Below are 226,044 nucleotides of genomic sequence, written 5' to 3'. Positions count from 1 at the left end.
GTTCAACGCCGTTCATTTTGCAAGTGCCGATCAGACTGGCAAACCGAGCCCAATTGCGGCCCCCTTCATCGTGCCCCGCAAAGAGCGCATTGCGGCGGTTCATGGCCGGGCGGCGGATCGCGTTTTCCACCAGGTTGGAGTCAATATCGACATGGCCGTCGTCCAGGAACAGCCGGAAGCCGTCTTGTCGTTTTAGCATATAGGCCAGGGCTTTTCCGAGGTCAGATTTGCGTGAGACGCGCGCGGCCTGGGCTGCCAGCCAGGTGAAGAACTCGTCCACCAGCGGGAGGGACAGGTCCTGTCGAACGGCCCGGCGATGTTCGGAGTCTGAGCCCCGGATACTGTCTTCGATCTTGTAGAGCGCGGAGATGCGCACCAGCGCCTCGTCGACAATGGGCGATCCGCTCTTCGGCGTCGCCTTGATCAGCTTTCTGCGCCCGTGCGCCCAGCAGAAAGCCAGCTTCAAGGGATCGCCACCCATCCGGTCCGACGTGGCGAGGTGAGAGTAACCACCGTAGGCATCGACCTGGATCGTACCGTTGAACCCGGCGAGAATTTCAGCGGCATATTCTCCTTTACGCCCGGGCCGATAATGGAACACCACACCTGACGGAGCAGAACCATTCCAGCCGCGGTCGTCGCGCAGCACGGCCCAGAGATAGCCGGTCTTTGTCTTGCCTCGCCCAGGATCCAGCACCGGGGCCGTCGTTTCGTCGACATAGAGGCGCGTGCTTTCCCACAGCAGCCGTTTGGCCATATGGTCGACCACCGGTGCGATTTCGCTGCCCGTGCGCCCCATCCAATCGGCCAGGACCGTGCGGTCTATCGGCACCCCGTGTCGCGCCATGACCTCAGCCTGCCGGTTGAGCGGCATATGTTCGGAATGCTTGGAGACGGCAATCTCCGCCAGAAGGGCTTCGGTCGGCCAGCTCCCTTCCAAAAGATGTGCCGGCGCTTTGGCCTGGAGGACGCCCGTTCGACCCTTGGGGCATGCGTATTTCGGGCGGATCGTGACGATCACCTCGTAGCGCGCCGGGATCCGGTCGAGCCGTTCCGTCCGATCCTCGCCGATCCGGACCATGTTGCCGCAACCGCAGGGACAAGCGATGCTCTCGGGCTCGATCACGCGCTCGACCCGCGGCAGGTGTTCGGGCAGTGCACGGGCCTTCCGCTCCTTGCGAGAAACGGCCTTGTCCGGATCGCCAACCTCTCCAGGATTGATTGCGCTGGCTTCGATCTTCTTCTCGACGGCGGCGATCCGCGCCTGTGTTTCGGCAATCGCCGTTTCAAGGTCTTCCAGCGCCAGTTCCATCTGCGTCGGATCTAGCTTTTCCGATTTCGGCCCGAACTTCGTGCGCCGATAGTCGTGAACCTGCCCCTCAAGCTTCTCGATCAGTTCCTTCAACTCGGAGATGAACGCGTCCTTTTCGGCCACCACAGCCTGCTCATGCTGACGTGCAGCACGCTCGACCGACAGCTCGAACTGCATCGCCGCAAACGCCTTCACCACCTCTGGCGGAAGGTCCGGAAACAGGCTGAGATCAAGGGGCGATGACATGCGCCCTTATAGCAAGGCAGCACGGAAAAGCCAAATAAAACAATGCAAAGGCGGCCGGATATTCACCCTGCCGCCGACGGCGCGGTCACTCGTTGCGCCATCACCCGCCGCCAGTCGAGGCCTTCGAACAATGCCTCATATTGCCCCCTGGAAAGACGCATCGTCCCATCCTGAACCTTGGGCCAGGCAAAGCTTCCATATTCAAGAATTTTGTAAGTTAGCACCATTCCGGTGCCATCCCACACCAGGATCTTCAGGCGGTCCCCGCGTTTTGAGCGAAAGATCACCGTCACCCCGGAATGCGGGTCCAGCTTCAACTCGGTCTGCACCATCAGAGCCAGAGCCTGATGCCCACAGCGGAAGTCAACCGGACGCGTTGCGATCAGGATCGGCAGTCGTTGGCCCGCGACGATCATGACGCTCCTCGCACAGCGCGAACCAGAGCGGCGACCCGTTCAACGGGCACATCGTTCGGAACCCGCATCACAACGTCTGAGCCAATCTCCAACGTCAAAACCTGCACCCTCGGCCCGTCGGAGGCCAGCTTCGGCAGCGGCAAACGATTGACAGGCTCAGGCGGCTCCGCAGCGATTGCCAGAGGCACGAATGCCGGCTCGATACCATCGTGCTCCGACGGCGTCGTTGCCACCGCAAACGGCAGCACCAGAATGCCGTCGCGCACTTGACGTCGCCAATCGGAAAGCTGGTTTGCTATAACGCCGTGACGGCGCGCGACATCAACGACACGAACACCAGGCTCAAAGCTTTCCGCCACGATCCGCGCCTTCACATCATCCGGCCAACGCCGGTTTCCGCGGCGCGGCTCGACAACTTCGTAGCGACCGACAAATCCATCATCTGCCATGCAAATCTCCAGATAAAACTGGAAACCTTCTCGCATACGCAGCAAGCCTCAAAATACACCCAATCCAATGGGGCGGAGACGGCGCTTACGGCTTATCTCTGTCATCGTCATCTCCTGTTCAAAGGTTGGCTAAAACAGCCCAATCCTTCAAATCAGAAGCGCATCATGCAAATCCCGCACTCCAAGTGCCGCGCCAGCGGCTTCGTTCAATCCCCATGCCGATTCCGCCTAAATTCATCCCGCTCTAGTCGGCATAGTTCGCCGGTCGGCATAAAGCTGCAAAATGAATGGTGTCGAGCCCTACGCCTACCTGCGCGATCTCTTCATCAGCCTCGCCAACGGCCACCTCGCCAAAGACATCGACGCCCTCATGCCCTGGGCCTATGCGCAACGGATCAGCGCCTCACAATGAGCTCGTTCGGGACTCTCAGACGTGCTCACAGGACCTTCCGCAAGCGATCGACATCACCGTTGCAACCGGAAAATCGATGGGGCCGAGACGCCGATACGGCTGAGCGTTGCCTATATGGGCAATCCATAGGTCTTTCGACAGCTTCGAAACAGGGCGGCTGCCATTCGGCATAGCCGAAACGTCCAACATTCTTTCGCTTTCGTCCATTGCCAGGATTTCACGTATCCTCATAGCGTGAAGGATGTGTGGGTTCCGGCCAACTCGGATCGCCTCATTCACACCTTCAATTGGCACAGGAACACCGCCGCCGCAAATGCCGCAATGATATGAATTCTACGGGAGGATCACATGATATTCGAACTGCGGACCTATGATCTGTTGCCCGGAAAGGCTCTCAAATATCTCGGTCTCTTTCGCACCGGTGGCGTCCATCTCATTACCCGTCACCTTCCGCTCGCTGGCTACTGGATGACCGAGAGCGGCGGTCTCAACCGCATCCATCACCTCTGGGCCTATGAATCCTTGCAGGAGAGAACCCTCTGCCGTCTTGCAGTGGCAAAGGATCGCGAATGGAATGATCAATTCGTTCCCAACGCTTTCACACTGGTCGTGAGCCAACGCAACGCGTTTCTGTCCCTCGAAACGAGTTCGAAGCTGCTCGACGGGGTTGTTGCCAGGCGCAAGGAGGCGCATCAGCAGCAGATCGAAAGCGAGCCGATGTTCGGGGAGGACTGGTATGCCATCGCCATTAGCGCTCAAACCTTGCCGCCAGAAACCCCCGGCCTGGTTGCAGGTTTCCGGACAGTGTCGGGATACCGGCCGCAGAGCCACTTCACCCTGATCAAGGCAAGTCAACCGGACTTGCTCATGGGCTACGATGGAGCACCCATCGAACATGAACTCATCCGCCCGCTGGCACTGTCTCCCTTACGGTAGTGCTGACCCCGCCGGGATTGAGCCCGCTCTCGGTACGGCTCTGCCGGCGGTAAAACCCCGCTGGCATCCCGGCTCGCTGCGAAAAGAAGCGGCTGAAATAAGCAAGGTCGTCGAACCCGAGTGCGTGTGAAATCTCGGTAACCGACATTTCTGTATAGAGGAGGTATCGCTTCGCTTCGATCATTACCCGTTCATAGAGCAGGTTCGAGGCGGTTTTCGCTCCGCGAGCCTTGCAAGCAAGATTCAACCGCGGAACAGTGACATGTAGACGTTCGGAGTAGAAGCCCAAGTTCTTTTCTTCGCGGAAATACTGTTCAAGCAGGTCTCGAAATCTCACAAACAGGTCGTAATTCCGATCCCTGCGATGAGCATCGAGGACGGCACCACTGCGAGCCCGCAGCAAAGAGACAAGAATTCGCAAACATTGCGCCATGATTGCAAGTCTGCGGCCGGGCGCAGACCAGATGAATTCGTAGTGAAGCCAGTGAAAAGCATCCTTTAAGCCATCGATGCGTACATCCGCGCCGCCGACCGGATATACAGCAGCAATCCGGGTTGTCTCGATCAGCGCAGGATCTCCTCGTGCAACGCTTGCAATGTAGGCTGAGGCAGCCGTAATCACCTCTCCATCGGTCCCAGGCAGGAAATTGATCTCATGGACGATCGATGCAGGCACGACAATGAGGCTAAGTGGCGCGATCTGCCATGTCTTTTCCTCCATCCGGATCCATCCGCCACCTTCGAGGACCAGCAGAATCTGGGTGTGGTCGGGATGAGCGTGAGGACGAATTATCCAATTATTCGGGCCGCTTCGTTCATGGATCGCCTCCGTGTGAAGGAAATCGAGATCAACGTCCGAATGCGGATCTCCATAGAGATAATAGCGTGGAATCGTGATCTTTCCTAACATTTGTAAAGCTCCCGCGACCGCAATGCAGTTTCAATTGCTGCATAGCAGCAATTGAATTGTACAACATAAATAACGCTTCTTCCATTGTTTGGCTATGGAGGTGGCCTTAGCAATTACCCACGGGCATCCAACAACATCGCCTGCTTCAGAGTTGGAGCACGTCGTGGATGGAGAGAGGATTCTCACAGGGGAGAGCCAAGCAGGCAAAGCAGCGAGTGGAGGAGACATGCCAAAATATCTGTTGCAAGATGCGACCTGTGACGTCCTGGTCATCGGCTCGGGTGCCGGCGGGCTTTCAACCGCGATCACCGCGAAGAAGCTCGGCCTCGATGTGATCGTGATCGAGAAGGAAGAGTTTTTCGGCGGAACAACCGCCTTTTCCGGCGGTGTCCTCTGGGTTCCTGGCAATCCTCATTCACGAAAGTATGGCATCCAGGACAGCCGGGAAAGCGCCCGCGAATATCTAAAGAACGAAACCGGCAATTTTTTCGACGAAGCTGCGATCGATGCTTTTCTCGATCATGGTCCCGAAATGCTGGAGTTCTTTGAACGGGAAACCGACGTCAAGTTCCTGCCGACACTCTATCCCGATTATCATCCCGATGTGCGGGGCGGTATCGACGTCGGTCGTTCGGTCGTCGCTGCACCCTATGATGCGACCGCGTTGGGTCAGAATCTGAAGCGTCTGCGCCCGCCACTCAAAACCATCACCTTCATCGGCATGATGTTCAATTCGTCGAGCGCCGATATCAAGCATTTCTTCAATGCCACTCGGTCGCTGACCTCCGCGCTCTATGTGGTTCGCCGCCTGGCCGGGCACCTGAGGGAACTCGCCGTTCATCATCGTGGCGTCAATATCACCGCCGGCAATGCGCTTGCCGCGCGGCTGGCCAAGTCCGCTTTCGATCTTCGCATTCCGATTTACACGCAAACGCCAGCTCAACAATTGATTATCGATGGTGATATAGTGAAGGGAGCGCAGGTACAAGGACACAAAGGGCCGGTTCGCATCACCGCGCGGCGTGGCGTCGTGCTTGCTGCCGGAGGCTTCCCGCATGATCTTGCGCGAATTGCGAAAGCCTATCCGCATGTCAGGCGAGGCGGAAAGCACCTTTCGCCGACGCCCGATGGCAATACCGGCGATGGGATTTCGATGGCCGAGCAGGCCGGCGGGGTCTGCGAGACTCGCTTTCCGAACGCAGCCGCCTGGATGCCAGTCTCGGCCGTCCCGATGGGCAACGGCAAGATCGGCGTCTTCCCGCATCTTCTCGACCGCTACAAACCGGGCATCATAGCAGTCCTCAGTTCCGGCCTCCGATTTACCAACGAATCCAATTCCTATCACGACGTCGGGGCGGCGATCATCGAGGCATCAGCGAACGAGCCGGATGCCGCGGTATGGTTGATCTGCGACCACGCAGCCATTCGCAAATACGGTCTCGGGCATGTCAAGCCCGCGCCGGTGCCGCTCGGCGGGCATTTGCGCAACGGCTATCTTTGTCGCGGCAAGACTCTTCGGGAGCTCGCTCAGACCATCAGCGTCGATCCCACTGTCCTGCAGAAGACCGTTTCTGACTATAACGTCGCCGCCCGGAAGGGACTCGATCCAGCATTTGGCCGTGGCACGAGCTCGTTCAACCGCTATCTCGGAGACCCGGACCACAAGCCCAATCCGAATGTCGCTCCGATCGAAAAGGGACCTTTCTATGCGGTGCGCATCATGATGGGGGATCTCGGCACCTTCGATGGGCTGAAGACGGGCCTTTATGGAGATGTTCTGGATGCGAACGGGCAGCCGATCAAAGGGCTCTACGCAACGGGGAACGATCGCGCAAGCGTCATGGGCGGCAACTATCCGGGCGCCGGCATCACCCTCGGTCCGATCATGACCTTCGGCTATCTCACGGCGCGGCACTTGGCCGGCGTGAGCTGAGGCGCCGTAAACGGCGGAATTTCCAGCACATCATTTGGGAGGATATGAAAGTGCAGATAACAAGACGAGCTTTACTGGGTGGGACCACGGCGGCGACCGTAACGGGCATGATGCCGCTGCGGCGCCCCCGCGCGCAAGCGGATGATACGATCCGCATCGGCGTCATCACCGATATGTCCGGCATCTATCAGGACGTTTCCGGTCCGGTCTCGGTTGCCTGCGTCAACCAGGCGGTCGCCGAATTCACCGCTGCTAATCCGGGCTTCAAGGTCGAGGTACTCGTTGCCGATCACCAGAACAAACCGGATATCGGCCTGACCATCATCCGCGAATGGTTCGATCGCAACGGGGTCGACGTGCTGAGCAACGTCGGCAATAGCGCCATTGCGCTCGGCGCGCGCGATCAGCTCGAAGCAAAGGATAAGGCCGCAATCATCACCACGGCCGGCAGCTCCGACATCACCGGCAAATATTGCAGCGCGCATGTCGTCCACTGGAGCTGGGATTCCTGGTGCCTGGCGCATTCGACGGCGACGGCGACCGTCCGTACCGGCGGAAACAAATGGTTCTTCATAACCGCGGACTATGCTTTCGGGCACGCCGCTGAAAATGATGCGACCAACTTCATCAAGGCGGCGGGCGGCGAAATCGTCGGATCGGTACGCTATCCCTACGGCAGCACCAGCGATTTCTCTTCATTCCTGCTTCAGGCGCAGGGAAGCGGAGCCAATGTCATCGGCTTCGCTAATTCCGGCAACGATCTCATCAATTGCCTCAAGCAGGCCCAGGAATTCGGTATCGCCGACAGCGGCATCCGCATGGCGGCCTTGGTAGGGTATATCACGGATGTGCTCGGCATGGGGCTGCCCGTAGCGCAGGGACTGAGCATGACGGAGACCTTCTATTGGGATCTCAACGATCGAACCAGGGCCTTCATGAACCGGGCCAAGCCGCAACTTCCGGAAGGAGTGTTCCCGAACATGAGTCAAGCAGGCGACTATGCCGGCATCCTGCATTATTTGAAGGCGGTCAAGGAACTCGGCGTCGCCCAAGCGAAGAAATCGGGCAAGGCCGTTATCGACATGATGAAAAACATGCCGACCGATGATGATGCGTTCGGGCAGGGCTCCATCCGCGCAGACGGACGGAAGATCCATCCTGCCTATCTCTTCACGGTGAAGTCGCCCGACGAGAGCACGAGCCGCGGCGATGTCTTCAAGCTGCAAGCGACGATCGCGGCGGATGAAGCCTTTCGCCCGCTCAGCGAGGGGAACTGCCCCCTGATCTGATCTACAGCGATCCCCGGCGTCGCTATTCGGCGCCGGGGATCGCCGGTTGCCGTGCGTCCACCATTTCTTCCAGCTCATTGCGAAAGGTCAATTTTGTGTCGGGATATGAATATCAGTGGCTGCAGCTTCAGGACCGTGTCTGCATAGTGACTGGCGCCGCAGGCGGAATCGGGCAGGCCATCGCGAAGGAATTCGCCACGGCCGGTGCGAAACTCGTGGTTCTGGACCGGCAGGACGGTGCCTGCGGGGAAACGGTGGCCATGATCGAACGGGCGGGTGGGTCGGCCCTGGCGCTCGCTTGCGACGTCAGCAGCGCCGAGTCCACCGAGACGGCAGCCGCCGCCGCCCATGACAGGTTCGGTACATGCGACATCCTCGTCAACAACGCGGCAATCCTGCGGCCCGGCCATCTGGATGTGTTGCCAATCTCCGATTGGGAGCAGATGCTGCACGTCAACTTGACGGGCTACCTGCTCTGCTCGCAGATATTCGGCCGCCCGATGCTGGCTAAGGGCGAGGGCGCTATCGTGCATGTGTCATCCATCGCCGCATCCCATCCGCAGGCGTTCAGCGGCGCCTATAGTCCCGGCAAGGCGGCAGTTTCGATGTTATCACGGCAGCTCGCCTTTGAATGGGGACCGAAGGGTGTGCGCTCGAATGCGATCAGCCCCGGCTTGATCCATACTCCTCTATCGGATGTCTTCTATCGGCAGCCCGAAACCAGGCGGGCGCGCGAAGACATTGTTCCGCTGAGGCGCATCGGAACACCGGATGATATTGCCAATGCTGCTGTTTTTCTTGCAAGCCCCCGTGCAGGCTATGTCAATGGGCAGGAGATTGTCGTCGACGGCGGGTTTGCCCAGACGCTGATGAGCAGTATCCCGCGCCCGGGATATGGCGGCTGAAGATGCTTTGGAGGAGCAGATGACGCTTGAGAAAACGATTCTAATCACGGGCGCGGCCGACGGGATCGGCTGGGCCATGGCGCGCCTTTATGCGGCGCGCGGTTTCCGGGTAGCCCTTGCCGATATCGATGGCCAGAAGGTGCACGATCGGCTTGGCGAACTTGACCCCGGTCATCTGGCGCTCGCCGCCGATGTCACCCGCGAAGAGGACGTGCAGACAATGGCGCAGTCGGTGCGCGAGAGTTTCGGAAACTGCGGCGTTGTCATCAACAATGCCGGCATCGCCGATAGCCATCTGCCGACGATCGAGCAGGATGCCGCCCAATTCCAAAAGGTGCTGGATACGCATCTGCGCGGCACGTTCCTCGTCTCCAAGGAGATGGGGCGCATGATGCTGGACAATGGCGGTGGCACCATCGTCAATATTTCCTCGATCGCCGGCCTTGGCGGCCTGCCGAGACGAAACGCCTATGGTGCCGCCAAGGCCGGCATCATCGCCATGACCCGTTCTATGGCCTGCGAATGGGCCCCGCAGGGCATTCGTGTCAATTCCATCGCACCTGGCTTTGTCGAAACGGCGCTCGTCCGCAAGCTGACGAACGCCGGCCGGATCGATATAGCCCAGATCCGGCGACGCATTCCGATGGGGCAACTCGGCGAACCCGACGACATCGCGGAGGCCGCCTATTTCCTGTCGTCTCCGGCCGCAAAGTATATCACTGGCGCCGTTCTGAGTGTCGATGGCGGCTGGAACGCCTTTTCCGATTTCGGCGATGCCCATCCCCTAGAAACAGGGGGCAAGTTATGAGCACGCTTCTTACCGGAAACTGCGACCGGGAAGCAATATTGACTGCGCGCGGCCTGACTAAAGTCTTCAGGGGTTTCACCGCCGTCAACAATGTCGACCTGACCGTCCGCAGCGGATCGATCCACGCGTTGATCGGACCGAACGGAGCCGGCAAGACCACCTGCTTTAACCTCCTGACGCGTTTCCTGGTGCCTACACGGGGAATGATTCATTTCCGCGGGACCGACATTTCGCGCTCCTCGCCTGCCGACATCGCCCGCATGGGGCTCGTCCGCTCCTTTCAGATATCGTCGACGTTTCCCCATCTAAGCGTGCTGGAGAACGTCCGGATCGCGCTACAGCGTCCGAATGGACTAGCGACCCAGTTCTGGCGCCCGCAATCCAGCCTCGACCGGCTTAATGAACGGGCGATGGAGCTCCTTTCCTCGGTTGGCCTTGAATCTTTCCGCGACCAAGCGGCCAGTGTGCTTTCCTATGGCCGCAAGCGAGCGCTGGAGCTGGCAACAACATTGGCGCTGGATCCCGAATTGCTCTTACTCGACGAACCTATGGCCGGCATGGCGCGTGAAGACATTCACCAGATCGCGCATCTGATCCGAAAGGTAGCTGAGGGGCGCACAATCGTAATGGTGGAGCACAATCTATCAGTTGTCGCCGATCTCTGCGACCGGGTGACCGTTCTGCAGCGCGGCGAAGTCCTGGCGGAGGGCCGCTATGAGGAGATCAGCCAAGATCCGAGAGTAAGGGAAGCCTATATGGGGAGCGCCGTATGACGGCAATAACACGGATAAACGCGGTGAAGGACCAGACCGCCATCCTGTCTGCCCGCAACCTGAAGGCCTGGTATGGCGAGAGCCAGGCGCTGCACGGGATCGATCTTGATATTCACAGCGGCGAAACGGTGGCGCTCCTTGGCCGCAACGGCGCAGGCAAGACCACGACGCTCAAATCGATCACGGGTCTGATGGACCGCCGCAGCGGCGAAATCAAGATAGGTGGAAAGGACATAAGCCGGCTGCCGCTGCATCATATCGCGCGGCATGGCCTGGGCTTCGTCCCGGAAGAACGCGGCATTTTTTCCGGTCTGACCGTTCAGGAAAACCTGTTGCTGCCTCCCATCGTCGCAGAAGGCGGTCATACCGTCGAAGAGATCTACGCGCTCTTTCCGAACCTCAAGGAACGGCGCCACAGCCAAGGCACCAGCCTCTCCGGCGGCGAACAGCAGATGCTGGCAATCGCCCGCATCCTGCGCACCGGCATCAGGATCCTGCTGCTCGACGAGCCGACGGAAGGATTGGCGCCGGTGATCGTTGATCGCATCGGCGACGTTATCATCGCACTTCGAAAACGCGGCATCACAATCATTCTCGTCGAGCAGAACTTCCGTTTCGCCCAGCGCGTGGCGGAACGCTACTACGTGATCGAGCACGGACAGGTCCTCGATCAGTTTTCGGCGGCGGAATTGCCTGGGCGGCAAGACTGGTTAAGCGACGTTCTGGGTGTCTGAGCTATGCTGGAAACCGGTCTAGTCCCTACCTTTCACAAACGCTTCCGCCCACCAGAACACTATAGGAATTAAGGTGAACGATGACAATTCTTGGTATTCCCTCGGCGGCGCTGTTCAGCCAGTTGCTGATCGGACTGATCAACGGGTCTTTCTATGCGCTGCTGAGTCTGGGGCTCGCCGTCATTTTTGGGCTGCTGCGCGTCATCAATTTCACCCACGGCGCACAATATATGCTCGGCGCCTTTGCCGCATTGCTGCTACTCAAATTCGCCGGCATCGGCTTCTGGCCGTCTTTGCTGATCGCGCCGCTGCTGGTCGCCCTTTTCAGCGCTGTGCTAGAACGGCTGCTGATCGCCCGGGTCTATTCCCTCGATCATCTTTACGGAATGCTGCTGACCTTCGGTCTGACCCTCATCATCGAAGGCTTGTTTCGACATTTCTACGGTTCCAGCGGCCAGCCCTACGCGGCACCGAAGGAACTGTCCGGCGCCGTCAATCTCGGTTTCATGATGCTGCCGAAATATCGGGGTTTCGTGATCATCGCCTCGCTGGCAGTCTGCCTTCTTACCTGGTTGCTGGTGGAGCGGACGAAATTCGGCGCCTATCTGCGCGCGGCGACGGAGAATCCGAAGCTGGTGCAGGCCTTTGGCGTGAATGTGCCGCTCCTGCTCACCCTGACCTATGCGCTCGGCTCCGGTCTTGCCGGGCTTGCGGGCGTTCTGGCGGCGCCGATGTACCAGGTGAGCCCGCTGATGGGACAGAACCTCATCATCGTCGTCTTTGCAGTCGTCGTGATTGGTGGAATGGGGTCGCTGATCGGTGCCATCGCCACCGGCTATACGCTCGGCCTCATCGAGGGGCTGACCAAGGTCTTCTATCCCGAGGCGTCCAACACTGTGATTTTTGCTGTCATGATCATCGTTCTTCTCGTCAGGCCCGCCGGCCTGTTCGGTCGAGCTTAGATTGAAAATTCCGGAGGAATTAATGGCCACAATCCATAAGCTAGCAACCACCCCGATTCCGCGAATGGCTTCGTCCATAAATTGGGCCTGGCTCTTGGTCGCAGTCGGGCTGGCCGTCCTCATAGCCGCTCCGGCCCTCGTCTATCCCATATTCCTGATGAAGTTGCTCTGTTTCGGGCTTTTCGCCGCCGCTTTTAATCTGCTGATCGGCTATGTCGGCCTTCTGTCCTTCGGACATGCCGCTTTCTTCGGCGGCGCGGCTTATATCGCCGCCTACAGCGCCAAGGTATGGGGCTTCACCCCGGAACTGGCGATCATCGCCAGCACGGCTTTTGCTGCCGTCCTCGGCTGCTTGATCGGCGCCATCGCAATCCGGCGACAGGGCATCTATTTTGCGATGATCACCCTGTCCTGCGGGCAACTGGTCTATTTCGTCTTTGTCCAGTCGCCCTTCACGGGCGGAGAAGACGGCATCCAGTCGGTTCCCCGGGGAGCCTTGTTCGGCCTCATTGATCTCAATCCGGCGATTAATATGTACTACTTCGTCCTTGCGGTCTTCGTCGCCGGCATGTTCGCGATCTGGCGCATCGTCCATTCGCCCTTCGGTGCCATTCTAAAATCCATACGGGAAAACGAGACACGGGCTATTTCCCTCGGCTATCGCACCGAGCGCTATAAACTCGGCGCCTTCGTGCTGTCAGCATCGATCGCCGGCCTCGCTGGCGGCACCAAGGCGATCGTCTTCCAGCTTGCAACGCTGACAGACGTCACATGGCAGGCGTCTGGCGAAGTGATCTTGATGACGCTGCTCGGAGGGCTTGGAACTATGATCGGGCCTATTGTCGGGGCTGGGATCGTGTTGTCGCTGGAGAACTTTCTTGCCGCATCCGTCATCCCCATCACGGTGATCACCGGAAGCATATTCGTTCTCTGTGTCATCCTGTTCCGCAAGGGCATTGCCGGTGAAATCACCGGATTTTTTGAGCGAAAACAATCGGTCGAGTTACGCAGTAACTCGTAAATACGTTCCCTCTCATTTACACGATACGCTACTTTGGAGAAGTGCCTGTTGACGGCATGATCCAGCGCGTCTTCCTTGATCGCGCCAGAATGCGAGCCATCTTCCGCAGACCGATACCGCACCCCAATCCGATCACGCCGGCGAGGAGAACGGCGGTCGGGCGTATTGCTGGCGCAGGTTGAGGATTTCCGACAACGGCACATTAGAGCGGGATGTTTTTAGGTTCGATCATATCCGGCTTCGATGAAGTAGTTTGATATGATCATGAACTGTTCCGTGCTGGCCGGCATATCCGCAAATCCGCTTTGTCAGCCTGGTCGAGAACGGCACGCAGGTGTTGTTCGCCAGCCAGATGGCCGGTTGCGCGACCAGCGAGGTCACGCTCGCCAAGGCCGTCCTGGCGTGCCTTGAGCCGGACATGTTGTGCCTGGCCGACCGGTCCTTCTTCGGCTTTGAGCTGTGGAGCCTGGCGCGCGACAGCGGCGCCAACTTGTTGTGGCGGGTGCGCAAAAATATGCGCCTGAGCCCTGACAAGCGCCTGCCGGACGGTTCCTGTCTGAGCCGCATCTATCGGTGCGAACGCGATTGGCGCCATAAGACCAACGGCGTTCAAGTCCGCGTCATCGACTATCGCCTCGACGGCGTTACCGGGGCGGAGCCGATCTACCGGCTGGTGACCAGCCTTCTCGATCATGAGGAGGCGCCGGCCAAGGAGTTGGCCGCACTCTATCACGAACGCTGGGCAATCGAGACCAGCTTCGATGAACTCAAGACCCATCTGCGCGGCGCCAGGATCGTGCTGCGCAGCCGCACGCCCGATCTGGTACGCCAAGAGTTTTACGGCCTCATCATGGCCCACTTCGCCATTCGCGGCTTGATGCATGAAGCCGCCCTGTCAGCCGATGAGGACCCCGATCGGCTTTCCTTCATCCACACCGTTCGCGTCATCCGCCGCAAACTCACCGTGTTTGCCGCCATTCCCCCCTCGACAACGCCGCGCCTTTCATGACGCCGTGCTCGCCGAAATCCTGCAAGAGCGTGTGCCGCTCCGATCGCATCGCCGCAATAAGCGCGGCGTCAAACGCAAGATGAGCAACTTTCCCCTGCGACGACGAACCGATCCACCACTGCCGCCAATCGATATCAAACAAGCCATCAAAATCATTAACTAAACGGTATTGGGGCTAGCCGCATTTCTCGACGACCGTTCACAGCGTCGACAGGATCGACGCGGTGGCGGACCGGGGCTACTTCAAGATCGAGGATATGGAGGCTTGCGAGAATGCAGGCGTCACCGCCTATGTTCCCAAGCCGATCCGCGGTCCCGCCGTGGCCGAAGGGTTCTTTTCCAAGGAGCAGTTCCGCTACGACCCGGACAAGGACATCTACCTTTGCCCCGCAGACCAGGTGCTCTCACCACGTCATTTTGGCAAGTCCCGTGACAATGTGAAGATCGACTACGTCAACCGTGACGCCTGCAAGGCGTGCAGCCTGCGCGAACGCTGCACCAGAAGCTTCCGTCGTGTGTCGCGCCTGGAGAACGAGGCGGTGCTCGACCGCATGGCGGTGCGTCTTGTTGCCCGGCCCGACATTCTGGACCGGCGGCGCGAAAGCGTGGAGCGTATCGCCACGCCGAGAACCGCCTTGTTTTGTTAGACTGAAGCCGTTGTTTTTGTGAGGTGAGCGCTATCGCCACGTTGCTAACAACGAGGATAACGACGTGTCTATTCATCAGCTTGAGCTTCGGACTGGGACAGTCCGGCGGCGGAAGTTTACGCATGCTGCCAAAGAGGCGATTGTTTCAGAGACTCTGAGCGTCGAAACGACAGTGATGGATGTTGCGCGACGTCACGACCTTGATCGGTCATTGGTTTATCGGTGGCGTCGCGAATTTGGCGTTAAAGAGAGAGTGGAAGAACCACGCGCCTTCGTTCCGGTGAAGGTACAACAGGCGCCGGACGCGGCGATCGGAATACCGGCTGCTGCGTCTTCTGCGATCGAAATCCATGTTGGGCGGGGTCGGTTGGTGCGGGTCAATCGTGACTTTGATGCCTCGACCTTGTCGCGCGTGCTTGATGTGCTGGAGGGACGATGATCCCGATCAGTTCAAGCGTGCGGGTTTGGATTGCCAGCGGTCACTGCGATATGCGCAAGGGCATGCAGGGGCTAGCTCTCATCGTCCAAGAGGGGCTTGGCCGCAATCCGTTCCAGGGCGACGTTTTTGTGTTCCGCGGGAGAAATGCCCAACGACCGACATTCTGCATACGGTTTTCGTTTCGCGACGATCGCATATCCGTGGCATCCGCTGTTTGGAAGCGAGGTGCGGGTTTCGCCGTATCGGCGCGGCAAGAGCCTGATGTCCATCTATACGGACAAGCGGCCCGATCTATCCCATGAACTGCCGAATTGGATGTTCGACGAGAGCTACTGCAGCGGTATGACGCTTGGGCCACCCGAGATCAGCATCGCCGGTCTCGACGAGTTGGCAGCGACACTCGCGTCGTTCGGCGCGACTCGCTCAAGAGGCGCAAAATCCCGTCCTTCGAGGAAGAAGGAGAAGGATGATGCGAAGCAGGCGACATCAAAATCGCGACCAACTCGTTCTGCAGTTGGAGCGCCAAAATCTTCAGGTTCCAGCGGTCAAGAACGTCAAAGGGTTGGTGGAAGCGCTGGCGGATCTTCTGCTGGAAGCTCTGGAAGCGAACAGAATGACGAAGACGGGAGGCGTTGATGAACACGAAGATCACGCCTGACCATCTTCGCCGCGCCGCTGTGGTCTATGTCCGGCAATCCACAATGACTCAGGTTACCGGCAATCTCGAAAGTCAGCGCCGGCAGTATGATCTCGCTGGAGCTGCCGCAACGACTGGCTTTGCATCGGTGACTGTCTGCGGATTTCGGATTAACGGGACATCGATTCCGATCTCGGTCGCTCCGGCTCAGGTAGCATGGAACGGCCCGGATTCGAACGGCTTGTGGCACAGGTCTGCTCCGGCGATGTGGGAGCGGTCTATTGCATCGAGGCATCGCGTCTGGCGCGCAATGGCAGGGACTGGCATCATCTGATCGACCTTTGCGCACTCGCCGGTACATTGGTCATCGATCCGGATGGCGCCTATGATCCCCGGCTCGTCAACGATCGCCTGCTGCTCGGATTGAAAGGCACGATGTCGGAGTATGAGCTTAGTTTGATGCGCCAGCGCGGCATCGCCGCGCGTGATTCCAAGGCAGGACGTGGGGAATTGCGGTTCATGCTGCCGCCGGGCTTGTGCTGGAGCGAGGTGGGTAAGATCGAGATTGATCCGGACGAACATGTGGCCGAAACGATCAGGCTCGTTTTTGCCAAATTCCGGGAACTGGGAAGTGGACGACAGGTTTTTTTGTGGCTGCGGTCGGCCGATATCAAGATGCCGGTCGTCCTGCGCAATGTCGACGTCTGCAAACTTGTTTGGAAAGCGCCGGCCTATCACAGCGTCATGCAGATCCTCCACAATCCACTCTACGCGGGGGCCTATGCCTTCGGAAGACGCGCGCAGCGAACGCGGATCATCGATGGCCGCGCTCGCAAGGCAACAGGGGTGCGCAAGCCAGGGATGAGTGGAGCGTGCTGCTGCGCGACAATCATCAAGGCTATATCAGTTGGCGAGAGTATGAGGAGAACCATAAGCTTCTGGCCGAGAACGCGCACATGAAGAAGAATTGCGATCGCAAGTCGGCGCGTGGCGGCCGTGCCCTTTTGACGGGACTGATGCGATGCGGTCGCTGTGGCCGAATGATGCGCGTCTTCTACGGCAGCGCAAAAGGCAACGCTCATCGCTATCAATGCCGCGGCGACGATGCTCACGTGGGTGTCGGCCTTTGTATCGGCATTGGCGGCGTCAGGGTCGATCGCGCCGTTGCGATGCAGATTTTAGAAGCGGTGTCGGACCGTGCTGTCGAAGCGGCAATCTTCGCCTCGGATCAAGTCGAGCGGTCCCAAAGAGATGTCATTGCGGCAATCGAGCGGGACCTCGAAAGCGCACGCTACGAAGCGCTGTTGGCCAGTCGCAGGTATGAGCTTGTGGACCCGGCCAAGCGGCATGTTGCACGCGAACTGGAGGCCCGATGGAATGATGCCCTGGAGCGAGTAGGCGCGCTTGAACGCAAGATCAAGGATCTATCCGCGCTGTCAGCAGCGCGCCCCATCATCGATCGTGGCCGACTCCTGCAGCTTGCCCAGGATTTGCCGACCGTATGGAATACGCCCTCCACGGAGACGCGAACGAAGCAGCGGCTCATCCACATCCTGGTTCAGGAGATTATTTGCGATCTCGATGATGCGACCAACGAGGCGGTGCTCTTGATCCATTGGATCGGCGGTCGGCACACAGAGGTGCGTGTGGCGCGCGTCAAGACCGGAAGATATCCTGCCGAGCTCGCACCATCGGCTGTCGAGGCACTGCGCAAACTGGGCGGACATTGGCCAGATCGGGAACTCGCGGTCTCACTCAATAGGATGCTTTGCAAGACAGGTAATGGCGAGAGCTGGACGACCGTGCGTGTTCGTGACATGCGCGAGCGCCTGGGAATTCCCGAATATGATGCCACCAAAGTGGACGTACCGATGATCAGTTTGATGAAAGCGGCGGAGAAACTCGGTATTTGCGTCGGATCGGCCAAAAGCCTGGTGCAGAGAGGAATTTTACCTGCAACGCAAATCCTTCCCGGCTCACCGTGGATGGTTCCCGTCGAAGCATTATCCTCGGAAGCCGTCCGGATAGGGGTGCAGGGTGTCATCGATCGACGCCCGAAGTTTTATGAAGATTATCAATATGATAAAGTCGTCCGGTTGCCCGGAATCTGATGGAGGGATGCATTATGAAGCGCACTGTAGACGCTTGGCGCGGAACACGAACACATCGCCACAATAGGGATCGGCCGCAAGCGCTGACGCCACCAAAGCCACCAAGCCATTCATGCCGCGCCGGAAGTCGACAGGCTGCGTCGCCACCATGATCTTCACGCCATTTGGCGAAACTCCGATCACCGGCGTCCTCGCAACGCTGCCACGATCGCCTGCGCCAACTCGGGCGCCACCGAGCCAATCACGGTCATGCGTGCTCCGGCAATCTCGATCTCAATTCGGCCGGAAGCAACGGAAGCGATATCCGACGACGCGCTCTGGGGAGGCGCTCGATCGCCAACCACCGTCACCGGCACGAACATCGCCTGCTGCGCGAAGGTCTTTAGTGCGGGCCGCCCGAGCGTGTGTTCGTGTCGCGGATCTGGCGGGGCGAACAGACTGGCGTCCAGACGCAGGCGTGTAATGAGGGTGGCCCTATCGGGCAGCGCCGCCGCCAATGTATGGACAGCAAAACTGCTGTCACCGACAAAGATGATATCGCATCCTGGCAGCCAGCGGCAGAGCTGCAACACGCCCTGTCTTGCCCAATCCGTCAGCAGCTTATGATTTCGTCCTCTGTTTTTATCGTAGCGCTCCGAGGGGCATAAAAGCGTCAAGACTGGTAGGGCCTTGATGCATTTGGCCCATGGGATCGGGGCAAGAACCATGAAGCTCAACCAGCGCAAACCGCTGGCTTTGACGAAGTGACCGTGACTGGAGCGCACCGGATCGCGATAAATGCCACGGGCGGCAATCTTTGGTCCCCATCGGCGCTCGATGGTGTCGTCCATGCCGATCACAATGGGACCATCGGGTACGAGGCTGGCGACAACGATCGACAGCAGACGGGCCGCCAGAGTACGCGGGTTCCAACGCGCCCGATTAAGGAGCTGATGGTAGAGGGAAAAATTGCCAGCCTCGGCGCGGCCGGTGATCCGCAAACAGGCCGTCACTGTCCGTTTGCCTGGAGACAGGATCGCACCCATCACTAGGACCAGCAGATGGTCCCAACTGGGCGCCGTGAACCAGGGACGAAACGACGACAGCCACTGGCGAAGGATGTGCGGAACAGGATCACCCGACCCGACGCAGTTCTCATTATGATCGGTCATCCAACGGTTCGAATCCGGTCACACGAAACAAGCAAGGCAAGGAGACTGCGGCGAACTGATTCACCCAGTTCAGATCATACAAAATGCGTGCGCTGATACTCGCTATAGGGGGCTGCACGCAGCATATCGGCGCCGCCAACCAACTCAAAATCCCAAAGAATTTTGTACAAAGTCGAGCTTAGGGCGAGCCACCTCACTCCCGAAGAAGGACATACGGCCTTACAGAACAGAGAGCCTGAACTGCGATGCTGATACCAAAGCTTGACAACCGCGACGAGAGAAACACGTGCCATGGGAGCTGCCACTTTCGTCCGGCTTGTCGAACTGATCGATTCAGGAAACTTGACGTAGGACGCATTGCCGCGCATGTTTTCAAGGAAATCGAACCGACTGGTTTGGAAAAAAAGAAGAACAGAGATGACCGAGGAAAAAACCGAGGATCGCTGTTTACTCACCCAGAAGCAGGGCCGCCTTGCCGCCGGTGCGGACCCGGTCAAGCGAGTGCAGATCATCGAAGGTGCAAAGCGTGTCTTCATGAGGCTGGGCTTCGATGCGGCGAGTGTGAACGAGGTTTGCCGCGAAGCCGGCGTCTCGAAAGCTACAATCTACGTCTATTTCGAAAACAAGGAGGATCTGTTCAGCGCTATTGTAGAGGATGAGCGCCAGCGCTTTATGCTCATACTGAACTCTGTTCTAACGGATAGCGTGGAAGTCGAGGCCGGACTCTACCGTTTCGGCGTCGACTTGACAAGCCACGTTACCTCCTCGCATAGCCTCGGCGCAATACGGATGCTCATCGGCGTAGCCACGCGGATGCCGCATCTTTGCAGTCAATTCTTCCATTCTCGGGGCAGAGCCCGGGCTATGCTTGAGGACTTCGTCAAGCGGCACATTGAGCGGGGTAACTTGATCGCAGAGGATCCCGCCCTCGCTGCTAATCAATTTATCGAGCTTGCCAGTGGTAGCCTCTTCAATTTCCGCCTCTTCGGCAATCTGGAGGACGAACCTCCGTGGGAGGAGGTAGATTTCGCCGTAAAGAGCGCAATCCGCATATTCATGGCCGCCTATGCCAACTCGGACACCTCCAGGAGCGCGGTTTCCACTGCCTAGGGCCCTAAAGGCTCAGTCTTTAGTCCGTCCTGAGGATTCCGAAAACTATTTTGTTTTCAGGGATTCCCAAGATGACTGAAGTATAGGCAGCTGCGGGAAATCAGGTTCTGGGGCTCGATTTTCTGGGCAGAGCGTCCGAAAATTCTTTGGATCGATGACGGCATGGGTTGGTTTGGGCCGGAACTCTGTAGGTGACGAGATTTCCCGGATTTCAATGCTCAAAGCCCTGAGAAGGCATGATTGGGCATCTGTTCGCCCCTGTATGGTTCAAAAAAAGTGCGTAGGGCGACCTGTCATACCCTGGGGGCGGCAATCAGACCCGGAACGCCGACAAGGGTGATGGCTCTTTTGATATTGTAGGCCAGCGCCGTCAGGCTGAACTCCCCTCGAACGTTTTCCAGGCGCCGCATGAGGAACGCGCCCTGATACATCCATTGTTTGATCGCGCCGAACGGATGCTCCACGGTACGCATACGGCGTAGACCACAGGAATTCGCATGACGTGCGTGCTATTGTTGTCTGATGGATATCGACGAAGAGTAAGCGCCGTCTCCGCCCCATTGGATTGGGTGTATTTTGAGGCTTGCTGCGTATGCGAGAAGGTTTCCAGTTTTATCTGGAGATTTGCATGGCAGATGATGGATTTGTCGGTCGCTACGAAGTTGTCGAGCCGCGCCGCGGAAACCGGCGTTGGCCGGATGATGTGAAGGCGCGGATCGTGGCGGAAAGCTTTGAGCCTGGTGTTCGTGTCGTTGATGTCGCGCGCCGTCACGGCGTTATAGCAAACCAGCTTTCCGATTGGCGACGTCAAGTGCGCGACGGCATTCTGGTGCTGCCGTTTGCGGTGGCAACGACGCCGTCGGAGCACGATGGTATCGAGCCGGCATTCGTGCCTCTGGCAATCGCTGCGGAGCCGCCTGAGCCTGTCAATCGTTTGCCGCTGCCGAAGCTGGCCTCCGACGGGCCGAGGGTGCAGGTTTTGACGTTGGAGATTGGCTCAGACGTTGTGATGCGGGTTCCGAACGATGTGCCCGTTGAACGGGTCGCCGCTCTGGTTCGCGCTGTGCGAGGAGCGTCATGATCGTCGCGGGCCAACGACTGCCGATCCTGATCGCAACGCGTCCGGTTGACTTCCGCTGTGGGCATCAGGCTCTGGCTCTGATGGTGCAGACCGAGTTGAAGCTGGACCCGCATTCCGGGGTGACGGTGATCTTTCGCTCAAAACGCGGGGACCGCCTGAAGATCCTGGTGTGGGATGGCACCGGAATGGTGCTAACTTACAAAATTCTTGAATATGGAAGCTTTGCCTGGCCCAAGGTTCAGGATGGGACGATGCGTCTTTCCAGGGGGCAATATGAGGCATTGTTCGAAGGCCTCGACTGGCGGCGGGTGACCGCGCCTGCGGCAAGATGAATCATGCCGCTGTAATGGTTGGGAAAACGGCTGTTTTTGTGCTCTAATCCTTCCCATGGATTTGCCCCCTCACGACCTGCCGGACGACGTTGACGCGCTGAAAGCGATGGTTCTCGCGCTGGCGCGCGAGCAGGCTGCGAAAGAAGTCCGGCTGAAGGCCGCTGAAGCTGAGATCGCGCGGCTGGAGGCGGTGGAGAAGAGTGCCAACGAGCGGATTGCCAACCTCACATCGATCCTGAAGGTTCTGCAGCGCACCCAACATGGCACCCGTTCCGAGCGATTGCGGCTTGGCGTCAACGACGAACAGGTGTCCTTTGCCTTCGAGGAAGTCGAGACCGGCCTTTCGGCAATCCAGAGCGAGCTTGATCATGCGGCCAAAGACAAGCCGAAACGAGCACCACGTCCGCGCAAGGGTTTTGCCGCTCATCTCGAACGCATCGAGGAAGTGATCGAGCCGGAGATCCCGGCCGGCTGCGAGGGGCTGGAAAAGGTCCTGATCGGTGAGGATCGCTCGGAACGACTGGATGTCGTGCCGCCGAAGTTCCGGGTCATCGTGACGCGTCGCCCCAAATATGCCTTCCGGGGCAACGATGGCGTGCTCCAGGCTTTGGCACCGGCACACATCATCGAAAGTGGCCTGCCGACGGAGCGGCTGCTCGCCTATATCGCCGTCTCCAAATACGCCGACGGCCTTCCGCTCTACCGGCAGGAGGCAATCTATCTACGCGACGGTGTCGAGATCAGCCGATCACTGATGGCCCAATGGATGGGGCATCTGGGCTTCGAACTGCAGATATGCGCCGACTACATCCTTGAGCGCGTCAAGGAGGGCGAAAGGGTCTTCGCCGACGAAACGACCTTGCCCACTCTTGCGCCCGGTTCGGGGAAAACGACGAAGGCCTGGCTTTGGGCTTATGCTCGCGATGATAGACCCTATGGCGGAACCAGCCCGCCGATGGTGGCCTATCGGTTTGAGGACAGCAGGGGCGCTGATTGCGTGGCGCGTCATCTCGCCGGATTTGGCGGCATCCTGCAGGTAGACGGCTACTCGGCCTATACCAATCTCGCCAAGACGCGTGCCAAGGCCGGCAGCAATGAAACGATCCGGCTCGCAGGGTGCTGGGCGCATCTACGCCGCAAGTTTTACGACCTCCACATCAGTGGTGTCTCAAAGGCTGCAACGGACACGATCATCGCGATGATCGAGCTGTGGCGCATTGAGGATGAGGTCCGCGGTCGGGATGCCGACAGCCGTTCCATGCTGCGTCAGGAAAAATCTGTAACCATCGTCTCCGGCCTCTTTGATCTTTGGGAAAAGGAACTGGGCAAGGTCTCTGGCAAGTCCAAGACCGCCGAAGCGATCCGCTACGCGCTCACCCGGCGCGAAGCACTGGAGCGCTTCCTGACGGACGGCCGGATCGAAATTGACTCCAATATCGTCGAGCGCGCGATCAGGCCCCAAACAATTACGAGAAAGAACAGTCTATTCGCCGGCAGCGAGGGTGGTGGACGCACTTGGGCGACGGTCGCCACCCTCTTGCAGACAGCCAAGATGAACAACGTCGATCCGCTTGACTGGCTCTCCCAGACCTTGAACCGCATCGCTCAAGGCTGGCCCGTATCTGAAATCGAGGCGCTCATGCCCTGGAACTTCAAGTCCCACGCCATCGGCTGACCGCTTACGATCGAAACCGATCGTGGCTTCGTCATCCCGTTCTTCGCCTCGGCAAAGGGTGATCGTATGACGGCTCATGCTATCTCCAATCTGAAGCGACCAGTTCGGTTCTCAACTCTATCAAACCCACCATGTCCGCCAAGGCGCAGGCGATATGGTGGAGTTCTTCCGCCTTGTCGGCGCTGTCGTGCCCGCGATGAAGGGCGGCGATGGTTGCCACCCGATCGCGGCCGGTGTGAGCGTCTGCCAACATTGGCATTGCAACCTCCTTTCCTCTCGACTGCCCCGATCAAAATACGAAAGCGCCCTGTCCGCTTGACTCGGTGTAGGTTGCACTACCGCCTGCCGCATAAGCCAACACTGCCAGCCATCCGACGCGCGGTCATCAAGGCACTATCACCACGGACAATCCTCCCCGCTACAATGAAAACGTGTTCTTCACGGTCGACTATTGCGACGAGCTGATGGGCGAACCTCTGTTTACCCAGAGCCCCAAAAGTGCTTTGACAAACACTATTCCATCCGGAACAAGCCGAATCGTACCTCGTCCAAGCGCCCACTCTAACATCAGGCCGCTGACACTGGCATTGAATGCCGATGCAACTTTGTTAGGTGTCCATGGATCGGGTAACCCTGACTCCTGTTCAATGAGCTCGAAGATACGAACTAGAAGGGCGTATTTCTCTTCCCGAAACGTACGGCCATCGGCTTCATTCTTTGCGGCCATGGTAAGATCGAGCCGGGCCATCGCACAAAATAGCCCTTGATATCGAGGTTCCGCTTGGATTCGCCGAAACATGTCCGAAATGAGGGTGCAGAGGGTGTCCATCGACGCGACTCTGGTATTTTCAGAGAGATCATCAACGAGTTTCCGGTAGGGCTCTAGCGCCTTCCTCCGCATACTACGTAGCAAGCCCTGTTTGTTCTTGAAGTGCCAGTGTACGGCCCCGCGTGTAACGTTAGCAGAGGCAGCGATTTCTTCGAGAGAGACATCGTCGTATCCTTGCTCCAAAAATAGGTTTTCCGCGGCCAGTAGGATTTGCTCGGCAGTTTGGGCGGCCTGTTCTTTGGTTCGCCTCACATGTATCTCCCTCTCTATTAAGCTACCAGACCTCCGTACAAGCGCCTACGCTGTTCAATCCCGTAGGTATACCTTGACCTGAAGGCAATCTGACCTTCCGGCACGACGGCTTATCAGCGGGTGCAGCATGTCAAGGCTGTCGGTCACCTTGTCGGCAATGCAAAGTTTGTCGCCGGACGTAGTGTTGGAACGTAACGTATAGACCCTTATTGGCACAACTGGCGCCATCACTCTGACCGGAGAAGACCGATGAGCGCTCATTTGCAGCTGAATCAAAACCGCCCTTATGAAAACCTTCTGTTTCGCTAGAGAATGGATGCTGATGATTAGCCTCGTCATGTAAACGGTCTTCCGTTTAGTTGCAACAGAATTGACAAGTGTTGTGAGGACTGCGGGTTCCCAACTACTGGAGGGGCATCGCCCCGCGATTACCGCATGTGGATGCCCCCCAGACGGCGTGAGCGTCCGGCGAACGCATTTTTTATCTGAGATCGACGTGTGAGGTTGAGTTACTGGCTTAACGCTTTAGCCCGTCTTATGCATGACCGTCCTACTGATGGGCCAGGGGAATCGGGTGAACGGCTCATCGAGCAATGAGGCTTGCGAGGAAGTCGTCGTCCCAGGCGGCGATTTTTCGCCTTGAGCGGAGTGAATCTCTGGTGGTCGGCAATCGCAGCAGATTGGTTGCGATATGTTTGATGGTGGTGAAGTTGGCCGGGGCGTTTTCGGTTCGGACGCGGCATTCGTCGTCGCGGAAGACCATGTCCAGCACCCAGTGCAGGCTGTTCTCGATTGCCCAATGACTGCGAACGATCGGTCCGAGCTTGTCGGCGGGCAGCTTCAACGAGCTGATGTATAAGCGGGTCTCCCGCTCGGTCTTGCTGCCGATTTCGCGTATGCTGTCGATGATGACGACGGATTTCAGGGCGGGCCATTTGTGGCGTTGCTGAAGCCAGGCGACATCATGCAGGACGGTGGTGGTCCTGGTTTCGATCCGACCATGATCGCCATCCACGGTCTCATGTCGACTGATCGCGGTATCGGCGTATTGCTTGGCTTTCTGCTCGGTCACGAACAGGCTGACATCGTCGCGCAGCGCGCTTTGATTGCCCTTGAGGGCGGGTTTCACAAAGTACGGGACACGGATTTCAGTAAGTCGCGGACACCGATTTCGGAAAGTCCGGGACAGCGATTTCACTAAGTCGCGGACAGCATCGCGACAGATTTAGCAAGGTGATGAAAAATGCGCCGCCCCATGACGAGGGGACGCGGGCGTGAATTGCATTGGCCAACGCCATAGGACGAACATGCCCGATGATCTCCCGCAAATTGGAGATTTCGATGGGATACGCGAGCTTCATGATATACCCTCCGATATCGTGGTGATGGGGGGAGAGCGCCGCCTGTGCTGACGGCGCTCCTAAGGTCCGGGTCAGGATTTCAGGGCGGCCATGCGTTCGCCGAGCAGCCATAGCGCCTTGTTCAGCCTGATGTCCTGATCGATCCCGTTGACGGCGCGGGATTTTACGCGGCGGGTACGGCCAAGATCATCGCGGCCGACACCGCGAATGCCGCCCTTGATGGCGTTTTCCTGCACCACATTCCAAACGGTCCAGAGATCGTCGGCGCGATCGTCATGACGGCGGGGAACAAGCAACTGTTCGGGCTTGATCGGCGTCTTGGTCTCGCCCTCCGGATCGGCGAAACGGAGAACGTGGGCTGCTTCGGCAAGAATGCTCTGTTCGTCCCTGTTCAACCGTTGGGTCGACCAGCCGCAGCATCATTGCAACGATCAGCGTCGGCATGTCGAAGGACCGCAAGGGTGTTGCTTTGGCCAAACGTGCCGGCGCGATATGAGACGCAACAGCACCAAGGCTTCGGTCGATGCAATCCAACCGACAGACCAGTCAACGACACCGCAATGACCGCCAACAATCTCCTTCCAGGCCTGTCCACGCGTTCCGGCAGGGCTCGATCCTGCCAAACGCCATCCACCGCTTCGGCGAAATCCCCATAGTGCCAAACAACCCGCGCCTTCGCTCAATCCGGCTTCAATGAGGTCCGATCAGTGAATGCCGCATGCCCAGCGCCCGGACCTCACAGAACCCTCCAGATTCCCTTTTGTGAGCAAATCAGATTCACCATTCAGGCCGGTGCAGGAGGCCGGCCAGGATGGCGAGACCCTTTTCGGATGACCTTAGGGACCGTGTTGTTGGTGCAGTGACGCGCGATGGGCTGTCCTGTCGGGCGGCGGCGAAGCGCTTCGGCATCGGCATCAGCACGGCGATCGATTGGGTACGGCGCTTCCGTGAGACGGGCAGCGCCGCCGCCGGCCAGATGGGCGGGCACAAGCCGCGAGCGATCGCCGGTGAGCATCGGGCCTGGCTAATCGAGCGCTGCCGCGCGCAGGCATTCACCTTGCGCGGGCTGGTCGCGGAATTGGCGGAGCGGGGCCTGAAGGTCGACTACCGCTCCGTCTGGATCTGCGTGCATGAGGAAGGGCTGAGTTATAAAAAAAGACGTTGGTCGCCAGCGAGCGCGACCGGCCCGATGTCGCCGCCCGACGCAGCCGCTGGCTGAAGCATCGCCATCGCATCGATCCGGCCCGCCTCGTCTTCATCGACGAGACCTGGACGAAGACGAACATGGCGCCGCTGCGAGGCTGGGCGCCGCGCGGCGAACGGCTGTTCGGCCAGGCTCCCTTCGGCCACTGGAACACCATGACGTTCATTGCCGCCCTGCGCGTTGATCGCGTCAGCGCGCCCTGGGTCATCGACCGGCCGATCAACGCGACGAGCTTCCTCGTCTATGTCGAAAAGGTGCTGGTGCCGGAGCTCACGCCCGGCGACATCGTCGTGATGGACAATCTCGGCTCGCACAAGGCCGCGGCGATCCGCACCGCCATCCGCAAGGCCGGCGCGCGGCTGTTCTTCCTGCCGCAATACTCCCCCGATCTCAATCCGATCGAAAAGCTCTTCGCCAAGATCAAACACCGGCTACGCGAGGCGCAGGCCAGAAGCCGCAACGCCATCCATGACGCGCTCGCAACAATCCTCCAAACCGTTTCTCCAAAAGAATGCCAGAACTATTTCAACGAGGCCGGATATGAACGGATCTAAAATCATCCCGCTCTATCCGGTGAGCTCACATCCGGCCCTCAGGCAGCACTACCGAGTAGCTGAAACTGAAAAATCAATGGGGCGTAGACGGCGCATACGATAAGCCCGCTGCGCCGGCGCATGATCGATGACATGACGATCCGCAATCTTTCGCCAGCGACGCAACGATCGTATTTGCATGCGGTGGCGAAGTTCTCGCGCTATTTCGGGTGTTCGCCAGACCGTCTTGGACTGGAAGACGTGCGCGCGTTTCAGGTGCATCTGGTCTCCTCGGGCCTATCGTGGCCGGCCTTGAACCAGACAGTTTGTGCCCTGCGGTTCTTCTTTGGCGTCACGCTCGGTCATGCCGAGATACCGGAACGCATTGCCTATGCCCGGACACCCGCCAAGCTGCCGACGATCCTAAACGGCGACGAGATCGTGCGGTTTCTGGAAGCGGTTCCGAGCCTGAGAACCCGCACCGCACTGACGACAGCTTATGCGGCGGGGCTGCGCGCCTCGGAAGCTGTCCATCTCAAGGTCCGCGACATTGATGGCGAGCGCGGCATCATCCGTGTCGAGCATGGCAAGGGCGGAAAGGATCGCAACGTCATGCTGTCAGCGCAGTTGCTCGCGATCCTGCGGGTCTATTGGCGGCTGGCGAGACCCGAGGTCTGGCTGTTTCCGGGCCGGGACGAGACCAAGCCCATCGATGTCCAGGTTCTGTATTCTGCCTGCCGTTCGGCGTGCGCCGCGGCCGGCATCGACAAACGGGTGACGGTGCATACGCTGCGGCACAGCTTTGCCACCCATCTTCTGGAGAGCGGAACCGACATCCGCATCATCCAGGTTCTGCTCGGCCACAACAATCTGTCGACCACGGCGCGCTACACGAAGGTTTCCAACACCCTGATCCGCAGCACGACCAGCCCGCTCGACCGGCTGACGCTGGAGGTGGTGCCGCCAGGCTGAGCAAGTTTCGCCATGGCGGCGGGGCTGGAGGTGGCGGACATTTTTCGCCGCCACGGGGAAGGATATCGTCAAACCCACGACGTTCATCTCGGGCGTGTCGAACGCAGGGTGATGAGCGCGGTTGAGAGGTGCCGGACCGCTCGGTTGGGCGGGCATGTCCAGCAATGCCAGGACTGCGCTACGCTCCGCATCGCCTATAATTCCTGCCGCAACCGGCATTGCCCGAAGTGCCAGGGACAGGCGAGCCGTGACTGGCTTGCAGCCAGACAGGCCGATCTTCTGCCGGTCGGCTATTTCCATGTCGTCTTCACGTTGCCGCAGCAGGTCGCCGCAATCGCCTTCCAGAATAAGAATGCCGTTTACACGATCCTGTTTCGCGCCGTCGCCGAGACGCTACGCAAGCTTGCTGCCGATCCCAGACATCTGGGTGCCGAGATTGGCTTCATCGCGGTGCTGCATTCCTGGGGGCAGAACCTCCACTATCATCCGCATATCCACTGCATCGTGCCGGGCGGCGGTTTGTCATTCGACCAGTCCCGCTGGGTTGCTTGCCGGGCAAGCTTCTTCATGCCCGTACGGGTTCTGTCACGCCTGTTCCGGCGGCTGTTTCTCGACGAGCTCAAACAGACTTACGACAGAGGCCAGCTTCAGTTCTTCGGCGATATTGCCGGCCTGGCCAGTCCGGCCGCATTCAATCGCACTGTCAAAGAAGCGCGGCGTGTCGACTGGATCGTCTATGCCAAGCCGCCCTTTGCCGGACCCGAACAGGTGCTGGCCTATCTCGGCCGCTACACCCATCGCATTGCCATCTCCAACTCCCGCCTCGTCAGCATCGATGGCGATCGCGTCACATTCCGATGGAAGGGTTATCGAACGGGCGGCAAACAGAAGCTGATGACGCTCGATGCGCACGAGTTCATCCGTCGTTTCCTGCTTCACACGGTTCCGGACGGCTTTCACCGCATTCGTCATTATGGTCTGCTTGCCAACGGCCATCGGCAACTGAAGCGTAAGCGCTCATTTCGGCGCGCGTGGTCGTCAATGGAGGTGAAGGGACTGCGGATCAGGCAGCCTGTGTTTTGAAGTTGAATGGCATGAGGTCGTCGATGTCGGCCTCGTCCGGCCGCTGCGGCAGTTCGGTGAGGACGTGCTTGAGCCAGGCGAACGGCTCGACACCGCAGGCGCGACATGTCAGCATGAGACTATAGATGACGGCGCTGGCCTTGGCCCCGTCTACGGTGTCTGAGAAGAGCCAACTCTTTCTGCCAGTTGCAAAAACTCTGATGTCGCGTTCCAGTAAATTGTTGTCTATCGGCATTCGGCCATCGTCGGTGTAGCGCGTCAGATATTCCCATTGGTTGAGCGTATAGGAGACGGCATCGCCAAGTTTGGTGTCGGGTACGACCTTCGGCGCGATGTCGTCGAGCCATGCTTTGAGAGCGGCCAGGACCGGGATGCTGTGTTTCTGGCGAAAGCGGCGCATGTGGTCAGGCTGCGTTTCGCCATCATCCGGCTTTTCGTCCCGTGCCTGCCGTTCAATCCGGTAAAGCTGGTCGAAGAACTTGAGGGCCTGCGCCGGTGGCCCTCCTGGCTTTTCCCTGGCCTTAAGAGCATTGACAAAGCGCCGCCGGGCATGGGCCATGCATCCGATCTGCGTGGCCTTCTTCAATGTCCGCCAAGCCTGATAGCCGTCGGTCATGAGGATACCGTGATAGTCGCCAAGGAAGGTCTGCGGATGCACTTGCCCGCGACCGGGCTGATAGTCGAACAACACAATTGGCTCATCACTGTCCTGGCCGCTTCGATAGGCCCACATGTAGGACTCGTCGGTCGCTTTCCTGTCCTTTTCCTTCAAGACTTGCACCGTGGTCTCGTCACCATGGATGAGAGGCTGGGACCGCAGCCGCAGTTTCAGCGCGTCATAGATGCGAACGAGATGGTTCTCGCTGGACCCGATGACCCAATGGCCGAGAGCGCCACGGCTGACGGGAACGCCCGCACGCTCGAAGGCCTGCGCCAGACGGTAGAGCGGTGTGCCATCGACATATTTATGGACGAGCGCGAAGGCCAGCGTCGAGGCCGTGGCGATGCTGCCGGGCAAGGGCTGCTTCGGCATCGGCGCGATCACAACTGGCGTCTTGATCCCGGTGCGGTCGCAGTGGCGACACGCATACTTGGCCCGCGCATTCTGCAAAATCGTGGCCTTGATCTCGATATGAAGCTGCTCGGTCACCAACTCGCCCATGCGATGCATCTGATGGCTACAGCACGGGCAGGCTTTCTGATCGTCGACAAGATCATAGTCGACGCGCTGGCGCGGCAGGTTCGCAGGCAGTGGCTTGCGGCCCGATTTCCTGCGTTCCGGCTGTTCGGCCTGCGGCAATCCCGTGTCTGGAAGATCGACGCTATCCGCCTCGTCATCGAGATCGCGGTCCTCGTCGTTTCCATCAACGGTGCTCTGCTCAGCTTCGTTGAAGATGCGATCCACATGCTTTTCGCTACGCGGTGCAAACCGATGCAAGCGGGCGAGCGCCAGTTCTTCCTCAAGCTTGACGACGCGCTCGGCGAGCTGACGGTTGGCCGCCTGAAGCGCGGCGATTTGCGCCATCAATTCCGCAACGTCAGGAATGCCGGTTGGATTCATCGCATTTTTGAATCTGAACCGCTTCCCTGCGTCAACTGGCCCGCATACCGAATTCACCCGACATATTCATATTGCCGAACCGGGTGGCGGATCATGGCATCGAGATCGATGCCATCGAGAAGCCAGTGCAATTGCTCGGCGTCGAGCGCCAGCACCTTTTCCTCCCGACGGGGCCAGCGGAACCTGTCTTCCGACAGAGCTTTCAATACGAGTACAAAGCCCGAGCGGTCGAAGAACAAAAGCTTCATCCGAGTGCGGCGGCGATTGCAGAAGGCGAACACCGCACGCTCGAACGGATTGTGGCCCATATTCTGCTCGACCAAAATCGCCAGGCCGTTGATCCCGGCACGAAAGTCGATAGGGTCCCGGTGAAGATAGACACGCAGATTGTCGGCCAGCCGGAACATCACAATGCTCCCAACGCTGGGATCATCGCTGACAGAGCCTGCATATCAGCACCTTCAAGCTCAAGCCGCACGCCGTTCGGAAGCAATGCCGTCAAGCGTATACGGGCCAATTTCTGCTGAGAGGGCAAAGAGGGCGGCTCCGGCGGGCATATAACAGCCGTCGCCTCAACCACCTCAACGAAGGCTGACGCTGCAACGCTCGCCACCACCGCAGACGCTTTTTCGGAACCCTGCCGCCGCTGACGAAGCCTGATCCAGTTCTGCAACTGATTGGCGTTGATCCCGTGCGCCAATGCAAGCCCTGCTATCGACGCACCCGGTTCAAGCGCAGCATCGATCAAGCGATCATTATCAACCGGATCATACCGCCGCTTCCCGTTGCTCAGAATCCTGACCACCCTAAGCCGCCCCGAAATTCCAACCTCACTCGATGCCATCGTGTCCACTGTGTCCATAGTCCCGCTATGGACACAGACTCGATCACCACGGCATCAATGAAAAGGTGCGGTCTTTTGCGCGCTTACACTGAAGCTGGACTTGTGCCGCAGCCTGCTCAACGTCCCGACGCCGGAGCAGCCGGTCGAAGAGCCGGATGCAAAGCCACCACCGCTGGCGCACCGCTGCCCTTGTTGTGGTGGAACCATGACGATCATCGGCGCGTGGACCCCGCTCCAGCCGGTATGCCGGCCAGCACGGAACGACAGTTCATGATCATATCAGCCGCAGCATCATTGCAACGATCAGCGTCGGCATGTCGAAGGACCGCAAGGGTGTTGCTTTGGCCAAACGTGCCGGCGCGATATGAGACGCAACAGCACCAAGGCTTCGGTCGATGCAATCCAACCGACAGACCAGTCAACGACACCGCAATGACCGCCAACAATCTCCTTCCAGGCCTGTCCACGCGTTCCGGCAGGGCTCGATCCTGCCAAACGCCATCCACCGCTTCGGCGAAATCCCCATAGTGCCAAACAACCCGCGCCTTCGCTCAATCCGGCTTCAATGAGGTCCGATCAGTGAATGCCGCATGCCCAGCGCCCGGACCTCACAGAACCCTCCAGATTCCCTTTTGTGAGCAAATCAGATTCACCATTCAGGCCGGTGCAGGAGGCCGGCCAGGATGGCGAGACCCTTTTCGGATGACCTTAGGCAGCGTCGATAAATTACGGCTCTGATTTTGGTACTCGCGGGCGGATTGAGTAGTTCCATTCGCCGTGGAAGTTGTTGCGCAGGATGTTCAATGCAGCCATTTCCTGGTCGGAGACTTTGATGCCGGCGGGATAGAGGTTCTCATCAAGTTGGCAGCGGACGGTCAGGCCGGTTGTCGAAGCCTTTCACCCGCACTTCTTTGAAGTAACCAATCTCGGCAAGCTGCGCCAAGCCGTCGGCGTCATTAAGATCGGTCTTGTTGGGCGCCATATCGAGCGCTTTAGCCGCATGGCGTGCATCAATACAGATCGCTGGCAGTCCTTCCGCCTGCAGCGCGTGCCAGAACCAGATCGACAATGGACCAGTCTCAAAGACAACCCGCTGCACCTGCCGTGCGCGCTTACGGATGACCTCGGCAATCAACTTAGGATCCGAATCCACCTTGCCGCGCCAAATCCGCTGACCTTCTCGCCGAATTGAGATCGCCGTCTCTTTCATCGACACATCAAGTCCAATATATTCCATCTCGACTGTTCCTCTAGGCTGCTGGGCCCGATCCAAAACCGTGAGCCCGTTTCTTCACCCTATCGGGGAACAGTGTAAGCACGTAGACCACCCCACGTATCTTTCGTACTGCTGATCGGCGATTTTCTGCATGAGTCATGCGGAGAATTCTATGAGCGACAGTGTGAATCACCCTCGAACCTTTGAGATTTTGACCGCGGAGCCCGTGCGAAGACGACGCAAGCCGCGTAGATCGCGCGGCTGGAGGCGGTGGAGAAGAGTGCCAACGAGCGGATTGCCAACCTCACATCGATCCTGAAGGTTCTGCAGCGCACCCAACATGGCACCCGTTCCGAGCGATTGCGGCTTGGCGTCAACGACGAACAGGTGTCCTTTGCCTTCGAGGAAGTCGAGACCGGCCTTTCGGCAATCCAGAGCGAGCTTGATCATGCGGCCAAAGACAAGCCGAAACGAGCACCACGTCCGCGCAAGGGTTTTGCCGCTCATCTCGAACGCATCGAGGAAGTGATCGAGCCGGAGATCCCGGCCGGCTGCGAGGGGCTGGAAAAGGTCCTGATCGGTGAGGATCGCTCGGAACGACTGGATGTCGTGCCGCCGAAGTTCCGGGTCATCGTGACGCGTCGCCCCAAATATGCCTTCCGGGGCAACGATGGCGTGCTCCAGGCTTTGGCACCGGCACACATCATCGAAAGTGGCCTGCCGACGGAGCGGCTGCTCGCCTATATCGCCGTCTCCAAATACGCCGACGGCCTTCCGCTCTACCGGCAGGAGGCAATCTATCTACGCGACGGTGTCGAGATCAGCCGATCACTGATGGCCCAATGGATGGGGCATCTGGGCTTCGAACTGCAGATATGCGCCGACTACATCCTTGAGCGCGTCAAGGAGGGCGAAAGGGTCTTCGCCGACGAAACGACCTTGCCCACTCTTGCGCCCGGTTCGGGGAAAACGACGAAGGCCTGGCTTTGGGCTTATGCTCGCGATGATAGACCCTATGGCGGAACCAGCCCGCCGATGGTGGCCTATCGGTTTGAGGACAGCAGGGGCGCTGATTGCGTGGCGCGTCATCTCGCCGGATTTGGCGGCATCCTGCAGGTAGACGGCTACTCGGCCTATACCAATCTCGCCAAGACGCGTGCCAAGGCCGGCAGCAATGAAACGATCCGGCTCGCAGGGTGCTGGGCGCATCTACGCCGCAAGTTTTACGACCTCCACATCAGTGGTGTCTCAAAGGCTGCAACGGACACGATCATCGCGATGATCGAGCTGTGGCGCATTGAGGATGAGGTCCGCGGTCGGGATGCCGACAGCCGTTCCATGCTGCGTCAGGAAAAATCTGTAACCATCGTCTCCGGCCTCTTTGATCTTTGGGAAAAGGAACTGGGCAAGGTCTCTGGCAAGTCCAAGACCGCCGAAGCGATCCGCTACGCGCTCACCCGGCGCGAAGCACTGGAGCGCTTCCTGACGGACGGCCGGATCGAAATTGACTCCAATATCGTCGAGCGCGCGATCAGGCCCCAAACAATTACGAGAAAGAACAGTCTATTCGCCGGCAGCGAGGGTGGTGGACGCACTTGGGCGACGGTCGCCACCCTCTTGCAGACAGCCAAGATGAACAACGTCGATCCGCTTGACTGGCTCTCCCAGACCTTGAACCGCATCGCTCAAGGCTGGCCCGTATCTGAAATCGAGGCGCTCATGCCCTGGAACTTCAAGTCCCACGCCATCGGCTGACCGCTTACGGAACAGTCACCTCAAGCTTGATAACAGCGCTACACCGGCGACGCGCTCCCGCGATTATCCCATGTCCACAGTCTCCGTTGTGGACACAGACTCCTTCATTCGATTTTCAATGAACAGGTGCCGCGAATTGTGCGCTTACCGAAGAAGGACATACGGTCTTACCTTAGAAGCGGCTTCGTTCAATCCTTCAACAGCCCCACCATCTACTCTTTGCCGGTCTCCCGACGCACTGTCAGCTCGCCCCCAACAGGAACCGGCCCCTTGAAATGAGACAATCGTCGTGCTAAGTATCACATAGTAAGCTCACTAATGATAAGCTCACAATGAATCACGACCCGATCACATCAGAGTTCCTGGAATCGCTCACCAAGGCGAGCCGCAAGATCCGCACGGCCTTCAATCAGAGAGTCGCGGCACATGGGCTAACTTATCCGCGGGCCCGTACACTGTTCCGCCTCGCAAAGCAGAACATGACCCAGAGCGAACTCGCCTGCGATCTCGAGCTTGAACAGGCGACCATCGTCCGCATCCTTGATCGCATGGAGGAAACCGGCCTCGTTGAACGCCGCCCTGATGGAAAGGACCGTCGCATCAATCTCATCGTTCTCACGCCCCTTGGTGAGGAGCAGGCCGCACTCGTGAGATCTGTTGGGGAGGACCTGCGCATGCAGATCTTCGCCAATGTCGACCCAAAGGAACTGCAGAACGGTATTGCGCTCCTGGAACGGATAGCGGCCAACGTTGCGGAGATGAGCGATATCCATGTCCCCGCGTGAGGCCGCAATAAGAGAGGAAGACGCGACAGTCATACGGCCAGCCTTCGATAGACATGCGAAGCTGACCGAAGCCGCGCATCAGCAGGAAACGCCGTCGGCGCAAGAATCAGCGGCTCCGGCACCGGCTGCGCCCGCCGCTTTCGTGCCCAAATCACCGGCGATGATGATCGCCTATGTCTTGGCCGGCACAATGGTTGCACTCACCCAGGGGCTCGGCATGAGCTTCATCTCCATCAATCTGCAGCAGATCGCCGGGCCAATGGGGCTAACGCAAGTCGAAGCCACCTGGCTGATGGCGGCGTATTTATTTCCGAACGCCAGCCTGACGCTCCTTCTGTTCAAGGTGCGTGCCCAGTATGGGCTAAGGAAATTCGCGGAAGTGGCGATAGTTGCCTATGTGCTCGTCTGTCTCGCGCATTTCTGGGTGGATAGCTATGAGAGCGCCTTGGTGCTGCGCTTCTTCGCGGGCGTTGCCGCTGCACCCATGACCTCGCTTGGCTTCCTTTATATTCTGGAGAGCATGCCGCCGGCGAAAAAAATGAATATCGGGCTCTGCATCGCGCTGACAGCCCTCGCTATTCCGACACCCGTCACCGGCCTCATTTCACCGTCGCTGATGGACATTGGGGACTATCATGCTCTTTATCTCATTGAGATAGGTCTCGCGATGATCTCGCTCGGTCTCGTCTATCTTTTGCCGCTCGGTTCCCCACCGAGAGCCAAAGTGATCAGCAGTCTCGACATCGTCAGCTATATCTTCCTCGCAATTGCACTCGGCTGCTTCGCCGTGGCTCTCACTGTCGGCAGGCTCTACTGGTGGACCGAAGCCGTCTGGCTCGCCTGGATTTTCATCGGAGGGATCGCAGCGGCGGCTGTCCACGCAATGATCGAGCTCAACCGGAAGAATCATCTGATCGATATTCGCTGGCTTACCTCGCGCGAAATCTTGCATTTAGCCGGTGCTTTGATGGTGTCTCGCCTGGTTCTATCGGAACAGACGAGCGGTGCTGTCAACTTCTTACGCAATGCCGGAATGCTGAACGAGCAATTGGCCGGTCTCTACTGGGTCATTCTTGCGGGCGCGATCGTCTCCGGCGTGGTCTGTGCCGTAGTCATGAAGCCCGGCCGCGAGTCCACGATCCATGCTATCTCTCTGCTCCTCGTTGCCATCGGCAGCTACATGGATAGCCAGTCAACTGTTCTGACCCGGCCGGAACAGATGTATTTTAGTCAGTTCATGGTGAGCTTCGCGGGCGGCCTCTTCCTGCCCCCGGCGCTGACAATGGGCCTTGGCGCGGCCCTGAAGCGTGGCCCCAGCTATATGCTCTCCTTCATCGTCGTCTTTCTCGCCACGCAGAAGATCGGTGGTTATCTGGGCAGCGCCCTCTATGGCACTTTCGTCCAGTGGCGCGAACAATTTCATTCCTTTCGGCTGGTCTCGCGGCTCACATCTACCGATCCTCTTGTCGCGGCTCGTCTGAAACAGCTTGGCGGGGCTTATGGGAAGGTGCTGACCGACCCGAACCAGCAGACTGCCCAAGCCACCTCGCTCTTCGCCAAACAGGTACAACAGCAAGCTTACGCCCTTGCCTATAACGACTCCTTTCTGTTTACGTCCTGGCTTTCGCTTGCTGCCTTGGCAATCCTTCTTCTGCACGTAGGGTGGCGCAACCGCCAACGCCTTTTCCCGAATATATATCCGATGCAAACCGCTTGACGCTTGAGCAGAATCAGAAAGACAAAGGGAATTATAGAAAGACACCATGTCCAATCTCTTCCGCTCCATCGCCACTTATGTGGCCATTCTCGTCGGTTTCGCCGGAGTGTTCGTCGTACTTTATGCCTGGAACCTGCCGCCCTTCCACGGCGCGGTAGAAGTGACCAACGACGCCTATGTTCGCGGCCAAGTGACAATCCTCAGCCCACAGCTTACAGGCTATCTCGTCGAGGTGCCGGTGCAGGACTACCAGCAAATCAAGAAGGGCGATCTGATCGCCAAGATTGATGACCGCATCTACGCACAAAAGCTGGAACAGGCGAAGGCAGCGCTCGCCGTCGCGGAGGCTTCCCTTGCCAATTCCGAGCAGAGCCGCAAATCTGCGGAAGCCAAAATCCAGTCCGCCAAGGCGGCAGTGGAGAGTGCCAATGCCGCTCTCGAGGTGGCCAGGACGACCTACGAGCGCACCGAGGGCCTTTTTAAAAAGAATATCGCCAGCAAGAGCGAGGCGGAGAAAAACCGCGCCGCCTTCAACCAAGCTCAGGCTGCCGTCCATCAGGCTGAAGCCGCGGAACTGGTCGCGGAGCAGGATTTAGACATGATCGTGGTTAGCCGCCGCTCGCTGGAAGCCAACGTGCAAAGTGCCGAGGCCGCGGTGAAGCTCGCCGAGATTGACCTAGCTAATACCCGCATAACAGCGCCGCGGGACGGTACGCTGGGCGAGGTGACGGGCCGCATCGGCCAGTATGTCGCGCTCGGCACGCAGATCGGTTCGATCGTGCCCAACCATGTCTGGGTGGTCGCCAATTTCAAGGAGACCCAACTCGCCGGCATGCAGCCTGGACAGGAGGTGACTTTCACCGTTGATGCCCTTGGCGAAAAGACGTTTAACGGCCGGATCGAGCGTTTCGCGCCAGCCACTGGGTCAGAATTCTCCGTCATTAAGGCCGACAACGCCACGGGTAACTTCACAAAGGTCGCACAGCGGATTCCGGTTCGCATCGCCATAGAGCCAAAGCAGCCTCTCACCGCCAAACTCGTGCCTGGCATGTCAGTGGTCGCCAGCGTGGATCTCGCGCAAGGTGGGGCGGCTCTCGCCCGGACGGCGCAAGCGGATTGATCCGATCAAAAACCGAACTCGAATTCCGGTGCCCGTTTGCATCCGTAGCGAGGCCTCTTTCAGCCAAACGGCTATTTGAACTGGCTCGGTTTGTCTGAACAGCTTCGGGCTATTCACTAGACTGGCGCTACTTTGGCCACAGTTTTTACGTTGAGATCTTCAGGAGGCGTGTGATGCGGAAACCTGTGCGGGGATCGTGGCAGAGACGACAGGAGCAAGGCGGCGAGAAGGCACCAAAAGTCTCTGAACCATCTGAGCAGGAGCGAGAAATTGTATCCGACGGCAGCCAGCACGGCGTTGATCGCATCGCCCTGCTGTCCGGCGAGATAATTGCGATCCATTCGGTGTTCGTTCTTGAGATGCCCGATGACGGGCTCGACGGCTGACCGTCGTCGCATCTGTCGTTTGATGGCCGGCGTCACGCGGCGCTTCTGGCCACTGGTGAACACCCTGAGCTTGTGACTCTCGGGCGCATTGTGGCCGCGATATCCGGCATCGGTCAGGATGCGGGAGAGCTGGTTGCCAATGGTCTCTTCCATGTCGGGGATGATGGTCTCGAGGGTGTGCCCATCGTAAGGGTTACCGGGCAGCGCCATGGCATGCAGGGCGAACTGACCGCCTTTGGCGCGGTTCAGCGTCGTGGCCACCGAGACCTTGACGCCAAATTCATAAGGGCGATGGGCCTTTCCATTGCCGATGCATTCCACCTCGTCGGCATGAAGGCTGTAGATCTTGCGGCCGCGCTGACGCTGTTTCTGCTCCAGGACGGTTCTTGCCTGATAGAGCGGCCAGATGAAGATCGCCTTGAGTTGCTCGTCGCCGGCGATCTGACGCTCGATGTCGCGGATGGTTCGCCCCAGATAGGTCTTCAGCTTGCGCAGCGCCTTGCCAGCCCGCTTGAACTGTTTTGCGTGGGCGTACCGCTGGTGCTGGATCAGCGCGAACTTGCCCAGCCGCACATAGCTTTGGCGTAGCTCGAGCCCACCTTCCGAGCCAGCCGCACGAGCCGCTCCCGTGCCCGGTGAATGAGCTTGGCATCGGTCGGAAACATCACGTTCTTGGGCTGGACGGTCGTGTCGACGATCACCTGCCGCGTGTCCGACGGCTTCATTGCGCCGGTCTTGACCGCCACCGACAGGCTTTCCTGCAGCAAAGCCTTTATCCGCTCCTCACCCATGCGTTGGCGCCAGCGTGTCAGCGACGAACGGTCGAAGGGCAATGTGTGCTGGAAGAACGTCTCGCCGCAGAAATACTGGAAATACGGGCTGTCGAGGTAGCGAGCACAGACAGCCTCATCCGACAGGCTGAACGTATGCTTGAGGATCGCCAGACCCGCCATCAGCCGGGTCGGCAAGGGCGGCATGCCAAGCACATCCGGATAAACCTCACCAAACCGTTCTTCCAGAAACGACCAGTCGATGGTCTGCGCCAACTGCACCAGTTCGTGCTTCAGATCGATGATCTGGTCGAGGCGGGATCGGAACAGATCACCTTCTCCCGTCTCGCGTCGTTCAACAGGCTTGGACATCTACCAGATCCGATCCATCGCGATATCGGAAGTCAATCACGCTTCGATGATTGAGAAAACCGAAATCTGAAATAGCAAGAAAACAGAGCGAAATCATGCCATATCTTGCGCTGTCGATTATTTGGCAACGTCCAATATACGCGAAATATCAATTGCTTCCGGATACTTCACGGCCGACGCAATAGAGGCTTGGGGTACTAACAGCCGGGCCGATATCACCCTGAAACCAAGGCATACTGGGGTGAAACCGCATCTAAAAAGGACAATTGAAAGCCCCGTCTATCGGTAAAAGCGGCATAAGAACCTTCGAGCGACGTCGGCAGTATCAGCCCGCAGCAGTGAACTGCGGGCTAAATTGTGGTGCCCCAGGATCAAAAGTTGCGCTGCAGGCGGACAAATCCAGTCCAAGCGTCCGGCTCATCCTGGTAGTTCACAGTGCCCTTGAATGCCAGGCCACTCGCGATTGCATAATCCAAGGTCACGCCAGCCTTCCAGTCCTCGCCGCCATTCGCGTCGAATTCGTCCCAGACATAGTTGAAACCAGGCGTGATGGCAAGCTTTTCAGAAGCCTTGATGGCGTAGGAAGCAGCGACGTGCCATTCGCCCGAAAGGCTTGAAGCTGCCCTGCCGCCGTAATAGGCCGAAACGTCTGAAGCATAGATTACGAAAGCCTGAAGCGTGCCCGGGCCAATCGGAGCGCTGGCAAGAAGGCGAATAGCACCTTCTTCGACCTCCACATCGTAGCTGCCAAGAAGATCGACGGAAACCCCGCCGAATTTGGCAATTGCAAGGGCTTCGATACCGACGCCTTGTCCATCGGCACCATTGATGCCGTTGTGGATCGTACGACTCAGTTCATCAACCTGGAGGCCGACGGAGAAAGCATCGCCAGTGTAGGTGTAAGCAACAGAGGTAAATCGCGTATCGGCACCACCAGCGTTAACATCAGTCTCGCCGTTGATACCCTTATCCCACCAGTTCAGATAAGTACCGACCTTGAAGCCGCCGAGCTCAATGTAGACGTCATCAAAGTAGAAATCGTCCGGCGTTTCCCCCGAGTTATCGCGAGAAGATTCACCATGAATGGCGATAAAGCTGGTTAGCGTGCCAAGTTCGGTATCGTTCTTTGCGACGACTTCCAGGCGGCCACGAGTCCAAGCGTCCCAGTCGCCCTCGTTGTAGCGGTTGGTGCTATCGCCGATATCAACCTGAAAGCGAATGTAGCCGCCGATCTTGAGGCAAGTTTCAGTACCCGGAATGTAGAAATATCCAGTACCGAAGGCATCGCAAACACGCACATATTCGATTGGTTCCGGTTCCGCAGCAACGATGGCGTCAGCCGCATGAGCGCCAGTAACTGCCCCAAGAGCAGCAGCGGAGCCGATCAGAAGGCTCTTGATGTTCATTTTTGAACTCCTGTTAGTAAGGGTAATTCTGATATTGAGAGACCTCCTCGGTGCTGCGAGAATGTGATCTCGATAATTTGATTACATACCGACGGAACGTTTGTAAATTGCCCCAGAGCGAACCGATGGCTCGGATCAACTTGTTCCAGAAGCAGTGTGGGATAATGGCAACAACCCGACGCAGTGGCAGCCCCCCGGGGGGCGTGATGATTTGCCATCGCATGATGGCTTGTGGGGAGTGCGGGTAGAGGAAGCGAAGGAGTGTTTTCGAGAATGAACACGGGTTGCGACCCCTCGTCGTTTACCCACGTTTAAGCTAATTCACTGGCGTCGCTGGACCCATTGGCCATGTTATATGGCTGCGCATCGAGACACCAAGATCAGGCGTTTGAGCAAATTGACGGCGAAGCGCAGAGGCAGAGCTTTTCGTGGAACGAAAAGCCGGGGCGTACGCCGACTGGAGATCGCGGTACGCCCCGGCACATGCCCGTTAGCAGGAGATCAAACTTATCCCCCACCTCTCAACGGCGGTGGATCATCGTGAGAGAGGGACAACAACAAACTAAGTCATAACCCAGCTTGCCAACAATAGTGTATATACAGACGATATGTTTGTAAATAGGAAAATCACGCCCGATTTGGCTGTCACTTGCGTGCGAGCTTGGGCGGCTCGATCGGTGGGATAGGGACCTGCGGCCATGACACCGTCGCTATGAGCTTGACTTTGTACATTATGCGGCGAAGCAAAGGGCCTGTGCCATTCGTATAAGACGTCCGGGAGGTATTTTGTGCATTTCCGGGTTTGACGGTGAGTGTCGATAAAGATCGTCGCTCCACAAAACGAGACGCACAGCACCGATCGCATCAGTGAATGTCAGATCGGTTTTTTTATACCATGCCGCCGCGTGAGGGGGCGTGCTTCGGCTCAGGCTGTCACCGGCCCAGACTGTCACGAGACTGTACAATGCCAAGAGTGAAGGTGTCGTGCGGATGATGGCGTTTCCATTCCACTGGCGCTGGGTCTCCACACCAAGATGGGCGCGTGTTTCGGCGAACGTCACTTCGATCTGCCAGCGTCGCACGAAGTAGGCGATGATCTCGCTCGAGGTCGGTATTGGTGCTCATGAACGCCTGGGGTTCGCGGCGGCCCGTCGGGTCTCGAACTAGGACCCAGCGAATTGGCCTTGGCGGGGTTCCCCGCCGATACCACAAGCCAGTGCCTGTCGTGATATCGAGGTGTTTATCGGTTTGTCTGCCATACCAGCTTGAGGCGACGATGCGTTGCCACACGGTCTCGGGGTTGTTGAGTACCGCCTTCAACTTGGGTAGAGGCATGCCTTTTAGAGCCTGACCGAAAAAGATAGGATATTCGGCTTGCGCCCCACCTCGGACGGTGATGCGGGAAGGTGCTGCGCTTCGAGCTGATGATAGAACGTGGTCTGTCGCGACAGCCACAAGCATCAGGAAAGGAAGCGCAGCATGAAGCACTTTATCGGCCTCGATGTCTCGGTGAAAGAGACCGCCGTTTGCATTGTCGACGAAACGGGCAAAATCTGCCGGGAGGTGAAGGTTCACAGCCACCCCGACGATTTGCTCGCGGTCGTGAAGGATCCGAGCTGGAACATCGAACGGGTCGGGCTCGAGGCTGGGCCCTTGTCGCAGTGGCTTTTCGAGGGGCTTGCAAGCGCAGGATTGCCGGTCATCTGCATCGAGACGCGCCATGTGAAGGCGTTCCTGAAGGCCCAGCCGAACAAGACTGATCGTAACGACGCGCGTGGAATCGCGCAGATGATGCGGGTCAACCTGTATCGTCCGGTGCATGTGAAAACGCTGACGAGCCAGAAGCGGCGGGCGCTCTTGACGGCCCGCAAGCTCCTGCAAGGCAAGGCGATAGCCATCGAGAATGACATCCGCGGCCTTCTGCGCAACTTCGGCCTCAAGGTTGGTGTTGTGGGAACGGTGAAGTTCGACGAGCGCATTCGAGAGCTCGTCGAAGGCATGCCCGACCTGGAAGACCTCATCGGGCCACTGCTTTCTGCCCGGAACAAGCTGCGCGCCGAATTTGCTCGTCTGCACAAGAAGGTGCTGGCGTCCGCCGAGGAGGATGCGACCTGCAAGCGCTTGATGACGATCCCCGGTGTCGGTGCCGTCACGGCGCTGGCCTATACCGCAACCATCGACATTCCGCAGCGTTTCAGAAGCTCCAAGGCAGTGGGTCCCATCCTCGGGCTGACGCCGAAGCTCAACGAGTCCGGTGAAAGCAAGCGTGTGGGCCGCATCTCCCTGTGTGGGGACGGCATGATGAGAACGCTGCTCTATGAGGCCGCACAGACGCTGCTGACGCGCGTGACGAAATGGTCATGGTTGAGAGCCTGGGCAATGAACGTCGCGAAGCGGCGCGGGATGCGCAAAGCCATTGTCGCACTTGCGCGTCGCCTTGCAGTCATCATGCATCGCATGTGGCTGGATGGCGCTGGGTTCCGCTGGACGCGGGAAGCTACGGCCCCGACCATCTGATCCGGACGGCCAGGAAGGAGAGAGACAGAAAGTTCCGCCCCGGCGGACAAGCGTCCTTCGCAGGACGATGGATGAGGTAAGTTCGTACTCAACTCCGTGCCGACCGCACTCGATGACTCGATGTCGGTCAGGACGCTAAAAAAGATAGGACTGCCTCATTCTCCTGATCCTATGCTGGGAGGGCAAAGCGCCGATCCCGTAGAGAAGCAAGGACCTGCGAAAGACGTCGATGCCGGGCACATGGAAAGGCTCGAAGCGCTTGACCTGAACACGCCGAATAGAGAAGAGTTGAGTGAAATCAGCCAGTTGTGATTCCTTCGGATTTGCTTAGGATTCGATGGAGACCGCAATGGGCTGGACTGATTTCACCCGCCGCCAATATGGCCGACGGACGGTGCGTTATGCAAGTGATCTGACGGACAGGGAATGGCTGCTGATCGCTCCCTTTATGCCGACGCCACGCAGGCTCGGTCGACCGCGCAAGACGGAATTGCGTGAAGTTTTGAACGCACTGCTTTACATCGCATCGACCGGATGCCAATGGCGGATGCTGCCGAAGGATTTTCCACCCTATTCAACCGTGCAGGGTTACTTCTACGAGTGGCGGGCGACTGGCTTGTGGCTGCGGATCAACCATCATCTCGTTATGGAGACGCGCGAGCTGGAGGGAAAGGAAGCCTCGCCAACGGCGGGCGTGATCGACAGTCAGAGCGTCAAAACGACCGAAAGTGGCGGGATTGCGGGCTATGACGCGGGCAAGAAGACCAAAGGTCGCAAGCGTCATATTGTCGTCGACACGCTCGGCTTGATGGTGGGGCTCGTCGTTCACGGCGCAGACATTCAAGACCGCGACGGTGCGGCTGCAGTCCTTAAAACCATCCTCAGACGCTGGCCGTGGCTCAGGCACATCTTTGCTGACGGCGGTTATGCCGGTCCGAAACTGCGGGCAGCATTGCAGAAGGTCGCGAAGTTCACGCTCCAGATCGTCAAGCGAACAGACAAGGCAAAGGGCTTCGAAGTGCTGCCGCGTCGCTGGGTCGTGGAGCGCACATTCGCCTGGCTTGGTAGATGCAGGCGACTGACCAAAGACTGGGAGAAATCAATCGCCTCCGCTGAAACCTGGATGCTCATCGCCCACATCCGCATTCTCACCCGGAGGCTCGCAAGGTATTATGTCTATTGAGCTCTTTTCGAGTCAGGCTCTTAGTGCGGGCCGCCCGAGCGTGTGTTCGTGTCGCGGATCTGGCGGGGCGAACAGACTGGCGTCCAGACGCAGGCGTGTAATGAGGGTGGCCCTATCGGGCAGCGCCGCCGCCAATGTATGGACAGCAAAACTGCTGTCACCGACAAAGATGATATCGCATCCTGGCAGCCAGCGGCAGAGCTGCAACACGCCCTGTCTTGCCCAATCCGTCAGCAGCTTATGATTTCGTCCTCTGTTTTTATCGTAGCGCTCCGAGGGGCATAAAAGCGTCAAGACTGGTAGGGCCTTGATGCATTTGGCCCATGGGATCGGGGCAAGAACCATGAAGCTCAACCAGCGCAAACCGCTGGCTTTGACGAAGTGACCGTGACTGGAGCGCACCGGATCGCGATAAATGCCACGGGCGGCAATCTTTGGTCCCCATCGGCGCTCGATGGTGTCGTCCATGCCGATCACAATGGGACCATCGGGTACGAGGCTGGCGACAACGATCGACAGCAGACGGGCCGCCAGAGTACGCGGGTTCCAACGCGCCCGATTAAGGAGCTGATGGTAGAGGGAAAAATTGCCAGCCTCGGCGCGGCCGGTGATCCGCAAACAGGCCGTCACTGTCCGTTTGCCTGGAGACAGGATCGCACCCATCACTAGGACCAGCAGATGGTCCCAACTGGGCGCCGTGAACCAGGGACGAAACGACGACAGCCACTGGCGAAGGATGTGCGGAACAGGATCACCCGACCCGACGCGGTTCTCATTATGATCGGTCATCCACCGGTTCGAATCCGGTCACGCGAAACAGGCAAGTCAGAGAGACTGCGGCGAATTGATTCTCATGTCCGTTTTCAAGAGCTTGGGCATGGGTTTTTCGCGTCGCTTTTTCAGCGTCGACGAGGGACAAATATGCTGCCTATTGCAGGACGCGGCGGCATTGAGACGACGGTTGATCAGACTCTGATGCGCGGGTTGAATACCGCAGGACCGTGGTTCGTCTCGGGCCTTCCTCTGTCTCACGTGGCGCGTGTTGCCGTTTCAGGCTCGCAGAATCACAACGAGGGTTGCCCTGACCGGCCGCCACGCCCAGCAATAAGCAGCGTGATGTAATTAAACTCTCCTTTGTACTTGGCGCCCCCTTCGTCAGGCTGCCTTTGTGGGGGGAATGGGAACTGTTGTCGCAATCGCCCAGACGAAAGCAGCGAGTTCGCGCGCGATGGCGACGGTGACGATGTTGGTGGGGCGCCCGCTGGCCTGCATGCGTCGGTATCGCTGACATAGCCGTACCTGCGCCTTCCAGGCGATCGCCCTGATCGCTTCAGGCAGCCCCTCCGTTCGCTTCAAGATTTCCTGGCCGACACGGGCCGGCAATCTGTAGGTCCATGCACCTTCGACCAGCATGCGTCTTGCCCGGGTGTTGCCCGCCTTGGTGATCGAGCCGCGCGACACGCTGGCGCCTGTGGAATGTTCCCTGGGGACCAATCCCAGCCAGGCCATGAACTGGCGTGGGTTGCTGAAGCGTCTGAAGTCGCCGATCTCCGATACCAGTGTCACCGCCGAGATCTGTGCGACACCGCGCAGGGCCTGGATCGCTTCGACGACAGGGTTCAGCGACCAATCCGGCAAGAGCGCCAGCATCTGCCAGGTCAGCCGTTCCCGCCGTTCCTCGATCTGTTCGATGGCACGAATGTATTCTTCCATAGCGATCTGCTGCGCACGGTGATCAAAGCGCTGTGTCGCCAGCCAGTTTCGATGAGCTCTTGTCCAATGAGAGCGGCCTTCGAAGACCCGGCCGTGCCGGAGCAAAAGCGACAAGAGATGCTGGCGTGCCCGTCGTAAATCCGAGACGGCCGCTTCCCGTGCCCGGCAAAGATCGCGCATGGCCTCATGCGTCTCGTCGGGAACCCAGATGGACGATAGTTCACCTGCTCGCAACAACGCGGCAAGCGCGACAGCATCACGCCGATCTGTCTTGATCTGAAGTCCCGGCCGGGTCGGAACCAGCGATGGCGCAACGACAAGGCAGTCATAACCCAGTGCTGAAAGCTGACGATACAATCCATAGCCCGTCGGGCCGGCCTCATAGCAAAAGCACAGGCGTCCGTGACGTCCGGCAAGCTTGTCGACAAATTTGCGCACTGCATCGGCACGGTTGGCGATTTCGCCGTAATAACGAACCTCGCCTTTGCGGCCTGCTTCCGCCAGACCGATCGCGATTTTTTCCTTACTCACATCCAAACCAACGTAAAGTGCGATATCATCGACCACGGCTCGTCTCCTATGTTTGAGGCTCTGGCTCTGCAGCTAACCCTCGTTCTGAACATAATGCGAGACGAGCCACCCTGCCGGCCAAGGACATGGGGTCTCACCCGCTCAAATTGCCCCAAAATGAGAGTACCGCGCGCGCCACGCTACCAGTACGCGAAAGATCACCGCCGCCGCTACAAACCTGAAATTCCAAAGGGATTTTGTACAAAGTCAAGCTGAGCGAGCGCGTGAAATCAGGCCTGGCCGCAGCAAAGGCACGCGGTAAGAAACTCGGCCGACAATCTGGACAACGTCCTAAATCCGATCGGCTCGCACCGAAGGTCATTGCGTTGAGCGCCGAAGGTCGCAGCTACCGATGGATCGCTCGCGATCTCGGCATCAGCAAGAATATCGTCGCGGAGATCGTCAAGCGCCGCAAGTCTTCTGAGGCTCCACAGGTGGAGACCGCATTATGACCAAGCCAGTAAGACTGCCTCGGCCCGATCCGTATCGCAAGGCGCGCTTCAGGGAAATTGCCCGGGAAATCGTTGCGAAAGACCGCTACAATCGAAAATACGGTCTGTCCGTCGATACGGCGGGCGCAATCGCCAATGCGCTTGAGAGGGCCTACCGGGAAGGCATCAACGGCGGCGAAAACAGGCCCGCTCCCATAATGGAATATCCAGACAACGGGCCAATGGATTGGGCGTTGATACCGCCACGTCCAAGAAACGCGTTCTGGAGCATCTGCCTGTTCACGCTTTCGCGCGGCGACAGGCCCGCCCGAGGCGGACGCCTTGTCCCTGCCATCACCGAACGCGGAACATCGGGATGGATGCTTGTCGTGCCCGGGCACACCTATGAAAAGCAATTCGGTGACAAGACGGTCGCACCGCTCGTACGTCTTGGCCTGCTTGAGGCTGATGACGATGATCCTGCACACCGGGTCGTCTCGAAACGTGGCGAGGAAACCTGGAGCCAATTCGTCCAGAGAGGCGGTCAGTTCCCGGAAGACCTGACCAATCTCTAGCCCTATTCAGAAAGCCATGCCATGTCACAAGAGAACCATCGGATCGCCGCCGCCATCGATCTGCGAATGCAACAACTGGAAAAGCAGGGCATTCAAGGGGCGGCGGTCGTCCATCATATGCTTGGTTATATGCAGGGTCTTCAGCAGATTTACGATACTGCCTCCGACAAGGTGCTGACGGACCTGTGTCAGCGCTATCCGGGCTTCTATCGCTATGCGGATATGATGGAGCGCATGTCCGAGAAGAATCAGCAAATGGTCGAGGCGGGAACGCACCCCTACCGCGATCTGCCTGAACTTCCCGAGAAGCTGAAGCGGAGCCTGGCTGCATTGATGGCCAGTGCGGCCGACCTTGAACGTGCCTTCCAGTCTGCCGTGGATTGCGGTGACTTCGCCCGTCACGTCGACCAACTCGACAGCCTGAAACGGCAATGGGGCGCGGATTTGCAGCGCCTGGTCGAGTTGTTTCGCTCTTCAGACGTTGCTCCCCAAAGCCAACTCATCGTGCAAAGCGCCCTCAAAGCCATGGCTGAGCGAATTAATCGGCTCGGGTGAGCAATTGGTGAGCAATCTGGTCCCTGAAGCCGCCGCTAACTGGCGGGCGATCTCACCGATCGGCACCTTGCGCTCCTTGAGATGATACAGGCGCCGGGATCAGAATGCGTAAGCTGCGAATAGCAGTATCCATCCGGCGTAGCTTTCGATTACCCACATCCACTGCAGACGAGGTTGCATCCGATGAATCGTCTGTGATTCTGTCTGTGACGCCGAATCACGGAGGCGTCGCAGATGAGCGAGAATATGGAAGGTGGCGAAGCGGGCTGGCTTGGCGATGAGATCATTTCATCAGGTCTGCCAGACAAACGCCTGGCGCGCCGGATGCACCGACTTCTTGACCAGATGACGTCAGCACCTGGTCACCCCATCCCGGCGGCGTGTGGCGACTGGGCTGCGACGAAAGCGGCCTACCGGTTCTTCGACAATCCACGGGTTACAGAGCACGGCGTGCTGGCTGGCCATCATCCGCACGACACCGTCACTCTTGGCACTCTACAGTCTCGTGACAGTGTGGGCTGGTGACGTTCTAAGCCAAACCACCTCCGCCCCACGCGGCCGCATGGTACAAGAAAACCGATCTCACATTTACGGATGCGATCGGTGCTGTGCGCCTCGTTTTCTGGAGCGATGATCTTTATCGACACTCCCCGTCAAACCCGCAAATGCATAAAATACCTCCCGGACGGCTTATCCGCATGGCGCAGGCGCTCTGCTTCGCCGCGTAATGTACAAAGTCAAGCTTAGCAGTCGCGAACGAGACCACTTGGTTGCAAGATAGAGACTGCCGGAGCGTCGCTTGCGTCAATCTTAAGCGTACACAAGGGTGGAGCTCTTCCGAAGACGTGCTACAATCAAGCGACTAAATCAGCCACGCTGGAAGGCGACTGCGCCGTAACGACCATGAAGCCGTCGAAGAATGCTGTCAGCTCCGAATAAGCATCAAGCGGAAGCACGTGAGCGACATATTGGTCGGGCCTGACGACCACCATGCAGCCCTGCTTCCTGTTGATACTGCGCATCTCAAAAATGTTCTCGCTGCCGCCTGAAGCGGGGCAGAACATCTTTTCGTAGTCACGCAGGCCCAGCCGGCCCTTGGCGGGCAAGAGCAGCTTGGGCATCGTCTCGATTGCGAGCTCGCGATGCGGCTGCTGGAAAACGACGCGGAGATCGATGAAAGAGTCGATATCGGCGTCTTCTGGCGCGAACTTCACCAACGGTGATTTCTTGGACGTCAGGAAATCGCAGAGCCCAGCAAGAAGGGACCCGGGCGCAGCATTGTCGCCTTCGTCGGCGAAGGCATAAACTCGCCAGCGACCGTCGGCTCGGGCAATGTGGCCGAGCTGCATCGGCTTAGCATCGGCCAAGCGAATAACAGGAGCCGAATGGAAGCGCATCCCAATCGGGAACCCTTCAGCGAGATGTTGATGCTTCGGCTCGCCTATCAGCGTAGATGGCTCGTATCGCGTTGCGGTGCCGGCGGTATAGCGTCCAAAGCGCACGAAATACTCTTGTACTTCCGCGGGATCAACGCCTTCCGGATACTCGATAGTTTTCAGCGGTGAACTCAGCATCTTTGCCCATTCGCGATCGAAACTGATTAGTTCTTTGGCAACTGATTGGCGTTCAGCCGAATAGCTGTGCAGTAATTGTGCCGGGACGCGACCTTCTAGTACTGCTGCCAGCTTCCAGCCGAGATTGAATGCGTCCTGCATAGAGACATTCATACCTTGCCCCGCCTTTGGGCTATGGGTATGGCAAGCGTCACCGACAATGAAGACGCGTGGCAAGCGCGTCGCCATCTCCTCATCGGGCACGTCGTCGAACTTGTCGCACAGCCGCTGGCCGATCTCGTAGACCGACCACCAAGCGACCTCTTTCACTTCAAAACTGTAGGGCTTCAGGATGCGTTGGGCCGCTCCTATCAAATGTTCCACCCCGATACTTCTGCTGGCGACACGCTCATTCGGCGCAAGCTTATCCAGCTCCACATAGACGCGGATCAAATAGCCGCCCTCGCGGGGAATGAGCAGGATGCTGCCTTCGCTCGCGGACTGAATGAGCGCCTTGAGGCGCACGTCCGGGAAGTCTGTGACGGCTAAAACGTCCATCACGCCCCAGGCTTGGTTGGCGGAATCGCCACGCAATTCGCGGCCCAGCGATCTACGCACGGCGCTGCGCGCGCCGTCGCAGCCGACCACGTAACGTGCCCTCACGATCTCCCGTTCGCCGTCCCCTCGATCGATCGTCACCGTCACCGGGTGTGTACCCGCCTGCTGCGCCGCATCGATAGAAACTTCGACCATCTGGCGGGAGTAATGCGGCTCAAGACGGCGAGGCGAACGACGCATGACGTCGAGATAGAAATCGTGCACGCGCGCCTGGTTGAGGATGACATGCGGCATTTCGGAAAGACCATCCTCGACGTCGAGTACTCGGCCGTGGCGAATGATCTTCTCGTGATCTGAATCGTCTGGTTTCCAAAACGAGGTTTCGTTGACCCAGTAGGCTTCTTTCAAGACTTTCTCGGCGAATCCGAATGCCTTAAACATCTCAAGCGTGCGGCAGGCGATGCCGTCGGCTTGGCCGAGTTCCAGCGGCCCTGGCTTCTGATCGATGATTGCGACATTGATGCTCGGAAATGCGGACAGCTGTGCCGCAAGAGTTAGACCGGCAGGACCACAACCGACGATCAGTACATCAACTTCCGACGGTAAGGCATCGCCAGAGATTGCGGTATCGACAATGGGATCAGACACGCCGGGATCGCCTGTTCTGAATCCATTTAGATGAAATTGCATGCCTTTTTCCTCCCTTAACTATTCGTGCCGAAGACGTTCTCCCTTTCGGAACCTGACGCGCCGGCTGATAATGGGAAGTAATCTGAATGTACGTATACGGTCAATAATGCGGGTGAAGAATAGTGTTAAACATCAACACGCGCATCGGACTGATGATGGGGCTGTTTGATGTGCCGGAGCTCATCAGGCCGCAGCTGCGCGACATCCAAGCACGATTGTCGCCGCTTCGGCGCGGGAGTAGCGCGTCGTGTACAGTCAGAGTCGATGAGAAGCTGTTTCAGTTATTTACCAAGTCAACTGTGTTGACAGGTCTGATTTGTTGCGCATACATATCAATACGGAGTGAGGAGATGGACTGTTTTTACCGTGCGCTGGGTTGAGGCAGTTGTTCCAACAGGAGAAATCTGAATGAATATTTTCTTGAAGCGATTAACCGTCGAGCGACCTAATGGGCGCCGAGGTGACATCATTATGCAGGTGGACGATGCGTGTCATCAGCTTCAGAAAGATCTCCCGTTCGGAGCGGCTTAACACCCCAACGATCCTGTTCTGGACACGGTCTACTGCCTCTTTGCAGTCGGCCAACAGTCTGGAGCCCTGATCCGTCAAGAAAACCAGACGTTGCCGACGGTCGGTTTGGCTGGGTCGGCGTTCGATCAGGCCGCGCTTTTCGAGTCGATCAAGGACGTTGCCAATTGTCGATCGGTCGAAGGCTATCATGTTCGAAATTCGCGTCGCATCTGTACCGGGGACGGCATCAATCGAGACGAGTGCGGCATACTGGACCGGCGTTAAGGCAAATTCCTCGCATTCATCCAGGAATATTGCCCATGATATTTGGTGGGCTCTGCGGATGAGGTGCGCGGGGCGGGCATAAAGATCTTCGAGGGACATTGCGGTTTCTTCAGCTCACTTTGCGGTTGGACCGTATTTATGCTGAATTTCAGCAAACCTCCAGTATCTAGGTTGAAATTGCGAAGCTTTGGGAGGGCTCCTTCGGGAGCAATGGAAGCATGAACCGTATGAAGGATAAAGTCGTCATTGTCAGCGGAGGAGCGCGTGGCGTCGGTGCGGCGGATGTGAGGCGGCTGAGCGAAGAGGGCGCGGCAGTCGCTATCGCCGACGTTCTCGAAGAGGAGGGCACAGCGTTAGCTCATGAACTTCAGGCCCAGCATGCGGATGTCCGGTACTTTTCCCTGGATGTCACGAACGAAGATGCCTGGCGCCAACTTGTTGCCGATGTGCTGGACTGGAAGGGGAGGATCACGACCCTTGTCAACAATGCCGGTATCGTCAACCGTACGGGCATCACCGGAACCAGCCTTGAGAATTGGCAGCGCGTGATGAGCGTCAACCTGAATGGCGCCTTTCTCGGAATGAAGACGGTCTGCCCAGCCATACGCGATGCCGGTGGCGGTGCGGTCGTTAATATGGCTTCGGTTGCTGCACACGTCGGGCATAACGATCCGGCCTATGCGGCTTCCAAAGCGGGCCTTCTCGGGCTGACGCGGACTGCGGCAGCGGAATATGTCGAATGGAATATCCGCGTTAACGCAATCTGCCCAGGCATTATCGTCACCGGCCTGAATGCTGGCGGCAGTCATCTTGAGCCTTGGCGGAGTGCTACCCCGCTCGGTCGGTTCGGGACAATGGAGGAGGCGGCAAATCTCGTGCTTTTTCTTGCAAGCGACGAGGCCGGCTACATCACAGGTGAGGATATCGCCATGGACGGCGGCTTTCTCGCTGCAGGTTCCGCACGGCGAATTTCGCTTGAGGCCGGTATTGATCTTACGGCGGGCGTTCAGACATGACATTGATTGCAGCAACAGACAGTCGTTCAACGTCTCAGGCGGATGCCGACATCATCGTCGTCGGCGGAGGCGGCTCCGGTCTGACGACCGCTATATTTGCGAAGAAGGCAGACGCCAGCGTCATTCTGCTGGAAAAGCATACGGAAGTACGCGGAAGCACTGGACTTTCAATAGGCTCAGTTACCGCCACCGGTACCAGGCTGCAGAAGAAGGCCGGCATCGTAGATGATCCGCAGGCGCATTTCGAGGACATGCCGAAGTTCGCCCCTGAACTGGCCAAGGATGACAACGAAGCCCTCCGGCGCATCTTGGTCGAGAACGTGAGCGAAAGCGTCGCATGGCTCGAGAGCCTTGGAGTGACTTTCTACGGCCCAATGCCGGAGCCGCCGCATCGCCAGCCGCGCATGCACAACATCCTGCCGAACTCCCGCGCCTATATCTATTTTCTAGAACGCGAAGCGCGACGCGTCGGCGTGACGATCCGAGTTAATTCGGAGGTCAAGGATCTGCTGGTCGAAGACGGGCGGGTGGTCGGCGTGCAATTGCGCAGTGGCATCTTGCGCGCAAGGAAGGCGGTCGTTCTAGCTTCAGGCGACTATTCGTCGAGCCCTGAATGGAAGGAGCGTTTCAATCCTCCGGTGCGCGACATCGATGGCGTCAACACGACGAACACCGGCGACGGACAGCGGATGGGCGAAGCACTGGGGGCGAAGATCAAATATGGCCACGTCGTCTATGGGCCAAATCTGCGCTTCATGCCGCCGCCGAAGCCGAACTTACTCCAGAAGTTGCCGCCCTGGCCATGGTTCACACGGCTGATGCGCTGGTCGCTGAACACGATGCCCTCGTGGATCCTGCGTCCCTTCATCCTGTCCTTCGTGACCACCTATCTGTCGCCGGAGCCCACGATGTTCCGGGAGGGGGCGATCCTGGTCAATCGGGACGGCGAGCGTTTTGCCGACGAACTTGCCAAGCCGAACTTCGCATTCGGTCAGCAGCCGCAAAAACAGGCCTTCATCGTTTTCGATGACGAGGTAGCGAAGAAGTTCAATGCCTGGCCCTATTTCATCTCGACTGCGCCGGGCGTCGCCTATGCCTATCTGTCGGACTACAAGCGGACGCGCCCCGATCTTTATTCCAGCGCGCCGACGCTCGGTGAACTGGCCCGAAAGATCGGCGTGCCAAGCGGTACGCTGGAAGCCGAAGTGGCAAAGCATGCTGCGGAAGCCGGCATCGAAGGTCGCCCGCGGGTCTCGAAAGGCCCCTTCCACGCCCTCGGCCCCGTCAAGAGCTGGATCATCCTCACCGATGGCGGCCTCACGGTGAACACCAACCACCAGGTCATCCGGGGCGACGGCACCGTCGTGCCCGGCCTGTATGCTGTCGGCTCGGCCGGGCAGGGTGGCCTTCTGCTGGAGGGGCATGGCCATCATCTGGCGTGGGCCTTCACTTCGGGACGGCTTGCGGCGCGCCACGCTGCCTCCGCCTGAGCTCATCGAACCATTTTGAACGTAGTCGCAGAGGTTGAAGATGTCCGATCCTAAACAGCCACCGTCCTATCCGGCCATTCGGCTTCTTGCCGAAAAGGGTGATCTCCTGGCCATCGTCATCGCGCTGGCGCCGCTCTGCTTCGGCATTTGGGCTATCGCGGCTGGCTATGGCTGGCTCTGGATGGTTGTCGCGCTCTTGGCCGCGGCCGTGCTCTGGCTGATCCTGCGGAGCTACGTAGAGGTGCTCCGCGTCCTGTCCGACACGCTGATGCCGCGCTGAGGTCCATCATGAAGGAAACAGCTCGCTCCCAAGATGTTCTAATCGTCGGCGGCGGCCTCGCCGGGATGAGCTCCGCCATCCGTGCAGCCGAACTCGGTCTGAGCGTGCGCGTCATCGAGCAGGGGACTGGCGAGCATTACCTCTGCAACAGCCGCTACACGGGCGGACTCTTTCACATCGGTATGGAGGACATGCGTTCCGAACCGGCCGAACTCATTGCCCGGCTCAAGCGAGTGACAGGTGGCGAGACGCGGGTTTCATTGGCTACAATGTTAGCCCGCAATGCCGCTCGGGCGATCGCGTGGCTGCGCACACAGGGCGTCGGCCTCATCCGTGTCGGCCCGGATGGGCTGAGGCAGAACTCACTGGCGCCGCCCGGTGTCCGCAATACCGGCCTGAACTGGCACTGGCGCGCGGGCGACGTGATGCTCCGCACCCTCAACAAGCGGCTGGCGGAACTCGGCGGTCGTTTCGATCAAGGCGTGATTGCTCGCAAGATCGTCGCCAAGAATGGCCGAGTCAGCGGCCTTTTGGTTTCCCGCAACGGACGAGAAGAACGCCTCGACGCGCCGGTCGTGATCCTGTGCGACGGCGGTTTTCAGGCAAAACGTGAGCTGATCGGACGGTATATCTCTCCCGCGCCGGACCGCCTCCTGATGCGCAACGCCGAAACCGGACGCGGCAATGGGCTCGAGATGGCCGAAGCCGTGGGCGCAAAGCTTATCGGCATGGAGAGCTTCTACGGACATATCCAGTACCGTGAGGCGATGACGGACGGACGCTTCTGGCCTTATCCCGTCATGGACTCGCTCTGCGTTTCCGGCCTGCTCGTCGACCGCGCCGGAAATCGCTTCTGCGACGAGAGCATCGGCGGCGTTCACGCCGCGAACTGCATGGCGCGGCTCGATGATCCGCTTGGGTGCCACGTGATCTTCGACGAAGCCATCTGGCAGGGGCCCGGCCGCGACTGGCTGTTGCCTGCGAACCCTTATCTGGAGCGGGCAGGAGGACGACTCATCTCCGAGAACAGCCTCGATCAGCTGGCATTCCGCATCGGCCTCGATCCCAAAGCCCTTGCACGATCGGTGGCGGCCTGGAATGCGGCGATCGACGGGCAGGGAGCATTCGAACCGGACAGGAGCAATGCGGCATATAAGGCGCACCCGATACGGACTAGCCCGTTCCACGCGGTGCCGCTCTGTGCCGGGGTAACCTACACGATGGGAGGCATCCTGACCGATGCGGCGGCTCAGGTGCTGGACGCCGAAGAGCGTCCGATCCCAGGCCTGCTCGCAGCCGGCGCATGCACCGGTGGGCTCGAAGGCTTCAGCCGTGACGGCTACTCGGGCGGGCTGTCCAAGTCCGCAACATTCGGAATGATCGCCGGCGAGACCGCTGCCACGCTGGCGCGCGCCGCTCTGCGGGAGGCAGTATGACCCTGAACGAATCGTCCAAAAATCTGACGTCAGCCGAGCCTGTACGGACGGTCGATCTGCTCGTGATAGGCGCTGGCCCAGCCGGCATGGCCGCCGCCATCTTCGCGAAGCTGAGAGGACTGGATGTCGTCATTATCGAAAAGTCTGAAATGATCGGTGGAACGGCCTCTACGTCCGCCGGCACACTATGGATACCGGAAAATAGCCAAGGTAAACAGATCGGCGACAAGGACAGCATCACGCAGGCAGCCGCCTACCTAGACAGCCTGATTGCCGCGCATACGCACCGCACTGACCGGCAGCGCGACGTCTATTTCAGCACCGGCGTCGAGGCGATCGATGTGCTTCAGTCCATGACTGAGGTGAAATTTCTTCCGTGCGGCGAGCACCCTGATTACCACGCCAAGGCCGGCGCGGCCGTGCGTGGCCGTGCGATCGTTCCGGCTCCGTTCGACGCTCGGATGCTCGGCCGGGATTTCGAACGTGTGCGACCGCCGATCGACGAGTTCATGATCTTCGGTGGCATGATGGTCGGCAAGATGGATATCCCCCGGCTGCTGGGCCGCTTCCAGTCGCTGGGCAACTTCATTTATTCCGCCAGACTGTTTTTACGTTACCTGACGGATCGGTTGCGCTTTTCACGCGGCACGCGGCTTGTGATGGGCAATGCTCTGGTGGCGCGGATGTATCATTCGCTGCTGAAGCTCGGCGTGCGTCCCGAATTCGGAACGTGCCTCGGCGAACTTCTCGTCGAAAATGGTCGGGTGACTGGAGCGACCGTCGCGGGACCGTCGGGGACCGCCAGGATTTCCGCACGCAAGGGCGTCATCCTCGCGACCGGCGGCTTTGCGCATAATGCGGGCTATCGTGAACGGCTGATGCCGCAGCCGACGCCGAAATTCTCGCTGGCGAGCACCGCCAATCAGGGCGAGGGCATAGCGGCGGCGGAGGCGCTCGGAGCGCGGATCAGCGAAACCGAAAACGGCAGCGGCGGCTTCTGGACCCCTGTGTCCGTGACCCGCCGCAAGGATGGGACGCAGGGCCTCTTCCCGCATTTGTCTCTGGACCGGGCCAAGCCCGGCCTGATTGCCGTCAACCGCGCGGGGCGGCGCTTCTGCAACGAGGCGGATTCCTATCACGATTTCGTAGAAGCCATGTACCGTTCGAACGATCCCGACAGCGCGATTCCGACCTGGCTGATCTGCGACGGGACCTTCATCCGCAAGTACGGTCTCGGGCACATCTATCCCGGCACGACTGACCTCGCCCCCTTCCTCACCAGCGGCTACCTCGTCCACGGGGAGACCCCGGAGGCGCTGGCAAAGAAACTGGGGATTGACGCCGCCGGATTGGAGGCAACGCTTTCCCGCTACAACGAGCAGGCGGCGCGCGGCGTGGACGAGGATTTCCACAAAGGCCACTCCGCGCTCAACCGCTTCAACGGCGATCCCCAGGTCAAGCCCAATCCCTGCCTGGCACCGGTCGGCACCAAGAATGTCTATGCCATGGCGGTCTGGCCGGCGGAAATCGCCTGCAGCGCCGGCATATCGACCGATGAAGACGCGCGTGTCGTCGATGGCGACGAGAACCCCATCCCGGGGCTTTACGCCTGCGGAAACGACATGGCGTCCGTGATGGGGGATTCCTATCCCGGGCCCGGAACGACGCTTGGACCCGCTGTGGTTTTTGCTTATCGCGCCGTCAATGCGGCCGCGAGGGAGCGGTACGACTAGCAGACCGCGGCATTGAGACATGCCGCGGTACGAGGAATGATGGTCCTGGCCGCCGATGTCGGCAAGGGCGCAATGTCGGAGGAGCGACAGATGCATAACAACAAGAACACCGTGCGGTGCGCGGTGGCTTGTCGAAAGGGAGGGCGGTAATCATGCTGATCCAGATTTTGAACGGTCTGGTCTATGCAGGCCTTCTCTACATCGTTTCCGTCGGTTTGGTCCTGATCTTCGGGCTGCGACGCGTGGTCAACTTCGCCCATGGCGGCTTCTACATGGTCGGCGCCTATGCCGGCTATACCGCCGCCATGGTCTTCGGCTTCTGGGGAGGATTGATCGTCGCAGTTCTCGTTCTTGGTTTGATTGGCATCCTTCTCGATTATGTCGTCTTCAGGCCGTTGCAGAACGCCGACCACATGGTGACCGTCCTCGTGACCTTCGGCATCCTGCTCGTTTTCGAGGATGTGGTCCAAATGATCTGGGGCGCCGATACGCTGTCTGTCCTGGCGCCCTATCCCTTCGACGGCACAGTGCAGCTTGGCGACATATTGTTTCCGGTCTATCGTCTCCTGGTAATTGCCGTTGCGATCGCCGTTGCGCTGGGCCTGACCCTATGGCTCCGCTTCAGCCGCGCCGGTCTGTACGTTCGCGCTTCCAGCGTCGACGCGCTAACCACCGGCATGCAGGGCGTTGACACGGAGAAGCTCAGCCTTTCCGTCGTCGGCCTTGGTACAGCCCTTGCCGGCCTGTCCGGCGTCATAGCCTCACCGCTTCTTGCACTGTCGCCGTCGATGGGGAGCTCGATTCTCATCGAAAGCTTCATCGTCGTGGTCACGGGGGGTCTCGGATCGTTCGCCGGCGCCTTTATCGCCGCACTGTTGATCGGGCAGGTGCACAATCTCGGCATCGTCTACGTGCCGAACGTCGCGTCGATGCTTCCGCTTCTGCTGATGGTTGTGGTGCTGATCCTGAAGCCGACAGGGTTTGCGAGGTCCTACTCATGAGCAATTTATCCATGGCGGCTGCCGCTCCCAAAGTTAGAACCTCTACTACGCCACCCGTACTCGTCGTCGTCGGCATCGCCGTTGCGCTCGTCGGCTTCGTCCTGCCGTGGCTCGGACTGCCGCGAAATATATTGTCGCTTCTGACGTCGGCTTCGATGACCGCCATCCTGGCAACGGGTGTCGGTTTCTTGGTCCGGCAGGCAGGCTTCAGCAGCTTCGGCCACGCCGCTTTCTACGGCGGCGCGGCTTATCTGCTGGTGCTGATGAGCGTCTATACAGGCCTTTCAGGCGAAGCGGTTGTGCTGCTTGCGCCGGTGATCGCCACGCTGGCGGCCTTTGCCCTGTCCTTCATCCTCCTGCGGACACAGGGGGTCGCCTTCTCGATGCTGAGCCTCGCAATCGCCCAGGCTCTGTTCGAACTGATGATGCGCTGGCGCGACCTCGCCAACGGCGAAGACGGCTTGCGCATGCGTCTTCCGCGCGAGATCTTCGGCTTGAAGCTCAGCTTCTTCCAGAAGGCCGACACCATGTTCCTGGTGAGCTGGTCCGCCCTGATCATCATCATCGTCGGGCTGGTGCTGCTCAGCCGTTCGCATTTCGGAACCTTGACGCTTGCTATCAAGAACAACGAGGAGCGCGCGCGCTTCATCGGTTTCCGGACGCTGATGCCGCGTGCTGCGATCATCGCGCTTTCGGGCCTCATTGCCTCCATCGGCGGCACCCTGTTTGCGCTCTACAACGGTTATATTACACCCGGCCTCCTACACTGGAGTCTGTCTGGTGAGGCGCTGATCATCGCCATCATCGGCGGCACGCGGTCGGTCTGGGGACCCGCCCTCGGAGCCTTCCTGTTCGTGATCCTGCGTGACTTCGCGGGCAACTACACGACCCACTGGCAATCCATCGTCGGTTTGGTGCTAATCGCTGTCGTCATTCTACTGCCTTCCGGCGCAAGTGGCGCCGTCTCCTCGCTCGTCAACCGTATTCGTGGAGGACGCGATGTCTGACACCTACATGCTAGAGGCCACCGGCCTGACTCGGCGCTATGGCGGTTTCGCCGCACTCAATAACGTCAGCTTTAAGCTGAGACAGGGTGAAATTCGCGGCCTGATCGGCTCGAACGGCGCCGGAAAATCGACTTGCATGGACGTGCTCACCGGAAGGGGCCGCAATCAGCAGGGCACTGTCTGCCTGAACGGCCAGGACATTTCGCGACTGTCGGAGCGCGAACGCCGTGCGGTTGGACTCTCGCGATCCTTCCAGAAGACCAACATCTTCCCCGAGCTGGGAATCCGTCAGCAGGTCCAACTCGCGGCACGAAAAGCGGAATTCGACAATACGGAAGAAGTTCTAGCCGAACTATCGCTAACGGCGATTGCCGACAGAACCGCATCGGACGTCTCCTATGGAGACCAGCGCCGCGTGGACCTGGCACTCGCCTTGGTCGGCAAGCCGAAACTACTGTTGCTTGATGAACCCGCAGCAGGCCTGACAATCGAGGAGTCGCTCGCCATGGCGCGGCACCTGCGCAATCTGGCCGAGCGTTGGAAGCTCACCATCCTCCTCGTAGAACACGACATGGAAGTGATTTTCGCGATCTGCGATCGGCTGACGGTCCTGCATCTGGGCGAAGTGTTGACGGAAGGCCTGCCTGACGAGGTGCGCGCCAATCCTGAAGTCATTCGTGCGTATTTGGGGAGCACTTTCGCATGAGCCTGCTCGAACTGCAAAACGTTCACGCGGCCTATGGGTCGGCACGAGTCCTGCACGGCGTTTCGCTGAAGGTGGAAAAAGGCGAACGAGTCGCCTTGATCGGTCGAAACGGCGTTGGCAAGACGACCGTGGTCAACACCTGCATCGGCGCTGCGCGGCTGACGTCGGGCAAGGTTTCGTTCATGACGCGCGTCCAAAAGCCCATTCGTGCCTTCCGGGCCGCCCGCAGCGGTATTTCGATCGTACCGCAAGGCCGCCGCATCGTGCCCGGCCTGACAGTTCGCGAAAACCTGCTTCTCGGCTCAGCGCCCGATCGCAAGGGGCCTTGGAACCTGGAAGCCGTTTTCGCCATGTACCCGATCCTGCGCGAGCGCGCTGACGGGCTGGGAACTGCCATGAGCGGTGGACAGCAGCAGATGTTGGCCATCGGTCGGGCGCTTATGGCCAATCCCGACCTTCTGATCCTCGACGAGCCTAGCGAAGGTCTGGCGCCCGTGGTTGTTGACGAACTCGGTGCGTCTCTCGTCCGTCTGGCGGAACAAGGCACCGCGATCCTATTGATCGAGCAGAATTTTGGCCTGATTCGCTCCGTCGGTGATCGATACTACGTCATGGCCAAGGGATCCGTTGTCGAGGACGGGCGGCTCTCGGCGTTGACGGCTGAGGAGCTGAAGAGACACGTTTCTGTGTAACCCGGCCGGAGCCGGAAAGTGGAGGAGAGAATTATGAGAACTACCAAACTATATGCCGGAGTGGCCGCTGCAGCGTTCCTGATTGCCGCCGGGGCTTCATCCGCAGCCGACGCTACGATCAAAATCGGCGTCGCGACGGCCTTGACGGGCGCCTACGGCGATCTTGGGCAACAGGTCAAGAGGGCGGTAGATTTTGCGGTCGAAGAAGTGAATGCGAAGGGAGGCATCGACGGAAGGAAGGTCGAGACGCAGTATCAGGACACCCAAGCGAAGGCCGATATCGCTCGGCAACAGGCCGAGAAGCTGGTCAATGACGGTTTTACTATTTTGACGGGCTCCATCGCTTCGGGCGAGGCGCTCGGCATTGCGCCGATGTTGGAGCGCTGGGATGCCGTCATGATGGGCACCGTTCCGAAGGCGGATGCTCTGACCGGCGCCGAGTGCAGTCCGCGTTTCTTCCGGGCCAATATCCCCGACTATGCCGATGCCGCGACGGTCGGTACTTGGCTCAAGGAGCAGAGCGAGAAGAAATGGGCCATCATGGGCTCGGATACCGCCTGGGGCAGAAATTCCGGCGCAAGCTTCACCAAGACCGCGAGCGGTCTTACCCGCGATATCGTCGCAGAAGGCTATGCGGGTCTCGGAACGAATGACTTCGCTCCCTACATCCAGAAGATCCTCGATTCGGGAGCGGAAGGCGTTTGGGTCGCGCTGGCCGGTCGCGATGCGATCAACTTCGCGCAACAGGCAAAGCAGTTCGGCCTAATCGACAAACTCAAGGTCGCGGGCGTCAGCTTCGTCACCGACAATACAGTGAAGACGCTGGGTGACGTCTCTAAGGGCATCTACGGCATCATTAACTACTCGTCGACTCTGGACACTCCTGCAAACAAGGCCTTTGTTGACGCTTGGGCCAAGAAATATCCAGGTACTTTGCCGGCGAACTTCGAAGGCGAGACCTATCTCGGAATGCAGGTCCTGTTCGCGGGCATCGACAAGGCCGACAGCACTTCCCCGGAAGACATAGCGGAAGCACTCGAAGGCATCGAAACCGACACCATCATCGGCAAGATTTCGGTGCGGCAGGCCGACCACCAGTTCGTCCGCGGTAACTTCTTCGGGCGCATCGAGGATCAGGATGGCACGCTGCGTCCGGTGGTGGCGACGTCGGTTGCCGCCGACGTCGCAATGCCTGCCGCAGACGACGCCTGCAAGCTCTAACGAGCCAAGGTCGCCCGCGTTCATCGGGCGGCCGCTTTCACAAAGGTAGATCATGATAAAGTTCGACTTCAAGAACCGCACCGCCGTCGTCACGGGTGGTGCCCGTGGCATTGGCCGGGGAGTCGCGGACCGCCTTCTCGCCTCCGGCGCCCGCGTTGTGATATGGGATCTGCTGAGCCCGGAGCCGTCGCAGGGGCTATTCGCGTCTGCTCCAGGCGATTTCGCGTACGTAAAGGTCGATGTGACGTCCGAATCTGCGGTGGCCGCTGCAGCCGAGCAGGCTCTCGAGGTGACCAGTTCCGTAGACATCCTGATCAACGCGGCAGGCGTGACTGGGCCGACCAAACCGATGGAGGAGTTTACCCTTCAGGAGTGGAAGCGCATCATCGATATTAACCTGGACAGTATCTTCCTTAGCAGCCGTGCGGTTATTCCCGCAATGAAGGCTAGGAACTATGGGCGAATTGTTTCGATCGCATCCGTCGCCGGCAAGCAAGGAAACCCGTATATGGCCGCTTATTCGGCATCGAAAGGTGCCGTGCTGTCCCTCACGAAAGCGCTTGCGCTGGAGTTGGCGGGTACCGGCGTTCTTGTTAATTGCATCACGCCGGGATTGGTGCAAACGGATCTTCTGAAGGAGATGAGCGAGGAGGCCATTGCCCTTTCCGCCTCTAAAATTCCCCTCAATCGGCTGGGGAAAATTGAGGAAGTGGCGGCGCAGATCCTCTGGATCGCGTCCGAGGAGTGCAGCTTCGTGACTGGCGCTGCATTCGACGCGTCGGGAGGGCGGTCCAGCTACTAGTGTGACGTCCCAGAGATTATGACTCGTTGAGCAAAGGTATTGGATAAGACTTTGCCATCTTTTTGCGGGCTTGGTCTGTCGAGAACATCCATCGGATTTGAGCGCCACTTTCGGTTCGACGCCGCTCCCAGGCGTCAACCTCGGATTTGAGCAAGTCGCGGTTGTCGATACGGCGGTCAAGACACTGTCGGCGCATGACGCCGATCTCGATCTCGGCCATATTGAGCCAGCTCGCGTGGCGGGGCGTGTAGTGGAATTCCAGACGTCGCAAGATCCGACGCGCCTCGGCGGCCGGGAAGGTCTGATAGACAGCGGAGGCCGTGTGGGTTGATAGGTTATCCATCACGACACGGACCCGGTTGGCGCCGGGATAATCGAGGTCGACCAGGTCGCGCATGCAGACGACGAAGTCCTCGTTGGCGCGCCGATCAGTGACCTTGACCTTGCGCCATGACCTATTGGCGTCGACCATAACGAAGAGGTTGGCCGTGCCATTGCGCTTGTATTCGGAGTCGTAGCGGTATCGCTTCCCCGGTTTCTGCACGATAGGCACGCGCACCTCGCCGATGAGCTGGATCGGACTTTCATCGAAGCAGACGACTGGCCGCTTAGGATCACTCGGCTCGGCGTAAAGATCGAGGAGATCCTCCATCCGGGCGATATATTCGCCATCGATTTTGGCGATGCACCACATCTTCTTCTGCCAGGGCTTCAGGTCGTTGTCGTCCAGTCTGCGGCGGATAGTTTCGCGTGAGACACTCTGATGTTCGACCACTTCCAGCAGCGCGTTGGCCAAAAGCTTCAAGGTCCACCGGGCGCAGCCCTTGGGTGGATCCGAGCAAGCCAGGGCGACCAGTTGCACCTCGTCCTTGCCGCTCAGCTTTCGAGCCGCCCCGGGCCGCGGCTCTTCACTGAGGGCGGCCTCCAGGCTGATCTCCACAAAGCGCTTCCTGGTGCGATAGATGGTGGAGCCGCTGGTCTGCACCGAGGCTTCGATGGCCTCATCGCTGACGCCGGCGTCAGCCGCCAGCAGTATCTGCATTCGCTTGAGCCGTCGGACTGGTTGCTTGCCACCACTCACCAAAGCGCCAAGCTCGTCGCGTTCGATCTGGCTAAGATCGACTCGATATCGTACGTTCATCACAATATCCCTCATCGTCGAGGGACCTTGGATGAATCCGAAATGAATCAATTGCTTGACCAAAAGAAGCCGGGCGGACCAACCCCCTTCACCGCAAAGCAGGGCCAGTATCTTGCCTTCATATGGGCCTATTCACAGATCAATGGCCGTGCCCCAGCCGAGGCAGACTTCCAGCGATACTTCAAAGTCACCCCACCCTCGGTCCACCAGATGCTAAAGACACTTGAGAAAATCGGATTGATCCAAAAGCAACCAGGTGTCGCGCGCAGCATCCAACTGCTCGTCCCCCCGCAAGACCTGCCAATTCTGGGCATAGAACAACCCGTCATAATCTCTGAGACGTCACACTAGAGCAGATCCTGTTCAATCCGGGTCATATCCAGCAGCCCTGAAGTAGTTTGCGCATTCTGTCGGCGTGAAGCGGGGCATCAATGCGCCGACCGCGTCCCACAAAGCATCGATCTTTCTCTCTGCCCGAGCCCGCAACATGGCCTTCAACTTTGAGAAGGCGTTTTCAATTGCTTTGCCATAGTGACTCTCCATGTGAGGTTCTTGTTGAGGCCTGAGACAGGCTGACAAGCCAGATCTGTTGTGTTCCGACTTTCGTGAGACGCCCTTTTAATTTTCCGCGTCTAACCCCAATGCCGTTTATTTAATGGCTGATTAAGGATTCATTAACCATGATCTCGCCTCCTGCCGCGTGCTATGGCGCAGGAGGCGAATCACATGGCACGCACCGTTGCAATTCTTCCCGAAGGCAGCCGGGTCAGCGATTACATTAGCCTCGGCGTGATCGCCAAGACCTTTCCTGTGGCGAGGATCCGGGCCATCCTGACGGCGGCCGGCAAGGGCAGCATCCGCGAGCGCGACCTGCCGGCTCATGTGGTGGTCTATTACGTCATCGCCCTGGCGCTTTACATGACGTCGTCCTACCGCGAGGTGCTGCGCTGCCTTCTGGAAGGGCTGCAATGGCTGCGCGATCCGTCGGTCGCGGTCAAGGTCGCCGGCAAGTCCGCCATTTCGCAGGCCCGTGCCCGGCTGGGCTTTGAAGTCATGCGGCAGTTGCATGATGAGATCGTCGCGCCGATTGCCACAGCCGCCACGCGCGGCGCCTGGTACAAGGGGCGGCGTTTGGTGAGCCTCGACGGCAGCACGCTCGACGTCGCCGACGAAGCGGCCAACGTTGCCGCGTTTGGCTATCCCGGCGCCAGTCGCGGCGCGAGCGCTTATCCGCAAATCCGCTTTGTCAGCCTGGTCGAGAACGGCACGCAGGTGTTGTTCGCCAACCAGATGGCCGGTTGCGCGACCAGCGAGGTCACGCTCGCCAAGGCCGTCCTGGCGTGCCTTGAGCCGGACATGTTGTGCCTGGCCGACCGGTCCTTCTTCGGCTTTGAGCTGTGGAGCCTGGCGCGCGACAGCGGCGCCAACTTGTTGTGGCGGGTGCGCAAAAATATGCGCCTGAGCCCTGACAAGCGCCTGCCGGACGGTTCCTGTCTGAGCCGCATCTATCGGTGCGAACGCGATTGGCGCCATAAGACCAACGGCGTTCAAGTCCGCGTCATCGACTATCGCCTCGACGGCGTTACCGGGGCGGAGCCGATCTACCGGCTGGTGACCAGCCTTCTCGATCATGAGGAGGCGCCGGCCAAGGAGTTGGCCGCACTCTATCACGAACGCTGGGCAATCGAGACCAGCTTCGATGAACTCAAGACCCATCTGCGCGGCGCCAGGATCGTGCTGCGCAGCCGCACGCCCGATCTGGTACGCCAAGAGTTTTACGGCCTCATCATGGCCCACTTCGCCATTCGCGGCTTGATGCATGAAGCCGCCCTGTCAGCCGATGAGGACCCCGATCGGCTTTCCTTCATCCACACCGTTCGCGTCATCCGCCGCAAACTCACCGTGTTTGCCGCCATTCCCCCCTCGACAACGCCGCGCCTTTCATGACGCCGTGCTCGCCGAAATCCTGCAAGAGCGTGTGCCGCTCCGATCGCATCGCCGCAATAAGCGCGGCGTCAAACGCAAGATGAGCAACTTTCCCCTGCGACGACGAACCGATCCACCACTGCCGCCAATCGATATCAAACAAGCCATCAAAATCATTAACTGTATGCCTGCGGCGAAGGCCGTCTGTCTTGACTTGGTGATTAGCTCTAAGTCCATGGCTTATGTCATGCACTACAGTGATTTCCCCCATTGAGCTTTTGTCTGTCGACGATTTTGGTCGCCGACGGGATTGGTCGGATGAAGAAAAGGTTCGGATCGTCGAGGAGAGCCTGCAAGGGTTTCGGCAGGGCTCGGTGACGGCGCGGCGTTATGGATTGTCGCGGTCACTGTTGACCCGTTGGCGTCGGGAATACCGAAGCGGGCTTCTGAACGTTTCCGCGTCAACGGGCTTCGTGCCGCTTGCGATTTCGCCACCGCCGGCGGCATCTTTCGCGATGGCCTCACCGCCGCTGCCTGAAGACGACAGGACGATCGAGATCGGCCTGCCGAACGGCCGACGGCTGACGATCCCGGCCTCGCTGGATCCGACCATCCTTGCCCGGCTGTTGCCGGTCCTGGATGCGTCATGATCGCCTTTCCGGCTGGGGTGAAGGTATGGATCGCGGGTGGTGTGACGGACATGCGCTGCGGCATGAACAGCCTGGCGCTGAAGGTGCAACAGGGTCTTGGCCGCGATCCTCATGGCGGCGAAGTCTTCTGCTTCCGGGGTCGCAAGGGTGATCTGATCAAGGTTCTGTGGCACGACGGGATCGGCATGTCGCTTTACCTGAAGCGGCTTGAAGCCGGAAAGTTCATCTGGCCGGTCAGTCAAAATGGCTCCGCCGTGCCAGTGTCGGCGGCGCAACTCGGCTATCTTCTGGAAGGGATCGACTGGCGCAATCCACGCTGGACGCAGCGACCTGCAACGGCAGGATAGTCGCATCGTTCCACTGTTTTTGTTGGGCTTTCTGTGGTTCCATGGTAGCTTTCGGCCATGGATGATGCTGCGTCGGAGATAGCCAGATTGCGCGCCGCGCTTGCGGCATCGGAAGCGCGTGCCACGTCTGCTGAGGCCGATCTCGCGCAGGTGCGCGCCGTCGTGACGACGTCGGAGGCGGTGATCCGGCACCTCAAGCTCGAGATCGCAAAGCTGCGCCGCGAGCAGTACGGCCAGAGCTCGGAACGGCGCGCCCGGCTGATCGACCAGATGGAACTGCAGCTTGAGGAACTCGAGGCCGATGCCACCGAAGACGAGATCGCGGCGGAACGCGTGGCGGAGAGGATCACAAGTGTCTCCGCCTTCGAACGCCGTCGGCCCGCCCGCAAGCCGTTTCCCGAGCACCTGCCGCGCCAACGGCTGATCATTGAAGCTCCTTCGACCTGCACCTGCTGTGGCTCGGCCCGGATCGTGAAGATGGGCGAAGACGTCACCGAGACGCTGGAGGTGATTCCGCGCCAGTGGAAGGTGATCCAGACGGTGCGCGAGAAGTTCACCTGCCGGGACTGCGAGAAGATCAGCCAGCCACCGGCTCCCTTCCATCCGACCCCGCGTGGGTGGGCAGGACCGAACCTGCTGGCGACGATCCTGTTTGAGAAGTTCGGCCAGCATCAGCCATTGAACCGACAGGCCGAGCGCTACGCCAGGGAAGGCGTCGCTCTCAGCCTGTCCACGCTGGCCGACCAGGTTGGTGCCTGCGCGACGGCACTGCAGCCGATCCATGATCTGATCCGTGCTCATGTGCTGGCCGCCGAGCGGCTGCATGGCGACGATACGACCGTGCCGCTCCTGGCCAGGGGCGCAACGAAGCAGGCAAGGTTATGGACCTACGTTCGCGATGATCGTCCCTTCGCGGGCGGCGCGCCTCCTGCAGCACTCTTCCACTTCTCTCCGGATCGGGAAAAGACCCATCCCAACACGCATCTTGCCGGATGGCACGGCATACTGCAGGCGGATGCCTATGGCGGCTACAACGATCTCTATCGTGCGGATCGCCGCCCCGAACCGGTCAAGAGCGCGCTCTGCTGGAGCCATGCGCGGCGCAAGTTCTTCGAACTGGCCGATATCGCCGGCAACGTGCGCAAGGGCAAACCTGCCCACGAGATATCGCCTGTCGCGCTCGAGGCTGTAGCCCGCATCGACGCGCTCTTCGATATCGAGCGGGGCATAAACGGGAAGTCCGTCGAGGAGAGACTGGTAGCGAGGCGGCAGCATGCGCGTCCGCTCGCCGAGGAACTGCACGACTGGCTTATGGCCCAGCGTTCCCAGATGTCGAAGCACAATCCAGTCGCCAAAGCGATCAACTACATGTTCGAGAAGGACGGACGCTGGGAAGCCTTCACGCGGTTCCTCGACGATGGCAGGCTTTGCATCACGAACAATGCGGCCGAGCGCGCCCTGCGCGGGATAGCTCTCGGAAGAAAGGCGTGGCTATTCGCCGGCTCCCAGCGCGGCGGCGAGCGTGCTGCCTTCATGTATTCCCTGATCGTCACGGCTAAGATGAACGATATCGATCCGCAGGCCTGGTTGGCGGATATCCTCGCCCGCATGCCCAACATTCCCGTATCACGACTGCCGGAACTGCTGCCTTGGAACTGGTCCGCCGCTGGCAGCGGCCGACAGATGGCCGCCTGATGGGCCGCCCGACGCATGTCTACACGATCGGCTACGTCGCTGTGCTGATCGGCGAAAACCTCGAACTCATCCAGGAAATCGCCAGCAACTCCGACAATATCGACTATGGCGAGATGATCCATGCCCATGACGGCAGCGAAGAGGGCATCACGACATTCACCGACCGGGGCGTCGAGAGCCTGAAAGAGTTCCTCGCCGACATCCGCACCTGGGAGGGAGGCGTTCGCCAGTTCCTTGCCGACGAGCAATGCGACCAGGAAAAGATCGAGCGCATCATGGCAGACCAGCCAAAATCATAAGCGGTGCGGTCTAAGCCGGATGGATACTTTTGGAGAAACGGTTTGGAGGATTGTTGCGAGCGCGTCATGGATGGCGTTGCGGCTTCTGGCCTGCGCCTCGCGTAGCCGGTGTTTGATCTTGGCGAAGAGCTTTTCGATCGGATTGAGATCGGGGGAGTATTGCGGCAGGAAGAACAGCCGCGCGCCGGCCTTGCGGATGGCGGTGCGGATCGCCGCGGCCTTGTGCGAGCCGAGATTGTCCATCACGACGATGTCGCCGGGCGTGAGCTCCGGCACCAGCACCTTTTCGACATAGACGAGGAAGCTCGTCGCGTTGATCGGCCGGTCGATGACCCAGGGCGCGCTGACGCGATCAACGCGCAGGGCGGCAATGAACGTCATGGTGTTCCAGTGGCCGAAGGGAGCCTGGCCGAACAGCCGTTCGCCGCGCGGCGCCCAGCCTCGCAGCGGCGCCATGTTCGTCTTCGTCCAGGGGTGAGTAGGCCGGAGGGATTTCACCAGCCGGCCTCTCGCAGAACGGTGCGTGAACCTCTCGATTCACACCGCTCCCATCAGGTAAACGTGTTCGTTCCGAACACCTTCCAATGTACGAACAGTCCCGGATTTTCCCGCGCCAGTTTTCGCAAGAAGAGACTGGCTCGTGTCTTATGGGACTGAAAGCGTTTGAACTTTCGCCTGATCCAGGCTCTGAGCTTCATGTTAACGTAATCAGCCAGAGTGGACAGGGCCGAACGGCTGAACCGGCCATAATAGGCAATCCATCCCCGAAGGAGTGGATTGAGTTGTTTGGCAATTTCGGTCAGCGTCCCCGGCGTCTGCCGCGGGATGTTCAAACTTTTGATCTTTGCCCGCATCGATTTAAGCGCCGTCGGACTAACCGCAGGCGTGTAGCCACAGAAGAACTCGTCCCGCTGTGTATTCGCCACCCGTCGAGGCCGGAACTGATATCCGAGAAAGTCGAATGCGACATTCGGATACGTTCCTCGGCGCCGTTGATCCTTGCAGTAAACGATCTTGGTCTTTGTCGGATGCATCTGCAATCCGCACGCTGCCAAGCGAGAACTCAACTCCACCTTGAGGGCTTCGGCTTGCTGCTCGCTCTGGCAGTGAACAAGACCATCGTCGGCATATCGACACCATGGTAGGTCGGGATGCATTCGCGTCATCCACAAATCAAATGCATAGTGCATGAAGAGATTTGCGAGGCAGGGGCTGACGACACCGCCTTGCGGGGTGCCGCACGTTCGCGCCAAAACCTCACCATTCTTCTCCATCGGCGCTGCGAGCCATCTTCCGATGTAGAGCAGAGCCCACTTGCATGTGACGTGCTTCCTGACCGCCTTCAGCAAGAGATCGTGTGGAAGATTGTCGAACAGTCCTTTGATGTCGAATTCCAAAACCCAATCATACTTCCAACATCGCTGGCGCGTCACGCCGACGGCATCCAAGGCCGACTTCCCCGGCCTGTACCCGTATGAGTCTGGAAGAAAGAGGGAGTCCAAATCCGGCTCAATCATCTGTTTGACCACCATCTGCGCGATCCGATCGCTGACCGTGGGCACACCCAAAACCCTCTCGCCTCCAGCCTTCTTTGGAATGGAGACGGCACGCACCGGTGGCGGAAAGTAGGCTCCGGACGACATCCGATTCCAGATCTTGTAGAGATTCCTTGCAAGGTCTTTCTCGAACATTTCCAAAGTCTCGCCGTCCACCCCGGCTGCGCCATGGTTGGCTTTGACCGCTTTATAAGCTTCGTACACCTGCCGTTTCTCAATTCGAAACGGCTTGTCTGCCGTACTTTCCGAAGTCATCCTGTTTCCAGTTGTTTCAAACAATACGACCACCTGATCCGACCCCTTTGCTCCGACCCCATTACAGGGTCCTCGACGCTCTTACGGGTCGGTCCGCCCCAGTCTCCCGCATCGGTACTCTCGCCTTGCGGTTTGCGCCGCTTGAGCTTCTCCCTTGGCATCAGGAGCCTGGTTCCTGCAGTTCCGCGTGAACGCCTATGTCCAAATCACGCCCCCTCTACGCCGGTCGCCGCCCGCCCGGTCATCAGGCTTCTGGCGGACTTGTCCCAGGATGACGAAACGGTCCTGGTTTCGACAACACTTACGTTCATAACGACGCGTCTTCGGAGGGTTCACTTTCGTTCGTCTTTTGAACATGCACCTGCTCGGATCTCGTCCGAACGTTTCATCCGACGCTCACCACCACGGCTCTTTACCGCAGCAGCTCGGACTGGTTTGAGACCTGCTCCTGAAAGCCGATCCCGGAGGGCCGTCCCCCATCATTCACGCAGCTTTACGCTACGGTCTCAGTTCATGTCGAACTCCTTCCGCTGCTCTGCAGCACACTCTCGTCGATGAAGACGAGGCGGGCCGGATCGATGCGATGGCGATGCTTCAGCCAGCGGCTGCGTCGGGCGGCGACATCGGGCCGGTCGCGCTCGCTGGCGACCAACGTCTTTTTTTATAACTCAGCCCTTCCTCATGCACGCAGATCCAGACGGAGCGGTAGTCGACCTTCAGGCCCCGCTCCGCCAATTCCGCGACCAGCCCGCGCAAGGTGAATGCCTGCGCGCGGCAGCGCTCGATTAGCCAGGCCCGATGCTCACCGGCGATCGCTCGCGGCTTGTGCCCGCCCATCTGGCCGGCGGCGGCGCTGCCCGTCTCACGGAAGCGCCGTACCCAATCGATCGCCGTGCTGATGCCGATGCCGAAGCGCTTCGCCGCCGCCCGACAGGACAGCCCATCGCGCGTCACTGCACCAACAACACGGTCCCTAAGGTCATCCGAAAAGGGTCTCGCCATCCTGGCCGGCCTCCTGCACCGGCCTGAATGGTGAATCTGATTTGCTCACAAAAGGGAATCCCCATGCCGATTCCGCCTAAATTCATCCCGCTCTAGTGGGAAGAGGTTTCCTTACCTACGCAGTCTTAGAGCCGGCAACACTGACCGGTTCAGGCTATTGAGTGTCTGAAGAACCGTTTGTGGGCATCGATGATCCACGAAAACACTCGATCGTCTTTCTAACCGCTTCAGAACCTTTCTGGACGAGATCAAACCTCTGACCATGGAGCAACCATTCCCAACACATGCCGTTGACCAGCCATTTGAAGGTCCAGGCAGCACATTGCGGTGTCCATCCCGGAGACAACGAGCCGGTGCTGGCGGCGCGATCCAGCACCTCGATGAGCGTCTCCATCTGCTTTGCATAGTTTTCGGCCATGGCATTGGCTACGGGCTCCAACTCGCCCGTAAAATTCGTGCGGGCAAGGATCGTCAACATTCTTTGCCTGGGAACATCGGTGGACACGAGCCGCAACCAGTCTTCGGTGGCTGACTGCAGGGCAGACAGCGGGTCGCGGTCCCTTGCATCCGCCTGCAGCAGTTCAAACATTGTGATGTCCGACAGCCTGACGGAGTCATAAAGCTCGAGAAACAAGTCCGTCTTGCTCTTGAAGTGCCAGTAGATCGCGCCGCGCGTGAGGTTGGCTGCCGACGCGATCTCGTCCAGCGTTGTTGCAGTTACCCCTTTTTCAAAAAACATTTGCTCGGCAGCTGCCATTAACGATGCGCGGGTCTCGGCTGCTTCCGCCTTGGTTCTGCGCATGTCTCCTCCTCAACTCGATCACTCCGCTGCCTGGGCGGGTTGCTGTGACGCTGGTACATCATTTTCCCGCCTTCTATCAAAAAGCTTCATGATAAACACGAAAAATACAGGGACGAAGAAGATCGCAAGCAGGGTAGCGGAGATCATGCCGCCAAGGACACCTGTGCCTATCGCGTTCTGGCTTGCCGCGCTGGCTCCGGTTGCGATCGCCATCGGGACGACGCCAAGCGTGAAGGCAAGCGACGTCATCAGGATCGGGCGGAAGCGAAGATGCGCCGCTTCCACGGTCGCTTCGTAAGTCGATTTGCCTTCGGCCCTGAGATCTTTGGCGAATTCGATGATGAGAATGGCGTTTTTCGCAGACAGACCGATGATGGTGATCAGGCCGACGAGGAAATAGACGTCGTTCGGCATATCTCTCAGCATGACGGCCGCGACAGAGCCGATGACGCCGAGCGGCACGACCAGCATAACCGAGATCGGGATCGACCAGCTTTCGTAGAGCGCTGCAAGCAGCAGGAACACGAACAGGATGCTGAGACCAATCAGGGCAGGGGCCTGGGCGCCGGACTGAATTTCCTGTAGGGACTGACCAGTCCATTCGTAACCGAACCCGGTGGGCAGATGGCCTGCCAGCCGTTCCATTTCCGCGATGGCGTCGCCCGTGGAATACCCGGGACCGGCTTGCCCGGCGACGCGGACGGCCGGATAGCCGTTATAACCGACAACCTGTGACGGCCCGCGCACCCACTCGACACTCGCAAACGATGAGATCGGCACCATTCCGCCGCTGGCGTTGCGCACGTTGAGCTTCAAGAGGTCCTCTGCCTGCATGCGCGCGTTACCGTCCGCCTGGACCGTCACGCGCTGCATCCTGCCGGCATTTGGAAAGTCGTTCACGTAGGACGAGCCGAGATTAGCGGTAATCGTGGCATTGATATCGCTGAACGTGACGCCGAACGTATTGGCTTTCTCCCGGTCAATCAGCAGATTCAATTGAGCAGAATCCGGCATGCCCTCAACACGCAGGCCTGCAAGTACGGGACTCTTTCGGGCCTCCGCCATCAATTGGGCCGCAGCCGCACCGAGAGCCGTCTGTCCAGCGCCGGATCGATCCTGCAGGCGAAAGGTGAAGCCACTGGAGTTTCCAAGCCCCTGGATCGGTGGAGGGGACAACGCAAATGCGATCGCGTCGCGCAGGCCGAAAAGCTTCTGGTTGACCCTTGCGGATAGGGCGACCGCAGAATCCTCGGGCCCACGTTCGTCCCAGTCCTTAAGTGTGATGAAGGCCAGGCCTGCATTCTGTCCGGTTCCCGAGAAGGAATAACCGGAAATGGCAATGATCCGGTCGACCGCTTTTTCCGACAACGCGACCTGCTCGAGCTGCTCAATAACCTCGAGCGTGCGGTCGGTGCTTGCCTCTGCAGGCGCCTGGACGTCTACGATCAGGAAGCCTTGGTCTTCATTCGGAAGGAAGGAGCCGGGAAGCTGCAGATAAGCCCAGCCGAGACCGACGACCAGAGCGAGATAGACTACCATGAAACGGCCAGCCCGCTTGATGATCCTGCTGACGAGCGAGGAATAGCCGTGCGAGGCTTTGTCGAAGCCACGGTTGAACAGCCCGAAGAAACCTTTCTTCTCATGGTGACCATGCGGGATCGGTTTCAGAAAAGTGGCGCAAAGAGCTGGCGTCAGCGACAGGGCGAGGAACCCGGAGAACAGGATCGACACCACCATCGTCAGGCTGAACTGCTGATAGATGATACCAACGGCGCCGGGGAAAAAGGCCATGGGTACGAAGACGGCGGTCAACACTAGCGTGATACCGATGATCGCACCGGTGATCTGGTTCATCGCCCTACGGGTCGCTTCTTTTGGAGGCAACTTCTCCGCCATCATGATGCGCTCGACATTTTCGACGACCACGATCGCGTCGTCCACGAGAATGCCGATCGCCAGCACCATGGCGAACATCGTCAGCACGTTGATCGAGAAGCCAGCGACGAGCATGACGCCGACTGTTCCCAGCAGCGCCACGGGAACGACTACCGTCGGGATGATGGTGTAGCGGATGTTCTGGAGGAACAGGAACATCACCGCGAAAACCAGGATCATCGCCTCAACGAGTGTGTGAATAACCTTTTCGATGGATATCTCGACAAAAGGACTGGTGTCGTAGGGAATTTCGTATTCAAGGCCCACGGGGAAATAATGTTTCAGGTCCTCCATGACCGCGTGGACGCCCTCTGATGTGGCCAGCGCATTACCCGTCGGCGACAACTGAATGCCGATCGCCGCACTCGGCTTCCCGTTGAGCCGACTTGAGAAGTTGTAGGTCTCGGCCCCGACCTCGAGGCGAGCCACGTCGCGCAGGCGGACCGAGGAGCCATCGGGATTGGCGCGTAGGACAATCGCCCCGAATTCCTCCGGCGTGCGCAACTGGCCCTGGACATTAATGGTCGCGGAAATTTGCTGGCCGATTGGATTGGGCGTCGCGCCGATGCGTCCTGCCGCGACCTGCGCATTTTGCGCCCCAATGGCGCTGATGACATCGGCTGAGGTCAGTCTGAGCCCGACCATCTTGTCCGGGTCGAGCCACACGCGCATCGAGCGTTGGGACGCGAAAAGTTGCGCGCTGCCCACACCGGGCACGCGACGGATTTCACCGAGTACGTTGCGGCTGAGATAGTCGCCCAGGCCGATTGCATCTGTATTGCCGTCGGTCGAAGTAAGCGCCACCATCATCAAAAACGCAGTGCCAGCTTGTTCCACGCGCATGCCTTGCGCGGTAACAGCCTGAGGCAGACGAGGCTCGACGCGGGCGATACGGTTTTGCACCTCGACCTGAGCCTCGCCGATATTCGTGCCGGGCGCGAACGTCACATTGATCGCGATACGACCTGACGATTCCGACGTCGACTCGAAGTAGATAAGGCCCGGCACGCCGTTCAGTTCTTCTTCGATCGGTCGCGTCACGCTCTGATACACATCTTCCGGCGAGGCTCCGGGATAGTTCGTCGAAATAGCGATCTGCGGAGGAGCGACATTGGGATACTGCGCGATCGGCAGGCTGGGCAATGCCAAGAGCCCGCCGATGACGATGAAGAGGGCCACGACCCAGGCAAAAATCGGCCGGCCGATAAAGAATTGTGCCATAACAAGCGATCCTTACTGGTTGGCAGCCTTGGCTTCGGGGGAGGGTTTGTTGTCCGGCTCTGCCATGTCGGATTGCTCGCGCGGTATGGCTGGTGCCGCTGCGTTCGCAACCTGAGGCGGAACCCAAGGTTCAGGCGCCACCTTCGCGCCGGGTGCTGTTTTTTGGAACCCTTCAGCCAGCACGCGATCACCAGTTTTGAGCCCCTGGGTAATGACCCAGCGATCGTTGACCGAACGGCCGACGTTCACACGCCTCTGTTCGACCGTATTCTCGGCATTGACGATGAGCACGCTCGCCTGACCGCCCGCATCGCGCTGGACAGCCTGCTGTGGCACGGCGATTGCCGCGCTCGCGATTCCCTGCTGGATCTGAACCCGAACATACATGCCAGGCAGCAGGTCTCCGTTCGGGTTGGGGAACTCTCCCCGCAATGTCACCTGACCGGTGGTTTCGTCAACCGCGGCTTCGGAGAAGAGCAGCCGACCCGGCACGTCGTAAGGTGTGCCGTCGTCGAGGATAAGCTTGACTTCAGCCTCGTTCGGTCCGGTCATCAGTTGGCCGTCTTGTAGGGCTTTGCGAAGCCGGATCAGATCGGCGGCGGGCTGTGTGAAGTCCGCATAGATCGGGTCGAGCTGCTGGATTGTCGCGAGGTTCTCCGAGCTGTTGGTACTGACCAGTGCCCCTTCCGTAATCAAGGCACGACCGATACGGCCGCTGATCGGCGCGGTTACCTGCGAGTACTGCAGACTGAGACGCGCACTAGCCAAACCGGCTTCCGCTATGGCGACTTCGGCATCGGCTTGCGCAAGCTGGGCGATGGCGTTGTCGTATTCCTGCTGGGAAGCAACATTGTTGCGGCGGAGCTGCTGCTGCCGGTCTGCCGTTTGGCGTGCCTGAAGCTGGGCCGCTTGAGCGCGCTTGAGTGTCGCCTCGGCGCTGTCGACCTGGACCTGAAACGGCGCCTGGTCGATGCGATAAAGGACATCGCCCTCTTTGACCAGCGAGCCTTGCTCAAAGACACGTTCCACCACGATGCCCGACACCCGCGGTCTTACCTCGGCAAGCCGGGTGGGCGCAATGCGTCCGGGCAATTCGTTGGTGATCGGAAGGGTTTCTGCTGCGACGGTCACCACCCCCACTTCGGCCGCCGGCCGAAGTGGGGCAGCCGCCTGTTCTTCCTTCTGGCAGGCAGAAAGCAAGGCGGCTCCCAGCAGGATAACGGTTGCACGCAGGGCAGTGGTCCGCATCTTGAACTCCATATTTTATCTTACGGCCTATTTACATACATTTTCGTAGGTATATAAATCGGATGTGTTAATCAAGCAGATTGTTGCATTGCGAAAAGAAAATCGAGAGGAAGTCGGTTTGGAAATAAGGGAAGTTCAACGGTCGGCCCCTAAGGGTTATTTTGCGCTCGCGTTGGCCCCGGTGGCTCACACAAGCCGCTCGTCAACTACGCATTGCGAACTGTAGAAGACACGGATGTGCACGTCCCCACGCCGCAACAGCGGACATCCGCCGAGACGCGCATCACCGCTGATGCGCGTCTCGGATTTTTTAATGTTCATCCGCGCCGCCGCGTCCCGAAAGCGTCGTAAGATCAGCGATCGCTTTCAAGGCCCATATGACGGTGGGCGACTGTTCGTGGTCGGCATTATTCTTGTCGATATGGCCACTGTCGCTTTTGCCAACTCCTTTTTCGGTCGACTGGCTTTCCAATATTGGCCCGGCATGGCTTCGGTATTTGGCGGTCTTCTGCTGGCGATCATCATCATCAGACTGGGGCGCCCGAAACTCTATTTCGATTGGATAATCGTCGGTATTCTGCATCTCTGGCTCGGTCTGATCCTCACAAACGATCCCTTGCTTGCCTCAACGTGGTCGCTCGCCTCGTTCTACGTCATCCTCGCGGCTTCGGCGGCGCTCACGACCTGGATCGGTGTAACGATTGGCATCTTGGGGGACGGCGGCACCTGGCTAGTGGCGGGTGGTCTCGCAAGTTTCGTCTGCGCGGTGGTCGGGGGGATCATCAACGGCTGGACTGACTTCAGTATCGAACCAGACGTGATACTTGGCACGAACCTACTTTTGCTAGGGCTTGCCATCGGTGGGCTCGGATTGTCCCTTCGTAAAACGCTGAAATAATGTTGAGCAATATGGTCTAGAGATCGCCGCCGCCACCATGCAGATCAAGGATGTTCTGGCTGTTGCTGGTTGACTAAGCACTCATGGCGAGGTGGAACTCGAGTGGCGAACAGGCGTCATCTGGCGAACCTATTAAGCGTCGGCGAGCCGGAAGACGCGAACAGGAAAGCGGAACATCAGCCCGTAAGCTACAATGTTAGTTCCATAAATCGCATTATGCGATTTTCACAACCTAAGATAGCCGTATTAACGGCGCCCTCCTCCTCACTCATGCCAGTGAATGGAGCGCGTAGCCGGTTTTCTGAAACGCGCAGGCAATTGAAACTGCATGATAAATTGCGGCATCTCCCTTTGAAGGAGTGCTTTATTTCTTTACCAATCCGAAGGAGATGGATATACTTCAGGTAGATCATCCGAGCCCCCGTCGCGTCAGGATACGACCTCTCGGGTCACTAAAGCGAACTAAATTTGAGCATTTGAGCCATTGGAAAAGAACGGGAAGATTTTTGTCCCTCCTCCGAAGGACGGACGCGATTTCAAAGAACTGTTCAAGCAGTTAGCCGCCGTGGGAGCGGGCCGGCCTTTGGGTCGGGACGGGTTTCCACAAGGCCCGTGGACGCCGGAGTTGTTGGCGGAGGCGATATCACAGATCGACTCCAACCGGCTCGGCGTCGATTTGCGAACAGTCCAGCTCTGGTTTCAAGAAAACGATAAGGGAATCAGCCCTTCCAACATCCGCTGGCTGGCACGGATCTATGGCTGCGACGATCCGGAAGCGACGAGCGAATGGCTCGTGGAACTCAGTGCAGCGCAATCGCGGCTGACCTCTAAGAGGCGAAGTTCGAAAAAATCTGCTGGAAGCATGGCATCCTTCGGCCCTGAGACGTCGCCGCCTATTATGGTTGATTATGAAGAACCTGCGGGCAGTATCGCCCAAGACAATGAAGTTTCCCGAAAAAGACAACCGTTAAGCTTAGCTGAGAGATCGGAAGCGCTTTTCACTCATGGATCTCCCTTGAACCTTCCGGCATCGATATTCGCCGGTGCTTCCGCCCTCGGGTTTCTGTCGTACATCGTCGGGATCGCCAGCATCACCTATAGGCGGCCGGACGGCGTCGTTAAGGAAGTCGGTTTTCTATGGGCACCGAACTGGACCCTTCTCTTCATGGTACTCCTGCCGCTATTTTTCGCAGTTGTGATTGAGCTGCTGGCATTTTGGAAACAGGACGCACGCGTACGCCTGGCAGCACATGCCGATAGCTCAGAAAGCACCAAAGCCTGGGCGTGCAATGTTCGCGCTTATTCATATTCCTATTGGGCCGTTTTTCTGATCTGCATCCTGGTCGCTGGCCTTCTTCAATGGATCGGCGTGTGTCTCGTCCCCCTGCTGGAGGGTAGTGGCGATTACGCGATCAGCTGGGGCACGATAGCCATTGTGCAACCTGATCTCATATCGGTGCCTGTAGAGATCGTGTTCACCGCGCTTTCCTACCTTTACATGAGCATTTGCTTTTATCTCTTTTTCGCGGGCCTGATTTTGCTTCATACGATCGTCCACGATCTTTGGAAAATCGAAGGAGGCGCAAAGACGCAGCCAGAGCACGAGCATCGGCGCGAAATCCGCCTTAGGATCATGCGGGGAATTTTCCGCTGCACCATCCTTGGTGTTCTCGTCGCCGTGTGCATGAAGATCCAAAGCGCATACCTGAACTCCAATGGCGAAGACGTCATGACCTGGATAATTCACGATATGTCTTCGGTTCTCGAAGGCCACCCTGATGGTAGCCACAGCTTGGGCTATCGAATGCCAACGCATTACAGCAGCCTGCTTGTCGCCATTTCGGCCTGTGTCGTATTTGTATACGGTCTTCTTCGCCTGGCTTTCGAAAAGGAGTTCCGTGTGACTTTGTGGAAGATGTCAGCGGTCCTAGGCCTGCTCTTTGCCAGCTATCTGTTGATCGACGTCTTTGACGGCTTTTCGACCTTCCTCGGCGTTAGTGTTCTACTCGCCGTATACGGCCTCTTTGATCCAGAGTTCGGGCAACGGCGGCAGACCGAATTGGAAAGCAACCAGAGTGTATCATAGATGGATTGACCGGTGGGACGAGCAGCGGGCGCGGCGTGGCGAGGAAGCGAAGACAGCGAAACCTATCTTTCTCGACAGCTGCCTCGCTTTCCCGGACCAGAAGAGGGTAGGAACTGTCGAGGAGTTTTGTGCCCTTGCCGACCAAGCTCTGGCTGATCCAAGATTTTATGGCGAACCGAGCGAGAGCGATGATGGCTTTGAGATACAAGATGGGTGGTTGAAATTTCCTTCGGACATATCAACGGACGTCGAAGAGAATAACTTTGTTTGGGCGAAGGTAACCGAAAGTGGCTCGCACAACCAGGCATTGGTGATCTTCCACCACTGGAATGCCAGCCGCCGAAATCATCAGATCGCCAAGTATTTGTCGCGGCGTGGGATCACGACGGTCGAGATCGCCATGCCCTATCACTTCGAGCGAAGCCGTCCTGGCTCGCTCTATGCCGAGGACATGCTGAGCGCGAATCTCGGCCGAACGATCCAGTCTGTAAGGCAGGCCGTATGGGACGGACGAAAGCTGATCCGCTGGCTGAAAAGCGAAGGCTATCGAGAGATCTCGGTTCTCGGCATGAGCCTTGGCTCATGGGTTGCGGGATTGATCGCGGCACATGAACCGGCCGTAACAAAGGCGTCCTTGTTTTTGACGGCGGGTAGCCTCGCTGACATGGTTTGGACAGGCCGTGCGACCCGGGCGATACGTGAAGGCCTGGAGCGTGCGATCGAGATAGCCGATCTTCGTAGGGCGTGGGGGCCGCTGGATTTGGAGAACTACGCGCATAAGCTGGCGCGACCCAATCTTGCTCTTCACGCGGTGATCGCGACCAGAGACAAGGTGGTGTTACCCGAACTATCGAAACACTTCATAGAAAAACTACACGAAGCCGGGGCGAGGCCAAACGTCCTGGAGCTGAACTGCGGTCATTATTCCCTCGCGATGCCCCCGTACATATTGCTCGCAGGATTAAGCCTGAAGCGTTTTCTGTCGCGGCGAGGCTAACGTACGAGGACCGCAAAGGATCCCTGATGGCCGACAAGCAGAGCGGGCCTCCCGCTCTTCTCGCTCCCGCGTCTGTGAAAAATTTTCTGTTCTAGATCAATAGTTTGGGAACGGCATTTCGTTTGGTTTCGCTAGGATTCGCATTCCCTCACGCAATCTGCGGTAAGCACCGTAGTTACCAAATGTCAATTTTCAGCAAGGCCTGGTTCCAGTGGAAGCAGAGCCTTAGCGCTTATTCTGAACGGACACACATCGCAATCGACAGCGCACAGGAGAAGCTATTTCAGCTTTGAGAGCAGCCATGGATTCTGACGTATTCGACGTGCATTGCATCCGCAGGCAAGTGGGCTCAACTGGCTTGGTCATTTTCGAGCGTGACGACATCCCTGCTGACAAATAGGCCGCAGCTCGAAGACCCGACGCTGGGCGATATTGAGCTGTGGCCGTCTACTTATGGTCTGGATCCTTCGCTTCACCCGATGGCTGGAGCGCTAAGAACGACTCGACGATCTCCAAGAGCAACTTGGTCTTTTCGGCTGGGAGTTTTTCAATGTGCTTCATCAACCGGTAGCGGTTTTTCGCTTCGTTCTCGGATGTACCCCACAGGTGCGGAGCCGCCGCAAATATCAGATCAAGCGGCGAAAAATCCAGCAGTTCGCCGAGATGCACGAGGCGCGTGACGTGCAATTTAGCCTCACCACGCTCGTAGCGCCCATAGACCTGAGGAGTTAAGCCAACAAGAGGGACCAATTCCGGCCGGGTAAGCCCGTGTTCTTCGCGGGCAATGCGCAAGGCTTCGCCGAGCTTCTTGTCCATCTCGCCGAATTCGACAATGCCTTCGAAGCCCTCACGACGATAGATCGGACTATCGATCTCCGGATCACGAGCCTCAACGAGTCCGGCGCTTTCGATATGGTTTTGTGTTTTCGCGGTCATTTCCATCGCTCTGAGCGCTTTGCTTTCGCGATCTATATCACCCGAAGCCGTATTCAAAGCAAACGCCTCGTCCGAAATACGGAAGACCTTCGGATTTTGGGCAAGCTTGAAACGATATTCCACTGCCGAGACTGCCCGCAGCAATGAGATTGAATTCCAGACATGGCAGGTTTGATATGCTTCAGAAACATGAGCAAGGCAAAGGCCAGTTCGAGCTTTTGTTGGCGGAATTTGTGGCGATCGGCAAGAAGGCAAAAGCACTCGATGCAGCCGACGGCGCGCACCGGGCCAATGAGCTTACGGACCTGCGATCAGAAGCGACACGCATCCTGAAAGAACTTGTCGATCGCTGCCAGGAAATGGACGCGACCAATGAATGGCGGCCCTTCCTTGCCATCGCGCTGATTGCCGCCACTGCGGAAGGAAGCGATCTCCTTGGCTTCGACCTGCTCGAACTTATGGACAGAATTTTACCCAACTGATTGCTTGCGGCCTTGGGCTTCCCCTCTTTACGACGATCGCAATACCGAAATGGTCGCAAAATTTGCATTTCAGCGACAATAGCATCGACCATCTATTTTGTATAGAATAGCCAGTTATTTAATTTGATACGCAATGCTCATTTCAGCGAATGACGGTACGTGATTTGCTGGCCTGGAATGTCCGTAAGCTTCGAGTCCTGCGAGAGCTCTCGCAGGAGCGACTTGCGTTCGAAGCCGGGCTCGAGCGCGTGTCGATCTCGCAAATCGAACGAAAGCGGATCAATCTCGGCATCGACTCCGCGGAGCGTATTGCGCTCGCGCTCGACGTTCCCGTACACGCCTTGTTTATCTCACCGTCCGAAGGTGAAGAGCCTCCGGCGACGCTGAAACGTGGCCGGCGCCCACTGTCCTAACGCCGCCGCGGAAACTCACCTATTTCTGCAGGTCGAAGAAATAGCGGCTCGTGGTTTTTGTTGTATCGTCCCGGATATCGAAATAATAGGGCTTGTCCCGCAACGGCCGCGCCATGAATTCCGTGTAGGTGCAGGAATGCTCCCCCGAATAGACCCGCGTGACACCTTCGGCTGTCTGCGAGTTCCCGCCGAAGCGGTTCCATCGCCCTTGTCCGCATTCGTTGACAACACGGCTGCAGCGCGACAGGTCGGACCGTCCAATCCTGTCGCCGTTGTTTTCGGCCTCGGCCGGGTTCCATCCGCTTGGGCAATCGGCATATCGTTCATAACCCGGCTTACCGGAGCCGCCATCCGGACATGTCGGCCAGGAGAAGCGGGGCCGTTTCATGGCGCTGATCAGCTTGTTCATCGGTGGCAAGCAGGTCGCGATCGAATGCCAGGAAGGATTGTCTGAGGCCGCGCACAGAAGCACCTCGCAGCCCCACTCGCTGGCGAGAGCTTGTTTCTGCGCCCAAGGCGCCAAGGCTATCGACACCGCAGCGAAAATTAAAATCCACCTCATCGGTACCCTCCTAGATTTGGTGGATCAGCGATCCCGTCTGACTGGCGCGCGTCGCGCATCGGCAAACGGCGGCGTGAATTCCACTTTTCTTTCTCTGAGCAGATTGATGTCCGCCGCCGGACGACGGTCGAGCGTGCGGTCGACAGCCTTGGCCCGCCACTCGTTCATATCGAGGACATAGGTCCCCCAGATCCCATAGCGCGCCGACACGGCGTAACGCTGGGCATCCACATAGGCCGGCTGACGCGGCGCGTCTGGCGAGAGCCGCGCCCAGCCGACGCGCAGCATTTCGTGAGCGAGATCTCGGCTGCCGGACCGGCATGTCCCGACAGGCATGGCATCAGCGCCAAAACCGCGGATGTCACAGGTGACCGATCCTGAACCGACCGTGCGTTTCAGCCAGGCCTTCGCCAGCGCGCCACAAGGTACCGGAGCCAGAGCACCCGTGCTCGCATCCCCGGCCCTCTTCGGATCGAAGGCCCATTGCGGCAATTCGCAACCATCGATGCCGGCGAGGCGGACGGAGCGCCCATATGTCGGAAACCAGAGCGACGTGCCATCGATTGGCGTCGCTCTCCCCTTCATCACGACATGCTGCCGGACGACGGGCGCCCTATCGGCAAAGGAACCGCCGATGGGGTCCGCCGCACCCGCAGGGGCGGGTATCAAAAGCATCAGAGCGGCAAGAGCGGACAAGTGTCTCATCCTATTGGCCCTCCCGCTGGCGGGCCAGTCTGCTCAGCAGCAGGGAGGGATGCTGGACGTCGGGAAACTGCCAGAGGCCCGCTTTCCGCGCCCTCGCCTGCTGCTCGGCTACCGCATAAGGCGCGTGAACCGGAAGGCCTTTCGCATCGAGCGCAGCGAAGGCGTAACCTTCGGTGATGAGCGCCGTCGCAAGATCCAAGCGCTCGCTTCCCACCGTGCCATAGCACAGCACGAAACGCGTTTCGCCATCGACCGCCACCGGGGCGCATTGCGGCCCGATATCCTTGATAAACGCCGCAAGCACGGCGATCGAGGCCTCGCCGCAGTCCTGCCGCCCGCCGGAACGGTCGGTAAAGTATGTCCCGCGCAAACAGGACTGGACGCCATAGAGGCGATAGCGCTCGCCATGATCGATCCAGCTGTCGCCGGTTTCCAAGGTGACGCCGGCACCGAGGGCCACGTAGTCGGCCGCTTGCGCAGAAACGGTAACGGTGCAGATCGCCAGGGGAGCAAGCAGCCGGGCGCACTTCATCTGGCTTGCTCCTGCACACGCGGATCGGCCCACATGCCAAAACCCCCTCGCCCGATCTTTTCGGCGTCAGCGAGATCGCCCCGAAGCGGGCTGCCATCCGGCTTACGCGCGAGCTTCAGCGCACCGATCGAAACGAGTTGCTCCTCGATATTGTCCACCGTGTCGAGCGAGCCGGGAAAATTGTAGTAGCCGAAGCAGGTGACGTCCTGCTTCGCAGCCTTTTCCTCCGTCAGAAAGGCCCGGCAGAAGATCACCCTGGCGGCCTTCAGCTTGATCGCAAGCTGCTCCCGCCCGTAGTCCTCGCAACTCCCTGCGAACCCTTCGCTGCGATTGACCATTTCCCCCTGGCAGGGTTCGAGCCCGTAGAGGTGCAGCGACACCTTGTCATCGACCCTGACATCGGTCGGTGAGATCGCCTTGAACCCTTCGGCCGAGGAATAACCCTTCCGGGAAACCGCTTTCCTGCCCCCGTCATAATACTCGACGACCAGGACGGTCTTTCTGGGCGCGGCAAGCGAGCGGACATAGTCCTGATTGACAGAACCCGCCGCCTGCACCTGACCAGCCAAAAGTAGCGCCGACAGGACCGCGCCTGCAACACTTCGAAAACAGGACATATCCATATTTAGTATCTCATCGTTTGACAGAGCGATGCAGATTCCCTCTTTTCGACTCGATTTCTTTGATGTACGAGTTACCTTAAATAGTAACGTCATGCAATCGTAAATCCACGCTTCTGGCTTCGCAAGGCGAGGCCGAGCGCGCAGGATTCGAGGTGGATCGCCAGATGCATTACTTGCTGAGAATCGCACTTCCGGCGACATTGACGATCGCCCCCTTCGGCCACCAAGCGGCTGCAGGAGATGGATCCCTGTTTAATTATAAACGCTTTTCCAGCGAAACATGGGAAAACACTAGCGCGACATCAAATCTCTCGGACCTAAGCTCCGCCAATCCTTCCCTATCCTTCGACCTTGATCCCAGTGGCGTGGCGATGCCGGCTGCTACGCTTGGCATACCGAACAAATATAGTAACGCCTCAAAGGGCAAAAATGGCAAAGAAAACGGAGAGGTTTTGCCGGATTGGCTATCTCAAAGAGGTATCAATAACGGATACGTCTCTGCAACAGAGTGCCCAACGTCGCCGCTTGCGCCGGATCAGATTGCCCGCCTGACCAAAATGGCGGCCCAACGCTATGGCGTGGCACCGGAATTCGCATCCGCCGTCGTGTGGGCGGAAAGCCGCTTCGACCGGGTGCGCAACAGCCCGAAGGGTGCGCGCGGGCCGATGCAGTTGATGCCGGACACAGCGCGCGAGCTTGGGGTGGCGGATGCCTGCGATCCCGAAGCCAACATAGACGGCGGGGTCCGCTATCTGCGCGCCCTGCTGGACGAGTTCCAGAATCCCCTGCTGGCAGCGGCCGCCTATAACGCCGGACCACAGGCGGTCCGCGATCACGAGGGTATCCCGCCATACAGCGAAACGATCGACTATCTAGCGGAGATCCTGAACTTCCAGCTCGGTCTGCGCTCCCCAGGCAAACGGCCCGCTTCAAACAAATCCAATCACCAGCCCACAGACATCGGCGTCATCGGCGGCGTGTCCGTCGGACGCTTCGTCGCCGGGGTCATGAAATTCTGACATGCGAGAGGACAAGGACATGAGGAAGCTGTTTCGTTTATCCCACCTTCATCGCCGCCGCCTTTTAGCCGCCGGGATCGCCATTGCGATCGCGCAACTGGCATTCTCCGACGCCGCCCATGCCCAGTCGCTCGGACAGGCATTCAGCCCTGTGCAGGCGATCTTCCAGGCGGTCGTCGACTTCGTCAACGGACCCTTCGGACGGCTATGCGGCATCATTGCCGTCATGTCCCTCGGCTTTCTTGCCTGGATGGGCCGGCTGAGCTGGATCATCGCCGGCAGTGCCGCGCTCGGTATCGGCTTCGTCTTCGGGGCGCCCGGGATGGTCGATGCGATGATCGCTCTCGTGGGGTCGGGAACATGATCGGCGAAACTTCAGAGAAGCCTGTACTCACGCCGCTGGTGATCGGGCTGACGCGGTCGCCGACGCTTTGGGGCGTGCCCTATCTTGCCGGCGTCATCATCGTCGGCGCCACGATCATCGCCTGGCTCGCCAGCAATTCCATCTGGGCGTTCCTGACCGCGCCCGCCACCTACATGACGCTGTTCACCCTCTGCGCCTGGGATGCACGGATCCTCGACGTCCTGCAGGTCGCAACCCGGATGACACCCCGAACCCGGAACAAGACGTTCTGGGGCGCGAACTCCTACGGGCCATGACCATGCTGAAGGCGATCCGCGATGAGCTCGGCTTCGGATCGATCGGTCACCGCGAGCGGCCGATGTCGGCGCATATCCCCTATCTCAGGCACGTCGCAGACACCGTCATCCGGTTGGAGAGCGGCGCCCTGATGATGGTGCTGAAGCTCGATGGCCTCTTCTTCCAGACGGAGGACCAGGCGGAGCTCAACATGCGCTCGGTCGTCCAGAACACGATGATCCGGGCGCTCGGCTCCAGTCGCTTTTCGCTATGGTCGACGGTGGTCCGCCGGCAGGTGGATGCTGTCATGGACGGCGCGTTAGAGGATCGCTTTTGCGCGGTCCTCGACCAACGCTACATGGCGGCGCTCGGCCAAAAGCGTATGTTCACCAACGAAATCTACCTGACCGTACTGCGCTCCGGCCTGCGCGGTGTGCTCGCCGCCGGCGACACCGTTCGCCGATTTCTGAACCGGGCCGCCGGACGGGAGGCCGAGGAGGAACAACTTCGCGAGGCGATCAGCGAGCTCGAGGAACTCGCCGGCAACATCGTGCGCGATCTCGGCAAATATGGTGCCCGGACCCTCGGTATCGCCTATCGCGATGATGCTCCTTATTCCGAGCCCTGCGCGTTCCTCAATACCATCCTCACCTGCGGCGTGCCGCGCTACATGCGCTTGCCGCGCATGGGCATCGCCAACTACGTCGGAACATCGCGGCTGCATTTTTCCAGGCGGACCCTGCAGGCGCAGGGCGCGGTGGCCGAGGACAACCGCTTCGGCGCCATGCTGTCGATCAAGGAGTACCCGCCCTTCACCGGCCCCGGCATGCTGGACGGGCTGCTGCAGGTTAATCACGAATTCATCCTGACGCAGTCCTTCACGATCGCCGACAAGCCGATCGCCCAGGAGCGCATCACCCGGCTGAGGCGCCAGATCGGCGCGTCAGACGAGGCAGGAAGCGATGTCGAAAACGACATCGATTTCGCGCTGAACAGCCTTCTCAACCAGGAAGCCGTGTTCGGCTACCATCACCTGTCACTGCTCTGCCTCTCCCGCGATGTCGATGGCGTCAACAAAGCCGTATCGGACCTCGGCGCGTGCCTGACCGATATGAACATCAATTGGCTGCGCGAAGATCTCAACATGGAGGCGTCCTTCTGGGCGCAACTCCCCGGCAACCACACCTATATCGCCCGCAAGGCGATGCTCTCGAGCTCCAATTTCTCCGGCCTTTCCTCGATGCACAATTTCGCATCAGGGCAGCGGGAGGGCGCCCATTGGGGGACGCCGATCACCATCCTCGAAACGACCAGCCAGACCCCCTACTGGTTTAATTTCCATCAGCGTGACATCGGCCATTTCCTGGTCACCGGGCCGACTGGGTCCGGAAAAACGGTGGCGCTGACCTTCCTGCTCGCCCAGGCCTTTCGGGTGCGGCCGAGGCCGCGCGCCGTCTTCATCGACAAGGACAGGGGCGGCGAAATCTTCATCAGGGCGATGAACGGCGCCTATGAGGTCCTGACGCCGGGTACGCCAACCGGCTTCAATCCGCTGCAGCTCGAAAACACCGGCGAGAACCGTGAATTTCTGCTGCGTCTCCTGAAGGCAATGTTGCGCAAGGGCGATGGCAGCGTCTTTGCACAGGAAGAGGAAGACACGCTCGAACGCGCGCTCGTCAGGTTGATGCAGGAGCCGGTTGCCGAGCGAAACCTCGCCAATCTCGCCGGTCTGCTGACCGGCCGGTCCCGCGCCGATCCGAACGATCTACATTCCCGGCTGCGGCCCTGGATCGAAGGTGAGAAGGCCTGGCTCTTCAACGCGCCCCACGACGTCTTGTCGTTTTCTGGTCGCTCAGCATTCGGCTTCGACATGACCAGCATCCTCGACAATGACGAGGTACGCACGCCGGCCTTGATGTACATCTTCCATCGCCTCGACGAACTCTTCGACGGTACACCGGTAATGATCTTCATGGACGAAGGCTGGCGCCTGCTGCGCGATCCGGTCTTCAGCGACTTCATCGTCGACAAGATGAAGACGATCCGCAAGCAGAACGGCATCGTCGGCTTCGGCACGCAATCGGCCGCCGACATCGTCCGATCGCCGGCCGCCCATACCATCATCGAGCAGTCGGCGACCAACATCCATTTCCCCAATCCGCGGGCCGACGAGGAAAGCTACATCCAGCGCTTCGGCCTGACGGCGAAGGAATTCAACTTCGTCCGCAACACGCCGCCGGAAAAACGCACCTTCCTCGTCAAGCACGGCAATGACAGCGTCATCGCCCGCCTCGATCTCGGCTCCATGCCCGACCTCATCAAGGTTCTTTCCGGACGAAAGGAGACAATCGAGGAGTGCAGCCGTCTTCGCGACGCCTTTGGTGATGATCCCTCCGCCTGGCTCCCAAAATTCTGCGGCTGGGAGGAAGACACATGAGAGCCGCCCTGCTGTCCGCGGCACTCCTGTCGGCCGTTTCGGCGTCGATCGCCTGGGCGGACGTGCCTGTTGTCGACGACACAAATCTTGGCGAACGCAAGGATCGGGATTCGGCCACGTCAGGCATCGAGGACGCTGACCATGACCGCTATACGATCCACACATCGGTCACTTGCTCGATGTATCGCCCAGGCCGGCGCAATGATCCGGTCGGTGCGGCCGAAGCCAATCCGGAGATTTCCGGCCTCGTCCGGCGAGTCGCCCGCGAGGAAGGTGTCGACGAGAACCAGTTTCTCGCCCTCGTCTATCAGGAAAGCCGCTTCAACCCCTGTGCCAAGTCCTCTGCCGGCGCCACCGGGCTCTCCCAGCTGATGCCGGGCACGGCCTCACAGCTTGGCGTCGATGAGAACAATATCGAGCAGAACCTGCGTGGCGGAGCGCGTTATTACAAACAGCAGCTCGAGCGCTATAACGGCAATGTCTCGCTGGCGCTTGCCGCCTATAATTCCGGTACCGGCAACGTCAACAAATATGGCGGTATCCCGCCCTTCAAGGAGACGCAGGGCTACGTCGCCTCGATTACGCAGCAATGGCTGCCGGCCTTCGGCGGTTCCGACAAGTCGGCAATACCCCTCAATTTTGGGGGAGGAGAAACCGCCTATACCGGCATGCGCTCGTCCACGCTGAATGCGATGGGCGCGACGGCGGCGACGCAGGATAGCCTTGCCAATGTCGCGAGCTGGTACCAGCAGCTCGGGCAACTCCAGACCCGCACCATTCAGGATAGCTGGGACCACAATTCGACCGCTCGCAACGCCAATCTGGAGATGATGAACAATGTCATCCGGCTCGGCACGGCGATGGCCGATCTCCTCAATTCGCGCAACGCGGTTTCATCGGCCAACCTTTCGGGCTCGTCGCGCAGTTCGGTGCACAAACACGACGACGACAAGCCCCGCGACGTCACCGACTTGTGCGATCTGCGCCAGAACCTCGTCTGGAACGATGAGGAGAAGGCTTGCGTCGCGGAGCGCGAATCCGAGGACAAAGTGCAACTGCAATTGCAAACGCAATGACAGGAGAAGAAACATGAAAGCGATATTCTGGACTGGCGTTGCCCTTCTCGCCCTGCCGGCCTCGGCACTGGCGGACGTCCCCGTCATCGATCGGACCAATTATGAGGTCGCCAAAAAAACCGCGGATACGACCAACCAGATCCTCGATACCAACAAGGATATCCTCACGACGGTGCAGGATACGCTGAAAGCCGTCACCGGCGATCGCGGCAGCATGGCCGGTCCGTTGAAGAACCTCGCGATCGGCAACGGCTTCAGCGTCTCGGCGATTCCCTCCTTCGACAGCATCCTGAAAGACGGGGTTCCGAATTTCGGCTCGATGAGCAGCGAAATCACCAAAGCGGCAACCCTCTTCATCAACGGGCTGCAACTGGTCAAATCGCTTTCGGGGCAGACAAACAGCAGCTTCTCCGGCGACAAGTCCTATGAGCAACTGGTCAATACCGTGCTCGGCGTCTCCGCCCTGATCAACGGTTCGCAACAGGCGATCGAGACGCGGCGCAGCGCCTTCGAGCTGGCAGGCAGGCAGATCGGCACCGCCGAGGATATCAAGGGTTCCATCGACCAGAACACGCAGTTGCAGGTCCAGTCGGGTCTGACATTCAACGAAATGATCGGCGTGATGAATGGTGCGGTCACGTCCCTGCAGGCCGAGAACCAGCGGCGCCTCACCGATGTTTCTAATTCCAAGAAGGCCCTGGCCTACGGAAACTGACGATGCAGCGAATCCTCCGATTGATCCTCGCGGCGGCCTTGTCCCTGACGGTGACGAGCTGCGGCACCGTCAGGGAAAAGACCGCGCCCTGCAAGCGGCCGGCCAACCTGACGTCCTTTGCCGAGGACCCCAGACACGAATGCGGACCGATGCGCGCCGTCAACGATCCGGCGTCGGCATTCGCGGCGATCGGCATTCCAAAGGGAGGGTCGGAATAGGATGCAGGATTTCCTTGGCGACCTCCTCAACCGTATCGAGAATTCCGGCGCCAGTTTTTCGGAGCAAGCCTACACGATCGTCGGCAACGAGATCCTGCCGGTCCTTCGGCTGATGCTCGTTCTCTATATCGCCTGGTACGGGTTGCAGCTGGTCATGGGAACCGCCCGCATCGGCGTCGGCGAGATCGTGCTTCGCATCGTCCGCATGGTGATGATCCTCGGTCTCGTCAGCTCTTGGGGCAACTTCAACAATTTCGTCTACCGCTGGGTCAACGACACACCGGAAGATGTCGGCCGCGCAATCCTCGCCGCCTCCGGAACCGGTATCACCGAGCCGACGAACGGCATGTCGATGATCTGGCAGACGGCCAATCAGGCGGCCTCCGCCTTTGCCGAGCAATCCGGTTACTTCTCTATTCTACCCAGCATGATCGGCCTGCTGATCATGGTCGGCGCCGGGGTGTTCATCGCCGTGGCGCTTGCCATCCTCATCCTGGCCAAGGTCATGCTCTGGGTGCTGATCGGCACCGCACCGATTTTCGTGTCCTGCTTTCTGTTCGAACGCAGCCGCGGCTATGGCGTCGGCTGGTTCAACCAGGTCCTCACCTATGCCTTGATCCCGCTGTTCATTTACGTGATCGCCGCCTTCCTGATCGCCGCCATGAACCCGGAACTGTCGAAGATTGACGCCGCCAGCGGAACGCGAACGCTGACCCTCGGCGATGTCGCCGGCTTCCTGCTGCTCTGCATCGCCGGCGGTTTCGTCATGCTGTACATCCAGTCGATCGGTCAGGGCATCGCCGGCGGCATCGCATCGGGAGTCGGAAGTGCCGCAACCGGCATCGCGCACCGCCTGGGAATTCAATACCCGCTTGCCACGGCGCGCGGCAGTGTCGCGGCAGGCCGCGGTGCTTATCGCTTCGGCGGCAACCTGAGAAACCGGTTCCGCGGCTCTGGAGACGATGACGACTCCGGCGTCAAATCAGCCATGCAGAGCCGGATATCCCAGCAGGGCAATCCCACCTGAGCATTCATTTTCAAGAAGACGGAAGCATATGGCGGACAGCAAAGATCTTGATCTACGAAGCTATTATCAAAGCGGAGACATCTGGGAACAGGAGATCGTCAAAAGGGCAAAGCGATCGCGGGCGCTCGCCTGGTTCGTGACGACGATTTTCGGCGCGATCACCCTGCTCAGCCTGGTCGCCCTCGTCATGCTGGTGCCGCTGAAGAGCTTCGAGCCCTATCTCGTCGAGGTCGACAAGAACACCGGCTATATCGAGGTCAAGACCGGTCTGACCCGGCCTGTTACGCTGACCGAGCAGCAGGCCATCACCCAGGCCAATATCGTCCGCTATATCCGCGCCCGGGAGGGATATGATCCCTATGCCATCGAGCAGAATTTCGGGATCGCGGCGCTTCTATCGACGGGCAATGCCGCGCGCGAGCTGCAGGATCTCTACAGCACGACCAACCTGAAGAACCCGGCGAAGATCTACGGTCGCAACAAGCGCGTCATGACCGAGATCGCATCCGTCACCTTCCCCAACAGCTCGACCGGCATCGTGCGGTTCTCGACGACCGAAATCTCCGATACCGACTCGATCGCTCGTCACTGGATCGCCGTTGTGCGCTATCGCTACACCGACACCCCTGCGACGAACGAGTGGCGTTTCGAAAACCCTCTCGGCTTCCAGGTCTACGACTACCGCCGCGATCAGGAAACCGTCACCGGGAGCGGCCAGTGAACCGGGCGGCTGTCCTCCTCATCCTGAGCCTGATGTCCCTGTCAGCCGCCCAGGCGGCCGAGACGCCATCGGCCGGGCGGCTCGACGCCCGTGTTACCAGCGTCGTCTACCAGCCGAACAATGTGGTTCGGGTCTTCGCGACCTACGGCATCTCGACGATGATCATCTTCGACGAGGACGAGAAGTTCGAGACGATTGCGGTCGGCGACAGCGATAGCTGGGACGTGGTGCCGACGGACAAGGGCAATATCCTCTTCGTGAAGCCGAAGGCCAGGAACGCCGCCACCAACATGAACGTCGTGACCACCAAGCGCATCTACTATCTCGAACTCACGGACTTCGCGCCGGAGGACAACAAAAAGGTCTTTGGTATTCGTTTCGTCTATCCCGATAAGGATCTCAACGCCTCGCTGCGCAAGGAGGCTGAAGCCCGCGCCGCCTTTCCGAACATCGCCGGTATCGACAAGGCCAACGTCAATATCGACTATTCCTTCTCCGGCGATCCAGGGCTGAAGCCGCTGATGATCTTCGATGACGGCAAGAAGACCTTTTTCAAGTTCGGGCCGAAAGTGCCGGCGATCTTTGCCGTCAATGCCGACTTCACCGAAACGCTGCGCAATTTCCGCCGCGAGGGCGACTACATCGTTCTCGACGGCACGGCCACCCAATACACCCTGCGCGATGGCAATCAGTGGACATGCATCTTCAATCTCCGCAAGCCCGACTTCGGAGCGCCCGATCCGGCGGTGATGGGTCCGGCATTCGATAGCACGGCCAGCAAGCGAAGAAGGACCGGCAACGGATGAATCGATCTCCCGAACTCGAAGCCATGCTGGAAGTGGACCAGAGCGAGGTCCGCGACCGGAGGGCGAGGCGCAAGCAACTGTTCGGCGGCGCGGTGTTTGTGCTCATTGGCGCCGTGCTCGCCTATCTCTTCGTCTTCGCACCGAAGAAACCCCCGCAGGACGTGCTCAGAGGCGACGAGGAGTTCTCCACCACCACATTCCGCCCACCGTCCTTTCTCCGCGACGATCAAAGGCCGGCGGAAAAGCCGGCCGACAACATCATTCAGCTGCCCGAACCGCCGGAGGAAAAGAAGGAGGAGCCCGCCGATACCACCGAGTTCGATGTCCCTGCCCCGCCGGTCACGGTCGAGACGGCCGACAAGCCGGTGGAGCAAATCCCGGAGGAGTTTCCCAAGCGCTATCTTTCCAAGCAGATCATCGTCGATTCCACCAAGGCTGATAGCGCGGATAACAGTCTGAACGGGGGAACTGCTGGCGATGGGCCGACCGTTGCGGGAGAGGATCGCAACAGCAAGTTCCTGGCGACAGCATCGGCCATCGGCGATCGCTCGGCGAAAGCGCGCCAGGTCGGCCGGCTGGATGCCATGATCCCCGAGGGCACGCTGATCCCCGGCATCCTGGAGACGGCGATCAATGGCGACCTGCCCGGTCAGATCCGCGCCATTACCTCACAGGACGTCTATTCCTTCGACGGCCGACGCGTGCTCATTCCGACCGGCACGCGCCTGATCGGCGAATACCAGTCCGATGTGACCCGCGGCCAGAAACGCATCTTCGTGATCTGGACGCGCCTTCTACGTGACGATGGCGTCTCGGTGCGGCTGAACAGCATCGGCACCGATGGCCTGGGCCGATCGGGACTGACCGGCATCGTCGACAACAAATGGCGCGAGCGGTTCGGATCAGCGATTCTCCTGTCCATCGTCGGCGCCGGGTCCTCCTACCTGACCGGCTATGGCAGCGGCCAATACAGCTCATCATCGGGCAACAACGAGTCCGATTCCGACCGCGCCGCCGAGCTCGCCCGCGAGACGATCGCTCGGACGTTCTCCGATATGGCCAACCAGGCGCTCGGCGAGAACCTCCGCATCCCGCCGACGATCAGCGTCCATCAGGGCGAACGCATTTTCGTCTATGTCCGCCAGGACCTCGACTTCTCGGCCATGTATCCGGATCCGGTCGAGGAAGCCTTGAAGGAGATCAAGCATGAACGAGGCATCGATACGGGTCGCCGCATCCGGCAATGATCCGCACTATTTCCTGAAGCGGGCGCTGGCACCGCTGGCGTCGTTCCTCGATGACCCACACGTCGTGGAGATCTCCGTCAACCGCCCGGGCGAGGTCTTCATCGAGCGCCTCGGCGCCGACCATATGCAGTTCCTTACGATCCCCGCTCTCACCTCGACGGAGATCGAGCATATCGGTGAACGGGTCGCAGCCGCCAGCAACCAGTTCGTCAGCCGCAGCAATCCATTGCTGAGTGCGGCACTCCCCTCCGGCGAGCGTATCCAGATCGTCCTGCCGCCGGCGGCCGCAGACGGCGGCGCGATCTCGATCAGGAAGCAGGTCGTGAGCGATTTTACGCTGGCGCAATATCGCGACAGCGGCGCCCTCGACAAGGTGGCGGTGACCGTCGGAGGGCTGAGTGCGACCGAAGAGAAACTCATCGCTCTTCTCGATGCCGACCGCATCCACGATTTTATCGAGACCGCCGTGCGCGGGCGCGTGTCGATCCCGATCAGCGGCGGCACCTCGACCGGCAAGACCACGTTTCTCAATGCTTGCCTGAAAAGCGTCGATGAACACGAGCGCATTCTGACGCTGGAGGACACGCGCGAGCTCTTTCCACCACATCGCAACAGCGTGCATCTGCTCGCCTCGCGTGGCGATCAGGGCACTGCCCAGGTGACGATCCAGTCGCTGCTTGAGGCATCGCTGCGCATGCGGCCGGACCGGCTCTTCGTCGGCGAGATCCGTGGCGCCGAGGCTTTCGCCTTCCTGCGGGCGATCAACACCGGCCATCCCGGCAGCATGTCGACGGTGCATGCCGACACACCGATGGGCGCCTATGAGCAGCTTGCCATGATGATGATGCAGACAGGCATGTCATCGGGATATTCGAAGCCGGACCTCATGTCCTATATCCGCATGGTTATCCCTGTGGTCATCCAGCTTCGCCGCAACGGCGGCCGGCGTGGCGTCTCCGAGATCTACTTCGCGCGGCGATCGCCATGAAGAAGTCCCACCAGGCCATCTATCTGGTGTTCTGCCTGCTCTTCGCCGTCGCCATCTGGATGCTCGGCTACAGCCTGATCCTCCAGCTTGTCTGGAAAGACGGGCGGATCCTCAAGCTGCTGACCACCACCAATCCGCTGGCGCCGTTTCAGCAGCTGATCGCCTATCCCAACAATCGGTCCCTCCAGCTCGCCGCCATCGGCGCTCTTGTTCCAGCGATCGGCATCGCCTCGATTGCCGCGGTCACGGGGCTTCGGCGGCCGTCGAACCCGCTCGGAGATGCTGCCTTCCAGGACATGGCGTCGCTGCGACGCGGCGGATGGTTTCGGAAGGAAGGACATATCCTCGGACGCATCGGGCGCAATATCCTGAGCCGGCACGACGACCGGCATCATCTCATCATTGGCCCGACGCGCTCCGGCAAGGGCGTTGGCTATGTCATTCCTAACGCGCTGATGTTTTCCGGCTCGATGATCGTCACCGATCTCAAGGGCGAGATTTTCGAGCATACGGCCGGATACCGGAGGTCCAAAGGACACCAGGTCTTTCTCTTCTCTCCGGGCGCGGCCAAAACCCATCGCTGGAACCCGCTGGATTTCGTGCGAAGCGATCGCGGCAGTCGCACGATCGACATCCAGAACATGGCAAGCATTCTCATTCCTGAAGCGATCGGTTCCGAAAACGCTGTCTGGCAGGGCATCGCCCAGCAGGTGATCGCCGGCGTCATCAGCTATGTGCTGGAAAGCCCTTTCTACAAGAACCGTCGCAACCTTGGCGAGGTCAACGGCTTCTTCAATGCCGGCGTCGACCTGCAGATCCTGATGAAACTTATCAAGGAGAAGGAGCCTTATCTCTCGCGTTTCACGACCGAGAGCTTCAATGCCTACATCGCACTGAACGAACGGGCGGCCCGCTCGGCGCTCCTCGACATCCAGAAGGCGCTGGCGCCGCTGCGCAACGAGCGTGTCGTCGCCGCGACCGCCGTGACGGACATGGATCTCGTGTCACTGCAGCGCCGGCCGGTCACCATCTACCTGGCGCCGAACGTCACCGACATGACGATCTTGCGGCCCCTGCTGACGCTCTTCGTCCAGCAGGTCATGGATCTCCTGACCCGTGAGCACAACCCCAATGCCCTGCCTGTCTATTTCCTGCTCGACGAATTCCGACAGCTGAAGAAGATGGACGAGGTCCTCAACAAGCTCCCCTATGTGGCCGGCTACAACATAAAAATGGCCTTTATCATCCAGGACCTGAAGAATATCGACGAAATCTACGGCGAGACCGCAAGGCACTCGCTGCTCGGCAATTGCGGCCTGCAGCTCATCCTCGGCGCCAACGATCAGGCAACGGCCGAATACGCATCGCGTGCGCTTGGCAAACGCACCATCCGGTATCAGTCGGAATCCCGCACGCTGGAGTTCATGGGACTGCCGCGACGGACGAAGGTCGAGCAGATCCGTGAGCGCGACCTGATGATGCCGCAGGAGGTGCGCCAGATGCCGGAGGACAGGATGATCCTGCTGGTCGAGGGTCAGCGCCCGATCTTTGGCGGCAAGCTTCGCTATCATGCCGTCCAGCCGTTCAAGGCTGCTGCCGCCTATGCCGAGCAGCAGCAGCCGGACGTCCCCGATCTGGAGTTCGAAGCAGCGTTGCCTGTTCCTGCGCTGGCACCGGAATATGACCCTGCGGCCGATGGGCCGGGTGAAGAACGCCCCACCCTGAAGCTTGCTCCCCAGGCAGGCGAAACTCCGACTGTTCCAAAACGCGTCGCCCGCAGCGTCAGGAAAACCTCCGATAAAGCCCGCTCGGATCGGGCGAAGAAAACCTCAAACACCGGAGCAGAAACCGCAATCGGCGATCTGGTAGCCAAGGCAGAAGAGCGGATCCTTCCGACGGCAGACAAACTGAAATCAGCCGTCGAGGCTTCACTGGCGCAGGCAGCAGAGATCACTCCCCGACAACGCAAGAGCATTCACGACATCCTTGCCCAGACGGTTCCGGATCCAGCGGAGATCGGGCTGGAATAGTTGGGCGCCGATGTTGCGCCTCACCCGTCAAGACACCCCCAAAACTCTATGGTGGAGAGGTCACCGCTCGTCGATGGTGTGCGAGCCCGAAGCAATGAGGTTCTATGCGACCTTCCGCGAAACGGCGCGTTCCAACGCCTGCGTCACCCATTTGTTGAGACTTACGCCCTCTCGTCGTGCGGCACTCGACACAGCTTTGTGGATACTAGGTTCGGTCCTGACAACGAATTGGCCGGAAAAAGGCTTTTCGGGTTCCTCGCCACGCTCTTTGCAGAACACCAGGTAATCCTCAATGGAATCCGCCATTGCCTGCTTCAGCTCGGCCGCCGAAGTTCCCTGAAAGGTAATGACATCGCGCATGTTGACGACCTCACCGTGGAAAATATCGGCGTCCTCATCGAACTCAACAACAGCTTCGTAGCCCTTGTAGTGCATTGTGGTCATGGTTGTATCTCCGCTTCGAGCAGGAAGCGCCGGACGGATTTTACCCCTCCCTTGTCGGTTTCCTTCTGGGGATGCGGGCGATGGAAAACCGCGCGCACGCCGTTCAGGACGACCCGCACCCGCGAGCCTTGCCCTTCCGTGATTTCTGCCCCACATGCGACGAATAGCGCCTCAATGTCCCGCCAAACAATCCCGGCAAGAACGGGGTCAGCAAACACGGCCGCGAGAGTTGCCCGATGCTTCCTGCTTAGTTCCGTTTAGTATCACTTTCCAGTATCACTTGCAAGATTCCTGACGTGGTCATCACCTCTGGTGCGGGAAAGCCCACGATTCTGCAAAATCGTGGCTCAGGCGGACGTCCCCAGCAATGGAAATCGCACTGAACGCTTGGAAACCCGGACAGGCTGGCGAATCTGCCGGAAAAGCCTGAAAATCTCGGTTTCGCACTTAACGGTCCCCGGCAGGGGTTAGTTTGTGGCGACAACCCTTCACAGGCCATGGCTTGCTTATGAGCGAATTCGAGATTCTAAAAGAGCTAATCAGCATGGCGGGCATCCCCGGCGCCATCGCGGCCGTCATCCTGTCCCTGACAGGATGCTACAAAGCCTGGCTGGCGGCGCGTCGTGTGCGCATCCGGCTCGGGAACTCCGAAATCGAGGCGTCCAGCGCTGCGGAGGTGCTATCCATCCTCCGAGAATGCGCACCTATCGCCGAGGTCCCCAGCGCCGATGGCTCAAAAATCGGAGGCATTGACGCTCTCCGTGCGAATGGCCTGGAGAACGCTAGAACGTGAAGAAAGAAAGGATCCCGTCCCACATCGATACACTCCACCTCCAGGCTGCGGTCAGGCCGTAGTCGATCAGCGCGATCGTCATGACGCCGCCGAACACCAACGCTCCGAATGTGGCAAAGCCATCGTTTGCCTTGTGATCCGTCTCCTGATTGACGATGAGGCGTCGATCGTCTCGCATGAATGCCTCTCTATCGCTCGCGCTCGTCGCGATCCTGTTCCCGCCGTTCGTCGGCCTCGCGTTGCAATTCCTCGATCCGGGGAATGTGCTGCTGCGCAGGATCCGTCCTGGTCGTGTCCCCGGCTCGGGCCACCGGTCGTTCCGTCTGTAACCGCCCCCGATCATCTACATCACGATCCTGCTCATAATCCGCCGAGCGGCCGACCGCCGCCTCATCGCCCCGATCGAGACCCTGCTTCTCGTCCGCCCGCTCCCCGGCATTCCCTGTCCCATCGACCTTAGACCAGTTGCGGCTCTCGCGAGAATGCTCCGCCCGCTCAATGGCAACGCGCAGTTCCTCATCGACTTCCGCGATCTCCCGGATCAGCGTATTGCCCGCGGCGCCGAGCTCGGCGGCTTTGGCGATTTCCCGCTGCAGGCCGGCCTCAAGCACCGCCTTCTCGGCATCAAGCTTCCGCGCATAGGCTTTTTCGATCTCCTCGCGGTAGCGCTCGACCTCCAGCATGACCTGGTTGGCCGCTTCCGCCATGCGCAGGCCGTGACGACCGACGACATCATCCCAGCGGGTGCGCGGATCGTCGTCCTGCTCGGGCGAACGTCGCTCGCCTTCCCGCTCGGAGGAAGCGCCGCGTTCCTGCAGCTCCATCAGTTCACGCCGGACATTGACGTGCTCGCGCGCGGCGGACACGATTTCCTCAAAGCTCTTCTTCTGGTCATCCGGCGTCACGCGCTCGGCTTGGAAGAGCGCCGTCTCGACGCGCTTTTCGTAGGTCTCGAATTCCTGACGTGTCATGTGGCGCATGCTCTCGCCCTCCGAAACAGCATTCACCAACTTTACCAAATTTGTTCTGAACTGCGAGTAAGAATTTCTGCCTGCCAGAACTTCAACCTCACCCTGATTGATCCGGGAAGCCGCTGATTCAAATCGCTTTAATTGCTCTATCGCAAACTTTCGTGCCCCCGGTACATCACCATTCGCAGCCAGTGCGGCCCATTCTTCCCGCGCGACCGTAGAATAAGCCTTGCCATCCTCTGTCCTCGCGAAACTCTGCCGATCCGCCCTCTTCGCCTCGTAGCGCTGTTGCGCGGCATCGCTCGTCCCCTCATGCTCGGTCCTGCCGGCGCGGCTCGTCGGGCGCACCTGGTTCCGGGTGTAAGCCGGGCTGCTCGCCCGCTCCCGCCGGTCGGTCATTTCCATGCGGATTCCGTGGTCCCTGGCTTTTTCCGCCATGGTCACCCGCCAGCGACGGAAGGTTGCGATCGTCGTCTCCACCCGGTCGCCGGCATCCGAGCGCATCGCGACGATCGCATGAACATGGACATGCGGCCGCCTGCCACCGGCTTCCTCCGCCTTCGGATCCGCGGACGGGTCGTGCATCGAAAATACATAGCGATGTCCGGCGAATTCCTGCGCCAGGAAATCCCGAGCCGCGGCATGAAAAGCCGCGACATCAGTCCCGGCCCGCGCCGAGATGACCACATGCATGACATCGCGGGGTTTGCGGCTATGAAGCCGGCCGCGCCATTCCTGCTGCACCAGGTCGCCCGCCTCCTTCGCACCGGCGATTGCCTGGCCCTTCTCATCCTGAACGCCACCGTCATACCGCTCGACCAGATCGCGAAGCCGGCTCGTGCCGTAATCCGTGCCATTACCATAACCGGTAAAGCGAAAGCTTGCCGCGCCTTCGGGTTCGTTCCGACCCGCATCGAGTCGCTCCTGCACGAACGTCGAAGCCTTCCTGTCGCCGGTCAGCCGCTCGCCGGCGCTGTCGCGCAGGACGACGACACCTTCGATCCGATAGCCATCTTCCTCGCCACGAGCTGTGACCGCAAAGGCGAAGCTCCGGTCACCAAACCCGCGCTGCAAGAGAGCGCGTGCTTGCTGGTGCAGGTCGCCCGCAGTGTCGAATATATCCTTCACATCGAGAACGAAGGTGCCTATATCGCGGCTCTCCGCGCGGTTCTTCATCAGATGGTGCCACTCGCCGCGAATGGAGGAGAGCTCGTCGCGACCGCTGAACACCTCCCCGCGCTCGTTCTCGACGGCAACATCTCCGCTGCGCGAGACATAGCTGATCATCGCGCCGAGCCGTCCACCCCCGCCGAAGGAAGCGAGCTTGACCACGGCCGGCTGGCTACCGGAGGCAAGACCCGAAAACCGCGAGCGCATCGATGGCTCGCCGCCTTGCCTCCGCGCCTGTCCACGCCCGAAACCGCCGCCCATCTTAGCGAATGTCGGACGGCCCAGTGCCCGGCCGGACAGCGGCGATGCGGCCGCGACGGAACCACCGCGGCGCCGGCGTTCTTCCTCATCGATAGCATTTGCCTTGAGAAGCTGGCGTTCCTGCAGCAACACGGCCTTCCGCCTCTCCCACTCATGCTCGAAGGCGCCGGGCAGGAATTCCATCAGACCACTCCCCGACGCCGGCGGGCACCACGTCCCGCAAGACTTCTGAGTTCGAGTACGATGGCCGCGGCAAGACGCTGGACATCGACCAGCTCCGCAGCAAGCTTCGCTTCGACGAGCCGGCCGCTCCCGTTCACCGCCCGAGCGAGCTGGTTGAGGTTAACCCCGATCGCCCGCATGTCCGAAATTAGCATCTCGAAGACGGCCCGGTCGTCATCGGTCAGGAAGGGTCGGACCCCCGCCCCTTCGAGCGTCAGCGAACGCATGAAGGCGGAAACCGTCAGGCCTGCGGCGCCAGCGGCCTGCTCGATCGCGGTAAGTTCCGAGGCGCTGAAGCGGGCATGCACGACGCGCTCTTTACGCTCCTCGGCCTTCCCCAGGCGCACCGCTCCGCCACCATCCGCTGCCACTTCACCCTCCCCTTGAAGGAGCACCGCAGGCGCCATCGACGGCTCGTCCGTCGATCGTCAGCAAATTTGTATCACAAATTTGCGTATCCTGCCAAACAAGAGTTTACTGTTTTTGATACGCCACGCAAGCCTTAAATCAAAACTTGCGATCGACTCATCAAGGTAGCCTCAGGCCAATTCCGCGTGCGAACGCACGGTGCCGAACCACGGTATCGAAACACCGTGGCACCATATCATCTAATTGCTTTATCTAAATAATCAATGCTTCCGTTGTTCCACACCACACGCATAATCGATGTGACCACTCGATGTGATGCCAGCATGTTTCCACCGTTCTACACGGAGTGATATCCTCCTCCGACGGGTTGACGGTGGGACGAAATAGAACAATATTTGTTCTAACTTTAAGAGGCTGAATAACTCCTGCGCGGAGATTCCGGGTGGGCTGGATGGAGGCAAGCATGGCGAGAATCTACGCAGCCGTCAGCAACAAGGGCGGCGCCGGCAAAACGACACTGGTGACGCTGCTCGCCGGCGAATATGCGCTGAGGGGCGAACGGGTTCTTCTCATCGACGCCGACGGCCGGCTCAATCTGTCGGGGTGGTGGCGGCTTTGCCATAGCAAGGACAATGTCCCGGAAAACATTAACGTGGCCGTTGCCGCCTCACGCCGAACGATCGAGGCGGAGATCGAGCGGCTGCGCAACGCCTTCGACCTCATCATCGTCGATGCGCCCGGCGTCGACAGCACCGTGCAGGACACCATCATCGGCTCGGCCGACCTGGTGCTGTCGCCCATCCAGCCCGGCATCAAGGAAATCGAGGCGGCCGGACAGGCGGCGGCCAGTGTCAGCGAGATCAACGATCGGCAGGGCTCCGGGATTCTGCATCTCAATCTGCGCACGCGGATCACGGTTCCCGGCCGCAATCTCGAAGCCTATCGTTATATCAGGCCATTCGTCGCCGGCCTGCAGGAAGCTGGCTATCGGACAGCGCTCCTCGATACGGAACTGTTCGAACGCAATGTCTATCGCGAAATCCAGAACGGCCTCGGGACGCTGCAGATGCAGGAACTGAGCGAGCCGGTGCGAAAGGCACGCCAGGAAGTTCTCAGCCTCGTCGAAGAGATCGAGACGAAACGGCAGATTGCCGCGAGAGGAGAAGCGGCATGAGCAAAGCCACCCTCGGCCTTGGCGACTTCACCATCGCGGGCAGGAGTTCCAGCCCGTCGAAAGCGGCCGACGCCTCGGCGGAGATTCCCAGTCGGCCCGCTTCCGCCGATCCCGAAACGTCGGCTGCCGGAGTGTCTTCGGACGACGGGGAAAACGGGAGCCGCATCCTGAACAAGCGCTCGCCGGCGGAACGGGAGAAGCGGGCAAAGGAGCGGGCAGTCGCTCAAGAGGAAGCACGTCACAGCATCAAGAACCTGAAACGGGCGAAGCAGCGGGAGGCCAAGTTCTTCGTCAATGTCGCGCTGGACTTCGCGACGAAGGCGCGCCTCAAGCGGGCTGCCGATGAAAACGACGTCAAGATGGCGGCGGTGATGAAGGCCGCCATAGACTTCTATCTGGAGGAGAACGGCTATTGATGGCGGACTCTTCGGCAACCGAGACGTCCTCAAACCGCAGACGGGCGCGGTGTTTCCTCATCGGCGGCGTGTCTTGCGACGAAGGGGCCGAAGATCTTCAGGAGCGTCTGGCGCAGGCCTATCGCGACAAGCTGCGACCGCTTTGCCTTTGCAGGGAGCCGGGCCTGGCGATGTACGTCGCGAAAATTGGCGACCAGTTCGTCCTCAAGAGGATGCCCCTTTCCGGGGCAGAGCATGATCCATCATGCCCGTCCTATGAACCGCCTTATGACCTTTCCGGGCTCGGCGCCTTGATCGGAAGCGCGATCAAGCTCGATCGGGGGGGAACTGCTGCGCTGAAGCTGGATTTCGCGCTGTCGAAGCGCGGACCCCGGGGGAAACCTGCGTCGGAGGGCACCGTGCCAGACAGCGTGGAGAACGACAGCAAGCGCCTGTCGCTTCGAGCCCTCCTGCATCTTCTCTGGCATGAGAGCGGCCTGACCGAATGGACGGCGCACTGGGCCGGAAAACGGCATTGGTGGCAGGTCTATCACCATCTCGTCGAAGCCGCCCGCACCATGTCGGTGCGCGGCGAGGCGCTTTCAAAGCGCCTGTTCGTGCCGGAACCTTTCCGCACCGAGGATAAGCCGGCGATCGAGCAGCGCCGGGCACAGGCATTGAACGGCTTGTCGGTATCGGATGGTGGCCCGAGGAAGCTGATGCTCTTGGTTGGCGAGGTGAAGGAATTTGCGCCGGCCCGCAGCGGCCAGCAGGTCGTCGTCAAGCACATGCCCGGGTTTCGGTTGCACCTTGAGGAACCGACCTGGCGACGCGTCCAGCGCCGGTTCGAGGACGAGCTAACGCTCTGGCGAAGCGATGACCGGTTCCATTTGATGACGATCGCCACAATCGAATCGAGCGCAGGAGGCCTCGTCACGATCGACGAGATCGCCCTGATGACCGTCACGGAACAATGGCTTCCAGTTGAGACCGCCTATGAAGAGCGGCTGCTCGGCAAACTGACGCGAATGCGTGGCAAGACGGTGAAAGGGTTGCGCTTCAACCTGCCCGGCGACCAGCCTATTGCCAACGCGATCATGCCGGAAGCGCGCCCTCGGCCGACGGCGCTTTATATCGTGCCGCCGAATGCCGACGCTCAATTCGAGGTTTCGCTTCGCGATATGATCGAGGCGCGCCCGGACATGGCGAATTGGATATGGCGGATCGCCGACGGCGACATGCCCGCTTTGCCCTGGGAATAGACTGAAGCGAAGATCGACCTTTGCTCCAAGCAATATCAGCCGGTCGATCCGGCCTATATTGCTTATCCAACACGCAACAAGCAGCGACGGGCACTTGCGCCCGTCGCCGAAAGTTTAATCCCGTGTCGCACCCTCTGCCTCCTCGTCCGGCTGTGATCCCCAGACGACACGATAGGCTGAGAAGCAGATCCCGGTTTCTTCGGCGATCTGATCCATGATGGTCCGAAGTCCGCTGAGCTCCTCGTTGCTCACATCGCGAAGATAAGGCCCATCCTCCGTCAGCGGACGCCAGCTGCCGGTCGTGTTGTCACGATATTCCTGCGTTTCCGGGTCGATCGGGACAAATTCCAGGAGCGGGTAAGGTGCGCCGGTCAGGTAGACATCCACGAGATGGTGTTCGCAGCTCCATCGCGCCCACTCTACCTCCTCGCGCTGGACTGCGTCCGACACGACGCGCAACTTCCGCTCCGCATGCAAGATGTCCTGCATCAATTCAATGAGATCGCCGATCCTTTCCAAGAATTCATGATGCACGTGGTCGGACACGGCATTGGTCGAACCGAAGCGATTGGCAAGCACGAGGAGTTTGAAGCCGCAGAGCTTGGCATAGAGTTCGAGAGCATTGAGATCAGACATGGGTGTTTCTCCAATGAAAGAACACAAGGGGCAAAACACCTTCGGTTGGCGGCTTTTCCTTGGGTTCGGTTATGTTTTGACCGGCGTTTTGACCGATCGGCTAAATCTCTTCCCTCCGCTGGACAGGTTGTTCCCGTCCTTCGGTCTTGAACCATGCTCCAATGCGTGACCCTGATGCGTCAGCTTCGGTCACAGAATGGCGTTCGGCTCCCGGTTTCCCATTCTCCTTTAAGAGCGCAGCCCAGTTTTACCGGGCTCGCTAGCCACTCATCAGGACAACCGGGATATTGTCGACGCGCCTTCCGTGGTGCTGGTGTCGCGCTGCTCATAGGCGCGCTGATCACGCAGGATCTGGAAGGCGATCGTCAAAAGCTTGCGCGCGATGGCCACACGCGCCTTGTTCACTCCTCTGAACTTCAGATGCTCGTATTGGGCCTGCAGCTGCGCATCGCTGGCGATGGCGGGGGCGACCGCCTCGACGAAGGCCCAGCGCAGCCACTTGTTGCCCTGCTTGATGATTTTGCCGTGAAAGGTCTTGCCGCCGCTCGAATAGGTCGACGGCACAAGCCCGGCATAGGCGGCAAGCTTCTTCGGGTTGCGAAACCGCGATATGTCATCGATCTCCGCATCGATCAGCCGGGCGAAGAACTCGCCGATGCCGGGGATCGTCTTCAACAGCTTCACATTGGCATTGGCTTTGGTCATCGCCCGGATAGTTGCTTCCGACTGTTTGATCCTGACATCGATGTCGCCGATGAAGGCAAGACCTCGGTCGATCTGAATGCGGTCGATCTCCGAGACCTTGACCTGCGCAAGTTGAATGCGGCCGGCCTTGCCGAACAGATCACCAAGCTTCTTCAACTGCGCCGTCTGCTCGGGATAGCGATCAAACACCGTGACGATGCGGTTCTTCACCATCGTGCGCAGCCGCACATAAAACATCCGCTCGCGTAGCGCGACACGCAGCTGTCGTGCCTTTTCGCTGGGCGCCCAGGCCTCCGGCACCAGGTCGGCCCTGAGCAGATGCGCCAGCACCGTCGCATCGATCTTGTCGGTCTTGATCTTGGCATCGGCAATCGCCTTGACCTTCCACGGGTGGGCGAGAACGACATCATCACAAATGTCGTCGAGCCAGTCGTACATCACCATCCAGTTGCGGGTCGCCTCGACAACCGCGTGGCTGTTGTCGCGGTAGCGTTCCAGAAACCCGCCGAGCGACTGGCGGTCGTTCTTCACCCGACCGGAGCGCAACGTCTTGCCACCGCTGTCCTGGACGACCAGATGGCTGTAGGATTTGTGGTAGTCCACGCCGATATGGTAATCGTAAGAGGCAGTCATGCTTCCAACTCCCTTGTTGAGATCTGCAAAACCCCAATAAGGTAAGCCCAAAGGCCGGAAGTGTGACTGTCCCTCGATCTTCACCTGCATGTCAGTGATCCGTTCTCTCAACGGCCGCGGCCTCTTTCATGCCATCTCCTTTCGTATCTGACGAAAGGAGGGCCGCACCGTAGACGCGAGGGGTCAGGGACCGCGGCACGCGGCCGCTCCGCGGCGAGCGGGGGAGCCGATTTTCTGGCGCCGTCCCTTGGGCGCCGGCTGAAAATTGGGGGAACCGCTCGTCCTTGACGCCGGAGTGGCGGGTGCACAATCCGACAGTCAGAGAAGAAGCAAACCACGGCGCCGCCAGGCGCCGTGTCCGCTTCCGGCGGCCAGCCGGCCTTGCCGGCATCACCTCACGTAAAAGCGGCCAAAGATTCTCGCCCGGTACCAAGGACTGCGGGAGGATCGTCACCCAAGGCCGAAGCCCTTCAGGGATTCGGTGAGCGCACGCATAGAGCTGTCCGCCACAGGCGGCCCGCCCGATCTCCTTTGGTGAACAAAGTAATCGCAAACCGTGAAGCACAACGGCACGTCGATGGGGAAACGCTCATCGCCGAGAGATTAGCGCGACGGTACGCCATCCCTGCTGTGGCTGAAGCATCAACCGTGTGAATCGGTCGTAGCCGACCGATTCAGATAAGTCGTTGGACGATGCTTGCCGGAGCGGTGAAAATCCGCACATGACGACGACATCTGACAAGAAACCCCTCCATCTCCGCCGCATCAATCCATCGCAGAACATGCGGCGCTATTATTGCCTGTCGGTTCAGCCGACGCTGTTCGGCGGCGCCTCGCTGATCCGGCATTGGGGGCGGATCGGCACAAATGGCCAGGAGAAAATGGAAACGTTCGACGAGAGCCGAGCAGCCGAAGATGCGATGGCGCGTCTGGAGAAAACCAAGAGGCGACGCGGTTATCGCGGCACGGAGGCCAGCGACAGCCCTTGAGGCGTGATGCGAGCGACGATAGCGAAGACGAAAAGCCGCCTCAGAAAGGCGGCTCGGCGTCGACCGCACCCTCCTGTTCAGCGATGATCACGGCAAGCTCGGCGCATGCCATTTCCAGTTCGACTTCGATCTCACGACGCTCGACCGGACCGATTGCGTCGCACAGTTCCAGCCGAAGTTCTTCAATGTGTTGTTCGAGCAGCATCGTCGTTATCTCCTTGACGTTTGTGAAAGACGACGCGCCCGGTCATGACGGGATGGAGGGGTCAAGGATCGCTGAAGGCGACCGCCGGAGGCGGCGAGTGGGGGAGCCGATTTGTTGGAGCGGAGGGAACCGGAGCGGAGACAAAATTGGGGGCACCGCTCGTCCTTGAGACCTCCATGCCGTCATGGCAGGATCGGACGGACTGAGCAGACATTCCCTCTCCGTATGGCACCCAGACGCAGCAGCATGCTCAGCGCAGCTTTCGGCTCCGGATTTCATCGGAAAGGATGAGCCGCAAAGCCTGGTAGCTGTGGAAATCCAGGCGGGGAGACAGTTTTTGCCGGACACGTCGATGACAACGGAATTCACCGGTGGCAGGGAATCCAGATCACTCACCATGCGGGAGACTTCCAATGACCACTACCAACGAAATCGCCGACAAGATCGCCACCGAGCACAGCCTGACGAAGGCGCAGGGAAAGGCCATCGTCGAGGCCGTCATCGCCTCGATCACCGAAACCGCGGTCGCCGGCAACGAGACTAGCTTGCCCGGCTTCGGCAAGTTCAAGGTGAAGGAAACGCCGGCGCGCGAAGCGCGCAACCCGGCAACTGGGGCAACGATCAAGGTCGCCGCCGCGAAAAAACTGGCATTCACGCCGGCCAAAGCGCTCAAAGATGCGTTGAACAAGTAAGGCGACACTAGCAGCAAAAAAGAAAGCCCGGCTCTCACCGAGAGAGGCCGGGCTTCGTGTTCTGGTAATAACGGCATCAAAGAGACGCCGGCCCCGAGTTAGGAGCCGGCGGTCCGGTTCAGGCCGGGCTGTTCCAGAGGATGACCTTCTTGCCGGGCTCGCCGCCGGGTGCTGGGGCGACGTTGCCGAAGATCACGCCGATTTCGGGCGCTTCGAGCTTCGTGGAGATGTATTCTTCGCCGGTCTGGCGGGAGATGCGGTTCCAGCCCGCGCCGATCTCAAAGCCGGTCTTGCGATGGATGATGCGGTAGTCCGGGGCTTCTTCGCTCGCCTTGCTGGCGTTGGGGATGAGGGCGATCGGGGCGTTGACCCGGATGGTGGCGAAGACCCCTTCGAGAGTGCCGTCGGTTTTTTCGGTGAGGGTTGCGATCGTGGTAGCCATGGGATTGTCTCCTTCGTTGCATCGGGACCATTCCCGATGGCGCCCGAAGAAGGGGCCGCGCCGCAGGCGTCACCGCAGCGTAGCGAAGGGGAACCCCTTGCGGGTTGACGCTGATCGCGGCCGGTCCATTAGAAAGGCGACATAAAGAACGGGAATGGTCCTTGATCGCGACGTCAGCAGGAGACCTCGCCGTGGTTGCCCTTTGCGGACCGGCCGAGTGCCGCGCTCGTCACTTGCGTCGGTAGTGTTCGGGTCAGCGGACGCTGGCCGCCAAACATCGGACGCGATGCAAGGGATCAGCACCGTCCTGCTCCCATCGTCATTGGCAGAAATGGCTTCGGTCGGTGTGGCGCTCGAATTGCCGTACGCTGTGGCGCGACTACAGCTCGGTTGAAGTGAGGTCACAACACCGGTTTGATTGCCGGGCGTCGCTCCCGCCTCGGCGATGGTCAGAAAAATGAGACCAGCCGAAAACACCTGGCAGTCGGAGAGTTGCCTCGTGAGGGCGGCCTTCGACGATGCAGTCGCCGGAGATGTGCCGGATGACAACCGTTTCGATCGCCGCTCAATCGAGGCGGTTGACCCGGCCTGTTCGGCCGCGCGCCTCTGCAAACAGTCTGGCGATCTTCACCATGAAGGATTTGCTGAAGCGGCCAAGAATGTCCTGGTCCGGCTCGAGGTACCAGGAGCGTTCGACGATGTCGTAATTGTATTCGTCGGCCATGATCCAGCACTGCTTCAGATCGCTTAAGCCCGCGCGCTTGCGCTCGATCTCCGGGATCTCCAGAGCGGCCCGGCCCGTCTGCGGCGGCTGCGTGGTGACGCCGAGAAGGGCAAGGTGCGTGTTCCCGTCGGAGGCACTTCGGATGGCGATGACGACGCAGACCGGGCGCTGTTTTCGGCCTTCGGTCTCGCCGCGCTGCTGCTGCCAGGCCCAGAGATATGGATAGGAGATGACTTCGCCGGGCCGGAATTCATGGCTCATCGTCGTAGCCTTCGCCGCGCGCCAGCCGATCGATCGCCTCGTCGAACAGTTCCGCATGCTCGGCGGGCATATCGGAGACATGATAGGCGCGGCGGGGGTCGCCGCCCGTGCGCATGCGCTCGTAGTGCTCGTAACTCATCAGCACAAAGCGGGGTTTCTTGTGGCGGGTGAGCATGACCGGTTCGCGGCTTGCCGCGTCGGTAATATCGCCGATCTGCTTGTTCAAGTCGCCTGTCGTGAACTGCTTCATCGCAAAGATCTCCACTTCGATTCCCATATAATCCATTTTTCCCATGTTTTCCATCTTTTCCATGTATCCGGGAAGACGGCGCTCATGCGCCCTCTCCTGAAGCCTGCCAGACCGGGATGCCGAGGCGACGCGCCTTGTCGGCAAGATTACCGGTGATGCCGTTTCCGGGAAAAACGATCAATCCGACGGGCATGACCGACAGCATCTCGTCGTTGCGCCGGAAGGGGGCGGCCTTGGCATGCCTGGTCCAGTTGGGCTTGAAGATGATCTGCGTCACCTTGCGGGCTTCCGCCCAGCATGCAGCAATCCGTTCGGCGCCCTTCGGCGAGCCGCCGTGCAGCAGCACCATGTCAGGATGCTTCGCATGCGCCTGATCGAGCTTCGCCCAGATCCGCTCGTGATCGTTGTAGTCCATGCCGCCGGCGAACGCGATCTTCGTGCCGGCAGGGATCATCACCTCGGTCTCGGTGCGGCGGCGAGCGGAGAGGAAGTCACGGCTGTCGATCATCGCCGCCGTCATGTTGGCATGGTTGACTTTGGAGCCGGTGCGTGGCCGCCAGAATGAACCGGTCTGCGCCTCGAACAGGTCGGCCGCGTAGTCGCGCATGAACTCGAAGCTATTTCTGCGCTCCAGGAGCGTGATGCCCTCGGCGATGAGGCGTTCGAGTTCGACGCTCTTCACCTCCGAGCCGTCCTGTTCGCGCTGGCCGGTGCGCTGCGCTTCCTCGTTGCGATCGAGTTCGCGCTGGATGCGCTCGCCGGCGCGATGGAAGAGATTAGGAATCGACCAGAACAGGTCTTCGAGATCGGGTTCCAGCCGAGTGTCGCCGAGCATTTCCGCGAAGGCGTCGAAGATCGCGGTGATGCCAGATTGGACTTGCGGTTCCTCCGGCAATGGCCGCGGGTCGGGCTCGTCCTGGAAGGGACGATAGCCGAAGACCTGCATTTCGTAGATGAAGCGGTCGGTCGGGGAGGACGCGTGGTTGGGCTCCAAGCCGTCGTCGGGGGGAAGGATAAGGTCCATGATGGTCTCCGTTTCGTGGGCCGCGCCTCTCGCGGCCTGACGGCGAACCCGGTCACGCGGGCCGAGGCCGGAACCGCAAGCGAAGCGCAGCGGCCCAGCGAAGCGCCGGGCGGCTGAGGGAGGGTTTCTTGGTTCGCGAGGAATGACGGGCCATCGCATCGGCCCGAAAAGTGGGAACCGGTTTTCGGAGGAGCCGATGCGATGGCCCGGTAGGGGAAGAAACCCGCCCGACCCGCTGAAGGCCCGGAGGCCCGCGTGGTAAGGGTCGCCTCTCGGCAGGCCCGCGGGCGCGCGCCAATCCGGAATGAGACCAATGGACCGCCCTTCGCCAGTGCCGCAGCCAGCCCTCCCCCAGCCTTTGCGCCCAGCTTCAGGCGGGCAAGAAGGCCATCGCGTCTTCCGGAGTGAGTTGAGCCTTGAGGCTTGCGGTCAGCCGGTCCGGACCCAGCCAACGCAGATCCTCGTTGAAGTCGCCAAGCTCGGGCGACAGCACCAGCGGCAGGATTCCCTCCTCCTGTGCCCTGCGGCTCAATCCCTCGATCCCATGCCGGCCAGCCGCATCCGCGTCGGCGGCGATGTAGAGGCGCTGGCATCCGGACGGGAATCGGAAGGCCGCAAGGTGATTGGCCGTCAGAGCGGCCACTATCGGCATGCCGGGCATCACGTGTGAGAGGGACAGCATGGTTTCGAGACCCTCGCCTGCTGCGATCACCGGGATAGGTGCATCCACCGGAAAGCGGAAGCGAACGCCATTGCCGAGCAGTCCGCCGAGCGCACGGCGGGGATCGTCCAGCTTGGCCTTGCCGACTCCGTTCGGGTCGAGCCCCGAGGACAAATACGTGCGGTGGACGCCGGTGATCGCTCCGGCGTCGTTGGTGACAGCGGCAATAAGCGCCGGATAGCTGCTCGTCCGGCCGGTGACGCGATCGCGATAGTAGCACGACGGGTGGAAACGGATCGCCCCATGGGCGGACGCCCGCAGAATGCCGCGTTCGCGCAGATAGATGTCGGCGAGCGTACCCGCCAACGGCTGCGTTATTCGAAACAGCCGTCGTGCCCGCTCTGTCGCCGGCCGCTCGACCGGAGAGGCGTCACTTACGTCGCCCCTGAGGTCCGACACCGGTTCGGGTTGGGGCAGGCTCAGGAAATGACGCGCCTCGTCGGCAACGTCCCGGAAGTCCACGAGGCCACAGGTCTCGCGGACGAGATCGAGCAGGTCCCCAAACTGACCGGTCGCCGCGTCGGTCCATCGGCCGGCGCGCGGGCCGGTCAGATGCACGTAAAGAGACTGGCCCTTGTTGTTGTCGACATCGCCGACCAACCAGTAATTGCCGGCCCGACGGCCGGCGGGAAGATAGTGGCGGCAGACCGCCTCCGCGTCCTGCGCGAGACGGTCCGCCAGATCAGAGGCGGAAAGCATGGCAGACCTCCCTCATGACCTGCGCGCGACATCGACGAGGCGATGACGCTCAATGAGCTTCGACAGGATCGCCGCACCCTCATCTGTGACAGGCATGAAAAAGCGCAGCTTCCAATTGATCATCTCGGAGAACAATCCCATCGAGCGCAACCAGTCGCGCATGCCATCCGTGAAGCCGGTCAGTTCGACGCGGTATTCGTTCATGACGCGCACGCGGCGCAGCGTCATGTCGCCGACGAGGCCGACGATAGAGGATCCGTCGACCAACGATGCCCAAGCCTGGTCGGCGCTCAGCACTTGCCTCTGATCGATCCCGAAGTTGCGGCAAAGACCGGCGAGCCGATCCGGCGCGATGACCCGGCCGACGATCCGCTCGCCGTCATCGGTCTGCAGCCGCCGCACCCGGCAGAAATCCTGCGGCAGCAATTTCCAGATCGGCAGCAACAACCCGCTGACGATGTGCATCGTCGATGTCGAAAATTCCGGCACCGCCGTGACCTCGGTATTCCACGCGAGGCCGAATGCTTGTTCGTCAGTCTCCTCCCAGTTGGTCTCTTCGAGCTGCCGGACTTCGAAGCGCAGCTCGTCCATCGGCCGGATCAGCGACACGCGCGGCTGAATAGAGCCGTCGTCCAGCATGATCGAGCGCGTCGGGACCATCACCGCCGGCCGGCCCGACTTGCCGTTGATCATCAGCCTGGCGCGTGGATCCTGCCCGACGAGGCTTTGAACCTCCTCGAACCGCATCGGTGCATTGCGATCCCGGCGTTCGATCGTCAGCAAGTGCGACTGCGCGCCGGTGACGGGATGGGTGTAAATCAGCCGGCGCTCGGTGACCGTCATGCTGTCGGCGGTGATCGTCTCCAGGCCCTTGTCATAGATCCCGGCGGCGATCGCACCCTCGATGCGGGCGGCGAGCAGTTGCTCGAAGGCTTCGAACAGCACGTTCTGCATGGCGATCGTCAGTGCCAGCATGCGATTGAGGAAGGTCTGGATCGGCGGCAGCTCATCCTTCAATCCGCCCTCTTCCGACGTCAGCGACAGGCCGGTGATGTTTTCGAATCTGTCGAGCGAGCAGCCTTCGATCCTGCCGGCATGCAGCAGTCCGTAGAATTGCCGCAGCGCGTCGCGGGCATATTGCGATTCGAGATTGTCTTCGGACCGGAACATGCCCTGCCCGCCGGTCTGGCGTTGACCACGGGTGATGGCGCCGAGCGTGTCGAGACGCCGGGCGATGGTCGAGAGGAAGCGCCTTTCCGCCTTGACGTTGGTGGCGATCATCCGGAAGCGCGGCGGCTGCTTCTGGTTGGTGCGATGACTGCGCCCGAGGCCCTGGATCGCCACGTCGGCGCGCCATCCGGCTTCCAGAAGGTTATGCAAGCGCAGGCGCTGATTTTTGGCAGCGAGATCGGCATGATAGGATCGTCCTGTGCCGCCCGCGTCACTGAAGACGAGAATGCCTTTCTCGTCGTCCATGAAGGCGCGGGCTTCGTCGAGATTGGCGCTGCCCGGCCGGTTCTGTACCGCATAGCGCGCGATAGAGGTGCTATCCTCGCGGCGAACGACGCGACGCAAGCGGCCGGTGATCTCAGCCACCTTCCCGGTTCCGAAGTGCTGGACGATCTGGTCGAGCGCCGTCGGGATCGCCGGCAGGCTGCCCAAAGTTTCGATCAGCTCGTCACGTCGGCGTTCTGCCTCCCGGCAGATGACAGGGTTGCCGTTCGCGTCATGAACCGGTCGGGAACTGAGATTGCCGTCGGCGTCGGAAAATTCCTCGAAGAGCTGCGCCGGGAAGGAATGCATGAGGTAATCGATGACATATTCCCGCGGCGTCACGTCGACCTGCAGATCGCCCCATTCCTCGGTCGGGATCTGTGCTAGCCGGCGCTCGGTCAGCGCTGCCCCCGTCGAGACGAGCTGGACGATGGCGGCATGACCGTCCTCCAGGTCTGCTGCAGTCGCTTTGAGAAGAGCCGGCGTCTTCATCGAGGTCAGGAGATGATTGAAGAAGCGCTGCTTGGAGCTTTCGAAGGCCGAGCGGGCGGCGGCCTTGGCATTTTTGTTCAACGTTCCGGTCTTGCCGGTTATACCGGAAGCCTCCATCGCTGCGTCGAGATGGTTGTGGATGACCTGGAACGCCTCGGCATAGGAGTCGTAGATCCGGACCTGTTCCTCGGTGAGCTCGTGTTCGAGAATTTCGTATTCGACACCTTCGAAGGAGAGCAAACGCGACGCGTAGAGACCCATTGCCTTCAAGTCGCGGGCCAGCACTTCCATCGCGGCAACACCGCCGTCCTTGATCGCGGCAATGAACTCGGAGCGTGTGGGAAAGGGAAAGTCGCTGCTGCCCCAGAGACCGAGGCGCTCGGCATAGGCAAGGGATTCGACTTCCGATGCGCCGGTCGCCGAGACGTAGACGACACGAGCATCCGGCAGAGCGCGCTGCAGGCGAAGACCGGCCCTGCCCTGCTGTGACGCCGCTTTGTCGCCGCGCTCGGTTTTGCCACCGGCGGCATTGGCCATGGCATGGCCTTCATCGAAGACGATGACACCATCGAAGCTCTTTGGATCCCTGGTCGCGGCCTCGCCGCTTCCCGCCTCTTGACCTAACCAATCGACAATCTGCTGGACCCGTGACCGCTTGCCCTCGCGCTCATCGCTGCGCAGCGTTGCAAAGGTCGTGAAGAGAATACCTTCTTCCAGCTTGATCGGCTTTCCCTGTCGAAAACGGGACAGAGGTGTGACCAGGAGCTTCTCTTGACCCAGCGCGCTCCAGTCGCGCTGGGCGTCCTCGATCAGCTTGTCGGATTTTGATATCCAGACATGCCGACGGCGACCCTTCAGCCAGTTGTCGAGAATGATCCCGGCGGCCTGGCGACCCTTGCCGGCGCCTGTTCCGTCGCCTAGGAACCAGCCACGACGGAAGCGAACGGCATGTTCTGCATCGGATGCGACCGCCTTGAGATTGTCGAAAGAGGCATCGATGCTCCAGTGGCCGGCAAGATAGCCGGAATGAGCTTCGCCGGCATAGATGACGCTTTCGAGCTGGGCGTCAGAAAGATCGCCGCTGGTGACGATGCGCTTCGGCAGATGTGGACGATAGCATGGCTTTGGCGGAGCCACAGATGCCATCGCAACAGATTCGACCAGCCTGTCGGGATGCGGCTTCGCGTCGGGGATGTGGATCGACTGCAGCCGGTAGGGCTCGTAGATGCCGTCAGCAGCGTTGGCCTCATCCTTCGGCTGAGCGTCCCTCAACTCGTAGGAGAGTTCAATGATCTCATCATCAACAGGTATCGAACGGACGATTGCTGCGGGCTGTGTCTGTCCGCCGACTGCGGGGCGATGCGACGGTGTGGCAACCGCTGCCGGACGCATCGTGACCGCGCGCAGGATACCGTTGGAGTCCGGCGCCGTCGCGTGCGAGCGTGGTGGAAGACCAGTGATCCACGTGAGCAGCGTTTCCAGATCGTGCGCTGTGCCAGTCGAGGTCACCAGTTTCGAAGGATCACCTGGCGGGATCTTGTCGATCACGATCAGACGCGTTTCCATCGTCGTTCCATGTCTGGCGTAGATGCTGCGGTCGATCGCCGCGGTGAACAGCACCGTGCCCTGCCCCTGCAGCCGAACGAAATCGTCGCGCCATCCCGGATTGTCGGGAGAAATGCTCGCGCCAGTGATCGCGACGAGCCGGCCGCCGGGGGCCAGACGAGCGAATGCGGAGGACAGATGCCGCCAAGCGGCGTCGGCGACGCGACCTTCGACATGAATGCCCGCAGAAAATGGTGGGTTCATGAGCACCACGCTCGGTCGAATGGAACGGTCGAGGTAATCGTCGATATGCGCGGCATCGTGTTGCGATATCGGAACGCCGGGGAAAAGCCGCTGCAGCAGCGAGTGCCGGACAGCCGCATATTCGTTAAGCGCCAGCCGGGCGCCTGCGAGTTGCGCAAAGATCGCCAGGAGGCCGGTTCCAGCCGACGGTTCGAGAACCGTGTCAGCAGCCGTGATGCAGGCAGCACGAGATGCGACGTAGGCAAGAGGGATCGGAGTCGAGAATTGCTGCAGGGCCTGGCTCTCCTCGGACCGTCGGCCATGGATAGGCACCAGGTTTGCCACTTTTGTCAGCATCGCGAGCGTCGATTGGGGAGACTGGGTTCGGGATACGACCGCGCGGAATTTGCGCAGAAACAAGACCTGGGCGATTTCGGTCGCTTCGTAGGCATCCTTCCAGAGCCAGAGGCCCTCGGCGTCGCTGCCGCCGAAGGCCTCGATCATGATCTGTCGCAGGTCAGTTGTAGTGACGACTTTACCTTGCTCCAGAAGCAACGTGATCTGGCCGGCAGCATCTATAAGTGCTTCAGCGCGGGTTTTGGTCTCAAGACGTGGAGAGGTGGGAACAGTTTGAGAATGCGAGATGATATTCATCGGTCGAGGCTCCGAAAGAAAGGGGGAATGGGTCTGCCCAAGTGCCCTCTTCCGAATTTCGGGAGGAGGAGAACTTGCGGCGTGAGGGTGTGGAAAGTGATCGCAGATTGAAGTCTGCCGGCGATCGTCGGCGCCTAGATCGTCGGGCCTACGATGAAGCCAGCGGGATCCTTTGGATCGGGCGGCAGATACGCGTCGTAAGGATTGCCGTCGGCGAGATGGCCGAATGGCGTGAAGACGTATTCGCCGTCACTGCGGCCGACGGCGCAGAGCACGTAACGCGGCTCGCGTGTAGCGGCATCGAGGCATTCCATGAGAACAAGATTGGCATCGGCTGCGGCGCGCAGCAGCGTGTCGAAGTTTGCGCGGGCATGATCGGGAATAGGCATTGGAGTTCTCCAGACAAAAGGAAGCCCGGTGCTTGACCGGGCTCTGGGATGACTGCGATGGGGTTTGTGGGCGCGGCCGGGTCTGAGCCAGGCGCGCATGAACATGTCAGGAGGCGCTCTCCAGCAGCTTCTTCGCCTTGCCTTCGAGTTCGAGACGCATGTCCTGGTTGGTCTTGGTGCGCGCCAGCGCGGTGACGCCCTGTACGAAATCGAAGATCGATTCCGGCGGCCTCCCCTCCTCCGACAAAACCATTTCGATCACCTTGCCGGTCTCGCCTTTCGAGAAGCCGCGCCGACGCAGGAAGGTTTCGCGCTCATCGTCCTTGCGCGCGACGATCCGCTCGCGCGCCGCCTTGATTCCGGCGATGAACGGAGCGGGCGACGAATTGGCAAAGCTGGTCAGCGCGGGTGCTGCCTCATGCGCAAAGCGCTGGGCGGCGAACTTCGAATGGCGGATGGTGATCTCCTCGAAGTTTTCCGTGCCCCACAAATTTCGATTGGCGCAGACCGCGCGGAGATAAAAGGAGGCGATGCCGAGTGTCTTCGAGCCTACCTCCGAGTTCCAGGCATAGAAGCCCCGGAAATAGAGGTCGGGCTCGCCGTTCGGCAGTCGCCCTGCTTCGATCGGGTGGGTATCATCGACCAGGAATAGGAAGACATCACGGTCGCTGGCATAAAGTGTCGTCGTGTCCTTTGTGATGTCGACAAACGGGTTGTGCGTCATCGTCGCCCAGTCCAGGACGCCCGGCACTTTCCACATCGTGTCACCGGTCCCATTGCCGGCGATCTTCATCACCGCTGAGACCAGTTCATGGTCCCAGATGCGGCCGTATTCGGGTCCCGTCACTGCGCGCAGTTTCAGTCGGCCATCGTCCATCTCGAGCGTTTTTACCAGCTCGGCACGGTGATTGAGCAGGCCATGCTGCAGGTTGATCGCTGCAAGCGGCGCCGGCAGTTGCCGCATATAGGTGGCCGGTGCGCCAACCAGGCTGCAAAGCTGGCCGTAGCTCCAGTGCGTCGGTGCGATCGCTTGACGCTGACCTGGAACGAGAAGCTCAAGCCGCTCCGCATTGTCGCGCGTTGCTTCGACACGGATCGCAGCACTTTCGATCGTTCGAGCATGGGCGCGCTCAGCGCGGGATCGAACGGTATCATAGAGATCGGTGAGTGACAGGAAGCGTTCGTCGTCGGGTCGCGAGAACCATTCGGACGAAACGCGGCCGATCCGCTCGCCGCGCGAGATGTCGACCTTAAAACCGGAAGCAACGGTTTGAGTGGTGGAAGCAGGAGTGCTCATTGAATGTCTCCTTGACAACGAGAACCCGGCGCGGCGGCCGGGCGAGGTTGAGGGATGTCTGGGAAAGAAGAAGGATCAATCGGACGTTAGCCGGCGGTGCGCGGACCTAATCGCCGAGAGCGCGGCCTGGAATTCGGCGCGTCCTACCACATCGGTAAAATCCATCGTGGTGGCGATGGAAACGCACGCGGCATGGACCTCGTCGTCGATCACGGCCTCGGGTGTTAGATCCCGAAAACTCGGGTCCACCTCGAGCACTGCCGCGATTGCGTCACGCACACCTTCCTCCTGTAGCCTGATCAGGACGTGCGAAGGCTTGGGTAGATCGACCGGGTCTTCGGGATCCGGTTCTCCGGCGAGAATGGCTTCTCCTCGGGCAATCGCCCAGGCAGATCGGGCGAGCCAATCGTCCGATGGTGGCCGGGCCGCACGGACGTCATCGAACAGGATCTTCAACAACCCGAGCAAGATCTCGAAATGACGCGCCCGGCGCTGGACAGGTTCGTCGAATTGCTGCGGGATCTGAACCGGCGGACCTGCATAGGCCGCATGTGCACCATCCCAGATACCGGTGACATGAACTGGACCGGAGGAATCGAAGTCCTTCTCGGCGATATCCCAACTGTCATCTTCGATGGCGGCACGGCAGGCCGCGTCCAATGTATCGGCCGCGTAAGTGCGGCGCCGGAAGATCGGCAGATGGTAGGTGGTCTCGATAGTGAAGTCAGGCATGGGTACCTCCTGAAACGGAAAAACCCGGCACGGTGGCCGGGCTGTTTGCAAGAAGACCCGACCGCAACAGCGATCGGGTCAAGCTGATGTGATGCTGGTGAACCTATTCGGCGGCGGCGAGATGCTCGCCGTCGATTTCACCTTCGGTGTCGCCGGCATCATCGTCTGACGTTTCCGACTCGTCGCGCAGGAAGGCCGGCATGTCGGAGAGTTCCGAGGCGGTCTCGCTCTCATCGGATCCGACGGAGCCGTCATCGGCGACAGCGCCGCGTTCGTTGACGCCCTCGTCGCTCGTCGTCCGAAGCGGTTCAGGCAACCAGCCGCAGCCTGTCATAAGCCGCTCGGCCTCGCGCGCCATGTCGGTCTTCTTGAGATGGCCGATCAGCTCCACCGCCTGGTCACCCTTGGCTTCTCGGACCGCCTGCAGGATGCGCGTCTTGGTGACGCGGCCGAGATAGTTGTCGGCGGTCGGCGTCCAGCCGGCTTCCACCATGTCGAAGCCGATCGAGCGGGCAAGCTGATCGGCGTGGGCGATCGCCCGGGTCCGCTTGTTCCAGGGCTCGATCACCGCGTTGACCGACAGCGAGGCGCAATGGGCAAACAGCGCCTGCCGGCTGACACCGTCGAGCTTGATCAGGAAATCCCAGAGAACGTTCGGATCTTTGGGGAGATCCTGGCCCCAGGCTTCATGTCGCTGATCGATCTCCTTCGCCCAGACCGTATCGCCGAGCCCGGGCGTCTGGCTGAAGCGAGCGCTCTGCACCGTCACCTCCAGGCACGAGTCCGATCCGTAGACGTAGAAGGTCTTCAGGACGAAGGCGTGCAAGACAGCGACAAAGGCGATGACGGGATCGTTGGCCAAGGCATTGCGCAAAGCGACCGTGCGCGCCGCCGTGAGGTCGAGAACCAGGCGGTCGGGAAGCGGTTTAATGGTTTCGTCCTCGTCGTCCGGTTGGGTGTCCTCGCCGCTGGCGATCCCGGTTGCCGGAAGATCACTGCCATGATCGGCACCATCGCCGGCATCAGCCGAGGGATCGGTCTCATCCTTCGGTTCATCCTCGGGCCGCACGAAGCCTCGCTCGATCTTGAGCTCGCCACCCACGCCGAGCGAGATGAAGGCCCCACCTCGGGCCATCTCCTCTGGATCGAACATGTATGGCCGGTCGTTGAGCCGGTCGAGCTCGGCACCGAGCTCCTCCAGCTTCTGTTCGGTCGCCTCCGAGTACTCGCTCGCCTCCGCATATTCCGCGTCGAGCTTGTCGTATTCGGCGCGGGTGGCGTCATAGCGGGCCAGTTCGTCTTCCGTCATTTCGGCCTGCTCGCCGTAGAAGCGGCGCAGGCCGGACGTGTGGCCGTAGGGAAAATCGAAGGCCGCTTCGACCCATTTCCAGCCTTCAGTCGTCTGGATTTCTTCGGCGTCAGCCTTGAGCTTTTCCATCACAAGCTGCTCAAGCAGCGCCGGATCCTGCAGCCAGCCACCGTGATCCTGGTCGAACAGGTCGCGCATGGTTACACCGCCCGCAGCTTCGTAAGCCTCGATGCCGACATAGACGGCACGCCGATCGCTGGCGCGGATTGCAGTTTCGGTCAGCAGCCGGCGGATGTAATAGGGCTCGCGGCTATGCGAGCGCGAGATCGTGTCCCAGACTTGCTCCTGGCGAACATGGTCGTTGGTGATCGAAAACGCCATGATCTGTTCGAGCGTCATCTCGTCCTCGGCATAAAGATCGAGAAGCCGGGGCGACACGGACGCCAACCGCAGCCGCTGCCTGACTGTCGCAACCGAGACGAAGAAGCGTGCTGCGATCTCCTCCTCACCGAGCCCCTGCTCGCGCAAGGTCTGGAAAGCGCGGAACTGATCGAGCGGATGCAAGGGCACGCGCTGGACGTTTTCGGCGAGCGAGTCCTCGACTTCCAGCGTTTCGCCCTTGCTGACGATGCAGGGAACGCCGGCGGTTTTTGCCAGCCGCTTCTGCGCAACCAGCCGCTCAAGGGCTCGATAGCGGCGACCGCCAGCGGGGATGCGGTAAATGCCCGTCTCGTTGCCATCGCCGTCGAGTTCGGGGCGGACGTTGAGGCTGGTCAGCAGCCCGCGATGGGCGATGTCTTCCGCCAGATCCTCGATCGAGACGCCCGCCTTGATCTTGCGGACGTTCAACTGGCTGAGCACGAGCTTGTTGAAGGGAATATCCCGGGCTGCACTGAGGGTGATTTTCGATGTGGCCTGAGCCATGTCGTTTCTCCATGACGGACCGGCCGGAGCCTCTCTCCAACCCTCTCAATCCGTCACGAAATCTCCCTTCCCTCCTCTTCCTCTCTTCACATCCACCACCGCCCCCGAACCGCTTCTGAAGAGCGGCACGCCTTCCATATCTCCTCGGAGCAGGTTCTTTTCCCCACGTGCGGGCACAAATGGCCAACCTGCCAGTTCTCCTTCCGAAGGGAGAACGCCATGTCCAAGATCACCAACGGTCTGAACGACCGCCCCAAGGATGAAACGATTGCCCAATCGGGCGAGGGCTTGCCGGACGACAGCGGCAAGCCGATCGACGTAGCCGACGACGAGATCGCGCGTGTGAAAGAGAAGCTCGAAACTGACACCCGTTCCAAGCTGAAGAAGGGTCTGGAGCAAGATATCGACCGAACTCAGAGAGGATCGCCCTGAGGCAAGCCGATGCCAGGAGCCTTCACGTCGTTTTTGTGCTCGCCTTCGATCTTGACACCCTGGATCAACCGATCAGGGCGTTCAATCCTCGTCCCGCGGTCAATGAGGTCTCCGCCGTCGAAGAAGCTCGTGACCTCTCACTCTTCCATGCCGGCGTCGTCGTCTGTAAGCGTGAGGGGGATCCCGCCGTTGGCGAGGAAAGCGAACCGATCATCCTCTACCAGACCGGCAGGATATGTGACTTCAGCTAAATCAGCGAAACCACTTTTCCGCGGCGGTCAGAAGCTCCGCCTCGGAGCGGACCCCGTCCTGAAACAAGCATACGAGGAGCATGGCGAGCTCGTCGGGATGCGTGTCGTGCTCGGGTATGACTTGGGCGAAAACACGTTCCAGCAGAGCCAGATCGTCGGGATTGAGATGAACATCAGAAGGCAAACGGCCGCGCACCCAATGCTAGCGCTCTCCAAAACTTTGGGCAAGGTGCGTATTGCTTGGCCGATGACGGACAGAACAACCTGATCTAGGTGGAAAGCTCGTGAGAAACCTTAAGAGCTTCCGCCGAACCGACGCAGCATAGCGTGGAGTCTTTTGTTCTCCTCGCGTAGCCTCACGCCCAGGAGATGTTTCAGATGCCGGTTCTCGGCCTCCAAAGCTGCGAGTTCGTCCTCAGAGTTTGCCAGATCTTTGCCGCCACTCTGATCGGCAACATTTACCACGGGTTCTGACCATCTCCGGGCTCTGCGCCGAGGTCTGGGTTCTTCCGCTGGCGCGAGGGACGGCTCACCTTCTGTCAAACTACTTTCGGCGATGTTAATCCTTTCGGCATCGGTGGGCGACTGCGCGTTTTCGGCAAGCGTTGTCGATCCGCTAAGGACGTCGTGCCCAACGTCTTCGATGACGTTGGACTGGGTCTCCGCCGCGATCGCATCCTCTTGTGCGATCGCAGGCAAAGCTCCGTCTATTTCAACCGCTCGCGCGACGGCCTGCAAATCGAGGTTGCCCCAGATTGAAGCTGGACCCGCCTTTGGCCGACGGTTCGTCTTATATTCAACCACGAAGTTGCGTCGTGGAGTTCTCATCTATAACCACTCGAACTAAATAAATCGGGGGAATGATCGGGCTAGTTTCGTTCCGATAGGGCCAAAGGGATGGCCGTAAGTTCAAAGCCGATGCGGGCTTCCGTCATTTCAAACCAAGCCGCCTGCGGAGCTCGGCATTTTCTGTTCGAAGCTTCTCGGAAAGAAGCTTTCTCAGCCGCCGGTTTTCTTCCTCGAGCGCAACGAACTCGGCCCATTCTTCGTCATCCGAGGCTGCTGTTCCAGTGAGATCCTGGACAGCCGGCTGCATGAGGGCCTTCTTCCACTGATAGTAAGTTTGGTCGGAAATCCCCGCAGTCTTGACAGCATCCTTCAGCGTGGCTCCACCGGAAACCTGCGCCTCGATCTGGTCGATCTTCTGCTGTTTTTCTTCAGCAGTCAGTCCGCGTCTCTTCGATTTTGCCGCTGCGGATGTTGCCGCACGGGGCTTAGCGGCGCCTGTCTTTCTCGCGCGTGAAGCCCTTTTGGCAGCGGCTATGGTCGTTGGCTCAGCTTCAGCCGTTGGCGTTATATCCGGCGGTGTCTGAGTTTCATCATCGGCCATGGATCTTCCTCATCTGGATACCTGCTTTTCTGTCAGAGGAGGCAAAGAGTCAATGTCCCGTTCTAATGGTTCGGTTATATGGGCTGCGATGAACGCTAGCCAGATGGAAAAGCTAAGTCAAAGGTTCCGCATCGCATTTCACGTGGCCGGTCGACCGCCTCTCAGTTCCTACTATGGCGATCGCCGCGATCGCCTTCACCTGGCTTGGCTTCATGTTTCGCCTTGTGGCGACGATCCGCCGAGAGGGAACGGCCGACGTCGGCACTTTCCTTGAACTGTCCCTTCTCGTCTCGGCGGACATAACGTTTGTCGGTGCCGGTATCGATGAGATCTCTCTTGGTCATGCCGCAATCCTTTCTGGTTGTCATGCAAATCAGAAACGCATGTCGACCAAAAAAGATGCGTCGAATCAAAAGCATGTTCGTGACTCGCAGAACGCGAGCCACGGCCGCCGTAAGTCTTTGAATTTAGATTCGTTTCGACTCGGAACAATCGACCACTGATTCGGTTGACTCGCATTGGTTGCGTGCGAGTGCGAGTACCATGGTTGCCCCGAGAGCGAATTGGAAAGGCTTCATCAAGTTCGGAGAGGTCGCCTTTCCGGTGGCACTCTACACGGCAGCCTCGACGTCGGAGCGGATCGCATTTCACACCATTAACAAAGCGACTGGCAACCGCGTCCGCCGCGAGTTCGTCGACAGCGAAACCGGCGATGCGGTCGAGCGCGACGAGCAGGTCAAAGGGTTCGAGATCGAGGACGGCCGCTATGTCGTGCTCGAGCCGGAAGAGGTGGCGGCCGCCATTCCTCAAAGCGACAAGACGTTGAGGGTCGAGGCCTTCATTCCCTGTGACGAAGTCGACGATGTCTATTTCGACAAGTCCTACTATCTCGCACCAGACAAGATGGGCGGCGACGCCTACAAGCTTCTCCGGGACGGCATGAGAAAAGCCAAGGTCGCGGCGATCGCCAAGACCGTGCTCTTCCGTCGCCTGCGCACCGTCCTCATCCGCCCGCATGATAAAGGTCTGATCGCCTCCACCCTCAATTACGACTATGAGGTCCGGTCTTCGGAAAAAGCCTTCGACGAGATGCCGGACCTGAAGATCGAAGGCGAGATGCTTGAACTCGCCAAGCATATCATCAACACCAAGAAGGGCGAATTCGATCCGAAGCAGTTCGACGATCGCTATGAAGAGGCGGTCGCGGAGCTGGTGAAGGCGAAGATCGAAGGCCGTACGCTACCGAAGAAGAAAGCGCTGGCCGCGTCCAAACCCAGCGACCTACTGCAGGCGCTACGCGAAAGCGCCGGTTTGACTGCCCCCGCCAAGACGAAGCGCGCCGTCGCCGGCGCCAAGGCTGGGAAGGGCAGACAGAAGGCGGCACGAGCTTCTGCTCCAAAATCCCGCGCGGCCGGCGGCCAACCGCAGCGTCGTGCGAGCTGACGGGAGGACAAGATGGCTTTGCCCCCCTACTGGAAAGGCTATCTCAAGCTCTCTCTCGTCACCTGCCCGGTGCAGATGATGCCGGCGACCTCGGAAAACGAGAAGGTCCGCTTCCACACCCTCAACCGCGAAACCCGGAACCGCGTCGTCAGCCATTATGTTGATGCCGTCACCGGCAAGGAGGTGAAGGACGAAGACGAGGTGAAGGGTTATCAGCGCGGCGAGGACGAGTATGTGATCCTCGAAGACGAAGAGCTGGAAAACGTCGCGCTCGACAGCACCAAGACGATCGATATCGAGGTCTTCTCTCCACGCGACAGTGTCGGATGGATCTGGCTCGACACGCCCTATTATCTCTCGCCCGACGATCCGGTCGGCATGGAAGCATTTTCGGTTATCCGCGACGCGATGGCGGCCGAGAACATGATCGGCATATCGCGGCTGGTGATATCGCGCCGCGAGCGAGCTGTCATGCTGGAGCCACGCGGCAGGGGTATCGTGCTCTGGACGCTGCGGTACGGCGACGAGGTCCGTGACCCCGAGACCTATTTCGAAAGGGTCGACGAAGAGCCGGCCGACGGCGACATGATGCCGCTTGTCCAGCAGTTGATCAAGAAGCAGACGCAGCACTGGAACCCGAAGATGGTCTCCGACCCGGTCCAGGACAAACTTCTCGACATCATCGAGGCGAAGAAGAAGCAGATGAAGAAGCCGTCAAAGGCGAAGCCCAAGAACAAGGACAAGGCGGAACCGGCGGCGCCGAACAACGTCATCAATATCATGGATGCCCTGCGGAAGTCCGTGGATGCCGAAAACCGGTCAGGCAGGCATTAGCAATGTTGCGCGCCCGCCGACCACCCCTCCCTCTGCTCGATGAATCGACGTCCTCCGTCCAATCCCGTCCGATCCGCAAACGCGATGCGAACCAGCCGAGCCTGCCCTTCGACGAAATGCCGGCGCGCATCGAGCCTTGCCTTGCTCTCCTGAAACCGACAGTGCCGGTCGGGCCTGACTGGCTTTACGAGGTAAAATGGGACGGCTATCGGTTGGCGATCCACATCGAGCCGAAAAGCGTTCGGATCATCACCCGCGGCGGCCACGACTGGACGCACCGATTTCCGGCGATCGCGGATGCGGCTGAAAAACTTGGTTTAACTACCGCCATCCTGGACGGAGAGGCTGTCGTGCTTGACGACCAAGGCCGCTCCGACTTTGGGGCGCTGCAACGTTCGCTGGGTGGCCGTGGCGGAAAACGCATCTCGACCGAGTCCATCCTCTACGCCTTTGACCTGCTTTATCTGGACGGGCACGATTTAACACGGACAGAGCTGTCGGTGCGACGTCACCTGCTCGAGGATGTCGTGCCGGCGGAAGAAGCCGGCACCGTTCGGCTGTCCGAGGAACTGACGCTGGATGCCGACAGCTTGCTCGAACACGCCTGCCAGATCGGTTTGGAAGGCATCATCGCCAAGCACCGGGATCGGCCCTACCGCAGCGGGCGCACCGGCGACTGGCTCAAGATCAAATGCGTGCAGTCGGAGAGCTTCATGATCGTCGGCTACGAGCAATCGGAGTCTGCCCGTGGCGGCCTGGGTAGCTTGCTGCTTGCCGGACGGCGCGGTTACGACTGGGTCTATGTCGGTTCCGTCGGAACCGGCTTCAACGGCAGGCAAGCGGATGATCTGAAGAAGACGCTCGATCGGCTGAAGACGACCAAGCCGGTGGTGCCGCTTAAAGGCAAGCGTCTGGTGTTCGCCCAGCCGACCTTGATCGCTGAGATCGAGTTCCGCGGCTGGACGCGGGACGGAAGCCTGCGGCATGCTTCCTATAAGGGCCTGCGTGAGATCCAGGACAATGCCGCAGTCTTCGACATGGCCGCCAAACCCTGACAATTCCATTTCGCGACCATGCAAACCTCCCGCTATTTTGGAAAATATCTCGTTTGGATTAGCCGACATCGAAACGTGTCTTCCTGTCCATCACCATGCGACCGCTCCCATTATCGCACGACCACCAGCAAGCGGCCGCCATCGCGGATCAGTTCAAGGGCCGCTATAGCGGGCTTCTCGTCGATCACCCGTCGCAGGTCGGAAACGGAACCGACGGGAACCCTGTTCACCGCAACGATCATATCGCCAGCGCGAAGCCCGGTACGGGCTGCGGGGCTGCCAGAGGCCACGCTTTCGATCACCACGCCGGAGTCGCCAACCTCAGCGGATTCGGCATCCAACGCGTCTCGCATTCTAGCACCATCGAGCGCCGTGCCGGAAAGATCTGCTGAGGCCTTATCTTCGGCTGCGATCGTGGCGGCAACAACCTGCTCGTCATCCCCACGCTTCACGGTCAGCCGGATCTTGCTGCCTGCCGGGGTCAGCCCGATGCGGTTCCTGAGATCGGTGGCGCCGTGGACAGGTCGCCCGTCGATCGCCGTCACCACGTCGCCGGTCTTCAATCCTGCACGCTCGGCCGACGAGCCGGGTTCGACATTGGCAATCAGGGCGCCCCGCAGGTCACCGAGCTTGAGGGCTTCTGCCAGATCCGGTGTGAGATCCTGGATACCGATGCCCAGCTTACCGCGCTGAACCTCGCCGTGGGCAATCAACTGGTTCATCACGGTTACCGCCATGCTGCTGGGGACTGCAAAGCCAATACCGACATTGGCGCCGGCGGGGCTGAGGATCGCTGTATTGACGCCGACCAGCTTGCCGTCGAGCGTCACCAGTGCACCGCCGGAATTGCCGGGATTGATCGAGGCGTCGGTCTGGATGAAGTCCTCATAGCCCTCGATGTTCAAGCCGCTCCGTCCGAGCGCGCTGACGATGCCCGAAGTCACCGTCTGGCCGAGCCCGAAGGGGTTGCCGATAGCGACGACATAGTCGCCCACCTTGAGGGCATCGGAATCCCCTATTTGGATCGCCGTGAGGTTTTTCGCTTTGATCTGCAGCAGCGCGATGTCGGTCTCCTTGTCGCTGCCGATGAGTTTTGCGGGCAGCTGACGTCCATCCTTCAGGGTGACGGAGATTTCGGTTCCGCCATCGACGACATGATGATTGGTCAGCACATAGCCTTTCACGGCGTCGACGATAACGCCCGAGCCCGCGCTCATCCTGGCGCGCGGTTGCTGCTCCGGCAGATTGAAGAAGCGGCGAAAGTTGGGATCGCTGTAAAGGGGATTGCTCTCGACCGACGAACGCGAGACGACAGCAATATTGACCACGGCCGGCGTGACATGCTCAAGCATCGGCGCCAGTGTCGGAAGGCTGGTGGACGAAGGTGCCGGCCCTGCTGTCTGCGCGACGGCGGGGGTGACGGTTAACAGGACGGCTCCGGCGGCGATGGCTGCGGACGCGGCAATCGTGCGAAGCCTCGGGGCGAGATCGAACATCGGTTGCTCCTGAATTGATGGTTTTCTTCTTTCCGGCGCGAGGCACGAAAGGCATAAAAAGAACGGGTCCGAAGGTCCGGACCCGTTCTTCGTCAGCTTATGCGGTCGAGAGTGGACTGTTATGGCTGAACCAGATGCTGCCGGCAGCCAACGCTGCGACGACAATGCCGGCAATGACATGCGCCCACATGGCTGCGGTCACGGTTGAGAAGCCGAGGACCCATGGAGCGACCACAGCCCATATACCGAGCACGAGGTTGACCCACTCCTCCACCTCATAAAAGGCGTAGAGCGCGGCGACGGCGACCAGGGCGACGGCCGCGCCGACGATCCAGCCATTCCAGGCGGCATAGGTCTCGGCGGTAAAGCCGAGCAGCCAGGGTTAGATCAGAAGACCAAGACCGGCAACGATATTGACGATATCGAAAGCCGTCCGATTGTTCGAAGGCAGGGACTTCAGCATCGTTCATTTCTCCTCATCGGTTGGTTGGCATCATCAATGGACCGCCTCCTGCGGGCAGGAGACGGGTGCGGCGGCAGCGCTTGAACGCCCGTCGCCGCGAAACTCGGGTGTGGTGGACGGAGCAGCCGCGAGAGGTGCGCCTGCCGGCGATGGGAGCAGGTATGGCGCCAGTTCATCCTCAACAAACGCCCCACTGGCAATCTCCAGCAACGCAAGCTCGCTCGCACTTACGCCCTGCCGGTCAAGTCTTGGCTCCACGCCGCGGTTCAGCGCACGGCTGCGGGCGGCCGCGGCGAGCGCCAGGGCAAATCTGTTCGGCAGGATCTTCTGGCAATCGAAAACGACATGCGGATCCATGGGGCACCTCATGCAGCTTTTCGATCGGTCACGGGAACGGACTGGCTGGCTTCCACTTCCCGCTTGAGCGCAAGCAGCGCCTGGTCGACTTCATCGAGGCGCGAGGGACGCGCGTTCTCCGGCATGCCTTCGTTGGTGGCCTGGTCGATCAGGTACTCCGTCCAGGCCCAGTTCATCAGGATCGAGCGTTTGGCCTGGAGCGACAACGTCCTGTCGCTGACAACATCCATCGCTGAGGACCAGCTTTCTGGTCCGGACGGGTCATTGCGGGTTGCTGCGCCGTCGAGCGCCTGGTCATAGCTGTCCTGAAGTGCCGAAAGGCCGAGCCGCTCCAGCGTCGTGTCGGAGAAGGCATGAGACGTCCGCTTCGGTCGCAGGACCAACGGTTGCCTGGTCCGCCTGGCCGGCTTCGTCCCCCGCCTCTGCACGACGTAGCTCAGGCCCTGCCGCTCGGCGTAGCGAATGGCAGATTGAAGGGTGGGAAATTCCAGCTCGACCTGTGTGAGCGTATCGTGGCCGCCCGTATCCCCCATCAAAGACTCGATGAAGGGTGCGCTGCGACGCTCGAAGACGAGCCGCCATCCTTGTGCTCGCGCGGTTCCTGACGTCGTCACTGAGGGAGATGGCTTAAAGATGCGAGCAACGGCATCCTCGGGAAACAATGACCGCCCAAAAGAGAGCCGGCCGCGGAGATTGTCGTTCGAAGCGCGGGAAGCGGAAGTCGGCATTGTGATTTCGTGGTGTGTCTCTCTTGAAGTCTCCATCGTTCATCCCTCCCTGTTGGCGAAGGACACTGGCGACCGCCAAGGGCCGGCCGCCAGGTAGATCGGACCGATCAGCTTTTGATGGCGATGCGCTTGACCTGCGACTGCGCCTTTTCGCTCTTCGGCAAGGTCACGGTCAGCACACCATTCTTGAAGCGCGCATCGACCTGATCGTCCTTGACCTCGATACCGAGCGGGATGCGGCGCTCGAATCGGCCGTAATAGCGTTCGGAGAACTGGCGATCCTTGTCTTCCGTCTCAGAACGCTTTTCGCCCCTCAACGTCAGGACGCCGTCGTTGAGCAGGACCTCGATGTCCTTCTCCTCAAGGCCGGGCACTTCGGCGGTCACCTTGATCTCCTTGTCGGTGTCGGAGATCTCGACATTCGGCCAGCCGGCAGTGAACGCGGAGCCGTTTGCGAAGGACGGCAGGCTGGAGCCGAAGCCGCGGAAGACGTCATCGAACAGACGGTTTACCTCGCGATGAAGCGACAGGAAGGGATCACGATCGTCATCGCGCAGGATGCTCGGAACCTGGTTGCCATTGTTGCGGTTCCAGGGAATCAAATCACGAACACTCATGTTTCTTCTCCTTTCCGTTGGTTCAGTTGGCAAAGCTTTCCCACCGGCGCCGAGCATCGCCCGGCGCCTCGCGCGCGTGTTGCGCTGATGGGAGGCTTAAGCCGCCTGTTTCTCGGCCTCGATCTGCTTCATCTCGGCCTTCGGCAGAGCCATGTCGGTCGAAATCTCGATCTGGCGCGGCTTCATCTCTTCCGGGATTTCGCGCTTGAGATCGATGGTCAGCAGACCATTTACGAGGCCGGCACCTACGACCTTGACATGGTCGGCGAGCTCGAACCGGCGCTGGAACGATCGGCCGGCAATGCCGCGATGCAGATACTGCACGTCTTCAGCATTCGCCTTCTGACCCGAGACCACGAGCATGTTCTGCTCCTGGGTAATCGCCAATTCGTCTTGCGAGAAGCCCGCCACTGCCATGGCAATGCGATAGTCGTCCTCGCCGGACTTGACGATGTCATACGGAGGCCAGTTGTCGATCGTCTCGATGCGGCTTGCAGCCTCGAGGGCGTTCAACATTCGGTCGAAACCGATGCTCGACCGGAACAGGGGAGAAAAATCGAGGTTTGTCCTCATAGCCATATCCTCCTTGTAAGCAACATGGATACAAGGAGACGCCAAGAGCACATGGCGTCTCCTGGACTTGTCGATCCCCATTGGCAATCGAACAATATTGATATAATTCAGTGGGTTGCTATTTCAAGAGGAGCGGAATTATCCGACGTAAAAAATTGATTTTTGCGTTTGCGTCACCAGATTCGTGTGAGAGCAGATATGGATAAGTCGAGAAAGGAGCAACGGATATGACAATGACTTCCGGAGACGTCATCGCCGTCCTTGGGCCTGTCGATGAAACGTTGGTTGCTGAGGTCGTGGCAACGGGTGCGACGCAGGCTGAACTCGCCGAGGCATTCGCATGGGCCAACAACGACGAAGCCTTGATAGGCGAAGGGCGGCATCTGCCGGCAGGCAGGGTGGCCGCGCTCGTCGATCTGCTGACCGCCGATGAGGAGGAGCAAGCCGATTAGCTTGGTCGGCAAGGTTGCCAGCCGGTGCAATCGCCGAGCCGGTTCATGCCGTCGTGAGCACCCGGACATCGCCCCTGCGGTCGATCACGTCAACCATTACATGGCGACCGGAGCGGCGAAGAGCAATGTCGGCCAAGCCATTGCCGATCTGCAGATGCCGCAAGGTAACCTCGTCGAGAAAGGCGGGAAGTTCCGGCTCGTTGAAGCTGATCTGCAAGCCATGCGGATCGAAATCGAGACCGAGGCATGATTGCAGCAGCGAAAGCGGAGCCGCAGCAGCCCATGCCTGAGGGGAGCATGCGACCGGATAGAAAGTCGGCCCCTGTGCGCGTTGGCGCGGCAGTCCGCAGAAAAGTTCGGGAAGCCGACGCAAGTCGATATAGGTTGAGGCCGCAAACAGGCCCTCGAATATCCGCGCAGCTTCTGCTCGATAGCCATACCGGGCCAGACCGCTTGCGATCAGAGCGTTGTCGTGCGGCCAGATCGAGCCGTTGTGATAGCTCATGGGATTGTAACGCGCCTCCGTGGAAGGCACGGTTCGGATGCCCCAGCCGCAGAACGACGACGCTCTCATCAGCGTGTGGGCAACCTGTTTCGCCCGTTCCGGATAGGCTACGCCGGTGAAGAGCGCGTGGCCTGCATTGGAGGATCGCACCCGGCAGGGCCGTTTGTCTCCGTCGAGCGCAAGGACGTAGGTGCCGAGTTCATTGTCGAAGAAAGCGACGTCGAAGGCGCGGCGGAATCCCTCCGCTCTTGCCAGCAGGTTCGCGGCACGTTCCGGCCGGTCAAGCACGCGGAAAATCTCGGCCGCCGCCTGCCAGGCGCCGTAGACGTAGGCCTGAACCTCGGCGATCGCGATCGGTCCCTTCGCCAATGTGCCGTCGGCATGGAAGACGGAGTCGTGGCTGTCTTTCCAGGCCTGGTTGACCAGCCCTTCTTCCGTCAGCCGCCCATATTCGACGAAACCGTCGCCGTCGCGGTCGCCGTGTTCGTCGATCCAGGTCAGCGCCGCCTCTATATGCGGCAGAAGACGATAGATGGTGGCGAGATCGCCGGTCCGCCTGAGGTATTCGCCAGCCAGCATTACGAAGAGTGGCGTCGAGTCGATACTGCCGTAATAACGGCGGAAGGGGACCTCGCCGAGTTCGGCCATCTCGCCATAGCGCACCTCATGCAAAATTTTTCCGGGCTCGGCGTCAGCGGCCGGATCGACCTCTGTGGCCTGGTTGGCCGCCAAATGCCCCAGTACGCCGCGGGCGATCTGCGGATCGAGCCAGAGCGTCTGAAGCGCGGTAATGAGCGCATCGCGGCCGAAGACCGTGCTGAACCAGGGAATGCCGGCATAAGGATATGGCCCTTCCGGCTTGTCGGTCATCAGCATGTAAAGGTCCGAGACGCTGCGCCGCGCGACCTCGTTGAAGATCTCGTTGGACGTGACGATCGTTGCCGCCCGCGAGGACGAGGCACGCAAGGCGCGACGGGCATCCCGCAAGGCCAGGAAAAAGGAACGGTGGCTCGGTCGACCCGCGGGGGTCTGGTCGCAAGCAACCTCGATGAACAGCGATCTGGTTTCGTGCGGCGCCAGATGGAGATCATAAATGACATGGCCGCTCCCGAGCTCGTTCGGCTGCGGGTCGAAGGAAAGCCGGGTGGTTCGCTTTCGATCGTCCAAACCGATATAAGAGAGAAGGACACCGTTCTGCTCTACGACGGCGGGAAGATGCCGCCCCCTCCTGGCTCTCGCGGTTCCCCGCACTTCGAAAAGATCTGCGAAATCCGACGCGAACTCGATCCCGAGGCGCACGTGGCGCGGCTGCTCGTCATAGTTCCTCGCGCTCAATCGCTCGTAACACCGTGCATTCCAGAGGAAGCGGGATCTGCGCAGATGGATCAGGTCATGCTCCAGAACGAGCTTTCCCTTGTCATCGAAGAGATCGGGATTGGTGAGATCGCAAGTCAGTGTCGCGTTGTCGTCGCGTAGCGTCGATGACAACAACATCGGCCGCTTGCTGTTGATCGTCAGATAGAGATGCGAGAGGTAACGCGTATCACGGTGAAAGAGGCCTTCCGGGCTGCCGGGCCTGGAAAGCGCATCGCCATTGTGGTCGAAGACGGCGAAGGTATCGCCGTGCTTCAGGGTACGCGGCCGTCGCTCCTGCAGCGATGCGGCAGCGGGAATGAAGAACTGCGCTATCGGCGTCCCCTGGCCTGTCGGCTCGGGGACTGAATTGCTGCCTGCAGAAGCGATCGGCATGACGGCCTCCGCTTTCCTAAGCTACCACTTGGAGATCGAGGGACTGGCCGTTGGCGCGACGAAGCGGCGCGGCCTTCGTCCGGGTGCCGGGCAGCTGCCGATAGATGTCGACATAGTCCCGTGCCATGCGTTCGGCTGTGAAACGTTTTTCGAAAGTGGCCCGGACCTTGCGACGATCGAGCCGCAACGCCCATTCGATGTTTTCCACAGCTTCCTGAACGCTGTCCACCAGCACGCCGGAAACGCCCTCGTCGATCACCTCGGGAACCGAGCCGCATCGGAAGGCGATAACGGGCGTGCCGCAGGCCATGGCTTCGATCATGACCAGTCCGAATGGTTCCGGCCAGTCGATCGGGAAAAGGAGCGCGCCGGCATTGCCCAGGAAGGCTGCCTTCTGATGCTCGTTGATCTCACTGACGAATTCGACATTCGGATGGCTCTTGACCATCGGCTCGATCACAGTTTCCCAATAGGCCTTGTCGGCATTGTCGATCTTGGCTGCGATCTTGAGCGGCATGCCGACCTTCGTAGCGATCTGTATGGCGCGGTCCGGCCGCTTTTCCGGCGATATCCGTCCAAGAAAGGCAAGGTAATTGCCTTTGGGCTTTTCCGTAAACGGCAGCAAGTCGACCGGCAGGCCGTGATAGACCGTCCCGGACCAATTGACCGGCGGCATCGGGCGGCGCTGATCGTTGGAGATGGATACCAACGGAATGTCGGGAAAAGCCTTGTAGAAGGGCTCGAGGTCCGGCAAGTCGAGCCGGCCGTGCAGCGTCGTGACCGTGCGGTCGGCAAAATGCCGAATCAGCGGAAAATGCAGGAGATCAATATGGAAATGCAGCACATCGAATTCGTGCGCCCGTCGCCGGATCTCCTCCAGCATCACGACATGATGCGGCAGTTGGTCCCTGACGGCCGGGTTGAGCCGCAGCGCAACGTCCGAGCATGGCACCAGTCTGGCATCGGTGACGGAATCGCCGCTGGCAAAAAGTGTGACGTCATGGCCTTGGGCGACAAGTTCTTCGGTGAGATAGGAAACAATCCGCTCGGTTCCTCCATAGAGCTTGGGCGGAACGCTTTCGGCGAGCGGTGCGATCTGAGCGATCTTCATCGGCAAAACCTCCTCAATCGAGCAAAGAGTCGTCGGTAAAAATCAGGTCGGCGTCCTCGAAGAGGCACGCGACACGTCAGATGGAATGTCTAAATCTCGAATGGCTGTCGGCGACGCTCTCCTTTCCGGTAGCTGCACAGGCCAAGGCCGCCAGATCGGCGAATTTGCGGTCGCCGTCTATGGGTCCTGTGGACATTGAAGGAACCGGGCGAGCCTTGCTCTCCGGAGTGTTGATCGTCTTTATCCAAAGTCTTCAGTGCTTCGATGATCTCGTCGTAGGAGACGGCTTTATCCGTGCCGGGATAAAGGCGAAGGGCCGGAATGGACTCGATGGCAAAGATATCGGATGCCCACGAGGCAAGAATGGCCCGCTTCTCGTCGTCGCCGATGTCGTCGGCGGCAAGCACGTCACGAGGATGATCGAAATGTTTGGCCGGGTGAAGCAGATGCGCGGCGCTGATCGCGGCTGTGGCTTGCTCCGGTACCGAATTCCTGATGTTTTCCTTTCTCATGGCTTGGCTCCATTGATCTTGACCGATGGAACTTGGTTGAATGGGTGGGGAGGCCCGCCCCTGACGGACGCTGCGGGCCTCCTCGATCAGTTTAGAAGTCCATGCCGGCGCCGGCCGGCAGGGCCGGAGCGGCTTCCTTCTTGGGCTTTTCGGCAATCATGGCTTCCGTCGTGACCAGCAGGCCGGCGACCGAAGCGGCATCCTGGAGTGCGGTACGGACGACCTTGGCCGGGTCGATGACGCCCTGGGCATAAAGATCGCCATACTCGCCGCTCTGTGCGTTCCAGCCGTAGGAGAACTCGGTCTTCTCGCGCAGCTTGCCGACGATCACCGAACCTTCAGCGCCGGCGTTTTCGGCGATCTGGCGCACGGGAGCTTCGATCGCCCGGCGGACGATCTCGACGCCGACCTTCTGGTCCTGGTTGGCGGTGGCGAGATTGTCGAGAGCCTTGACGGCCCGCAGCAGCGCAACGCCACCGCCCGGCAGGACGCCTTCTTCCACCGCCGCGCGGGTGGCATGAAGGGCATCATCGACGCGGTCCTTCTTTTCCTTGACTTCGACTTCGGTCGAGCCGCCGACGCGGATCACGGCAACGCCGCCGGCAAGCTTGGCAAGGCGTTCCTGCAGCTTTTCGCGGTCGTAGTCGGAAGTGGTTTCCTCGATCTGCGCGCGGATTTGCGCTACGCGACCGTTGATTTCCGTTTTCGAGCCGACGCCGTCGATGATGGTCGTGTTTTCCTTCTCGATTGCCACCTTCTTGGCACGGCCCAGCATGTTCAGTGTGACATTTTCAAGCTTGATGCCGAGGTCTTCGGAAATGACAGTGCCGCCCGTCAGGATGGCGATGTCTTCCAGCATGGCCTTGCGGCGGTCGCCGAAGCCCGGAGCCTTGACGGCGGCAATCTTGAGGCCGCCGCGCAGCTTGTTGACGACAAGCGTAGCAAGGGCTTCGCCTTCGACGTCCTCGGCGATGATGAGCAGCGGCTTGCCGGACTGGACGACGGCTTCGAGAACCGGGAGCATCGCCTGCAGGTTCGAGAGCTTCTTCTCGTGGATCAGGATATAGGGATCTTCCAGCTCGACCCGCATCTTGTCCTGGTTGGTGACGAAATACGGGCTGAGATAGCCGCGGTCGAACTGCATGCCTTCGACGACTTCGAGTTCGGTTTCGGCGGTCTTTGCTTCCTCGACGGTGATGACGCCTTCGTTGCCGACCTTCTCCATGGCTTCGGCGAGATAGCGGCCGATCTCGGAATCGCCATTGGCCGAGATGGTGCCGACCTGGGCGATTTCGGAATTGCTGGTGATCTTCCGGGCGTTGTTCTTCAGTTCCTTGACGACGGCATCGACGGCAAGATCAATGCCGCGCTTCAGGTCCATCGGGTTCATGCCGGAGGCAACCGCTTTCGCGCCTTCCTTGACGATCGCCTGGGCCAGAACGGTGGCGGTCGTCGTACCGTCGCCGGCAAGGTCGTTGGTCTTCGATGCCACTTCGCGCAGCATCTGGGCGCCCATGTTTTCGAACTTGTCTTCCAGCTCGATTTCCTTGGCGACCGATACGCCATCCTTGGTGATGCGCGGCGCGCCGAAGGACTTGTCGATCACGACGTTGCGGCCCTTCGGGCCGAGGGTGACCTTCACCGCATTGGCGAGCACATCGACCCCACGCAGCATGCGCTCACGGGCATCGGTGTGAAACTTGACTTCTTTCGCAGCCATTTCTTTAACTCCTCAATAGGCAGCTATCTGACTGATGGTCGTGGATGAATGGTTCAGGCGGCCTTTTTCTGCTCGGCCTGGGCTTCGACAATGCCCATGACGTCGCTTTCCTTCATAATCAGCAGATCTTCGCCGTTGATCTTGATCTCGGTGCCGGACCATTTGCCGAACAGGATGCGATCGCCGACCTTGACGTCCAGCGCCTGGATCTGGCCGGCCTCATTGCGGGCACCGGGACCCACGGCGATGACCTCGCCTTCCTGCGGCTTCTCCTTGGCGGTGTCGGGGATGATGATGCCGCCTTTGGTCTTTTCTTCGGATTCGACCCGGCGGACGAGAATGCGATCATGAAGCGGTCGGAACGACATGTTTTCCTCCAATGGACAAACAATGATGACGTTGTTCCCCCTGGCCGGACCGGATGACCAGTCCGGGCGGGTGCAAAACCTCTCTTCGAGCTTTTTGCGCGAAATGATCTGGTTTTGAGATTTTTCGATTTCAAGAGGGCGAAACGAAAAAATTAGCACTCACGATCTCATGCTGCTAACATGCTGGAAAGGAACAACAAAGTGGCGTCCAGCGTTGGAAAATCCGTTGATGGCCGCGAAATTTTGCGCCACCTTCAGAGTGTCATGAAACGGAGATGAAGCATGCGATTTTCATCGGATCTGGAACGTCAGCTCAACGGCTACGGTCTTACCACCGCTCACATCCTCTACCGCATTCCTGATTTCGAATCCGTGCTGCAGACCTATGTTTGGCAGGACTACGATCTGGCTCCCGATTTTCCCGAAATGCACAAGTTCCTGGACTTTTGGCAGGAGAGTCTCGATGGCCCTTTGCATTCCGTCCGTTACACCCATCAGCGTCTGATCGGGCCAAACGAATGGCGCCGTGTCGAAGGCGAGTTCAAGCTCCATTGAGGTCTTGAATCCGGATTTTTCCTTCCCTAGCTCTTTCGCGGCCGAGGCTTGATGAGCTCGGTCGCTATCGCACGTCTATTCGGAGTGAGATCGGGAATGGAAGAGAAAATCAACATTGGCAATGACCTCAGCATTGAGGAACGGGAAGAGGTATTTGTAGACGTTGCCCGGGTCCTCGAGCGCACAGCGCGTGAAGCTTTTGTCGAAGGTAACAAGCATTTTGCCGCGCTTTCCGCCAATATGGCGCAGGCGCTTCGCATCAATGCTGACGAGTTGGCGCGCGACGATGCGCAAAATGCAGAGCGTGTGCTGCAGCAAGCCACAGCGATGATCGCGCAGTTCAAGACAGTTCATCCTTACCCGCTGGTGAGCATGGCTGTGCACTGATCAGGCCGCGTGTTTCATCTCCTTCGCCAGCCGCTTGATCGCCTGTTCTAGCGACCGTTGACCATCGTGATAGTCCTGCCATGCGCTTGTCTTCGCCAGTAGTACCGGCACGGTGCGGATGGTGAAACGCTTTGGGTCGAGATCGGACTTCACCTGCGCCCAGGTCAGCGGCATGGACACGGTCGCGCCTGGTCTGGCGCGCGGCGACAGCGGCGCCACTGCCGTTGCCATGCGGTCATTGCGCAAGTAGTCGAGGAAGATGCGCCCGTTCCTGAGGCTCTTCGTCATCTTGATGAGATAAAGGTCCGGGTTCTCGCGCGCCATCTGCTGGCAGACATCGTGGGCGAAACCCTTCGCCTCGGGCCAGGCGAGCGGCTTGCGCCTGTTGACGGCGAGCGGCGTCACCACATGCAGCCCCTTGCCGCCGGTCGTCTTGCAGAAACTGATAAGGCCGAGTTCGTCCAGACGGTCGCGCATCTCGCGCGCAGCGGCGACGACCGTCGAGAACGGCACGTCGGGACCGGGATCGAGATCGAAGACGAGGCGGCCGGGAACCTCGGGCTGTCCCGGTTCGCAATTCCAGGGATGCAGCTCAAGGGCGGCGGTCTGAGCAACGGCCACCAGCCCTTCGATGCGGTCGATCTGCAGATACGCTTTCTTGTCACCGAACACTTTCACAAGTTCGAGCAGGTTCGACTGTCCCGGCATGGCATGCCGCTGGAAGAACTGTTCGCCGGCAATCCCATCCGGCGCCCGGATGATCGAGCAGGGGCGCCCCTTGATATGGTCGATCATCCAGGGACCGACCGCCTCGTAATAATGGGCAAGCTCCTCCTTGGTGACAGGCTGACCATCATCAGCGTCGGGCCAGAGCGGCTTGTCCGGGCTCGATATCAAGACACCCATGACATCCACTTTTGAGCCTTTGCGTCGGATGGGTTTTTCGGGAGGTTCAGGCGCCGCCGGCTCAGGGACCTCGGCCTTCGTGACGCTCGCAGGCTGTTCGGCTTCCACTTCCTTGGCGGGTTTGTCCTCGCGCAGGCCCTTGAAGGCGGCCTGACGAACAAGGCCGTCCGCCGTCCAGCCGGCGAACTCGATTTCCGCGACCAGCTCCGGCTTCAGCCAGGTGACGTCCGCAGTCTTTTTCGGGGCGCCGATCCCGGTGAATGGCGACTTCGTCGTCTCCAACGCCTTCAGCTTCGGCAGCAGGCTCGCTATCTTCTGCGCCCCATATCCAGTGCCGACGCGGCCGACATAGACGAAATGATCGCCGCGGAAGACGCCCACGAGCAGCGAGCGGAATTTGCCGTTGGTCGTGGCATAGGCGCCGATCACCACTTCATGGCCGGCGCGGCATTTCGATTTCGCCCAGGTTTCGGTACGTCCCGACTGATAGGGCGCATCCGCCTGTTTCGAGACGATGCCTTCCAGCGATAGTTTACAGGCCGAGCGTAGCACGGCGTCGCCGCCGGTCTCGAAGTGCTCGACATAGCGGATGCGGGGATCGTTCCCGGCATCCGAAAGCAGCGTCTGCAACCGGGCTTTCCGCTCCACGAGCGGCTGGGAGCGCAGGTCTTCCCCACCGTCATAGAGGAGATCGAAGGCGAAGTAGACGAGATCGCCCGTCTTGCCTTCCGACAGCGCGGCCTGCAGGGCCGCGAAGTCCGGCGCACCGTTTTCGTCAAGCGCGCAGATCTCACCATCGATGATGCAATCCGAAAGGCCCGAAGCAGCATCGGCGATCTCGGGATATTTGGCGGTCCAGTCGAGGCCCTTACGGGTTTTCAACGTGACTTCGCCGTCGAGAACGCGCATCTGGATACGGTATCCGTCGAATTTGATCTCATGGATCCAGCCGGCGCCGGCCGGCGGGCGTTCCAGCGTCTCGCAGAGCTGCGGCGGGATGAAATCGGGCAGGTCGACAGACGTGACGGTATCCCGTTCATCGTCATCGCGAGCCGCGGCCTTTCGCTCAGCAGCGGCAAGACCCTGGTTACTGTCCCAGACCGCATCGGCCTGGACATTACCGCCTTCGACCATGAACGGCTTGGGCTTTCGCCCCTTGCCGGCAGCGATCATTTCCATCGTGCGGCCGGAGGCGACTGACTTCGCATTCTCCTCCAGGATCGCCGCGCCGTTGTCCTCAACGGAATAATCATCATGATGCTTGATCAGCAGCCAGTTGGTCCGTTTGCCGCGCTCACGATCATTGCGCATCCGCACAAGCACGAAACTGCCATGGAGCAGCTCGCCGTCCAGCGTGAACTTCAAATCGCCTTTCGCGAGAGCCTGTTCCGGACTCTTTTTGCCTTCAGGCTCCCAATAGCCCCGGTCCCAGAGCATCACCGTTCCGCCACCATATTGGCCTTTCGGAATCGTGCCTTCGAAATCGCCGTAGTCGAGCGGATGATCCTCGACCTCGACGGCAAGTCGCTTGTCGTGCGGGTCGAGCGACGGTCCCTTGGTGACCGCCCAGCTCTTGAAGACCCCGTCAAGCTCGAGCCGCAGGTCGTAGTGCAGCCGGGTGGCGTCATGTTTCTGGATGACGAAACGCCGGCGGTTGCTGCGGGTGATCTGTTTCTCGCCGCTCGGCTCGGCCGTCTTCTTAAAATCGCGTTTGGATCGGTAGGTCGAAAGCTTGTCGCTGGCCATCGCTGTTCTCGAAAAGAAGTCCAGAAAGCGGAATGCGGCGCGGGAGCTTCCGGTTCCATGCCCGACATCGCCGGTCTGAAACAGAAAGGGCGCTCAACCCAATTGGGGAGCGCCCTTTCTTCAAACCCGGACAGCCTCGAACGCCGACGAAGGTCGTCGAGCAGCAGGCCATCGATACGGGAAGTGAGCCTTAGATGTGGTCGAAGCTTGCGATTTCAAGTGGTGCGGGTGTCAAGGGATTGCTAAATCAGCCGGGACTCATGAACGCCAGAGGCGGAGGGAATGGTGACGACAGAACAAACGCGCAGGTCGATCGCAGATCGCGTCATCGCGCGAGCGCGCGCTCGTGCAACGCCGATCGACGGTGATCCCGAATATATGGCGATCGTCGAGCTCTGGGTCATGGGAGAAATCAGCATCCAGGAGATGCGCCGGCGCTATATCGCTTTGCTGCAGGAGCGCTCTCGGACGACAGACCATCTAGCAACGGCGATCGACGAGGAACGAGCTGGTGAGATTTCGACCGTTCCTGACATGGGCAACCACAGCAATCAGGACGGGTTTCCCGGGAGGGACCCCGCCTTGGGCGGGGTCGCCGGTACCTGATCACACGGCCGCCATACGAGCGGTCCGAACCGCTTGAGTTTCTGGCTTCGTCTTCCAGGCAGCCATGACAGCCGGCATCCCGGCCTCCAGGCAAGCCGCCATGAAAGCTTCGCGGGCGATGACGGCAGGGACGATGCCGTTAAGAGCGCGCTGGCAGGCCTTCACCGCCCTGTCATGGCGTTCCCCGTGCCGCAACGGCCACTCGTTCTCGAGAAAGTCGAGGGCGTCATAGACGCCGATGAAGGTGCGCTCCAGGCCGCATTGCAGCCGGATCGTCACTGGTCGAGTCCATGGAACATCGTTCAGCGGCATTTCTTCCTCCTTTCGTGCCACCAATGGTCCTGAAATAGATATTGTAAGGGCGCGGAACGCCTTCAAGGACCTCATCGACTGAGTCTGCAATCCCTCGTGCCGGCCACTTCAGAAGGCGAATCTCGCCTCCTCGGGCTCGGCGCGATCCTCCGAGATCTTGAAGGCTCCGGGAGGCAAGGGACGCAGCAGCTCCTCTTCCCGGCGCATCAGATCAATCCAGTCCATGCGGTCCTTTCTTGGCAGAACCGCCATCTGGCGATCATGGAATGGCGCGATATCGGCGTTCGATTCGATCGTCAGGATCGCATAGGCTTCCGGCCAATCCCGCGTCTTGGGCCGCCAGATGCCGGCGAAGTAGAACCAGTCGCTGCTGGCGAGAGAGAAGCGATAGCCTTTGCCGCGGCTCCTGTGCCGGAATTCGGAAGCGGGAATGAGACATCGGTGCGTCGGAAAACGTCTGCCCTCGGCACGAACCACCGTGAAGGGGCTGCCGCTCGTCTCGGACGGCTGAAGGCCCCATGGCAATTCCACCATCTCAATCTCGTCACCGGAACGTCTGATCACAAGACGGCGTTCTTCAAGTGACGCTTCGGGATCGAATAGCTTCACGTCCATAACGAGAAGAACATATCAGGAACATGATTGAGATGCAAACATGGTCACGGTTTGAGGAGTAAGCCAGGACCTGTTAGCGTGGCAGGATGCGCTCCGATGAGACCGAACGTCACAAGCTCGGCCGGGTGGCGATTGCCAAAGAACGAGGCCGAGGAACTGCTCGTTCGGTTCGAGCGAGATCAAGGCGAGCATCTGCCGCACCTGGAGCGGCGTGACGTGACTGAAGCAACCCGCGGCGCGACGGAGGAAACATGTGCAATGATTATAGATTGATGGTGGATGCCGCCGCGATCGCCGAGGATTTCGCCGACCTGAAGATCAAGATCCGGTTCTCGGAAGGCGTGCCCAACGTCCAGGCGCGGGAGGACATCAAGATCACCGATACCGCGCCGATCATCCGGACAATTGACGGCGCCGCTGGTGAGGCTGATATGGTGCAGCGGCGCTGGAGCTGGCCCGGACCCAACAAGCGGCCGGTCTATAATTTTCGCTCGGAGGGACGTGAGTTCGGGTCGAACCGATGCCTGATTGTCGCCGACGGCTTTTATGAGTTTACGGATCCCGAAGACAAGTCGAAGAAGCGCAAGGACAAATGGCTGTTCACCAAGAAGGATGAACCGATCTTCTGCATCGCCGGCATCTGGCGGCAGACGCCGGAAGTCGGAGAGGCCTTCACCATGCTGACTATGCCTCCTGGTCCCGACATTTCGCCCTATCACGACCGGCAGATCGTCATTCTGGACCGCAGCGCCTGGGCGGACTGGCTCAATCCGTCGATTTCGGCAAAAACCCTGATCAAGCCACTGGCATTGGGTACGCTGCACGTCGAGCAGGTCGCCTGATCCGGTTGACGGTCCTTGTTCTCGCCTGCATTGCGGCCTTCCCTACCGGCGATCATCCTTAGGCCGCACGTACCCTGTCCCGACCGCTCATTTTGGCTGAATAGAGCGCCTGATCGGCGCGCCGATAAAGATCCGAAACGTTGTCTTCCGGCTGGCAGACGGCGATGCCCGCCGAGCACGTGTAGCTGAAGTCGGGAGATTCAGGCAGCGGGCGGGAGAACCGGATCACGCTCAACATGCGCTCCACAATGGCGATAGATTCCTCGGATCCTGTTTCCGGCATCACCAGAATGAACTCTTCTCCGCCAACGCGCCCAAAACAGTCGGTGCGGCGAACGTTTTGATGAATGCGGTGAGCGAAGTCGCGCAGGACGAGATCTCCGGCGTGGTGGCCGAGCCGATCGTTGATGTACTTGAAATTGTCGATATCGAACACGGCCAGGCATCCTTCGTTCCCATGTTGCGCGGCTACCAGCATGTCCTCGATACGTGCCATCACGAAGCGGCGGTTGGCGACGCCGGTCAGTTCGTCCGTCTGAGAGGCCTTGATCGCCTGATCGCGATCTTGCCGGACGCTCCTGCCTTTGGCGCGTAAGGTGGTAATGTCGCTCGCGATGCACAGCATCCAGCCGTTCTTCTCGATCGTCTCCGTCATCCAGAACCAGCGACCGTCGATCAGATCCGTCTCGAAAGCCCGATAGCCGATCTTGCCGCGCCGCGACTGCGTCGATCGCAACCAGTCTTCGAAATTCGCTCGGATGGCCGTCCCCCGCCCCAGCTCGAAATTCCGTCGCATGAGATCCGGCCATAGAGGAGTTTCATCGGGCTCGATGAAATAGGCGGAACGGAATGCGTTGTTGGCATACCGCAGCCGGTCATCGCCATCATAGATCGCAATGAGGGTTTCGGTGCGCGCAGAAAGGTGGAGAAGCTGTTTGACGATCTCGTCCATATCGAACCCCGCCTGGTTACCTCGGGACTACATGGCGCAGGAAACCTATGGGAAAAGGGCCAACGACAGCAAGCAAAGGCGTGGCCAGTGCTTACGGAAACGTCAACAGACCCAGGAACCGGACCACGTCGTAAAGAGCGGACGGCGAAGCCGCCGGTGTCATTCAGCCGTGCTGGTATCTGTGAACTTCTTTTCAACACATTGGCTGTCTATATCCAGCACATCGGCATTGCTGATGAGCGCTGAAATGAATTCGCCGCTCGCAATCGCCGCCGTCGCTTCGAGACTTTTGACCACGGATGTACTGGCACTGGTGAGTAAGCGATGATGAGGAAGGTCGGTGCGATTTCGCCCCGGCCTTTTTTATTGCCTTCAAAGCCGACGCATCGTTTGAGCGGCAACTCAGGCGGAAACCGTGTTGGGTGAGTGGCCGCGGGAGATAGAACGTTCTGTCGCGAGGCGGCATTCGGCTTGCTCAAGCCTGTCCAGCAAACCGGCAAAAACCTCACCGGTATCGTCAGGGACGACAAGTGCCTGAAGCTTGCTCAGTTGCCGAGCAGCGCCTGGATCAGGTGCGTATTGATGTTTAGCGGCAAATATACAAGCCATTGATGGGACGCCAAATCAGCTATAGGTTCCAATCGCGGAAAGTCGCCGCGCATTGATCAGGAGCTTTCATGCCGACCGGAACCGTGAAATTTTTCAATACAGACAAAGGCTTTGGGTTCATCACCCCTGAGAACGGCGGAGCGGATGTTTTCGTGCATGTCTCAGCCGTGCAGTATGGCGATCTTCTGCGGGAAGGTCAGAAGGTAAGCTACGATCTGGGCCAGGACCGGAAGACCGGAAAATCGAAGGCTGAGAACGTCAGCGTGCTTTGATCCGGCTCCAGTGCCGTTTCCGTCATTGAAAATTCCGGCTCTTGATCTTCAATGTGTCGATGTGCCGGTCGGGCTCGAAAATGTCCTTCGCGCGAACGGATGCCGGAGGTTTTCCACGCGGATCGGGCATCCCCGGGGCGCCGTGAACAAATTCGTCCCCGCGCCCCGTCGGCGGCCGAAAGTTGCCGTCGCGTTCCGTCAGACTGGAGAGATCCGCAGAGAGATCGAACAGCTGCTGGGCGACCAGGTGGACGACCTCCCCTTCCCGCTGGATCCTGCTGTTGATCGCCAGCATGCTGGATCCGAGCAGAATCCGGCGTGAGCGCTCGAAGAGTTTCGGCCAGACCACGACATTCGCCACGCCGGTTTCGTCCTCGATCGTCACGAACACGACGCCCTTGGCTGACCCCGGCATCTGCCGCACCAGCACCAGGCCGGCCGCCATCAGCCATTGGCCGTCTCGTGCCGTCATCGCTTCCGAGCAGGTCACGATCCTCTTGCAGGCCAGATCCTGGCGCAGGAAACTCAATGGGTGATGACGCAGGGTCAGCCCGGTGTGGCTGTAGTCCTCCACGACATTGTGCCCTTCGGTCATCTGCCGGAGTATTACATCCGGCTCCTGCTGCTCGGCGATCGCGCGCGCTTCCCGCTCTGCGGCCGCGGCAAACAGGGGAAGCGGCTCGTCGCGCAGCGCTTCGATCGCCCAGAGCGCATCGCGCCGTTCAAGGCCGAGGGAAGAGCGGAAGGTATCCGCCTCTGCCATCTTGACGAGCGAGGCGGTCGGCACACCGCAGCGGCGCCACATGTCGTCGATGGAAACGAACGGCTCATCGGTCCGTGCGGCAACAATACGGGCAGCATCGGCGACCGGAAGACCTTTCACAAGCCGCATTCCGAGCCGGACTGCATGCTTGCCGGTACGGCCGATCGGCTCCAGCGTGCAGTCCCACCGGGACCGGTTGGTGCAGACCGGCCGGACCTCGACACCATGCTTTTTGGCATCGGCGACGATCTGCGCCGGCATGTAGAACCCCATCGGCTGCGCATTCAAAAGTGCGGCGCAGAACACGTCCGGATAATGGCACTTCACATAGTTCGAAGCATAGGCAATCAGCGCGAAAGAGGCGGCGTGGCTTTCGGGAAAACCATAGGACCCGAAACCCTCCAGTTGGCCAAACGTCCGCTCGGCGAATTCCGGCGAATAACCATTGCGGATCATGCCGGACACGAGCTTGTCCTTGAACCGGCTCACTCCGCCCGTAAACTTGAACGTCGCCATCGCCCGGCGCAGCTGATCGGCCTCTCCGGCCGAAAATCCGGCGCAGACCATCGCCACCTTCATGGCGCTCTCCTGGAACAAGGGCACACCGAGCGTCTTGCTCAAAACCGCCTCCAGCTCCGGCGTCGGATAGTCGACAGGCTCCCTGCCCTCGCGTCGGCGCAGATACGGGTGGACCATGTCGCCCTGGATCGGCCCTGGCCGGACGATCGCCACCTGGATGACGAGATCGTAAAATGTCTCGGGCTTCATGCGCGGCAACATCGCCATCTGCGCCCGGCTCTCGATCTGGAAGGTACCGAGGGTATCGGCCTTGCGGATCATCGCGTAGGTCGCAGGATCCTCCTGAGGGATGGACGCCAGGTCGAGCGGGATATTCTTCTCCTGCTTCAGCAGCGCGAAGGCCTTCGCCATGCAGGTCAGCATGCCGAGCGCCAGCACGTCGACCTTCATCATCTTCAAGGCTTCGACGTCATCCTTGTCCCATTCGATGACGTATCGGTCGGGCATGCTTGCAGGCTCGATCGGCGCCAGGTGGTCCAATCGATCGTGGGTCAGGACAAAGCCGCCAGGATGCTGGCCGAGGTGCCGAGGCGTGCCCATCAGTTGTTGCGCCAGCTGCAACGTCAGCGCCAGCCGATAATCCTCCGGGTTGAGCCCGAGGTCGCGGACCTGCTTTTCGCCGACCTCTTCCGACCAGGACCAGACGCCGGAGGACAGCGCCTTGATCAGGTCCTCCGACAAGCCGAAGGCCTTGCCGACGTCGCGGATCGCACCCTTGGTGCGATAGCGGGTGACGGTCGAGCAGAGAGCCGCCTTGTCATGGCCGTAGGTCTTGTAGATCCACTGGATGACCTCCTCGCGCCGTTCGTGTTCAAAATCCACATCGATATCCGGCGGCTCGTCGCGCTCCTGACTGACGAACCGTTCGAACAGCAGGTCGTTGGTTTCCGGATCGATGGAGGTGATGCCGAGGACGTAGCAAACGGCGGAATTGGCGGCAGAACCGCGGCCCTGGCAGAGAATGTTCTGGGAGCGGGCGTATCGGACGATCGAGAAGACGGTCAGGAAATAGGGGGCGTATTTCATCGTCTCGATCAGGCAGAGCTCATGGCGGATGGTCTGTTCGACATGGGCCGGCAGGCCTTCCGGATAGCGGGTCTTCACACCCTCCCAGGTATAATGCTCCAGTGACTGCTGCGCCGTCATGCCGGGGATCAGGGCTTCCTCGGGATACTGGTAGACCAGTTCCTCGAGCGAAAACGTACAGCGCCTTACGATCTCCATCGTGCGCGCCAATGCCTCGGGATAGCGGGGGAAGAGGCGGGCCATCTCCTCCGGCGGCTTCAGATGGCGATCGGCGAAACGTTCGCGATCGAAGCCGACGGAATCGATGGTCGTCTTCTCGCGAACACAGGTGACGATATCCTGAAGCTGCCGGCGCGGCGGCTCATGGAACAGCACGTCATTCGTAACGACTGTCCTGACCCGGTAGCGCGCCGCCATGTTGGAAAGCGTGTGAAGCCGCAGTTGGTCGTTCGGCCGCCGGCGCAGGCTCAGCGACAGATAGGCGCGATCCCCAAAAATCTCTGCCATCTTCCTGAGCTGCATGGCGCAGGTCTCGTCCGGCATGTCCGGCACGAGGATGCCGATCAGGCCCTCGGCATAATGGGCGACATCGTCGAGATGCAGGATGCAGTTCGCTTTGCCGCCCCTGCCCTTTCCCAAAGTCAGCAACCGCGTCAAACGCGAATAGGCGGCGCGGTCGGTCGGGTAGACCAGGATCGACATGCCGTCCGCCAGATCGAGCCGGCAGCCGACGACCAGCCTCAGGCCTGTCGCCCGTGACGCTTCCAGCGCCCGGACGATCCCGGCCAGGCTGTTGCGATCGACGATGCCGAGCGCTTCGATGCCCATGAGCTTGGCGGTGGCGAACAGTTCCTCGGCCGACGAGGCGCCCCGGAGAAACGAAAAATGCGTCGTGACCTGCAACTCCGCGTATCTCATGCGAAAAGCCCATGTAGGTACCACTTGTGCGACCCGGTTCCGGCATCGACGCCGTCGCCCAAACGAAAGATCCAGAAGCGCTCACCGCTCTCGCTTTCAACGATGAAATAGTCCCTGACCGCCCGAAACTCCGATCGTCTCAGCCACCATTCTCCAAAGATCCGCTCCGGCCCGTCAGCGCGCGCCACCCGGTGACGCCTGCCCCGCCAGGTGATCGAGACCGGCGGATGGTCCGGCAGCAATGCGATCACCTCGATCAGCTGCGGCCGGGCGAGCAGTCGCGGCGGCCGCTGCCATTGCGACGGCCAGGTCTCTCCCTTCTCTTCGGCTGTAGGATCAACCCGCCGGACGCTGCGTTCCGGCACATCGCTTGCCACCGGCGCGGCTCGGTAGATCCGCTGGCCGCCGCGATTGCCGAGGATATCGATCAGCGGCGTGACATCCTTGACTTCCTCCTCGATGAGCGAGGAGGCATTCTGCTTTTCCGCCAGCGGCTCGACCATGATGGCGGCGAGCGTCAGCTTCTCGATACCGAAACCGGGTTCGATGTTTTCGATGCGGTCGTTGAACAGCTTCGTCAGCCAAGCCGCGTCACGGACCGGCTTTGCCGTCCCTGCCCTCAGGGCCTGAATGGTATTGTCGACGCGATGGACGATGAGATCGACACGCCGGACGCCGAGCCCGCGCTTCTGAAGCTCCAGGCAAAGCAGCCGGACCAGACGGGTGATGTATTTTTCGATGGTTTCAGCGGCGCCGATCGGCTCGGCGAAGGAGCGATGGACTTCGACGAGTTCGGCAGGCCGGATCGGATCGATCGGCTCAGCCAGACGGCCATACATCTGATCGAGGCGGCGGGTGATTTCCGGGCCAAAGCGCAGCACCAGCGGCGCGCGCGGCGTGGCGGCCAGCTCGCCGACAGTGGCGAAGCCCAGGGTGCGCAGGCTGGCGACGATTTCCGCGGGCAGGCGCAGGGATGAAACCGGCAAGCGCTCCACAGCCTCGGCGATCTTTCCGGGAGGCACGATGATTGTCTCGCGACGGGTCGCCCGCGCCAGCGCATGCGCGGCGCCCCAAGTATCTGCAATCGCTGCGCGGGCGGCCAGTCCCTTGGCACGGAAGCGATTGACGAGACCGAACAGCATCCGTTCCTCGCCGCCCTGCAGATGATCGGCGCCCTCCGTGTCCATGACGATCCCGTCCGGCGGGTCCATGGCGACGACCGGCGAATATTGCGTCAGCGCCCAGAGCGACAGGCGTTCCAAAGTCTCACCATCGGCATGCGGATCTGCATCGAAGATCATCAGACCCTGGACCAGCGCCTGCGCCTTGGCTGCCGGCATGCCGACATGCAGACCAAGTTTCAGAGCCGCGGTGTCGGCGGCAGAAATCCACCGCTTGGAGCCGCTTTTGGCGACGATCACCAGCGGCTTGTCAGCCGGTAGCGAAGGATCGGCGCGCCTCACCCGATCCGTCGGCAGTGTCGGAAGAAAGACAGATACGACCCTGGCCATCACATGCACCTATGACAAATTCCGCGCGCTCCCCTGCTCTCACCCGCATCAGCTCCGCGCGCCAGCGTCCGCGGCCGACGCCCGGAACCGGAAGCGGCTCGGACGGCAGGACTGAGACACGCCACCGCGTCACCGCCGCCGTCGGCATCCCGAAATCCGATGCTTCCGCCTGCCGGCGCCATCGCCGGATCGCCAGTCCGATCGTGCCGGAGCTTTCGGCGGCGAGCTGCAGCCGGCGCGAAGCGACCATCGGCAGGCGCACCAGTTCGGCGACGACGGCGCCAAGGCCGCCATAGCGCAGAGCCTCCTCGAAGCTTGCCAGCACATCCTCCTCGCGGCCCGCCTCGACATAGATCACCCGGTCGGGATGCAAGCCCACCTGCGCCAGAGCCGGGGCAAAGAGATCGGCGCGGGTGAAACACCAGACCACCTTGCCCTTCGTTCGCGCCGCGATGCCGCCGACGAAGAGTGCGGCCGCTGCCCCATCCACCGCACCATTGCCGCCGCCCGCCACCTCATGGATGGCGCCATAGGCGAGCCCGCCGCCCGGAAGACAGTCATCGATGTCGGATACGCCGAACGGCAGCACGGTCTTCTGGCGGCTGGCGGCACCTTCCAGATGTGCGATGCGTTCGCGCAGTTCCGAAAGAACGGCAGTTGAGGCGGATTGGCTCATGGTCTCCTTCTTCGCGGGAGCTGTTATTGCTTGAGAGAAACGAATATGTTCTGTATCTGTTCTAATCTGGAAAATGAGTCAATGTGCATGTACGGCAGCTTTGCAGGGCTCGATCGGTGGAATCGTCGATTCAGCGAGCGGATTCAGAGCGATGACCGAAGGGGACTTTTTTTGAAATACCCTCGCCCTGCGCACGACGCTGGACTTTTGTCCGTAGAGCAGGGTTCCGAAGCGGCTTGGGAAAATTGAGCAGCTGAGATAGTTAGCTTTTCGCCACATGACAGGACCGGTCTGCCGGGCAGAAGTATTGACGACGGGAGGTCAACCCGAAACCGCCGGCGAAGGCGCACATGCGGCGATCGAGGGCGTTATCCGGCTTCGACATCCACAATCGGGGCAAATGCCGATCGTAGATCCGGCGTTGGAAATAACTCAACCGTCATTAACAGTTAGCGCGACACCCAGTATTCTGCCCCTGATCCAGGCGACCATTTCGATTTCGGTCGCATGCCCAGCCATAGCCGACATCGGGCAAGTATCGGACAATTTTTTCTGAGAACCAAGCCGGGGAAAGCGATCAGAACCGACCCAGCGCATGCTGTCCATCGAGCACCTGTTCGTTCCATCTACAATAAATGATCCATGAAGGTTCGCTGATAGGAACGCGTCGGTTTAAACTTATATAACGCGTCCAACAAAGCTGGTGACCGTATCCCGCAATGCTCCAGAATCATCATTCCTTTGCGTCTCCGGTTGAACCGGAGGAACTCCAGATGCTGCAGAGCGTCTTCGATGAGGTCTGCCTTCAGCGAGGTCTCCAAAAAGAGACTGCTCGTGCCTCCAAGCTGGCAGCCGATCTGATCGATCTGTTTCAGATGGGGCTGCGGGATCGGCAGCAATTGCTGGCAATGCTGAGCCGGCCGGGTGACGAGACCGTCGACGAAGCTCCGGTCTGAAGGTCGCGGCAGGACGCTTGAGCTGCGACGAGCGGATTGCCGCTGGAGATTAAGACTTCAGGAACGATAGCCGTTGCAGGGACATTAAGTGTTCCTGTTTTACGATATTCGAAATAACAAGAACGGTGGTCGCATAGGTATGTTCTCCCGGTCGAGGCTTTTCCTTTGGGGTTTGCTTCCTTTCGCTATTTCGGTCGTCTTCGGCGCGCTCGTCCTTCTCAGCTTGTATTGGTCGGCCGGCCGAATGGATGCAGCCGCCGCGCAACGCCAACAGGATCTCGTCACCCTGATCGTCTCCAATATGCGTACGGAGATCGCACACGATCAGGAGAGCGTGACGGTCTGGGACGATGCGGTCACACGGACTGCGGAGCGCGATGTCGATTGGCTGGACGCCAACCTGGGCAGCTGGATGCATTCCTATTTCCAGCATGATGCGGCATTTGTCCTCGCTGCGGACGGCACCGACATCTATCATTTCGTGGCGGCAGACGACCGATCGGTGACGCTGGAGGAGTTTCGGACGGCTTACCTCCCGCTGGTCGCACAACTGCAGCAGCGGTTGTTTGCGGATGACACCACCGGCGTGACGGAGCGAGTCTTGTCGATCGGTGAGAGCGACTTGGCCGTGGTCGGCGGCAGGCCCGCCATCGTCAGCGTCAAGCCGATCGTGTCCGACAGCGGAGACCTGGAGCAGCGGCCGGGAGACGAAAACCTGCATGTGGCGGTCCGCTTCCTTGACGGTAGCTTCCCGAGCAGTATCGGGAGCCAGTACCAGTTTGAAGACATGCACTTCACACCGCAGGCAGACGATAGCGAGCACGCCTATGTGCCGCTGATCTCGTCAAAGCGCGAGACGATCGGCTACTTCTGCTGGACGCCGTTCCGCCCCGGCGCCACCGTCCGGAACGAAACTCTGCCGGCCCTCGGTGCTGGCGTCCTCTGCATCTTTGGGGCGACGAGCGTCCTCGGATTGCTATTGTTTCGCCGGTCCGAGCGGCTTTCTGCAAGCCGCGCCGAGTTGCAGCACCTGGCTCATCATGACGTGCTGACGGGCTTGGCAAACCGCGCCAGTTTCAACAAAGCGCTGGAACGTGAACTCGAGGCCGCTTTACCGGCAGACGTTCACGGCGTGCTGTTCATCGACCTCGATCGGTTCAAGGCGGTCAACGACACCTTCGGCCATCCCGCCGGGGACCGCCTGATAAAGATGGTCGCAGAGAGGCTGCGGGAGGTGCTTCCGCACGCGATCGTCGGCCGCATCGGTGGCGATGAGTTCACGGCTCTTCTGCGAAAGATCACGGAGCAGGATCTCGTGAAAGCCGCTGAGGACGTGGTTCACGCAATGGAGCAGCCGTTCGACCTGGATGGCGCCCTGGCCACGATTGGAGCGAGCGTCGGCGCAGCGCTCGCGGCCGGCCGGGCAGACCCGACGGAGCTGACGCGACAGGCCGACATCGCGCTTTATCACGCAAAGGCCGCCGGCCGGAACCGGTACGCGCTCTTCGGTGATCACATGAACCAACTGCTGCGGGCGCGTCGCGAGCTTGAAAACGATCTTCGTCACGCCATCGAGACGAAGACGCAGATCGAAATCCATTATCAACCGGTCTATTCGGCAACAACCGGCGAGATGTGCTCCGTCGAGGCGCTTGTACGGTGGCGGCATCCCAAAAAGGGGCTGCTCGGTCCTGACATCTTCATCCCCGTTGCAGAAGAGGCCGGGCTGATCACGGCCCTGGGATTGATTGTCCTGGATGACGCGTGTGCGACGATCTCTGCCTGGAATGATCTCCCAGTTTCCGTGAATGCGTCAGCGGCAGAGCTGAAACTGGAATCTTACCCGCTTCGGGTTCTTTCCACTTTGGCACGGCACAATATCGAGCCGGGCAGGCTTGAAATCGAGATCACTGAAAGCCTGCTGCTCGACGGTTCTGGTCAATGCGAAAGAACGATCGCGGCGCTTCGCAAGGCTGGCGTACGTTTCGCCATCGATGATTTTGGAACTGGTTATTCGTCATTCGGCCGCGTGCAGGATGTCAGCATCGACCGCATCAAGATCGACAAGGTGTTCGTCGATGAGTTGAGCCGCAGCGGCAACAACGGGATCATTGTCGGCATGGTCAGCATGGCGCGTGCGAGGGGGCTTGAGATCACCGCCGAGGGCGTTGAGACGGAGGAGCAACGGGAGATGTTGGGCTCGCTTGGCTGTGACCACCTTCAGGGATATCTACTTTCAAAGCCGTTGACACGCGAACAATTTGCCTCGGTGCGAACCAAAACGGTTTCTGACGCTGGCAGCAAGGCGATTTCCACCTCGCCGGTACCTTTCCATGGAAGGTAGCACTGGATGCCCTTACCAACAGGCAAGTTGCAGGTCTTATTTGGCTAGCGCCTGTTGATCACCAACCAAGTCCGGGGAGGACCAAGCTCCCAATCCAGGTGGAAGGGCATGGGTCAGACGAGCCTACATGGCCTGCGCTCGCTGCGGAGGGCGAGGTGGGATGGTCGGTGAAACTCAACCTATCTGTCTACACGCGATGATCTATCCGGCTTGGGATGGTGCCGCTAACGTTATTGACGCGGCCAGGAGCGGTGGCTTTGCGGTCAACCTGAGCCAGGCTATCAACGTCACAGCAAGCTCAGTAGTGACGATCTCCGTGATCTTTGCGTTTACGATGAGTATGGACTGGGTGTTTGGCGCCTTCGGCATATGGGCGATCTTTTCAGGCTTGCTGCAGCTTGGCACTGCTGTCCGACGTTACTATTTCCGCTGTCATGCCGCTACCGTTTGCCGAGATCGCTCACTTCCACGCCGAGGGCGCCCGCCAGCGTCTCCTTGCCCTGATCAGGCATCAGGGCGATGCCCGCCGCAAGGCCTTCCTGCCACGAGGCCCCTCGATCCCATGCCTCCTGGTATGCGTCGGCCAGGAGGTCGCCCTGTCGGGTTTGGATCATGGCTTCGAAAAGCGTGGCCGCTTGCAGGAGGTCCTTGTCCCGCTTCGCCCGCCCAAGCGCGTCCGTGGGCCGCCTCGATGCGACAATGAGTTTGTGGACGGAGTACCGTTCAGGCGCGGGGACGTTTACGCTCACGCCTTCCCGATGAAGCAGCACCGTCCGCAAGGGCTCGTAGATCAGGAAATCAAGGAACCGCAGGTTTTCCGCCGACGCACCACCGAGGGCAGGCATGGGAGAAGGCTTGCCCATATACTCGTCCGATCCCCGATTGCTCGTCAAAAATTCGACCCGGTAATTGGTCTTGTTGACGAACGCCGTCACGCGCGCCTTGTCTGCCTGATGCGGGACGGCTCTGAAGGACGGATCGACCCCATGCAGTATGTCTAAGATCGGCGGCAGGCTGTCATCCACCTCCTGCGAGATCGCAAAATCCATAGCTAGGTCAGCATCGCCAGTCTGCATTGCCGTCCTGGGCAATCGGACGCCGAGGATGCCCGAGTAGCAGCCATAGGCAACCGAGCCGACGAGGAAGCCACGCAGACGGAAGAACCCTGCATGCGCGAGCGCCTGCGTGACATCGCCGGCGAACCGATCGGGAGCCGACATGCCGCCTGAGCGCAGGAGCGTAGAAACCAATCGTCGCCGCTCCTTAATGTTGCCCTTGATCTCGCGATGCCGCCTGACACGCGCTGCGATCACCGGATCAGCTGCGGGGCCAACATAGCTCCGCTTATCCTTGCCCTCGGGAGTAGGGACATCGAAATAGAAATAGTCTTTGCCCTTCACCGGTACGGTGACAAAGCGGCCCTCGAGCGGAAAGTCCGATTGCCATTGCGCATCAAGAGTTTGCTGGGCGAGTTCCGCGAACATCGTCCGGAATGCAAGGTCAATATCTCTCATAGTTCGAAGGGTCCCGGTTATAATGTTTCCTTTAACTCATTATAACTTCGTTCAGTTATAATGTTCCCAAGAGAACATTATAACTCTTCTGTCGCCCGTCAAGGCATCAGCCGAGAGGCCCACGGACCGTCGTTCGCTTGCGCCATTTCAGAACCGTCTTCGGACTGATCCCATACCTCTTCGCCGCGGAAGGAGCGGCCGCGGCTCACCTGGATCGTCATCGATACGAGCTTTCCGACGCGCTCGGCCGCGCCCAAAGCGGCCAAGGGAGAAAGATCAAATGAGCACACCTATTCGATCGTCCGCCGGATATGGCTATTGGTCGTGTGACACACACCATGGCCGCCGGCTGGTGCTTCGCCGAGGTCTTCCCAATTTCAGCGCTTGTGCCGAACGCGTTCGAACTTCGACAACTTCACCTTCAGTTAGCTGATACGTTCACACTCGTCATCCGGCCGTGCGCCTTATCCATCGCCCGCCGCAGGTCATCCACCGCTGAAGCGCTGGGAAGGACTTCGCCTTCCAGTTCCTTTGGCATCTGCCATCCCGGGTTGACGCCTTGCATGTTCGGCAATTCGTGAGCGATTCCTTTGTGGCAGTCTATGCAGGTCGCCCTCCCGCTCAGGAGATATCGCGTGTGGATATCCGCGGCGCGTTCGGTCTGCTTCGAAAGGTCCATGGCTATCGAAGAATGGCAGTTGCGGCACTCGAGGCTGTCGTTGGCCTTCAGCCGCGCCCATTCGTGCTGCGCAAGCCGCAGACGTTCGTCGAGGAATTTCTGGCGCGTGTTGATGGTGCCGAAGATCTTGCCCCAGACCTCCTTGGAAGCCTGCATCTTGCGGGCAATCTTGTCGGTCCACTCGTGCGGCACATGGCAATCGGGACAGGAGGCGCGCACGCCGGACCGGTTGGAGAAATGGATCGTCCGGGTCAGTTCCTCGTAGACGTTCGCCTGCATCTCGTGACATCCGGTGCAGAACTTCTCCGTATTGGTCAGCTCCAGCGCGGTATTGAACGCGCCCCAGAAGATCACCCCGCCGACGAAACCGCCAAGCGTCAGGAAGGCAAGGCTCAGAGTGCCCGCCGGCGTGCTGAGGATCTTCCATATCCACGCCGCAAGATTTTTTATCCGTCCCATCACCCTATTTGCCCCCCAGATGCTCGACACCCATCTGGCTCATATCCCGGAACGTGTTGCCGACGAGCGGATTCACTTCCGCCTGCGGAACATGGCAGGCCGTGCAAAAATAGCGGCGCGGCGAAACGTCCGCGAGCATCTGTCCCTCCCGCGTCATGTAGTGGGTGACGCTGATCATCGGCGCGCCCGCACCCTCCGTGAACTCCCGCTTGTGACAGGAAAGACAGCGGTTCGTGTTGACCGACAACTGATAGCCTTCGATCGAGTGCGGAATGACCGGAGGCTGATCGGGGTATGCCCGCATCTTGCGTATGTCATCCACGTTCCACTTGGGCATCGGGCGGGCGGGCACCGTCTCCATGGCCTGCGGCGGGCCCGACAATTGCGGAACCATCTGGGCTGCGGCAAGCGTCGCCATGAACGCGACCGCAAAGGCCGTGGCTACGATTCGAAAGGAACCAAAGCTCAGACGGCTGGAACGATCTTGACTGCGCATTTCTTGAAATCCGTCTGTTTGGAGATGGGATCGGTGGCGTCAAGCGTGACCTTGTTGATCAACTGGCTGGCATCGAACCAGGGCACGAAGATCACGCCCGGCGGCATGCGGTTGCGCCCGCGGGTTTCCACCCGGGACCGGATTTCACCGCGCCGGGAGACGATCCTGATTTCGGCGCCCTGATTGATGCCCCGCTTTCGGGCATCGTCGGCATTCATGAAGCAGCGGGCGCCGGGGAAGGCCCTGTACAATTCCGGCACGCGCATGGTCATGGATCCGGAATGCCAATGTTCGAGCACGCGGCCGGTCACCAGCCAGAAGTCGTATTCACCATCGGGGGACTCGGCGGGCGGTTCATAGGGAACGGCAAGGATCACGGCTTTGCCGTCCGGTCGCCCGTAGAAGCGTACGCCCTCGCCCGGCTTCACATAGGGATCGTAGCCCTCCCGATAGCGCCACTTGGTCTCCTGCCCGTTGACGACGGGCCAGCGCAGGCCCCGTTCCTGATGGTAGCGGTCATAGGGCGCGAGATCATGGCCGTGACCGCGCCCGAACGAGGCATATTCCTCGAACAGCCCTTTCTGTATGTAGAAGCCGAAATCCTTGGCCTCGTTGTTCGCATAGTCCGGGTCGATCTCGCTCAGCGGGAACTGGTCGACCTGTCCGTTCTGGAACAGCACCTCGAACAGTGTCTTGCCACGATAATCAGGGTGCTTGTCCAACATATCCGCGGGCCAAACCTCGTCGGTGGTGAAGCGCTTTGAAAACTCCGCTATCTGCCAAAGATCGGACCGCGCATCGCCCGGAGCCTGCACCAGTTGGTGCCAGACATGGGTGCGGCGCTCGGCATTGCCATAGGCTCCCTCCTTCTCCACCCACATGGCGGCGGGCAAAATGAGGTCGGCCGACATCGCCGTGATCGTCGGATAGGCATCGGAGACGACGATGAAATTGTCCGGGTTGCGGTAACCCTGATAGGTCTCGTTCTTGGTATTCGGGGCTGCCTGGACATTGTTGTTGACCTGCACCCAATAGAAGCTGAGCTTGCCGTCCTTCAACATTCGGTCCTGCTGGACGGCATGATAACCCGGCTTGTCGGGAAGCAGCCCTTCAGGAAGCTTCCACAACTCTTCCGCATGATGCCGGTGCTCGGGATTGGTGACGACCATATCGGCAGGCAGCCTATGCGCGAAGGTGCCGACTTCTCGAGCCGTTCCACAGGCGGACGGCTGGCCGGTGAGCGAGAAGGGGCTGTTTCCAGGCTCGGAAATCTTGCCGGTCAGCAGATGGAGATTGTAGACCATCTGGTTGGCCCACACCCCGCGGACATGCTGGTTGAAGCCCATGGTCCAGAGCGACATGACCTTCCGGTTCGGATCGGCATAAAGTTCGGCAAGCTGCTGCAGAAAGCCGGGATCGGCCCCGGTCAGTTCGGCGGTCTTTTCGAGCGTGTAGTCGGAAACGAATTTCTTGAAGGCGTCGAAATCGATCGGCTCCGTCTTGGTCGGATCACCGGCATTGGTGGCCTTGAGTTCCAGCGGGTCCTCTGGGCGCAGGCCATAGCCGATATTGTCCACGCCTTTCATGAAGGTCGTATGGTTGCGGACGAACTCCTCGTTGACCTTGCCGCTGGTGATGATGTGGTTTGCGATGTAGTTCAGGATGGCGAGATCCGTCCCGGGCGTGAAGATGATCGGTATGTCGGCGAGATCCATGCTGCGATGGGTGAAGGTGGAAAGCACGGCAACCTTGACATGGCCGTGGCCGAGCCGCCGGTCCGCCACACGCGTCCAGAGAATCGGATGCATCTCCGCCATGTTCGAACCCCAGAGCACAAAGGCATCTGCGTTTTCGAAATCGTCATAACAGCCCATCGGCTCGTCCATGCCGAAGGTGCGCATGAACGCATAGGCCGCGGACGCCATACAGTGCCGGGCGTTGGGGTCGAGATTGTTGGAGCGGAACCCCGCCCGCATCAGCTTGGTCGCGGCATAACCTTCGAAGATGGTCCATTGGCCGGAGCCGAACATTCCGACAGCGGTCGGCCCCTTTTCCTTCAGCACCCTCTTGCACTGCTCAGCCATCACGTCGAAGGCCTCGTCCCAGCTGACAGGCTCGAATTCGCCGTCCTTGGCGTATTGGCCGTTCCGCTTGCGCAGCAAGGGCTGGGTAAGCCGGTCCTCGCCATACATGATCTTGGAGAGGAAGTAACCCTTGATACAGTTCAGGCCGCGATTGACCTCCGCCTGCATGTCGCCATGGGTGGCGACAACCTGGCCCTCCTTGACGCCGACCATGACGCCACAGCCCGTTCCGCAGAAACGACAGGGCGCCTTGGACCATTTGATCTCCAGCGCCTCCACGCCGCCCGGAACAGGTTGAGCGGCTGCCGGCAGGACGATCCCCGCGGTCGCAGCGGCAATGCCTGCCGCATGCGCCTTGATGAGATCACGCCGCGTCAGTTCTCCCTTCATCTGCGATACCCTCTTGCTCTTCGGAATGTTCAAAAACCATGTTCGCGGCGACCACGCCGTCAATCGCCGAGATTGCCGACAAGGCCGCACCCAGCTGGCCGCTGCTGTAACCTTCGATGACGACAACCATCTTGCCGTCCTGAACGCCGTGAACCTCGACGTTGCTCATCTCGGATATTGCCCGGCGAACACGTTCCTGGTCCTGCGGCTTCATCACGATCACCGCGCTGGACACGTAGTAGCGCTGCTTCCCTTCAGACATCGGATATCCCCCTGTTCCACGCGCATCGCGCCGACAGGGCAGACGCCTTGCATGCAATGCTACCGGCGACGGCTTCGTTGTCGTTTTCCGGAAGGAGGAGGTCACCGCGCGCCGGCCAGGCGCCGATAACCTCGGCAGGACATCGTTCGGCCAGGACGCCGAATCCCGTGTCTGCATGGAACGAACGGGGGCCAAAACCTCGAGGTCGGGCGCCCGTGTCTGACGTTATCCTGTCTGGCAGGATACGGTATCGGGTGAGGCAACGATCCTGCATGACGAGCCTCAATGACCGGGGGGACCGGGAGGGCCGCTGATGATCTGGTACATCCAGACCAGGAAGCCGTATCCGCCGACCACGCCAACGGCGACGATAGGCCAGATGCCAAAGGCCAGGATGACAAATGTTAAAAGTTCAGCGCGCCTGCGGGATTTTGGCGCCCCATCCTTCAGTTGCTCGGTGGAAAAATTGACCAATCAATCCTCCATGCTGCGCCCAGTGACGTCGATTTGACCTAGAGCAAGCTTGCGAGAAGTAAACTCGACTTTATGAAGAAACTGAAGATTATCATCGCCAGATTGCAGCCGGGCCGGGCGCCAATGCTAGCAGAACCAAAAAACTCCTCGTTCCCAAGGCTAAAGTCAGACGCTAGGTTAATCCAGCCGCTGGCTTCTCCACTGGTCGGTTCTCATGCCGGGGTTGGCGAAGGAGCTTTTAACAACGCGAATTCACCGCCGAACGCAACCATCGTCGCGGCGCCCCTATGAGCACCAGCGGAACCCTTCTCATCGCAAAAGATCGAAGCGACGATCGTACGTGCTATCGGCGACGTTTGTTATTGACGCAGAAGCGAAGTCGGTCAATTCAAGATATCGCGAAGCTCGACCGCAAGCTCTCGTGCCGTGTAGGGCTTCTTGAGCCAGCTTCCCGATTGGGCAAGTTCGCGTCCGGCGATCGCCGGCTCGGCATAACCCGACGTGAACAGCACCCTGATATTCGGACGCCTCGCACGGACTTCCGCCGCCAGTTCGTCGCCTGTCATGCCGCCCGGCATGACGATGTCGGTAAACAGCAGCGCGATATCGTCGTTCTGGGCGAGCCGGTCGAGCGCCTCCACGCCATTTGCCGCCTCGACAACCTGATAGCCGAAATCGATCAGGCGTGAGACCGCCACACGCCGCACCCTGGGATCATCCTCCACGACCAGGATTTTCTCCGTACCGCCGGGAATCGCCGCCGCCCTTGAAGCAGTCGCCACTTCCGCGGACATCTTCGCATCCTCCTTTTGCGCCGCCGGCAGGAAGAGCCTGACACTGGTGCCCTGCCCCGGCTCGCTGTAGAGCTGGATATTGCCGCCGGACTGCTTGGCGAAACCATAGACCATGGAAAGGCCAAGGCCGGTTCCGGAACCGACACCCTTGGTGGTGAAGAACGGTTCGAAGGCCTTTTCCTTCACCTCCGGCGTCATGCCCGTGCCTGTGTCCGTCACCGAGATCAGCACATAGTCGCCGGTGCGCATATGCGGATACATCTGGGCATAATCGACGTCCAGCTTGACCCTTGAGATGTCGATCGTCAGTTTGCCGCCGCGCGGCATGGCATCGCGGGCATTGAGGGCAAGGTTAAGAAGCGCGTTCTGGAGCTGCGACGCATCGACGAGCGCCTCATTGGAAGCTCCCGTGACGACAGTACGGAATTCGATCGTCTCGCCGAGCGAGCGTCTTAAAAGATCGGAGAAACCGGTTACCAACTGCCCGACATCCACCAGCTTCGGATTGAGGGGCTGGCGGCGCCCGAAGGCCAGAAGCTGGCCGGTCAGCTTGGCGCCGTCCCCGGCGGCATCCTGCGCTTCATGAAGCAGGGCCAGTAGTTTCTCGTCCGAGAGCCTGTTCTCGATCATTTCGAGATTGCCGCCAATGACGGTCAGCAGATTGTTGAAGTCGTGTGCCAGCCCGCCGGTGAGCTGGCCGATCGCCTCCATCTTCTGCGATTGCCTCAGTTCTTCCTCGATCTTGTGGCGGCTGGTGAGGTCGCGGATGAAGCCGGTGAAGATGCGCTTGCCATTGGTGATCGCCTCGCCCACCGCAAGCTCCATGGGAAACACGGATCTGTCTTTCCGCTGACCGGTAACCACGCGACCGTACCCGATGATGCGACGCTCGCCTGTCGTCAGATATCGCGTAAGATAGCCATCATGAGCCTCCCGGTCCGGCGACGGCATCAGCATCTTGACGTTGTGACCACAAACTTCATTCGCCGAATATCCGAAAAGCTGCTCCGCTGCGGCGCTGAAAGACGTGATGATACCGATTTCGTCAATGACGACCATCGCCTCGGGAACCGTATCCAGGATCGACCGCAGGTCCAGTTCCTCCTCGGTACGCTCGTTTCGGTCTTTTGCCATGTTCGTCACCGTCCCGTTCGCTTCGTTGATGATGGATCCAGGGAAAGGGGAATCGGCTCGACGACCGAAAGCGAAAAACCTCTGCTTCGTCAGCCTGGGACATTTCCGCCTGGGTTGCGAGGCAATCACCGGAACTACTGACGGCATAGCCTCGTCGGGTTGAAGGATCTCATCGTTGGGTGCAGCACGTCCTCCCGGCTTCGCCTCGCCTGTGAGTGACCCAGACCTAATGGCGGCGTGGTTCACGGAGAGCGAGCAAGTCGCCGGGCAGGTCTTCATGATCATCGCCATCGCCAGTAAGTTGAGCCAACATGCCGGGCCGCTCGATTCTGATCGTATGGCGGAGGCCAGGATTTTCGAAACCAAGAATTCCTTTGTTGGCCAGTTTCGTAACGGTCCGAGAGACGGTCTCGATCGTGAGGCCCAGATAGTCGGCAATATCAAGCCGGGTCATTGGCAGCTCAATGATCGTGCATCCGGGCACCGTGTTTCGCCTCAGATACTTGACGAGGAAGGTGCACAGACGTTCCTCCGCGCTCTTGCTCGATAACAGTACCATTTGATCTTGCGCCGCAGCCATTTCGTCGCAAACGCGAGCGAAGATGACAGGACGCAGCCCTTCGTCGGATGCAACGGCGGCATCGAATTGTCGGCGCGCCAACCTTTTGACAACAGACGGAGTTATCGCTTCGGCGCTGTAGAGATAACGACCGCGCAACGACACTCCGACAATATCTCCAGCGTCCAGAAACCCGGTAATGACACGCCGTCCGCCGGAAATGATCCGGAAAACTCGAAGTGTTCCCTCAACGACTTGAAAGACGTGCTTTGCGTCGTCGCCTTCGAAGAAAAGCGATTGGCCAGAGGCTAAATGTTCGACAGGCTGTTTGACGAAAAGACGGTCGAGGCAACTGGCTCCATTCGCATGCGGCGTCGGTTTATGAGTATGAACAGTATTATAAGGATTGGCCATGAACATGATGCAGTCTCCGTACAGTCGATGGTGCAAACTTGCGCCAGACCGGTAACAGCCGAATGCTGTTGGCGTGAAACATGGTTCGATTGTGTAACAATTGGTAACCGGCGAGCGACGCAGGCTGTGCATGGCTGCGCCGCTAGAGCTCCATCGTCCGCACTCGCACGCGCCAAGTGCCCCCTTAATACGCCGATTTGTCAACCATCCCTGCGGGCTTACTCAGACTCGCGCTCGACAGACTGCACCCCGCAGTGCCTGGGTCCGTGCGACCCGCTCATGTGTGTAATCGGCGGCGCCACGGACTTACCACCGTGAGCCTGCCCGGAATGCGGCCCCGTCGGAGAGAGCCACCGCTCGGCAATTATTCCTGCCGAACCTCGCTCCCGCCAATGGCGAAGCTTGGGCGAAGGCTCACGGAATGGTTGACTTCGATAAGAATACTAGCTCGTGCCTTGCCACAAACGGCCAGGGCGCCTACTTGCAGAGAATTGACATCTGTCAATATGAGCGGCAGCGGATGGGCTAAACCTCAATTAGCGAGATCGAAAATTATGCGCCACTACGCCATCCTTAAAACGATCGAGCATTTTCGAGCGCGACTTGCCGACGAGACCAATCCAGATCAGCGGGCCAAACTCAAGGAACTCATTCAGCGAGAAGAAGAGAAGCTCTTGGAATTGGCCAAAAAGCATGAACATTAGACTGGCGAAGCAGCGTGGGAATATTGCTGGTCCAATAAAACAAGGAGGTGCCCCACGATTCTTGGAATCGCGAAGGAAGCGCCGCACCGATCCATCGGTCCCTAAGCCAAGAATCCGCGGAGCAAGATCGTCGAAATTCGAATACATCTAAACGCTCTCGCCACGAGACCCAGCGGCAGACGAGGACAATGTGGAATCGAGAACGATGGGCCAGAACTGCCTTTCGGTCAGGGCATCAACAAACGCTCCGTTTTGCCGTCTCGAAAGTAGCCAGGAATTCCCTAGGCGATCTTCATAGAAGTATCGTATTTTTGGCCTGCTCCCGGTTTTTCGGACACAAGGTTGATCCGACAGTTCGCCCCTGTGGCACTCCGAGTTATCCGATACTTCCTTTGTTAAACGACAGCTCCTATTTCCGCTCGCCCTCGGCATCGGGGTCGAGAAGGAATATTAGCTTGCCAAAACAAGATATTGCTCACGTCATTTTCAACGGAAAATCTCGGAATTCTGCGAAGTGCGCATCGCGCCAGTCGCATCGAAACGGGTCCTGGAGAATATCAGACCCTATCTCATCAGCCTCATTATCTACCGAAAGTGACCTTCACAAATGTCGCGCAATCATCGCGCCGCCTCATCGCCGCTTGGCCAACGCAGGTCTGCACGGGGTGCATCCCGGAACATACGGAACCGGCGCCGATCCTGCGAAGCCAGCTTCTGGGGTGACGCGCTACATGCCCATTCTGCGGAAACCAGTTCCGGGATGCCGACGGACGCGAAGTCCCTTCCCTTTTCCAGCAATATCGCGTTGCGGCTCTGCGCGGCGAAAAGCTGCTCACCGATGAAGCCGAACATGGCTTAAAGACCTGGGCATCGCCAGCCGGAATTGTACGTCTGCAACTCATACGGAGCGCAGTACTTCCGTTTCCAGGCGAGGACGAACTGTGGAGTTCAGGGTGCTGGGGAAATCATTCCGGAACTCGATGACCTCCTTGCCGAAATATGCACCAGCTTTCCAACGCCGCAAAACCCGGTTTTGCCGTTGCATTTGCGCCCTGCCCTCCTGGCCGGTGTCGCGATGGTGCATTCTGGAGGAGCAGAAATGCTTGATATGCTGCGTCAGTCCACGTTTGGATTGCATCGGCATCGTTTCGACGGGGAAGCAATGCCGTTCTTCATCAACGCATCCCGCAAAACACTCCCGCAGATGCAGTTAATTTGAAAATTTGGACGCCTTCATTCTCATAATTAAATGCCCACGTTCTGCCAAACCGCCGCATTCTTGCGTGTAAGTGCAAAGCGACAGGCGTTTTTCATCACATCAGCCCGCAACTTGCCGATCTATATTTTCACGACATCGGGTTCCGATGGGCGTAGCGCGCTGTCGCCGGCCACGTGTTGTGAAAGAGCAGAAACGGCAGGAAATTTACGAAAAATCTCTGGTCACGCGTCCCTCCTGCATTACAATTGCAGCAGGTGTTCCGCGGTGCTACCGGCCGGCGAATGCGTCGCTGCCATGACGGAGGCATCACCATCAAATCTGCCGTAGCTGTCTTTGGTTGGCAAAGGCCGCGCGTCTGCGGGAAACCAACGCTATGCCCTCAACCTCCAGCAGCCGGTAAAGACAAGTGGCAACTCTACGATCTGGCCCGACAATGGGCGTGGCATTGAGACGTGTGGCATAGGAAGGTCTTGGCTAGTATCAAGGCGCGCCTACTTTATGGCGTAGTGCCGATGGGCACTATGCACGATTTTATGTTATGAAGTCAGGCTCCGGCAAACCGAGCCGAAGCCTGCGCCATGGAGCCGTCATGACCTTTCTAGGTCTCGAAGCCGAGATTCTGGCGCGAATACAGTTCGCTTTTACCGTCTCGTTTCATTTTCTCTTCCCGGCCTTTTCAATTGGTACCGCGAGTTACCTGGCCGTTCTGAACGGGCTCTGGCTCTGGAGCCGTGACGAAGCCTATTTCAAGCTTTTCGAGTATTGGAAGACAATCTTCGCCGTGACATTCGCCATGGGCGTCGTTTCCGGCATCGTCATGAGCTATCAGTTCGGCACCAACTGGTCGTCGTTTTCCGACAAGGCGGGACCCGTCATCGGTCCGCTGGTCGGCTACGAGGTCCTTACCGCTTTCTTCCTGGAGGCGGGCTTCCTCGGGATCGCCCTGTTCGGCCGCAAGCGTGTGGGCAACGCCGCCCACATGGTGGCCGTCGCCATGGTAGCGATAGGCACATTGGTCTCGGCCACGTGGATCACTTCGGCGAACAGCTGGATGCACACACCTGCCGGGTTCAGCGTCGATTCCAACGGCGTTTTCATTCCCGAAGATTGGTGGCAGATCATCTTCAACCCGTCGTTTCCATACCGGATGACCCACACGGTTCTGGCGGCCTTCCTCACCACGGCCTTTGCCGTCGGTGCTGTCGGGGCTTGGCACCTCCTGAAGGATCGGCAGAACCGTCAGGCGCGGATCATGTTTTCGATGGCGATGTGGATGGCGGCTATCGTGACCCCGATCCAGATATTCGTCGGCGACCTGCATGGCCTGAATACGCTTGAGCATCAGCCCGCGAAGATCGCTGCCATGGAAGGACACTACGAGACGCACACGGACGGCGCGCCGCTCGTCCTGTTCGGCATTCCGGACGACGAGGCGGAGACCACGCGTTACGCCGTGGAGATTCCAAAGCTGGGTTCACTGATCCTGAAACACGAGCTCGACGGCGAGATAAAGGGGCTGAAGGAATGGCCGCGTGACCAGCGTCCTCCGGCGCTGATGCCTTTCGTCACCTTCCGGATCATGGTCGCTCTGGGATTGCTGATGCTCGGGATCGGCTTGTGGTCTCTTTGGGCGCGGTGGAAGGGAAAGCTATACGACACGCCGTGGCTTCATCGCGCTTCCGTCTGGATGGGGGGATCCGGATTCGTGGCGGTGCTTGCCGGATGGTACACGACCGAGGTCGGTCGCCAGCCATGGACGGTCTACGGGCACCTCAGGACCGCCGACAGCCTTTCTCCCGTCTCCGCTCCCGCCGTCGGAACGTCGCTTCTCATATTCATCGCCGTCTACTTCATCGTCTTCGGCGTTGGAGTCTACTACCTCATAAAGCTCATGCGCAGGCCGCCGACGCCTCTGGATAGCGATCAAGAACTTGATGCCGGGCCCATCAGGACGGCAGGTGTCACGCCCTGCGTCACCCAAGAACACCCACTTGGAGGACATCATGGCCATTGACCTCTCTTTCGTCTGGGCGGGCATCATCGCTTTTGCCGTCCTTGCCTATGTCGTCCTCGACGGCTTCGATCTCGGAATTGGCATCGTCTTCCCGTTCTTCAGCAGCCGGCGCGATAGAGACGTGATGACGAACTCCATCGCGCCGGTCTGGGACGGCAACGAGACGTGGCTGGTGCTCGGCGGTGGCGGTCTCATGGCCGTGTTTCCGCTTGCCTATGCCATCATTCTTCCAGCGCTTTACATGCCGATCATCCTGATGCTGGTCAGCTTGATCTTCCGGGGAGTCGCCTTCGAGTTCCGTTGGCGCACCCACCACGAGTCCCACCTGTGGGACTTCGGCTTCTGGATCGGATCATCTGTCGCAGCCCTCATGCAGGGGATAGCTCTGGGAGCGCTCGTCCAAGGCATCGCCGTCGAGGGCCGGCAATATGCCGGCGGCTGGTGGGACTGGCTCACTCCGTTCTCGATCCTGACCGGAGTAGCCGTCCTTGTGGGCTATGCGCTGCTTGGCGTCACCTGGCTCAATCTGAAGACAAGCGGCGACATCCAGGCGCGCTCTGCCAATTTGGCGCGGCCCCTCAGCCTCGCGCTTCTGGCGCTGATCGGCGTCGTGTCGCTCTGGACGCCGTTCATCAACGAGATGTACTTCGAGCGCTGGTTCGGGTGGCCGACGGCCTTCTTCTCGTCCTTCGTGCCGTTGCTGCTGGCACTTTGCGCATTTGTGCTCTGGCATGGGCTCACCCATGACAAGCACGTGCAGCCCTTCCTGGCAGCGCTCGGTCTCTTCGTTTTGAGTTTCGCAGGCCTCGGGGTCAGCTTCTATCCGTACATGATCCCCGGCGTGCTCACGATCAAGGAGGCCGCGGCACCGGAAAGCTCGCTGAAGTTCCTGCTCGTCGGCGCGGTCATTCTCGTGCCGATGATCCTGGCTTACACGGCTTACGCCTATTGGGTCTTCCGCGGCAAAATTGACCCCGAGGAGGGATACCACTGATGAACGACACTATCCGCAAGACCGCATGGTTCGTCGCTCTGTGGCTGGCGGGTGTTAGCACGGTCGCAATCGTCGGCCTCATTATCCGCGCCCTTTTGACCTAAGGGTTTGCCTGCAGCGCGGCGACCAGGATGAGACGCGGAGCGGGATCAGGTTGACGGTGCGATGACAGCTGCAAACGTCAACGCACCGCGCCCGCGCTTGTGTGTGAGGGACTTTTTGGCAGCGGAACCGATCAAATCATTCGGCCACGCAAATCTTCCTGCGCAGTATGGGGTCAGAACAAGAGCAGTCCGAAATCGTACGCGGCCTTTATCAACCAAAGACAGCCACGGCGGATTTGATAGTGATGCCGCCGTGGTGGCTTCGGCGCATTTGGCGGCCAGTGGCAGCACGGAACACCTGGAGTAACTGCAGCGCCGGCGGCACCCGTGACCAAAGGGTTTTCATGCTTTCCTTGCCGCTTCTGCTCTTTCGCACGGCTTGACCGGTGACAATACGCTGGGACCAACGGAAGCCGATTTCATGAAAATAAAGGTCTGCAAGTTCTGGGCTGATGTGATGAAAAACACCTGCGATGGTTCGGCGAACTCGAGCGTTGAACCCTTCGACTGAATTGACGTGGACGGAATCCCGGACATATTCGCGACTGGAGTGGTTGACCGTCTCATGTGCGGCAAAGCTTTCGCCTACAGCCACGAACGCCTTAGCCTCGTCACTCATCAAGTGCGCATGCAGCTCAACTTGTGTTGTCATTGCGTTCACGGCAGCACGCAATGAAAGGCCGGTCACGACAGCGGCGCGGGCATCACCCGCTTTTGATCCGGGAGTGACGTCTGCCGGTCGCTGCACGATTCCCACGACCGGCGTCTTTTCCGTTTTTGCCTGCCCCTGGCGGCCTCGCCCCGGTGGCGGCCCATCAGGTTGCTTTCTTGGCCTTCCACCAAGATAGAAATGGTCGACTTCCACCGTGCCATCGAGCATGTGCTCGCGCGCCACCATGAGGCGGAGCGCATGACCGATCCGCCAGGCGGTCGGTTGGCTCACCCCGAGTGTCTCGGCGAGACGGATCGAGGACAAGCCTTTGTCCGATTGCAGCAACAGCCACATCGCCTTGAGCCATGTGCGCAAGGGAAGTTTCGTGGCATGCAGAGGTGTGTGCGTTGTCACCGTGAATTGGAAACGGCAATCACTGCTGGAGCATTGATAGAGACCGGGACGCGCACGGCGCTTGCCTACGTCTCGGCCAGCTATCGCGATCGAGTGTTTGTAACCACAGGCCGGACAGATCCTGCCATTCGGCCACACCATGCTCTCCAGCAAACGACGGCAATGCTCTTCGTTTCGGAATGCGGCAATCATGTCTTCAACTGTTCGAATATTGGAAAGCGTTGCCACTATCATTTCAGACATAATCGTCACCTCCGGAGCGGACCGCAGAATCGCACGGAAAGCGGTGTATCACAAGGATATTGCTGTCTTTGGTTGATAAAGGCCGCGTACGATATCGCACTGCTCTTGTTCTGGCCCCATCCGCGACATCGAAGTGAAATGGTACACGGGCCAAGACGCCGATCCGTCCCAACACACACCCGTCCCGTTGGTGATGCAGAGCCTTGACGGACCGATTGCGTCGCAAATGACCCAGGCGCTCGACCAGAAGGGGCTAAAGTGGGAGCCGGTCCTGGTCACCGATTCTTCCCTGACGATTGAAGCTGCCGTCCGCGGAGGTCACGCCGTGACAGCCTTGCCCGTCTTCGATACGGCAAGCCCACCGAGTCAGCTCAGAGCATTGGAGCCAAAAGACGGGTTCCCAACCCTGGCGCCTCTGACTTTGGCGCTGGTCACACCGCTCGGGACGATCAGTCTGGCAGGCCAGAGATTTCGTGAACTGCTATTGTCCGAGCTACGTTGATCCAACCACTCTGCGCATGTCGGCGGCTCGGTTCGAATTTGACCTGCCAAAATGCAGCAACCAAGAAAACGCACTTGTGAATTCGTTCTACATATGAAACTAAGGAGTTGCAGCCAATCCAGCCAAACTGCTCTTCCTGAGCGCCTTTCGTCGAACATCGGAACGTATATCGGTGACCATCCACTCTCTTCATCACCTAACGATGATCTACGCCCATCCGCGAGACCTCATCGAGGCGGCGGCCGCAGGCGGGTTCAGCCATTGCGGCATCCGCCTGGTCGCTCCAAGACCGGGCGATCCCTTGGTCGACGTCCTTAACGAGCCGGGCGGCATCGGAGCCATCGAAAACAAACTTCGCGAGACCGGCGTCAAGCTCCTCGACATAGAAGCGATCTGGATAAGCCCCGACACAGAGGTGCCCCGACTCAGGCCGGCGCTCGAAGCTGGCGCCCGACTTGGCGCGAGCCACGTGCTCGTCGTCGGCAACGATAACGACGCGGCCAGGCTCCGGGCGAATTTCGCGGCGATCTGCGCGATGGCCGAGCCGCTGAACCTGATCGTAGCACTCGAATTCATCACCTATTGCAGTGTTGGTTCGCTCGACAAGGCGGCGGCTGTGGTGACCGATGTCGGTGCTCCGAATGGCCGACTGCTGATTGACGCCCTGCAGTTCTTTCGCTCCGGCGCCGCGCCGGCAGACATTTCCGCATATGATCCGGCGCTCTTCGCCTACATGCAGATATGCGACGGTCCTATCGTGGCGCCGGCGTCGCTCGAGGACCGGCGAACCGAGGCCAGGGAAAACCGACTGCTGCCCGGACAAGGAGAATTTCCTCTCGCCGCGCTGGTCGACGCGCTCCCGGCCGGGATGCCGCTGAGCGTCGAAGCTCCCAGCAGGACCCTGCGCGGACTTGATTTTCGCGAGCAGGGCCAGGTCGCCGGCGCGGCGTTGCGTAAGTTTCTTGAAGTGTCCGATATCAAGAGGAGACCGGTTTGATGAATGCGCCTGTGATTTTCCCGACGCTGGGTATTGGTGCCGGAAGCTTGGCGAACGCTGGGGGTGAAACCGCCTTTATCGAGACTGTTCGCGCAGCCTGGGCAGCCGGGATCCGGTATTTCGACACGTCAGCCTTTTATCTCGGCGGTGAGAGCGAGCGAAGACTGGGCGACGCCCTCAAAGGCTTTTCGCGTAACGAGCTCCGCGTGACCACGAAGCTCGGGCGATACCAAAACCACACCGGTTCGAGCATTGATCCGCAAAACAAGAACAGCTTCTTCGATTACTCGGCCGACACGACGCGGCGATCGGTGGAACGGAGCTTGGCACGGTTGGGTGTCGAGCGTCTCGACGCCGTTTTCATTCATGATCTGGATCATCGGATCTGCGGTGCGGATTATGATGATCTCGTCAAGGCTGCGCGAACTGGCGCATATCCGGAATTGAGGCGGCTCAAGGACGAAGGAGTTGTCGGTGCGATCGGTGTTGCCGCGATGGATTGGCGCGCCTGCCTCGAACTCGCGGAGAGCGTCGAACTCGACGTGGTGATGCCGGCAGGTGAGTACTCGCTTCTGCGTGTCGCGAGCCAGCCACTGCTCTCGTTTTGTCAGGCAAATGACATCGCCTGGATCGCAGCATCGCCGTTCAACTCTGGAATTCTCGCCACCGGCGCAAGAGAGAACGCGTTCTACGACATGCGGCCGGCGACGCCGCCAGTGCTCCGGCAGGTCGAGGCGCTTGAAGAAATCTGCAGAAAGCACGATGTGCCGCTTGCCGCTGCAGCGCTTCAGTTTCCAGCGCGTCATCCGGCGGTTTCGAGCGTGGTCTTCGGCGCGAAATCGGTCGAAGAGTTCGACGAGACTCTCTCCCTTGCCTCGGCCAAACTGCCAGTGTCGCTTTGCAGTTAATCGTGAGAATCGCCTGTCAACGATTTCAGAAGGTTAGCTGTACACATAGTTTGAGAATGTACAGTTAAATTGAGATTCAAGATGGGTCTTTGGCATTTAATGTGAGAACCGGGCGCAGCAGCGTAACGGCGTAGAATTTACCCACGACGGCGCATTAAATTCAAAGAATACAGGGCGTTCGTGTTGACGCGATTGCAGTTAATGTGAGAATCCGGTCGCTCGGATTCTCACCTTTAAATGCCAAACCTGGCCGAAACAGCCGCATTCTCACGTTTATCTGCCAAGCGACATCATAATCTGGGCCTGACGGTAAAGCGGAAGGTGATCGGCATACTTGGAGACCAGCACATGGGCGACGGTCGCTTCCGTCGGCAGCCCAGCCTGGATCAGCCGTGCTGGTGCCGGAGCTTGAACGACACCGTCAGTGCAGGCACGACAGGCATATTTGGGGCGACGGGTGACGAGGACGCGGAACTGGGCGGGGACCACGTCCAGCCGTTCGGAGACATCCTCGCCAATGTAATGCAGGCAACCGCCGCAGGCGCAGATTAGGCTGTCCGGTTCGATCACCTCTTCGAGACGCGGAAGATGCTTTGGAAGGGAGCCGCGATTGATCGCGCGTGGCTTGGCAATCCTGTTTCCTGCAGGAGTGTCCGCCTCATCCTCGGCATGGATCACGGCCATGGCCGTTTCCAGGTCTTCGAGCGCCAGGTCGAATTGGTCAGGATTGGTCTTCTCGGATTTGCGTCCGAAGGCTGCCTGCTTGAACGCTGCGACCAGCTTCTCAAGCCGCTCGATGCGCTCATCTTTGCGGGCGATATGCTCGTCTTTGCTGGCTATCGCGACGTCCCTGGCCATCTCCCGGGCCTGCGCCGCGATCAGCATCGCCTTCAGGGCGGCAACATCATCGGGAAGGTCTGCGGCATCAAGCATAGCCGGAAGCTATCAAATCCGGAGCCGATTTGCCTCTGCAATTTGCGGTGCTGAGTCATCGTGCCGCAGCTATTCGATGACTTCCGGCGCTCTAGTCTGGACGGCATGAACCCGCCGCCAATCGAGGCCTGCGAACAAAGCTTCGAACTGGGCGTGAGTGAGAGTCATCAATCCATCCTTGATGCCTGGCCAAGTGAAGGTGTGCTCTTCCAGCCTTTTGTAGGCCATGACGATCCCGGAGCCATCCCAGTAGATCAGCTTCAAACGGTCCGCCTTGCGTGAGCGGAATACAAAGACCGTTCCGGTGAACGGGTCCTTGTGCAGCTCGTTCTTTACCAGCGCCGCCAACCCGTCATGTCCCTTGCGGAAATCCACGGGTTTGGTCGCCACCATGATCCGCACGCGGTTCGAGGGAAAGATCATGTTGCCACCGCCAAGGCGCGAGCGACGGCCGCGATCCGGGACGCAGACGCTCCTTCCTCCAGACGAATGGTGACGGGACCTATGACAATCTCGGGGCGCGTGGCAGCCTTTACCGTCGGCGGCTCCGGCAATGGCGTGTCGATTACCATTGCCGCAAACTCGACCGCGTCTTCCGGCTCTGGCAACACCAACTTGCCTTGCCGCGCCAGCGTGCGCCAGGAAGACAAGTGATTGGCCTTCAGCCCGTAGCGCCGCGCGACTTCATTAACCGTTACGCCCGGACGTAAGCTCTCGGACACTATCCGTGCCTTGACCTCATCAGGCCATTGGCGATGCGCCTCACGCCTGCTCCGCCGCGTTGTGAGAACCTCCAACGTATGCTCCATGGAGAAACTCCTTCTCGCTCATCCATGGAATGTCGATCACAGATCAGGCGGCGGCTGCCAATGTGGGGGCAGGACACCGGTTACCTATAGGATCGAATATCGGACAGACGACGCAGGCGTGGCACTGTCGCTTTCCGTCCACGCGCCGAGGTACCGGAAACCTCCCGCGACTCAATCTGTCGAATGCCCAGGCTGCGGCCTGACCTATATGAAAGGCTCTCCGACCGACGAGCGCGAACATCGCAGGGCCCATCGTCGTTGGTCTGTTGTGAACGACCCCAAGCCGCATCGCAAGCTGATCGATGCTCTGGTCCGCGATACTGACGCTTGCTGGGTCGGCGCCGACGCGCCAGGCTGGAAGCGGAAGGAAGTCTACGAACGCGCCCGGCTGTTCCGACGCGAGTTCGGGTACGATTTCTTGCAGTGGTCCATCGAAGACGATCCGGACGCAATCGGCTTTCTGTTTTCGGACGGGATAGGCAGGATTATCGGGGCCTGCGCATTCCGGCCGCAGCTGGGGAATGCGGACCGCCCATGGCGGCTCGATTGGATCTGGCTATGCCCGGATGCACGCAGGTCGGGCTCGCTGAGGCGGGAATGGCAGCGGTTTCGCCATCGCTTTGGGGATTTCGACGTCGAACCTCCGCTATCTGAGGCCATGAAGGCCTTCTTGATCAAGCAAGGCCGTGGCGATTTGATAAGATGATCGCCGCCAGACAGATCGTGGGGAAGGACAACAGGGTGAGAATTGAAAAAGCCGAAGTCGAAAACTACGGCGTCTATCTCAAAGACAAGTCGCGACCACCGAGCCGTGGTGGCAACAAGAAGGCTTGGCATCAGCATGTGTTGACGATTGGTGGCGAAAATTATTCATTTCTAGCCGCCTGGTCTGGCAAGTTTGTCTTCAAGGGAGAGACCGTCAGCTTCGACTGGGAATGGGACAGCACCCAGAAGTATCGGAATGTCGATGCTGTCACAGTCGTAGCCGTCGGCAAGGACGGCAAAGAGAAGCGACGCGGCGAGCGAGGAGGCAAACCATGGCGAACGGCAGATACCCGGCCTCCGAGCCGGCGCAGCGAGTGGAATGATTGAAGATCTGACAATCGATCTTGCATTTTTATGCTGATCAACGCCAAGCGAGTGGCCGTTTTGCGCCCTTTAAGAATCCCAGGAGTACCGGGAGGACGGGATCACGACAGCACGGGAATACGTGGAGTACCTCGAGGCGGATACAAGCGTCTGATTTTTCAGTATTTTTCGAATTTCCTTGCGCCAAATCGCGCAACTGATCGGATTTCGCCGCGCGAATTGAGCGATTCCCAGGCGCATGGAGGCCCGACTGGCCTATTTAGAAAGCGCTATTTGAGGAGCGCAATCCCTCATTGCCGATCTCGGACCGTTCGGACATTGTGAGTCCAAGAGATGAACAGTAAGGGTGATGGAAATGCCAAATGGCAGGCAGGCGTCGGTCAAACGGCTGAAGATGGCGGAACGGGCGCAGCAACAGCTGGAGCTGCACTTCCCTGGAACACCGGCGACCTTTTTGTGGCATCGCAAAACCAACGACGGCTTCACCACTGTCGCCAGGACACTGCCGATCGCCATGCAGATCATCGACTCACAGACGAAGGGCAGCCCTGCCGGCCACACTCTGTTTGGTCTTTGGGCACGAGCTCCGGATTTCCCGTTCGTCACGATCGAAAACCCTGCCACTTTTGCCGCTGAAGCCGGCTTCACGGGAGAGCGAGCGGTCGACACATGGCGCAAGCGCATGAAGGCGTTGCGGGACCTCTGGTTTATTGCCTGCAAGAACGGACCGTCTGGAGATTTCCATTACGTGATGCTCATAAACCCGAACGTCGCGGTCGAGTACCTTCAACGGCAAGGCAAAATTCAGCCCGGGCTTTATGCGCGCTTCATCGACCGCATCATTGAGATCGGAGCTTACGGCGAGATCGAAGGCTTTCGCGAGTACATGCAGGCTTTGGACGAATACAACAAGGCACAAGCTGAAGCGGCCAAGGCAGCGGCTGAAGCCGGCTCTGCTGTGCCTGAGAACGACGGTATCGTCCCAGCAAACGCTGAGGCAACGGGATGAGCGGTTCCAAAAACGAGAAAAGCCCGCCAATGGCGGGCCGTTCCCTTGTATCGTATGACGATGAGGGTGGTGTTACCCCGCGACCTCACGCGCCTTTCGATAAATAACATAGTCCAAACCAACCGTCGCTGTCAATGAACGTGTCGGCAACTCTATAAGGAATAAGAAGATGCCGTTCACTCCAGAAGAAATTCACAGCCTTCCTGCGGTTTTGTCAGCGCCGAGATTCGCAACCTATCTGGCGGAGAAGGCCAGCGACAAGGAAGCGGCCCTAGAGCTCTACCGCTGGAACATGGAATTGTCGGCCGCTTTTTTTGTTCCGCTCCAGATATGCGAAGTGAGCGTCCGCAATTCAATAGTTGCGGCGATCGAGAACACGTACGGAGCAAACTGGCCGTGGGAAAAAGGCTTTGAGATCAGCCTTCGAAACCCTCAATTTGGCTATAGCCCTCGCCGGGACCTGATCGGACTGAGCAAATTGCCGACATCCGGGAAAATTGTGGCAGAACTCAAGTTCGTGTTTTGGGAACGAATGTTCACCAAGAGCCATGACGCCGCCGTCTGGAACCAGCAATTCATGACGGTTTTCCCTAACGCCGATTCCGCGAAAACCGTTCAGCAGCTTCGCGGGGAAGGCTTCGACAAGCTTGGAAAAATCCGTGATCTGCGCAACCGCATCGCCCATCATGAGCCGATCTTCCGGCGTAACATTCAGGATGAGTACGACCGGGTCAGATCCATCGTTGCCTGGACCGATGTGACGGCTGCGGACTGGCTGGACAAAGTTGAAAATGTCACAGCGATGATTGCTACCAAACCATAGCTCAGCCGAAGAGTGCGTCGTTCGCCAACATAATCGGATTGTCGTGTTAGTTCGGATCGGTCGGCCGAGCGCGGGAGCGCGACTAAATGCAATTGCCGTCTGAGCGATTGAAGTAGACACCACCATCTGCGCGCCTTGAGGGCCGCACAATCATCTACCCACTAGGCGCTGATTAAAACATCCGCGCGGCTTAGTTTTCCTCTCCACCCTTCTTCGCGCTCATCAACATTGAGCCGATCCATTCCAGCGCCGGAATACCACCAGGATACCAGATGAGCGCGGATTCCATGGACGATGAACCGCGCTTGGTGTGGACAGCGAATCTTCATGAAATAGCCGTCGAGCCCTCTCCAGAGAACGGATTAACAAAAATATTCATCACCTGAATATTTTTTTGAATATTTTGACATGATGCTGCAACGACGATATATGGAGAGTGTCAAATGGTAGAAGGCGATTCGCACTTGAACAGAGACAACGCACTACTTGCTGCTCGAGAACGCTTCGAAGCTCCAATTTGGGCGCTAATTAGCGAGCTGGAAGGCACCTTGGCCGATTTCGCGAAGGTCCGGCATGTGAGCTTGGGTGACCCAAGGGCCACCGGATCGGTACTTAACGGGGCGATGATGGAGGCCGCGGCTGCGGCCAAGCTCAACGATCGCGGACTGAGCATCAACTATTGCGAAAATGGTCAGAGCAATAAGATATTCGGTGAACTCATTATTGACGGGAAAGTCTTCACTGTCTGCTTTGAGCTTCATCTTGCCGGGCCGCGGGGCGGCACCTCGAAAGCTGCGCATCAATTCGCCGCTTACGATATTGAAAGCGAGCCCACCCTTCCCGGCTTCGAGGTGGAGGCACCATCCGACCTTCTGTTTTTCATTGCCTGTCATCTCAGTGGCACCGGCGCTTCGGTCGCCCGGGCATTTTTGAAGTTTGCCGATAAGGTCGATCAACGGAAGATTGAGATCCACCGCGAATTGCCCGGTAAAGCCGCTGGCGCGTTGGAGACAGGTCCTATAGATGGGCCGCGCGGAACCAAGTTGTCGTTGAAGAAGGAAAAAGGGGACGAGTTCAACCATGGCGGCAAAACCGATAAACGGGGAGATGCTGCTTCTAGCTCGTAACAGACGCGGAAAGACCCAAAAGGAATTGGCCACTGGAACCGGGGTTGCTCAAGCAGCAATTTCTCGCATCGAAAACGGCACTCGAGACGTGCTTTCGTTGGAAGAAATCCAATCGATTGCGCGCTTTTTGGGATTCCCGGTAAGCTTTTTCTACGAGCAGGAGCTGCTATACAGAACACCAATGAGCCTTCACGGGGCAGCTTTTCGAAAAAAGGCCGCCGTTTCCGCTAAGGATCAACATGCTGTCATTGCGCTCGCCAACCATTTCGTATTCCAGTTCCGCAGGCTGCTCGACGCGATCGATTTGGAACCCGAGTATCCGCTTCTCCAATTTGAGGTCGTTGATAGCCATTCGAGTGTGAGTGAGCACGCCAGCGCAGTCACCTCGGCCAGCATGGCGGCCCTTCATGTGCGCGCTTCCTGGCAGTTGGGGGATACTCCAATCGGCAACTTGGTCCGTTATGTTGAATCAACGGGCATCCTCGTTGTCGAAGGCGACTTCGGTGAGGCCGACATCGATGGCGTTACGCTTCGGCCGGCGGGAATGAAGCCGGTCATTGTACTCAATCAGAACCGACCTGTTGATCGAAAACGCTTTAGCTTGGCCCATGAATATGGACACGTTGTGCTTCATCCCTATCCGTATGAAGCGATGGAGAAAGAGGCGAATGAGTTCGCTGCGGAACTGCTTATGCCACGCTCGGGGATCCTGGCAGATCTAAAGCGTGGGCTTTCAATTCCGAAGCTGGGGCCACTAAAGCAAAAATGGCGGGTCGCTATGTCTGCCTTGATCTACAGAGCGAAGACGCTCGGGGTAATCCCAGATGAGAGCGCGACACGGTTGTACAAGCAGATGAGTATGTATGGGTACAGGACACGAGAGCCTAAAGAATTTGATATCCAGCCGGAATCAGGGAAGCTCAGTAGACAGCTTATCGATCTTCATATGGAAGAACTCGGCTATTCCCTCGAGGAACTGGCTCACGCGCTTCGAACGGATCCAATTGAATTTGCTCAAATGCATGGCCTTGCGCCACCCGAAAATGTTACCAAGGGGGCAGACAAGCCGAAGCTGCGGCTTGTAGCGAGCCGCGACTGACGCTGGACTGCATTGGAGTTACCGGGCCTGGAACGCGAGGTCCGGTGGCTCGATTAATTCGCGGCTCATCACCGCGACTTAATGGAAGTAATTTCGTCGCCTTCCGGTCCGACCGGGCTCGCGTCAAGCGGATTAGCGAAGCTCAAACTTCTTCCACGACACTCGCCGGTCGCGGATCGACACATAGAGATAGGCGAGCGTGACGAGCGCCGCGACGGCGACCATCACCCAGAACAGCGTGCGCCCGAAGATCTCCTCGAACACCGCGGTCATCGTCCCGAACGTCAAATCCTTCATGGCTTCCTCCTGCAGGCGCGGCCGCGCAGCATGGCATTGTAGGTGGGCTTCAAGGCGATTTCCTTCATCAGCCACGAGATCCACAACTCCTCAAGTGGTGCCATGATGCCGGGGAAGGACGGCGTGAGATTGTTGTTGTAGTCGAACTCGACCAGCATCGCCTTGCCGACACGGGTGATCAGCAGGCAGGAGGTGTAACCGTCGTAGCGCGCAGACTTTCCTTGCCCTCGATCTGGGCCGCTAGTTGGTCGACCCCAAAGACATCGGGATAGCAAGCATGGCGCAGCGTGTGCTAACCGTATCCAGTCCTTTCCGTCTCGCGAGCAAGGTCGTCAATCCACAATAGCCAGTTGATACCGGCAAGCGAAACCGCCACGGATCGGATCCGGAGACCCAAGCGCTAAGACATCCCACGGAGCCTATCGAAACTGCACCAGCATCACCGGGATATCGCCCGAGAACGATGCAGATATAGGAGCTTTTCATGGCAATGCCGCTGGCATATCGAAAGACCGTGCTTGAAGATATCGGCGCATCGGCCTCATAGCCGGGATGGTAAAACGGAGCACGAGTTTCCCGAGCAGCCCTTGAATGCGATGATGATGTCCAATATCTGGCGTGACAAGTGGACGTTGTGCGCCTTCGCGCGTTTCTTACGCTTTTTCCAATTGTCCAGGCGGCGTTCTCAAATTCCACTTCATCCCATGTCGCGTCCTGAAGCTCGCTCTTGCGAACCATCGTGAGCAGAAACAGGAGAAGGCCCAGGCGGATAGTCGCCAGCGTAGCGACATGCGCGAGTTGCTTGGGCATCACCCGAACTTCGGAAGGGGGGAGACGATGACGCCGAAACGAAGTTGGCGATGGACGCCGGCCCCACCGCAATATTCCGGCGGGCAGGTTCCACCTGCCCCCTTCCCATGCGTCTTCCGTATTCGGAGTTCAGCTACTTGCGGCGCGCGACATCGTCAGGGCCAGATCCTCGATCATGTCTTCCTGGCCGCCGACCATGCCACGACGTCCGAGTTCCAGCAGCAGGTCGCGCGCGGGAACGCCGTAGCGCTTCTCTGCGCGTTCGGCAAACAGCAGGAACGAGGAATAGACGCCGGCATAGCCAAGCACCAGCGAGCCGCGGTCAACGCGGATCGGCCGGTCCATCATCGGCACGACGAGATCTTCCGCGACGTCCATGATCTTGAACAGATCGACGCCGGTCACGGCCCCCATGCGCTCGAACACGGCGACCAACAATTCGGTCGCGGCATTGCCGGCACCGGCGCCGAGACCGGCGATAGCGCCGTCGATGCGGTTTGCGCCGGCGGCAACCGCGGCGACCGAGTTCGCGATGCCCATGCCGAGATTGTGGTGGCCGTGGAAGCCGAGCTCTGTCTCAGGCTTCAACGCTGCTCGGATCGCGGAGATGCGCGCCGTCACGTCGTCGGGCAGCATGTGGCCGGCGGAATCGGTGCAATACACACAGTTGGCGCCGTAGCTTTCCATCAGAAGCGCCTGCTCGACCAGCTTGTCCGGCCCGGCGCGGTGCGACATCATCAGAAAGCCGACCGTGTCGAGACCGGTCTTGGCGGCATAGGTGATGTGCTGCTCGGCGCAATCGGCCTCGGTGCAGTGGGTCGCGACGCGCACACCGGAAATGCCGCAGTCGATGGCTTCCTTCAGCATGTCCACCGTGCCGATGCCGGGCAACAGCAGGGCGGACACCTTGGCGCTCTTCATCTTCGGCACGACGGCGCTCAGATACGCGACATCCGTATGTGCGGCGAAACCATAGTTTACCGAAGCACCGCCGAGGCCGTCGCCATGGGTGACCTCGATCCACGGCATGCCCGCCTCGTCGGCGGCCGATGCGATGGCGATCATCTGGTCGATCGAGATCTGGTGGCGCTTGGCGTGCATGCCGTCGCGCAGGCTCATTTCGTGAAGGGTGATCTTGCGACCTTCAATAGTCATGGTTTCTCTCCTCAGCCGCGGGCCGGCAGGTTGACGACGCCATTGGCCGCCTCTTTCGCGAACAGTTCGGCGGTGCGAAGCGCCGCCGCCGTCATGATGTCGAGATTGCCGGCATATCTCGGCAGGAAGTCGCCCAGCCCCTCGACCTCGAGATAGATCGACACGCGCCGGCCGTCGAAGACCGGGCCGTTGACCAGCTTGTAGCCGGGCACGTATGTCTGCACCTCGGCTACCATGGCCTTGACGCTTTCGGTGATGGCTGCCTGGTCAGGCTCGCCTTCGGTCAGCACATGCACGGTATCGCGCATGAGAAGCGGCGGCTCGGCCGGATTGACGATGATGATCGCCTTGCCGCGCTTGGCGCCGCCGACCTTCTCGATCGCCGAAGCCGTCGTGCGGGTGAACTCATCGATATTCTTGCGGGTGCCCGGACCGACCGAGCGCGACGACACCGCAGCGACAATCTCGCCGTATTCGACGGGCTGCACACGCGACACGGCTGCGACCATCGGAATGGTCGCCTGGCCGCCGCAGGTCACCATATTGACGTTCATCTCGAGCTTCTTGGCATGATCCGCCAGATTGACCGGCGGAATGCAGAACGGACCGATCGCCGCCGGCGTCAGGTCTACCATGATGACGCCGAGCTCGTTCAGCTTGCGCGAATTCTCGGCATGGGCATAGGCAGAGGTGGCGTCGAAGGCGACGCGGATGTCGTCGGCGATGACGTGTTCCAGGATGCCGTCCACGCCGGTGGCGCAGGCCTTCACGCCCATGTCGACGGCACGCTTCAGACCTTCAGAGGCCGGGTCGATGCCGACCATCCAGACCGGTTCGACCCATTCGGAACGCTTCATCTTCATCAGGAGATCGGTGCCGATATTGCCGGGGCCGATGATGACCGCCTTGAGTTTGCTGCTCATACTGGTTTCCTTTGACTTACATTCCGAAGAAGGCGGGCAGCGCCAGCGAAAGCGCCGGCACGTAGGTAATGAGAAGGAGCACTGCGATCATCACCAGCGTCGGCGTGATTGCGCCTTTGACGACCGTCTCGAGCGAGAGGCCGGACACGCGCGAGGCGACGAAGAGATTGACGCCGACCGGCGGGGTGACCATGCCGATGGCGAGGTTGACGATCATGACGATCCCGAAGTGTTCGGCGTTGATGCCGAGTGCGGTGACGAGCGGCAGCAGGATCGGCGTGAGGATGATGATCGCCGCGATCGTCTCCATGAAGGTGCCGACGACCAGGAGGATGACGTTGATCGCCAGCAGCAACAGCCAGGCCTGATCGACCGCCGAGGTGATGGCATTGGCAAGCATGACCGGTACACCCTCGATCGCAAGCGCACGTCCAAAGATGGTCGCCGTCCCCACGATCAGCATGATGGTCGCCGAGGTGAGCGCCGAACCGGCAAAGATCTTGTAGAGATCCTTGAGGCTCAGTTCGCGATAGACGAAGGTCGACCATCAGGCCGTAGATGACGCCGACGGCGGCGGCCTCGGTAGGCGTAAAGATGCCGCCATAAATGCCGCCGAGAATGATGACCGGGACCATCAGCGCCCATTTGGCGTCGTTCAGGACAGCCAGCATTTCGCGACCCGTCGGGCGATAGTCGCCGGGCCTCTGGCCGTCCTTCCTGGACTGTAGCCAGGCGTAGGCGATGAGCGCGAACCCGATCAGCAGGCCCGGAACGACGCCGCCCATGAACATTTTCGAGACCGAGACGTTCGCCGAGGTGGCATAGATGACCATCGGGATCGACGGCGGGATGATGACGCCGAGCGAGCCGGCGCACGCGACCAGACCGGACGAGAAACCCTGTCTATAACCGTCCTTGGCCATCGCCGGCAGCAGGATCGTGCCGACGGCGGCGACGGTCGCCGGGCCGGAGCCGGAAATCGCGGCGAAGAAGATGCAGGTGACGACGGCGATGATCGCCATGCCGCCGGTATAGCGGCCGAAGAACATCCGCCCGACATTGATGAGGCGTTGCGACAGACCGCCCTGGCCCATCAGGTCGCCGGCCAGGATGAAAAAGGGGACCGCCATCAGCGGGAAGCTGTCGATGGAGGTCACCAGGCCTTGCGGCACGTAGGAGCCGGAGACCTTGCCCGAAACGATCAGGGCCACCGTCGAGGCGATGCCGAGCGAAATGGCGATCGGAACGGAGAGCAGAAGAAGAACGGCGAGAAGACCGAAGAGGATCAGTGAAATCATCGGACGGCTCCTTGTCTGGCGGAGCGAAGGTCGAGCACGACAGCCTGGACAAGACGCAGCACCACCAGCAGGAAGCCGGTAAACGGAGCCAGATAGAGGATGCCCATCGGCAGGCCGAGCGATGCCGATTTCTGGCCGAAGCGGAAGGTTTTCTCGACCATGAACCAGCCCTGGTACATGACGAAGAGCGCGAATGCGCCGAAGATCATATGGGTCAGAATGCGGACATAGATCTGGCCGCCTGCGGCGAACAGGTCGGTGCCCATGGTCACGCGGATATGCGCGTCCTTGCGCACTGCATAGGCGATGCCGACATAGGTTGCCCAGATGAAGAAGTAGCGCGCCAGTTCCTCCGACCAGGACAGCGATGCCCCCATCACGTAGCGCATGAAGATCTGCACGCCGATGAGGACCGACATCAAGGCCATCAGGGCCACGACGATCGCCTCCTCGAAATGCTCATCGATAAGCTTGAACATGAACTCCTCCCGCGCAACACGGGTGCACCCGCTCGCGCCAGTTCAATGAAAAAGGCAAAGGGCCCGGCGGCTTTTGCGCCGGGCCCCAGGAAGTGATGCTTACTTGGCGGCAGCCAGCAGGCGGTCAACGAGATCCGCGCCGGCCTTCTGCTTGACCAGATCGACGATCGGCACGACTTTGTCGGAGAAGGCCTTGAGCTCTTCCGGGGTGAGCGTGGTGAAGGTCACGTCGGTCATGGCCGCTTCGGCCTTGTCGTCCGCTTCCTTGGCAAGGCCGCGCTGGTAATCAGTGGCGGCCTTGACGGCTTCGTCAAAGATTGTGCGGTCCTCATCGCTGAGGCTCGCGAGCTTGTCTGGATTGGCAAGGAGCGGCCACGGCGAATAGATGTGGTTGGTCTTCGAGATGAACTTCTGCACCTCGTTGAACTTCATGTCGTAGAAGAGATTGATCGGGCCTTCCTGCGCATCGAAGGTGCCCTGCTGGAGCGCGGTGAACAGCTCATTGAAGGCGAGCGGCGCCGGGTTTGCGCCTTCGGCACGCCAGGCTGCGATGTGCACCTCATTTTCCATGGTGCGCATTTTCAAGCCGGCGAGGTCGTCCGGAGAGCGGATTTCCTTCTTGTTGTTGGTCAGCTGGCGGAAGCCGTTTTCCCAATAGGCGAGACCAACCATGCCCTTGTCGTTCAGCGAGCCGAGGATTTCCTTGCCGACGTCGCCGTCGAGCACCTTGTAGGCCTGCCCGCGATCCTTGAACAGGAAAGGCACGTCGAAAGCGAAGAACTGCGGTGCGAAGGATGCGACCGGCGCCGAGGAGACGAAGGTCAGGTCCACATTGCCGAACTGGATGTTCTCAACCAGTTCGCGCTCGCCGCCGAGCTGCGAGTTCGGGAAGATTTCGAGGCCGATGCGGCCGCCCGACTTCTCGCGCAGCTCCTTGTCGAGGAATTCGAACGCCTTGTGGCCGGTCGACGACGGCGTCGAGGAATGGGCGGCGCGGAAGGTGATTTCCGGCTCGGCGACTGCGGTGGTGCTGAAAAGCGCGGCCGATGCGAATGCGGCAACGAAACCTGCGCGCAGCGTGTGCGCGGCTTTTGTAAGAGACATGTCTGTCCTCCCTGTGATGCAAAAACCGTTGCCGGTCTTCGTTCTGGCTCCTGGCGGGCTTTGTCGTGGACCCGAGCGCAAGGCGGGTGCCTCCGCTCCTCCCCCAGCGCGGCTGAAATAATCAGAGGCGCAAATCGTTGTCAAATAGTAAAATCAATTTGCAATATGTGCAATTTGGCGCGAGAGATGAGCGAACGGATAGACTGGGAGGGACCCATGCAACGCGAGAGATCAACGGCAGGCCTCGTCACCGCGCTGGAACGAGTGGTGGGGGCAAGCCAACTGAAGGTTGGCAATGACATCCCCGACGTGGCCTTACGCGATTGGAGCGACGAACTCGGCGGAACGCCGCTTGCGCTGGTGACGCCGCGCCATACCGATGCTGTGGCCGCGGTCATGCGGCTCTGCCATGGCTACGACACGCCTGTTGTGCCGCAGGGTGGCCGCTCGGGGCTTGCCGGCGGCGCGGTTCCTTCCGAAGGGGCCGTGCTGCTCTCGCTTGCCGGACTGGATCGCATCGAGGAAATCGATGTCGCCTCCGGCTTGATGGTCGTCGGCGCGGGCTGCATCCTGCAGCGCATTCAGGAGGCGGCCCTTGACGCGGGCTTATCCTTTCCGCTCGATCTCGGCGCGCGCGGCTCCTGCCAGATCGGCGGCAATATCGCCACCAATGCCGGCGGCAACCGCGTCATACGCTATGGCATGACGCGCGAACTGGTCCTGGGGCTGGAGGTCGTGCTCGCTGACGGCACAATCCTGCCGATGATGAACCGAATGCCGAAAAACAATGCGGCGCTGGACCTGAAGCATCTCTTTATCGGCTCGGAAGGCACGCTGGGCGTGATAACCCGCGCCGTGCTCAAGCTTCATCCGGGCGTCGGCGGCGCCAATGCCGCGTTGGTGGCGGTTGCCGATTTCGAGGCCGCGGCGGGACTGCTGCGCCATGCGCAGCGCGAACTGTCCTGCCGGGTGACCGCCTTTGAGCTGATGTGGAACGACTACTATCGTGCCGTTCTCGCAGAAACGGGACAGCGGGCGCCGGTCGCACCCGACCATGCCCTCTATGCCCTGATCGAGATGCAGGGCGCCAATGCCGATGCCGAACGACCGGGTTTCGAGGCGATGCTGGAGACGGCCTTCGAAGCCGAGCTTGTGATCGACGCCGCCGTGGCGCAGTCGCAGCGCGAGGTCGAGGCATTCTGGTCGCTGCGCGACGGCGTTGCCGAGATCCTGTCCCGTAGGGCGCCGACGATCAATTTCGACGTCTCGCTTCCGCTTGCCCGCATCGGTGAATGCGTCGACGAAATCCGTGCCGCACTGGAAGCGGCCTTCCCAGCACTGCAGCTGATCTTCTTCGGCCACGCCGGCGACAGCAATATCCACCTGGTTGCCGGCCCCATCACCGACGTGGATCCGACCGGCCATGGCATCGAGAAGACGGTATACGAAATCATCCGCACCTATGGCGGTTCGGTTTCCGCCGAGCACGGCATTGGGCTGCACAAGAAGCCCTGGCTCGCCTATAGCCGCTCGGAAAGCGAGTTGGCGATGCTGCGCCACCTGAAGAGGAGTCTTGATCCCAAGGGCATCCTCAATCCGGGCAAGGTTCTCTGAACCGACCCATCCGGAAAGCTGGGGCGTCAGGCAGAACCGTTCGTCGGGTCAGCGCGACCGTGCACCGAGATCGGCGGAGATCGCCCGGGCCACGCGCTGCACTTCCGGCACAAGATCGCGCATCCGCTCGGGCGACATGTATTCCAGCGTCGAGGAAACCGAGATCGCGGCGATGATCCGCCCGGTGGCATCACGGATCGGGGCGGCCACGCAACGGATCGAGGGCTCGTCCTCGCCCAGATCATAGGAATAGCCGCCGAGGCGATATTTCGCCATCAGCGCCAGCCAGTCAGCTTCCGTCATGTCGCCGGGCAGCAGATGATGATCGCGCTGATAGAGCCGCGACAATGTCGCCTGGGATTCATCGAGCATCAGCGCCTTGCCGACGCCGGTGGAGATGACAGGCTTGCGTCCGCCGATCCGCGAACTGATCTCGACCGGGCGGGTCCCGCGCAGCTTGTCGAGATAGGCGACTTCCCAGCCGTCGAGCTGCGCCAGATGCACCGTGTCGCGCGTCTCGCGCGACAGATCCTCGAGCCAGTGACGTGCGACGCGCACCAGATCGGTCTGGGAATAGGCGGCGAAGCCGAGTTCGATCAGCCGCGGGCCGAGGGCGAACTCGCGCGGGTTCTCGGCCTTGAGATAGCGTTGCTCCAGCAGCACTGACACGATTCGATGCACCGTGCTGTAGGTGAGCCCCGTCATCGATGCTATTTCTGCGATGGTGCGTGGTTGGTCGGCCGCCGCATCAAGAATCTCGAGCCCACGCACTAAGGTCTGGCTGCGTGGAGCGCGCGCATCCTTTTCGTCAATGCCTATGTCAACCGTCTCTACCATTTGAATCTGCCCTCCAGACTGTCTCCTGTTTAACCGCCGACGGACAATGGTGCTAGGGGAACGAATGGCCGGAGGCGGCCCGCATGAGCCACCTTTTCTGGCTTCGCATCGGTTGGTGCGTGCATTGCCACGGCCGAGCGCGAACAGGCGATTATCGCCGCCGTCAACACCCTCAAGCACAACTCGGATCAGTGCCGAAGCGCAATCACTTTCACGCAGGCTTGCACACGCCCGACCGCGTCGACCCTATGGCGAGCGGTGTTGCAAGGACAATGCGCAAGCGCGATCCGCGCGGTCTTCGGGTCACTCACGAGCCCGTGCCTCTGCTGATGCGACTAATGGGCAGGGTCTCCGAGCCTCCCCTTGTAGCCAACCATCGTGCTGGACTATCCGGCAACATATCCTGCGGTCCACACCGTAGGTGGATGTTATGTCGATTCCCCGGACCGATAGACCTCGGTAGCCTGAAGCCATCGCACGTTCTTGTTTCGGGCTTGCGTTCAATATGACATCCGTGACGCCTGCAGCGCTGGCGGCGGCGTGTTCAAAGGCTCCGGCGATGCGCTCCACATTTAGCCCGCCAATGGCAGCGAGGGGCAGTGAGCCAATGCGAGCCCTCCAGACGCTGAGGCACGCAAGGCCCTGCGGTGCCCAGGACATAACCTTGAGCCGGGTTGGATAGATCGGACCGAGCGCGACATAATCCGGACGGGCCGCTAGCCTCAAATCTATCTTTTGAGGCTCTGCTGCAGGGCCTTCTACTTACCGCCGATCGCCGCGCCACCGACGGCGCTCGCGATATTGCGCAGAATGTCCCATTCCGTTGCCAGGGCGCGCCTCGCAGCCGCCCACGGACTATCATCCAATGACCTCACCTCGCGATGCCCGTCCAACAGGGTTTCATACAGGCGCAACGTCCGGCGGGCAGCTTCAGGGCGCGAATAGGTCGCCGCGGTCGTGCGCGCCACCTGGATCAGGGGTGCTCTGTCCGCCACCGAGAGCTCTGCGACCCATCCGACCGCCTCTGCGAACCGAGCGGCTGATGCGTCCGCAGGCAAGAGCCGGCCATTGCTTCCATCCACGACAACCTCCCGAGCGCCGGGCGCCTCCAACGCCACCACCGGCACCCCGGCCGTCATCGCCTCGGCCAGCACCAGTCCTTGGGTCTCGGAATGGGACGAGAAGGCAAAGACGTCCATCGCGGCGTAAACGTCGGACAATCGTTCGCCTTCGACCGGCCCCAGCAGGTGAACCCGGTCGGCAAGCCCGGAACGCGCGAAAGCATCCCGCATGGGCTCCTGCATGTCGCCACCGCCCGCAACCAGAAAATGAGCGCCGTCATGAGCAGCAAGGAACAGGCCGATGGCGTCCGTAAGATAGCCGAGGTTCTTTTCCCGTGCCAGACGCCCGACATGCCCAACGACGAAGGCATCCGGCCCGATGCCGAGTTCGGCCCTGATGCGCTTGCCGTTACCATGGTCGAAACGGGACGCTTCTATCCCCGTCGGGATAACGGTGACGGTCGCGGCGACTCCATGCTCGTTCAGGAAAACCTTGATGCTCTCGCTCGGGGCGATGATGGCGTCGCAGAGGTCGCAATAGCCGAGGGCGAGGCTGAGTACCAGCCGTTCCAGGGCCGGCGAATCCTGCGCGACATAGTGGCCGTAGAGTTCGTATCGCGTGTGGTACGTAAAGGCGACCGGCAGGTTGCGAGATGCCGAGATGCGAAGTGCGGTATCTCCGAGCAGGAACGGATGGTGGGCGTGGATGATATCGGGCCTGAACTCGTCCAGCTTTCCGGCAAGGGTCAGGGTAATCGGGACGGGAGCGGAAAAGTCGCTGCCCGCGAAGCGCTGGATCGCCGGCATCCGGATCACGCCCACCTCGTTTTCCGGCATGTCGGGGAATTCCGGCGCGACGACGAGGACCGAGTGACCTCGCGCCCGCAGTTCCTCCGCCAAGCCCGACACGCTGCGGGCGACCCCACCAATATGCGGCGTGTAGGTATTGGTAAACATCGCTATATTCATGTCGATACTTCTATGGCGCGCCGGCGGCACAATGCAAGGCGAGAGCGTGTGCTGCGCGCCAATCGCACGTGCACAGAGTTTTGGTAATGACACCCACTGCCAATGAATGTATCGTCAAAATTTATAGCCGACCTGAACCCCGGCGCGTGCCATACCGTCATTGGGACCGTCGCAGAGATTGGCATGCGATGCGTGCGCGACTTGCACGATGCCACTCCAGTGCGGATCGATACGGTAACCGGCGGCGACATATTAACGGAACAGGAAACGGCAGCCCAGTGTACGCGCCGCCTACACCCCATTGAATACCGGTATTCTTGACCGTTGATTCGTGCCAGAACGGCTTCGGCAAGCGCTGGAGACTTGGGATGAAGGCGGGCGTTGCCAAGGCACTGTGGTTCGAACCAACGCTCAATGCCACCTTCGCTGCAATGGCCGAACATTACCATACGACCGTCCCACCGACCAGAAGCCGCAAACCGCGTGACAAGGCCAAGGTCGAAGGTGTCGTGCTGAACGTCGAGCGCTGGATAGTGGCGAGAGGTTATGCAAGCCCTTCTTCTTTAAGCGCCTGCTGGACAGACGGTCGGCCACCAATCCGCCGCGCGTATTCGCCAAGCTTCGGCCATAGAGACATATCCATCTTGAGGAAGTTGCACCAGCCGAGCACCGTGAAGAGATAGGCATCGGCCACCGTAAAACTGTCGCCTACCAGATAACCGGCATCTCCGATGCGGTTCTGCGCTTCGATCAAACGGCCGGTGGCCATTTTCTCGAAGAAGGGACGGGCTTCGGCTGGCAGATCGGCACGAAACAGCGGCGCTAGCGACTTGTGAATCTCTGTGGCGATGAAGTTCAGGGTTTCGAGAAGCTTCCAGCGCTCCTCTCCCGTCACTTTGCCGAGTTTCCCGTCGGCCTTGTCCGCAATGTATTGCAGCACCACGGCGACTTCAGAGAGCCTAGTCTCGCCATCAACGATCGTCGGCACCAGACCGAGTGGATTGATCTTGGTATAATCCTCACCCTCGACCTTGTTCCCAGACGGGTCCATCACAACCATCCGGCAGGTCACGGGTAAGCCCGCTTCCAGACAACTGATGTGAGCAGCCAACGAACAGGCCGCCGGCATGTAGTAGAGTTCCATCATCACAGTATTTCCCTTACATGGAGTTGCGGCACAGATACCCTGAAACTGGTGCCGGAGGTCGTGTTTCAGAAACGCCAGATCAGACCAGTACCGACAAGCAGAGGATCGAGCGTCGCCTTTCCTGCCGCCGCCGGCCCGCCAACGCCCAATGTGCCGCCGACATCGGCTTCTAGCCAAATTTTCTTGACGTCGAAGTATACGCCCAATCGCTCATCAATCATGCTTTCGAAACCAACTTGAAGGACGGTGCCCCAAGCGTTATCCACATCGAATCCGGCAACATCGCGCGCTTTCGAGTCCAGTATCATAGTGTAATTGATACCCGCGCCAACATAGGGCTCGAACATCGGATTCCCGGTGGGAAACCGATACTGGAGCGCAAGAATCGCAGGGGCGTAAGTCACGTCCCCGAGATATGCTCCAGCAAGGGATCCGTCGCCGCGAATCTCTGCGGTAGGTGGGATTCCGAATGTGAAGGTGGCGGAAATCTGCTCGTTGACGCGATAGCCGACATCGAAGCTCAACGAGTAGTTGTCGTCGACCGAAACATCGGCGCCCGGAAATGGTGCACCTCCGACGGACAGATCGGCTCCGGGGCTGAAGAATATCCCCACGGGTCCGCCCCGGAGATACCAGCCGTTTTGGTCTGCTTCCTGTGCCCGAGAATCACTGGTCTGCGCCAGAGCCAGACAAGCTCCAACTGTAGCGGTAAAACAAACTTGACGCATATTTTTCCTCCCTGATGTGTCAAATTGTTATTGATACTGTCGCCCGCACTTCGCGTAGTAGGGTAGCCTTCTATGTTTACAGCAGTTTACGCAGGTCAGTTGCTGTGATCAGAGAATCGTCCGTGACAGCGTAGCCCTTCGAGATGAGACGGCGAACGATCGCCATGTCGCGTGGCGCGCCGAAACAGATGGCACCTACCAGCACATCGCCGATGACCGCGAAACGCGTGAACGACCTTCCTTCGCCCTTCCGCACAAGTATAGTTCCCCCCTCTGGCTGGTTATCCCCGATCATCTGGATGTTGAGGTCGTATTGATCAGACCAGAACCAAGTGTTGATTGCATAGGGCTCCTTCTTCCCCAGCATGTTTCGTGCGGCGGCGGCGGCCTGGTCCTGCGCATTGGCCCAGGATTCCATCCGTGTCGGCTGGCCATCGCCAACACGCATCGCCGCCACATCACCGGCCGCGTAAATCAGCGGGTCGGACGTACGCAGAAATTCGTCAACGATGACACCATTGCCGGTCTCAAGGCCAGCCTCCCTCGCAATGGCATCATTAGCTATCGCGCCGATCCCGATAACGACCACGTCGACCGCCAGCATTTCCCCGTTTGATAGCGTCACGCTTTCAACCTGATCCTCTCCGCCTACCGTCACGATCGAGGTATTCAAGTGGATCACGGTGCCATTGCTACGGTGGACATCAGCCAAAGCGACGCCGACATCCGGTGGCAGACTCCGACCGCAGAGTCGGTCGGCGAGTTCTACGACCACTGCCTCCATCCCGCTTTTGCGGGCTGTTGCCGCAACTTCAAGACCAATCCAACCCGCGCCGATCGACAAAAGGCGCTTTCCTGGCACCATTTGCGCGCGCAAGCACTCCGCATCATCAATGGTGCGCAGATAGAAAACATTGCCTTTGCCCTCGAAGGGGCCATCAAGCGTGCGGGCGCGACTACCGGTCGCGATCAGCAGGCGGTCATAGGGCAGGCGTTGGCTCGAAGAGAGCCGAACAACCTGCGCGTCCCGGTCGATTGCTTCGGCGCGTTGGTTGATCTGAAGGTCGATGGCGAGATTTTGCGCTACCTCGGCTTTCAGCAGGCAGGTGCTCTGTGCGTCCGCCGCACCCTGAAGCACCGCCTTCGACAGCGGCGGTCGGTCATAAGGAAGGTGCCGTTCCTCCGAGAGGATCGTGACGGCGCCCTCGAAGCCTTCTGTTCGTAGCGTTTTCGCCGCGGTCACTGCAGCCAAGCCGCCGCCTATGATGATGATACGTTCCATCGGGGTCTTCCTCAGTCAATAATGCGGATGACGCGAAGTCCTGTGCTACGCGTCATCCGCTGATTACTTGTCCGCGCCTATGGCGCGTTCCTGCCCTGAGTTAGGAACCCTCTTTGAAGCTCTCGGGGAACGGAGCGCCCCAAGAACTGAAAATGCCCGGCTGGTCGGCCTTCCAAATGAACGGGCCTGCCTTGCGGTCCACACAACGCGGCATTTCGCCCGAAAGCTCATAGCGGTTGCCATCCGGCGTGAAGAAATAGGAATAAAGATTCGAACCCACGCCATGGCGACCCGGGCCTGCTTCAGTCATTATCCCACCGCGTGCGATTTGATCGAGCATGAGCTTCATGTATTCGAGGTTCGGGATCGTCCATGCGAGATGGTCGAGCGTCTCATGAGGCGCACCAGCAAACATCGCCACGTCATGATGATAGTCGCCGACATGCATCCAGGCCGCAAGACGCCCCTCGCCGCCTGGGAACTCGACAATGTCAGCGGCATAGAAATCGACATGTTTGGTCAGGAATTCGATCGTCTGCGTCGCATCCGGTCCGACGCGCAGCGTGACATGGTCGAGATCAAGCGGCGCCAGTCCGCTCAGGTGGTTGGCCTTGCGCGCAGCCGGATTGTAGTAGTGCTTGCGCGCTTCGGATCGCAGAAGCGCAATCTGCATTTTCTGCTTCTGGGGCGGCAGGTCAAACTCGATGATTTTCTCTACGCCCGGATCGCTGTCCGTCATCGCCCGCACCTGGACACCAGCGTCAGAAACGCGCTTGCTGTACTGCTTGAGGTCTTCCTCATCATCCGCAGCGATCGCAAAGCTGATGACGCCCGTACCACCTTCGGTTACGGCCACGTCGTAAGTTCCATCGGTACCGCACGTCAGGTAGACAGTGCCATCTTGCCGGGCGACTTCCTCGAGCCCCAATACGTCGGTGTGAAACCGCACCGACTCATCGAGGTTCTTAACCCACAAGTGCGCGTGCGACAGTTTTTGAAGAGCCATAATATTCCTCCCCTTGGATGGATGGCATTGATGTCAAAGCCCCTGTTGGAGCGTTCTTTCCATGAACATGAGGCGGTCGTTGCCCCACCACATCTGATCTCCCACGATCATCGTGGGCGTACCGAACACGCCGGCCTCATGCGCGGCTTGCGTGCTAGCCTCGTATTGGTCTGCGGCCTCCTGCGAAGAAACCCAAGCCGAAAGCGACTCGGGACTCCAGCCCAAACGATTCGCCAATTCAGCCAGCAACGCAGGGTCGGCCAGATCTGCACCTTCGCCCCAGACCCGGTCCCAACCAGCGCGGATGAAGACTTCGCCCTCGCCCTTAGCCAATGCATAGAGGAAAGCCTTGTTGAGCTTCTCGGAGGCGAGCGACTTCGGGAAGATCAAAGGCACACCATATTTCTCAGCCCAACGGTCGAGATCCTTGCTCAGATAGCGGATCTTCAACGGAAGGCTGACATTGGGTGGGGCGGTGTTCCCCGCCATGAGCTTGAGTTGGGGGAGGTTCACGACATGAGGGCGAAATTCCAGTCCGTATCGCTTGCAGAGCTCCGGCACCTTGTGAAATGCCAGGTAGGCGAAGGGGCTCATGAAGTCGAAGTAAAAGTCAAGCTGCCGACCTGTCACTTTCCGCCCTCTGCCTCAAGCTCGGCAACTAGTTTTGCCCATTGCCGACCGGATTCCCGCGCGCCTTCCAGAACCGTCTCGGGAACCAGATGATAGGGCGGACGACAAGGCCCCGCGACCATCCAGCCTGCCGCGTCCATACGGGCTTTCTCAATACCGATGTTGTAAACTGAGAACTCCTTGAACGAACCGTTGGGGAAGAGTGTCCGATATGTGAGGCCAATTCTGTCGGTCAGTGCTTTGGCACGGGTCCAATCGCCGCTCTTCACCGCCTCCGCCACAAGATCCCGAAGCTGGATCACCGGAGTAGGCCCGCAAACCGCACCACTGGTCCAGAACGCTGTGCAGTGTTCAGGGTCGAGCCGGGCGGCGGCATAATAGTCCACATCAAGCGGCATCAGTCGAATACGGCGCTTGGTCAGGTTCAGGTCGGTATAAAGCGCAGCGGTGTTTATGTACTTTGCGGACACAATCTGCGGAATTTCAGAGATCTGCGCCCAGAAGGCACGCGGGAACTCGAACTTGAATGCCTCGGGGTTGGCGTAAGCACAGATCGCCATGTCCGGGCAGGCTTCGGCCACATCACGAAAGAACTGAACAGCAGTAGGCACATCAGGCTGCACCCACATTGGAAGCCCCAGCATCACCCCGTCAAGCCCGATCTCGCGCGCGGCCTTGGTCATGCTGATGGAGTCGCGGGTATTGAGGGCGGTCGCGCCGCCGAAGATGGGAACGCGGCCGCGCCCCACCTCGACGAGCGTCTGCATGAAACCGCGCTTCTCGTCCCAGGTTGTAGTGGCGCCCTCCCCCAAGGTACCGAGAGAGAGAATCCCGTTCACGCCCGAGGCGATTAGAGCCTCCACGACGCGAGCAGTTTCGTCCAGATCGACCGTGTCCTCTGCGCTCGGGTCCGAAGCGTTGGGCTTGGACGGCGTGGGCATGATTGCCCAGCAACCCGTCACGTCATCGACCGTGAGAAGTTCATGTTTCATGAATTGATATTCCGATTTGCGTGGATTTTCTGTCGGGATCGGCAAGCGCGCGGCCAACGCACGCCATACCCATCGGACTATGCGTTGAGCGGAACCGCGTTTCCTCGGTCCTCCCGCCAAAGCCCAAGCTTCTCTTGACAAACGCGATCGGAGTAAGAGAACATTACGCCATCGCTATCCGCCTCATGCGTGACGGTGTGCCAGCTCGGAACCACGAACAGATCCTTCGGACCCCATTCATAGGTCTTGCCGTTTATGACACTGCGACCGGTTCCTTCAGTGACCACAAACACCGTCGCATCGGTCGATCGGTAAGGCTGCGTCTTGAACCCCTTCGGAAGGAGCTGCAAGCATGGCGAAATCGTCGGCATGGCCCAGCCGCCGTCCACCGGGTTGATATAGCGCATCTTGATACCGTGGAAGGGGTCGATCTCCCCCTGCTTCAAGAGGTGGTCAAGCGCTTCGCGCGAGCGTTCGTAAGGATAGTTGAAGATTGGCGACGATACTCTGGTCGGTTCGTAATCGACCGGAAGCATGTTGGCGCCATAACGCCAGGTGCTGTCTTCGGGCTGGCGGGTGATTGGCTGCTGATCCGCGTGATGCTCTTCAGCGAAGGAGGCGTCGAACACCGACACGATAGGAATGTCGAGACCGTCGAGCCAGATCATCGGCGCGTCGCTGTCGTTGCCGTGATCATGCCAAGCACCGGGCGGGGTGATCACGAAATCGCCGAACTGCATGACTGTACGCTCGCCATCGACCGAGGTATGCGCGCCGCAACCATCCAATACGAAGCGCAGGGCCGACTGGCTATGACGGTGTGCAGGGGCGACCTCACCCGGCATGACGACCTGCAGGCCGGCATAAAGCGAGGTCGTGATCCGGGATTGGCCGCGCAGCCCAGGATTTTCCAGCACGAGAACACGCCGCTCGGCTTCCTCCGCGGTGATCAACCCGCCAGCTTCCAGCAGATAGGACTTGGCTTCGTCGAAATGCCAAAGATGCGGCACGCAACCGCTCCTGGGCTCAGGCGTGATGATATTCGACAGCACAGTCCAGAGCGCAGTATAGGAACTGCTGTCGATTTTGTCGTAGAACGACCTTCGTTCCGCGGTTTCCACAGGCTTCTCGGTAAGCGACATATGATCCTCCGTTTTGCGCCCTCAGACAGAAAGCGTCACATACATATCAGAACTGGAATTCCGGGGTGGTAACGGTGAGGCCGTCAAGATTCGGGGCGAGCCGTATCTGACAAGCAAGCCGACTGCCGTCCTGCCGATTGGCCGCAAATTCCAGCATACTAGATTCACCTTCCCCAACTGGTGGAAGTAGAGGGAGCCAAATGGCATCGACATAGACTTGACAAGTGGCGCACGCACACGCTCCCCCGCAATCCGCGTCAATGCCCGGCACACCCGCCATAGTTGCGGCCTCCATCAACGACTGCCCTTCTTGCGACGAAACCTCACGCCGTTCGCCCGCCGAATCAATAAACACCACTTGGATCGCCACCGGCCTTCTCCTCCCCGCAAAATCGTTCAATACGGCCATAATCCTCACCAAGGGCGCGCAGCGCCGCACATTTCGGAACCGTAAAGATGCGCCTATTCCTCCATTCGCCCGCCCTTTTCACGATCGCCTCCACCCCAGGATAGTAATCCAACAACGGCGTCCGAGAATTAAGCATGCATACTATCTCTTATGCATATCTTCCCACGGGTAGTCAAGCCGATTGATACTCTGGGACCATACCTTGGACCGCCGGTGCATTTTCCGTCATGGCAATGGTTTCGCCGTTTCGTACGCCTGTTCCTGTTTCGCACGATCCATGATGTGGCGCTGATGATCGGCCACGAACGCGCCGGTCGCAGCCCACTACAGATGGCTGCAGCATGATGTCAGGGTTCACGAAACAGGCAGTAGGTCATGTTGATCACTAGCATCTGCTTGGTCATGTTCGGAAATGCGTGAAGCGTGCAGGACGTGAGCCTAAACAATCCGTCCAAGACCTGCCTTGACGCGGCGCAGCGGGATTGAGGATTCTATCGACGCCACGCCTCGGACTTTCGTCAAGCGACCGACGAGGAAGCGCTCGAATTCCTCCAGCCCGGTGGTGGCTACTCGCAGCAGGTAATCCCGGTTTCCGGTCATCAGCCAGCAGTCGACAACCTGGGGGAAGGTGGCAATCGCGGCCTCAAACGTGGCCAGCGCCTCGTCCACCTGTTTGTCCAGTTGTACCGAGACAAAGACCGTAAAGCCGAAACCGAGGGTGGCCTCGTTGATCAGTGCGGCGTAGCCGGTGATGACACCGATTTCTTCCAGATGGCGCAGGCGGCGGGCGGTTGGAGAAGGGCTCAGGCCGATCCGGGCGCTCAAATCGTTGATTGTAAGGCGGCCATCATTATGCAGGACGCGCAGGATCTCTGAATCGAAGTGATCTAGTTTGGCGGGCATCAGCGCAAATCTCTCCATTCGTGGCGATACGAGCCAATTATCAGGAATGATGCGCTCATAATAGCCGGGAAAACGCGCCTTCGTGAAGATAGTATGCCCGTAAGAATTAATCCTCAGGAACAGTCGCGATGACCGATCTCAAGACTATCGAACAACGCTTGTTGTGGCTGTCCCACTGGATGATCCATCATGCCAACCACATCCGCCCCAAGGTGGACGGCATCAAGATCGGCGGTCATCAGGCCTCTTCGGCTTCGATGGTCTCGATACTGACCGCCCTTTATTTCTCGGCGCTCCGCCCGCAGGACCGGGTCGCGGTGAAGCCCCATGCCTCGCCGGTGTTCCATGCGATTCAATATCTGATGGGCAATATGGACCTTGCGCGAATGGAAAACTTCCGCGGCTTTGAGGGCGTGCAATCCTATCCCTCGCGCACCAAGGATGTCGATGATGTGGATTTCTCCACGGGGTCGGTTGGTCTGGGTGTGGCGATCACCTCTTTTGCCGCGATCATCCAGGATTACATCTCGGCGAAGTCCTGGGGCCAGACCTTGCCCCTTGGGCGCATGGTGGCGCTGGTCGGCGATGCCGAGCTTGATGAAGGCAACATCTATGAGGCGTTGCAGGAGGGCTGGAAGAATGATCTTCGCAATTGCTGGTGGATCATCGACTACAACCGGCAGTCGCTGGACGGTATCGTGCGCGAGGGCCTTTTTGCCCGGGTCGAGGCGATCTTCGAAGCTTTCGGTTGGGATGTCGTGCGGGTCAAATACGGGCGGCTGCAACGCGCGGCTTTTGCAGAGCCGGGGGGCCGCGCGCTGCGTGACTGGGTCGATGATTGCCCGAACCAGCTGTATTCGGCGCTGACTTTCATGGGCGGGGCCGTCTGGCGCAAGCGGCTGATGGAGGATTTGGGCGATCAGGGCGATGTGACCCGGCTGATCGACAGCCGGTCCGACGATGAACTGGCGACCCTGATGGAGAACCTTGGCGGAAACTGCGTGGAAACCATGGCGGAGACCTTTGCCGCCATCGACCATGATCGCCCGGTCTGTTTTCTGGCCTATACGATCAAGGGCTGGGGCACGCCGATTGCGGGCCACAAAGACAACCACGGCGGTTTGATGACCAAGAGCCAGTTTGAAAGCTGGCAGAGCCATATGGGCGTGCCCACCGGCCAAGAGTGGGACAAGTTCGCCACCATTGCGGACCCTGAGGCGTTCCAGAGCTATCTGGACAGGGCGCCCTTCTTCAGCAAGGGCCGCCGCCGCCATCACGACACGAAACTGCCGGTGCCCGTCATCGAGCTTTCAACCTTCCGTGAGATTTCCACCCAAATGGCCTTCGGTAAGATCCTCGATGACCTGTCGAAGGGGGACAGCGAACTTGCCGCGCGGATTGTCACCACATCGCCGGATGTGACGGGCACGACCAATCTGGGACCTTGGGTCAACCGGCGCAAGCTGTTTGCGCGGAAGGCGCAGGCGGATACTTTCACCGAACACCGCATCCCTTCAACCGCGAGATGGGAGTTCACGCCTGATGGGCAACATATCGAACTCGGCATCGCAGAAATGAACCTGTTTCTCCTTTTAGCAGCGGCGGGCTTGTCGCACAGCCTGTTCGGCAAACGGCTGATTCCGATTGGAACGGTCTATGATCCTTTCGTTTATCGCGGCCTCGATGCGCTGAACTATGCCTGCTATCAGGACGCTCGCTTCATGATCGTGGGGACTCCGTCCGGCGTCACGCTGGCTCCGGAAGGCGGTGCGCACCAATCCATCGGAACGCCGCTGATTGGAATTGCGCAGGATGGGCTGGCGGCCTTCGAACCCGCTTTTGCCGACGAATTGGCAGTCATAATGGCTTGGGCCCTCGACTATCTGCAAAGGGATGGCGAAGCTTATGTGGACGAACGCACTTGGCTTCGAGACGAGACCGGCGGGTCTGTCTATCTGCGCCTATCGACGAACCCGCTTGAGCAGCCCGGCAAGCGTCATGACGACGCCTTTCGTCAAGGGGCCATCGACGGCGGCTATTGGCTGCGCAAGCCAGGGCCGAATTGCGAAGTGGTCATCGCCTATCAAGGCGTCATCGCACCCGAGGCAATTTCGGCCGCTGCCATTCTTGGCGAAAACCGCCGTGATGTTGCGGTTCTGGCTGTAACATCAGCTGACCGCCTGAATTCGGGTTGGACCGCAGCGCAACGGGCACGGGCGCACGGGAACGCGCAAGCCCTGTCAACTGTTGAACGGCTGTTCGCGCAACTGCCGCCACATTGCGTGATCGTAACGATCATCGACGGGCACCCGGCAACGCTGGCATGGCTGGGTTCCGTCAAAGGCCATCGCGCCATCTCGCTTGGCGTCGAGAATTTCGGCCAGACCGGTACAATCGGCGACCTCTATCGTCATTATGGCATAGACGCGCGCAGCATTGCCAACCTTGTCATGGGCCTGACGCCCGGCCCTGACGTCAGGCGCTATGTCTGAATTCATCTGAGATTCTGCGCCTCCCCCTTGACGGATGTAGGTTAACAACATCGGACTGGTCGCTTCCACCAATCCAAACTCATCACATACGGTCGCCGCTATCGCATCGCCTTATAGCGCGACGATCAGGGTTCTTTCGCAATCTATGTGCCGCCGACACTGCATATGACAGCAATGCGCTTCGCACTTTCCTCATCGCGCGCGGTGCCGAGCCTGTGATCCCCAACAATCCAACCCGAAAACAGATCCAGCCCTTCGACCCTGAGGCCTATAAGCGCAGGAATATCATCGAACGCACCTTCTGCCGCCTCAAGGATTGGAGACGCGTCGCAACTCGATATGACAAGCTCGCAACCAACTTCACAGCAACATGCTACATCGCCGCCATCTGAGCGATGAAGCCTGCGTGAAGCGCTTGGGCTGGATGCCGTGGTCGTCGGCGACCACCTCCGGGTGCGGCTGGAAGAGAAGGTTCCTGTCCACGGGGAACTCTTCTTGAAGGTCGCAGCTCGATGGACGAGTCCACCTCGGAAGAGTGCAGGCTCGTCGCCACCGGTGACCGGCTTGTTCCGTTCGATCAGCGCCGCAGGATCGGCGCGTGCCGTTCCCATGCTCATGCCGCTGCACACCACAGGATCAATCATCCAGAAATCGAGATCGAGACACACGTCGGCCCCAAAAGCTTCAAAAACCGACCTGTCGCGAGTTCTTCGACGCGGCGAATGGAAACCCTCTGGGCGAAATACGGATGCCAGCGATAATAGACCTCGACTTCATCGCCGACATGGGCAGAATTAACGGGCATTGCTACCGGCAGAAAATCCTGGCTGTTCAGCGACACCGTGGACGGAGCCAGGGCAAGTGCTGTCTACAGTCCGATGCTGACGTGCCGCGCCTGCGGCATCGAACGCCTGGCCTACTGCGCTATGTCCTCAGCGAATTGCCACAGCGCGCCACAGACGCCGACATCACTGATTTGCTGTCCTTCAACTTCGCCAAAACTACCGCTACCTGATCAAAAGCCACCGGAGGACACGCCCGTCCGGTCAAGCGGACCGCGTCAACGCGCATGGAAATGAGCGTTTACGGTAGATATTGCCCCGCTTGGTGACGCTGAGTAGCCGCGGCTTCCCGCCTGTCGTCATCTGCTTCGGCACGAGACCGAGCCAAGCTGGGACGTCGCGGGCTTCGCGAAACGCCTCACCGTCTCCAACATCTGCAACGAGCGCAGTCGTGCCAAGGACGCCGATGCCCGGGATCGAGGTCAGACGGTTCACAGCTTCGTCAGTCCGCGCATGCTCACACAGATCGTCATTCAAAGCATCGATACGCTCGTCGAGCGGCTGCCACTTAGCTCGCATGTCCCCGATGAACCTTAAAATGCGGATGATACGTGTAGTGACGCCTTTATTTGCTTGGTCTTTCTCCGCATAGCTTGTATCAATTCCTATCAGAAGGCCTCATGTCCTTCTGATAGCTCTAGATTGCAGGCAGCATCAAACGGTGTTGCGCCATAGGTGGACAGGTGAGAATAAGGAGATTGTTGGGCAACGAAAGTTTGATCGAGCGTCAACCAGCCGAAACCACGGGAAAAGAAGACGATTTTCGAGTTCTTACTGATCATCCCGCGCATCTGATTCGGCGTAGCTACCAAGTCTTTCTGTATGCTTTTGACGAGGCCATGGCTGGCCTGAAGCTATCGCCTGTGAGCTGGATCATTATCGCAACAACGCACAGCTTCCCAGGCCTTTCAGTTACGGAAGTGGCCCGGCGCGCCGCAGTTGACAAGGCCAGTTGCGGACGAACAGCGAGCTCTCTCGAGAGGCGAGGTTTGCTTCGGATCAAGAAGAGTGATACGGATCAAAGACAGAAACTGCTGGACCTCACTCCCGCCGGAGAGTTACTCTACGCCAAGGCGTTCGGTCGTGTCGAAAGGTTGAGGTCGCTGCTGTTGGATGATCTCGCTCTTGAGGAGCAACATCAGCTACTTACAACGCTTACGGTATTTCTTCGGGCTACAGGTAAGAACACGCGCCCATCAATTCCCGCAGCGCTGGAATCCGAGATGAATTGACACAGCCACAGGGATTGAAACCGGCCACCCAAAGCGGTGATGGCCGGTTTTTTATCGACTTCAGGTGACGTCGATCTCCATTGATCCAATCCGGTCAATCCAGGCATGGATCTTGTTGCCCGGCTCAACCTGCCCGACTCCCTCGGGCGTCCCGGTGAAGATGACGTCGCCCACTTCCAGTGTATAGAATCGGCTGGCCATCTCGATGAGTTCCGGCACGCTCAGCACAAGATCACGCGTATTCGCCTTCTGCCTGGTGACGCCGTCCACCTTCAGTTCGAAGTCGAGCTGGGACGGATCGACGATTTCATCGGCAGTTACAAGCCACGGACCCAGCACCGAATAGCTATCTATGGACTTGCGCATGCTGCGCTCCTCGGCGCCGCGCACCGTCATGTCAAGCCCGATCGCATATCCTGCGACGTGCTCCAGCGCGCGCTCCGCCGACACCCGGTCGGCGCGTTTGCCGATGACGACCGCGAGTTCGATTTCGTGATCGCTGCGGCGATCAGGGAAGCGCAGCGTCACCGGCTCGGAGGGGCCGATAAGACTGCTGGTGGCCTTTAGAAACAGGCCCGTCTCGTGAATCACCCGCACCTGGGCTGCATTGCCTTGGTGTAGATCCTTCTGCGCGCGCGCCTCTTCCAGGTGCTTGACGTAGTTCACAGGCGCCGCGACAAGCTTGCCGGGGTTTGCAATGGGTGAATCGAAAGCCAGCTCAAGGGCGAGCCGACGCTCTCCGGTCTTGGCAGCCTCAAAGAATGCTTCCTTGAGTTGATCGAGATGGGCGATCAACGGGTCATACCGCGGCAACGGGTAGCGCACCTGCGGCAAGAGGTCGAGGGCCGAGGTTACATCGACAACCTCACCGTCCTGAACAAGACCGATACGGTTCTTGTGGAAGCGACAGATCTTCATTTTTTCTCCTTATCAACTTGCGCCCATGATAGCGGGCCACCCATGGATTGCCCGTTATCATGAGAATACCTCAATGCCCGCGGTCATCGCGGATCAAGCCAGCCGTACCGGGAATTGCTCCAACCCCCTGAACCGCGTGCTGCGCTGAAAGCGTGTCTCGCCGTTGCGGACCATGGTCGGTAGTTCCTTCAGCACGGCGGCAATGGCTATCGGCGCCTCCATCCTCGCAAGTGGTCGACCCAGGCAGACATGGATCCCCGCACCAAACGCGACATGATTGTTCGGACGCCGCGCAAGATCAAGCTTGTCGGGGTTCTCGAAGATCCGCTCGTCCCTGTTCGCCGAGGCTTGGGCAAGAACCACCTCGGTGCCAGCCGGGATCGTGCCATTTCCACTGGCAAGCTCCACATCGTTCACCGTGCGCCGTCCCTGAAGCTGAAGCGGTGTGATGAAGCGAATCAGCTCTTCGAGTGCCGTAGGCAGAGGGACCGCGCCCTCACGCAGTTGCTGTTTGCTCTCGGGGTCGTCCATCAGGAAATGCACCGCCTGAGAGATGAGGTTTGTGGTGGTCTCATGGCCGCCATTGAGCGTCACGATGCACATATGCAGGATTTCGGCGTCGCTGACTTCAACGCCCTCACGCTGAGCCGCAGCCATCGCGCAAAGGATACTCTCGGCCGGGTCGATCGTGGCGCGCGCCTTGACCTCATCGAGAAAAGGTCGCAGATAGCCCATGAACTCCGTGACCGCTTCATGGCCCTGTTTGATTGCTTCGGCCGGCACCTGCGGGTTAAGTGGGAAAAGCACTTTGCGCCCCACGCCCTGGATATAGTCGGCATCTTCAACCGGAACGCCGATGACCCTGCAAATAAGTGCTACCGGGATCCGGAACGCGAAATCTCGCACGAAATCGAACTCGCCCATTTGCTTGACCTTCTTGATCTCACGATCAATCACGTCTTGGGTAAAGTCTGTCAGAGACTTGATGGACGTCTGAGAGAAGAAGGGGTTGACGATATCGCGCAACCGGTCGTGATCGGGGTTGTCACGGAACAGCATCGTCGATGTGTGATGCTCAAGCAGGGGCCCCTTGCCGAATTTCTTCTCAAAATACTCGCCCTTGTAAACGAGACCTGACAGGTCTCGCCATACCTGGCGCACATCGTCGTAGCGGGTTAAAAGAACGGTGCCGTCTTCTTGCTGGTGAACCGGGTCACCATCGCGCAAAAGACGAAAATATTTGCTTGGATCGTCGAAATAGTCATCCGGCGGGGACAAGAGGTTGAAAGCACGAGCTTTCTCTACAATCCTCTGATCGATTTTCGTGTCTCCGGTCATTCTTTCCTCCCAGCGCTCTTCATTATAATCAGCTTGATTCATAGGCAGTCGTAAGCATGCTGTCAATTTTCAACTTGGACTCTGCCTTGTTTTTGTCGCCGTCCTCTACGCCGATCCCGTTCCGACTGCAATTCGCGCCCGGCAGGGCTTGGACGGCGGCAGCGATCGGCGCCAAAGCTACAAGGTCCACTCCGGTTTCCACGCCGTAATCCTGGAACAGACTCACGAGATCCTCGGTGGCGACGTTGCCGCTGGCGCCGGGGGCATAGGGGCAGCCGCCGAGCCCGCCAATCGCGGAATCGAAGACGCGCACACCCTGATCATAGCTCGCGCGCACATTTGCCGTGCCGTGGCCGTAGGTATCATGTGCATGCATCGCCCAGGCGGAAACGGCGGGGAAGCGCGCCATCGCCGCCTCGAACAATTCCGCGACCTGCGCCGGTTCGCCGCGACCGGTCGTGTCGCAAAGGCAGATCTCGGCATCGGGGCAGATTTCCAGCGCGCGTCCCAGAATTGCGAGGACAGCGCTGGCCGGAGTCACGCCTTCGAATGGGCAATGGAATGCAGTGGCGAGGTTGAACCGCATCCGCAGGCCGTCGGGCGCCTGGGCGACGAGCCGGGCGTAATCGGCGAGGGCCTCATCCGGCGTGGCGCGCACGTTCGATCGGCTGTGGCTTTCCGAAACCGAGATGACATAGGACAGGAACCGCGCCCCCGCCGTGATTGCCTTCTGGCCATAGCGGGCATTGGGGACCAGCACCTGCGGCACAACACGGCCCTGGGCCAGAACATCGGCCAGAACTTCGCCTGCATCGGCGAGTTGCGGAATGGCGCGCGGACTGACGAAGGAGGTGATCTCCATCCGCTTCACGCCCGCGGCGGCAAGCTCGCGGATCACGGCGATCTTGGTCTCGGTCGGGATGAAGGGACCGATGTTCTGAAAGCCATCGCGGGGGCCGACTTCAACGATCTGGACGGCGGTCATGCTATTACTCCCTTCTGGTAGAGCAACTTGATTTCATCCTTCGAATAGCCCGCAATCTCGGCCAGAACCGCTTCGGTATCTTGCCCGACATCCGGGCCGGTGCAACGGATCGCGCCGGGGGAATCGGGGAAATGCGGCACAATGCCGGGATGAAGCAGGTTGCCATGGCGCGGATCGCTGACTTCGCGCACCATGCCCCGCGCGCGGAACTGCGGATCATCGGCAATTTCTGCCGCAGTATAGATCAGCGTCGAGGGGATGTCTGCCTTGGCCAGAAGCTCTGCAAGTCGCCCGGCATCGAACTGGCGGGACCAGGCGGAAATCGCCTCGTCAAGCTCGTCCACATGCTTGAGGCGGCCCGCATTGCTCTGCAACTCCGGCCTTGCCGCCAGATCCGCGCGCCCGATCAGCGCCGTCAGGCGCTGAAAAAGCAGATCGGAATTCGCGGCGATGATGACCCAGCGGCCATCCGCCGAGGGATAGGCACTGGTGGGTGCCGCCGACGCGATCCGCGCCCCGACGGGTTGACGCACAAGCCCGAGCGCGCCATATTCCGTGACGATCCCTTCCATCAGCGACAGGACGGCTTCTGTAAGGGCGATATCGACGGTGCAGATCTGGTCATCGTCGGCGCCACGGCTGTCCGTCCGACCGTCTCGGCGCAAAAGACCGGCGAGAACGCCGATCACTGCATAAAGTCCGGCAACGGAATCGCCGATGCTGATGCCTACGCGTGGCGGCGGCATATCGGTCGTGCCGGGCGGATGGTCGGTCAGGTGGCGCAATCCCCCGATCGCCTCGCCAATGACGCCGAATGCAGCACGGTCACGCATCGGGCCGGTCTGTCCATATCCCGAGACATGGGCCACTACGAGACCCGGCCTCAGTTCCTGCAGCCTTTTAAGATCGAAGCCGAGACGCGCCAGACCGCCGGGGCGCTGATTCTCGATCAGCGCATCAGAGCGCGCGATGACACGTCCCACGGCCTCGACCCCTTCGGGGCTTTTGAGATCGACCGCGACCGAACGCTTGTTGCGACCATGAACGCTCCACCACAGCGACGCACCGTTGGATTGCGCGCCCCAGCCCCGCACAGGATCCCCATCGGGCGGTTCGATCTTGATGATTTCGGCGCCAAGATCGCCGAGAACGCGAGTGGCGAACGGAGCGGCAATGAAGTGGCCGATTTCGACAATGCGGATGCCGCTAAGGGGTGGCGGGGCTTCTGGTCTGGTGTCCATGTGTCCTCTTCGAGATATCCGGCGTCTCACTCGCTTCAGGAGAGTCCGGCTTCTGTCGGTATTGCGTCATACCGCATCTGGTTGATGTGCTGGCGCGGCGTCGCGGAAAGCGGGCAGCGCGTCGGCCGCCTGGAATATCCTCGCGATGGTGGGCCAGCGGCTTGTATCAATGTCGAAACGTCGGTTGTTCCAGACCTGCGCATAAAGGCAGCAATCAGCGAACCCCGGCGTGTCACCGTGGCAGAAACGGCCGGTGCGACTGTCTTGCGCCAGCATGATTTCGAGCGGGTCAAAGGTGGTTGCGACCCATTCGGTGAACCAGGCTTTCTGCGCGGCCTCGTCGGCGCCGAATTGCTCGGCCAGGCGGGTCAGGACGCGCAGGTTGTTCAGGGGGTGGATCTCGCAGGCGATCATGTATGAAAGCGCGCGCACGCGCGCGCGCGCGTCTGCCCCCTCAGGCAAGAGCTGCGGCCCGGGCTGGGTTTCGTCGAGCCATTCGATAATGGCAAGCGACTGCACGAGAACCTGGCCATCGTCGCGTTCCAGAACCGGCACAAGTCCGGCAGGGTTCATTGCCAGGAATTCGGGCGTGCGGGTTTCTCCCTTGCGCAGGACATAGGGCACATAGTCATAGGCGACGCCCTTGAGGTTGAGGGCAGCGCGCAGCCGCGTCGAGGTCGATGAGCGGAAGAAATTGTGAAGGCGGAAGGTCATCCGACGGGTCCCTTCGCGCGCGGTCCGATGGTCGTGGTGATCTCTCCCAGCCGACTGATCGAGACGACGCATACATCGCCCACCTGCATCGCGCCGACACCCGCAGGCGTGCCTGTCATCACCAGATCGCCGGGCCGGATCTCCATCGACCGCGACAGGATCGAGATGATCTCTGGCACCGACCAGATCAGGTCTTGCAGATCGGCGCTTTGCTTGACGGTGCCATTCAGCGTCAACTGGATCCGGCCATGCTCGGGCTTGCCGACCGGCGCGCCAGTGTGGATCGGACCTATCACCGCCGAGCGATCAAACGACTTGCCCCAGTCCCAGGGCCGGCCTGCCGCGCGAGCAGCAAGCTGCAAGTCCCGCCGCGTCAGGTCGTTGCCGATGGCGTAGCCGAAGATGTGGTCGCGCGCCTGTTCCTCGGGAATATCCGTGCCAGCCTTGCCGATGGCGATCACCAGTTCGGCTTCATAGTGGAAGTTCTGCGTTTCGGGCGGATAGGCGACGGTCTGCCCATCTTCGACAACGGCATCGGCGGGTTTGGTGAAGAAAAACGGCGGATCGCGGTCCGGATCCTTGCCCATCTCTCGCGCATGCTCTGCATAGTTGCGTCCGACGCAGAAGACCCGACGCACAGGAAAACGCTCATCCCGACCGGCGATAGGCAGGCTGACGGCAGGAGGCAGCGGGAAGCTGTAATTCATGGAGGTTATTGTCCTTTCCTCGTGGTTGTAATTCAGCGATGTGGCATCGTAGGATGCATTTATCCCGGCACCATCGCCCTGCGCAGCCACTGAAGTGCCACCATGATTGCGACACCCAGGCCATGGAGCATGAGGGTGTACCCGCCACCCAATGCTTCCGGCATAAGAAGCAGCACTCCGCCAAAGCCCAGGACTGCGCGTTCGTAGCCTGACAACATGCCCCCGAACCAGCCAACCATGGCGGCGGATATGGCATAGACCCCAATTGCCGCGGCAGACGCGGCCAGAAAGATTTCAACCGGGGTTCCCTGCATCAGCAGGGCGGGCGTGACCACGAAGATGAAGGGAATGATGTAGGCTGTCCAGCCGAGGCGCATCGAGACGAATGCGGTCTGCATCGGCGGGGCCCCGGCCAGCGCGGCGGCGAAGAAGGCGCCGATGCCGACAGGCGGGGTCACCATTGACATCATGCCCAGGTAGAAGATGAAGAAATGGGCGGCCATCGGTGTGATCCCGGCCTCTACCAGAGGCGGGGTAAGAAGGACCGCCAGCAAAAGATAGACGGCAACCGTCGGCATCCCCATGCCAAGAACAACACTGGCAACGGCCGTGAGGAACAAGAGCAGCGGAAGGTTGCCCCGACCGATCTCGGCCAGCGCGAAGGTGCCGACAAAACCCAGCCCGGTGATGTTGAGAACGCCAATGATGAAGCCGGCGGCAGCGGCGATCATCAGGATCTCGGTCATGGAGATGCCGGCGTCGGCGAGCGATTGCCAGATCATCCGCAGCGTGATGCGCCGACCACCGTAGCCGTATGCGATGCCGCAGATCAGGGCAACGCCGGCCGCCCAGAGTGCCGCCGTTTCCGGCCGCTGGCCCAGCCAGAACATGCCGATCACGATCACGGCAAACGGCAGGATGAAGATACCCCCGCGACGCAGAGTGCCGAGCGCAGAAGGAATTTCATCCTCATGCAGGGGGGCGATATTGGCCTTGGCGGCCTCAAGATCAACCTGACAGTACACCGCAAAGTAATAGAGCGCGGCCGGGATGATCGCAGCAATGGCAATCTGCGCATATGAAACGCCGAGGAAATCGGCCATTAGGAAGGCGACTGCCCCCATGACCGGGGGGGCGATCTGCCCTCCGGTCGAGGCGACGGCCTCGACTGCGGCAGCCATCTGGGGCCGATACCCCGAGCGGATCATCAGTCGGATGGTGACCACCCCGGTCGCGACTATGTTGGAAACCACGACCCCGGAAATCGTGCCAAAAAGCGCCGAGGCGAGAATCGAAATTTTGGCCGCGCCGCCGCGGCGACGCCCCAATGCGGAAAGCGCGATGTCGTTGAAGAACTCGCCACCGCCCGCCCGCACGAGGATCTGCCCGAACAGCACGAACGCGGCAACGACCGTTACGGACACATTCATGGTAAGCCCGAGCATGCCGTTGGCATCGAAGGCGATATAGGACAACAGACGATCCGGAGAGACCTGTCGCGTCTGCATCGCACCCGGAACCAGGTGGCCGATCATCCCGTAACCGACAATGAAGAGCACCACCAGAACCAGGGTCCAGCCCACGACCCGGCGCAACCCCTCGAGCACCAGCAGAGCCAGCCCAATGGCCATTGCCACGATATCGGCGGGAGCGGACATCACACGAGAGACGATATCGGCGTAGTTCACCGCAACATATAGAGAAAGGAACAGCCCCAGAACCGCAAGAATCCAGTCATTGGAACTGCCACCAGGCACCGGATCATTCTCGCCGCCGCTGCCCAGATCTCTCTCGCCGACGCTTCTTCTGTCGATCAGGAACACAAGGCCCAGGCCAAGCCCCAGAGCGACTGCCAATATCTGTTCGACATAGACGTTCAGCCCGAGGCGGCTGGGCGCGTCAAACCCAACGGAAATGGCCAGAAGCGAAAGTGCCACCGCCTGTGTATGGACAGCGATACGACGAATCGTCGGCGTCCGGGTGCCAGTTGTTTGAGCCAAGACCCACTCCCTCCGAGTTGAGCGAACACAAAAACAAGGACCGGGCAGGTAAGTCTCCCGACCCGGCACACAGTCATAGTCTTGTCAGTCAACAGGACGGATGGCGACGCCACGCTGGGCAAAGAAGGCCACCGCAGCAGGATGATATTCCACACCCGGGTAATCGACATAGGCGGTATCCAGGTTCATCATGCGAAGCGGAGGATAGGAATCACCGATCGCATCCACATTATCGAAGATCGCGGCCAGCAGCGCCGTGACCTGTTCGTCGGAAACATGGGCACCGGCAACAAGGACATTGTCCCATGTCAGCATCATTATCGGTGCTTCGATACCCACCCGAACCGGCGAGGGTGTAACCTCCGAGAAGTAATAGGCCGGGCGGTATTTGCGTATCGCCTTGAGCGCCTTTTCATCCGAGGCGACCTGAAGATAGCGGACCCCGCCTACCGTCGCGCCAACCTCGGCGACCTTCGGCCCGCCCACCGCGAAGAAGGCCGCATCCGTCAGGCCCGAGGCCAAAGCATCGGCACCGCGAATGATGTCGGGGATCGGCATTTGAACCACTTCGTCATAGCTGATCCCGTCCGCCTCGAGAAGCGCACTCACCAGCGGACGGTTCAGCGGGAAAGCCTCCCAGCCCGCGGGCACACGCTTCCCGGCGAGATCGGACACGCGCGTCATGCCGGAATCCGCCCGGACGAACAGCCCCACCGCAAAGGGATTGATCTTCGCCAAGACACGCAGATTCGGCAGCGGCGCAGAGTAATCACCCTCCCCCGCGACCGCGACGATCATGTCATTGATGTCAGTAAGTGTGAATTCTGCGTCCTTGCTGTCCACGGCCTGAAGCATCTGTGCGTTTCCGCTATACGCCTGGACCACCAGCCGCCCGCCATCGCTCCTCTGGGCCTGGGCCGAGATGACCGAAGCCATCGTATTCCAGACCGAACCCGCAGGAGGTGTCGTGATCGACGCAACCTGAGCGGAGACACCGCCCGTCGCCGTCGCCGCAACCATCATCGCGCCTGCTATGCGCGCACAAAATGTATTCATCTCCTTGGCCTCCCTCTGACTGCACTCCCCCAACAGATTTGCCTTATGCCCGCCCCGGCATTCATTGTAAAGCATGCTTTTCTTATTGCCAGGGTCGCCTGGAACGGATAAATGTAAACAAGGACGCATGGTCTGCATTAAGTGGACAAGGCGGACATCGAAGCCACAGGGAGGAGTTTAGATGAACGTAAGAACGATTGCGGGCGCCGCTGGCGCTTATTCCGATGCCGAAATTCTTGCAATGGTCGACGAGAAGGGCGGTAAGTACGATCCTAAGATTTATGTTGACGAGGCCCTTTATCGTCTTGAGCTTGAGCGCATTTTTGCGCGCACCTGGATTTGCATGGGTCACGAATCGCAAATCCCGAAGCCGGGCGACTTCACGACCGCCTACATCGGCGAGGATCCTGTGGTCGTTGTGCGCCAGAAGGACGCCAGCATCCGGGTGTTCCTAAACCAGTGCCAGCACCGCGGAATGAGGATCTGCCGGGCCGATTCGGGCAACGCTAAGTCCTTTACATGTACCTACCATGGTTGGGCATACAATCAGGGTGGCGATCTGGTAAGCGTACCGATGGAGAAGGAAGCCTTCGGTGGTTGCCTGAACAAGGCGGAGTGGGGACCGAAGCAGGCGCGCGTCGAAACCTACAAGGGCCTGATTTTTGCCAACTGGGACGCCGACGCGCCTCCGCTCGACGAATACCTGGGTGACGTCAAATTCTATATGGACATTATGCTCGACCGCTGTGAGGAGGGGACCGAGGCGATCCCCGGCATCCAGAAGTGGGTCATTCCCTGCAACTGGAAGTTCGCGGCAGAGCAGTTCGCTTCGGACGCTTATCATGCAGGCACCACCTCACACCTGTCCGGCATCATGGCGGGCGTGCCGGAAGATGTGGATATTACCCAGGTTGCCCCTCCGACGGAGGGCTTGAATGTCCATTTGGAGAACGGACACGGGTGCGGCTTGTTCCTGCGTAACCCGATGTTTTACATGACAATTCTCGGACCGAAGGTGACGGAATACCTGACGACCGGGCCGGCTTACGAGGAGACCGTGCGCCGTTTGGGTCAGGGACGGGCAGATGTACATCTTTGCCATACCAACGTCTTCCCGAACCTGTCGTTCCTGGCAGGGATTAACACGGTCCGCATGTGGCAGCCTCGCGGTCCAAACGAGATCGAGGTCTGGACGTTCACTGTCGTTGACAAAACTGCCCCGCAGGAGATCAAGGACGAATGGCGTCGCAACACATCGCGCACATTCTCGGCGGGTGGCGTGTTCGAACAGGATGATGGCGAAAACTGGTGCGACATCCAACAAGTGCTGCGCGGTCATGTTGCTCAAAACCAGAAGTTCAACATCGAGATGGGAACACATACGGTGACGGCCGATAATCCTGAGGGCTTCCCCGGGCTGAGCTTCGCCTACACCTATAGTGAGGAGTCGGCGCGCGGCCTGTACCGCTACTGGACCGAGATCATGACAGCACCGGATTGGCCTGCCATCCGTCGGAGCCAGCAAAGGCCGCTCGCCGCGGAGTAACGTTCAACCGGCGGAAATGTCTGCATATGTATCAAACGTCTGCCGACGCTGTCGGCAGATAGTTCTGCACTGAGGGAGGAAAAAATGCTCGATGACACTTTCAAGGCTGCCTTCGAAAGCAAGCCCAAGGTCGTTTCTCTGGAACTTCAGCACGAAGTCGAACAGTTCCTGTATTGGGAATCCAAGCTTCTGACGGATCGCCGTTACAAAGAGTGGTTCAGTCTTTTGGCTGAGGACATTCACTATTGGATGCCGATCCGTTCAACGAAAATCATGCGCGAAGTGGCACAGGAATATACGGATGAGCAAGGCTTTGCTCATTTCGACGACAACTGGCACACGATGAAAGGCCGGATCCGCAAGATCCTGTCGGATGTGGGGTGGTCCGAAAACCCGGCCTCTCGCTTGCGCTATCTGATCAGCAACGTCATGCTCGTTCCCGAGAATGAGAACACGATCAATGTCATTTCGGCGTCGATGGTGTACAGGACGCGGCAGGAGCGCCAGCTCGACGTTTTCGCTTGTGAGCGACGGGATGTCCTGCGTCGGGTTGAAACCGAAGCGGGCTTCGAGATTGTGCGCCGCACGATCCTGATCGACCAGAGCACAATCCTGTCGAACAATCTCAGCTTTTTCTTTTAATGGGGTAAAAATGGCGTGGATGAAGGTGTTCCCTTCGGCAGATGTGTCGGAGGGAGAGATGAAGGTATTCGAAGGTGGCCCTGAGCCGATACTGGTGTGCCGAGTGGACGGCGAAATACACGCCGTCCAAGACACCTGTACGCATGACACATGGTCACTCGCGGACGGTTTTATCGAGGACGGAGTTATCGAGTGCAGTCTGCACTTCGCGAAATTTTGCGTCAGAACCGGCAAGGTGAAGGCCCTGCCTGCTTGTGAGGCACTCAAGGTGTTTCCTGCAAAGGTCGACGGCGACTTCATATACATTAACTGCTGAGAAGCAGCGTTAAAATACGGGAGGAATTACAATGCAACTCAAGGATCAAGTCGCGCTCGTGACGGGCGGAGGGTCCGGTCTTGGACAAGCCATCGTCGAACGCTTCGTCGAGGAAGGCGCGCGTGTCGCAATCTTCGACCGCTCGCAGGAGCGCATCGATGAGGTCGTGAAGGCACTCGGCGACAAGGTTGTTGGCATCGCGGGTGATGTGCGCGAGGTGGCTGACAACAATCGGGCGGTTGCCGAATGTCTCAAGGCCTTCGGCAAGCTCGACACGTTCATCGGCAACGCCGGCATCTGGGACTATTCGAAAACCATGGTTTCGACAGAAGATGGCGACTTGTCATCTGCTTTCGACGAGATGTTCGGCATCAACGTCAAGGGCTATGTCCTAGGGGCCAAGGCGGCATTGCCCGCGCTTTACAAGACCAAGGGCCACATGATTTTCACTGCTTCGAACGCGTCCTTCTATCCTGGCGGTGGCGGTGTTCTTTACACCGCGACGAAGCATGCAGTGGTCGGCATGATCAAGCAGATGGCGCATGAGTTCGCACCGTATGTGCGGGTGAACGGTATCGCGCCGGGAGGTGTTGGCGGAAGCAACCTCGCCGGAACCAGTGCGCTTTCACAACAGGGAATCAAGTTTTCCGATATTCCGCTCGACGACCTGATGAAGCAGATGCTGCCACTTGAGCGCGCATTTAATGCGCGGGAATATGCCGGTGCCTACGTCTTCTTTGCCAATCGTCGCGACAATACGCCAGGCACCGGCGGCGTCCTAAATTTCGATGGCGGTATCGGTATGCGGGGCTTCGCCTCTCCGAACATGGGTGCGGATCTCGTTGAAAAGTTCGGCGCAATCTAACCAAGGAAGCGCGCCGGATAGTGCGCGCGGTTGAGACTGGACCGTTCTCCAGACAGATCTTCGCGCAACCGTCTGGTCGGCGCGAGCCCCAAGAGTAGCGACACAAACTCCATAAGGACATGGCATGACTATTCAGCTCTATATCGACAACGAGCCCCGGAATGCTACAGGCAACGTCACATTTGAACGCCGCTCACCGGTAAGTGGCGAGGTCGTGACGCAGGGCGCGGCCGCGAATCCGCAGGATGCCGTGGCGGCGATCGAATCCGCCGAGCGCGCATTTGCATCCTGGTCGCAGACTGGCCCCGGCCAGCGCCGCGTACTGCTTATGAAGGCCGCCGAAGAGATCGAAAGGCGCACAGAAGAGTTCGTTCTTGCGATGAAGGCCGAGGTCGGGGCAGGCGATCTTTGGGCGCGTTTCAATGTCATGCTCGCGGCGAATGTATTCCGCGAGGCCGCTGCGATGACTACGCAGATCCAGGGCAACACTATCCCCTCTGACAAGCCGGGCACTTTGTCGATGACCGTGCGCCAGCCGGTCGGTGTTATCCTGTCGATCGTACCCTGGAACGGGCCGATTGTTCTGGCGGCACGGGCTATCGCCTATCCGCTGATGTGCGGTAACACGGTTGTCTTCCGCGCATCGGAAACCTCGCCCAAGACCCATGTGCTGGTTGCCGAGGCCGTCCATGCAGCCGGTTTCCCCCCCGGAACGCTCAACTTCGTGATCAACGACCCGAAGGACGCGCCCGAAGTCGTGGAGGCAATGATCGCGCATCCGGCTGTGCGGCGTGTTAACTTCACCGGTTCGACGCATGTGGGCCGGATCATTGCCACAGCTTGTGGCCGCCATCTCAAGCGCAGCCTGATGGAACTCGGCGACAAGTCGCCCATGGTGGTGCTTGCGGATGCGGATATCGACGGCGCCGTGAATGCGACCATCTTCGGCGCATTTCTCTATCAGGGCCAGATCTGTATGACGACCGAGCGCGCCATTGTCGATGAGTCTGTCGCCGATGCGTTTGTCGAGAAACTCGCTGCGCGGGCAGCACAACTGGAGGCGGGCGATCCACGCTCCCAGGCGGCTTGCGCGCTTGGCCCGATCATCAGCCAGGGCGCCGTTGATCGCTTGAACGGTTTGCTGGCCGACGCGGTCGCAAAGGGTGCGAAGATACGGTCTGGCGGGCACGCAGACACCACCTTGATGGCACCGACTGTGCTCGACGGAGTCACACCCGAGATGCGCATCTATTCCGAGGAAGCCTTTGGTCCGATCTTGCAGGTGATCCGTGTATGCGGCGCGGAGGAAGCTGTGCGGGTGGCCAATGACACTGAATACGGCTTGTCCGCTGCCGTCTTCGGAACAGACATGGCACGAGCACTTGATGTCGCAATGCGCATCCAGACCGGTGCGGTGCACATCAACGGTTCCACCGTCTCCAATGAGGCCCAAGCGCCTTATGGGGGCACGAAGGCCAGCGGTTGGGGTCGGTTCGATAGCATTGCGGTGATTGATGAATTCACCGAGTTGAAGTGGATTACGATCGAACAGCCGTCCCAACCGTATCCGCTGTAAGAGCGCGCCCGAAACCGGGCGGATGCGGTTTGCAAATTGACCGTCTTCAGTGATGTCGGTCATGCTGTTCGCATCCGCCCAATCAAGATCGTTGGGCTATGGGACTGGATTTCAGCGAGCTCGGGGGTTGGGTAACGAGATCGTGCCGGTTGGCCGAAACCTTGTGGTCCCTCGTTCAAAACGAGAGTGCTTCGCCCGAAAAATTCTCGGCCAACTGGCGGATGTGGCTCAAGCCATTGAAATAGTGTAGTAATTCGTTATCGTTGCGAATCCCCGCGATTTCTGGAGACCCGACCCGCCGTGTCCGACGGAGAGCGGCCGTGCAAAATTAATCCACGGAAGCGGCGGGATCATTCTGCTGCGGAAGGCGTAAAAGTCGGCCACATATTTACCCTTCTGCGACGACAGCAGGAGCGCGTGGGGATCTACACTGTGTAATTATATCTGAAGGTCCGCCTGGCTTGTTCTGAAGAAATGAGCCGGCGTCACGTTGCCCAGAAGGGAAGGTTGTCAACGGCGGAGTAAAAACCGGCAGTCGCGGTGTTGGCTCGCCTTCTACTGCTCTTGCAATCCAACGGATCGCCGTGGAAACCCAACGCCGAAACGACCGGCAACCTGCCAGTACAAACAGGCAGCAGACGCTTTCAACACCCGCATTCAAAATACATCTCTCAGTGCTCGTGCCGTCATCTAGAATCGTGGAGAAGTTGAATCAGCTTCGGTCACTCTCGTCACATCACGTTTGATTCATCGACCACAGGATTGCTCTAGGTGCCTGGGGAAGGGGCACGCCACATGAACCACGTAGGGATCAATGCGAGCATGAAGATCGCACATACGACGAGGAAAGCGTCCTGAAAAGCTGCGTTCGAGGACTGGATTACCACGGCCTGACTCAGGAAAGATGCTGCGGCGGGCATAAGCTGAGTTTCTGGCAATCCCGCACTTTGCATCAAGCTGGCGTCACGACACGAAAGTGGCGAATCTGTCCGACTTTTAAGAACGTATCCGGAACTCAGGTTGGTTTGACCGTGGATGTCGTTGCTTTTTCGGCCTTGAGAGCTTCGTAGAGGGCGGTTTTCCCGATTTTCACGCGGGCCGCGGCTTCCCGGACGTTCAAACCGGCCGCCAGATGCTGGCGGGCTTTGGCAAGTTTGTCCGGGGTTACGACGACTTGTCGGCCACCGCGTCGGCCGCGTTCCTCTGCGGCTTGCAGACCGGCACGTGTTCGTTCCCGGATCAGATCGCGCTCGAACTGTGCCAGCGCGCCGAACAGGTGGAAGACCAGGCGACCGCCGGATGTCGTGGTGTCGATGTTTTCGGTGATGGATCGGAAGCCGACGCCTTTGGCCTCCAGTTCGGTGATGATCTCGATGAGGTGCTTCATCGACCGGCCGAGGCGGTCGAGCTTCCAGACTGTGAGCGTGTCGCCGTCGCGAACGTAGCGGATCGCCTCCGCCAATCCGAGTCGGTCAGTCTTCATGCCGGATGCCTTATCCTCGAACAGCCTTTCACAACCTGCTTTGCGCAAAGCGTCGAGTTGCAGGGCGGTGTCCTGGTCGCCGGTGGAGACCCTTGCATAGCCGATAGCGGTCATGAGACGTGGTTTGTCCGTTTTTCCGTTGAATACGGACATTGTCCGATTCGCCGTTTCATGACAAGGTTTGCGGACAAGAACTGTGGATGCCGCGAAACGTTCGTTTGTCGGACACGCATTTTCCGTTTCGCTGCACTCTCCGCGGCGAAACGGGAAGATCAGTGAATGGCGCGAAGAGCATTACTGAGCGAGGCATGGTGGCAACAGGCGACGATCATCCCGGATAACGAAAGGGAGATCGCCAAACATTATACGCTGGATCGATCGGATCTCGAACTGATCATGCGACAGAACAAGGCCGCGAACAGACTGGGCCTCGCCTGTGTTCTGGCCACGCTACGATACCCTGGCCGACCGCTTGCGGATGGCGAGGTCCTGCCGGCTGGCGTCTTACGATTTCTGGCGCGGCAGATCGGGGCTCCGTGGGAATCTCTGCAATATTACCCGCTAAGAGATTTTTGGCGTGACGGAAAACAGATGATTTCCGCGTAGCGGTTCGGCGGGTCGAAATCGACGGGGTGACTGGGCAATTATTTGCGCGACAAACCCTGTCGGAATGTGAGACTGTGCGGCAACACGGAATTTGAGGTTTGTCGTGCATGTTGATCGGTTACATGCGGGTATCGAGCGGTGATGAGCGGCAGTCGGTTGCCTTGCAGCGCGACGCCCTGCTCGCGGCCGGGGTCGATCAGCGTCACCTGCATCAGGATCGCGCTTCGGGCGCGCGCGACGATCGGCCGGGGCTGAAGGCTTGCCTTGCGGAATTGTGCGAGGGTGACGTGCTGGTCGTTTGGAAGCTCGACCGTCTGGGCCGATCACTCTCCCACCTGATCAGAATCGTTGAGGATCTGAAGATGCGCGGGGTCGCCTTCCGCTCTTTGACGGAAGCTATCGACACGACGAATTCGCACGGTGCGTTCCTGTTCAACCTGTTTGGCACGCTCGCCGAATACGAGAGAGTGCTGATCACGGAGCGGGTCAACGCTGGACTGGCGGCGGCACGCCGGCGCGGTCGCAAGGGCGGTAGGCCACCGACGATCGACACCGAAAAGGTTGAGCAGATTCTGGCGGCGCTGGAAGCCGGCGCCAGCAAGGCGTCGGTGTGTCGGACATTCAAGGTGCCGCGCTCGACTCTCATCGATACATTGCGGCGAACCGGATGGACCGGACCGGGCAAAGAAGATGAGCCTGCTCCCCCAGTTTGAGAGCGGGTGTGACCGATGGCCTTCCTCGACGCGCAGTCGCGCACCGTTGTGTTCGACCCACCCGATGTTTATGAAGAGGCCCTCGCGCGCTATGCGCTGTCCGCTGAGGACATCGCTTTCGCCAGGGCGCATCGCCGATCGCATAATCGTCTGGGTTTTGCCATCCAACTCGCCCTGGTGCGTGATCTCGGTCGTCCGCTCCGCGCTGGGGAAGTTCCGCCTCAGGCAGTCGTCTCCGTTGTCGCCGACCAGTTGGGCATCGACGCTGCGGTGTTCGCACTCTATGCCCAGCGGGAGGAAACCCGTCGAGAACATACGCGGGAGATTGTCGTCGCACTGGATCTCCGGCCCGTCCGGGCGAGCGATTATCGATCCCTGATCACCGCGGCGGCACGCGAGGCAGCCGCTACCGAACAAGGCGAGCCGATCACCAAGGCCGTGATCGAAGCCCTGAAGGAGAGGAAGCTGCTCGTTCCTGTGCCGGAACTGCTGATACGTCTGGCGATGGCGGGCCGGGCGGCAGCGCGACGACAGGCTTATCGCGGCTTGATCCGGGGCATGGAGCAACCGTCCATCGAGGCGCTTGATCAGCTTCTCATCGATCGGTCCGGCGATCGGAGCCATCTCGGCTGGATTGCGGAAGCGCCGGAGGGGACGAAACTGAAAAACCTCAAGGGCCTGATTGCCCGGCTTGAGGTTCTGCGTTCGGCGGCGATTTCCGATGAGCGACGTAAAACGATCCATGCCAACCGCTATGGCATCATCGCCCGGGACGCCCGCATTCTGCATGCCCGTGAGATACGACGCCTTACATCCGAGCGCCGCTACGCCACGCTGACGGCGTTCGTCATCGAGAGGCAGGCGGCAATCACCGACCTTGCGATCGACATGTTCTGCAAACTGATCGGCAGCACCCGGCGCAAGGCTGAACTGAGCCGCACAGAACGCCGGCTGAAAGAAGCCGAGATTCTTGATGGGGTGGCGCTCGATCATCTCAAGCTTGGCGAGGCGCTTCTGGCCGCCCGTGAGAACAACACCGATCTCGCATCCGCAATTGCAGTCTCACTCGGCTGGGACGGATTGACCGCCAGCGTGGCCGCAGCCAGGTCCGTCGTGCGCCCCGATCGCAGCGACGAATTCGATGAGCTCATAGAGCGGCACAAATCGCTGCGAAAGCTGGGCAGGCTCATGTTCGGCGCGTTCTCTTTCCGGTCGTTTCGTCCCGATGATCCGGTTTTGAAGGCAGTGGATCATCTGCGTGCGCTCTACAGTGGCAGGAAACTACCCGCGCAGGTGCCGTTCGCGTTCATGACCCGCAAGTGGCGGCGACGTGTGCGCTCGGACGGTGTCACCATCGACCTTCGGGCTTGGGAAGTGGCGGTACTCGTTCACCTTCGGGAGCGCCTGCGGGCCGGTGACATATGGGTTGATGGCAGCCGGGCATGGCGCAGTTTCGAGGATTATCTTCTGCCTCGACCGATCTTTGCCCTGATGCGCGCCGAAGGCCGGCTCGGGCTTGCCATCCCTGACAGCTTTGCCGAATGGCGAGCCGAACGCACCGCCACGCTCGACGCGAAACTCAAAGAGCTGGCAAGGGCGGCGGCCGCCAACGCCATTCCGGATGCGGCTATTTCCGACAAGGGTTTGTCGGTCTCCCCGATCCGCGAGGAGGAGCGTCACGGGATCGTCGCGCTCAGCCGGCGTCTTTACATCCTCGTTCCCCGGATCAGGATCACCAGCCTGCTTGCCGAGGTCCACAGCTGGACCAGGTTCCTTGACAGCTTCACACACTATCGCACCGGCGAGACGGCGAACGACGAGCCGGCGCTGATGGCCGCTATCCTTGCCGACGCCACCAACGCCGGTGCTGAACGCATGGCGGAAAGCTCACGCGGCGTCACGATCCACCAGATGATGCTGATGGTAGATAGGCATCTGCGCTCGGAAACCTATGCTACGGCGACCGCCGTGCTGGTCGATGCGCAGCAGGCTCATCCCTTCGCCGCGGTCTGGGGCGACGGTCATATCTCCTCCTCGGACGGGCAGTTCTTTCCGGCAGGCGGGCGCGGTGAAGCCAGCCTCGAATACAATGCAAAATACGGCAAAAGACCAGGTGCTTCGGTCTATGGCTTCCTGTCCAATCGTTTCGCCTCCTTCTTCTCCCGGATGATCCAGGCGTCCGAGAGCGAAGCGCCCTACGTGCTCGACGGCCTCCTTCACAACGAAAGCTCCGTCGAAATCCATGAGCATGCAACCGATACCGCCGGCGCGACCGAAACGACATTCGCTATGTTCCATGGCTTCGGCTATAGGCTCATTCCTCGTATCCGCAATCTCGGCAATCGCAGGCTCTTCGTCATCGATCCCGACGCGGCGTACGAGCCGCTCGGGGCGCTGATCTCGGGAGCCGTCAACATGGATGTCATCGAGCAGCACTGGGATGAGGTCTTGCGGCTGAAGTCATCGATTGGCGCGGGCCTCGTGCCGCCGTCCGTCATCCTCAAGAAGCTTGCCGCATCGCCTCGGCAAAATCGGCTCAATCAGGCGCTACGCGAAATGGGCCGGATTGAACGCTCGATCTTCATCTGCGACTGGTTGCTCGACACCAAGCTCCGGCGCAGATCGCATGCCATCCTCAACAAGGGTGAAAGCCGTCACGCCCTTGCCCGGGCGGTCTTCCTCCACCAGCTTGGCGAGCTGCGCAACCGCGTGGCGGAAACCATGGCCTATCGGGCGTCAGGTCTCAACCTCGTCGTCAACGCCATTATCCTGTGGAACACCGTCTATCTCAGCCGCGCTGTCGATTATGTCCGCACCCAGGGCATCGATATTCCCGCCGAGCTGCTCTCCCAAGTCGCACCACTTCCCTGGGCTCATATCGCACTCACCGGCGACTATCTCTGGAACGAAATTGACCGACCCCTCGAACGCTTCAGGCCGATCCGCGCTAACCGTTTCAATCCAAACAACTTCGCTTTCCCTTAGCGGGTATTATTGCAGAAATGCCCACGGAGCCCCAACAAGATGCAGGTGCTGGAACTGGCGCGATGCGAATGGATCGAGCGCCGGGAGAACGTCATCGCTCTCGGCCCGAGCGGCACGGGCAAGACCCATGTTGCTCTCGGCCTCGGCCTGGCCGCCTGCCAGAAGGGCTTGTCTGTCGGCTTCACCACGGCGGCCGCACTGGTCAGCGAGATGATGGAGGCCCGTGACGAGCGGCGACTGCAGCGTTTCCAGAAGCAAATGGCCGCCTACCAGCTTCTCATCATCGATGAGCTGGGCTTCGTGCCACTCTCCAAGACAGGCGCCGAATTGCTGTTCGAGCTGATCTCGCAACGCTACGAACGGCGTGCCACGCTGATCACCAGCAATCTTCCTTTTGACGAATGGACGGAAACTTTGGGGTCCGAGCGCCTGGAGTGCTTCTGGATCGCATCACCCACCACGTCAGCATCCTCGAGATGAATGGCGACAGCTATCGTCTCGCCCAAAGCCGCGCCCGAAAGGCCGGCTGAAACCCTCTCAAAAAATCGCCGCGCGCGCATGAGACCACCGCTCGGGCTTAAGCCCTCCCGGCGGTCTCATGCGCGCCACAAGTGGCCGACTATTGCGCCGCCGCGTGGCCGGTTTTTACTCCGCCGTTCACAATCCGGACTTTCAGCATGCCGTGCAGTTTGATGCGATGGGTGACAAGCGGCTTCAGGTCAACACGGCCGACGCACAGACTTCCATCAGCCGGCCCATGCGTTCCGTGCCACCTGGGTAAAGCATGGTCAAGATCCTGTTGTCTCCGCGCTTTGCCGAGAAGGCCTCAAGCGTTATGGTCAGATCGCTCGTATCGACCCAGAGGTTCGACATCGACGCCCCGGCCGTCCGTCAGCGTCATGATCTGTTCCTTGGATCGCCACATTCAATTCGAACACATGATCGGCGCCAAGTTTTTCGCAACCTCTATGCGCGAGACCAGCTTATGGCATCGGCGATCGTCGTCGAAGCTATAACGAGTAGAAATAGTGCCGCTTTCCAGTGGCTGTTCGGGGCATTTGTCCTGTCTGCCGGCTTTGCTCTTTGCGCAGATTTTGTAACGGTTGACGGGGAGAGCAGTTTTGGACCTGTCGTCCCCTCTGCCAGGTCGCACTCCACCACTCACGCGCTTGCCATGATGGTTTTTAACAATGTGGTCAGATAGCTTTCGAGCTCGCCGCCTTCGTCGTCAAGCAAGGGATCCATCTGCAGAACATTTCTCATTATGCCGAGGCCGGTAATAAGAGCAGTGACGAAGGCGGCCGTCAGCGCCTTGGCGGTCTGGTCGGACAGGGTTGCGTTGTCGTGTTCTGCCAGAAGAAGAATGGCCATATCTTGTGTCTCCTATCCCGGTCCGGTTACAGCACGCCGGCTTCGTTCTTCAGCTTGTCGACAAGCTCGGCGACCGACTTGACCTTGACGCCTGCCTTGCGGCCGCTGGGTTCTTCGGTCTTCAGCACCTTCAGGCGCGCCGTGGTGTCGACGCCGAAGTCGCCGGGCGTCTTCTTGTCGAGCGGCTTCTTCTTCGCCTTCATGATGTTCGGCAGCGAAGCGTAGCGCGGCTCGTTGAGGCGCAGGTCGGTGGTGATGACCGCCGGAAGCTTGACTTCGATGGTCTGCAGGCCGCCGTCGACTTCGCGGGTGACGGACGCCTTGCCGTCGCCGATCTCGACTTTGGAGGCAAACGTGCCTTGCGCCCAGCCGAGCAGCGCCGAAAGCATCTGGCCGGTCTGGTTCGAATCGTCGTCGATCGCCTGCTTGCCGGTGATGACGAGGCCGGGCTGTTCGGCGTCGATGACGCCCTTCAGCAGCTTGGCGACGGCGAGCGGCTCGACGGCGGCGTCGGTCTCGACCAGGACGGCGCGGTCGGCGCCCATGGCGAGTGCGGTGCGCAGGGTTTCTTCGGCCTTGGCCGGGCCGATCGAGACGACCACGACTTCCGATGCCTTGCCGGCTTCCTTCAGGCGCAGGGCCTCTTCGACGGCGATTTCGTCGAACGGGTTCATCGACATCTTGACATTGGCCAGCTCGACGCCGGAGCCGTCCGGCTTCACGCGGATCTTGACGTTGTAGTCCACAACCCGCTTA

213 protein-coding genes and 28 pseudogenes (2 of these 241 running past the window's edge) are annotated in these 226,044 nt (G+C 59.7%); 116 read left to right on the top strand and 125 right to left on the bottom strand.

The features are described 5' to 3' along the window. The 3 genes from tnpC (QEO92_RS32615) to tnpA (QEO92_RS32605) all read right to left on the bottom strand — a co-directional run. Positions 1–1,558, bottom strand: the 5' portion of a protein-coding gene (tnpC, locus tag QEO92_RS32615) for an IS66 family transposase (protein ID WP_210059128.1). 113 nt of this gene lie to the left of the window's left edge; only the first 1,558 of its 1,671 coding nucleotides appear in the window; it begins with the start codon at positions 1,556–1,558; its stop codon lies beyond the left edge, outside the window. Between the two features lie 62 nt (positions 1,559–1,620). Next, positions 1,621–1,974 carry an IS66 family insertion sequence element accessory protein TnpB gene (tnpB, locus tag QEO92_RS32610; RefSeq protein ID WP_227705935.1) on the bottom strand — a complete coding sequence of 118 codons (354 nt, stop codon included), beginning with the start codon at positions 1,972–1,974 and terminating at the stop codon, positions 1,621–1,623. Next, on the bottom strand, positions 1,971–2,423 hold the full coding sequence (gene tnpA, locus QEO92_RS32605; RefSeq protein WP_227705930.1) for an IS66-like element accessory protein TnpA: 453 nt from the start codon (positions 2,421–2,423) through the stop codon (positions 1,971–1,973). Before tnpA (QEO92_RS32605) ends, tnpB (QEO92_RS32610) begins: the two co-directional genes overlap by 4 nt. A 274-nt stretch (positions 2,424–2,697) precedes the next feature. Between tnpA (QEO92_RS32605) and QEO92_RS32600 the strand changes: the two are divergent. Then, positions 2,698–2,835: pseudogene (locus QEO92_RS32600) on the top strand (transposase domain-containing protein); the annotation flags it as partial. A gap of 348 nt (positions 2,836–3,183) precedes the next feature. After that, entirely contained in the window at positions 3,184–3,771 is a 588-nt protein-coding gene (locus QEO92_RS32595) for an NIPSNAP family protein (protein WP_210059070.1), read from the top strand. Here QEO92_RS32595 and QEO92_RS32590 read toward each other — a convergent pair. Further along, entirely contained in the window at positions 3,737–4,681 is a 945-nt protein-coding gene (locus QEO92_RS32590; RefSeq protein WP_210059071.1) for a helix-turn-helix domain-containing protein, read from the bottom strand. The genes QEO92_RS32595 and QEO92_RS32590 overlap by 35 nt on opposite strands. A 226-nt stretch (positions 4,682–4,907) precedes the next feature. On the opposite strand from QEO92_RS32590, the gene QEO92_RS32585 reads away from it, so the two are divergent. From QEO92_RS32585 to tnpB (QEO92_RS33320), 12 genes and pseudogenes are all read left to right on the top strand, one after another. Beyond that, complete coding sequence (locus tag QEO92_RS32585; protein ID WP_210059072.1) at positions 4,908–6,614, top strand: FAD-dependent oxidoreductase; 1,707 nt, start codon at positions 4,908–4,910, stop codon at positions 6,612–6,614. Between the two features lie 50 nt (positions 6,615–6,664). Beyond that, a complete protein-coding gene (locus QEO92_RS32580; protein WP_210059073.1) occupies positions 6,665–7,903 on the top strand; it encodes an ABC transporter substrate-binding protein in 1,239 nt (412 codons plus the stop codon). A gap of 95 nt (positions 7,904–7,998) precedes the next feature. Beyond that, a complete protein-coding gene (locus tag QEO92_RS32575; protein ID WP_210059074.1) occupies positions 7,999–8,808 on the top strand; it encodes an SDR family NAD(P)-dependent oxidoreductase in 810 nt (269 codons plus the stop codon). 19 nt (positions 8,809–8,827) lie between these two features. After that, on the top strand, positions 8,828–9,616 hold the full coding sequence (locus tag QEO92_RS32570) for an SDR family NAD(P)-dependent oxidoreductase (RefSeq protein ID WP_210059075.1): 789 nt from the start codon (positions 8,828–8,830) through the stop codon (positions 9,614–9,616). Continuing rightward, positions 9,613–10,389 (top strand): ABC transporter ATP-binding protein, encoded by a 777-nt coding sequence (locus QEO92_RS32565; protein ID WP_210059076.1) that lies wholly within the window; start codon positions 9,613–9,615, stop codon positions 10,387–10,389. Before QEO92_RS32570 ends, QEO92_RS32565 begins: the two co-directional genes overlap by 4 nt. Next, positions 10,386–11,123: an ABC transporter ATP-binding protein gene (locus QEO92_RS32560; protein WP_210059078.1), complete on the top strand. Its 738-nt coding sequence runs from the start codon at positions 10,386–10,388 to the stop codon at positions 11,121–11,123. The genes QEO92_RS32565 and QEO92_RS32560 overlap by 4 nt, the downstream gene beginning before the upstream one ends. A gap of 80 nt (positions 11,124–11,203) precedes the next feature. Beyond that, on the top strand, positions 11,204–12,085 hold the full coding sequence (locus QEO92_RS32555; protein WP_210059080.1) for a branched-chain amino acid ABC transporter permease: 882 nt from the start codon (positions 11,204–11,206) through the stop codon (positions 12,083–12,085). 64 nt (positions 12,086–12,149) lie between these two features. Continuing rightward, positions 12,150–13,106, top strand: a complete 957-nt coding sequence (locus QEO92_RS32550; RefSeq protein WP_227705934.1) for a branched-chain amino acid ABC transporter permease — start codon at positions 12,150–12,152, stop codon at positions 13,104–13,106. A gap of 334 nt (positions 13,107–13,440) precedes the next feature. Further along, complete coding sequence (locus tag QEO92_RS32545) at positions 13,441–14,115, top strand: IS4 family transposase (protein WP_280107557.1); 675 nt, start codon at positions 13,441–13,443, stop codon at positions 14,113–14,115. 206 nt (positions 14,116–14,321) lie between these two features. Then, a pseudogene (locus QEO92_RS32540) lies at positions 14,322–14,726 on the top strand (IS1182 family transposase); the annotation flags it as partial. 100 nt (positions 14,727–14,826) lie between these two features. Further along, positions 14,827–15,201: an IS66-like element accessory protein TnpA gene (gene tnpA, locus QEO92_RS32535; protein WP_210059111.1), complete on the top strand. Its 375-nt coding sequence runs from the start codon at positions 14,827–14,829 to the stop codon at positions 15,199–15,201. Continuing rightward, positions 15,198–15,503, top strand: coding sequence for an IS66 family insertion sequence element accessory protein TnpB (gene tnpB / locus QEO92_RS33320; protein WP_210059110.1), 306 nt, complete (start codon positions 15,198–15,200; stop codon positions 15,501–15,503). The genes tnpA (QEO92_RS32535) and tnpB (QEO92_RS33320) overlap by 4 nt, the downstream gene beginning before the upstream one ends. Before the next feature lie 62 nt (positions 15,504–15,565). Here tnpB (QEO92_RS33320) and QEO92_RS32530 read toward each other — a convergent pair whose 3' ends face one another. Continuing rightward, on the bottom strand, positions 15,566–15,853 hold the full coding sequence (locus tag QEO92_RS32530; protein ID WP_210059109.1) for a hypothetical protein: 288 nt from the start codon (positions 15,851–15,853) through the stop codon (positions 15,566–15,568). Between the two features lie 201 nt (positions 15,854–16,054). On the opposite strand from QEO92_RS32530, the gene QEO92_RS32525 reads away from it, so the two are divergent. After that, positions 16,055–16,798: a recombinase family protein gene (locus tag QEO92_RS32525; RefSeq protein ID WP_233470461.1), complete on the top strand. Its 744-nt coding sequence runs from the start codon at positions 16,055–16,057 to the stop codon at positions 16,796–16,798. Then, positions 16,711–17,949 carry a recombinase zinc ribbon domain-containing protein gene (locus QEO92_RS32520; protein ID WP_227705932.1) on the top strand — a complete coding sequence of 413 codons (1,239 nt, stop codon included), beginning with the start codon at positions 16,711–16,713 and terminating at the stop codon, positions 17,947–17,949. Before QEO92_RS32525 ends, QEO92_RS32520 begins: the two co-directional genes overlap by 88 nt. Positions 17,950–17,976: 27 nt before the next feature. On the opposite strand, the pseudogene tnpB (QEO92_RS32515) reads toward QEO92_RS32520, so the two are convergent. Continuing rightward, a pseudogene (gene tnpB, locus QEO92_RS32515) lies at positions 17,977–18,132 on the bottom strand (IS66 family insertion sequence element accessory protein TnpB); the annotation flags it as partial. Beyond that, positions 18,129–19,100: an IS701 family transposase gene (locus QEO92_RS33315; RefSeq protein WP_227705931.1), complete on the bottom strand. Its 972-nt coding sequence runs from the start codon at positions 19,098–19,100 to the stop codon at positions 18,129–18,131. The pseudogene tnpB (QEO92_RS32515) and the gene QEO92_RS33315, both read right to left, overlap by 4 nt. 417 nt (positions 19,101–19,517) lie before the next feature. On the opposite strand from QEO92_RS33315, the gene QEO92_RS32505 reads away from it, so the two are divergent. Further along, positions 19,518–20,210, top strand: a complete 693-nt coding sequence (locus QEO92_RS32505; protein ID WP_210059130.1) for a TetR/AcrR family transcriptional regulator — start codon at positions 19,518–19,520, stop codon at positions 20,208–20,210. A gap of 293 nt (positions 20,211–20,503) precedes the next feature. Here the strand turns inward: QEO92_RS32505 and QEO92_RS32500 are convergent. After that, a pseudogene (locus QEO92_RS32500) lies at positions 20,504–20,689 on the bottom strand (IS1182 family transposase); the annotation flags it as partial. Between the two features lie 149 nt (positions 20,690–20,838). Between QEO92_RS32500 and tnpA (QEO92_RS32495) the strand changes: the two are divergent. The 3 genes from tnpA (QEO92_RS32495) to tnpC (QEO92_RS32485) are packed head-to-tail and all read left to right on the top strand — an operon-like array spanning position 20,839 to position 23,298. Beyond that, the gene (tnpA, locus tag QEO92_RS32495; RefSeq protein WP_227705930.1) at positions 20,839–21,291 is read left to right on the top strand and encodes an IS66-like element accessory protein TnpA; all 453 of its coding nucleotides are present in this window, start codon (positions 20,839–20,841) and stop codon (positions 21,289–21,291) included. Continuing rightward, positions 21,288–21,623: an IS66 family insertion sequence element accessory protein TnpB gene (gene tnpB / locus QEO92_RS32490; protein WP_227705929.1), complete on the top strand. Its 336-nt coding sequence runs from the start codon at positions 21,288–21,290 to the stop codon at positions 21,621–21,623. Before tnpA (QEO92_RS32495) ends, tnpB (QEO92_RS32490) begins: the two co-directional genes overlap by 4 nt. 55 nt (positions 21,624–21,678) lie before the next feature. Then, positions 21,679–23,298 carry an IS66 family transposase gene (gene tnpC, locus QEO92_RS32485; protein WP_227703531.1) on the top strand — a complete coding sequence of 540 codons (1,620 nt, stop codon included), beginning with the start codon at positions 21,679–21,681 and terminating at the stop codon, positions 23,296–23,298. Between the two features lie 79 nt (positions 23,299–23,377). Here the strand turns inward: tnpC (QEO92_RS32485) and QEO92_RS32480 are convergent, their stop codons facing one another. The 4 genes from QEO92_RS32480 to QEO92_RS32465 all read right to left on the bottom strand — a co-directional run bounded on the left by QEO92_RS32480 (position 23,378) and on the right by QEO92_RS32465 (position 26,135). After that, positions 23,378–23,557, bottom strand: a complete 180-nt coding sequence (locus QEO92_RS32480) for a hypothetical protein (RefSeq protein ID WP_210058900.1) — start codon at positions 23,555–23,557, stop codon at positions 23,378–23,380. Between the two features lie 189 nt (positions 23,558–23,746). Next, on the bottom strand, positions 23,747–24,379 hold the full coding sequence (locus QEO92_RS32475; protein WP_210058902.1) for a TetR/AcrR family transcriptional regulator: 633 nt from the start codon (positions 24,377–24,379) through the stop codon (positions 23,747–23,749). A gap of 583 nt (positions 24,380–24,962) precedes the next feature. After that, positions 24,963–25,577, bottom strand: coding sequence for an ISAs1 family transposase (locus QEO92_RS32470; protein WP_210058904.1), 615 nt, complete (start codon positions 25,575–25,577; stop codon positions 24,963–24,965). Positions 25,578–25,811: 234 nt separating this feature from the next. Continuing rightward, positions 25,812–26,135 carry a DUF932 domain-containing protein gene (locus QEO92_RS32465; RefSeq protein WP_227705928.1) on the bottom strand — a complete coding sequence of 108 codons (324 nt, stop codon included), beginning with the start codon at positions 26,133–26,135 and terminating at the stop codon, positions 25,812–25,814. A gap of 416 nt (positions 26,136–26,551) precedes the next feature. Between QEO92_RS32465 and QEO92_RS32460 the strand changes: the two genes are divergently transcribed. The 3 genes and pseudogenes from QEO92_RS32460 to QEO92_RS32450 all read left to right on the top strand — a co-directional run. Continuing rightward, positions 26,552–27,498 (top strand): IS630 family transposase gene (locus QEO92_RS32460; protein ID WP_407720929.1). Its coding sequence is split into 2 segments (ribosomal slippage): positions 26,552–26,890 and positions 26,893–27,498, totalling 945 coding nucleotides; the frame shifts between segments, so codons are not numbered across the junction. 132 nt (positions 27,499–27,630) lie between these two features. Then, positions 27,631–28,449, top strand: coding sequence for a tyrosine-type recombinase/integrase (locus tag QEO92_RS32455; RefSeq protein ID WP_233470437.1), 819 nt, complete (start codon positions 27,631–27,633; stop codon positions 28,447–28,449). A gap of 12 nt (positions 28,450–28,461) precedes the next feature. Further along, positions 28,462–29,448 (top strand): annotated as a pseudogene (locus QEO92_RS32450) (IS91 family transposase); the annotation flags it as partial. 64 nt (positions 29,449–29,512) lie between these two features. On the opposite strand, the gene tnpC (QEO92_RS32445) reads toward QEO92_RS32450, so the two are convergent. The 3 genes from tnpC (QEO92_RS32445) to tnpA (QEO92_RS32435) are packed head-to-tail and all read right to left on the bottom strand — an operon-like array spanning position 29,513 to position 31,898. Continuing rightward, the gene (gene tnpC / locus QEO92_RS32445; protein WP_210058910.1) at positions 29,513–31,093 is read right to left on the bottom strand and encodes an IS66 family transposase; all 1,581 of its coding nucleotides are present in this window, start codon (positions 31,091–31,093) and stop codon (positions 29,513–29,515) included. 53 nt (positions 31,094–31,146) lie between these two features. Beyond that, positions 31,147–31,500: an IS66 family insertion sequence element accessory protein TnpB gene (gene tnpB / locus QEO92_RS32440; protein WP_210058911.1), complete on the bottom strand. Its 354-nt coding sequence runs from the start codon at positions 31,498–31,500 to the stop codon at positions 31,147–31,149. Next, entirely contained in the window at positions 31,500–31,898 is a 399-nt protein-coding gene (gene tnpA, locus QEO92_RS32435; protein ID WP_227705927.1) for an IS66-like element accessory protein TnpA, read from the bottom strand. The genes tnpB (QEO92_RS32440) and tnpA (QEO92_RS32435) overlap by 1 nt, the downstream gene beginning before the upstream one ends. Before the next feature lie 127 nt (positions 31,899–32,025). Here tnpA (QEO92_RS32435) and QEO92_RS33310 point away from each other — a divergent pair. Next, positions 32,026–32,211, top strand: a pseudogene (locus tag QEO92_RS33310) (IS91 family transposase); the annotation flags it as partial. A gap of 452 nt (positions 32,212–32,663) precedes the next feature. Here QEO92_RS33310 and QEO92_RS32430 read toward each other — a convergent pair. Together QEO92_RS32430 and QEO92_RS32425 are read right to left on the bottom strand one after the other, a co-directional pair. Further along, positions 32,664–32,831: pseudogene (locus QEO92_RS32430) on the bottom strand (ISAzo13-like element transposase-related protein); the annotation flags it as partial. Continuing rightward, positions 32,821–33,174, bottom strand: a pseudogene (locus tag QEO92_RS32425) (IS110 family transposase); the annotation flags it as partial. The pseudogenes QEO92_RS32425 and QEO92_RS32430, both read right to left, overlap by 11 nt. Positions 33,175–33,405: 231 nt before the next feature. On the opposite strand from QEO92_RS32425, the pseudogene tnpC (QEO92_RS32420) reads away from it, so the two are divergent. The 4 genes and pseudogenes from tnpC (QEO92_RS32420) to QEO92_RS32405 form a co-directional block, all read left to right on the top strand. Further along, a pseudogene (tnpC, locus tag QEO92_RS32420) lies at positions 33,406–34,908 on the top strand (IS66 family transposase); the annotation flags it as partial. Positions 34,909–35,240: 332 nt separating this feature from the next. After that, entirely contained in the window at positions 35,241–35,693 is a 453-nt protein-coding gene (locus tag QEO92_RS32415) for a MarR family winged helix-turn-helix transcriptional regulator (protein ID WP_210058915.1), read from the top strand. Then, the gene (locus QEO92_RS32410) at positions 35,680–37,410 is read left to right on the top strand and encodes an efflux MFS transporter permease (protein WP_210058917.1); all 1,731 of its coding nucleotides are present in this window, start codon (positions 35,680–35,682) and stop codon (positions 37,408–37,410) included. The genes QEO92_RS32415 and QEO92_RS32410 overlap by 14 nt, the downstream gene beginning before the upstream one ends. Before the next feature lie 46 nt (positions 37,411–37,456). Next, positions 37,457–38,530: an HlyD family secretion protein gene (locus tag QEO92_RS32405; protein ID WP_210058918.1), complete on the top strand. Its 1,074-nt coding sequence runs from the start codon at positions 37,457–37,459 to the stop codon at positions 38,528–38,530. A gap of 116 nt (positions 38,531–38,646) precedes the next feature. Here the strand turns inward: QEO92_RS32405 and QEO92_RS32400 are convergent. Together QEO92_RS32400 and QEO92_RS32395 are read right to left on the bottom strand one after the other, a co-directional pair. Beyond that, a pseudogene (locus tag QEO92_RS32400) lies at positions 38,647–40,058 on the bottom strand (IS5 family transposase). A 371-nt stretch (positions 40,059–40,429) separates the two neighbouring features. Further along, the gene (locus QEO92_RS32395; RefSeq protein WP_210058919.1) at positions 40,430–41,464 is read right to left on the bottom strand and encodes a porin; all 1,035 of its coding nucleotides are present in this window, start codon (positions 41,462–41,464) and stop codon (positions 40,430–40,432) included. A gap of 1,479 nt (positions 41,465–42,943) precedes the next feature. Here QEO92_RS32395 and QEO92_RS32390 point away from each other — a divergent pair. The 3 genes from QEO92_RS32390 (at position 42,944) to QEO92_RS32380 (ending at position 45,164) form a co-directional block, all read left to right on the top strand. Then, the gene (locus QEO92_RS32390; RefSeq protein WP_210058920.1) at positions 42,944–43,981 is read left to right on the top strand and encodes an IS110 family RNA-guided transposase; all 1,038 of its coding nucleotides are present in this window, start codon (positions 42,944–42,946) and stop codon (positions 43,979–43,981) included. Positions 43,982–44,101: 120 nt separating this feature from the next. Next, a complete protein-coding gene (locus QEO92_RS32385; RefSeq protein WP_227701876.1) occupies positions 44,102–44,293 on the top strand; it encodes a hypothetical protein in 192 nt (63 codons plus the stop codon). 37 nt (positions 44,294–44,330) lie between these two features. Continuing rightward, positions 44,331–45,164: an IS5 family transposase gene (locus QEO92_RS32380; protein WP_210058921.1), complete on the top strand. Its 834-nt coding sequence runs from the start codon at positions 44,331–44,333 to the stop codon at positions 45,162–45,164. 12 nt (positions 45,165–45,176) lie between these two features. Here QEO92_RS32380 and QEO92_RS32375 read toward each other — a convergent pair whose 3' ends face one another. Together QEO92_RS32375 and QEO92_RS32370 are read right to left on the bottom strand one after the other, a co-directional pair. Continuing rightward, positions 45,177–45,953 (bottom strand): IS701 family transposase, encoded by a 777-nt coding sequence (locus tag QEO92_RS32375; protein ID WP_227705926.1) that lies wholly within the window; start codon positions 45,951–45,953, stop codon positions 45,177–45,179. 366 nt (positions 45,954–46,319) lie between these two features. After that, on the bottom strand, positions 46,320–47,444 hold the full coding sequence (locus QEO92_RS32370; protein WP_210058967.1) for an IS110 family RNA-guided transposase: 1,125 nt from the start codon (positions 47,442–47,444) through the stop codon (positions 46,320–46,322). Positions 47,445–47,659: 215 nt separating this feature from the next. Here QEO92_RS32370 and QEO92_RS32365 point away from each other — a divergent pair. The 4 genes and pseudogenes from QEO92_RS32365 to QEO92_RS32350 all read left to right on the top strand — a co-directional run. Next, a pseudogene (locus QEO92_RS32365) lies at positions 47,660–47,899 on the top strand (recombinase family protein); the annotation flags it as partial. Then, complete coding sequence (locus QEO92_RS32360) at positions 47,896–48,453, top strand: hypothetical protein (RefSeq protein WP_210058966.1); 558 nt, start codon at positions 47,896–47,898, stop codon at positions 48,451–48,453. The pseudogene QEO92_RS32365 and the gene QEO92_RS32360, both read left to right, overlap by 4 nt. Before the next feature lie 21 nt (positions 48,454–48,474). Then, positions 48,475–49,008 (top strand): hypothetical protein, encoded by a 534-nt coding sequence (locus QEO92_RS32355; RefSeq protein ID WP_210058965.1) that lies wholly within the window; start codon positions 48,475–48,477, stop codon positions 49,006–49,008. 234 nt (positions 49,009–49,242) lie between these two features. Continuing rightward, positions 49,243–49,533 carry an IS4/Tn5 family transposase DNA-binding protein gene (locus QEO92_RS32350; protein ID WP_227705924.1) on the top strand — a complete coding sequence of 97 codons (291 nt, stop codon included), beginning with the start codon at positions 49,243–49,245 and terminating at the stop codon, positions 49,531–49,533. A 329-nt stretch (positions 49,534–49,862) separates the two neighbouring features. On the opposite strand, the gene QEO92_RS32345 is transcribed toward QEO92_RS32350, so the two are convergent. Together QEO92_RS32345 and QEO92_RS32340 are read right to left on the bottom strand one after the other, a co-directional pair. Further along, on the bottom strand, positions 49,863–51,809 hold the full coding sequence (locus tag QEO92_RS32345) for an FAD-binding monooxygenase (protein WP_210058964.1): 1,947 nt from the start codon (positions 51,807–51,809) through the stop codon (positions 49,863–49,865). A gap of 429 nt (positions 51,810–52,238) precedes the next feature. After that, positions 52,239–52,703: a MarR family winged helix-turn-helix transcriptional regulator gene (locus tag QEO92_RS32340; RefSeq protein WP_210058963.1), complete on the bottom strand. Its 465-nt coding sequence runs from the start codon at positions 52,701–52,703 to the stop codon at positions 52,239–52,241. A 119-nt stretch (positions 52,704–52,822) separates the two neighbouring features. Here QEO92_RS32340 and QEO92_RS32335 point away from each other — a divergent pair, with 119 nt between their 5' ends. The 11 genes from QEO92_RS32335 to QEO92_RS32285 all read left to right on the top strand — a co-directional run bounded on the left by QEO92_RS32335 (position 52,823) and on the right by QEO92_RS32285 (position 63,988). Continuing rightward, positions 52,823–53,620: an SDR family NAD(P)-dependent oxidoreductase gene (locus QEO92_RS32335; RefSeq protein WP_210058962.1), complete on the top strand. Its 798-nt coding sequence runs from the start codon at positions 52,823–52,825 to the stop codon at positions 53,618–53,620. Beyond that, positions 53,617–55,110 (top strand): FAD-dependent oxidoreductase, encoded by a 1,494-nt coding sequence (locus QEO92_RS32330; RefSeq protein ID WP_210058961.1) that lies wholly within the window; start codon positions 53,617–53,619, stop codon positions 55,108–55,110. Before QEO92_RS32335 ends, QEO92_RS32330 begins: the two co-directional genes overlap by 4 nt. 40 nt (positions 55,111–55,150) lie before the next feature. After that, on the top strand, positions 55,151–55,390 hold the full coding sequence (locus tag QEO92_RS32325) for a hypothetical protein (protein WP_210058960.1): 240 nt from the start codon (positions 55,151–55,153) through the stop codon (positions 55,388–55,390). An 8-nt stretch (positions 55,391–55,398) separates the two neighbouring features. Further along, entirely contained in the window at positions 55,399–56,826 is a 1,428-nt protein-coding gene (locus tag QEO92_RS32320; protein ID WP_210058959.1) for an FAD-dependent oxidoreductase, read from the top strand. Then, positions 56,823–58,559, top strand: a complete 1,737-nt coding sequence (locus QEO92_RS32315; RefSeq protein ID WP_210058958.1) for an FAD-dependent oxidoreductase — start codon at positions 56,823–56,825, stop codon at positions 58,557–58,559. The genes QEO92_RS32320 and QEO92_RS32315 overlap by 4 nt, the downstream gene beginning before the upstream one ends. A gap of 152 nt (positions 58,560–58,711) precedes the next feature. Then, positions 58,712–59,560, top strand: a complete 849-nt coding sequence (locus QEO92_RS32310; RefSeq protein WP_210058956.1) for a branched-chain amino acid ABC transporter permease — start codon at positions 58,712–58,714, stop codon at positions 59,558–59,560. Then, positions 59,557–60,567: a branched-chain amino acid ABC transporter permease gene (locus tag QEO92_RS32305; RefSeq protein ID WP_210058948.1), complete on the top strand. Its 1,011-nt coding sequence runs from the start codon at positions 59,557–59,559 to the stop codon at positions 60,565–60,567. Before QEO92_RS32310 ends, QEO92_RS32305 begins: the two co-directional genes overlap by 4 nt. Further along, complete coding sequence (locus QEO92_RS32300) at positions 60,560–61,273, top strand: ABC transporter ATP-binding protein (RefSeq protein WP_210058946.1); 714 nt, start codon at positions 60,560–60,562, stop codon at positions 61,271–61,273. The genes QEO92_RS32305 and QEO92_RS32300 overlap by 8 nt, the downstream gene beginning before the upstream one ends. Next, complete coding sequence (locus QEO92_RS32295; RefSeq protein ID WP_210058944.1) at positions 61,270–61,965, top strand: ABC transporter ATP-binding protein; 696 nt, start codon at positions 61,270–61,272, stop codon at positions 61,963–61,965. The genes QEO92_RS32300 and QEO92_RS32295 overlap by 4 nt, the downstream gene beginning before the upstream one ends. A gap of 33 nt (positions 61,966–61,998) precedes the next feature. Continuing rightward, on the top strand, positions 61,999–63,186 hold the full coding sequence (locus QEO92_RS32290) for an ABC transporter substrate-binding protein (RefSeq protein ID WP_210058942.1): 1,188 nt from the start codon (positions 61,999–62,001) through the stop codon (positions 63,184–63,186). A gap of 52 nt (positions 63,187–63,238) precedes the next feature. After that, positions 63,239–63,988, top strand: a complete 750-nt coding sequence (locus tag QEO92_RS32285) for an SDR family NAD(P)-dependent oxidoreductase (protein ID WP_210058941.1) — start codon at positions 63,239–63,241, stop codon at positions 63,986–63,988. 16 nt (positions 63,989–64,004) lie between these two features. Here QEO92_RS32285 and QEO92_RS32280 read toward each other — a convergent pair whose 3' ends face one another. After that, a complete protein-coding gene (locus tag QEO92_RS32280) occupies positions 64,005–65,129 on the bottom strand; it encodes an IS630 family transposase (protein WP_227705969.1) in 1,125 nt (374 codons plus the stop codon). Between the two features lie 42 nt (positions 65,130–65,171). Between QEO92_RS32280 and QEO92_RS32275 the strand changes: the two genes are divergently transcribed. After that, positions 65,172–65,480: a LexA family protein gene (locus QEO92_RS32275; protein ID WP_037155434.1), complete on the top strand. Its 309-nt coding sequence runs from the start codon at positions 65,172–65,174 to the stop codon at positions 65,478–65,480. 12 nt (positions 65,481–65,492) lie between these two features. Here QEO92_RS32275 and QEO92_RS32270 read toward each other — a convergent pair. Then, a pseudogene (locus QEO92_RS32270) lies at positions 65,493–65,651 on the bottom strand (IS630 family transposase); the annotation flags it as partial. Positions 65,652–65,855: 204 nt separating this feature from the next. On the opposite strand from QEO92_RS32270, the gene QEO92_RS32265 reads away from it, so the two are divergent. From QEO92_RS32265 to QEO92_RS32245, 5 genes are all read left to right on the top strand, one after another. Beyond that, complete coding sequence (locus tag QEO92_RS32265; RefSeq protein ID WP_227705923.1) at positions 65,856–67,076, top strand: IS4 family transposase; 1,221 nt, start codon at positions 65,856–65,858, stop codon at positions 67,074–67,076. Positions 67,077–67,312: 236 nt separating this feature from the next. Further along, on the top strand, positions 67,313–67,705 hold the full coding sequence (tnpA, locus tag QEO92_RS33305; protein ID WP_407722201.1) for an IS66-like element accessory protein TnpA: 393 nt from the start codon (positions 67,313–67,315) through the stop codon (positions 67,703–67,705). Further along, positions 67,702–68,052 carry an IS66 family insertion sequence element accessory protein TnpB gene (tnpB, locus tag QEO92_RS32255; protein ID WP_011654616.1) on the top strand — a complete coding sequence of 117 codons (351 nt, stop codon included), beginning with the start codon at positions 67,702–67,704 and terminating at the stop codon, positions 68,050–68,052. The genes tnpA (QEO92_RS33305) and tnpB (QEO92_RS32255) overlap by 4 nt, the downstream gene beginning before the upstream one ends. 57 nt (positions 68,053–68,109) lie before the next feature. Further along, the gene (gene tnpC / locus QEO92_RS32250; RefSeq protein WP_210059116.1) at positions 68,110–69,747 is read left to right on the top strand and encodes an IS66 family transposase; all 1,638 of its coding nucleotides are present in this window, start codon (positions 68,110–68,112) and stop codon (positions 69,745–69,747) included. Further along, positions 69,747–70,046, top strand: coding sequence for a hypothetical protein (locus tag QEO92_RS32245; protein WP_227705922.1), 300 nt, complete (start codon positions 69,747–69,749; stop codon positions 70,044–70,046). The genes tnpC (QEO92_RS32250) and QEO92_RS32245 overlap by 1 nt, the downstream gene beginning before the upstream one ends. Here the strand turns inward: QEO92_RS32245 and QEO92_RS32240 are convergent. From QEO92_RS32240 to QEO92_RS32215, 6 genes and pseudogenes are all read right to left on the bottom strand, one after another. Continuing rightward, positions 70,041–70,517: pseudogene (locus QEO92_RS32240) on the bottom strand (IS630 family transposase); the annotation flags it as partial. The gene QEO92_RS32245 and the pseudogene QEO92_RS32240 overlap by 6 nt on opposite strands. An 80-nt stretch (positions 70,518–70,597) precedes the next feature. Further along, positions 70,598–71,857 (bottom strand): group II intron reverse transcriptase/maturase, encoded by a 1,260-nt coding sequence (gene ltrA, locus QEO92_RS32235; protein WP_210059127.1) that lies wholly within the window; start codon positions 71,855–71,857, stop codon positions 70,598–70,600. Between the two features lie 544 nt (positions 71,858–72,401). Beyond that, positions 72,402–72,859: pseudogene (locus tag QEO92_RS32230) on the bottom strand (helix-turn-helix domain-containing protein); the annotation flags it as partial. A 154-nt stretch (positions 72,860–73,013) separates the two neighbouring features. Beyond that, the gene (locus QEO92_RS32225; protein ID WP_210058810.1) at positions 73,014–73,661 is read right to left on the bottom strand and encodes a TetR family transcriptional regulator; all 648 of its coding nucleotides are present in this window, start codon (positions 73,659–73,661) and stop codon (positions 73,014–73,016) included. A gap of 18 nt (positions 73,662–73,679) precedes the next feature. Beyond that, complete coding sequence (locus tag QEO92_RS32220; RefSeq protein WP_210058808.1) at positions 73,680–76,817, bottom strand: efflux RND transporter permease subunit; 3,138 nt, start codon at positions 76,815–76,817, stop codon at positions 73,680–73,682. A gap of 12 nt (positions 76,818–76,829) precedes the next feature. After that, entirely contained in the window at positions 76,830–78,077 is a 1,248-nt protein-coding gene (locus QEO92_RS32215; protein ID WP_210058806.1) for an efflux RND transporter periplasmic adaptor subunit, read from the bottom strand. A gap of 301 nt (positions 78,078–78,378) precedes the next feature. Between QEO92_RS32215 and QEO92_RS32210 the strand changes: the two genes are divergently transcribed. The 3 genes from QEO92_RS32210 to QEO92_RS32200 all read left to right on the top strand — a co-directional run bounded on the left by QEO92_RS32210 (position 78,379) and on the right by QEO92_RS32200 (position 82,046). Next, entirely contained in the window at positions 78,379–78,963 is a 585-nt protein-coding gene (locus QEO92_RS32210) for a hypothetical protein (protein WP_210058803.1), read from the top strand. A gap of 484 nt (positions 78,964–79,447) precedes the next feature. Continuing rightward, positions 79,448–81,049 (top strand): RcgA family putative transporter, encoded by a 1,602-nt coding sequence (locus QEO92_RS32205; protein ID WP_210058801.1) that lies wholly within the window; start codon positions 79,448–79,450, stop codon positions 81,047–81,049. Then, entirely contained in the window at positions 81,039–82,046 is a 1,008-nt protein-coding gene (locus tag QEO92_RS32200) for an alpha/beta fold hydrolase (RefSeq protein ID WP_210058799.1), read from the top strand. The genes QEO92_RS32205 and QEO92_RS32200 overlap by 11 nt, the downstream gene beginning before the upstream one ends. A 447-nt stretch (positions 82,047–82,493) precedes the next feature. On the opposite strand, the gene QEO92_RS32195 is transcribed toward QEO92_RS32200, so the two are convergent. After that, a complete protein-coding gene (locus QEO92_RS32195; RefSeq protein ID WP_280107556.1) occupies positions 82,494–83,105 on the bottom strand; it encodes a helix-turn-helix transcriptional regulator in 612 nt (203 codons plus the stop codon). A 20-nt stretch (positions 83,106–83,125) separates the two neighbouring features. Between QEO92_RS32195 and QEO92_RS32190 the strand changes: the two genes are divergently transcribed. Further along, positions 83,126–83,464, top strand: a complete 339-nt coding sequence (locus QEO92_RS32190) for a hypothetical protein (RefSeq protein ID WP_210058797.1) — start codon at positions 83,126–83,128, stop codon at positions 83,462–83,464. 149 nt (positions 83,465–83,613) lie between these two features. Further along, positions 83,614–83,877 (top strand): helix-turn-helix transcriptional regulator, encoded by a 264-nt coding sequence (locus tag QEO92_RS32185; protein ID WP_227705920.1) that lies wholly within the window; start codon positions 83,614–83,616, stop codon positions 83,875–83,877. 19 nt (positions 83,878–83,896) lie between these two features. Here the strand turns inward: QEO92_RS32185 and QEO92_RS32180 are convergent, their stop codons facing one another. From QEO92_RS32180 to QEO92_RS32165, 4 genes are read right to left on the bottom strand one after another with little or no spacing between them, the layout of a single operon-like run. Continuing rightward, positions 83,897–84,439, bottom strand: coding sequence for a hypothetical protein (locus QEO92_RS32180; RefSeq protein WP_210058793.1), 543 nt, complete (start codon positions 84,437–84,439; stop codon positions 83,897–83,899). A gap of 24 nt (positions 84,440–84,463) precedes the next feature. After that, positions 84,464–85,144, bottom strand: coding sequence for a thermonuclease family protein (locus QEO92_RS32175; RefSeq protein ID WP_210058791.1), 681 nt, complete (start codon positions 85,142–85,144; stop codon positions 84,464–84,466). A gap of 1 nt (position 85,145) precedes the next feature. After that, positions 85,146–85,676 carry a thermonuclease family protein gene (locus QEO92_RS32170; RefSeq protein ID WP_210058790.1) on the bottom strand — a complete coding sequence of 177 codons (531 nt, stop codon included), beginning with the start codon at positions 85,674–85,676 and terminating at the stop codon, positions 85,146–85,148. Next, positions 85,673–86,299: a hypothetical protein gene (locus QEO92_RS32165; protein ID WP_227705919.1), complete on the bottom strand. Its 627-nt coding sequence runs from the start codon at positions 86,297–86,299 to the stop codon at positions 85,673–85,675. Before QEO92_RS32165 ends, QEO92_RS32170 begins: the two co-directional genes overlap by 4 nt. 164 nt (positions 86,300–86,463) lie before the next feature. Here QEO92_RS32165 and QEO92_RS32160 point away from each other — a divergent pair, with 164 nt between their 5' ends. From QEO92_RS32160 to QEO92_RS32100, 13 genes are read left to right on the top strand one after another with little or no spacing between them, the layout of a single operon-like run. Beyond that, entirely contained in the window at positions 86,464–87,318 is an 855-nt protein-coding gene (locus tag QEO92_RS32160) for a lytic transglycosylase domain-containing protein (protein WP_210058818.1), read from the top strand. Positions 87,319–87,337: 19 nt separating this feature from the next. After that, the gene (locus tag QEO92_RS32155) at positions 87,338–87,682 is read left to right on the top strand and encodes a TrbC/VirB2 family type IV secretion system protein (protein WP_210058788.1); all 345 of its coding nucleotides are present in this window, start codon (positions 87,338–87,340) and stop codon (positions 87,680–87,682) included. Continuing rightward, positions 87,679–87,978, top strand: a complete 300-nt coding sequence (locus QEO92_RS32150) for a VirB3 family type IV secretion system protein (protein WP_210058786.1) — start codon at positions 87,679–87,681, stop codon at positions 87,976–87,978. Before QEO92_RS32155 ends, QEO92_RS32150 begins: the two co-directional genes overlap by 4 nt. A 2-nt stretch (positions 87,979–87,980) precedes the next feature. Further along, positions 87,981–90,395: a VirB4 family type IV secretion/conjugal transfer ATPase gene (locus QEO92_RS32145; RefSeq protein ID WP_210058816.1), complete on the top strand. Its 2,415-nt coding sequence runs from the start codon at positions 87,981–87,983 to the stop codon at positions 90,393–90,395. Then, positions 90,392–91,471 carry a lytic transglycosylase domain-containing protein gene (locus QEO92_RS32140; protein WP_210058785.1) on the top strand — a complete coding sequence of 360 codons (1,080 nt, stop codon included), beginning with the start codon at positions 90,392–90,394 and terminating at the stop codon, positions 91,469–91,471. The genes QEO92_RS32145 and QEO92_RS32140 overlap by 4 nt, the downstream gene beginning before the upstream one ends. Positions 91,472–91,484: 13 nt before the next feature. Then, a complete protein-coding gene (locus QEO92_RS32135) occupies positions 91,485–92,186 on the top strand; it encodes a type IV secretion system protein (RefSeq protein WP_210058784.1) in 702 nt (233 codons plus the stop codon). Positions 92,187–92,188: 2 nt separating this feature from the next. Then, entirely contained in the window at positions 92,189–92,404 is a 216-nt protein-coding gene (locus QEO92_RS32130; protein WP_210058783.1) for a hypothetical protein, read from the top strand. Position 92,405: 1 nt separating this feature from the next. Next, positions 92,406–93,431: a TrbL/VirB6 family protein gene (locus QEO92_RS32125; RefSeq protein WP_210058782.1), complete on the top strand. Its 1,026-nt coding sequence runs from the start codon at positions 92,406–92,408 to the stop codon at positions 93,429–93,431. A gap of 28 nt (positions 93,432–93,459) precedes the next feature. After that, entirely contained in the window at positions 93,460–94,152 is a 693-nt protein-coding gene (locus QEO92_RS32120) for a VirB8 family type IV secretion system protein (protein ID WP_210058781.1), read from the top strand. Positions 94,153–94,184: 32 nt separating this feature from the next. Next, a complete protein-coding gene (locus QEO92_RS32115) occupies positions 94,185–94,958 on the top strand; it encodes a TrbG/VirB9 family P-type conjugative transfer protein (RefSeq protein ID WP_210058814.1) in 774 nt (257 codons plus the stop codon). Then, the gene (gene virB10 / locus QEO92_RS32110; RefSeq protein ID WP_210058780.1) at positions 94,955–96,205 is read left to right on the top strand and encodes a type IV secretion system protein VirB10; all 1,251 of its coding nucleotides are present in this window, start codon (positions 94,955–94,957) and stop codon (positions 96,203–96,205) included. Before QEO92_RS32115 ends, virB10 begins: the two co-directional genes overlap by 4 nt. Next, a complete protein-coding gene (virB11, locus tag QEO92_RS32105; protein ID WP_227705918.1) occupies positions 96,165–97,193 on the top strand; it encodes a P-type DNA transfer ATPase VirB11 in 1,029 nt (342 codons plus the stop codon). The genes virB10 and virB11 overlap by 41 nt, the downstream gene beginning before the upstream one ends. After that, positions 97,190–99,223: a type IV secretory system conjugative DNA transfer family protein gene (locus QEO92_RS32100; RefSeq protein WP_210058776.1), complete on the top strand. Its 2,034-nt coding sequence runs from the start codon at positions 97,190–97,192 to the stop codon at positions 99,221–99,223. Before virB11 ends, QEO92_RS32100 begins: the two co-directional genes overlap by 4 nt. 102 nt (positions 99,224–99,325) lie before the next feature. Here QEO92_RS32100 and QEO92_RS32095 read toward each other — a convergent pair whose 3' ends face one another. Both QEO92_RS32095 and QEO92_RS32090 read right to left on the bottom strand, forming a co-directional pair. Continuing rightward, positions 99,326–99,667: a type II toxin-antitoxin system HicB family antitoxin gene (locus QEO92_RS32095; protein WP_210058774.1), complete on the bottom strand. Its 342-nt coding sequence runs from the start codon at positions 99,665–99,667 to the stop codon at positions 99,326–99,328. After that, entirely contained in the window at positions 99,664–99,885 is a 222-nt protein-coding gene (locus QEO92_RS32090; protein ID WP_210058772.1) for a type II toxin-antitoxin system HicA family toxin, read from the bottom strand. The genes QEO92_RS32095 and QEO92_RS32090 overlap by 4 nt, the downstream gene beginning before the upstream one ends. Before the next feature lie 290 nt (positions 99,886–100,175). Between QEO92_RS32090 and QEO92_RS32085 the strand changes: the two genes are divergently transcribed. Further along, positions 100,176–100,460: a hypothetical protein gene (locus tag QEO92_RS32085; RefSeq protein WP_210058769.1), complete on the top strand. Its 285-nt coding sequence runs from the start codon at positions 100,176–100,178 to the stop codon at positions 100,458–100,460. On the opposite strand, the gene QEO92_RS32080 is transcribed toward QEO92_RS32085, so the two are convergent. The 3 genes from QEO92_RS32080 to QEO92_RS32070 are packed head-to-tail and all read right to left on the bottom strand — an operon-like array spanning position 100,450 to position 103,455. After that, positions 100,450–100,638 (bottom strand): hypothetical protein, encoded by a 189-nt coding sequence (locus QEO92_RS32080; protein ID WP_210058767.1) that lies wholly within the window; start codon positions 100,636–100,638, stop codon positions 100,450–100,452. The genes QEO92_RS32085 and QEO92_RS32080 overlap by 11 nt on opposite strands. Positions 100,639–100,648: 10 nt before the next feature. Then, positions 100,649–103,045 carry a conjugal transfer protein TraA gene (locus tag QEO92_RS32075; RefSeq protein WP_210058765.1) on the bottom strand — a complete coding sequence of 799 codons (2,397 nt, stop codon included), beginning with the start codon at positions 103,043–103,045 and terminating at the stop codon, positions 100,649–100,651. Then, on the bottom strand, positions 103,045–103,455 hold the full coding sequence (locus QEO92_RS32070; protein ID WP_280107563.1) for a plasmid mobilization protein: 411 nt from the start codon (positions 103,453–103,455) through the stop codon (positions 103,045–103,047). Before QEO92_RS32070 ends, QEO92_RS32075 begins: the two co-directional genes overlap by 1 nt. Positions 103,456–103,916: 461 nt before the next feature. On the opposite strand from QEO92_RS32070, the gene QEO92_RS32065 reads away from it, so the two are divergent. From QEO92_RS32065 to QEO92_RS32055, 3 genes are read left to right on the top strand one after another with little or no spacing between them, the layout of a single operon-like run. Next, entirely contained in the window at positions 103,917–104,627 is a 711-nt protein-coding gene (locus QEO92_RS32065; RefSeq protein ID WP_210058761.1) for a ParA family protein, read from the top strand. Further along, entirely contained in the window at positions 104,624–105,043 is a 420-nt protein-coding gene (locus QEO92_RS32060; protein WP_227705917.1) for a hypothetical protein, read from the top strand. The genes QEO92_RS32065 and QEO92_RS32060 overlap by 4 nt, the downstream gene beginning before the upstream one ends. Beyond that, complete coding sequence (locus QEO92_RS32055) at positions 105,043–106,284, top strand: DUF1173 domain-containing protein (RefSeq protein ID WP_210058759.1); 1,242 nt, start codon at positions 105,043–105,045, stop codon at positions 106,282–106,284. The genes QEO92_RS32060 and QEO92_RS32055 overlap by 1 nt, the downstream gene beginning before the upstream one ends. 114 nt (positions 106,285–106,398) lie before the next feature. On the opposite strand, the gene QEO92_RS32050 is transcribed toward QEO92_RS32055, so the two are convergent. After that, positions 106,399–106,920, bottom strand: a complete 522-nt coding sequence (locus tag QEO92_RS32050) for a hypothetical protein (RefSeq protein WP_210058757.1) — start codon at positions 106,918–106,920, stop codon at positions 106,399–106,401. Between the two features lie 270 nt (positions 106,921–107,190). After that, on the bottom strand, positions 107,191–108,258 hold the full coding sequence (locus QEO92_RS32045) for an IS110 family RNA-guided transposase (RefSeq protein ID WP_210059136.1): 1,068 nt from the start codon (positions 108,256–108,258) through the stop codon (positions 107,191–107,193). Between the two features lie 722 nt (positions 108,259–108,980). On the opposite strand from QEO92_RS32045, the gene QEO92_RS32040 reads away from it, so the two are divergent. After that, positions 108,981–109,247 carry a WGR domain-containing protein gene (locus QEO92_RS32040; RefSeq protein WP_210057354.1) on the top strand — a complete coding sequence of 89 codons (267 nt, stop codon included), beginning with the start codon at positions 108,981–108,983 and terminating at the stop codon, positions 109,245–109,247. Positions 109,248–109,287: 40 nt separating this feature from the next. Here QEO92_RS32040 and QEO92_RS32035 read toward each other — a convergent pair whose 3' ends face one another. Beyond that, positions 109,288–109,452, bottom strand: a complete 165-nt coding sequence (locus tag QEO92_RS32035) for a hypothetical protein (RefSeq protein WP_210057352.1) — start codon at positions 109,450–109,452, stop codon at positions 109,288–109,290. Positions 109,453–109,865: 413 nt separating this feature from the next. Between QEO92_RS32035 and QEO92_RS32030 the strand changes: the two genes are divergently transcribed. Further along, positions 109,866–110,144, top strand: coding sequence for an HU family DNA-binding protein (locus QEO92_RS32030; RefSeq protein ID WP_210057350.1), 279 nt, complete (start codon positions 109,866–109,868; stop codon positions 110,142–110,144). A 118-nt stretch (positions 110,145–110,262) separates the two neighbouring features. Here QEO92_RS32030 and QEO92_RS32025 read toward each other — a convergent pair whose 3' ends face one another. From QEO92_RS32025 to QEO92_RS31980, 10 genes are all read right to left on the bottom strand, one after another. Further along, the gene (locus tag QEO92_RS32025; RefSeq protein ID WP_037115718.1) at positions 110,263–110,586 is read right to left on the bottom strand and encodes a DUF736 domain-containing protein; all 324 of its coding nucleotides are present in this window, start codon (positions 110,584–110,586) and stop codon (positions 110,263–110,265) included. Between the two features lie 565 nt (positions 110,587–111,151). Further along, positions 111,152–111,571: a hypothetical protein gene (locus QEO92_RS32020; protein ID WP_210057347.1), complete on the bottom strand. Its 420-nt coding sequence runs from the start codon at positions 111,569–111,571 to the stop codon at positions 111,152–111,154. Further along, positions 111,561–111,821 (bottom strand): type II toxin-antitoxin system Phd/YefM family antitoxin, encoded by a 261-nt coding sequence (locus QEO92_RS32015; protein WP_210057363.1) that lies wholly within the window; start codon positions 111,819–111,821, stop codon positions 111,561–111,563. Before QEO92_RS32015 ends, QEO92_RS32020 begins: the two co-directional genes overlap by 11 nt. Before the next feature lie 82 nt (positions 111,822–111,903). Continuing rightward, positions 111,904–112,845: a DUF2493 domain-containing protein gene (locus QEO92_RS32010; protein ID WP_210057346.1), complete on the bottom strand. Its 942-nt coding sequence runs from the start codon at positions 112,843–112,845 to the stop codon at positions 111,904–111,906. 370 nt (positions 112,846–113,215) lie between these two features. Beyond that, positions 113,216–114,265, bottom strand: coding sequence for a DUF7146 domain-containing protein (locus QEO92_RS32005; RefSeq protein ID WP_210057344.1), 1,050 nt, complete (start codon positions 114,263–114,265; stop codon positions 113,216–113,218). A 12-nt stretch (positions 114,266–114,277) separates the two neighbouring features. After that, entirely contained in the window at positions 114,278–118,693 is a 4,416-nt protein-coding gene (locus QEO92_RS32000) for a bifunctional class I SAM-dependent methyltransferase/DEAD/DEAH box helicase (RefSeq protein ID WP_210057342.1), read from the bottom strand. 134 nt (positions 118,694–118,827) lie between these two features. Further along, the gene (locus QEO92_RS31995) at positions 118,828–119,082 is read right to left on the bottom strand and encodes a DUF6117 family protein (protein ID WP_210057340.1); all 255 of its coding nucleotides are present in this window, start codon (positions 119,080–119,082) and stop codon (positions 118,828–118,830) included. A 106-nt stretch (positions 119,083–119,188) separates the two neighbouring features. Further along, the gene (locus QEO92_RS31990; protein WP_210057338.1) at positions 119,189–120,379 is read right to left on the bottom strand and encodes a DUF932 domain-containing protein; all 1,191 of its coding nucleotides are present in this window, start codon (positions 120,377–120,379) and stop codon (positions 119,189–119,191) included. Positions 120,380–120,454: 75 nt separating this feature from the next. Then, positions 120,455–121,111, bottom strand: coding sequence for a hypothetical protein (locus QEO92_RS31985; RefSeq protein WP_210057336.1), 657 nt, complete (start codon positions 121,109–121,111; stop codon positions 120,455–120,457). 103 nt (positions 121,112–121,214) lie between these two features. Further along, on the bottom strand, positions 121,215–123,344 hold the full coding sequence (locus QEO92_RS31980; protein WP_210057335.1) for a ParB/RepB/Spo0J family partition protein: 2,130 nt from the start codon (positions 123,342–123,344) through the stop codon (positions 121,215–121,217). Between the two features lie 219 nt (positions 123,345–123,563). On the opposite strand from QEO92_RS31980, the gene QEO92_RS31975 reads away from it, so the two are divergent. Next, positions 123,564–123,776 carry a hypothetical protein gene (locus tag QEO92_RS31975; protein WP_210057333.1) on the top strand — a complete coding sequence of 71 codons (213 nt, stop codon included), beginning with the start codon at positions 123,564–123,566 and terminating at the stop codon, positions 123,774–123,776. Positions 123,777–124,028: 252 nt separating this feature from the next. Here QEO92_RS31975 and QEO92_RS31970 read toward each other — a convergent pair whose 3' ends face one another. The 3 genes from QEO92_RS31970 to QEO92_RS31960 form a co-directional block, all read right to left on the bottom strand. Next, positions 124,029–124,223: a hypothetical protein gene (locus tag QEO92_RS31970; RefSeq protein ID WP_210057331.1), complete on the bottom strand. Its 195-nt coding sequence runs from the start codon at positions 124,221–124,223 to the stop codon at positions 124,029–124,031. Positions 124,224–124,958: 735 nt separating this feature from the next. Then, positions 124,959–125,417, bottom strand: a complete 459-nt coding sequence (locus QEO92_RS31965) for a transposase (protein ID WP_210057329.1) — start codon at positions 125,415–125,417, stop codon at positions 124,959–124,961. Positions 125,418–125,578: 161 nt separating this feature from the next. Then, complete coding sequence (locus QEO92_RS31960) at positions 125,579–125,761, bottom strand: hypothetical protein (RefSeq protein WP_210057327.1); 183 nt, start codon at positions 125,759–125,761, stop codon at positions 125,579–125,581. 199 nt (positions 125,762–125,960) lie between these two features. Between QEO92_RS31960 and ku (QEO92_RS31955) the strand changes: the two genes are divergently transcribed. From ku (QEO92_RS31955) to ligD (QEO92_RS31945), 3 genes are read left to right on the top strand one after another with little or no spacing between them, the layout of a single operon-like run. Next, the gene (gene ku / locus QEO92_RS31955; RefSeq protein WP_210057325.1) at positions 125,961–126,860 is read left to right on the top strand and encodes a non-homologous end joining protein Ku; all 900 of its coding nucleotides are present in this window, start codon (positions 125,961–125,963) and stop codon (positions 126,858–126,860) included. A gap of 12 nt (positions 126,861–126,872) precedes the next feature. Then, on the top strand, positions 126,873–127,694 hold the full coding sequence (gene ku, locus QEO92_RS31950; RefSeq protein WP_210057323.1) for a non-homologous end joining protein Ku: 822 nt from the start codon (positions 126,873–126,875) through the stop codon (positions 127,692–127,694). Positions 127,695–127,696: 2 nt separating this feature from the next. Then, the gene (gene ligD / locus QEO92_RS31945) at positions 127,697–128,749 is read left to right on the top strand and encodes a non-homologous end-joining DNA ligase (RefSeq protein WP_112706423.1); all 1,053 of its coding nucleotides are present in this window, start codon (positions 127,697–127,699) and stop codon (positions 128,747–128,749) included. Between the two features lie 110 nt (positions 128,750–128,859). Here ligD (QEO92_RS31945) and QEO92_RS31940 read toward each other — a convergent pair whose 3' ends face one another. The 6 genes and pseudogenes from QEO92_RS31940 to QEO92_RS31915 all read right to left on the bottom strand — a co-directional run bounded on the left by QEO92_RS31940 (position 128,860) and on the right by QEO92_RS31915 (position 132,983). Continuing rightward, a complete protein-coding gene (locus tag QEO92_RS31940) occupies positions 128,860–130,245 on the bottom strand; it encodes a DegQ family serine endoprotease (protein WP_112706424.1) in 1,386 nt (461 codons plus the stop codon). A 97-nt stretch (positions 130,246–130,342) separates the two neighbouring features. Continuing rightward, a pseudogene (locus QEO92_RS31935) lies at positions 130,343–130,708 on the bottom strand (SPW repeat protein). Between the two features lie 33 nt (positions 130,709–130,741). Continuing rightward, the gene (locus QEO92_RS31930) at positions 130,742–131,065 is read right to left on the bottom strand and encodes a DNA-directed RNA polymerase subunit omega (RefSeq protein WP_112706437.1); all 324 of its coding nucleotides are present in this window, start codon (positions 131,063–131,065) and stop codon (positions 130,742–130,744) included. A gap of 8 nt (positions 131,066–131,073) precedes the next feature. After that, the gene (locus QEO92_RS31925; protein ID WP_112706426.1) at positions 131,074–131,829 is read right to left on the bottom strand and encodes an NADH dehydrogenase ubiquinone Fe-S protein 4; all 756 of its coding nucleotides are present in this window, start codon (positions 131,827–131,829) and stop codon (positions 131,074–131,076) included. A 71-nt stretch (positions 131,830–131,900) separates the two neighbouring features. Beyond that, positions 131,901–132,410 (bottom strand): Hsp20/alpha crystallin family protein, encoded by a 510-nt coding sequence (locus tag QEO92_RS31920; RefSeq protein ID WP_112706427.1) that lies wholly within the window; start codon positions 132,408–132,410, stop codon positions 131,901–131,903. A 96-nt stretch (positions 132,411–132,506) separates the two neighbouring features. After that, positions 132,507–132,983: an Hsp20 family protein gene (locus QEO92_RS31915; protein ID WP_112706428.1), complete on the bottom strand. Its 477-nt coding sequence runs from the start codon at positions 132,981–132,983 to the stop codon at positions 132,507–132,509. 227 nt (positions 132,984–133,210) lie between these two features. Between QEO92_RS31915 and QEO92_RS31910 the strand changes: the two genes are divergently transcribed. Continuing rightward, positions 133,211–133,435: a hypothetical protein gene (locus QEO92_RS31910; protein ID WP_112706429.1), complete on the top strand. Its 225-nt coding sequence runs from the start codon at positions 133,211–133,213 to the stop codon at positions 133,433–133,435. A 43-nt stretch (positions 133,436–133,478) separates the two neighbouring features. On the opposite strand, the gene QEO92_RS31905 is transcribed toward QEO92_RS31910, so the two are convergent. From QEO92_RS31905 to groES, 5 genes are all read right to left on the bottom strand, one after another. Next, on the bottom strand, positions 133,479–135,689 hold the full coding sequence (locus QEO92_RS31905; protein ID WP_210057320.1) for an amylo-alpha-1,6-glucosidase: 2,211 nt from the start codon (positions 135,687–135,689) through the stop codon (positions 133,479–133,481). A 16-nt stretch (positions 135,690–135,705) separates the two neighbouring features. Then, positions 135,706–136,800: a glycosyltransferase family 4 protein gene (locus tag QEO92_RS31900; RefSeq protein WP_112706431.1), complete on the bottom strand. Its 1,095-nt coding sequence runs from the start codon at positions 136,798–136,800 to the stop codon at positions 135,706–135,708. Positions 136,801–136,889: 89 nt separating this feature from the next. Next, complete coding sequence (locus QEO92_RS31895) at positions 136,890–137,312, bottom strand: hypothetical protein (RefSeq protein ID WP_112706432.1); 423 nt, start codon at positions 137,310–137,312, stop codon at positions 136,890–136,892. A gap of 91 nt (positions 137,313–137,403) precedes the next feature. After that, entirely contained in the window at positions 137,404–139,032 is a 1,629-nt protein-coding gene (groL, locus tag QEO92_RS31890) for a chaperonin GroEL (RefSeq protein WP_112706433.1), read from the bottom strand. Between the two features lie 53 nt (positions 139,033–139,085). Continuing rightward, positions 139,086–139,400, bottom strand: coding sequence for a co-chaperone GroES (gene groES / locus QEO92_RS31885; protein WP_112706434.1), 315 nt, complete (start codon positions 139,398–139,400; stop codon positions 139,086–139,088). A 282-nt stretch (positions 139,401–139,682) separates the two neighbouring features. Between groES and QEO92_RS31880 the strand changes: the two genes are divergently transcribed. Both QEO92_RS31880 and QEO92_RS31875 read left to right on the top strand, forming a co-directional pair. After that, complete coding sequence (locus QEO92_RS31880) at positions 139,683–139,955, top strand: usg protein (protein WP_113501746.1); 273 nt, start codon at positions 139,683–139,685, stop codon at positions 139,953–139,955. A gap of 96 nt (positions 139,956–140,051) precedes the next feature. Then, positions 140,052–140,342: a hypothetical protein gene (locus QEO92_RS31875; RefSeq protein ID WP_210057318.1), complete on the top strand. Its 291-nt coding sequence runs from the start codon at positions 140,052–140,054 to the stop codon at positions 140,340–140,342. Here QEO92_RS31875 and ligD (QEO92_RS31870) read toward each other — a convergent pair whose 3' ends face one another. Then, complete coding sequence (ligD, locus tag QEO92_RS31870) at positions 140,343–142,994, bottom strand: DNA ligase D (protein ID WP_210057315.1); 2,652 nt, start codon at positions 142,992–142,994, stop codon at positions 140,343–140,345. Between the two features lie 282 nt (positions 142,995–143,276). On the opposite strand from ligD (QEO92_RS31870), the gene QEO92_RS31865 reads away from it, so the two are divergent. Continuing rightward, positions 143,277–143,600: a hypothetical protein gene (locus QEO92_RS31865; RefSeq protein WP_280107562.1), complete on the top strand. Its 324-nt coding sequence runs from the start codon at positions 143,277–143,279 to the stop codon at positions 143,598–143,600. Here QEO92_RS31865 and QEO92_RS31860 read toward each other — a convergent pair whose 3' ends face one another. Together QEO92_RS31860 and QEO92_RS31855 are read right to left on the bottom strand one after the other, a co-directional pair. Then, positions 143,601–143,912: a DUF982 domain-containing protein gene (locus tag QEO92_RS31860; RefSeq protein WP_210057311.1), complete on the bottom strand. Its 312-nt coding sequence runs from the start codon at positions 143,910–143,912 to the stop codon at positions 143,601–143,603. Positions 143,913–144,020: 108 nt separating this feature from the next. Further along, positions 144,021–144,527 carry an SOS response-associated peptidase family protein gene (locus QEO92_RS31855; protein ID WP_210057309.1) on the bottom strand — a complete coding sequence of 169 codons (507 nt, stop codon included), beginning with the start codon at positions 144,525–144,527 and terminating at the stop codon, positions 144,021–144,023. A gap of 251 nt (positions 144,528–144,778) precedes the next feature. On the opposite strand from QEO92_RS31855, the gene QEO92_RS31850 reads away from it, so the two are divergent. Next, on the top strand, positions 144,779–145,369 hold the full coding sequence (locus QEO92_RS31850) for an SOS response-associated peptidase (RefSeq protein WP_210057307.1): 591 nt from the start codon (positions 144,779–144,781) through the stop codon (positions 145,367–145,369). A gap of 58 nt (positions 145,370–145,427) precedes the next feature. On the opposite strand, the gene QEO92_RS31845 is transcribed toward QEO92_RS31850, so the two are convergent. Both QEO92_RS31845 and QEO92_RS31840 read right to left on the bottom strand, forming a co-directional pair. Beyond that, positions 145,428–146,321, bottom strand: a complete 894-nt coding sequence (locus QEO92_RS31845) for a GGDEF domain-containing protein (RefSeq protein WP_210057305.1) — start codon at positions 146,319–146,321, stop codon at positions 145,428–145,430. 159 nt (positions 146,322–146,480) lie between these two features. Beyond that, positions 146,481–146,618, bottom strand: coding sequence for a hypothetical protein (locus QEO92_RS31840; RefSeq protein WP_210057286.1), 138 nt, complete (start codon positions 146,616–146,618; stop codon positions 146,481–146,483). A 380-nt stretch (positions 146,619–146,998) separates the two neighbouring features. Between QEO92_RS31840 and QEO92_RS31835 the strand changes: the two genes are divergently transcribed. Then, positions 146,999–147,202 (top strand): cold-shock protein, encoded by a 204-nt coding sequence (locus QEO92_RS31835; protein WP_113501754.1) that lies wholly within the window; start codon positions 146,999–147,001, stop codon positions 147,200–147,202. A 22-nt stretch (positions 147,203–147,224) separates the two neighbouring features. On the opposite strand, the gene QEO92_RS31830 is transcribed toward QEO92_RS31835, so the two are convergent. From QEO92_RS31830 to QEO92_RS31820, 3 genes are read right to left on the bottom strand one after another with little or no spacing between them, the layout of a single operon-like run. Then, the gene (locus QEO92_RS31830) at positions 147,225–150,488 is read right to left on the bottom strand and encodes an error-prone DNA polymerase (RefSeq protein ID WP_210057283.1); all 3,264 of its coding nucleotides are present in this window, start codon (positions 150,486–150,488) and stop codon (positions 147,225–147,227) included. After that, positions 150,485–151,999, bottom strand: a complete 1,515-nt coding sequence (locus tag QEO92_RS31825; RefSeq protein WP_210057281.1) for a Y-family DNA polymerase — start codon at positions 151,997–151,999, stop codon at positions 150,485–150,487. Before QEO92_RS31825 ends, QEO92_RS31830 begins: the two co-directional genes overlap by 4 nt. After that, positions 151,920–152,675, bottom strand: a complete 756-nt coding sequence (locus tag QEO92_RS31820; protein WP_210057279.1) for an ImuA family protein — start codon at positions 152,673–152,675, stop codon at positions 151,920–151,922. The genes QEO92_RS31825 and QEO92_RS31820 overlap by 80 nt, the downstream gene beginning before the upstream one ends. Before the next feature lie 773 nt (positions 152,676–153,448). Between QEO92_RS31820 and QEO92_RS31815 the strand changes: the two genes are divergently transcribed. From QEO92_RS31815 to QEO92_RS31805, 3 genes and pseudogenes are all read left to right on the top strand, one after another. Then, positions 153,449–153,631 carry a hypothetical protein gene (locus QEO92_RS31815; RefSeq protein ID WP_210057277.1) on the top strand — a complete coding sequence of 61 codons (183 nt, stop codon included), beginning with the start codon at positions 153,449–153,451 and terminating at the stop codon, positions 153,629–153,631. A gap of 244 nt (positions 153,632–153,875) precedes the next feature. Continuing rightward, positions 153,876–155,975 (top strand): putative bifunctional diguanylate cyclase/phosphodiesterase, encoded by a 2,100-nt coding sequence (locus tag QEO92_RS31810; RefSeq protein ID WP_320443067.1) that lies wholly within the window; start codon positions 153,876–153,878, stop codon positions 155,973–155,975. A gap of 196 nt (positions 155,976–156,171) precedes the next feature. Further along, positions 156,172–156,396: pseudogene (locus QEO92_RS31805) on the top strand (DUF308 domain-containing protein); the annotation flags it as partial. A gap of 19 nt (positions 156,397–156,415) precedes the next feature. Here the strand turns inward: QEO92_RS31805 and QEO92_RS31800 are convergent. The 10 genes from QEO92_RS31800 to QEO92_RS31755 all read right to left on the bottom strand — a co-directional run bounded on the left by QEO92_RS31800 (position 156,416) and on the right by QEO92_RS31755 (position 166,790). Further along, positions 156,416–157,489 carry a nucleotidyltransferase family protein gene (locus tag QEO92_RS31800; protein ID WP_210057274.1) on the bottom strand — a complete coding sequence of 358 codons (1,074 nt, stop codon included), beginning with the start codon at positions 157,487–157,489 and terminating at the stop codon, positions 156,416–156,418. 421 nt (positions 157,490–157,910) lie between these two features. After that, positions 157,911–158,627, bottom strand: coding sequence for a NapC/NirT family cytochrome c (locus tag QEO92_RS31795; protein ID WP_210057272.1), 717 nt, complete (start codon positions 158,625–158,627; stop codon positions 157,911–157,913). A 4-nt stretch (positions 158,628–158,631) separates the two neighbouring features. Continuing rightward, positions 158,632–159,123: a nitrate reductase cytochrome c-type subunit gene (locus QEO92_RS31790; protein ID WP_210057270.1), complete on the bottom strand. Its 492-nt coding sequence runs from the start codon at positions 159,121–159,123 to the stop codon at positions 158,632–158,634. Continuing rightward, the gene (napA, locus tag QEO92_RS31785) at positions 159,093–161,597 is read right to left on the bottom strand and encodes a periplasmic nitrate reductase subunit alpha (RefSeq protein WP_227705916.1); all 2,505 of its coding nucleotides are present in this window, start codon (positions 161,595–161,597) and stop codon (positions 159,093–159,095) included. Before napA ends, QEO92_RS31790 begins: the two co-directional genes overlap by 31 nt. Further along, positions 161,572–161,859, bottom strand: a complete 288-nt coding sequence (locus tag QEO92_RS31780; protein ID WP_227705915.1) for a chaperone NapD — start codon at positions 161,857–161,859, stop codon at positions 161,572–161,574. Before QEO92_RS31780 ends, napA begins: the two co-directional genes overlap by 26 nt. Before the next feature lie 282 nt (positions 161,860–162,141). Then, on the bottom strand, positions 162,142–162,309 hold the full coding sequence (gene napE, locus QEO92_RS31775; protein ID WP_037146038.1) for a periplasmic nitrate reductase, NapE protein: 168 nt from the start codon (positions 162,307–162,309) through the stop codon (positions 162,142–162,144). 407 nt (positions 162,310–162,716) lie between these two features. After that, entirely contained in the window at positions 162,717–164,261 is a 1,545-nt protein-coding gene (locus QEO92_RS31770) for a PAS domain-containing sensor histidine kinase (protein ID WP_227705914.1), read from the bottom strand. A gap of 226 nt (positions 164,262–164,487) precedes the next feature. Then, positions 164,488–165,240, bottom strand: coding sequence for a cyclic nucleotide-binding domain-containing protein (locus QEO92_RS31765; protein ID WP_407722198.1), 753 nt, complete (start codon positions 165,238–165,240; stop codon positions 164,488–164,490). Positions 165,241–165,770: 530 nt separating this feature from the next. Next, positions 165,771–166,085 (bottom strand): hypothetical protein, encoded by a 315-nt coding sequence (locus QEO92_RS31760; protein ID WP_210057265.1) that lies wholly within the window; start codon positions 166,083–166,085, stop codon positions 165,771–165,773. 471 nt (positions 166,086–166,556) lie between these two features. Beyond that, a complete protein-coding gene (locus QEO92_RS31755; protein WP_210057263.1) occupies positions 166,557–166,790 on the bottom strand; it encodes a hypothetical protein in 234 nt (77 codons plus the stop codon). Positions 166,791–167,240: 450 nt separating this feature from the next. Between QEO92_RS31755 and QEO92_RS31750 the strand changes: the two are divergent. The 3 genes and pseudogenes from QEO92_RS31750 to cydB all read left to right on the top strand — a co-directional run. Next, positions 167,241–167,495: pseudogene (locus tag QEO92_RS31750) on the top strand (IS1595 family transposase); the annotation flags it as partial. Between the two features lie 251 nt (positions 167,496–167,746). Next, on the top strand, positions 167,747–169,171 hold the full coding sequence (locus tag QEO92_RS31745; protein ID WP_210057261.1) for a cytochrome ubiquinol oxidase subunit I: 1,425 nt from the start codon (positions 167,747–167,749) through the stop codon (positions 169,169–169,171). Beyond that, positions 169,161–170,165 (top strand): cytochrome d ubiquinol oxidase subunit II, encoded by a 1,005-nt coding sequence (gene cydB, locus QEO92_RS31740; protein ID WP_210057259.1) that lies wholly within the window; start codon positions 169,161–169,163, stop codon positions 170,163–170,165. The genes QEO92_RS31745 and cydB overlap by 11 nt, the downstream gene beginning before the upstream one ends. Before the next feature lie 315 nt (positions 170,166–170,480). Here cydB and QEO92_RS31735 read toward each other — a convergent pair whose 3' ends face one another. Next, the gene (locus tag QEO92_RS31735; RefSeq protein WP_210057257.1) at positions 170,481–171,578 is read right to left on the bottom strand and encodes an IS1595 family transposase; all 1,098 of its coding nucleotides are present in this window, start codon (positions 171,576–171,578) and stop codon (positions 170,481–170,483) included. 193 nt (positions 171,579–171,771) lie between these two features. Between QEO92_RS31735 and QEO92_RS33300 the strand changes: the two genes are divergently transcribed. The 3 genes from QEO92_RS33300 to QEO92_RS31725 all read left to right on the top strand — a co-directional run bounded on the left by QEO92_RS33300 (position 171,772) and on the right by QEO92_RS31725 (position 173,985). Next, positions 171,772–172,080, top strand: a complete 309-nt coding sequence (locus QEO92_RS33300; RefSeq protein ID WP_425272383.1) for a LysR substrate-binding domain-containing protein — start codon at positions 171,772–171,774, stop codon at positions 172,078–172,080. Positions 172,081–172,252: 172 nt separating this feature from the next. Beyond that, positions 172,253–173,077, top strand: a complete 825-nt coding sequence (locus QEO92_RS31730; protein WP_210057254.1) for a sugar phosphate isomerase/epimerase family protein — start codon at positions 172,253–172,255, stop codon at positions 173,075–173,077. Further along, complete coding sequence (locus tag QEO92_RS31725) at positions 173,077–173,985, top strand: aldo/keto reductase (RefSeq protein ID WP_210057252.1); 909 nt, start codon at positions 173,077–173,079, stop codon at positions 173,983–173,985. The genes QEO92_RS31730 and QEO92_RS31725 overlap by 1 nt, the downstream gene beginning before the upstream one ends. 279 nt (positions 173,986–174,264) lie before the next feature. Here QEO92_RS31725 and QEO92_RS31720 read toward each other — a convergent pair. The 3 genes and pseudogenes from QEO92_RS31720 to tnpA (QEO92_RS31710) all read right to left on the bottom strand — a co-directional run. Beyond that, positions 174,265–174,918 (bottom strand): annotated as a pseudogene (locus QEO92_RS31720) (transposase domain-containing protein); the annotation flags it as partial. A 69-nt stretch (positions 174,919–174,987) separates the two neighbouring features. After that, positions 174,988–175,341 carry an IS66 family insertion sequence element accessory protein TnpB gene (gene tnpB / locus QEO92_RS31715; RefSeq protein ID WP_210057251.1) on the bottom strand — a complete coding sequence of 118 codons (354 nt, stop codon included), beginning with the start codon at positions 175,339–175,341 and terminating at the stop codon, positions 174,988–174,990. Continuing rightward, positions 175,338–175,727 carry an IS66-like element accessory protein TnpA gene (tnpA, locus tag QEO92_RS31710; protein WP_210057249.1) on the bottom strand — a complete coding sequence of 130 codons (390 nt, stop codon included), beginning with the start codon at positions 175,725–175,727 and terminating at the stop codon, positions 175,338–175,340. Before tnpA (QEO92_RS31710) ends, tnpB (QEO92_RS31715) begins: the two co-directional genes overlap by 4 nt. A 118-nt stretch (positions 175,728–175,845) precedes the next feature. On the opposite strand from tnpA (QEO92_RS31710), the gene QEO92_RS31705 reads away from it, so the two are divergent. The 6 genes from QEO92_RS31705 (at position 175,846) to QEO92_RS31680 (ending at position 180,874) form a co-directional block, all read left to right on the top strand. After that, positions 175,846–176,433 carry a hypothetical protein gene (locus tag QEO92_RS31705; RefSeq protein ID WP_210057247.1) on the top strand — a complete coding sequence of 196 codons (588 nt, stop codon included), beginning with the start codon at positions 175,846–175,848 and terminating at the stop codon, positions 176,431–176,433. Further along, positions 176,430–176,819 carry a hypothetical protein gene (locus QEO92_RS31700; protein ID WP_210057245.1) on the top strand — a complete coding sequence of 130 codons (390 nt, stop codon included), beginning with the start codon at positions 176,430–176,432 and terminating at the stop codon, positions 176,817–176,819. Before QEO92_RS31705 ends, QEO92_RS31700 begins: the two co-directional genes overlap by 4 nt. Before the next feature lie 346 nt (positions 176,820–177,165). Then, complete coding sequence (locus QEO92_RS31695; protein WP_210057243.1) at positions 177,166–177,825, top strand: hypothetical protein; 660 nt, start codon at positions 177,166–177,168, stop codon at positions 177,823–177,825. Positions 177,826–177,994: 169 nt separating this feature from the next. Further along, the gene (locus QEO92_RS31690; protein WP_210057241.1) at positions 177,995–178,648 is read left to right on the top strand and encodes a hypothetical protein; all 654 of its coding nucleotides are present in this window, start codon (positions 177,995–177,997) and stop codon (positions 178,646–178,648) included. Positions 178,649–179,091: 443 nt separating this feature from the next. Further along, complete coding sequence (locus QEO92_RS31685; RefSeq protein ID WP_210057239.1) at positions 179,092–179,775, top strand: hypothetical protein; 684 nt, start codon at positions 179,092–179,094, stop codon at positions 179,773–179,775. Further along, a complete protein-coding gene (locus QEO92_RS31680) occupies positions 179,729–180,874 on the top strand; it encodes an XRE family transcriptional regulator (protein ID WP_210057237.1) in 1,146 nt (381 codons plus the stop codon). Before QEO92_RS31685 ends, QEO92_RS31680 begins: the two co-directional genes overlap by 47 nt. A 144-nt stretch (positions 180,875–181,018) precedes the next feature. On the opposite strand, the pseudogene QEO92_RS31675 reads toward QEO92_RS31680, so the two are convergent. From QEO92_RS31675 to QEO92_RS31640, 8 genes and pseudogenes are all read right to left on the bottom strand, one after another. Further along, a pseudogene (locus QEO92_RS31675) lies at positions 181,019–181,171 on the bottom strand (DUF5368 family protein); the annotation flags it as partial. Further along, positions 181,168–181,460 (bottom strand): annotated as a pseudogene (locus tag QEO92_RS31670) (pyridine nucleotide-disulfide oxidoreductase); the annotation flags it as partial. The pseudogenes QEO92_RS31670 and QEO92_RS31675, both read right to left, overlap by 4 nt. A 215-nt stretch (positions 181,461–181,675) precedes the next feature. Continuing rightward, a pseudogene (locus QEO92_RS31665) lies at positions 181,676–182,048 on the bottom strand (tyrosine-type recombinase/integrase); the annotation flags it as partial. A 62-nt stretch (positions 182,049–182,110) separates the two neighbouring features. Beyond that, positions 182,111–183,136 carry a 4-hydroxy-2-oxovalerate aldolase gene (gene dmpG / locus QEO92_RS31660; protein WP_210057233.1) on the bottom strand — a complete coding sequence of 342 codons (1,026 nt, stop codon included), beginning with the start codon at positions 183,134–183,136 and terminating at the stop codon, positions 182,111–182,113. An 11-nt stretch (positions 183,137–183,147) separates the two neighbouring features. Beyond that, on the bottom strand, positions 183,148–184,059 hold the full coding sequence (locus QEO92_RS31655; RefSeq protein ID WP_210057232.1) for an acetaldehyde dehydrogenase (acetylating): 912 nt from the start codon (positions 184,057–184,059) through the stop codon (positions 183,148–183,150). 16 nt (positions 184,060–184,075) lie between these two features. Further along, positions 184,076–185,357: pseudogene (locus QEO92_RS31650) on the bottom strand (TRAP transporter large permease). Next, complete coding sequence (locus tag QEO92_RS31645) at positions 185,354–185,836, bottom strand: TRAP transporter small permease (protein WP_210057228.1); 483 nt, start codon at positions 185,834–185,836, stop codon at positions 185,354–185,356. The pseudogene QEO92_RS31650 and the gene QEO92_RS31645 overlap by 4 nt, the downstream one beginning before the upstream one ends. Positions 185,837–185,935: 99 nt before the next feature. After that, the gene (locus QEO92_RS31640) at positions 185,936–186,940 is read right to left on the bottom strand and encodes a TRAP transporter substrate-binding protein (protein ID WP_210057226.1); all 1,005 of its coding nucleotides are present in this window, start codon (positions 186,938–186,940) and stop codon (positions 185,936–185,938) included. Positions 186,941–187,156: 216 nt separating this feature from the next. Here QEO92_RS31640 and QEO92_RS31635 point away from each other — a divergent pair, with 216 nt between their 5' ends. Then, positions 187,157–188,554, top strand: a complete 1,398-nt coding sequence (locus QEO92_RS31635) for an FAD-binding oxidoreductase (RefSeq protein WP_210057223.1) — start codon at positions 187,157–187,159, stop codon at positions 188,552–188,554. 48 nt (positions 188,555–188,602) lie between these two features. On the opposite strand, the gene QEO92_RS31630 is transcribed toward QEO92_RS31635, so the two are convergent. The 4 genes and pseudogenes from QEO92_RS31630 to QEO92_RS31615 form a co-directional block, all read right to left on the bottom strand. Beyond that, positions 188,603–189,391, bottom strand: a complete 789-nt coding sequence (locus tag QEO92_RS31630; RefSeq protein ID WP_210057222.1) for an IclR family transcriptional regulator — start codon at positions 189,389–189,391, stop codon at positions 188,603–188,605. 428 nt (positions 189,392–189,819) lie between these two features. Beyond that, positions 189,820–190,111 (bottom strand): annotated as a pseudogene (locus tag QEO92_RS31625) (thiamine phosphate synthase); the annotation flags it as partial. A gap of 38 nt (positions 190,112–190,149) precedes the next feature. Further along, complete coding sequence (locus tag QEO92_RS31620) at positions 190,150–191,421, bottom strand: glycosyltransferase (RefSeq protein ID WP_210057220.1); 1,272 nt, start codon at positions 191,419–191,421, stop codon at positions 190,150–190,152. Between the two features lie 114 nt (positions 191,422–191,535). Further along, positions 191,536–191,700 (bottom strand): annotated as a pseudogene (locus tag QEO92_RS31615) (acyloxyacyl hydrolase); the annotation flags it as partial. 89 nt (positions 191,701–191,789) lie between these two features. On the opposite strand from QEO92_RS31615, the pseudogene QEO92_RS31610 reads away from it, so the two are divergent. Then, positions 191,790–191,963: pseudogene (locus QEO92_RS31610) on the top strand (IS21 family transposase); the annotation flags it as partial. A 2-nt stretch (positions 191,964–191,965) separates the two neighbouring features. Here the strand turns inward: QEO92_RS31610 and QEO92_RS31605 are convergent. The 9 genes from QEO92_RS31605 to QEO92_RS31560 all read right to left on the bottom strand — a co-directional run bounded on the left by QEO92_RS31605 (position 191,966) and on the right by QEO92_RS31560 (position 199,660). Beyond that, entirely contained in the window at positions 191,966–192,568 is a 603-nt protein-coding gene (locus QEO92_RS31605; RefSeq protein ID WP_197489621.1) for a glutathione S-transferase C-terminal domain-containing protein, read from the bottom strand. A 65-nt stretch (positions 192,569–192,633) separates the two neighbouring features. Further along, positions 192,634–193,296: an OmpW/AlkL family protein gene (locus QEO92_RS31600; RefSeq protein WP_081725682.1), complete on the bottom strand. Its 663-nt coding sequence runs from the start codon at positions 193,294–193,296 to the stop codon at positions 192,634–192,636. 76 nt (positions 193,297–193,372) lie between these two features. Beyond that, positions 193,373–194,578 carry an NAD(P)/FAD-dependent oxidoreductase gene (locus QEO92_RS31595; RefSeq protein WP_024706821.1) on the bottom strand — a complete coding sequence of 402 codons (1,206 nt, stop codon included), beginning with the start codon at positions 194,576–194,578 and terminating at the stop codon, positions 193,373–193,375. A 100-nt stretch (positions 194,579–194,678) separates the two neighbouring features. Next, positions 194,679–195,584, bottom strand: coding sequence for a VOC family protein (locus tag QEO92_RS31590; protein ID WP_024706822.1), 906 nt, complete (start codon positions 195,582–195,584; stop codon positions 194,679–194,681). A 33-nt stretch (positions 195,585–195,617) separates the two neighbouring features. After that, a complete protein-coding gene (locus QEO92_RS31585; protein ID WP_024706823.1) occupies positions 195,618–196,214 on the bottom strand; it encodes a 2-hydroxychromene-2-carboxylate isomerase in 597 nt (198 codons plus the stop codon). Continuing rightward, positions 196,211–197,206: a dihydrodipicolinate synthase family protein gene (locus tag QEO92_RS31580; protein ID WP_024706824.1), complete on the bottom strand. Its 996-nt coding sequence runs from the start codon at positions 197,204–197,206 to the stop codon at positions 196,211–196,213. The genes QEO92_RS31585 and QEO92_RS31580 overlap by 4 nt, the downstream gene beginning before the upstream one ends. A 77-nt stretch (positions 197,207–197,283) precedes the next feature. Continuing rightward, positions 197,284–198,348, bottom strand: coding sequence for a gentisate 1,2-dioxygenase (gtdA, locus tag QEO92_RS31575; RefSeq protein WP_210057218.1), 1,065 nt, complete (start codon positions 198,346–198,348; stop codon positions 197,284–197,286). A 46-nt stretch (positions 198,349–198,394) separates the two neighbouring features. Continuing rightward, on the bottom strand, positions 198,395–198,757 hold the full coding sequence (locus tag QEO92_RS31570; protein WP_210057216.1) for a 2Fe-2S iron-sulfur cluster-binding protein: 363 nt from the start codon (positions 198,755–198,757) through the stop codon (positions 198,395–198,397). Between the two features lie 438 nt (positions 198,758–199,195). Continuing rightward, positions 199,196–199,660 carry an Lrp/AsnC family transcriptional regulator gene (locus tag QEO92_RS31560; protein ID WP_024706826.1) on the bottom strand — a complete coding sequence of 155 codons (465 nt, stop codon included), beginning with the start codon at positions 199,658–199,660 and terminating at the stop codon, positions 199,196–199,198. A 128-nt stretch (positions 199,661–199,788) separates the two neighbouring features. Between QEO92_RS31560 and QEO92_RS31555 the strand changes: the two genes are divergently transcribed. Then, entirely contained in the window at positions 199,789–202,152 is a 2,364-nt protein-coding gene (locus QEO92_RS31555; protein ID WP_024706827.1) for a transketolase-like TK C-terminal-containing protein, read from the top strand. Beyond that, entirely contained in the window at positions 202,149–202,544 is a 396-nt protein-coding gene (locus tag QEO92_RS33175) for a transposase (protein ID WP_081725684.1), read from the top strand. The genes QEO92_RS31555 and QEO92_RS33175 overlap by 4 nt, the downstream gene beginning before the upstream one ends. Here QEO92_RS33175 and QEO92_RS31545 read toward each other — a convergent pair. Next, the gene (locus tag QEO92_RS31545) at positions 202,513–202,635 is read right to left on the bottom strand and encodes a hypothetical protein (RefSeq protein WP_265105939.1); all 123 of its coding nucleotides are present in this window, start codon (positions 202,633–202,635) and stop codon (positions 202,513–202,515) included. The genes QEO92_RS33175 and QEO92_RS31545 overlap by 32 nt on opposite strands. Before the next feature lie 323 nt (positions 202,636–202,958). Here QEO92_RS31545 and QEO92_RS31540 point away from each other — a divergent pair. Beyond that, a pseudogene (locus QEO92_RS31540) lies at positions 202,959–203,167 on the top strand (IS66 family transposase); the annotation flags it as partial. Positions 203,168–203,198: 31 nt separating this feature from the next. Here QEO92_RS31540 and QEO92_RS31535 read toward each other — a convergent pair. Then, positions 203,199–203,513 (bottom strand): IS110 family transposase, encoded by a 315-nt coding sequence (locus QEO92_RS31535; RefSeq protein ID WP_024706829.1) that lies wholly within the window; start codon positions 203,511–203,513, stop codon positions 203,199–203,201. A gap of 182 nt (positions 203,514–203,695) precedes the next feature. Here QEO92_RS31535 and QEO92_RS31530 point away from each other — a divergent pair, with 182 nt between their 5' ends. Then, entirely contained in the window at positions 203,696–204,226 is a 531-nt protein-coding gene (locus QEO92_RS31530) for a MarR family winged helix-turn-helix transcriptional regulator (RefSeq protein WP_210057214.1), read from the top strand. A gap of 60 nt (positions 204,227–204,286) precedes the next feature. Here QEO92_RS31530 and QEO92_RS31525 read toward each other — a convergent pair whose 3' ends face one another. The 8 genes from QEO92_RS31525 to QEO92_RS31490 form a co-directional block, all read right to left on the bottom strand. Beyond that, on the bottom strand, positions 204,287–205,144 hold the full coding sequence (locus QEO92_RS31525; protein WP_210057212.1) for a fumarylacetoacetate hydrolase family protein: 858 nt from the start codon (positions 205,142–205,144) through the stop codon (positions 204,287–204,289). A gap of 93 nt (positions 205,145–205,237) precedes the next feature. After that, entirely contained in the window at positions 205,238–206,482 is a 1,245-nt protein-coding gene (locus tag QEO92_RS31520; protein ID WP_024706832.1) for a cytochrome P450, read from the bottom strand. A 28-nt stretch (positions 206,483–206,510) separates the two neighbouring features. Further along, positions 206,511–207,467 (bottom strand): hydroxymethylglutaryl-CoA lyase, encoded by a 957-nt coding sequence (locus QEO92_RS31515; protein WP_024706833.1) that lies wholly within the window; start codon positions 207,465–207,467, stop codon positions 206,511–206,513. Continuing rightward, complete coding sequence (locus QEO92_RS31510) at positions 207,464–208,708, bottom strand: CaiB/BaiF CoA transferase family protein (protein WP_024706834.1); 1,245 nt, start codon at positions 208,706–208,708, stop codon at positions 207,464–207,466. The genes QEO92_RS31515 and QEO92_RS31510 overlap by 4 nt, the downstream gene beginning before the upstream one ends. A 66-nt stretch (positions 208,709–208,774) precedes the next feature. Then, entirely contained in the window at positions 208,775–209,422 is a 648-nt protein-coding gene (maiA, locus tag QEO92_RS31505) for a maleylacetoacetate isomerase (RefSeq protein ID WP_024706835.1), read from the bottom strand. Beyond that, positions 209,419–210,129, bottom strand: coding sequence for a fumarylacetoacetate hydrolase family protein (locus QEO92_RS31500; RefSeq protein WP_024706836.1), 711 nt, complete (start codon positions 210,127–210,129; stop codon positions 209,419–209,421). The genes maiA and QEO92_RS31500 overlap by 4 nt, the downstream gene beginning before the upstream one ends. Positions 210,130–210,188: 59 nt before the next feature. Continuing rightward, positions 210,189–211,952, bottom strand: coding sequence for a TRAP transporter permease (locus tag QEO92_RS31495; protein ID WP_280107561.1), 1,764 nt, complete (start codon positions 211,950–211,952; stop codon positions 210,189–210,191). Positions 211,953–212,213: 261 nt separating this feature from the next. Beyond that, positions 212,214–213,185 (bottom strand): TAXI family TRAP transporter solute-binding subunit, encoded by a 972-nt coding sequence (locus QEO92_RS31490; protein ID WP_210057210.1) that lies wholly within the window; start codon positions 213,183–213,185, stop codon positions 212,214–212,216. 181 nt (positions 213,186–213,366) lie between these two features. Here QEO92_RS31490 and QEO92_RS31485 point away from each other — a divergent pair, with 181 nt between their 5' ends. The 5 genes from QEO92_RS31485 (at position 213,367) to QEO92_RS31465 (ending at position 218,130) form a co-directional block, all read left to right on the top strand. Beyond that, complete coding sequence (locus QEO92_RS31485) at positions 213,367–214,731, top strand: aromatic ring-hydroxylating dioxygenase subunit alpha (protein WP_036236102.1); 1,365 nt, start codon at positions 213,367–213,369, stop codon at positions 214,729–214,731. Positions 214,732–214,815: 84 nt separating this feature from the next. After that, positions 214,816–215,373: an aromatic-ring-hydroxylating dioxygenase subunit beta gene (locus QEO92_RS31480; protein ID WP_024706840.1), complete on the top strand. Its 558-nt coding sequence runs from the start codon at positions 214,816–214,818 to the stop codon at positions 215,371–215,373. 58 nt (positions 215,374–215,431) lie between these two features. Continuing rightward, positions 215,432–215,689, top strand: coding sequence for a non-heme iron oxygenase ferredoxin subunit (locus QEO92_RS31475; protein WP_233470332.1), 258 nt, complete (start codon positions 215,432–215,434; stop codon positions 215,687–215,689). Between the two features lie 31 nt (positions 215,690–215,720). Beyond that, complete coding sequence (hcaB, locus tag QEO92_RS31470; RefSeq protein WP_024706842.1) at positions 215,721–216,554, top strand: 3-(cis-5,6-dihydroxycyclohexa-1,3-dien-1-yl)propanoate dehydrogenase; 834 nt, start codon at positions 215,721–215,723, stop codon at positions 216,552–216,554. A 124-nt stretch (positions 216,555–216,678) separates the two neighbouring features. Next, on the top strand, positions 216,679–218,130 hold the full coding sequence (locus tag QEO92_RS31465) for an aldehyde dehydrogenase (protein ID WP_024706843.1): 1,452 nt from the start codon (positions 216,679–216,681) through the stop codon (positions 218,128–218,130). 1,015 nt (positions 218,131–219,145) lie between these two features. Here QEO92_RS31465 and QEO92_RS31460 read toward each other — a convergent pair. Then, complete coding sequence (locus QEO92_RS31460) at positions 219,146–219,727, bottom strand: recombinase family protein (protein ID WP_035218831.1); 582 nt, start codon at positions 219,725–219,727, stop codon at positions 219,146–219,148. A gap of 165 nt (positions 219,728–219,892) precedes the next feature. Here QEO92_RS31460 and QEO92_RS31455 point away from each other — a divergent pair, with 165 nt between their 5' ends. The 4 genes and pseudogenes from QEO92_RS31455 to istB form a co-directional block, all read left to right on the top strand. Further along, positions 219,893–220,219 carry a DUF4158 domain-containing protein gene (locus QEO92_RS31455; RefSeq protein WP_227705912.1) on the top strand — a complete coding sequence of 109 codons (327 nt, stop codon included), beginning with the start codon at positions 219,893–219,895 and terminating at the stop codon, positions 220,217–220,219. Positions 220,220–220,326: 107 nt separating this feature from the next. Continuing rightward, positions 220,327–220,932, top strand: a complete 606-nt coding sequence (locus tag QEO92_RS31450; RefSeq protein ID WP_055971942.1) for a recombinase family protein — start codon at positions 220,327–220,329, stop codon at positions 220,930–220,932. A gap of 15 nt (positions 220,933–220,947) precedes the next feature. Beyond that, positions 220,948–223,917: a Tn3 family transposase gene (locus tag QEO92_RS31445; RefSeq protein ID WP_210057208.1), complete on the top strand. Its 2,970-nt coding sequence runs from the start codon at positions 220,948–220,950 to the stop codon at positions 223,915–223,917. 33 nt (positions 223,918–223,950) lie between these two features. Next, positions 223,951–224,447 (top strand): annotated as a pseudogene (gene istB / locus QEO92_RS31440) (IS21-like element helper ATPase IstB); the annotation flags it as partial. Between the two features lie 184 nt (positions 224,448–224,631). Here istB and QEO92_RS31435 read toward each other — a convergent pair. The 3 genes and pseudogenes from QEO92_RS31435 to QEO92_RS31425 all read right to left on the bottom strand — a co-directional run. Then, positions 224,632–224,790: a hypothetical protein gene (locus QEO92_RS31435; RefSeq protein ID WP_210057206.1), complete on the bottom strand. Its 159-nt coding sequence runs from the start codon at positions 224,788–224,790 to the stop codon at positions 224,632–224,634. A 393-nt stretch (positions 224,791–225,183) separates the two neighbouring features. Beyond that, positions 225,184–225,288 (bottom strand): annotated as a pseudogene (locus tag QEO92_RS33295) (electron transfer flavoprotein subunit alpha/FixB family protein); the annotation flags it as partial. A 26-nt stretch (positions 225,289–225,314) separates the two neighbouring features. Next, on the bottom strand, positions 225,315–226,044 hold the 3' portion of the coding sequence (locus tag QEO92_RS31425) for an electron transfer flavoprotein subunit beta/FixA family protein (protein ID WP_210057204.1). 20 nt of this gene lie beyond the right edge of the window; the window shows 730 of its 750 coding nt (coding positions 21–750); its start codon lies off the right edge, out of view — the gene reads right to left on this strand; its stop codon occupies positions 225,315–225,317.

Origin of the sequence: Neorhizobium petrolearium (genome assembly GCF_029854435.1) — a bacterium.
Taxonomy (GTDB): Bacteria; Pseudomonadota; Alphaproteobacteria; order Rhizobiales; family Rhizobiaceae; genus Neorhizobium; species Neorhizobium petrolearium.
Note: the sequence above shows the minus strand (reverse complement) of the source record. Positions and strands in the feature narration are given on the sequence as shown.

Bases quoted from the DNA above. Each gene is read 5' to 3' on its own strand.
- QEO92_RS32100 (WP_210058776.1), top strand. From the start codon at position 97,190: ATGAAGAAGTCCCACCAGGCCATCTATCTGGTGTTCTGCCTGCTCTTC.
- QEO92_RS31690 (WP_210057241.1), top strand. From the start codon at position 177,995: ATGCCGTTCACTCCAGAAGAAATTCACAGCCTTCCTGCGGTTTTGTCA.
- QEO92_RS32055 (WP_210058759.1), top strand. From the start codon at position 105,043: ATGGCGGACTCTTCGGCAACCGAGACGTCCTCAAACCGCAGACGGGCG.
- QEO92_RS32185 (WP_227705920.1), top strand. From the start codon at position 83,614: ATGACGGTACGTGATTTGCTGGCCTGGAATGTCCGTAAGCTTCGAGTC.
- QEO92_RS31830 (WP_210057283.1), bottom strand. From the start codon at position 150,488: ATGAGATACGCGGAGTTGCAGGTCACGACGCATTTTTCGTTTCTCCGG.
- QEO92_RS32415 (WP_210058915.1), top strand. From the start codon at position 35,241: ATGAATCACGACCCGATCACATCAGAGTTCCTGGAATCGCTCACCAAG.
- QEO92_RS32310 (WP_210058956.1), top strand. From the start codon at position 58,712: ATGCTGATCCAGATTTTGAACGGTCTGGTCTATGCAGGCCTTCTCTAC.
- QEO92_RS32030 (WP_210057350.1), top strand. From the start codon at position 109,866: ATGACCACTACCAACGAAATCGCCGACAAGATCGCCACCGAGCACAGC.
- QEO92_RS31635 (WP_210057223.1), top strand. From the start codon at position 187,157: ATGCAACGCGAGAGATCAACGGCAGGCCTCGTCACCGCGCTGGAACGA.
- QEO92_RS32585 (WP_210059072.1), top strand. From the start codon at position 4,908: ATGCCAAAATATCTGTTGCAAGATGCGACCTGTGACGTCCTGGTCATC.
- QEO92_RS31910 (WP_112706429.1), top strand. From the start codon at position 133,211: ATGACAATGACTTCCGGAGACGTCATCGCCGTCCTTGGGCCTGTCGAT.
- QEO92_RS32145 (WP_210058816.1), top strand. From the start codon at position 87,981: ATGCTGAAGGCGATCCGCGATGAGCTCGGCTTCGGATCGATCGGTCAC.
- ligD (WP_112706423.1), top strand. From the start codon at position 127,697: ATGTTGCGCGCCCGCCGACCACCCCTCCCTCTGCTCGATGAATCGACG.
- QEO92_RS32525 (WP_233470461.1), top strand. From the start codon at position 16,055: ATGGAACGGCCCGGATTCGAACGGCTTGTGGCACAGGTCTGCTCCGGC.
- QEO92_RS32405 (WP_210058918.1), top strand. From the start codon at position 37,457: ATGTCCAATCTCTTCCGCTCCATCGCCACTTATGTGGCCATTCTCGTC.
- QEO92_RS32360 (WP_210058966.1), top strand. From the start codon at position 47,896: ATGACCAAGCCAGTAAGACTGCCTCGGCCCGATCCGTATCGCAAGGCG.
- QEO92_RS32340 (WP_210058963.1), bottom strand. From the start codon at position 52,703: ATGTCCCTCGAAGATCTTTATGCCCGCCCCGCGCACCTCATCCGCAGA.
- QEO92_RS31475 (WP_233470332.1), top strand. From the start codon at position 215,432: ATGAAGGTATTCGAAGGTGGCCCTGAGCCGATACTGGTGTGCCGAGTG.
- virB10 (WP_210058780.1), top strand. From the start codon at position 94,955: ATGAATCGATCTCCCGAACTCGAAGCCATGCTGGAAGTGGACCAGAGC.
- QEO92_RS32305 (WP_210058948.1), top strand. From the start codon at position 59,557: ATGAGCAATTTATCCATGGCGGCTGCCGCTCCCAAAGTTAGAACCTCT.
- QEO92_RS31700 (WP_210057245.1), top strand. From the start codon at position 176,430: ATGATCGCCGCCAGACAGATCGTGGGGAAGGACAACAGGGTGAGAATT.
- QEO92_RS31480 (WP_024706840.1), top strand. From the start codon at position 214,816: ATGCTCGATGACACTTTCAAGGCTGCCTTCGAAAGCAAGCCCAAGGTC.
- QEO92_RS32380 (WP_210058921.1), top strand. From the start codon at position 44,331: ATGGGCTGGACTGATTTCACCCGCCGCCAATATGGCCGACGGACGGTG.
- QEO92_RS31880 (WP_113501746.1), top strand. From the start codon at position 139,683: ATGCGATTTTCATCGGATCTGGAACGTCAGCTCAACGGCTACGGTCTT.
- QEO92_RS32570 (WP_210059075.1), top strand. From the start codon at position 8,828: ATGACGCTTGAGAAAACGATTCTAATCACGGGCGCGGCCGACGGGATC.
- QEO92_RS31755 (WP_210057263.1), bottom strand. From the start codon at position 166,790: ATGTTCGGCTTCATCGGTGAGCAGCTTTTCGCCGCGCAGAGCCGCAAC.
- QEO92_RS31985 (WP_210057336.1), bottom strand. From the start codon at position 121,111: ATGCCTGACTTCACTATCGAGACCACCTACCATCTGCCGATCTTCCGG.
- QEO92_RS33300 (WP_425272383.1), top strand. From the start codon at position 171,772: ATGCAGAGCCTTGACGGACCGATTGCGTCGCAAATGACCCAGGCGCTC.
- QEO92_RS31490 (WP_210057210.1), bottom strand. From the start codon at position 213,185: ATGAATACATTTTGTGCGCGCATAGCAGGCGCGATGATGGTTGCGGCG.
- QEO92_RS32350 (WP_227705924.1), top strand. From the start codon at position 49,243: ATGAGCGAGAATATGGAAGGTGGCGAAGCGGGCTGGCTTGGCGATGAG.
- QEO92_RS32330 (WP_210058961.1), top strand. From the start codon at position 53,617: ATGACATTGATTGCAGCAACAGACAGTCGTTCAACGTCTCAGGCGGAT.
- napA (WP_227705916.1), bottom strand. From the start codon at position 161,597: ATGAAGGGAGAACTGACGCGGCGTGATCTCATCAAGGCGCATGCGGCA.
- QEO92_RS31520 (WP_024706832.1), bottom strand. From the start codon at position 206,482: ATGACCGGAGACACGAAAATCGATCAGAGGATTGTAGAGAAAGCTCGT.
- QEO92_RS31460 (WP_035218831.1), bottom strand. From the start codon at position 219,727: ATGACCGCTATCGGCTATGCAAGGGTCTCCACCGGCGACCAGGACACC.
- QEO92_RS31445 (WP_210057208.1), top strand. From the start codon at position 220,948: ATGGCCTTCCTCGACGCGCAGTCGCGCACCGTTGTGTTCGACCCACCC.
- QEO92_RS32125 (WP_210058782.1), top strand. From the start codon at position 92,406: ATGCAGGATTTCCTTGGCGACCTCCTCAACCGTATCGAGAATTCCGGC.
- QEO92_RS32210 (WP_210058803.1), top strand. From the start codon at position 78,379: ATGTTCATCCGCGCCGCCGCGTCCCGAAAGCGTCGTAAGATCAGCGAT.
- tnpC (WP_210059116.1), top strand. From the start codon at position 68,110: ATGGATGATGCTGCGTCGGAGATAGCCAGATTGCGCGCCGCGCTTGCG.
- QEO92_RS32175 (WP_210058791.1), bottom strand. From the start codon at position 85,144: ATGAGACACTTGTCCGCTCTTGCCGCTCTGATGCTTTTGATACCCGCC.
- QEO92_RS32040 (WP_210057354.1), top strand. From the start codon at position 108,981: ATGACGACGACATCTGACAAGAAACCCCTCCATCTCCGCCGCATCAAT.
- QEO92_RS31995 (WP_210057340.1), bottom strand. From the start codon at position 119,082: ATGCCTATTCCCGATCATGCCCGCGCAAACTTCGACACGCTGCTGCGC.
- tnpB (WP_227705929.1), top strand. From the start codon at position 21,288: ATGATCGTCGCGGGCCAACGACTGCCGATCCTGATCGCAACGCGTCCG.
- QEO92_RS32075 (WP_210058765.1), bottom strand. From the start codon at position 103,045: ATGGAATTCCTGCCCGGCGCCTTCGAGCATGAGTGGGAGAGGCGGAAG.
- QEO92_RS31900 (WP_112706431.1), bottom strand. From the start codon at position 136,800: ATGAAGATCGCTCAGATCGCACCGCTCGCCGAAAGCGTTCCGCCCAAG.
- QEO92_RS32480 (WP_210058900.1), bottom strand. From the start codon at position 23,557: ATGCCAATGTTGGCAGACGCTCACACCGGCCGCGATCGGGTGGCAACC.
- QEO92_RS31560 (WP_024706826.1), bottom strand. From the start codon at position 199,660: ATGCCCGCCAAACTAGATCACTTCGATTCAGAGATCCTGCGCGTCCTG.
- QEO92_RS32385 (WP_227701876.1), top strand. From the start codon at position 44,102: ATGTCGGTCAGGACGCTAAAAAAGATAGGACTGCCTCATTCTCCTGAT.
- QEO92_RS31605 (WP_197489621.1), bottom strand. From the start codon at position 192,568: ATGATGGAACTCTACTACATGCCGGCGGCCTGTTCGTTGGCTGCTCAC.
- QEO92_RS31875 (WP_210057318.1), top strand. From the start codon at position 140,052: ATGGAAGAGAAAATCAACATTGGCAATGACCTCAGCATTGAGGAACGG.
- tnpA (WP_227705930.1), top strand. From the start codon at position 20,839: ATGGCAGATGATGGATTTGTCGGTCGCTACGAAGTTGTCGAGCCGCGC.
- QEO92_RS31645 (WP_210057228.1), bottom strand. From the start codon at position 185,836: ATGTTCAAGCTTATCGATGAGCATTTCGAGGAGGCGATCGTCGTGGCC.
- QEO92_RS31630 (WP_210057222.1), bottom strand. From the start codon at position 189,391: ATGGTAGAGACGGTTGACATAGGCATTGACGAAAAGGATGCGCGCGCT.
- QEO92_RS32045 (WP_210059136.1), bottom strand. From the start codon at position 108,258: ATGACTGCCTCTTACGATTACCATATCGGCGTGGACTACCACAAATCC.
- ku (WP_210057325.1), top strand. From the start codon at position 125,961: ATGGTTGCCCCGAGAGCGAATTGGAAAGGCTTCATCAAGTTCGGAGAG.
- cydB (WP_210057259.1), top strand. From the start codon at position 169,161: ATGGCCATTGACCTCTCTTTCGTCTGGGCGGGCATCATCGCTTTTGCC.
- QEO92_RS31975 (WP_210057333.1), top strand. From the start codon at position 123,564: ATGTCCAAGATCACCAACGGTCTGAACGACCGCCCCAAGGATGAAACG.
- QEO92_RS32560 (WP_210059078.1), top strand. From the start codon at position 10,386: ATGACGGCAATAACACGGATAAACGCGGTGAAGGACCAGACCGCCATC.
- QEO92_RS32265 (WP_227705923.1), top strand. From the start codon at position 65,856: ATGGCACGCACCGTTGCAATTCTTCCCGAAGGCAGCCGGGTCAGCGAT.
- QEO92_RS31725 (WP_210057252.1), top strand. From the start codon at position 173,077: ATGAATGCGCCTGTGATTTTCCCGACGCTGGGTATTGGTGCCGGAAGC.
- QEO92_RS31800 (WP_210057274.1), bottom strand. From the start codon at position 157,489: ATGAGAGATATTGACCTTGCATTCCGGACGATGTTCGCGGAACTCGCC.
- QEO92_RS31855 (WP_210057309.1), bottom strand. From the start codon at position 144,527: ATGGACGTGAAGCTATTCGATCCCGAAGCGTCACTTGAAGAACGCCGT.
- QEO92_RS31500 (WP_024706836.1), bottom strand. From the start codon at position 210,129: ATGAATTACAGCTTCCCGCTGCCTCCTGCCGTCAGCCTGCCTATCGCC.
- QEO92_RS32010 (WP_210057346.1), bottom strand. From the start codon at position 112,845: ATGGACCTTATCCTTCCCCCCGACGACGGCTTGGAGCCCAACCACGCG.
- tnpC (WP_227703531.1), top strand. From the start codon at position 21,679: ATGGATTTGCCCCCTCACGACCTGCCGGACGACGTTGACGCGCTGAAA.
- QEO92_RS32275 (WP_037155434.1), top strand. From the start codon at position 65,172: ATGAATCAATTGCTTGACCAAAAGAAGCCGGGCGGACCAACCCCCTTC.
- maiA (WP_024706835.1), bottom strand. From the start codon at position 209,422: ATGACCTTCCGCCTTCACAATTTCTTCCGCTCATCGACCTCGACGCGG.
- QEO92_RS32280 (WP_227705969.1), bottom strand. From the start codon at position 65,129: ATGAACGTACGATATCGAGTCGATCTTAGCCAGATCGAACGCGACGAG.
- QEO92_RS32390 (WP_210058920.1), top strand. From the start codon at position 42,944: ATGAAGCACTTTATCGGCCTCGATGTCTCGGTGAAAGAGACCGCCGTT.
- tnpB (WP_210058911.1), bottom strand. From the start codon at position 31,500: ATGTTCCGGCTGGCCGACAATCTGCGTGTCTATCTTCACCGGGACCCT.
- QEO92_RS31535 (WP_024706829.1), bottom strand. From the start codon at position 203,513: ATGCGAGCTAAGTGGCAGCCGCTCGACGAGCGTATCGATGCTTTGAAT.
- QEO92_RS32555 (WP_210059080.1), top strand. From the start codon at position 11,204: ATGACAATTCTTGGTATTCCCTCGGCGGCGCTGTTCAGCCAGTTGCTG.
- QEO92_RS31790 (WP_210057270.1), bottom strand. From the start codon at position 159,123: ATGCGCAGTCAAGATCGTTCCAGCCGTCTGAGCTTTGGTTCCTTTCGA.
- QEO92_RS31845 (WP_210057305.1), bottom strand. From the start codon at position 146,321: ATGGACGAGATCGTCAAACAGCTTCTCCACCTTTCTGCGCGCACCGAA.
- QEO92_RS32085 (WP_210058769.1), top strand. From the start codon at position 100,176: ATGAGCGAATTCGAGATTCTAAAAGAGCTAATCAGCATGGCGGGCATC.
- QEO92_RS32015 (WP_210057363.1), bottom strand. From the start codon at position 111,821: ATGAAGCAGTTCACGACAGGCGACTTGAACAAGCAGATCGGCGATATT.
- QEO92_RS33315 (WP_227705931.1), bottom strand. From the start codon at position 19,100: ATGACCGATCATAATGAGAACTGCGTCGGGTCGGGTGATCCTGTTCCG.
- QEO92_RS32190 (WP_210058797.1), top strand. From the start codon at position 83,126: ATGAGATTGAATTCCAGACATGGCAGGTTTGATATGCTTCAGAAACAT.
- QEO92_RS32395 (WP_210058919.1), bottom strand. From the start codon at position 41,464: ATGAACATCAAGAGCCTTCTGATCGGCTCCGCTGCTGCTCTTGGGGCA.
- QEO92_RS32020 (WP_210057347.1), bottom strand. From the start codon at position 111,571: ATGAGCCATGAATTCCGGCCCGGCGAAGTCATCTCCTATCCATATCTC.
- QEO92_RS31895 (WP_112706432.1), bottom strand. From the start codon at position 137,312: ATGAGAAAGGAAAACATCAGGAATTCGGTACCGGAGCAAGCCACAGCC.
- ltrA (WP_210059127.1), bottom strand. From the start codon at position 71,857: ATGACTTCGGAAAGTACGGCAGACAAGCCGTTTCGAATTGAGAAACGG.
- QEO92_RS31435 (WP_210057206.1), bottom strand. From the start codon at position 224,790: ATGTCGAACCTCTGGGTCGATACGAGCGATCTGACCATAACGCTTGAG.
- QEO92_RS32355 (WP_210058965.1), top strand. From the start codon at position 48,475: ATGTCACAAGAGAACCATCGGATCGCCGCCGCCATCGATCTGCGAATG.
- QEO92_RS31745 (WP_210057261.1), top strand. From the start codon at position 167,747: ATGACCTTTCTAGGTCTCGAAGCCGAGATTCTGGCGCGAATACAGTTC.
- QEO92_RS32410 (WP_210058917.1), top strand. From the start codon at position 35,680: ATGTCCCCGCGTGAGGCCGCAATAAGAGAGGAAGACGCGACAGTCATA.
- QEO92_RS31640 (WP_210057226.1), bottom strand. From the start codon at position 186,940: ATGTCTCTTACAAAAGCCGCGCACACGCTGCGCGCAGGTTTCGTTGCC.
- QEO92_RS31570 (WP_210057216.1), bottom strand. From the start codon at position 198,757: ATGGCCGTATTGAACGATTTTGCGGGGAGGAGAAGGCCGGTGGCGATC.
- QEO92_RS32590 (WP_210059071.1), bottom strand. From the start codon at position 4,681: ATGTTAGGAAAGATCACGATTCCACGCTATTATCTCTATGGAGATCCG.
- QEO92_RS32550 (WP_227705934.1), top strand. From the start codon at position 12,150: ATGGCTTCGTCCATAAATTGGGCCTGGCTCTTGGTCGCAGTCGGGCTG.
- groL (WP_112706433.1), bottom strand. From the start codon at position 139,032: ATGGCTGCGAAAGAAGTCAAGTTTCACACCGATGCCCGTGAGCGCATG.
- QEO92_RS32215 (WP_210058806.1), bottom strand. From the start codon at position 78,077: ATGGAGTTCAAGATGCGGACCACTGCCCTGCGTGCAACCGTTATCCTG.
- QEO92_RS31695 (WP_210057243.1), top strand. From the start codon at position 177,166: ATGGAAATGCCAAATGGCAGGCAGGCGTCGGTCAAACGGCTGAAGATG.
- QEO92_RS32095 (WP_210058774.1), bottom strand. From the start codon at position 99,667: ATGACCACAATGCACTACAAGGGCTACGAAGCTGTTGTTGAGTTCGAT.
- tnpB (WP_210057251.1), bottom strand. From the start codon at position 175,341: ATGATCTTTCCCTCGAACCGCGTGCGGATCATGGTGGCGACCAAACCC.
- QEO92_RS32035 (WP_210057352.1), bottom strand. From the start codon at position 109,452: ATGCTGCTCGAACAACACATTGAAGAACTTCGGCTGGAACTGTGCGAC.
- tnpB (WP_227705935.1), bottom strand. From the start codon at position 1,974: ATGATCGTCGCGGGCCAACGACTGCCGATCCTGATCGCAACGCGTCCG.
- QEO92_RS32225 (WP_210058810.1), bottom strand. From the start codon at position 73,661: ATGCGCAGAACCAAGGCGGAAGCAGCCGAGACCCGCGCATCGTTAATG.
- tnpB (WP_011654616.1), top strand. From the start codon at position 67,702: ATGATCGCCTTTCCGGCTGGGGTGAAGGTATGGATCGCGGGTGGTGTG.
- QEO92_RS32565 (WP_210059076.1), top strand. From the start codon at position 9,613: ATGAGCACGCTTCTTACCGGAAACTGCGACCGGGAAGCAATATTGACT.
- groES (WP_112706434.1), bottom strand. From the start codon at position 139,400: ATGTCGTTCCGACCGCTTCATGATCGCATTCTCGTCCGCCGGGTCGAA.
- QEO92_RS32335 (WP_210058962.1), top strand. From the start codon at position 52,823: ATGAACCGTATGAAGGATAAAGTCGTCATTGTCAGCGGAGGAGCGCGT.
- QEO92_RS32300 (WP_210058946.1), top strand. From the start codon at position 60,560: ATGTCTGACACCTACATGCTAGAGGCCACCGGCCTGACTCGGCGCTAT.
- QEO92_RS31450 (WP_055971942.1), top strand. From the start codon at position 220,327: ATGTTGATCGGTTACATGCGGGTATCGAGCGGTGATGAGCGGCAGTCG.
- virB11 (WP_227705918.1), top strand. From the start codon at position 96,165: ATGAACGAGGCATCGATACGGGTCGCCGCATCCGGCAATGATCCGCAC.
- QEO92_RS31795 (WP_210057272.1), bottom strand. From the start codon at position 158,627: ATGGGACGGATAAAAAATCTTGCGGCGTGGATATGGAAGATCCTCAGC.
- QEO92_RS32345 (WP_210058964.1), bottom strand. From the start codon at position 51,809: ATGCAATTTCATCTAAATGGATTCAGAACAGGCGATCCCGGCGTGTCT.
- QEO92_RS31510 (WP_024706834.1), bottom strand. From the start codon at position 208,708: ATGGACACCAGACCAGAAGCCCCGCCACCCCTTAGCGGCATCCGCATT.
- QEO92_RS32005 (WP_210057344.1), bottom strand. From the start codon at position 114,265: ATGCTTTCCGCCTCTGATCTGGCGGACCGTCTCGCGCAGGACGCGGAG.
- QEO92_RS31835 (WP_113501754.1), top strand. From the start codon at position 146,999: ATGCCGACCGGAACCGTGAAATTTTTCAATACAGACAAAGGCTTTGGG.
- tnpC (WP_210058910.1), bottom strand. From the start codon at position 31,093: ATGAATCCAACCGGCATTCCTGACGTTGCGGAATTGATGGCGCAAATC.
- QEO92_RS32120 (WP_210058781.1), top strand. From the start codon at position 93,460: ATGGCGGACAGCAAAGATCTTGATCTACGAAGCTATTATCAAAGCGGA.
- QEO92_RS32115 (WP_210058814.1), top strand. From the start codon at position 94,185: ATGTCCCTGTCAGCCGCCCAGGCGGCCGAGACGCCATCGGCCGGGCGG.
- gtdA (WP_210057218.1), bottom strand. From the start codon at position 198,348: ATGTCGCTTACCGAGAAGCCTGTGGAAACCGCGGAACGAAGGTCGTTC.
- QEO92_RS31850 (WP_210057307.1), top strand. From the start codon at position 144,779: ATGTGCAATGATTATAGATTGATGGTGGATGCCGCCGCGATCGCCGAG.
- QEO92_RS31600 (WP_081725682.1), bottom strand. From the start codon at position 193,296: ATGCGTCAAGTTTGTTTTACCGCTACAGTTGGAGCTTGTCTGGCTCTG.
- QEO92_RS31735 (WP_210057257.1), bottom strand. From the start codon at position 171,578: ATGTCTGAAATGATAGTGGCAACGCTTTCCAATATTCGAACAGTTGAA.
- QEO92_RS32295 (WP_210058944.1), top strand. From the start codon at position 61,270: ATGAGCCTGCTCGAACTGCAAAACGTTCACGCGGCCTATGGGTCGGCA.
- QEO92_RS32025 (WP_037115718.1), bottom strand. From the start codon at position 110,586: ATGGCTACCACGATCGCAACCCTCACCGAAAAAACCGACGGCACTCTC.
- QEO92_RS31555 (WP_024706827.1), top strand. From the start codon at position 199,789: ATGACCGATCTCAAGACTATCGAACAACGCTTGTTGTGGCTGTCCCAC.
- QEO92_RS31580 (WP_024706824.1), bottom strand. From the start codon at position 197,206: ATGAAACATGAACTTCTCACGGTCGATGACGTGACGGGTTGCTGGGCA.
- QEO92_RS32290 (WP_210058942.1), top strand. From the start codon at position 61,999: ATGAGAACTACCAAACTATATGCCGGAGTGGCCGCTGCAGCGTTCCTG.
- QEO92_RS32130 (WP_210058783.1), top strand. From the start codon at position 92,189: ATGCAGCGAATCCTCCGATTGATCCTCGCGGCGGCCTTGTCCCTGACG.
- dmpG (WP_210057233.1), bottom strand. From the start codon at position 183,136: ATGACTATTGAAGGTCGCAAGATCACCCTTCACGAAATGAGCCTGCGC.
- QEO92_RS31525 (WP_210057212.1), bottom strand. From the start codon at position 205,144: ATGAAGATCTGTCGCTTCCACAAGAACCGTATCGGTCTTGTTCAGGAC.
- QEO92_RS31905 (WP_210057320.1), bottom strand. From the start codon at position 135,689: ATGCCGATCGCTTCTGCAGGCAGCAATTCAGTCCCCGAGCCGACAGGC.
- QEO92_RS32180 (WP_210058793.1), bottom strand. From the start codon at position 84,439: ATGAGGTGGATTTTAATTTTCGCTGCGGTGTCGATAGCCTTGGCGCCT.
- QEO92_RS32595 (WP_210059070.1), top strand. From the start codon at position 3,184: ATGATATTCGAACTGCGGACCTATGATCTGTTGCCCGGAAAGGCTCTC.
- QEO92_RS31485 (WP_036236102.1), top strand. From the start codon at position 213,367: ATGAACGTAAGAACGATTGCGGGCGCCGCTGGCGCTTATTCCGATGCC.
- QEO92_RS31940 (WP_112706424.1), bottom strand. From the start codon at position 130,245: ATGTTCGATCTCGCCCCGAGGCTTCGCACGATTGCCGCGTCCGCAGCC.
- QEO92_RS31965 (WP_210057329.1), bottom strand. From the start codon at position 125,417: ATGGCCGATGATGAAACTCAGACACCGCCGGATATAACGCCAACGGCT.
- QEO92_RS31815 (WP_210057277.1), top strand. From the start codon at position 153,449: ATGCTGCAGAGCGTCTTCGATGAGGTCTGCCTTCAGCGAGGTCTCCAA.
- QEO92_RS31465 (WP_024706843.1), top strand. From the start codon at position 216,679: ATGACTATTCAGCTCTATATCGACAACGAGCCCCGGAATGCTACAGGC.
- QEO92_RS32315 (WP_210058958.1), top strand. From the start codon at position 56,823: ATGACCCTGAACGAATCGTCCAAAAATCTGACGTCAGCCGAGCCTGTA.
- QEO92_RS31455 (WP_227705912.1), top strand. From the start codon at position 219,893: ATGGCGCGAAGAGCATTACTGAGCGAGGCATGGTGGCAACAGGCGACG.
- QEO92_RS32170 (WP_210058790.1), bottom strand. From the start codon at position 85,676: ATGAAGTGCGCCCGGCTGCTTGCTCCCCTGGCGATCTGCACCGTTACC.
- QEO92_RS31620 (WP_210057220.1), bottom strand. From the start codon at position 191,421: ATGAATATAGCGATGTTTACCAATACCTACACGCCGCATATTGGTGGG.
- QEO92_RS31820 (WP_210057279.1), bottom strand. From the start codon at position 152,675: ATGAGCCAATCCGCCTCAACTGCCGTTCTTTCGGAACTGCGCGAACGC.
- QEO92_RS32080 (WP_210058767.1), bottom strand. From the start codon at position 100,638: ATGCGAGACGATCGACGCCTCATCGTCAATCAGGAGACGGATCACAAG.
- QEO92_RS31680 (WP_210057237.1), top strand. From the start codon at position 179,729: ATGGCGGCAAAACCGATAAACGGGGAGATGCTGCTTCTAGCTCGTAAC.
- tnpA (WP_227705930.1), bottom strand. From the start codon at position 2,423: ATGGCAGATGATGGATTTGTCGGTCGCTACGAAGTTGTCGAGCCGCGC.
- ku (WP_210057323.1), top strand. From the start codon at position 126,873: ATGGCTTTGCCCCCCTACTGGAAAGGCTATCTCAAGCTCTCTCTCGTC.
- QEO92_RS32455 (WP_233470437.1), top strand. From the start codon at position 27,631: ATGACGATCCGCAATCTTTCGCCAGCGACGCAACGATCGTATTTGCAT.
- QEO92_RS31860 (WP_210057311.1), bottom strand. From the start codon at position 143,912: ATGCCGCTGAACGATGTTCCATGGACTCGACCAGTGACGATCCGGCTG.
- QEO92_RS31595 (WP_024706821.1), bottom strand. From the start codon at position 194,578: ATGGAACGTATCATCATCATAGGCGGCGGCTTGGCTGCAGTGACCGCG.
- QEO92_RS31515 (WP_024706833.1), bottom strand. From the start codon at position 207,467: ATGACCGCCGTCCAGATCGTTGAAGTCGGCCCCCGCGATGGCTTTCAG.
- QEO92_RS31920 (WP_112706427.1), bottom strand. From the start codon at position 132,410: ATGAGTGTTCGTGATTTGATTCCCTGGAACCGCAACAATGGCAACCAG.
- QEO92_RS32000 (WP_210057342.1), bottom strand. From the start codon at position 118,693: ATGAATATCATCTCGCATTCTCAAACTGTTCCCACCTCTCCACGTCTT.
- tnpB (WP_210059110.1), top strand. From the start codon at position 15,198: ATGATCCCGATCAGTTCAAGCGTGCGGGTTTGGATTGCCAGCGGTCAC.
- QEO92_RS31765 (WP_407722198.1), bottom strand. From the start codon at position 165,240: ATGTTCATGGCCAATCCTTATAATACTGTTCATACTCATAAACCGACG.
- QEO92_RS31980 (WP_210057335.1), bottom strand. From the start codon at position 123,344: ATGGCTCAGGCCACATCGAAAATCACCCTCAGTGCAGCCCGGGATATT.
- QEO92_RS32155 (WP_210058788.1), top strand. From the start codon at position 87,338: ATGAGGAAGCTGTTTCGTTTATCCCACCTTCATCGCCGCCGCCTTTTA.
- QEO92_RS32050 (WP_210058757.1), bottom strand. From the start codon at position 106,920: ATGTCTGATCTCAATGCTCTCGAACTCTATGCCAAGCTCTGCGGCTTC.
- QEO92_RS32160 (WP_210058818.1), top strand. From the start codon at position 86,464: ATGCATTACTTGCTGAGAATCGCACTTCCGGCGACATTGACGATCGCC.
- ligD (WP_210057315.1), bottom strand. From the start codon at position 142,994: ATGGCCAGCGACAAGCTTTCGACCTACCGATCCAAACGCGATTTTAAG.
- tnpA (WP_210057249.1), bottom strand. From the start codon at position 175,727: ATGGAGCATACGTTGGAGGTTCTCACAACGCGGCGGAGCAGGCGTGAG.
- hcaB (WP_024706842.1), top strand. From the start codon at position 215,721: ATGCAACTCAAGGATCAAGTCGCGCTCGTGACGGGCGGAGGGTCCGGT.
- QEO92_RS31760 (WP_210057265.1), bottom strand. From the start codon at position 166,085: ATGTATTCGAATTTCGACGATCTTGCTCCGCGGATTCTTGGCTTAGGG.
- QEO92_RS31925 (WP_112706426.1), bottom strand. From the start codon at position 131,829: ATGGAGACTTCAAGAGAGACACACCACGAAATCACAATGCCGACTTCC.
- QEO92_RS32140 (WP_210058785.1), top strand. From the start codon at position 90,392: ATGAGAGCCGCCCTGCTGTCCGCGGCACTCCTGTCGGCCGTTTCGGCG.
- QEO92_RS32245 (WP_227705922.1), top strand. From the start codon at position 69,747: ATGGGCCGCCCGACGCATGTCTACACGATCGGCTACGTCGCTGTGCTG.
- QEO92_RS31865 (WP_280107562.1), top strand. From the start codon at position 143,277: ATGGTGACGACAGAACAAACGCGCAGGTCGATCGCAGATCGCGTCATC.
- QEO92_RS32505 (WP_210059130.1), top strand. From the start codon at position 19,518: ATGACCGAGGAAAAAACCGAGGATCGCTGTTTACTCACCCAGAAGCAG.
- QEO92_RS32375 (WP_227705926.1), bottom strand. From the start codon at position 45,953: ATGACCGATCATAATGAGAACCGCGTCGGGTCGGGTGATCCTGTTCCG.
- QEO92_RS31915 (WP_112706428.1), bottom strand. From the start codon at position 132,983: ATGAGGACAAACCTCGATTTTTCTCCCCTGTTCCGGTCGAGCATCGGT.
- QEO92_RS31590 (WP_024706822.1), bottom strand. From the start codon at position 195,584: ATGGCTCTTCAAAAACTGTCGCACGCGCACTTGTGGGTTAAGAACCTC.
- QEO92_RS31930 (WP_112706437.1), bottom strand. From the start codon at position 131,065: ATGGATCCGCATGTCGTTTTCGATTGCCAGAAGATCCTGCCGAACAGA.
- QEO92_RS32150 (WP_210058786.1), top strand. From the start codon at position 87,679: ATGATCGGCGAAACTTCAGAGAAGCCTGTACTCACGCCGCTGGTGATC.
- QEO92_RS31960 (WP_210057327.1), bottom strand. From the start codon at position 125,761: ATGACCAAGAGAGATCTCATCGATACCGGCACCGACAAACGTTATGTC.
- QEO92_RS32220 (WP_210058808.1), bottom strand. From the start codon at position 76,817: ATGGCACAATTCTTTATCGGCCGGCCGATTTTTGCCTGGGTCGTGGCC.
- QEO92_RS32320 (WP_210058959.1), top strand. From the start codon at position 55,399: ATGAAGGAAACAGCTCGCTCCCAAGATGTTCTAATCGTCGGCGGCGGC.
- QEO92_RS32285 (WP_210058941.1), top strand. From the start codon at position 63,239: ATGATAAAGTTCGACTTCAAGAACCGCACCGCCGTCGTCACGGGTGGT.
- QEO92_RS32165 (WP_227705919.1), bottom strand. From the start codon at position 86,299: ATGGATATGTCCTGTTTTCGAAGTGTTGCAGGCGCGGTCCTGTCGGCG.
- QEO92_RS31825 (WP_210057281.1), bottom strand. From the start codon at position 151,999: ATGGCCAGGGTCGTATCTGTCTTTCTTCCGACACTGCCGACGGATCGG.
- QEO92_RS31685 (WP_210057239.1), top strand. From the start codon at position 179,092: ATGGTAGAAGGCGATTCGCACTTGAACAGAGACAACGCACTACTTGCT.
- QEO92_RS32135 (WP_210058784.1), top strand. From the start codon at position 91,485: ATGAAAGCGATATTCTGGACTGGCGTTGCCCTTCTCGCCCTGCCGGCC.
- QEO92_RS31770 (WP_227705914.1), bottom strand. From the start codon at position 164,261: ATGGCAAAAGACCGAAACGAGCGTACCGAGGAGGAACTGGACCTGCGG.
- QEO92_RS31810 (WP_320443067.1), top strand. From the start codon at position 153,876: ATGGATGCAGCCGCCGCGCAACGCCAACAGGATCTCGTCACCCTGATC.
- QEO92_RS31655 (WP_210057232.1), bottom strand. From the start codon at position 184,059: ATGAGCAGCAAACTCAAGGCGGTCATCATCGGCCCCGGCAATATCGGC.
- QEO92_RS32325 (WP_210058960.1), top strand. From the start codon at position 55,151: ATGTCCGATCCTAAACAGCCACCGTCCTATCCGGCCATTCGGCTTCTT.
- QEO92_RS31780 (WP_227705915.1), bottom strand. From the start codon at position 161,859: ATGTCTGAAGGGAAGCAGCGCTACTACGTGTCCAGCGCGGTGATCGTG.
- QEO92_RS32060 (WP_227705917.1), top strand. From the start codon at position 104,624: ATGAGCAAAGCCACCCTCGGCCTTGGCGACTTCACCATCGCGGGCAGG.
- QEO92_RS31990 (WP_210057338.1), bottom strand. From the start codon at position 120,379: ATGAGCACTCCTGCTTCCACCACTCAAACCGTTGCTTCCGGTTTTAAG.
- QEO92_RS32065 (WP_210058761.1), top strand. From the start codon at position 103,917: ATGGCGAGAATCTACGCAGCCGTCAGCAACAAGGGCGGCGCCGGCAAA.